210 protein-coding genes, 2 pseudogenes and 1 riboswitch (1 of these 213 running past the window's edge) are annotated in these 222,536 nt (G+C 66.3%); of the genes and pseudogenes, 85 read left to right on the forward strand and 127 right to left on the reverse strand.

The genetic code is table 11. The features are described from left to right. Positions 1–191: 191 nt before the first annotated feature. The 6 genes from ACFQU0_RS14300 to ACFQU0_RS14325 are packed head-to-tail and all read right to left on the reverse strand — an operon-like array spanning position 192 to position 7,598. The gene (locus tag ACFQU0_RS14300) at positions 192–1,670 is read right to left on the reverse strand and encodes a carotenoid oxygenase family protein (RefSeq protein ID WP_382201908.1); all 1,479 of its coding nucleotides are present in this window, start codon (positions 1,668–1,670) and stop codon (positions 192–194) included. A 25-nt stretch (positions 1,671–1,695) separates the two neighbouring features. Further along, positions 1,696–2,682 (reverse strand): NAD(P)H-dependent flavin oxidoreductase, encoded by a 987-nt coding sequence (locus ACFQU0_RS14305; protein ID WP_382201910.1) that lies wholly within the window; start codon positions 2,680–2,682, stop codon positions 1,696–1,698. Further along, positions 2,679–3,653 (reverse strand): Bug family tripartite tricarboxylate transporter substrate binding protein, encoded by a 975-nt coding sequence (locus tag ACFQU0_RS14310; RefSeq protein WP_382201912.1) that lies wholly within the window; start codon positions 3,651–3,653, stop codon positions 2,679–2,681. The genes ACFQU0_RS14305 and ACFQU0_RS14310 overlap by 4 nt, the downstream gene beginning before the upstream one ends. Positions 3,654–3,690: 37 nt before the next feature. Then, on the reverse strand, positions 3,691–4,389 hold the full coding sequence (locus ACFQU0_RS14315) for an alpha/beta fold hydrolase (RefSeq protein ID WP_382201913.1): 699 nt from the start codon (positions 4,387–4,389) through the stop codon (positions 3,691–3,693). Then, on the reverse strand, positions 4,386–6,146 hold the full coding sequence (locus ACFQU0_RS14320) for a class I adenylate-forming enzyme family protein (RefSeq protein WP_382201915.1): 1,761 nt from the start codon (positions 6,144–6,146) through the stop codon (positions 4,386–4,388). Before ACFQU0_RS14320 ends, ACFQU0_RS14315 begins: the two co-directional genes overlap by 4 nt. A gap of 9 nt (positions 6,147–6,155) precedes the next feature. Further along, complete coding sequence (locus tag ACFQU0_RS14325) at positions 6,156–7,598, reverse strand: carotenoid oxygenase family protein (protein ID WP_382201917.1); 1,443 nt, start codon at positions 7,596–7,598, stop codon at positions 6,156–6,158. 101 nt (positions 7,599–7,699) lie between these two features. Between ACFQU0_RS14325 and ACFQU0_RS14330 the strand changes: the two genes are divergently transcribed. Continuing rightward, positions 7,700–8,509: an IclR family transcriptional regulator gene (locus ACFQU0_RS14330; RefSeq protein WP_382201919.1), complete on the forward strand. Its 810-nt coding sequence runs from the start codon at positions 7,700–7,702 to the stop codon at positions 8,507–8,509. 117 nt (positions 8,510–8,626) lie between these two features. Here ACFQU0_RS14330 and ACFQU0_RS14335 read toward each other — a convergent pair whose 3' ends face one another. After that, positions 8,627–9,580: a DUF533 domain-containing protein gene (locus tag ACFQU0_RS14335; RefSeq protein WP_382201921.1), complete on the reverse strand. Its 954-nt coding sequence runs from the start codon at positions 9,578–9,580 to the stop codon at positions 8,627–8,629. Positions 9,581–9,617: 37 nt separating this feature from the next. After that, complete coding sequence (locus ACFQU0_RS14340; RefSeq protein WP_382201923.1) at positions 9,618–10,529, reverse strand: LysR family transcriptional regulator; 912 nt, start codon at positions 10,527–10,529, stop codon at positions 9,618–9,620. A gap of 134 nt (positions 10,530–10,663) precedes the next feature. Here ACFQU0_RS14340 and ACFQU0_RS14345 point away from each other — a divergent pair, with 134 nt between their 5' ends. Together ACFQU0_RS14345 and ACFQU0_RS14350 are read left to right on the forward strand one after the other, a co-directional pair. Then, the gene (locus ACFQU0_RS14345; protein ID WP_382201924.1) at positions 10,664–11,644 is read left to right on the forward strand and encodes a Bug family tripartite tricarboxylate transporter substrate binding protein; all 981 of its coding nucleotides are present in this window, start codon (positions 10,664–10,666) and stop codon (positions 11,642–11,644) included. A gap of 1 nt (position 11,645) precedes the next feature. Further along, the gene (locus ACFQU0_RS14350; RefSeq protein WP_382201926.1) at positions 11,646–13,253 is read left to right on the forward strand and encodes a gamma-glutamyltransferase family protein; all 1,608 of its coding nucleotides are present in this window, start codon (positions 11,646–11,648) and stop codon (positions 13,251–13,253) included. Here ACFQU0_RS14350 and ACFQU0_RS14355 read toward each other — a convergent pair. From ACFQU0_RS14355 to ACFQU0_RS14365, 3 genes are all read right to left on the reverse strand, one after another. Beyond that, positions 13,250–14,377 carry a YbdK family carboxylate-amine ligase gene (locus tag ACFQU0_RS14355; RefSeq protein ID WP_382201927.1) on the reverse strand — a complete coding sequence of 376 codons (1,128 nt, stop codon included), beginning with the start codon at positions 14,375–14,377 and terminating at the stop codon, positions 13,250–13,252. The genes ACFQU0_RS14350 and ACFQU0_RS14355 overlap by 4 nt on opposite strands. A gap of 16 nt (positions 14,378–14,393) precedes the next feature. Then, positions 14,394–15,587 carry a cation:proton antiporter gene (locus ACFQU0_RS14360; protein ID WP_382201929.1) on the reverse strand — a complete coding sequence of 398 codons (1,194 nt, stop codon included), beginning with the start codon at positions 15,585–15,587 and terminating at the stop codon, positions 14,394–14,396. Positions 15,588–15,680: 93 nt separating this feature from the next. Then, positions 15,681–16,529 (reverse strand): class I SAM-dependent methyltransferase, encoded by an 849-nt coding sequence (locus ACFQU0_RS14365; protein WP_382201931.1) that lies wholly within the window; start codon positions 16,527–16,529, stop codon positions 15,681–15,683. Between the two features lie 95 nt (positions 16,530–16,624). Here ACFQU0_RS14365 and ACFQU0_RS14370 point away from each other — a divergent pair, with 95 nt between their 5' ends. The 5 genes from ACFQU0_RS14370 to ACFQU0_RS14390 all read left to right on the forward strand — a co-directional run bounded on the left by ACFQU0_RS14370 (position 16,625) and on the right by ACFQU0_RS14390 (position 20,240). Continuing rightward, positions 16,625–17,428 (forward strand): crotonase/enoyl-CoA hydratase family protein, encoded by an 804-nt coding sequence (locus ACFQU0_RS14370; protein WP_382201933.1) that lies wholly within the window; start codon positions 16,625–16,627, stop codon positions 17,426–17,428. A 75-nt stretch (positions 17,429–17,503) separates the two neighbouring features. Then, positions 17,504–17,962 (forward strand): MarR family winged helix-turn-helix transcriptional regulator, encoded by a 459-nt coding sequence (locus ACFQU0_RS14375; RefSeq protein WP_382201934.1) that lies wholly within the window; start codon positions 17,504–17,506, stop codon positions 17,960–17,962. 46 nt (positions 17,963–18,008) lie between these two features. Next, entirely contained in the window at positions 18,009–18,437 is a 429-nt protein-coding gene (locus ACFQU0_RS14380) for an organic hydroperoxide resistance protein (protein WP_382201936.1), read from the forward strand. Between the two features lie 31 nt (positions 18,438–18,468). Next, complete coding sequence (locus ACFQU0_RS14385; RefSeq protein WP_382201938.1) at positions 18,469–19,467, forward strand: serine/threonine protein kinase; 999 nt, start codon at positions 18,469–18,471, stop codon at positions 19,465–19,467. A gap of 20 nt (positions 19,468–19,487) precedes the next feature. Further along, the gene (locus ACFQU0_RS14390) at positions 19,488–20,240 is read left to right on the forward strand and encodes a YoaK family protein (RefSeq protein ID WP_382201940.1); all 753 of its coding nucleotides are present in this window, start codon (positions 19,488–19,490) and stop codon (positions 20,238–20,240) included. Positions 20,241–20,320: 80 nt separating this feature from the next. On the opposite strand, the gene ACFQU0_RS14395 is transcribed toward ACFQU0_RS14390, so the two are convergent. Continuing rightward, the gene (locus tag ACFQU0_RS14395; protein ID WP_382201942.1) at positions 20,321–21,301 is read right to left on the reverse strand and encodes an MBL fold metallo-hydrolase; all 981 of its coding nucleotides are present in this window, start codon (positions 21,299–21,301) and stop codon (positions 20,321–20,323) included. A 147-nt stretch (positions 21,302–21,448) separates the two neighbouring features. Beyond that, positions 21,449–21,940, reverse strand: coding sequence for a DUF2917 domain-containing protein (locus tag ACFQU0_RS14400; protein WP_382201944.1), 492 nt, complete (start codon positions 21,938–21,940; stop codon positions 21,449–21,451). A gap of 123 nt (positions 21,941–22,063) precedes the next feature. Between ACFQU0_RS14400 and ACFQU0_RS14405 the strand changes: the two genes are divergently transcribed. Continuing rightward, a complete protein-coding gene (locus tag ACFQU0_RS14405; protein ID WP_382201946.1) occupies positions 22,064–23,071 on the forward strand; it encodes a LysR substrate-binding domain-containing protein in 1,008 nt (335 codons plus the stop codon). Between the two features lie 120 nt (positions 23,072–23,191). Here ACFQU0_RS14405 and ACFQU0_RS14410 read toward each other — a convergent pair whose 3' ends face one another. Together ACFQU0_RS14410 and ACFQU0_RS14415 are read right to left on the reverse strand one after the other, a co-directional pair. Beyond that, a complete protein-coding gene (locus ACFQU0_RS14410) occupies positions 23,192–23,824 on the reverse strand; it encodes a 5-formyltetrahydrofolate cyclo-ligase (protein WP_382201947.1) in 633 nt (210 codons plus the stop codon). 40 nt (positions 23,825–23,864) lie between these two features. Next, positions 23,865–24,785 (reverse strand): LysR family transcriptional regulator, encoded by a 921-nt coding sequence (locus tag ACFQU0_RS14415; protein WP_382201949.1) that lies wholly within the window; start codon positions 24,783–24,785, stop codon positions 23,865–23,867. Positions 24,786–24,923: 138 nt separating this feature from the next. On the opposite strand from ACFQU0_RS14415, the gene gcl reads away from it, so the two are divergent. From gcl to ACFQU0_RS14445, 6 genes and pseudogenes are all read left to right on the forward strand, one after another. Beyond that, entirely contained in the window at positions 24,924–26,717 is a 1,794-nt protein-coding gene (gene gcl, locus ACFQU0_RS14420; protein WP_382201951.1) for a glyoxylate carboligase, read from the forward strand. A gap of 13 nt (positions 26,718–26,730) precedes the next feature. Then, a complete protein-coding gene (gene hyi, locus ACFQU0_RS14425; RefSeq protein WP_382201953.1) occupies positions 26,731–27,525 on the forward strand; it encodes a hydroxypyruvate isomerase in 795 nt (264 codons plus the stop codon). Between the two features lie 95 nt (positions 27,526–27,620). Beyond that, positions 27,621–28,520, forward strand: a complete 900-nt coding sequence (locus tag ACFQU0_RS14430; RefSeq protein WP_382201955.1) for a 2-hydroxy-3-oxopropionate reductase — start codon at positions 27,621–27,623, stop codon at positions 28,518–28,520. Then, positions 28,521–29,890: pseudogene (locus ACFQU0_RS14435) on the forward strand (glycerate kinase type-2 family protein). Between the two features lie 10 nt (positions 29,891–29,900). Next, positions 29,901–31,901, forward strand: coding sequence for a lytic transglycosylase domain-containing protein (locus ACFQU0_RS14440; RefSeq protein ID WP_382201956.1), 2,001 nt, complete (start codon positions 29,901–29,903; stop codon positions 31,899–31,901). Further along, positions 31,898–32,848: a complex I NDUFA9 subunit family protein gene (locus ACFQU0_RS14445; protein ID WP_382201958.1), complete on the forward strand. Its 951-nt coding sequence runs from the start codon at positions 31,898–31,900 to the stop codon at positions 32,846–32,848. Before ACFQU0_RS14440 ends, ACFQU0_RS14445 begins: the two co-directional genes overlap by 4 nt. 70 nt (positions 32,849–32,918) lie before the next feature. Here ACFQU0_RS14445 and ACFQU0_RS14450 read toward each other — a convergent pair whose 3' ends face one another. Then, positions 32,919–34,148 carry an OmpP1/FadL family transporter gene (locus tag ACFQU0_RS14450; protein ID WP_382201960.1) on the reverse strand — a complete coding sequence of 410 codons (1,230 nt, stop codon included), beginning with the start codon at positions 34,146–34,148 and terminating at the stop codon, positions 32,919–32,921. Positions 34,149–34,201: 53 nt separating this feature from the next. Continuing rightward, positions 34,202–34,777: a DUF302 domain-containing protein gene (locus ACFQU0_RS14455; protein WP_382201962.1), complete on the reverse strand. Its 576-nt coding sequence runs from the start codon at positions 34,775–34,777 to the stop codon at positions 34,202–34,204. Between the two features lie 231 nt (positions 34,778–35,008). Between ACFQU0_RS14455 and ACFQU0_RS14460 the strand changes: the two genes are divergently transcribed. The 4 genes from ACFQU0_RS14460 (at position 35,009) to ACFQU0_RS14475 (ending at position 38,301) form a co-directional block, all read left to right on the forward strand. Next, positions 35,009–35,347, forward strand: a complete 339-nt coding sequence (locus ACFQU0_RS14460) for a metal-sensitive transcriptional regulator (protein ID WP_382201964.1) — start codon at positions 35,009–35,011, stop codon at positions 35,345–35,347. 76 nt (positions 35,348–35,423) lie between these two features. Beyond that, complete coding sequence (locus ACFQU0_RS14465; protein ID WP_382201965.1) at positions 35,424–36,107, forward strand: glutathione S-transferase family protein; 684 nt, start codon at positions 35,424–35,426, stop codon at positions 36,105–36,107. Between the two features lie 21 nt (positions 36,108–36,128). Further along, positions 36,129–37,400 carry a multifunctional CCA addition/repair protein gene (locus tag ACFQU0_RS14470; protein WP_382201967.1) on the forward strand — a complete coding sequence of 424 codons (1,272 nt, stop codon included), beginning with the start codon at positions 36,129–36,131 and terminating at the stop codon, positions 37,398–37,400. Between the two features lie 13 nt (positions 37,401–37,413). Continuing rightward, on the forward strand, positions 37,414–38,301 hold the full coding sequence (locus ACFQU0_RS14475; RefSeq protein WP_382201969.1) for an EamA family transporter: 888 nt from the start codon (positions 37,414–37,416) through the stop codon (positions 38,299–38,301). Positions 38,302–38,315: 14 nt separating this feature from the next. Here the strand turns inward: ACFQU0_RS14475 and trxC are convergent, their stop codons facing one another. The 3 genes from trxC to ACFQU0_RS14490 all read right to left on the reverse strand — a co-directional run bounded on the left by trxC (position 38,316) and on the right by ACFQU0_RS14490 (position 40,129). Continuing rightward, positions 38,316–38,756: a thioredoxin TrxC gene (trxC, locus tag ACFQU0_RS14480; protein ID WP_382201971.1), complete on the reverse strand. Its 441-nt coding sequence runs from the start codon at positions 38,754–38,756 to the stop codon at positions 38,316–38,318. Positions 38,757–38,822: 66 nt separating this feature from the next. Next, positions 38,823–39,017: a DUF2905 domain-containing protein gene (locus ACFQU0_RS14485; RefSeq protein ID WP_382201973.1), complete on the reverse strand. Its 195-nt coding sequence runs from the start codon at positions 39,015–39,017 to the stop codon at positions 38,823–38,825. Further along, positions 39,017–40,129 carry a class I SAM-dependent methyltransferase gene (locus tag ACFQU0_RS14490; RefSeq protein WP_382201975.1) on the reverse strand — a complete coding sequence of 371 codons (1,113 nt, stop codon included), beginning with the start codon at positions 40,127–40,129 and terminating at the stop codon, positions 39,017–39,019. Before ACFQU0_RS14490 ends, ACFQU0_RS14485 begins: the two co-directional genes overlap by 1 nt. A gap of 92 nt (positions 40,130–40,221) precedes the next feature. Here ACFQU0_RS14490 and ACFQU0_RS14495 point away from each other — a divergent pair, with 92 nt between their 5' ends. Genes ACFQU0_RS14495 through ACFQU0_RS14505 form a run of 3 tightly spaced genes read left to right on the forward strand, consistent with a single transcriptional unit; the run spans position 40,222 to position 41,821 of the window. After that, positions 40,222–41,007, forward strand: a complete 786-nt coding sequence (locus tag ACFQU0_RS14495) for an SDR family oxidoreductase (protein WP_382201977.1) — start codon at positions 40,222–40,224, stop codon at positions 41,005–41,007. Beyond that, entirely contained in the window at positions 41,004–41,426 is a 423-nt protein-coding gene (locus ACFQU0_RS14500; protein WP_382201979.1) for a dihydroneopterin aldolase, read from the forward strand. The genes ACFQU0_RS14495 and ACFQU0_RS14500 overlap by 4 nt, the downstream gene beginning before the upstream one ends. After that, complete coding sequence (locus ACFQU0_RS14505; protein WP_382201980.1) at positions 41,423–41,821, forward strand: dihydroneopterin aldolase; 399 nt, start codon at positions 41,423–41,425, stop codon at positions 41,819–41,821. Before ACFQU0_RS14500 ends, ACFQU0_RS14505 begins: the two co-directional genes overlap by 4 nt. Before the next feature lie 110 nt (positions 41,822–41,931). On the opposite strand, the gene ACFQU0_RS14510 is transcribed toward ACFQU0_RS14505, so the two are convergent. After that, complete coding sequence (locus tag ACFQU0_RS14510; RefSeq protein WP_382201982.1) at positions 41,932–42,840, reverse strand: LysR family transcriptional regulator; 909 nt, start codon at positions 42,838–42,840, stop codon at positions 41,932–41,934. A 73-nt stretch (positions 42,841–42,913) separates the two neighbouring features. Between ACFQU0_RS14510 and ACFQU0_RS14515 the strand changes: the two genes are divergently transcribed. From ACFQU0_RS14515 to ACFQU0_RS14525, 3 genes are read left to right on the forward strand one after another with little or no spacing between them, the layout of a single operon-like run. After that, positions 42,914–43,915: a sodium-dependent bicarbonate transport family permease gene (locus tag ACFQU0_RS14515; protein ID WP_382201984.1), complete on the forward strand. Its 1,002-nt coding sequence runs from the start codon at positions 42,914–42,916 to the stop codon at positions 43,913–43,915. 37 nt (positions 43,916–43,952) lie between these two features. Then, positions 43,953–44,903 carry a tRNA 2-thiocytidine(32) synthetase TtcA gene (ttcA, locus tag ACFQU0_RS14520; RefSeq protein ID WP_382201986.1) on the forward strand — a complete coding sequence of 317 codons (951 nt, stop codon included), beginning with the start codon at positions 43,953–43,955 and terminating at the stop codon, positions 44,901–44,903. 4 nt (positions 44,904–44,907) lie between these two features. Beyond that, on the forward strand, positions 44,908–45,522 hold the full coding sequence (locus tag ACFQU0_RS14525) for a DUF4136 domain-containing protein (RefSeq protein ID WP_382201988.1): 615 nt from the start codon (positions 44,908–44,910) through the stop codon (positions 45,520–45,522). A gap of 25 nt (positions 45,523–45,547) precedes the next feature. Here ACFQU0_RS14525 and ACFQU0_RS14530 read toward each other — a convergent pair whose 3' ends face one another. Then, positions 45,548–46,519 carry a chemotaxis protein gene (locus ACFQU0_RS14530; protein ID WP_382201989.1) on the reverse strand — a complete coding sequence of 324 codons (972 nt, stop codon included), beginning with the start codon at positions 46,517–46,519 and terminating at the stop codon, positions 45,548–45,550. Between the two features lie 106 nt (positions 46,520–46,625). Here ACFQU0_RS14530 and ACFQU0_RS14535 point away from each other — a divergent pair, with 106 nt between their 5' ends. Genes ACFQU0_RS14535 through ACFQU0_RS14545 form a run of 3 tightly spaced genes read left to right on the forward strand, consistent with a single transcriptional unit; the run spans position 46,626 to position 50,130 of the window. Then, a complete protein-coding gene (locus ACFQU0_RS14535) occupies positions 46,626–47,273 on the forward strand; it encodes a histidine phosphatase family protein (RefSeq protein WP_382201991.1) in 648 nt (215 codons plus the stop codon). Continuing rightward, entirely contained in the window at positions 47,270–48,412 is a 1,143-nt protein-coding gene (locus ACFQU0_RS14540; protein ID WP_382201992.1) for a DSD1 family PLP-dependent enzyme, read from the forward strand. Before ACFQU0_RS14535 ends, ACFQU0_RS14540 begins: the two co-directional genes overlap by 4 nt. 20 nt (positions 48,413–48,432) lie before the next feature. Further along, positions 48,433–50,130, forward strand: a complete 1,698-nt coding sequence (locus ACFQU0_RS14545) for a lysoplasmalogenase family protein (RefSeq protein WP_382201994.1) — start codon at positions 48,433–48,435, stop codon at positions 50,128–50,130. Here ACFQU0_RS14545 and ACFQU0_RS14550 read toward each other — a convergent pair. The 5 genes from ACFQU0_RS14550 to ruvA are packed head-to-tail and all read right to left on the reverse strand — an operon-like array spanning position 50,108 to position 53,315. After that, on the reverse strand, positions 50,108–51,121 hold the full coding sequence (locus tag ACFQU0_RS14550) for an SPOR domain-containing protein (protein ID WP_382201996.1): 1,014 nt from the start codon (positions 51,119–51,121) through the stop codon (positions 50,108–50,110). The genes ACFQU0_RS14545 and ACFQU0_RS14550 overlap by 23 nt on opposite strands. Positions 51,122–51,127: 6 nt before the next feature. Further along, positions 51,128–52,186: a Holliday junction branch migration DNA helicase RuvB gene (gene ruvB / locus ACFQU0_RS14555; protein ID WP_382201998.1), complete on the reverse strand. Its 1,059-nt coding sequence runs from the start codon at positions 52,184–52,186 to the stop codon at positions 51,128–51,130. Positions 52,187–52,233: 47 nt separating this feature from the next. After that, positions 52,234–52,503: a type II toxin-antitoxin system RelE family toxin gene (locus ACFQU0_RS14560; protein ID WP_382202000.1), complete on the reverse strand. Its 270-nt coding sequence runs from the start codon at positions 52,501–52,503 to the stop codon at positions 52,234–52,236. Continuing rightward, entirely contained in the window at positions 52,487–52,699 is a 213-nt protein-coding gene (gene relB / locus ACFQU0_RS14565; RefSeq protein WP_382202002.1) for a type II toxin-antitoxin system RelB family antitoxin, read from the reverse strand. Before relB ends, ACFQU0_RS14560 begins: the two co-directional genes overlap by 17 nt. 37 nt (positions 52,700–52,736) lie before the next feature. Continuing rightward, on the reverse strand, positions 52,737–53,315 hold the full coding sequence (gene ruvA, locus ACFQU0_RS14570) for a Holliday junction branch migration protein RuvA (RefSeq protein ID WP_382202004.1): 579 nt from the start codon (positions 53,313–53,315) through the stop codon (positions 52,737–52,739). Between the two features lie 31 nt (positions 53,316–53,346). Between ruvA and ACFQU0_RS14575 the strand changes: the two genes are divergently transcribed. From ACFQU0_RS14575 to ybeY, 4 genes are read left to right on the forward strand one after another with little or no spacing between them, the layout of a single operon-like run. Then, complete coding sequence (locus ACFQU0_RS14575; RefSeq protein ID WP_382202006.1) at positions 53,347–54,324, forward strand: PhoH family protein; 978 nt, start codon at positions 53,347–53,349, stop codon at positions 54,322–54,324. 35 nt (positions 54,325–54,359) lie between these two features. After that, positions 54,360–54,716, forward strand: a complete 357-nt coding sequence (locus ACFQU0_RS14580) for an MliC family protein (RefSeq protein ID WP_382202008.1) — start codon at positions 54,360–54,362, stop codon at positions 54,714–54,716. After that, a complete protein-coding gene (locus ACFQU0_RS14585) occupies positions 54,713–55,096 on the forward strand; it encodes a TfoX/Sxy family protein (RefSeq protein ID WP_382202010.1) in 384 nt (127 codons plus the stop codon). The genes ACFQU0_RS14580 and ACFQU0_RS14585 overlap by 4 nt, the downstream gene beginning before the upstream one ends. Then, the gene (gene ybeY, locus ACFQU0_RS14590) at positions 55,093–55,551 is read left to right on the forward strand and encodes an rRNA maturation RNase YbeY (protein WP_382202011.1); all 459 of its coding nucleotides are present in this window, start codon (positions 55,093–55,095) and stop codon (positions 55,549–55,551) included. Before ACFQU0_RS14585 ends, ybeY begins: the two co-directional genes overlap by 4 nt. A 3-nt stretch (positions 55,552–55,554) precedes the next feature. Here the strand turns inward: ybeY and dtd are convergent, their stop codons facing one another. Together dtd and ACFQU0_RS14600 are read right to left on the reverse strand one after the other, a co-directional pair. Then, positions 55,555–55,998, reverse strand: a complete 444-nt coding sequence (dtd, locus tag ACFQU0_RS14595; RefSeq protein WP_382202013.1) for a D-aminoacyl-tRNA deacylase — start codon at positions 55,996–55,998, stop codon at positions 55,555–55,557. Beyond that, entirely contained in the window at positions 55,995–56,924 is a 930-nt protein-coding gene (locus ACFQU0_RS14600) for a cation diffusion facilitator family transporter (protein WP_382202015.1), read from the reverse strand. The genes dtd and ACFQU0_RS14600 overlap by 4 nt, the downstream gene beginning before the upstream one ends. 61 nt (positions 56,925–56,985) lie before the next feature. Here ACFQU0_RS14600 and ACFQU0_RS14605 point away from each other — a divergent pair, with 61 nt between their 5' ends. The 4 genes from ACFQU0_RS14605 (at position 56,986) to ACFQU0_RS14620 (ending at position 60,315) form a co-directional block, all read left to right on the forward strand. After that, positions 56,986–58,416 carry a sensor histidine kinase gene (locus ACFQU0_RS14605; protein ID WP_382202017.1) on the forward strand — a complete coding sequence of 477 codons (1,431 nt, stop codon included), beginning with the start codon at positions 56,986–56,988 and terminating at the stop codon, positions 58,414–58,416. Then, positions 58,413–59,039 (forward strand): response regulator transcription factor, encoded by a 627-nt coding sequence (locus ACFQU0_RS14610; RefSeq protein ID WP_382202019.1) that lies wholly within the window; start codon positions 58,413–58,415, stop codon positions 59,037–59,039. Before ACFQU0_RS14605 ends, ACFQU0_RS14610 begins: the two co-directional genes overlap by 4 nt. A gap of 104 nt (positions 59,040–59,143) precedes the next feature. After that, the gene (locus ACFQU0_RS14615) at positions 59,144–59,635 is read left to right on the forward strand and encodes a GlcG/HbpS family heme-binding protein (protein ID WP_382202021.1); all 492 of its coding nucleotides are present in this window, start codon (positions 59,144–59,146) and stop codon (positions 59,633–59,635) included. Then, positions 59,632–60,315 (forward strand): ankyrin repeat domain-containing protein, encoded by a 684-nt coding sequence (locus ACFQU0_RS14620; protein WP_382202023.1) that lies wholly within the window; start codon positions 59,632–59,634, stop codon positions 60,313–60,315. The genes ACFQU0_RS14615 and ACFQU0_RS14620 overlap by 4 nt, the downstream gene beginning before the upstream one ends. 291 nt (positions 60,316–60,606) lie before the next feature. Here ACFQU0_RS14620 and tyrS read toward each other — a convergent pair whose 3' ends face one another. Next, a complete protein-coding gene (gene tyrS, locus ACFQU0_RS14625; protein WP_382202025.1) occupies positions 60,607–61,872 on the reverse strand; it encodes a tyrosine--tRNA ligase in 1,266 nt (421 codons plus the stop codon). A 93-nt stretch (positions 61,873–61,965) separates the two neighbouring features. Here tyrS and ACFQU0_RS14630 point away from each other — a divergent pair, with 93 nt between their 5' ends. Next, positions 61,966–63,345: a M23 family metallopeptidase gene (locus ACFQU0_RS14630; RefSeq protein WP_382202026.1), complete on the forward strand. Its 1,380-nt coding sequence runs from the start codon at positions 61,966–61,968 to the stop codon at positions 63,343–63,345. 72 nt (positions 63,346–63,417) lie between these two features. On the opposite strand, the gene erpA is transcribed toward ACFQU0_RS14630, so the two are convergent. From erpA to rplM, 5 genes are all read right to left on the reverse strand, one after another. Continuing rightward, positions 63,418–63,783, reverse strand: coding sequence for an iron-sulfur cluster insertion protein ErpA (erpA, locus tag ACFQU0_RS14635; RefSeq protein ID WP_382202028.1), 366 nt, complete (start codon positions 63,781–63,783; stop codon positions 63,418–63,420). 66 nt (positions 63,784–63,849) lie between these two features. After that, complete coding sequence (locus tag ACFQU0_RS14640; RefSeq protein ID WP_382202030.1) at positions 63,850–64,248, reverse strand: bactofilin family protein; 399 nt, start codon at positions 64,246–64,248, stop codon at positions 63,850–63,852. 31 nt (positions 64,249–64,279) lie between these two features. Then, positions 64,280–64,981, reverse strand: coding sequence for a DUF6776 family protein (locus tag ACFQU0_RS14645; protein ID WP_382202031.1), 702 nt, complete (start codon positions 64,979–64,981; stop codon positions 64,280–64,282). A 102-nt stretch (positions 64,982–65,083) separates the two neighbouring features. Further along, positions 65,084–65,476 carry a 30S ribosomal protein S9 gene (gene rpsI / locus ACFQU0_RS14650; RefSeq protein WP_382202033.1) on the reverse strand — a complete coding sequence of 131 codons (393 nt, stop codon included), beginning with the start codon at positions 65,474–65,476 and terminating at the stop codon, positions 65,084–65,086. A gap of 12 nt (positions 65,477–65,488) precedes the next feature. Continuing rightward, positions 65,489–65,920, reverse strand: coding sequence for a 50S ribosomal protein L13 (rplM, locus tag ACFQU0_RS14655; RefSeq protein WP_382202035.1), 432 nt, complete (start codon positions 65,918–65,920; stop codon positions 65,489–65,491). A 196-nt stretch (positions 65,921–66,116) separates the two neighbouring features. Between rplM and ACFQU0_RS14660 the strand changes: the two genes are divergently transcribed. Further along, the gene (locus ACFQU0_RS14660; protein ID WP_382202036.1) at positions 66,117–67,019 is read left to right on the forward strand and encodes a 23S rRNA (adenine(2030)-N(6))-methyltransferase RlmJ; all 903 of its coding nucleotides are present in this window, start codon (positions 66,117–66,119) and stop codon (positions 67,017–67,019) included. A 97-nt stretch (positions 67,020–67,116) separates the two neighbouring features. Here ACFQU0_RS14660 and ACFQU0_RS14665 read toward each other — a convergent pair whose 3' ends face one another. The 6 genes from ACFQU0_RS14665 to ACFQU0_RS14690 all read right to left on the reverse strand — a co-directional run bounded on the left by ACFQU0_RS14665 (position 67,117) and on the right by ACFQU0_RS14690 (position 71,929). Next, positions 67,117–67,713: an OmpW/AlkL family protein gene (locus tag ACFQU0_RS14665; protein ID WP_382202038.1), complete on the reverse strand. Its 597-nt coding sequence runs from the start codon at positions 67,711–67,713 to the stop codon at positions 67,117–67,119. Between the two features lie 146 nt (positions 67,714–67,859). Next, on the reverse strand, positions 67,860–68,225 hold the full coding sequence (locus ACFQU0_RS14670) for a septal ring lytic transglycosylase RlpA family protein (protein WP_382202040.1): 366 nt from the start codon (positions 68,223–68,225) through the stop codon (positions 67,860–67,862). 65 nt (positions 68,226–68,290) lie between these two features. Continuing rightward, positions 68,291–69,121, reverse strand: coding sequence for a methylenetetrahydrofolate reductase [NAD(P)H] (gene metF, locus ACFQU0_RS14675; RefSeq protein ID WP_382202042.1), 831 nt, complete (start codon positions 69,119–69,121; stop codon positions 68,291–68,293). Between the two features lie 2 nt (positions 69,122–69,123). Next, positions 69,124–69,864 carry a TlyA family RNA methyltransferase gene (locus ACFQU0_RS14680; RefSeq protein WP_382202044.1) on the reverse strand — a complete coding sequence of 247 codons (741 nt, stop codon included), beginning with the start codon at positions 69,862–69,864 and terminating at the stop codon, positions 69,124–69,126. Between the two features lie 102 nt (positions 69,865–69,966). Then, positions 69,967–71,400, reverse strand: coding sequence for an adenosylhomocysteinase (gene ahcY / locus ACFQU0_RS14685; RefSeq protein ID WP_382202046.1), 1,434 nt, complete (start codon positions 71,398–71,400; stop codon positions 69,967–69,969). A gap of 67 nt (positions 71,401–71,467) precedes the next feature. Then, a riboswitch (S-adenosyl-L-homocysteine riboswitch) is annotated at positions 71,468–71,548 on the reverse strand. Between the two features lie 9 nt (positions 71,549–71,557). Continuing rightward, complete coding sequence (locus ACFQU0_RS14690; RefSeq protein ID WP_382202048.1) at positions 71,558–71,929, reverse strand: hypothetical protein; 372 nt, start codon at positions 71,927–71,929, stop codon at positions 71,558–71,560. 94 nt (positions 71,930–72,023) lie between these two features. Here ACFQU0_RS14690 and ACFQU0_RS14695 point away from each other — a divergent pair, with 94 nt between their 5' ends. Then, positions 72,024–72,812: an HAD family hydrolase gene (locus ACFQU0_RS14695; RefSeq protein ID WP_382202050.1), complete on the forward strand. Its 789-nt coding sequence runs from the start codon at positions 72,024–72,026 to the stop codon at positions 72,810–72,812. Beyond that, a complete protein-coding gene (locus ACFQU0_RS14700) occupies positions 72,809–74,023 on the forward strand; it encodes an MFS transporter (RefSeq protein ID WP_382202052.1) in 1,215 nt (404 codons plus the stop codon). Before ACFQU0_RS14695 ends, ACFQU0_RS14700 begins: the two co-directional genes overlap by 4 nt. 16 nt (positions 74,024–74,039) lie before the next feature. Here the strand turns inward: ACFQU0_RS14700 and ACFQU0_RS14705 are convergent, their stop codons facing one another. From ACFQU0_RS14705 to ACFQU0_RS14720, 4 genes are all read right to left on the reverse strand, one after another. Beyond that, on the reverse strand, positions 74,040–75,140 hold the full coding sequence (locus ACFQU0_RS14705) for a YeeE/YedE family protein (RefSeq protein WP_382202054.1): 1,101 nt from the start codon (positions 75,138–75,140) through the stop codon (positions 74,040–74,042). Between the two features lie 70 nt (positions 75,141–75,210). Then, on the reverse strand, positions 75,211–75,516 hold the full coding sequence (locus tag ACFQU0_RS14710) for a hypothetical protein (protein ID WP_382202311.1): 306 nt from the start codon (positions 75,514–75,516) through the stop codon (positions 75,211–75,213). A 20-nt stretch (positions 75,517–75,536) separates the two neighbouring features. After that, positions 75,537–76,178, reverse strand: a complete 642-nt coding sequence (locus ACFQU0_RS14715; RefSeq protein WP_382202056.1) for an NrsF family protein — start codon at positions 76,176–76,178, stop codon at positions 75,537–75,539. Beyond that, entirely contained in the window at positions 76,175–76,750 is a 576-nt protein-coding gene (locus tag ACFQU0_RS14720) for a sigma-70 family RNA polymerase sigma factor (protein WP_382202058.1), read from the reverse strand. Before ACFQU0_RS14720 ends, ACFQU0_RS14715 begins: the two co-directional genes overlap by 4 nt. 142 nt (positions 76,751–76,892) lie before the next feature. On the opposite strand from ACFQU0_RS14720, the gene ACFQU0_RS14725 reads away from it, so the two are divergent. Genes ACFQU0_RS14725 through ACFQU0_RS14740 form a run of 4 tightly spaced genes read left to right on the forward strand, consistent with a single transcriptional unit; the run spans position 76,893 to position 79,245 of the window. Then, positions 76,893–77,180: a BufA1 family periplasmic bufferin-type metallophore gene (locus ACFQU0_RS14725; protein ID WP_382202060.1), complete on the forward strand. Its 288-nt coding sequence runs from the start codon at positions 76,893–76,895 to the stop codon at positions 77,178–77,180. An 18-nt stretch (positions 77,181–77,198) separates the two neighbouring features. Then, positions 77,199–78,026: an MNIO family bufferin maturase gene (bufB, locus tag ACFQU0_RS14730; RefSeq protein ID WP_382202062.1), complete on the forward strand. Its 828-nt coding sequence runs from the start codon at positions 77,199–77,201 to the stop codon at positions 78,024–78,026. After that, positions 78,023–78,793 (forward strand): HvfC/BufC family peptide modification chaperone, encoded by a 771-nt coding sequence (locus ACFQU0_RS14735; protein ID WP_382202064.1) that lies wholly within the window; start codon positions 78,023–78,025, stop codon positions 78,791–78,793. The genes bufB and ACFQU0_RS14735 overlap by 4 nt, the downstream gene beginning before the upstream one ends. Further along, complete coding sequence (locus tag ACFQU0_RS14740; RefSeq protein ID WP_382202066.1) at positions 78,790–79,245, forward strand: DoxX family protein; 456 nt, start codon at positions 78,790–78,792, stop codon at positions 79,243–79,245. The genes ACFQU0_RS14735 and ACFQU0_RS14740 overlap by 4 nt, the downstream gene beginning before the upstream one ends. 6 nt (positions 79,246–79,251) lie before the next feature. Here ACFQU0_RS14740 and uvrA read toward each other — a convergent pair whose 3' ends face one another. The 4 genes from uvrA to ACFQU0_RS14760 form a co-directional block, all read right to left on the reverse strand. Continuing rightward, complete coding sequence (gene uvrA / locus ACFQU0_RS14745) at positions 79,252–84,978, reverse strand: excinuclease ABC subunit UvrA (RefSeq protein ID WP_382202068.1); 5,727 nt, start codon at positions 84,976–84,978, stop codon at positions 79,252–79,254. 91 nt (positions 84,979–85,069) lie between these two features. Continuing rightward, on the reverse strand, positions 85,070–85,504 hold the full coding sequence (locus ACFQU0_RS14750) for a universal stress protein (RefSeq protein ID WP_382202070.1): 435 nt from the start codon (positions 85,502–85,504) through the stop codon (positions 85,070–85,072). 63 nt (positions 85,505–85,567) lie between these two features. After that, positions 85,568–88,387 (reverse strand): formate dehydrogenase subunit alpha, encoded by a 2,820-nt coding sequence (gene fdhF / locus ACFQU0_RS14755; RefSeq protein WP_382202071.1) that lies wholly within the window; start codon positions 88,385–88,387, stop codon positions 85,568–85,570. Then, positions 88,387–90,066, reverse strand: coding sequence for an NADH-ubiquinone oxidoreductase-F iron-sulfur binding region domain-containing protein (locus ACFQU0_RS14760; protein ID WP_382202313.1), 1,680 nt, complete (start codon positions 90,064–90,066; stop codon positions 88,387–88,389). The genes fdhF and ACFQU0_RS14760 overlap by 1 nt, the downstream gene beginning before the upstream one ends. A 124-nt stretch (positions 90,067–90,190) precedes the next feature. Here ACFQU0_RS14760 and ACFQU0_RS14765 point away from each other — a divergent pair, with 124 nt between their 5' ends. Further along, positions 90,191–91,261: a substrate-binding domain-containing protein gene (locus ACFQU0_RS14765; protein WP_382202073.1), complete on the forward strand. Its 1,071-nt coding sequence runs from the start codon at positions 90,191–90,193 to the stop codon at positions 91,259–91,261. Between the two features lie 10 nt (positions 91,262–91,271). On the opposite strand, the gene ACFQU0_RS14770 is transcribed toward ACFQU0_RS14765, so the two are convergent. Further along, on the reverse strand, positions 91,272–91,949 hold the full coding sequence (locus ACFQU0_RS14770) for a 2-hydroxychromene-2-carboxylate isomerase (protein WP_382202075.1): 678 nt from the start codon (positions 91,947–91,949) through the stop codon (positions 91,272–91,274). A gap of 78 nt (positions 91,950–92,027) precedes the next feature. Between ACFQU0_RS14770 and ACFQU0_RS14775 the strand changes: the two genes are divergently transcribed. Then, a complete protein-coding gene (locus tag ACFQU0_RS14775; RefSeq protein ID WP_382202076.1) occupies positions 92,028–93,773 on the forward strand; it encodes a diguanylate cyclase domain-containing protein in 1,746 nt (581 codons plus the stop codon). On the opposite strand, the gene ACFQU0_RS14780 is transcribed toward ACFQU0_RS14775, so the two are convergent. The 11 genes from ACFQU0_RS14780 to ACFQU0_RS14830 all read right to left on the reverse strand — a co-directional run bounded on the left by ACFQU0_RS14780 (position 93,746) and on the right by ACFQU0_RS14830 (position 104,046). Beyond that, a complete protein-coding gene (locus tag ACFQU0_RS14780; RefSeq protein WP_382202078.1) occupies positions 93,746–93,982 on the reverse strand; it encodes a DUF1289 domain-containing protein in 237 nt (78 codons plus the stop codon). The genes ACFQU0_RS14775 and ACFQU0_RS14780 overlap by 28 nt on opposite strands. A gap of 9 nt (positions 93,983–93,991) precedes the next feature. Next, the gene (locus ACFQU0_RS14785) at positions 93,992–94,489 is read right to left on the reverse strand and encodes a YbaK/EbsC family protein (RefSeq protein ID WP_382202080.1); all 498 of its coding nucleotides are present in this window, start codon (positions 94,487–94,489) and stop codon (positions 93,992–93,994) included. A 13-nt stretch (positions 94,490–94,502) separates the two neighbouring features. After that, a complete protein-coding gene (locus tag ACFQU0_RS14790; RefSeq protein ID WP_382202082.1) occupies positions 94,503–95,147 on the reverse strand; it encodes a LysE family transporter in 645 nt (214 codons plus the stop codon). After that, positions 95,147–96,064, reverse strand: a complete 918-nt coding sequence (locus tag ACFQU0_RS14795; RefSeq protein WP_382202084.1) for a hydroxymethylglutaryl-CoA lyase — start codon at positions 96,062–96,064, stop codon at positions 95,147–95,149. The genes ACFQU0_RS14790 and ACFQU0_RS14795 overlap by 1 nt, the downstream gene beginning before the upstream one ends. 107 nt (positions 96,065–96,171) lie before the next feature. Continuing rightward, positions 96,172–97,137 (reverse strand): Abi family protein, encoded by a 966-nt coding sequence (locus tag ACFQU0_RS14800; RefSeq protein ID WP_382202086.1) that lies wholly within the window; start codon positions 97,135–97,137, stop codon positions 96,172–96,174. Between the two features lie 111 nt (positions 97,138–97,248). After that, on the reverse strand, positions 97,249–98,187 hold the full coding sequence (locus ACFQU0_RS14805; RefSeq protein ID WP_382202088.1) for a 2-hydroxyacid dehydrogenase: 939 nt from the start codon (positions 98,185–98,187) through the stop codon (positions 97,249–97,251). Between the two features lie 86 nt (positions 98,188–98,273). Then, the gene (locus ACFQU0_RS14810) at positions 98,274–100,280 is read right to left on the reverse strand and encodes an ATP-binding protein (protein ID WP_382202090.1); all 2,007 of its coding nucleotides are present in this window, start codon (positions 100,278–100,280) and stop codon (positions 98,274–98,276) included. Positions 100,281–100,398: 118 nt separating this feature from the next. Next, positions 100,399–101,106 carry a DUF4126 domain-containing protein gene (locus ACFQU0_RS14815; protein WP_382202092.1) on the reverse strand — a complete coding sequence of 236 codons (708 nt, stop codon included), beginning with the start codon at positions 101,104–101,106 and terminating at the stop codon, positions 100,399–100,401. Positions 101,107–101,130: 24 nt separating this feature from the next. Continuing rightward, complete coding sequence (locus ACFQU0_RS14820) at positions 101,131–101,925, reverse strand: enoyl-CoA hydratase/isomerase family protein (RefSeq protein ID WP_382202094.1); 795 nt, start codon at positions 101,923–101,925, stop codon at positions 101,131–101,133. Further along, positions 101,922–102,431, reverse strand: coding sequence for a DinB family protein (locus tag ACFQU0_RS14825; RefSeq protein ID WP_382202096.1), 510 nt, complete (start codon positions 102,429–102,431; stop codon positions 101,922–101,924). Before ACFQU0_RS14825 ends, ACFQU0_RS14820 begins: the two co-directional genes overlap by 4 nt. Before the next feature lie 7 nt (positions 102,432–102,438). Beyond that, positions 102,439–104,046 carry a carboxyl transferase domain-containing protein gene (locus ACFQU0_RS14830; RefSeq protein ID WP_382202098.1) on the reverse strand — a complete coding sequence of 536 codons (1,608 nt, stop codon included), beginning with the start codon at positions 104,044–104,046 and terminating at the stop codon, positions 102,439–102,441. A gap of 118 nt (positions 104,047–104,164) precedes the next feature. Here ACFQU0_RS14830 and ACFQU0_RS14835 point away from each other — a divergent pair, with 118 nt between their 5' ends. Continuing rightward, positions 104,165–105,199, forward strand: a complete 1,035-nt coding sequence (locus tag ACFQU0_RS14835) for an AraC family transcriptional regulator (RefSeq protein ID WP_382202100.1) — start codon at positions 104,165–104,167, stop codon at positions 105,197–105,199. Here the strand turns inward: ACFQU0_RS14835 and ACFQU0_RS14840 are convergent. From ACFQU0_RS14840 to ACFQU0_RS14850, 3 genes are read right to left on the reverse strand one after another with little or no spacing between them, the layout of a single operon-like run. Next, positions 105,189–105,860, reverse strand: a complete 672-nt coding sequence (locus tag ACFQU0_RS14840) for an HAD family hydrolase (RefSeq protein WP_382202102.1) — start codon at positions 105,858–105,860, stop codon at positions 105,189–105,191. The two genes, ACFQU0_RS14835 and ACFQU0_RS14840, sit on opposite strands and share 11 nt — an antisense overlap. After that, the gene (locus ACFQU0_RS14845; protein ID WP_382202315.1) at positions 105,857–106,246 is read right to left on the reverse strand and encodes a YchJ family protein; all 390 of its coding nucleotides are present in this window, start codon (positions 106,244–106,246) and stop codon (positions 105,857–105,859) included. The genes ACFQU0_RS14840 and ACFQU0_RS14845 overlap by 4 nt, the downstream gene beginning before the upstream one ends. A 5-nt stretch (positions 106,247–106,251) precedes the next feature. After that, entirely contained in the window at positions 106,252–106,695 is a 444-nt protein-coding gene (locus tag ACFQU0_RS14850; RefSeq protein ID WP_382202104.1) for a rhodanese-like domain-containing protein, read from the reverse strand. Positions 106,696–106,793: 98 nt separating this feature from the next. Here ACFQU0_RS14850 and ACFQU0_RS14855 point away from each other — a divergent pair, with 98 nt between their 5' ends. Then, positions 106,794–108,422 carry a hypothetical protein gene (locus ACFQU0_RS14855; RefSeq protein WP_382202106.1) on the forward strand — a complete coding sequence of 543 codons (1,629 nt, stop codon included), beginning with the start codon at positions 106,794–106,796 and terminating at the stop codon, positions 108,420–108,422. Positions 108,423–108,431: 9 nt separating this feature from the next. Here the strand turns inward: ACFQU0_RS14855 and ACFQU0_RS14860 are convergent, their stop codons facing one another. Genes ACFQU0_RS14860 through ACFQU0_RS14900 form a run of 9 tightly spaced genes read right to left on the reverse strand, consistent with a single transcriptional unit; the run spans position 108,432 to position 118,549 of the window. Next, complete coding sequence (locus ACFQU0_RS14860; protein WP_382202108.1) at positions 108,432–109,892, reverse strand: TrkH family potassium uptake protein; 1,461 nt, start codon at positions 109,890–109,892, stop codon at positions 108,432–108,434. Positions 109,893–109,901: 9 nt separating this feature from the next. Continuing rightward, the gene (trkA, locus tag ACFQU0_RS14865; protein WP_382202110.1) at positions 109,902–111,290 is read right to left on the reverse strand and encodes a Trk system potassium transporter TrkA; all 1,389 of its coding nucleotides are present in this window, start codon (positions 111,288–111,290) and stop codon (positions 109,902–109,904) included. Between the two features lie 36 nt (positions 111,291–111,326). Continuing rightward, positions 111,327–112,454 carry an acyl-CoA dehydrogenase family protein gene (locus tag ACFQU0_RS14870; protein ID WP_382202112.1) on the reverse strand — a complete coding sequence of 376 codons (1,128 nt, stop codon included), beginning with the start codon at positions 112,452–112,454 and terminating at the stop codon, positions 111,327–111,329. 21 nt (positions 112,455–112,475) lie between these two features. Beyond that, complete coding sequence (locus tag ACFQU0_RS14875; protein ID WP_382202114.1) at positions 112,476–113,144, reverse strand: SDR family oxidoreductase; 669 nt, start codon at positions 113,142–113,144, stop codon at positions 112,476–112,478. Continuing rightward, on the reverse strand, positions 113,144–114,331 hold the full coding sequence (locus ACFQU0_RS14880) for an acetyl-CoA C-acyltransferase (protein ID WP_382202116.1): 1,188 nt from the start codon (positions 114,329–114,331) through the stop codon (positions 113,144–113,146). Before ACFQU0_RS14880 ends, ACFQU0_RS14875 begins: the two co-directional genes overlap by 1 nt. A gap of 38 nt (positions 114,332–114,369) precedes the next feature. Further along, positions 114,370–116,181: a bifunctional isocitrate dehydrogenase kinase/phosphatase gene (aceK, locus tag ACFQU0_RS14885; protein WP_382202118.1), complete on the reverse strand. Its 1,812-nt coding sequence runs from the start codon at positions 116,179–116,181 to the stop codon at positions 114,370–114,372. A gap of 23 nt (positions 116,182–116,204) precedes the next feature. Next, a complete protein-coding gene (gene can / locus ACFQU0_RS14890; RefSeq protein ID WP_382202120.1) occupies positions 116,205–116,861 on the reverse strand; it encodes a carbonate dehydratase in 657 nt (218 codons plus the stop codon). Between the two features lie 29 nt (positions 116,862–116,890). After that, positions 116,891–118,069: an isovaleryl-CoA dehydrogenase gene (locus ACFQU0_RS14895; protein WP_382202122.1), complete on the reverse strand. Its 1,179-nt coding sequence runs from the start codon at positions 118,067–118,069 to the stop codon at positions 116,891–116,893. 18 nt (positions 118,070–118,087) lie between these two features. Continuing rightward, positions 118,088–118,549 carry a PaaI family thioesterase gene (locus tag ACFQU0_RS14900; protein ID WP_382202124.1) on the reverse strand — a complete coding sequence of 154 codons (462 nt, stop codon included), beginning with the start codon at positions 118,547–118,549 and terminating at the stop codon, positions 118,088–118,090. 157 nt (positions 118,550–118,706) lie between these two features. Between ACFQU0_RS14900 and gstA the strand changes: the two genes are divergently transcribed. Continuing rightward, entirely contained in the window at positions 118,707–119,318 is a 612-nt protein-coding gene (gstA, locus tag ACFQU0_RS14905; protein WP_382202126.1) for a glutathione transferase GstA, read from the forward strand. Positions 119,319–119,327: 9 nt separating this feature from the next. On the opposite strand, the gene ACFQU0_RS14910 is transcribed toward gstA, so the two are convergent. The 3 genes from ACFQU0_RS14910 to gshA all read right to left on the reverse strand — a co-directional run bounded on the left by ACFQU0_RS14910 (position 119,328) and on the right by gshA (position 123,121). Then, complete coding sequence (locus ACFQU0_RS14910; protein ID WP_382202128.1) at positions 119,328–119,744, reverse strand: MerR family transcriptional regulator; 417 nt, start codon at positions 119,742–119,744, stop codon at positions 119,328–119,330. Positions 119,745–119,821: 77 nt separating this feature from the next. After that, positions 119,822–121,690 (reverse strand): potassium transporter Kup, encoded by a 1,869-nt coding sequence (locus tag ACFQU0_RS14915; protein ID WP_382202130.1) that lies wholly within the window; start codon positions 121,688–121,690, stop codon positions 119,822–119,824. 138 nt (positions 121,691–121,828) lie between these two features. After that, the gene (gene gshA / locus ACFQU0_RS14920) at positions 121,829–123,121 is read right to left on the reverse strand and encodes a glutamate--cysteine ligase (RefSeq protein WP_382202132.1); all 1,293 of its coding nucleotides are present in this window, start codon (positions 123,119–123,121) and stop codon (positions 121,829–121,831) included. A 119-nt stretch (positions 123,122–123,240) separates the two neighbouring features. Between gshA and ACFQU0_RS14925 the strand changes: the two genes are divergently transcribed. Next, positions 123,241–124,419 (forward strand): MFS transporter, encoded by a 1,179-nt coding sequence (locus tag ACFQU0_RS14925; protein WP_382202134.1) that lies wholly within the window; start codon positions 123,241–123,243, stop codon positions 124,417–124,419. A 285-nt stretch (positions 124,420–124,704) separates the two neighbouring features. On the opposite strand, the gene ACFQU0_RS14930 is transcribed toward ACFQU0_RS14925, so the two are convergent. The 10 genes and pseudogenes from ACFQU0_RS14930 to ACFQU0_RS14970 all read right to left on the reverse strand — a co-directional run bounded on the left by ACFQU0_RS14930 (position 124,705) and on the right by ACFQU0_RS14970 (position 140,851). Then, positions 124,705–126,801, reverse strand: a complete 2,097-nt coding sequence (locus tag ACFQU0_RS14930; RefSeq protein ID WP_382202135.1) for a putative bifunctional diguanylate cyclase/phosphodiesterase — start codon at positions 126,799–126,801, stop codon at positions 124,705–124,707. Positions 126,802–126,804: 3 nt separating this feature from the next. Beyond that, on the reverse strand, positions 126,805–127,569 hold the full coding sequence (locus tag ACFQU0_RS14935) for a transporter substrate-binding domain-containing protein (RefSeq protein ID WP_382202137.1): 765 nt from the start codon (positions 127,567–127,569) through the stop codon (positions 126,805–126,807). An 18-nt stretch (positions 127,570–127,587) separates the two neighbouring features. Continuing rightward, positions 127,588–128,433, reverse strand: coding sequence for an alpha/beta hydrolase (locus ACFQU0_RS14940; protein WP_382202139.1), 846 nt, complete (start codon positions 128,431–128,433; stop codon positions 127,588–127,590). A gap of 7 nt (positions 128,434–128,440) precedes the next feature. After that, the gene (locus ACFQU0_RS14945) at positions 128,441–129,937 is read right to left on the reverse strand and encodes a M20 family metallopeptidase (RefSeq protein ID WP_382202141.1); all 1,497 of its coding nucleotides are present in this window, start codon (positions 129,935–129,937) and stop codon (positions 128,441–128,443) included. A gap of 44 nt (positions 129,938–129,981) precedes the next feature. After that, on the reverse strand, positions 129,982–132,054 hold the full coding sequence (locus ACFQU0_RS21875; RefSeq protein ID WP_465262194.1) for a putative bifunctional diguanylate cyclase/phosphodiesterase: 2,073 nt from the start codon (positions 132,052–132,054) through the stop codon (positions 129,982–129,984). After that, a pseudogene (locus ACFQU0_RS21880) lies at positions 132,043–134,844 on the reverse strand (PAS-domain containing protein); the annotation flags it as partial. The pseudogene ACFQU0_RS21880 and the gene ACFQU0_RS21875, both read right to left, overlap by 12 nt. A 40-nt stretch (positions 134,845–134,884) precedes the next feature. Next, positions 134,885–136,687 (reverse strand): methyl-accepting chemotaxis protein, encoded by a 1,803-nt coding sequence (locus tag ACFQU0_RS14955; protein ID WP_382202144.1) that lies wholly within the window; start codon positions 136,685–136,687, stop codon positions 134,885–134,887. 63 nt (positions 136,688–136,750) lie between these two features. After that, entirely contained in the window at positions 136,751–138,316 is a 1,566-nt protein-coding gene (locus ACFQU0_RS14960; RefSeq protein ID WP_382202146.1) for a methyl-accepting chemotaxis protein, read from the reverse strand. A 100-nt stretch (positions 138,317–138,416) separates the two neighbouring features. Next, positions 138,417–138,920 carry a chemotaxis protein CheW gene (locus tag ACFQU0_RS14965; RefSeq protein ID WP_382202316.1) on the reverse strand — a complete coding sequence of 168 codons (504 nt, stop codon included), beginning with the start codon at positions 138,918–138,920 and terminating at the stop codon, positions 138,417–138,419. 116 nt (positions 138,921–139,036) lie between these two features. Further along, positions 139,037–140,851: a SulP family inorganic anion transporter gene (locus ACFQU0_RS14970; RefSeq protein WP_382202148.1), complete on the reverse strand. Its 1,815-nt coding sequence runs from the start codon at positions 140,849–140,851 to the stop codon at positions 139,037–139,039. A gap of 100 nt (positions 140,852–140,951) precedes the next feature. On the opposite strand from ACFQU0_RS14970, the gene ACFQU0_RS14975 reads away from it, so the two are divergent. Beyond that, positions 140,952–141,671, forward strand: coding sequence for a hypothetical protein (locus ACFQU0_RS14975; protein WP_382202150.1), 720 nt, complete (start codon positions 140,952–140,954; stop codon positions 141,669–141,671). 17 nt (positions 141,672–141,688) lie between these two features. Here the strand turns inward: ACFQU0_RS14975 and ACFQU0_RS14980 are convergent, their stop codons facing one another. The 3 genes from ACFQU0_RS14980 to ACFQU0_RS14990 all read right to left on the reverse strand — a co-directional run bounded on the left by ACFQU0_RS14980 (position 141,689) and on the right by ACFQU0_RS14990 (position 145,393). Then, the gene (locus ACFQU0_RS14980; RefSeq protein WP_382202152.1) at positions 141,689–142,234 is read right to left on the reverse strand and encodes an adenine phosphoribosyltransferase; all 546 of its coding nucleotides are present in this window, start codon (positions 142,232–142,234) and stop codon (positions 141,689–141,691) included. Positions 142,235–142,323: 89 nt separating this feature from the next. Further along, on the reverse strand, positions 142,324–143,283 hold the full coding sequence (locus ACFQU0_RS14985; protein WP_382202154.1) for an MBL fold metallo-hydrolase: 960 nt from the start codon (positions 143,281–143,283) through the stop codon (positions 142,324–142,326). Positions 143,284–143,407: 124 nt separating this feature from the next. Further along, positions 143,408–145,393, reverse strand: coding sequence for a monovalent cation:proton antiporter family protein (locus tag ACFQU0_RS14990; RefSeq protein WP_382202156.1), 1,986 nt, complete (start codon positions 145,391–145,393; stop codon positions 143,408–143,410). Between the two features lie 61 nt (positions 145,394–145,454). Here ACFQU0_RS14990 and ACFQU0_RS14995 point away from each other — a divergent pair, with 61 nt between their 5' ends. The 4 genes from ACFQU0_RS14995 (at position 145,455) to ACFQU0_RS15010 (ending at position 148,576) form a co-directional block, all read left to right on the forward strand. Further along, positions 145,455–146,447 (forward strand): KpsF/GutQ family sugar-phosphate isomerase, encoded by a 993-nt coding sequence (locus tag ACFQU0_RS14995; protein ID WP_382202158.1) that lies wholly within the window; start codon positions 145,455–145,457, stop codon positions 146,445–146,447. A 172-nt stretch (positions 146,448–146,619) separates the two neighbouring features. Continuing rightward, complete coding sequence (locus ACFQU0_RS15000; RefSeq protein WP_382202159.1) at positions 146,620–147,165, forward strand: KdsC family phosphatase; 546 nt, start codon at positions 146,620–146,622, stop codon at positions 147,163–147,165. Then, on the forward strand, positions 147,162–147,785 hold the full coding sequence (gene lptC / locus ACFQU0_RS15005) for an LPS export ABC transporter periplasmic protein LptC (RefSeq protein WP_382202161.1): 624 nt from the start codon (positions 147,162–147,164) through the stop codon (positions 147,783–147,785). Before ACFQU0_RS15000 ends, lptC begins: the two co-directional genes overlap by 4 nt. Then, positions 147,782–148,576, forward strand: a complete 795-nt coding sequence (locus ACFQU0_RS15010; protein ID WP_382202162.1) for an SDR family oxidoreductase — start codon at positions 147,782–147,784, stop codon at positions 148,574–148,576. The genes lptC and ACFQU0_RS15010 overlap by 4 nt, the downstream gene beginning before the upstream one ends. 102 nt (positions 148,577–148,678) lie before the next feature. Here the strand turns inward: ACFQU0_RS15010 and ACFQU0_RS15015 are convergent, their stop codons facing one another. Next, positions 148,679–149,104 (reverse strand): RNA recognition motif domain-containing protein, encoded by a 426-nt coding sequence (locus ACFQU0_RS15015; RefSeq protein ID WP_382202164.1) that lies wholly within the window; start codon positions 149,102–149,104, stop codon positions 148,679–148,681. A 252-nt stretch (positions 149,105–149,356) separates the two neighbouring features. Next, positions 149,357–150,178, reverse strand: a complete 822-nt coding sequence (locus ACFQU0_RS15020) for a formate/nitrite transporter family protein (RefSeq protein ID WP_382202166.1) — start codon at positions 150,176–150,178, stop codon at positions 149,357–149,359. 168 nt (positions 150,179–150,346) lie between these two features. Here ACFQU0_RS15020 and metX point away from each other — a divergent pair, with 168 nt between their 5' ends. Genes metX through pncB form a run of 3 tightly spaced genes read left to right on the forward strand, consistent with a single transcriptional unit; the run spans position 150,347 to position 153,422 of the window. Next, the gene (gene metX, locus ACFQU0_RS15025) at positions 150,347–151,618 is read left to right on the forward strand and encodes a homoserine O-succinyltransferase MetX (RefSeq protein WP_382202168.1); all 1,272 of its coding nucleotides are present in this window, start codon (positions 150,347–150,349) and stop codon (positions 151,616–151,618) included. Then, positions 151,615–152,202, forward strand: a complete 588-nt coding sequence (gene metW / locus ACFQU0_RS15030; RefSeq protein ID WP_382202170.1) for a methionine biosynthesis protein MetW — start codon at positions 151,615–151,617, stop codon at positions 152,200–152,202. The genes metX and metW overlap by 4 nt, the downstream gene beginning before the upstream one ends. Positions 152,203–152,225: 23 nt before the next feature. After that, the gene (pncB, locus tag ACFQU0_RS15035) at positions 152,226–153,422 is read left to right on the forward strand and encodes a nicotinate phosphoribosyltransferase (protein ID WP_382202172.1); all 1,197 of its coding nucleotides are present in this window, start codon (positions 152,226–152,228) and stop codon (positions 153,420–153,422) included. A 9-nt stretch (positions 153,423–153,431) separates the two neighbouring features. Here pncB and ACFQU0_RS15040 read toward each other — a convergent pair whose 3' ends face one another. Genes ACFQU0_RS15040 through ACFQU0_RS15055 form a run of 4 tightly spaced genes read right to left on the reverse strand, consistent with a single transcriptional unit; the run spans position 153,432 to position 158,099 of the window. Beyond that, on the reverse strand, positions 153,432–154,751 hold the full coding sequence (locus tag ACFQU0_RS15040) for an O-acetylhomoserine aminocarboxypropyltransferase/cysteine synthase family protein (protein WP_382202174.1): 1,320 nt from the start codon (positions 154,749–154,751) through the stop codon (positions 153,432–153,434). Positions 154,752–154,755: 4 nt separating this feature from the next. After that, on the reverse strand, positions 154,756–155,259 hold the full coding sequence (locus ACFQU0_RS15045) for a CoA-binding protein (protein WP_382202176.1): 504 nt from the start codon (positions 155,257–155,259) through the stop codon (positions 154,756–154,758). 34 nt (positions 155,260–155,293) lie between these two features. Continuing rightward, a complete protein-coding gene (locus ACFQU0_RS15050; RefSeq protein WP_382202178.1) occupies positions 155,294–155,911 on the reverse strand; it encodes a thioredoxin family protein in 618 nt (205 codons plus the stop codon). A 22-nt stretch (positions 155,912–155,933) separates the two neighbouring features. Continuing rightward, a complete protein-coding gene (locus tag ACFQU0_RS15055; protein ID WP_382202180.1) occupies positions 155,934–158,099 on the reverse strand; it encodes a protein-disulfide reductase DsbD family protein in 2,166 nt (721 codons plus the stop codon). Positions 158,100–158,240: 141 nt separating this feature from the next. On the opposite strand from ACFQU0_RS15055, the gene ACFQU0_RS15060 reads away from it, so the two are divergent. Then, positions 158,241–159,911 (forward strand): glycosyltransferase family 39 protein, encoded by a 1,671-nt coding sequence (locus tag ACFQU0_RS15060; RefSeq protein WP_382202181.1) that lies wholly within the window; start codon positions 158,241–158,243, stop codon positions 159,909–159,911. Here the strand turns inward: ACFQU0_RS15060 and htpG are convergent. From htpG to ACFQU0_RS15095, 7 genes are all read right to left on the reverse strand, one after another. Continuing rightward, positions 159,892–161,829 (reverse strand): molecular chaperone HtpG, encoded by a 1,938-nt coding sequence (gene htpG, locus ACFQU0_RS15065; RefSeq protein ID WP_382202183.1) that lies wholly within the window; start codon positions 161,827–161,829, stop codon positions 159,892–159,894. The genes ACFQU0_RS15060 and htpG overlap by 20 nt on opposite strands. Before the next feature lie 78 nt (positions 161,830–161,907). Continuing rightward, complete coding sequence (locus ACFQU0_RS15070; protein ID WP_382202185.1) at positions 161,908–162,927, reverse strand: GGDEF domain-containing protein; 1,020 nt, start codon at positions 162,925–162,927, stop codon at positions 161,908–161,910. A gap of 28 nt (positions 162,928–162,955) precedes the next feature. After that, positions 162,956–163,978 carry a pseudouridine synthase gene (locus ACFQU0_RS15075; protein ID WP_382202187.1) on the reverse strand — a complete coding sequence of 341 codons (1,023 nt, stop codon included), beginning with the start codon at positions 163,976–163,978 and terminating at the stop codon, positions 162,956–162,958. Between the two features lie 9 nt (positions 163,979–163,987). Then, positions 163,988–166,348: a putative bifunctional diguanylate cyclase/phosphodiesterase gene (locus ACFQU0_RS15080; RefSeq protein ID WP_382202189.1), complete on the reverse strand. Its 2,361-nt coding sequence runs from the start codon at positions 166,346–166,348 to the stop codon at positions 163,988–163,990. 13 nt (positions 166,349–166,361) lie between these two features. Next, positions 166,362–166,934: a methylamine utilization protein gene (locus tag ACFQU0_RS15085; RefSeq protein ID WP_382202318.1), complete on the reverse strand. Its 573-nt coding sequence runs from the start codon at positions 166,932–166,934 to the stop codon at positions 166,362–166,364. A 44-nt stretch (positions 166,935–166,978) separates the two neighbouring features. Continuing rightward, complete coding sequence (locus ACFQU0_RS15090; protein WP_382202191.1) at positions 166,979–167,905, reverse strand: DUF4394 domain-containing protein; 927 nt, start codon at positions 167,903–167,905, stop codon at positions 166,979–166,981. Positions 167,906–167,976: 71 nt separating this feature from the next. After that, positions 167,977–168,708, reverse strand: a complete 732-nt coding sequence (locus ACFQU0_RS15095) for a Crp/Fnr family transcriptional regulator (RefSeq protein WP_382202193.1) — start codon at positions 168,706–168,708, stop codon at positions 167,977–167,979. A 167-nt stretch (positions 168,709–168,875) separates the two neighbouring features. Between ACFQU0_RS15095 and ACFQU0_RS15100 the strand changes: the two genes are divergently transcribed. The 9 genes from ACFQU0_RS15100 to ACFQU0_RS15140 all read left to right on the forward strand — a co-directional run bounded on the left by ACFQU0_RS15100 (position 168,876) and on the right by ACFQU0_RS15140 (position 179,680). Then, positions 168,876–170,822: an AMP-dependent synthetase/ligase gene (locus ACFQU0_RS15100; protein WP_382202194.1), complete on the forward strand. Its 1,947-nt coding sequence runs from the start codon at positions 168,876–168,878 to the stop codon at positions 170,820–170,822. Next, positions 170,819–171,616, forward strand: coding sequence for an ABC transporter ATP-binding protein (locus ACFQU0_RS15105; RefSeq protein ID WP_382202196.1), 798 nt, complete (start codon positions 170,819–170,821; stop codon positions 171,614–171,616). Before ACFQU0_RS15100 ends, ACFQU0_RS15105 begins: the two co-directional genes overlap by 4 nt. Before the next feature lie 10 nt (positions 171,617–171,626). Next, on the forward strand, positions 171,627–172,556 hold the full coding sequence (locus ACFQU0_RS15110) for a branched-chain amino acid ABC transporter permease (RefSeq protein ID WP_382202198.1): 930 nt from the start codon (positions 171,627–171,629) through the stop codon (positions 172,554–172,556). A 97-nt stretch (positions 172,557–172,653) separates the two neighbouring features. Then, positions 172,654–173,730 (forward strand): branched-chain amino acid ABC transporter permease, encoded by a 1,077-nt coding sequence (locus ACFQU0_RS15115; protein WP_382202200.1) that lies wholly within the window; start codon positions 172,654–172,656, stop codon positions 173,728–173,730. A gap of 85 nt (positions 173,731–173,815) precedes the next feature. Beyond that, on the forward strand, positions 173,816–175,153 hold the full coding sequence (locus tag ACFQU0_RS15120) for an ABC transporter substrate-binding protein (protein WP_382202202.1): 1,338 nt from the start codon (positions 173,816–173,818) through the stop codon (positions 175,151–175,153). A 126-nt stretch (positions 175,154–175,279) separates the two neighbouring features. Next, positions 175,280–176,089, forward strand: a complete 810-nt coding sequence (locus ACFQU0_RS15125; protein ID WP_382202204.1) for an ABC transporter ATP-binding protein — start codon at positions 175,280–175,282, stop codon at positions 176,087–176,089. A gap of 132 nt (positions 176,090–176,221) precedes the next feature. Continuing rightward, a complete protein-coding gene (locus ACFQU0_RS15130) occupies positions 176,222–177,472 on the forward strand; it encodes a phenylacetate--CoA ligase family protein (protein ID WP_382202206.1) in 1,251 nt (416 codons plus the stop codon). A 129-nt stretch (positions 177,473–177,601) separates the two neighbouring features. Then, positions 177,602–178,585, forward strand: a complete 984-nt coding sequence (locus tag ACFQU0_RS15135; protein ID WP_382202208.1) for a tripartite tricarboxylate transporter substrate-binding protein — start codon at positions 177,602–177,604, stop codon at positions 178,583–178,585. An 87-nt stretch (positions 178,586–178,672) separates the two neighbouring features. Continuing rightward, positions 178,673–179,680: a Bug family tripartite tricarboxylate transporter substrate binding protein gene (locus ACFQU0_RS15140; protein WP_382202210.1), complete on the forward strand. Its 1,008-nt coding sequence runs from the start codon at positions 178,673–178,675 to the stop codon at positions 179,678–179,680. Positions 179,681–179,692: 12 nt separating this feature from the next. Here the strand turns inward: ACFQU0_RS15140 and ACFQU0_RS15145 are convergent, their stop codons facing one another. Beyond that, the gene (locus tag ACFQU0_RS15145; protein WP_382202211.1) at positions 179,693–180,019 is read right to left on the reverse strand and encodes a DUF1840 family protein; all 327 of its coding nucleotides are present in this window, start codon (positions 180,017–180,019) and stop codon (positions 179,693–179,695) included. Positions 180,020–180,178: 159 nt separating this feature from the next. Here ACFQU0_RS15145 and ACFQU0_RS15150 point away from each other — a divergent pair, with 159 nt between their 5' ends. Then, positions 180,179–180,658 carry a MarR family winged helix-turn-helix transcriptional regulator gene (locus tag ACFQU0_RS15150; RefSeq protein WP_382202320.1) on the forward strand — a complete coding sequence of 160 codons (480 nt, stop codon included), beginning with the start codon at positions 180,179–180,181 and terminating at the stop codon, positions 180,656–180,658. A 1-nt stretch (position 180,659) separates the two neighbouring features. Here the strand turns inward: ACFQU0_RS15150 and ACFQU0_RS15155 are convergent, their stop codons facing one another. The 14 genes from ACFQU0_RS15155 to ACFQU0_RS15220 form a co-directional block, all read right to left on the reverse strand. Further along, a complete protein-coding gene (locus ACFQU0_RS15155) occupies positions 180,660–182,303 on the reverse strand; it encodes an HDOD domain-containing protein (RefSeq protein WP_382202213.1) in 1,644 nt (547 codons plus the stop codon). A gap of 5 nt (positions 182,304–182,308) precedes the next feature. Continuing rightward, complete coding sequence (locus tag ACFQU0_RS15160; protein ID WP_382202215.1) at positions 182,309–183,151, reverse strand: MinD/ParA family protein; 843 nt, start codon at positions 183,149–183,151, stop codon at positions 182,309–182,311. A gap of 23 nt (positions 183,152–183,174) precedes the next feature. After that, positions 183,175–183,909 (reverse strand): GGDEF domain-containing protein, encoded by a 735-nt coding sequence (locus tag ACFQU0_RS15165; RefSeq protein ID WP_382202217.1) that lies wholly within the window; start codon positions 183,907–183,909, stop codon positions 183,175–183,177. Between the two features lie 62 nt (positions 183,910–183,971). Further along, positions 183,972–184,916, reverse strand: coding sequence for a glutathione synthase (gshB, locus tag ACFQU0_RS15170; protein WP_382202219.1), 945 nt, complete (start codon positions 184,914–184,916; stop codon positions 183,972–183,974). Next, a complete protein-coding gene (locus ACFQU0_RS15175; protein WP_382202221.1) occupies positions 184,913–186,097 on the reverse strand; it encodes a benzoate/H(+) symporter BenE family transporter in 1,185 nt (394 codons plus the stop codon). The genes gshB and ACFQU0_RS15175 overlap by 4 nt, the downstream gene beginning before the upstream one ends. 36 nt (positions 186,098–186,133) lie before the next feature. Beyond that, a complete protein-coding gene (locus ACFQU0_RS15180; RefSeq protein ID WP_382202222.1) occupies positions 186,134–186,952 on the reverse strand; it encodes a M48 family metallopeptidase in 819 nt (272 codons plus the stop codon). Positions 186,953–186,965: 13 nt separating this feature from the next. Further along, the gene (locus tag ACFQU0_RS15185; RefSeq protein ID WP_382202224.1) at positions 186,966–187,700 is read right to left on the reverse strand and encodes a lysophospholipid acyltransferase family protein; all 735 of its coding nucleotides are present in this window, start codon (positions 187,698–187,700) and stop codon (positions 186,966–186,968) included. A gap of 3 nt (positions 187,701–187,703) precedes the next feature. Beyond that, positions 187,704–188,276, reverse strand: a complete 573-nt coding sequence (gmhB, locus tag ACFQU0_RS15190; RefSeq protein WP_382202226.1) for a D-glycero-beta-D-manno-heptose 1,7-bisphosphate 7-phosphatase — start codon at positions 188,274–188,276, stop codon at positions 187,704–187,706. 107 nt (positions 188,277–188,383) lie between these two features. After that, complete coding sequence (glyS, locus tag ACFQU0_RS15195; RefSeq protein ID WP_382202228.1) at positions 188,384–190,516, reverse strand: glycine--tRNA ligase subunit beta; 2,133 nt, start codon at positions 190,514–190,516, stop codon at positions 188,384–188,386. A 13-nt stretch (positions 190,517–190,529) separates the two neighbouring features. Next, the gene (gene glyQ / locus ACFQU0_RS15200; RefSeq protein ID WP_382202230.1) at positions 190,530–191,435 is read right to left on the reverse strand and encodes a glycine--tRNA ligase subunit alpha; all 906 of its coding nucleotides are present in this window, start codon (positions 191,433–191,435) and stop codon (positions 190,530–190,532) included. Between the two features lie 63 nt (positions 191,436–191,498). Then, positions 191,499–193,136 carry an apolipoprotein N-acyltransferase gene (gene lnt / locus ACFQU0_RS15205; RefSeq protein WP_382202232.1) on the reverse strand — a complete coding sequence of 546 codons (1,638 nt, stop codon included), beginning with the start codon at positions 193,134–193,136 and terminating at the stop codon, positions 191,499–191,501. Beyond that, positions 193,136–194,002 carry an HlyC/CorC family transporter gene (locus ACFQU0_RS15210; protein ID WP_382202234.1) on the reverse strand — a complete coding sequence of 289 codons (867 nt, stop codon included), beginning with the start codon at positions 194,000–194,002 and terminating at the stop codon, positions 193,136–193,138. Before ACFQU0_RS15210 ends, lnt begins: the two co-directional genes overlap by 1 nt. A 102-nt stretch (positions 194,003–194,104) precedes the next feature. Further along, a complete protein-coding gene (locus ACFQU0_RS15215; RefSeq protein WP_382202236.1) occupies positions 194,105–194,845 on the reverse strand; it encodes a GNAT family N-acetyltransferase in 741 nt (246 codons plus the stop codon). A gap of 72 nt (positions 194,846–194,917) precedes the next feature. Further along, the gene (locus ACFQU0_RS15220) at positions 194,918–195,397 is read right to left on the reverse strand and encodes an Lrp/AsnC family transcriptional regulator (protein WP_382202237.1); all 480 of its coding nucleotides are present in this window, start codon (positions 195,395–195,397) and stop codon (positions 194,918–194,920) included. 130 nt (positions 195,398–195,527) lie between these two features. On the opposite strand from ACFQU0_RS15220, the gene hppD reads away from it, so the two are divergent. After that, positions 195,528–196,643, forward strand: a complete 1,116-nt coding sequence (gene hppD, locus ACFQU0_RS15225; protein WP_382202239.1) for a 4-hydroxyphenylpyruvate dioxygenase — start codon at positions 195,528–195,530, stop codon at positions 196,641–196,643. Positions 196,644–196,646: 3 nt separating this feature from the next. Here hppD and ACFQU0_RS15230 read toward each other — a convergent pair whose 3' ends face one another. Genes ACFQU0_RS15230 through ACFQU0_RS15240 form a run of 3 tightly spaced genes read right to left on the reverse strand, consistent with a single transcriptional unit; the run spans position 196,647 to position 199,694 of the window. Further along, the gene (locus ACFQU0_RS15230; protein ID WP_382202241.1) at positions 196,647–197,561 is read right to left on the reverse strand and encodes an esterase/lipase family protein; all 915 of its coding nucleotides are present in this window, start codon (positions 197,559–197,561) and stop codon (positions 196,647–196,649) included. Further along, positions 197,558–199,174 carry a GMC family oxidoreductase N-terminal domain-containing protein gene (locus ACFQU0_RS15235; RefSeq protein WP_382202243.1) on the reverse strand — a complete coding sequence of 539 codons (1,617 nt, stop codon included), beginning with the start codon at positions 199,172–199,174 and terminating at the stop codon, positions 197,558–197,560. The genes ACFQU0_RS15230 and ACFQU0_RS15235 overlap by 4 nt, the downstream gene beginning before the upstream one ends. Before the next feature lie 13 nt (positions 199,175–199,187). Then, on the reverse strand, positions 199,188–199,694 hold the full coding sequence (locus tag ACFQU0_RS15240) for a hypothetical protein (protein ID WP_382202245.1): 507 nt from the start codon (positions 199,692–199,694) through the stop codon (positions 199,188–199,190). Positions 199,695–199,763: 69 nt separating this feature from the next. On the opposite strand from ACFQU0_RS15240, the gene ACFQU0_RS15245 reads away from it, so the two are divergent. Both ACFQU0_RS15245 and ACFQU0_RS15250 read left to right on the forward strand, forming a co-directional pair. Next, the gene (locus ACFQU0_RS15245; RefSeq protein WP_382202246.1) at positions 199,764–200,489 is read left to right on the forward strand and encodes an FFLEELY motif protein; all 726 of its coding nucleotides are present in this window, start codon (positions 199,764–199,766) and stop codon (positions 200,487–200,489) included. Between the two features lie 39 nt (positions 200,490–200,528). Further along, positions 200,529–201,443, forward strand: a complete 915-nt coding sequence (locus tag ACFQU0_RS15250; RefSeq protein ID WP_382202248.1) for an MBL fold metallo-hydrolase — start codon at positions 200,529–200,531, stop codon at positions 201,441–201,443. Here the strand turns inward: ACFQU0_RS15250 and argC are convergent, their stop codons facing one another. Further along, positions 201,444–202,355 (reverse strand): N-acetyl-gamma-glutamyl-phosphate reductase, encoded by a 912-nt coding sequence (gene argC / locus ACFQU0_RS15255; RefSeq protein ID WP_382202250.1) that lies wholly within the window; start codon positions 202,353–202,355, stop codon positions 201,444–201,446. It abuts the gene before it with no gap. A 198-nt stretch (positions 202,356–202,553) separates the two neighbouring features. Here argC and sucC point away from each other — a divergent pair, with 198 nt between their 5' ends. The 7 genes from sucC to ACFQU0_RS15290 all read left to right on the forward strand — a co-directional run bounded on the left by sucC (position 202,554) and on the right by ACFQU0_RS15290 (position 210,262). After that, entirely contained in the window at positions 202,554–203,714 is a 1,161-nt protein-coding gene (gene sucC / locus ACFQU0_RS15260; protein ID WP_382202252.1) for an ADP-forming succinate--CoA ligase subunit beta, read from the forward strand. Between the two features lie 18 nt (positions 203,715–203,732). Next, the gene (sucD, locus tag ACFQU0_RS15265) at positions 203,733–204,626 is read left to right on the forward strand and encodes a succinate--CoA ligase subunit alpha (RefSeq protein WP_382202254.1); all 894 of its coding nucleotides are present in this window, start codon (positions 203,733–203,735) and stop codon (positions 204,624–204,626) included. 141 nt (positions 204,627–204,767) lie between these two features. Then, positions 204,768–205,520, forward strand: a complete 753-nt coding sequence (locus tag ACFQU0_RS15270) for a TerC family protein (protein ID WP_382202256.1) — start codon at positions 204,768–204,770, stop codon at positions 205,518–205,520. Between the two features lie 37 nt (positions 205,521–205,557). Continuing rightward, the gene (locus ACFQU0_RS15275; RefSeq protein ID WP_382202258.1) at positions 205,558–206,346 is read left to right on the forward strand and encodes a Stp1/IreP family PP2C-type Ser/Thr phosphatase; all 789 of its coding nucleotides are present in this window, start codon (positions 205,558–205,560) and stop codon (positions 206,344–206,346) included. A gap of 46 nt (positions 206,347–206,392) precedes the next feature. After that, positions 206,393–207,019: an FHA domain-containing protein gene (locus tag ACFQU0_RS15280; protein ID WP_382202260.1), complete on the forward strand. Its 627-nt coding sequence runs from the start codon at positions 206,393–206,395 to the stop codon at positions 207,017–207,019. 41 nt (positions 207,020–207,060) lie between these two features. Further along, positions 207,061–207,840 carry an MBL fold metallo-hydrolase gene (locus tag ACFQU0_RS15285; protein ID WP_382202262.1) on the forward strand — a complete coding sequence of 260 codons (780 nt, stop codon included), beginning with the start codon at positions 207,061–207,063 and terminating at the stop codon, positions 207,838–207,840. Between the two features lie 7 nt (positions 207,841–207,847). Continuing rightward, on the forward strand, positions 207,848–210,262 hold the full coding sequence (locus tag ACFQU0_RS15290) for a GspE/PulE family protein (RefSeq protein ID WP_382202264.1): 2,415 nt from the start codon (positions 207,848–207,850) through the stop codon (positions 210,260–210,262). Positions 210,263–210,399: 137 nt separating this feature from the next. Here the strand turns inward: ACFQU0_RS15290 and pyrF are convergent, their stop codons facing one another. Continuing rightward, positions 210,400–211,224 (reverse strand): orotidine-5'-phosphate decarboxylase, encoded by an 825-nt coding sequence (pyrF, locus tag ACFQU0_RS15295; RefSeq protein WP_382202266.1) that lies wholly within the window; start codon positions 211,222–211,224, stop codon positions 210,400–210,402. A gap of 53 nt (positions 211,225–211,277) precedes the next feature. Between pyrF and ACFQU0_RS15300 the strand changes: the two genes are divergently transcribed. Genes ACFQU0_RS15300 through ACFQU0_RS15315 form a run of 4 tightly spaced genes read left to right on the forward strand, consistent with a single transcriptional unit; the run spans position 211,278 to position 215,027 of the window. After that, positions 211,278–212,180, forward strand: a complete 903-nt coding sequence (locus ACFQU0_RS15300; RefSeq protein WP_382202268.1) for a DMT family transporter — start codon at positions 211,278–211,280, stop codon at positions 212,178–212,180. Between the two features lie 2 nt (positions 212,181–212,182). Then, on the forward strand, positions 212,183–212,770 hold the full coding sequence (locus tag ACFQU0_RS15305; RefSeq protein ID WP_382202270.1) for a DUF2799 domain-containing protein: 588 nt from the start codon (positions 212,183–212,185) through the stop codon (positions 212,768–212,770). Continuing rightward, the gene (locus ACFQU0_RS15310; protein ID WP_382202272.1) at positions 212,767–214,257 is read left to right on the forward strand and encodes a DHA2 family efflux MFS transporter permease subunit; all 1,491 of its coding nucleotides are present in this window, start codon (positions 212,767–212,769) and stop codon (positions 214,255–214,257) included. Before ACFQU0_RS15305 ends, ACFQU0_RS15310 begins: the two co-directional genes overlap by 4 nt. Positions 214,258–214,262: 5 nt before the next feature. After that, positions 214,263–215,027, forward strand: a complete 765-nt coding sequence (locus ACFQU0_RS15315) for a class II glutamine amidotransferase (RefSeq protein ID WP_382202274.1) — start codon at positions 214,263–214,265, stop codon at positions 215,025–215,027. A 1-nt stretch (position 215,028) separates the two neighbouring features. Here the strand turns inward: ACFQU0_RS15315 and ACFQU0_RS15320 are convergent, their stop codons facing one another. The 5 genes from ACFQU0_RS15320 to ACFQU0_RS15340 form a co-directional block, all read right to left on the reverse strand. Continuing rightward, a complete protein-coding gene (locus tag ACFQU0_RS15320) occupies positions 215,029–215,238 on the reverse strand; it encodes a DUF2788 domain-containing protein (protein ID WP_382202276.1) in 210 nt (69 codons plus the stop codon). Beyond that, positions 215,238–216,080: a DUF2189 domain-containing protein gene (locus ACFQU0_RS15325; protein WP_382202277.1), complete on the reverse strand. Its 843-nt coding sequence runs from the start codon at positions 216,078–216,080 to the stop codon at positions 215,238–215,240. Before ACFQU0_RS15325 ends, ACFQU0_RS15320 begins: the two co-directional genes overlap by 1 nt. Positions 216,081–216,140: 60 nt before the next feature. Then, a complete protein-coding gene (locus ACFQU0_RS15330) occupies positions 216,141–217,805 on the reverse strand; it encodes a response regulator (RefSeq protein ID WP_382202279.1) in 1,665 nt (554 codons plus the stop codon). 62 nt (positions 217,806–217,867) lie between these two features. After that, positions 217,868–218,746, reverse strand: a complete 879-nt coding sequence (locus tag ACFQU0_RS15335; protein ID WP_382202281.1) for an NUDIX hydrolase — start codon at positions 218,744–218,746, stop codon at positions 217,868–217,870. A gap of 32 nt (positions 218,747–218,778) precedes the next feature. Next, positions 218,779–219,111 (reverse strand): ArsR/SmtB family transcription factor, encoded by a 333-nt coding sequence (locus ACFQU0_RS15340; RefSeq protein ID WP_382202322.1) that lies wholly within the window; start codon positions 219,109–219,111, stop codon positions 218,779–218,781. 157 nt (positions 219,112–219,268) lie between these two features. On the opposite strand from ACFQU0_RS15340, the gene ACFQU0_RS15345 reads away from it, so the two are divergent. Together ACFQU0_RS15345 and ACFQU0_RS15350 are read left to right on the forward strand one after the other, a co-directional pair. After that, entirely contained in the window at positions 219,269–220,345 is a 1,077-nt protein-coding gene (locus ACFQU0_RS15345; RefSeq protein ID WP_382202283.1) for an efflux RND transporter periplasmic adaptor subunit, read from the forward strand. Positions 220,346–220,359: 14 nt separating this feature from the next. Beyond that, positions 220,360–222,536 carry the 5' portion of an efflux RND transporter permease subunit gene (locus ACFQU0_RS15350; RefSeq protein WP_382202285.1) on the forward strand. It continues 1,057 nt past the right edge of the window, so the window shows 2,177 of its 3,234 coding nt (coding positions 1–2,177); the start codon lies at positions 220,360–220,362; its stop codon lies beyond the right edge, outside the window.

Here is a 222,536-nt window from a genome sequence, read left to right on the forward strand (position 1 = left end):
GTTCGCCAAAGGCGTTGCCCACGTGGATGCTTTGCACCTGCGAGGGCTCCACACGGGCCGAGGCCAGCGCGCCCAGCGTCGAGTCGCGCACCATGTCCGAGAGGTCTTGCCCGTGGCGCGACCACGCCTTGGCGAAATCGGTCTGGTGGCCGCCGAGGATGTAGATGGGGGTGGTCATGTTCGTCTCCGACTCAGGCCAATCCGGCCCACTTGCTTTCATCGATTTCAGACGCATCGGCCCAACACGAATGGGTGCCGCTGCTGATGCGGTGGGGCAGCATGATGCGCGCGACCGGCCCGGCGGCCAGGTTTCGGGCGTTCAACACCACACACTCGGAGCGGTCGGTGTTCATGTCGCTGACAAAACTGACCACGTAGCCGTCGTCCTCTTCGGTTGCATCGAAGCAAGGCGCCATGGGCGATTCGCTGCCAAAACGGCCATCGCCGAACAGGTACTGCGCCGAAGCCCCCGTGGTGTGGTCGTAGCGCATGACACCGTCGAACAGGAAGCTGCTTGGGTGGGCAATCATGTTGTACGAATAGCGGTACGGGCGTCCCCAGTGGCGGCAGTTGATCATGCCGAACTCGAGGTGGCGTTCATCCAGGCGCCGCTCTTTGACCGCCCCCGTCGCCAGGTTCAGGCGCCACTCGTACAGCGTGGGGCCATAGCGATCCGGCCCCAAGGTGTTGCCGGTGTTGTCGTAACCAAGCTTGGGCATCGGCGTCTTTTGGTGGTAGCCGTGCAGCACCAGTTCGTCGCCCTCTTCCCAGGCGTTGAGCCAATGCAGCACATAGGTCGGACTGGCCTCGAACCAGCGCACACCGGTCTGTGGCGCATTGCGCCGCGGCACCACCGCAAAGCGGGCGGGCTGGTCTTCGCGGTAGATCAGTTTGTGTTTGCCCTGGGGCAGCAGCGCCTCGTCCCAATGCAAGGGGAAGTCGTTGAGGATGGCGAAGTGTTCCGTGAACACCATGTCGTGCGGCAGGCGCGGGCCAGGCAGTGGCACAGGCACGTAGTGCACCAGCTGGTTGTTGCGGTCCACTTCGCCGTAATGCATGTAGGGCGCGGTTTTGCTGTAGTTGAAGAACAGCAGATCTCCCGTGCGTGGGCACACCTTGGGGTGGGCTGATATGCCGTTGTCAGGCAACACGTGCTCGCCCCAGTCCGCCACCCCCAGCGGGTCCAGCGTGCGTGCGTCGAAACGGTATGGCTCGCCGCACTGGTAGAAGGTGGTGAGGGCCGCACCGGCATGGACGATCACATCCGTCGCCGACGTGTCCTTGAGCCCGCCGCGCGCGCCCCAACCCGGACGCTGCGCCAGAGAGGGTTTGTCGATCAGCCCTGCGTAAAGCGCGTGACCGGCAGCCTGCTCTTCCATGAAACCCTTGGTGCGCAGGAAACGGTTGCGGTACTCGGCCTTGCCATTCTGGAAGCTGAGCATGTGAAGCATGCCGTCGCCGTCGAAGACGTGGTAGGTGCCCAGCGGCTGGTGCACCGGGTTCTGCGTGTTGCGCAGGTAGACGCCGTTGAGGCGCCGTGGGATTTCGCCGATAACCTCCAGTTCGGTGGCGTTGTACTCGGTGTAGTTGGGCGCGAAGGCCCCGGTCATGTAGGGGTGGTCCCCAGGGTGCAGGGTAGGTTTGACCTGCCCCACGGTGTCTGCACGCATGTTGAAACGCTCCAGTCGAAAAAAGTCAGGCGCTGGCCAGCGCCACGTCATCGCCCAGCAAGACCGCCATGCGGCCCAAGGCTTGGCGGTACTGCCGCGCCAGGCCGTCCACCACATCGGCCACCGGCTCGATCGCACGGATCGCCCCCACGCCCTGGCCAGCGGCCCACACGTCACGCCATTTTTTGGCGCCGATAGGTTGGTTGCTGTCGTAGCTGCGCGATGGCGCGGCTGGCAGGTTCTCGGGGTCCAGACCGTTGGCGCGCAGCGAGGGCTTGAGCCAGCTGGCCGGGGTCCCCGTGACGCCAGAGCTGACGATGAGGTCGTCCACCGTGCTGTCCACCAGCATCTGCTTGTAGGAAGGGTCGGCCATGCTTTCCACGGTGGGTATGAAGCGCGTGCCCATGTAGACCAAATCGGCGCCCGAGGCGATGGCACCGGCCACGCCCCAGCCATCGCTGATGCCGCCACCCACCACCACCATGCCGTCGAAGAACTCCCGGATGGCGCTGACAAAGGCAAAGGGTGAGAGGAAGCCGGTGTGCCCGCCCGCCCCCGCCGACACACAGGCCAGCCCATCAGCCCCTGCCGCGGCCGCCTTGCGCGCCAGCGTCAGGTTGATGACATCAGCCAACACAATGCCGCCGTAGCTGTGCACGACGTCGATGGCCGGCTTGGGACTGCCCAGAGCGGTGACCACGATGGGCGGTTTGTACTTGGCAATGAGTTCCAGGTCCTCGGGCAGGCGGGCGTTGGACGAATGGGTGACGAGGTTGGCACACCAGGGACCAATGGTCTCTGGCGCCTGCTCGTCGCGTGCGCGCGCCAAGCCATCTGTGATCTCCCGCATCCAGACTTCAAGCACATCGATGGGACGCGCGTTCGGTGTGGGGAACGCGCCCACGATGCCAGCACGGCAGGCCGCCAGCACGAGGGCCGGACCGGACACCAGAAACATGGGGGCGGCCACCACCGGCACGCGCAGCGTCCAGGGCAAAGGATGTGTGTTCATTCGCTCGCTTTGAAACCAGAAATCTTGACCGCTTCGGCCCAGCGGCGTGCATCGGCTGTGACAAACCGCTGCAACTCGTCCGGTGTCATCGCCAGCGCTTCGAAATCCATGCTGCGCCACTTCTCACGCACCTCGGGCAGCAGCATGGCCTTGTTGATCTCGGCGTTGAGTTTTTGCACCACCGCACCGGGGGTGCCCGCCGGCGCGGCGATGGACGACCAGATGTAGATCTCCAGATCAGGCACGCCCTGCTCGCGAAACGTGGCCACCTGCGGCATCAGCGGCGAGCGCTGTGGGCTGGTCACCGCCAGCACCTTGACCTTGCCCGACTCCACGTGGGGCTTGACCGCCAGCAACGGCAGGAAGGCTGCGTGCACTTGCCCGCCGACCAGGTTCTGTACCGCAGGAGGCGTGCCATTGAAGGGCACATGAATCATGTTCAGGCCCGTGCGCTGGTTGAGGATGACGCCCGAGAAGTGGGAAGAGTTGCCGGCGGTGAAAGAAGCATAGGACACGGACGGCTGCGTTTTGGCCCAGGCGATGAACTCCTTGAGGTTGTTGGCCGGCACGCTGCTGTGCACCGCCATCACCATCGAGGCGCCAACGAAGCCGGTCACGTGGCGAAAGCTTTTCTCTGGGTCGTAAGGCAGCTTGCTGAAGGTGTACGGGTTGATGGCCAGCATGCTGGTGTTGGGCATCAGCAGGGTGTAGCCATCGGGTGCGGCCTGCATCACGGTCTGTGCCGCGATGATGCCGGAGCCGCCGGGTTTGTTGTCCACAAGCATGGGCTGACCCGTGCTCTTCTTGAATTCCTCGGCCACCTGGCGCAGCGCGGCGTCCAGGGTGTTGCCGGCGGCAAAAGGCACGACCACACGCACCGGGCGGTCGGGGAAGGCCTGCGCATGGGCCGCCGGCAAGGCCAAAGTCGTGGCAGCGGCCCCCATGGCGGCGAGGAATTGGCGTTTTTTCATTGTCTGTCTCCAGTGTGTTTGTGGTTTCGAAATGGGTTCAGGCGGCCACCGCGCGGCGCAGCGCTGCGACCACCACCTGCGGGTGCTCCAACGGCAGCATGTGGCCCGCGTCATCCACCCAGTGCAAGGTGGCGTTGGGCAAGGTGTCGGCCAGCGTCTGCGACATCGGCGGCGGCGTGACGCGGTCCTGGCGACCACACAGCACCTGCACAGGCAATGCGAGCGTTCCCAGCGCGATGCGGTGGTCGGCGCGCGTGCGTATGGCCTGTGTCTGGCGGATGGCGGCGTCGGCACCCACGTCGCGCATCATCGACACCATCCGGGCCTGCAAGGCAGCGTCGGGCTTTGCCAGGCCACGCCGGGCCACGCCCTGGATCGTGGCCTCGAAGTCGGCGCGAAAGGCCGCGATCGCCATCTCGCGGCCTGCAGCGCTTTCTGGCGTTTCGGGCAGGCAGCCGGTGGCGATCAGCACCGCTGCACACCAGCGGTCTGGCACGGTGGCCAGCAGCTCGCCCGCCACGTAGCCGCCCATGGAAAAGCCGACCAGCACCACCGGCCGCTCCGGTGGCACATCGGCCACCCGGGCCAGCGCGTCGCGCGCCATGGCGGCGATGCTGTCCTGCGTCAACACGTCGACGATGCGCACCTCGGCCTCGTCAGCCAGGGCATCGGCCACATCAGCCCAGATACGGGCGTCGTTGAGCATGCCGGGAATGAGCAACAGCACCGGCTTCATGCGCGCACCGCGTCGGCGCGCGCTCCGTTTTCCTCGGCCTTGCTCACGATGAGCGTGCGCAATTCGCGCTTGAGCACCTTGCCCAGCGGGTTGCGCGGCAATGCCTCCACCAGCTCCAGCCGCTCAGGCAACTTGAAAGCGGCCACCTGCTCGACGCGACGGAGGTGATCCACCAGCTCGGGCAGATCCAGCGACTGGCCGGGTTGGGTCACCACCACGGCGCAAACGCGCTCGCCCAGCACCGCATCCGGCCAGCCAACCACCGCCACCTCGCGTACCTTGGGGTGCGACAGCAGCAGGTTCTCGACCTCTTCGGATGAGATGTTCATGCCGCCGCGCACCACGATGTCTTTGTGGCGGCCGGCAAAACGGTAGAACTGACCGCGGTCACCCGCGATCTCGAACAGATCGCCGGTGCGGTAGAAGCCCTGGTCGTCAAATGCGCGCGCGGTCAACTCCGGCGATCGGTAGTAGCCGCTGAAGATGGTGGGGCCGGCAAAACGCAGTTCGCCCACCCGCCCTGGCTCGGTGATGTCCTCGCCACCGTCCAGGTCCACTAGGCGCGTGCGAACCTTGCGTGCGTTGGACAAGGACCAGTCGAAGCCTGGGACACCCACGCGCGGGAAATAGGCTGCGCGCTGGCGGCGGTCGGGCACGTCCTGCGGCGTGGACGACAGGGCCGCCCCTTCGTTGGAGCCAAAGTAGTTCACGACCTCTATGTCCAGTTGCTCGGCACACTGCTCGATGAGCCACTCCGCCACCGGGCCACCGCCCGACCCCACCCGCTTGAGGCGCGAGCGGTCGATGCCATGCAGCTTGTCGGTGTGCTTGAGCAGCATGCCCAGCACGGCGGGCGCGGCCACGGTGTAGTCCATCGCATCCTCACGCAACTGCTGCAAGAACACGTCGAGATCGAACGGGTGGTGCTGGTGCAGTTCACCGCCCACCAACAGCCAGGCCGCCAGGCTGGTGGAGACACCGGCCATGTTGACGAAAGGAAAGGGAATCAACAGCCGCGCGCCGGTGCGCAACTGGCCCGCATCAATGACGGACTGCCCCACAATGCGCCATTCGTTGTGATTGCGTGGCACGCCCTTGGGTTGGGCCTCGGTGCCGGAGGTCCAGCAGATGGTCAGCACATCGTGGGCCGTCAGGCCAATGGCACGCATGTGGGCGCGCAGCGTCGCCTCGTCCCACGGGGCGGTGGCGTCAATGGCCGCCTGCAACGGCAGCACGCCCTCGGGCCAGTCTGCGGCCAACCCATCACCCAGGGCCCAAACCTGCTCCAGTGTGGCCGTCTGCGCTTTCAAGCCCGCCCACAGCGCGGCCTGCGCGAAGGCGCCCACGCGGCGGGTGGTGACGGCCAGACGGGCGCCGGTCATGGCGAGCACGTGTTGCAACTCGTGGGCGCGGTACTGCACGGGCACAGGCGATATCACGATGCCGCTCATGGCGCAGGCCAGGTAAACCGCATGCATCTCCACAATGTTGGGCAGTTGCATCACAACCACATCGTCCTTGCGCAAGCCGTGCTGGTGCAGCAGCGCCGCCCAGCGGCCGACCTGTTCGCGCAGGCCCGCCCAGGTCCAACGGCGCGGCGAGCCGTCACAGAAGGCCTCCCGGTTGGGCGGATCGGCCACGGCCAGGGCGTCCGGTTGACGTGCGGCGGTGTCAAGGAAAACGTCGCAAAGGGTGTGTTCGCTCCACCAACCTTGGGCCAGGTAGTGGTCAATGCGTTCTCGGGGAACCAGAATCATGGAATCGTCTCACTTCCAGCGGTCGAGCGATTGCTGGCTCACAAAGGTGGCATGGAAACCATGCGGCACCCGGCGTGGCAACAGCACGCGGGCCACCGGGCCCTGCGCCATGCGCGCGTCCTTGCAATCGAATACCTGGATTTCAGACCGTTCGTCCTTGGGGTTCCAGACGTAGGTGACCAGATAACCGTCGTCCTCGCTTTGTGCGTTGTCCCGCGGCGCGAATCCCGGCTCGTTGTAGAAGTAGCGTGGCCCGGCGCTGAAGGCAACGTAGCCGCCCGTTTCCAGGTCGTACTTGACCAGGCCCGGGAAACGCGGCTCTTCCTTGCCGCCCTGCGGGAACAGCACGTGGTATGACCAGCGGTTCTTGCGCCCCTGGTAGATGCTGTTGATGACAGGAAACTCGGTGTTGAGCACGTCGTCGATGACGCGTTCGTGGGTCTCACCGGTCTTCAGGTTGAAGCGCCACTCGTACAACAGGAAGTCGCGCTGGCGGTTGTGGATGGTGCGCTCAAGGCGGCGCGCGTCCGGGCGCCCCATGTCGTCCTCGTGCAGGCGATAAGGTGTGCCCAGCATCACCACCTCATCGCCATCGTCCCAGGCATTGACCACGTGCAGCATGTAGGTGGGCTTGGCCGTGAACCAGCGGATCTCGCTCGCCTTGCCATATCGGGGGACCACACCAAAACGCGTTGGCTGATCCTCGTAGAAACGCACCTTGTAGCGCCCCAGGGCCAGCGCCTCAGGATCGGGCTTGAGGGGGAAGTCGTGCAGGATGGTGTAACGCTCGGTGATCGCCATGTCATGCGGCAGGCTCGGCCCGGGCAAAGGCACTTCGATCTTGTGGCGCAACTGGCGATCAGGCCCCACCACACCGTATGTCATGTAGGGCGGGCGGACGTCGTAGTCGAAGAACAGCAACTCTCCAGTGTGTTCGTCGGGGCGCGAATGGGCGGAAATGCGCGAGATGGCGCCCTCGAAGTCGGCCGTGCCCAGGGTGTCCAGGGTCTCGGGGTCGACCGCATACGGCATGCCCGAGCGGTACCACATGCTGATGAGGCGGCCGGCATGGTACTTGACGTCGGTGTTGGCGGTGTTTTTGAGCGGCTGGTCCGGACGGTCCTTGCGCCAGGGCTCCTTCAGGCCCTTCCACAGCGGGTGGCCAGCGGCCTGCTCTTCTTGCAAACCTGCGGTGCGCACCCAGCGATTGCGGTAGCTCACCTTGCCTTGGCGGAAACGCACCGCGTGCAACATGCCATCGCCGTCATAGGCGTGGTAACGCCAGTCGGGCGGGTAGTAGGCGTTGGGCCCGTTGCGCACGTACAGGCCATTGAGGTCGGCAGGCACTTGGCCGATCACCTCCATGTTCTCGAAATGGTCTTCCTGCCGGACCGGCGCGTTGTTGCCGTCCAGTGCCGGGACCTCGTGCACTGGCAAGTCGTTTACCTTCATCGTTTGTCTCCTGCTGTCTTTATGGAAAGACTGGAAGCGATCGTAGGCAGCGCGGCTTGCATTGTGCGGAAGGATTTCGATATATTGGCATCTGTTTCAATATGACAAACAAATTCAAATCGCCCAGCCCCGCCCACCGCGTGCCCTCTGGCATGGCCGAACACGCCGGCGACCGCCAGTTCGCCACGACGCTGGCGCGCGGCATGGAGTTGCTGCGCTGCTTCACCCCCGAGGAACCCGTTCTGGGCAACCGCGAACTGGCCCGCCGACTGCAGCTGCCTGCGGCCACCGTATCGCGCCTGACCTACACCTTGGTGGCCATGGGTTACCTGGCACAAGACGAACACCAGGGCAAATACCGCCTGGGCTCGGCGGTGCTTTCGCTGGGCTACCCCTTGCTGGAGCTGTTCAACGTGCGCAGACGCGCCCGTCCGCTGATGCTGGAACTGTCACGCATCTCGGGGGGATCGGTCTCCATCGGCGTGCGCGACCGCTTCAACATCGTCTACATCGAGGCCATCCGCTCGGACAACAAGCGCATCTATCCGCTGGACGTGGGCACAAGCCATTCGTTGGCGGGCACGGCCATCGGGCGTGCCTACCTGATGTCCTGCTCCCCCCCAGAACGGGAAGCCCTGCTCAACCAGATGCGACTGAAGGCGCCACAGGAGTGGGCCCGCTTTGGCACCGAAGTCATGCGCAACGTGGCGCAGTACCCACGCAACGGTTGTTGCCTGTCGGTAGGCGAGGTCTACCCTGACGTGCAGGCGGTGGCGGTCCCGCTGGGTCGCATTGACCAGGGCGAGCCGGCCGCACTGAACTGCTCCTTCCAGGGCCGAGCACCGAACCGTGCCTGGCTGATCGGGGAGATCGCCCCGCAGCTGCAAACCCTGGCACGGCAGTTGATGTGAACCGACTTGGCCGCAGACGCAAGGGTGCAGACCAACCACACCGCGCAGCCTGGCACGATCAGCAAAACGCTCGGCTCCCAGGCACTCACGCGCAAGCGCTTCGCCAAATGACGCGCGTCAGCCCTTGACCAGGCGCATCACCTCGCCTGCGTCCAGGGTGCGGGCGCGGTTCTGGATGTCGGGCAGGTGGCGCTGCTGCAAGTCTTTGGCCGGGCCGAGCAGGCCCTGGTAGGTCTGGCGCAGCAAGTCGGTGGACATGACACGGCCACCCGCGTAGTACCGCTGCGCCAACTGGCCCAACGCGTATGTGGTGGCGAATGAAAACGCCATGCCGGTGGCCTGCCCGGCGATGCCGCCCAACATGCGGCCAGCGGCCTTGCCAATCAGCCCGCCCAGCAGCTTGCGACCAAACTGTTCGATGTACTGCGAGGTCAGCCCCACGCCGGCGGTGGCAATGAACTCGCGGATGTGGCCCTGGTCCAGCGCCACGCCGTGTGCCGCGCCGATGCGATACACCATCTTGATCTGCAGCGGGATGATGGCCATGGACGCCCAGGACTGCGGCAACAGCTCCAACGCACCGTTGAGGATGGCGTAATTGAGCACCATCTTGTCTAGCGCGGCCTGGTCCACAGCCGCAGGCGCGGGGGGCGCCGGCTCGACATTGGCTGGCGTGGCCACATCGGCATACGCCGCTGCGGCAGCGTGTGTCTGGGCTTCGGCAGCCTCCACGTCCGCCTGCCCACCCAAACCGAGCTGAGCCCGCAGTTGCGACAAAAAGGCCTTTTCGGCGGTGCTGGCCACGCCGTCGGCGTCGCACACCGCCACCGCCCACTCGTAGGCCAGCTGGCGGTGCGACGGGTCGGTCAGTGTCTGGGTGGCGTTCTCCAGCGTCACGCGCTTGAGCAGCGCGTCCTGCACCGCCTGCGCCAAGTGCTGGGCACCGGCTGTGCCGTCGAGTTGCTGCGACAGGTCACGGATGAACTGCCGCTCGCTGTCGGCCTTGGTGCCGTCGGACATGGCCGCCTGCACCAGGATATTGAGCAGGGCACGTTGTTCGTTGGGGTTCATGGGCAAGACCTTGTGGTGATGGAAACAGTCCACAAAATTATGCTGGCCCTGGCAAACGCTCGCGCAGCAGGGCCAGAAAGGCCTCCACCGCCACGGGCAGATGGCGCCCGGCCAGGGTCTGCACCTCGATGTCGCGCAAGTCCATGCCGGGGTCGCTGATGGGGCGGGCCACGATGCGACCACGCGCCACCATTTCGCGCGCCGCGACCTCGCTGGAGACCGACAGCCCGCCGCCGTTCACCACAAACTGGATCACCGTGCGCGCGTGGTTACTCACCAGCACCGGATCGAGTTGCAGGCCCTGTCGGCTGCAGACGATGTCCATCATCTGGCGGATGGCGGTTTCAGGCGGGGGCAGTGCCAGCGGGTGCTGCCCCAGTTGGGCCAGCGTGACGCTGGGCAACGCGGCCAGTGCGTGATCCGGCGGCAGCAAGGCCAGCACCGGGGCCGCCTGGCGGTAGGCCACCGCGATGTCTTTTTGTGGCGCGCGGCTGAAACACAGGCCGATGTCGGCATGGCCCTGGCGCACGGTGTCGGGCACTTGCGCGGTGGGCAGCACGGTCACACTGAACCACACGCCCTGGTGCTGGCGCTGGAAATCCACACACAGGCGCGGCACGAGTTCGTTGGCAAAGGCGTCGGACGTGGCCAGCCGCACCTGCCCTGCCCGCAAACCCTGCAGCGCGCCAATGTCTTCCAGCGCGCGCTGGGCATCCAGCTCGGCGCGGCGGGCGTGTGCCAGCAGGATGTCGCCCGCCGCCGTGCGCACCATGCCGCGTGGGTGGCGCTCAAACAAAGCCACCCCGAGTTGCGCCTCCAGCGCGGCAATCTGGCGACTCAGCGCCGACGCGGCCACATGCAGGCGCGCGGAGGCTTCCGTCAGCGAACCGGTGTCGGCCACGGCGGTGAAATAACGCAGGGCCGTGTCCTGCAGGCTGTGGAGGCGCATGGATTTGCTGAATTTTCTAAAATTTGACTTCCGTTTTGCCATTTTGGCAAATCCATTTGCCAAAACGGTGGTGGTGTTGTCGGCATGGGCTTTCTAAGATGGTGTGGCCTATCAACTTTTTCTGGAGCACGGGTATGGGTCTGACATCTTGGATTCGCGGCGGCGTGGCACTGGCCAGCGCCTTGACCATGGGCGCGGCGCTGGCACAAGCGCAATGGCCCGAGCGCCCGGTGCGCGTGGTGGTGCCCTTTCCGGCCAGCGGCGCCACCGACCTGATCGCGCGCGTGGTCACCCAACGCGTGGCGCAGGACCTGGGCCAGCAATTGGTGGTGGACAACAAACCCGGCGCGGGCGGCACCATCGGCTCGGCCGAGGTGGCCAAGGCCGCACCCGACGGCTACACCGTGCTGTTCACCACCAGCAGCACCCACGCCATTTCGCCCCACCTGATGCCGCGCCTGAGCTATGACGCAGCCAAGGACTTCACCCCGGTGGCCCATGTGGCCGACGCGCCCAGCGTGTTGCTGGTCACGCCCTCGCTGCCGGTCAAAAGTGTGGCCGAGCTGATCGCCTACGCCAAGGCCAACCCCGGCAAGCTCAACTACGCCACCAGCGGCAACGGCACCATCGTGCACCTCAATTCGGCCGCCTTCAGCGCCCAAGCCGGCATCGACATGACCCACGTGCCCTACAAAGGCACGGCCTTGTCCATCCCCGATCTGATCGCCGGGCAGGTGCATGTGCTGTTCGACTCGCTGCCCACCGGCATGCCCCATGTGGTCAGTGGCAAGGTGCGCGCCCTGGGTGTGACCAGCGAAAAACGCAGCGGCCTCGCACCCGATCTGCCCACCCTGGCCGAGTCCGGCCTGCCCGGCTTTTCGTCCGTGACCTGGTTTGGTGTGTACCTGCCGGCCGGCGCCCCGCCCGCCCTGGTGGCGCGTGTGCACCAGGCCTTCACCAAAGCCGTGCAAACCCCCGAGGTGAAAGCCAGCCTGGCCAAACTGGGGGTGGACCCGGCCGATGCGGGCACGCCGGCCAAGTTTGCCGCCATGGTGCAGGCCGACAGCGCGCGCTGGGCCAGCGTGATCCGCCAGCACAAGATCTCGGTGCAGTGAGATGACACACAACGCCACCACCCGGGACTGGGCGCTGCCCTACGCCTCGCAGCGCAGCGCCGTGATGGGGCGCAACGTGGTCTCCACCTCGCACCCGCTGGCCGCGCAGGCCGGCCTGCGCATGTTGCTCGCGGGCGGCAACGCGGTGGACGCCGCGCTGGCCGCCGCCATGACGCTGACGGTGGTCGAGCCCACCGGCTGCGGCATCGGCAGCGACGGCTTTGCCATTCTGTGGGACGGCAAAGAACTGCATGGCCTCAACGCCTCCGGCCGCTCGCCAGCCGCCTGGACACCCGACTACTTCGCCCAGCGCGGCGGTATCCCCGAAACCGGGTGGAACGCCGTCACCGTGCCCGGCGCCGTCTCGGCCTGGGTGGCTTTGTCCAAACGCTTTGGCAAGTTGCCCTTTGCGCAACTGGCCCAACCCGCCATCGACTACGCACGTCACGGCTTCCCGGTGTCGCCCACCATCGCCCGCCTGTGGGCGCTGGGAGCCGACAAGCTGGGCGCACAACCCGGTTTTGCCGAGTGTTTCATGCCCAACGGCCGCGCGCCCAAGGCCGGAGAGATCTTCCGCAGCGAAGCCCATGCGCGCACGCTGGAGCTGATCGCACAAACCGAGGGCGAAGCGTTTTACCGCGGTGAACTGGCCCGCGCCATGGCGGCACACAGCCAGGCCAATGGTGGCGCCATGACCGAAGCCGACCTGGCCGAACACCGGGCAGATTGGGTGGGTACCGTGAGCCAGCCGTTTGGCGACACCGTCATCCACGAAATCCCCCCCAACGGCCAAGGCATCGCCGCCCTGATGGCGCTGGGCATGCTCGACGCCCACGGCATTGGCCGACACCCCGTGGACGACATCGAGACGGTGCACGCCAGCATCGAAGCCATGAAGCTGGCCTTTGCCGACCTGAACGAATACAACGCCGACATCGATGCCATGCGGGTGACGCCGGCCGAGCTGCTCAACGCCGACTACCTGAAGTCGCGCGCCGCGCTGATCGACACACAACGCGCACAAGACCCCGGCTGTGGTGCACCGCGCCCGGGCGGCACGGTCTACCTGGCAGCGGCCGACGCCTCGGGCATGATGGTGTCATTCATCCAGTCCAACTACATGGGCTTTGGTTCGGGCGTGGTGGTGCCGGGCACCGGCATCAGCCTGCAGAACCGGGGCCACGGTTTTGTGACGACGCCCGGCCATGCCAACGAGGTGGGACCGCGCAAGCGCCCCTCGCACACCATCATCCCGGCCTTTGCCATGAACGCCGACGGCACGCCGCGCATGGCATTTGGTGTGATGGGTGGGCCGATGCAGTCGCAAGGTCACCTGCAGATGGCCTTGCGCGTGCTGCGCTACGGCCAGAACCCGCAGGCCGCCGCGGATGCGCCGCGCTGGCGTGTCAACGGCGGCAAAACGGTGGCGGTGGAACCGCACATGGACGCGGCCCTGGTGGCCGCGTTGCGCGCACGCGGCCACGAGCTGACGGTGGAAGGCGGCAACGGCGTGTTCGCCTTTGGTGGCGCCCAGCTGGTGTTGCGCGAAGGCGATGCCTACATCGCCGGTTCCGACCCGCGCAAGGACGGCCAAGCGGTGGCCTTTTAAAGCGAAGTCCCTCGCATCGCGTCCACGCTGGCGCGCACCACACCTTGCACCGTGCCACTCTGCGCAAACTGTTTGCGCAGGTAGGTGGCGTGGTTGCCCTCGCGGGCCGCCGTGCGCTCTATCTCGTCGCGCGCGGCGCCCGAATTCAGCGCCACGAAGTGGGGTTCGATGCGGCGCAGCGTGGCCAGCACGTCTTCGCGGATGGAGATTTGTTCGCGCGTCTTGGGGTTCACCATCATGCCGTCCAATCCGAAGCGGCAGGCCTGGAAACGGTTGTAGGTGTAGACGAGGTAGTCGTCTTCTTCCGGCGGCTCTTCCTTGCGTTCCAGCAAGTGGCGGCACAAGGCTTGCAGGTAACACGCCAGGCCGGCGGCACGCTCCACCGTGAGCGGCGTGTCGCACACGCGCAATTCGATGGTGCCGTACTCGGGCTTGGGCCGGATGTCCCAGTAAAAGTCCTTCATGGACTTGACCACGCCGGTGGACTCCATCTTGGTGAAGTACACCGTGGAGAACTCCTCCCAGCTCAGCGTGAAGGGCGCGCGGCCGCTCAAGGGAAAGGCGAACACCGAGTTCAGGCGGGCCGAGTCGAACAGCGTGTCCACCCCTTGGAAATACGGCGACGAGGCCGACAGCGCGATGAAGTGGGGCACGTAGCGGTTGAGCGAGTGCAGGAGGAACAGCGCCTCGTCGGCCGAGGCGCAGCCGATGTGCACGTGTTGGCCGAACACCGTGAACTGCTTGGCCAGGTAGCCGTACAGCGAGGACAGTTCCTGGAAACGTGGCTTGGAAAAAATGCGCTGCTCAAACCAGCGTTGGAACGGGTGGGTGCCGCCGCCGGCCAGCTCGATGTTGAGGCGGTCGCACGCGGTCACCAGGGTGTTGCGAATGTCGCGCAGTTGCGCCAGTAGCGGACCGTGTTCGGTCTGGATGGAGGTCGCGATTTCGATCATGCTCTGGGTCATCTCGGGCGTCACCACGCCCGGGAAGGGCTTGCGCGAGAGCAGCTCCAGCAAATCGTTGGCGCTGCTGGAGAGGTCCAGATCGAAGGTGTTGACGAGCTGCATTTCCAGCTCCACCCCCATCGTCAGCGAGTTCGAGGACTTGAAGGTTTCCAATGGCATCGGTGTGTCCTTTCGCTCAAAGGGTTTCGTGGGTCACGTGGGTCTCACGCGCGGCCAGCAGCGCACGCTGCGTGACCACGGGCCCCAGCAACTCCAGCACCACCACCGTGCCCGCCAGCACGTTCAAGGCCTGCACAGCGGGCTCCAGTCCCAGCAGGCGGCTTTGCTCCAGCAACAAAATGGCAAACGCCGACAAAGGCGTGAGCGCCAGCCCGGTCAGCACACCCTTGCGTTCGGTGATGCCACTCAGGCGCGCCACACTCAGGTTGCACAACACCTTGCTGCCCGTGCGCACCACCAGCAGCGCCGCGCCCAGGGCCAGGCTGGTCCAGACGTTGGCCCAGTCGATCAGCGAGGCCACGTAGACAAACAGGAACAGGCCCAGCAACTCGCCCACGGTGCCGAAGTCGCGTTGCGCGTTGGTGAGATGCACCCGCCGTTCACGCGCCACGACACCAAAGGTCAGCGCGGCCAGCAACGGCGACAGCTTGAGCCCAAAGGACATGGTGGTGAGCAGCAGCACCGACAGCGCAAACACCATGGTCACGCCGTTGGCCGAGGTGTTGCGCGCCCGCAGCAACCAGGGCACGGCCACGCCCAGCAAGGTGCCCACCGCCACCGATGTGCCCAGCACGTGCACACTGCCGAAGGCGGCCGCCACCAGGTCGCCGGTGGTGCTGATGTGCCAGTACCCCACCACCAGCTTGAGCGCCATCACGGCCATCAGGCAGTTGATGGCACACAGGTGGAGCACACGCTCGGTCACCTGGCCGGCGCTGTGCAGCTCGTTGGCCACGCGCACGATGCCGGCCGGCGAGGCCGAGATGGCCAGCGAGGCCACGACCAGGCGCACATCGGTGGCCAGGTCAAACAAGCCCGTCACCGCATAGACCAGCGCAAACGTGATGACGGACTCGACCACCCCCACCACCAGCACCCACGGGTTGTGGCGGAACCAGCGCAGGTTGATGCGGTAGCCCAGCTCAAACAGCACCAGCGACAGCGCCACATTGGCCAGGAAGGGCAGGCCCGGCACCGCATCGGTCAGGCCGGGCAGGTTGATGAAGCCCCCCACCAGGCCCACGGCCACGTAGCTGGTGACGCGGGGCACGCGCCAGGCTTCGTGGGCACGCTCGGCCAGCAGCCAGGCCAGCAGCAGCACCAGTGGCCAGGCAATGGATTGAAGCAGGAAAGTCAGGTCGGTCACCATGCGCAAGGCACTCCTTTTCGATGGGGCCGATGGCCTCGGGCGGGGCCGAGGCGTGGCCGGAATGGCCGCGCCCGAAGACGCGACCCGAAGGGATCAGACCGAGAAACGGTCTGTAAGTTCTTGCAGATTCAACTCTTGCAGGACTTGCTGCAGCCGCTCGCGCGCGCTGCGTTTCGGGCCGCCCATTCTACGGGCCAGGATCAGCTCGTTTTTCATCGCATGTTCCCAGCCCACCAACTCGGTCACCGTCACCTGGTAGCCGTGGGCCTCCAGCTGGAGGCAACGCAGCACGTTGGTGATCTGGCTGCCGAACTCGCGCGTGTGCAGCGGGTGGCGCCAGATTTCAGCCAGGGGGTTGCGCGACAGCGACAAGGCCTTGTGTTTGCGCAACACGCCGGCCACCTCGGCCTGGCAGCAGGGCACCAGCACCATGAAACGCGCCTGCTTGGCCAGGCCAAAAGCGATGGCATCGTCGGTGGCCGTGTCGCACGCGTGCAGCGCGGTCACGATGTCGATCTGGCCCGGCAGTTCGGAGGTGGTGGTGGCCTCTGCCACCGTCGTGGCCAGAAAAGACATGCGCTCAAAACCCAGGCGCTCGGCCAGTTCACGCGACTTCTGTACCAGCTCGGCGCGGGTTTCCACCCCATGAACCGTGCCTTTGCCGCGCGCGCGCAGCACCCAGTCGTACAACATGAAGCCGAGGTAGGACTTGCCCGCGCCGTGGTCGGCCAGGCTCACGTCGCCGCGCGCCTCGATGACCTCATCGATCAAGGGCGCGATGAACTGCACCAGGTGCTGCACCTGCTTGAGCTTGCGCCGTGTGTCCTGGTTGAGTTTGCCCTCGCGGGTGAGGATGTGCAGGGCCTTCAGGAGTTCGATGGACTGGCCGGGCAAGAGGTCGGGCAGTTGCACCGAGAGGTCGGCTGCGGGCTTTTTGGACATGGCGGGATGATACCGATGCTGTCCCCAAGGTGATGGCCGGGCGCCGGCCCCCATGGCACAACCCCGTCACCCCCCGTGTTCACCGGAGAACGCAGATGCACCTCCCTCCGCCCGAAGGCGAAATCCTGCTGGATGTTGACGGCCCCGTGTTGCTCATCGGCATACACCGCCCGGCCAAACGCAACGGCTACACGCCCACCATGTACCGCCAACTCGCCAAGGCCTACACGCGGCTGGACGACGATCCCGAGCTGCGCGTCGGGGTCTTGTACGCAGAGGGTGGACATTTCACCGCAGGGCTCGATCTGCCCGCCTTTGCGCCGCTGATGCAGCGCGGCGAAAGCCCCGTGCAAGAAGGCGACATCGACCCCACCGACACCGGCAAACCTGGCACCCGCCGGCGCCAGAAGCCGCTGGTGGCGGCCGTGTGTGGCATCACCTACACACTGGGCATCGAACTCATGCTCGCGGCCGACATCGTGGTGGCTGCCGACGATTGCCGCTTTTCGCAGCTGGAGGTCAAGCGCGGCATCATGGCCACCGGCGGTGCCACGCTGCGCATGGCCGAGCGTTGTGGCATGGGCAACGCCTTGCTGCACCTGCTCACCGCCGACGAATTCGATGCCCACGAGGCGCTGCGCTTGAACTTCGTGCAAAAGATCGTTCCTGCCGGCCACGAGAAAGACATCGCCATCGACATCGCGCGCCAGATCGCCGCACAGGCACCGCTGGCCGTGGTGGCCACGCGTCTGAACGTCGTCAAGGCTGTTGAAGACGGCGTGCCCGCCGCCGCCGCTGAGTTCATTGCCACCCAGCAGCGCCTGGCCGGCAGCGAAGATGCGGCCGAAGGCGTGCGCGCCTTCATCGAGAAACGTTCGCCCGAATTTGTGGGGCGTTGACCCGGTAACCCTTCCTGACGAAGGGGTTTGCCCAATTAAATTGTGCACAATTTAATTTTGAACAATAATTTAGTCATGCCACGCAAATCCAACCCCTCCGACGCCGCCTTGCTGCTGGACCACCAGTTGTGTTTTGCGCTGTACTCGGCCTCGCTGGCCATGACCAAGCTCTACAAGCCGCTGCTCGCCCCGCTGGGGCTGACCTACCCGCAGTACCTGGCGCTGTTGTGCCTGTGGGAGTCCGACGGTGTGACGGTGTCGCACCTGGGCGAGCGCCTGCAGCTCGACTCCGGCACCCTCACCCCGCTGCTCAAGCGCATGGAGGCCGCCGGCTGGCTGACGCGCGAGCGCAGCGCCGAGGACGAGCGCCGCGTGCGGGTGTGGCTCACGCCCGCCGGGCAGGCGCTCAAGCAGCAGGCGCGCGCCATCCCCCAGTGTGTGTTGCAAGCCGCCGAATGCAGCCTGTCTGACATCCAGGCTTTGAGCGCCCAGGTCCGCGCGCTGCGTGACCGCGTGCTGGCCCACAGCCGCTGACCCGTTTTTCAACCCCGCCCACAGGGCAACACCAAAGGAAACCACCATGGCCAACAAGATCGAAAAAGTTGTTTACCAAGCCCACGCCAGCGCCACCGGCGGGCGCGACGGCAGCGCCAAGTCGTCCGACGGCCTGCTTGACGTCAAGCTGTCCGTGCCCAAAGAAATGGGCGGTGCGGGTGGCGGCGTCAACCCCGAGCAGCTGTTCGCCGCCGGCTACAGCGCCTGCTTTCTGGGTGCACTGAAGTTCGTCGCAGGCACCCAAAAAATCGCCATCCCGGCCGACGCCAAGATCGACGCCACCGTTGGCATCGGCCAGATCCCGCAGGGCTTTGGCATCGAGGTGCAGATGAGCATCCACCTGCCCGGCATCGAGCGCGCCACCGCACAGGCGCTGGTGGACAAGGCCCACCAGGTCTGCCCTTACTCCAACGCCACGCGCGGCAACATCGAGGTCACGCTCACATTGGCCTGAGCCCGACCACGGGTGGCGCGACAATCGGCGCATGACGCAAGCCGGCCACCCCTTTGACGCCCTCACTCCCGATGCCGTGCTGGACGCGCTCAGCGCGATTGGCCAGCACGGCGATGGCCGCCTGACCGCCCTCAACTCCTTCGAGAACCGCGTCTACCAGGCCCACCTGGAAGACGGCACGGTGGTGGTGCTGAAGTTCTACCGCCCGGGGCGCTGGAGCGAGGCCCAGATTCTCGAAGAACACCAGTTGGCACAGGAGCTGGCGGCCGCCGAGGTGCCGGCGGTGGCGCCCCTCTCCATCGGCGGCCAAACGCTGCACCGGCACGGTGAATTCTTGTTCTCGGTCTCGCCCCGCCGGGGCGGACGCCGACCCGAGCTGGACGACCTGGACGTGCTGGAATGGATCGGCCGCTTTCTCGGCCGGCTGCACACCGTGGGCGCGCAACACGCCTTTGTGCACCGCCCGGCGCTTGACATCGCCCAGTTCGGCTTTGAGCCACGCGATTGGCTGCTGCGCCACCACATCATTCCGGTGGAGAGCGAACGCCTGTGGCGCGACACGCTGGACCGCGCGCTGGACGCGGTGTCGGCAGCCTTCGATCGGGTCGGCCATATGGCGACCCTGCGCCTGCACGGCGACTGCCACCCGGGCAACATCCTCTGGACCCCGAGCGAACTGCCTGGCGGCGGCCCCCACTTCGTGGACCTGGACGACGCCCGCATGGGGCCGGCCGTGCAGGACCTGTGGATGCTGCTGGGCGGCGACCGCGCCCAGCAGACCCGCCAGTTGGGCGCACTGGTGGACGGCTACGAGGAATTCCGCGAATTCGACCGGCGCGAACTAGCCCTCATCGAGCCGCTGCGCACCCTGCGCCTGATCCACTACAGCGCCTGGCTGGCCCGCCGCTGGGACGACCCCATCTTCCCCATCAACTTCCCCTGGTTCGGCACCCCCGCCTACTGGAACGAGCAGGCGCTGTGGCTGGCCCAGCAGGTGGACGCGATGGCGGCGACGCCCTTGGTGGCCTGACGCAGCGCGACCCAACCCCCATGCCCCTGCTGACCCTTCAACAACTCGCCGCCCGCGAACGCACCCGCCAACGCAACCGGCAGCTGGGTGGCTTGCTGGCCTTCATGGCGGGCGCCATCAATGCCGGCGGTTTTCTGGCGGTGCAGCGCTACACCTCGCACATGACCGGGGTGGTGTCGTCCATCGCCGACGACCTGGTGCTGGGTCAGGGCTTGTTGGTGCTGGCCGGTGTTGGGTCGCTGCTGGCCTTCATCGCAGGGGCTGCGGTCACCGCCATCCTGATCAACTGGGCACGGCGGCGCCAGATGCAGGGCGAGTACGCGCTGTCGCTGCTGCTGGAGGCCGCGCTGCTGCTGCTGTTTGGCCTGCTGGGGGCGAACCTCAACGAGCTGATCGAGGTGTTCATGCCGACCACGGTGCTGCTGCTGTGTTTCATCATGGGCCTGCAAAACGCCATCGTCACCAAAATTTCGCAGGCCGAGATCCGCACCACCCACATGACCGGCGTGATCACCGACCTGGGCATCGAGCTGGGCCGGCTGCTCTACTGGAACCGCAGCCACACGCCTGGCGGCGAGCCGGTGCGGGCCAACCGCGACCGGCTGCGCATCCTGTCGCTGATCCTGGGTCTGTTTTTTGCTGGTGGCCTGGTGGGTGCCTGGGCCTTCAAGACCGTGGGCTACGGCGCGGTGCTGCCGCTGGCCGCCGTGCTGGCGGTGGTGGCGCTGCCGCCGCTGTTGCACGATGTGCGCGAGCGCCTGTCACCCAACTGATGGTCGTGCTGGGGTACGAGGTGGCGCAGAAGCTGTCCAACGCCAACCACTTGGTGACGGCTTCGCGCTTCTGAACGGCGTCAACCCTGCAGGGCGGCCCACATGGCCTGGTCGCGCTCGGCCGTCCAGATGCGCGGGTGTTTGATACCCTGGGCCTCATCAAAGGCGCGGCTCACGTCAAACGGCAGGCAGTGTTCGTAGATGAACACATGGCCGAACATCGGGTCCATGCTTTTGCGGGTGTGGGCCATGGCAGCCTTGAGGTCCATGCCGGCGGCGGCGGCCTCTTTGCCCGCCTGGAACAAGGTGGTCACCCAACGCTGCGTGTAATCCAGCGCCTTGTTCACGTTGGCATTCCCTTTCATGGCCTCGCCCCGCCCGGGCACGATGGCCTCGGCCTGCAGGGCACGCAAGGCCTCCAGCGTGGCAGGCCACTCTTCCAACTGCGCATCGCCGGTGTAGACACCTGCCTCATATTCGACCAAATCGCCGCTGAACAGCACTTTTTCAGCCGCCACCCAGGCGATGGTGTCGCCGCGCGTGTGCCCCGGCCCGGGGTGCCAGATCTCCACCTGCACACCGCCCAGGTCCACCGTCAGCGAACCCTGGCGCCCTGGCGTGCCATCGCCCACCACCAGCGTGGGCCAGGTCAGGCCGGGCACGCTGTCGGCGCCGCGGAAGAGGCGCGGAAACCGCTCCATCTCGCTCAACATGTCCTGCGCGCCACGCTCCACGATGAGGTCGTGGGTGCCCCGGCTGGCGATCACCTCGGTAGCGCCTTCGGCCAGGTAGGCACTGGCACCGAGCACACGCACCGCGTGGTAGTGGGTGAGCAGCACGTACTTGATGGGCTTGTCGCTGACCTGGCGGATGCGCGCGATCAGGTCCTGCGCCATGGCGGGCGTGGCGGTGGTGTCGGCCACCATGATGTATTGGTCGCCGATGATGACGCCAGAGTTCGGGTCACCCTCCGCCGTGTAAGCCCAGCAGTGGGGGCTGAGCTGCTCAAACGTGATGGTCTTGTCGCTCAGATCGGCCTGGCTGGCGAAGGCTTTGCTCATGGGGGCTCCTGTGGTCAGCGCCACCTCAGCGCCACCTGAAGTTTACCGGGGGGCACCGCCGGGCCGGCTTCGCCGGACGGCTGGTGCCGCCCCTTGAGGGGGATGCGGCCACGCGCAGCGGGCAAGCGACGGGGTGGTCTTGTTGTGTCAGGGCGGGTTGGATTCAAAGCGCGACAACACCCGCCCGCGCCCAGCCACCAAGTAACTTGACAGGTACGCCGCGTACCCCAGCACCCCCCAGGCCAAACGCCCCAGGGCCACGGTGGTGCATTGCAGTGCGTGTGCCAGTTCGCGCCCCGGAACGCCCACCTCTGCCTGCCAGCGCGAGGGCGCCTGAACCGGCGCTTCGGCATGCACCACCCAGTCAAAACGCACCGGGGTGTCGCCCCAGGCTTCCACCACCAGGCGCTCGCCCGGCAGCACCGCCAGCGACTCACCAGCGCCCAACACGTGGTCACCCAGGCGGCGGGCGGTGCGGTCGAGCGGCGCATCGGTGGTGGCCCAGACGCGGCCACACACCACCTTGAGGGTGCTGGCCTCGCGGGGCCGCATTTGCACCGTGCGCCCGGCCGCCAGGCTCCACAAGCCGCTGCATGCGGGGCTGACGGCCCCGTGCGAAGGTGTTTGAAGGTGTGACATGCCGGGCTCCTTAAGTGGCGAATTCCATTGCGATTCGGGAATGAATGATCTCGCTTAGCTTCTTGGCAGTCCAATGAAATGGCGCTAGGCTATTGATTCGATCAGCGCATCAATCACACCTTCATGGAACTCACCAGCAGCCACCCCCGCACGCGCCCCATCGGCGTTGGCCACCTGCGCGCCTTCGAAGCGGTGGCGCGCCACCTCAATTTCCGCGCCGCCGCCGAAGAACTCTCGCTCACACAAAGCGCGGTCAGCCGGCAGATCCAGGCACTGGAAGACGAGGTGGGCACGTCCCTGTTCCTGCGCCACACCCGCGCGGTGGACCTCACCAGTGCCGGCGCCCAGTTGCTGCGCGCCGCCACCCAGTCGCTCGACCAGATCGATGCGGCTGTGCGACACATCCGCCAAAGCCTGGGCCGCAAGAGCGTGGCCATCACCACCTGGGCCTCGTTCGCCTCCATGTGGCTGATCCCGCGTCTGGAGGCGTTTCAGAGCGAACACCCGGACATCGACATCCGCATCGACGCCACCGACAACTCGGTGGACCTGGGCACGGCCGACGTGGACCTGGCGCTGCGCTATTCGGTGCCCCAAAACGTCCCCAACGATGCGACGCGGCTGTTTGGCGAGCAGCTCACGCCGGTGGTCAGCCCCTGGCTGCTCAAACAAGCCGGCATTGGCAAGGTGGAAGACCTGGCCCACTTCACGCTCATCGAAGCCGGCGATGCCCACCGCAGCCGCCACCTTGAATGGCTGACGTGGCAACGCTGGCTGGACCACCGCCAGCCACTGGCGAAAGGCACGCGCAAACCGTCCAAGTTCGCGCCCAAACGCTGGCTCTACTTCAACTACGCCAACCAGATCGTGCAGGCCGCGCTCACCGGCCAGGGCGTGGCCCTGGCCCGCCTGCCGCTGGTGGCCGAACACCTCGCCAACGGCGACCTGGTGGAGCCGCTGCCCCAGACCCGACTCGACTCACCGCTGGCCTACTGGCTGATGGTGGCGCCGCGCAGCGCCCAGCGGCCCGAGGTGAAGGCCTTTTGCGACTGGATCCGGCGCCAGGCCGAGATCACCCGCCACGCGATCGGCGACGTGCCCGACCCGGAAACACTGGTGGATGCAGATTGAGAGATCGCTGCGAGCGCCAAAAGCCCACTCAGGGACACCGCCGGGCCGGCTCTGCCGGACGGCTGGTGTCGCCCCTTGAGGGGGATGCGGCCACACGCAGTGGGCAAGCGACGGGGAGGTTCAGGTGATTGGCCAGACCACGCCGTTGTCGTTCAGGATGGCGTCCAGCGGCACGTCGTGGGGCTCGGGCTCCAGATCGGACAAAAAACCCTCGGTGAACCCCAAGCCAACTGTGAAGGGTTTGGGCTGCAGGGCGGCCAACGTGCGGTCGTAAAAACCGCCGCCATAACCCAGGCGGTAACCGCCCGGCCCATAGCCCACGCAGGGCACAAACAGCAGGGTGGGCTGGATGATCTCGGTGTCCTTGGGCTTGGGAATACCGTAGGCGTCCTCCTCCATGGGGCAGCCGGGGTACCAGGTGTAAAAGGTGAGCGTCTTGTCCACCTTGTTGACCACTGGCAGGCCGATGCGGCGGTGGTGTGCCGCGCTTTTGGCGTCTTCCTCGCGCCCGGCCTCCTGCCAGCGAAACAGGGCCGGCAGCGGGTCAAATTCGCCCTTGATGGGCCAATAGGCACCGATCACCGTGTCGGGCCGCGAAATCAGCCACACCCGCATCACGCGCTGCAGTTGTTCACCGCGCCAGATGCGGTCGTCCATGCGCTGGCGCTGGTCGACCAGGGATTTGCGCCACGCGGCCTTGATGGCCGCCTTGTCGGAGGGATCGGGAACCGGAAGGCCTTGTTGAGCAGTCATGAGCAGCGAGCACCGAGAAAAAACCCTCTGCCATTGTGGTTCATTTTTGGGGTGATGCCGGGCGTGCCCACCAATCGGGGCCGAACTGGCCCTGCAACCATTCGATGAACTGGCTGACCTTGGCCGGCACCAGCTTGGGCGAGGGGTAGACGGCATGGATTTCCTGCTGCGGCAGGTGCCACGCATCCAGCACGGTGTGCAGGGCGCCGCTGTCAATCGATTCCTGCGCCACATAGCGGGGCAAGGCGGCCACCCCAAAGCCAGCCCGCGCCGCCGACAACAGCATGGACAGGTTGTTGGAGCGCAGGCGCCCCCGCACCGCCACCGAGGCGGCCCGCCCCTGCGGGCCATTGAAATGCCAGCGCGCGTCGCCTTGCACCGTGCTGTAGATCAGCGCGTCGTGCGAGGCCAGGTCTTTGGGGGTGCGCGGCGTGCCGTGCTGGCGCAGGTAGTCGTGTGACGCCACCACCACCCACGGGTTGAGGCCAAGGTGCCGCGAGCCCAGGGTGGAGTCGGCCAGGCGACCCATGCGGATGGCCACGTCCACGCCCTGTTCCACCAGGTCCACATAACGGTCGTCGCAACTCAGGTCCACCTGCAAGCCGGGGTTCAGGCGCATGAACTGCATCACCAGCGGCGCCATCACACGCCGGCCAAAAGCCACCGAGGTGCTGATGCGCAAAGCCCCTTGCACCTGGGTTTGCAGCAAGGCGGCCACCGAGGCGGCCTCGTCCACGTGGTGCAGGATGAGCTTGCACTTTTCGCAGTAGAGCAGCCCAATTTCGGTGGGGGTCACACCCCGCGTGGAACGGTGCAAGAGGCGCGCGCCCAGTTGGGTCTCCATGCGGCGCACTTGCTTGGTGGCGGCGGGCTGGCCCATGCCCAACTCGGCCGCGGCCTTGCTGAAGGAGCCGAGGTCCACCACCCGAACGAACAAACGCATGGCCTGGATGTTTTCCATGGAGACACAGGTTAAACGCTGACAGTGCGCGCCTGGTATTCCACCACGGAATAAACCAAATGCGCGGCGCACGCCTTCCGAACCGGGCCGCTTGTGGCGACGATTCGCCTCAACCCACAACCCCTCAGGAGACGTTTCATGCCCAAGATCAAAGCCGCGCTCGCCGCCGTGCTGGTGATGGAAAAGGAAGGCATCACCCAAGCCTTTGGTGTGCCCGGTGCGGCCATCAACCCGCTGTACGCCCAGCTGCGCGAACGCGGCACCATCGGCCACATCCTGGCCCGCCACGTGGAGGGCGCCTCGCACATGGCCGAGGGCTACACCCGCGCAGTGGCCGGCAACATCGGCGTGTGCATTGGCACCTCGGGGCCCGCCGGCACCGACATGATCACCGGCCTGTACTCGGCCCAGGCCGACTCCATCCCCATCCTCTGCATCACCGGCCAGGCGCCGCGCGCGCGCCTGCACAAGGAGGACTTTCAGGCGGTGGACATCGCCAGCATCGCCAAGCCGGTCACCAAATGGGCCACCACCGTGCTGGAGCCAGCCCAGGTGCCGCAGGTGTTCCAGCAGGCCTTCCACCTCATGCGCTCGGGCCGCCCCGGCCCGGTGCTCATCGACCTGCCCTTCGACGTGATGCAGGCCGAGATCGAGTTCGACATCGACACCTACGAGCCGCTGCCCGCGTACAAGCCGGCGGCTTCGCGCAAGCAGATCGACAAGGCCCTGGCCATGTTGAACGAAGCCGAGCGCCCGCTGATCGTGGCCGGCGGCGGCATCATCAACGCCAATGCCAGCGACTTGCTGGTGCAGTTCGCCGAGATCACGGGCATCCCCGTCATCCCCACGCTGATGGGCTGGGGCAGCATCCCCGACAACCACCCGCTCATGGCCGGCATGTGTGGCCTGCAGACCAGCCACCGCTACGGCAACGCCAACATGCTGGCCAGCGACTTTGTGCTCGGCATCGGCAACCGCTGGGCCAACCGCCACACCGGCAGCACCGACGTCTACTGCAAAGGGCGCAAGTTCGTGCACGTGGACATTGAACCGACACAGATTGGCCGCGTGTTCGCACCCGATCTGGGCATCGTGTCGGACGCCAAAGCCGCGCTGCAGCTGTTCGTGGACGCGGCACTGGAGCTGCGCGCTGCCGGCCGCCTGCGCAACCGCCAGGACTGGGCCGCCGAATGCCAAGGCCGCAAGGGCTCGGTGGACTACCTGCGCAAGACCAACTTCGAGCAGGTGCCCATGAAGCCACAACGCGTCTACCAGTGCATGAACAACGCGTTTGGTCAGGACACCACCTACGTCTCCACCATCGGCCTGAGCCAGATCGCCGGTGCGCAGTTTCTGCACGTTTACCACCCGCGCCATTGGATCAACTGCGGCCAGGCCGGCCCGCTGGGCTGGACGGTGCCGGCCGCACTGGGCGTGCGCGCGGCCGACCCGTCGCGGCGCATCGTCGCGCTCTCGGGCGACTATGACTTCCAGTTCATGATCGAAGAGCTGGCCGTGGGCGCGCAGTTCAAGCTGCCCTACATCCACATGGTGGTCAACAACAGCTACCTGGGCCTGATCCGCCAATCGCAACGCGGCTTCAGCATGGATTACTGCGTGCAACTGGGCTTCGACAACATCAACAGCCCGGCCGACGACGTGACCGCCCAAGGCTACGGCGTGGACCACGTGAAGGTGGTCGAAGGCCTGGGTTGCAAGGCCATCCGTGTGCACCGCCCCGATGAGGTGGCGCCCGCCATCCGCCAGGCCGAAGCCTGGATGGCCGAGTTCCAGGTGCCGGTGGTCATCGAGGTCATCCTGGAGCGCGTGACCAACATCGCCATGGGCACCGAAATCGACAACGTGACCGAGTTCGAGGAAGTGGCCGGCGGCAAAGCCGATGTGCCCACCGCCGTTGCCCTCCTTGATTGACCAGGAACTGAACATGCCCCAATTTGCCGCCAACCTCAGCATGCTCTTCACCGAGCAACCTTTCCTCGACCGCTTCGAGGCCGCCGCCCGCGCCGGCTTTGAAGCCGTGGAGTTCCTCTTCCCCTACGCCTTCGAGGCGCAGGAGATCCGCCGCCGGCTCGATGCCAACAACCTCAAGCTGGTGCTGCACAACCTGCCGGCCGGCGACTGGGAGGCCGGCGAGCGTGGCATCGCCTGCCACCCGGACCGCGTGGACGAATTCCGCGCCGGCGTGGCGCGCGCCATCACCTACGCCCAGGCCCTGGGTGTGGGCCAGCTGAACTGCCTGGCCGGCAAAACACCGGCCGGCGTGCCCGACGCCGCGCTGCGCGAGACCCTGGTGGCCAACCTGCGTTTTGCCGCCACCGCGTTGAAAGTGGCCGGCCTGCGGCTGCTGGTGGAACCCATCAACACCTTCGACATCCCGGGCTTTTACGTCAACCGCACGGCCCAGGCCCTGGCCATCCTGGACGAAGTGGGCGCCGACAACGCCTTCGTGCAGTACGACATCTACCACGCACAACGCATGGAAGGCGAGCTGGCGGCCACGCTGCAAAAACACATTGCTCGCATTGGCCACGTGCAGCTGGCCGACAACCCGGGCCGCAACGAGCCGGGCACGGGCGAAATCCACTACCCCTTCCTGTTTGCGCACCTCGACCGCATCGGCTACAGCGGCTGGGTGGGCTGCGAATACAAGCCGGCCACCACCACCGAAGCGGGGCTGCATTGGATCCCCCCCCGCGCCGCCTCCGGCGTCACCCCCTAGGCGGCGATGCCAGCCGACTGGCAGAGCCAGATCGGCGGCATCCCCGGCTCATGCACCTCGACCCTCCAACAACTCAAGCACTTTCAGACAAGACCATGACCACACAACCTCTCAAGATCGGTTTCATCGGCCTGGGCATCATGGGCGGCCCCATGGCGGGCCACCTCATCCGGGCCGGCCACCAGCTCTTCGTCTACACCCGCGGCAAGCTGCCGGAGGACATCGCCAACAGCAGCGCCACGCAATGCCTGAACGCGCGCGGCGTGGCCGAACGTGCCGACATCGTCATCACCATGGTGCCGGACACACCCGACGTGGCCGATGCGCTGTTTGGCGACAACGGCGTGGCCAGCGGCCTCACACCGGGCAAGGTGGTGGTGGACATGTCGTCCATCTCGCCGGTGGAGACCAAACAGTTCGCGCAGCGCATCGAAGCTCTGGGCTGCGACTACCTCGACGCCCCGGTGTCGGGGGGCGACGTGGGCGCGCGCAACGCCACGCTGTCCATCATGGTGGGTGGCAAGCCCGAGGTGTTCGAGCGCGTCAAGCCCGCGTTTGAAGCCATGGGCAAAAACATCACCCTGGTCGGCGGCACAGGCGATGGACAGACCTGCAAGGTGGCCAACCAGATTGTGGTGGCGCTGACCATACAGGCGGCGTCGGAAGGCCTGCTGTTTGCTGCTCGCGCGGGGGCCGACGCCGCCAAGGTGCGTGAAGCCCTGCTGGGTGGCCTGGCCACCTCGCGCATCCTGGATGTGCTGGGCGACCGCATGATCCGCCGCACGGTGGAGCCGGGCTTCCGCATCGCCCTGCACCAAAAAGACCTGAACCTGGCCCTGGGCGCCGCCAAGAGCCTGAACCTGGCCTTGCCCGGCACGGCACAGGCCCAACAACTGTTCAGCGCCTGCGTGGCGCAAGGCGGTGCGGCCTGGGACCATTCCGGCATGGTGCGTGCGCTGGAACGGCTCTCCTCGTTTGAGATTGGAGAGCCTTGAATGCCCCCCGCGCCGCTTCGCGTCACCCCCCACGTGGGGCAACGCCACTCGTCCGGCAAAGCCGGCCCGACGGCGTTCCCTGAAAAAAACACCCATCCGCGCGAGTTGCTGAAAAGCCTGTTCGACGCGGCCGTGGTGTCGGCACAGCCCGAGCTGTGTGTGCCGCCGCACCTGCCCGAGCCACCAGCACCGGGCCGGGGCCGCGTCATCGTGATCGGTGCCGGCAAGGCGTCGGCCGCGATGGCGCGTGCGGTGGAGCGGCACTGGGCCGGGCGGGGGGTGCCACTGCAAGGGCTGGTGGTGACCCGCTACGGCCATGCGGTGGCTTGTGAACACATCGAAATCGTGGAAGCGGCCCACCCCGTGCCCGACGAAGCCGGCCATGCCGCCGCGCAGCGCATGCTGCACATGGTGCAGGGCCTCACCCCAAACGACCTCGTGCTGTGCCTGATTTCCGGCGGTGGCTCGTCGCTGCTGCCGCTGCCCTTGCCTGGCCTCACGCTGGCGCACAAGCAAGCCGTGCACCAGGCGCTGCTGCGTTCGGGCGCCAACATCGGCGAGATGAACTGCGTGCGCCGCCACCTGTCGGCCATCAAGGCGGGCGGCTGGCGGCGTCCTGCCACCCCGCGCGCGTGCTCACGCTGCTGATTTCGGACGTGCCGGGCGACCACCCGGTGGACATCGCCTCTGGCCCCACCGTGGCCGACCCCAGCACCTGCGCGGACGCGCTCGCCATCACCCGGCGCTACGCCCTCGACCTGCCCGCCGAAGTGCAGCACGTGTTGGCCAGTGGCGCGGGCGAGTCGGTCAAGCCTGGCGACCCGCGCCTGGCCCGCTGCGAGACCCGCCTGATCGCCACTCCCCAGATGGCGCTGCAAGCCGCCGCTCAGGTGGCCCGCGAAGCCGGCGTGACGCCCTGGGTGCTGGGCGATGGCATCGAGGGCGAGGCCCGCGAAGTGGGCAAGGTGCTGGCCGCGCTGGCGCTGCAACGGGCTCGCCATGGCGGCCCGATCGCCACGCCGTGTGTGCTGCTGTCCGGCGGCGAAACCACGGTCACGGTGCGGGGCCAGGGGCGCGGCGGGCGCAACGTGGAATGTCTGCTGTCCCTGGGCTTGAGCCTGGGCGAGGCGCCGGGCATCCACGCCTTGTGCGCCGACACCGATGGCGTCGATGGCCTGGAGGAGATCGCCGGCGCCGTCTGGACACCCGATTCGCTGCAACGTGCCTGGGCACAAGGCCTGCGCCCTCTGGACCACCTGATGGACAACAACGGCCACGGCTTTTTTGAGGCCCTGGGTGACAGCGTGGTGACCGGCCCAACCCTGACCAACGTCAATGACTTTCGCGCCATCCTGATCGACCGCGCTTGATAATGGGGGCATGAGCCGAAAGCCCTCCCGACACACCACCTGGATGGCCGGCATCTTCGCCGGTCTGCTCCTGAGCGCCCTGCCCGCCGCAAGGGCACAAAACGACACCGCCCTGCCCGGCGACAAACTGTTGCTTGAGCTGCGCGAGGCCTTCCGCAAAGGCGACACGCGCACGCTGGGCCAGAAACTGCCACAGCTTGACGACCACCCGCTGCAGCCGCTGGCCGCCTACTGGGACATGAAACTGCGCCTGGAATGGGCCAGCGCCGACGACGTGCGCGCCTTCACCGAGCGGTATGCTGGCAGTTACTACGAAGACCGGCTGCGCAACGACTGGCTGCTGCTGCTGGGCCGCCGGGGCGACTGGGCCACCTTTGCCACCGAGCTGCCACGCTTTCGCATGAACGACGACCGCGAAGTGCAGTGTTATGGCCTGCTGGTGCAGCACCAAAACACCGGTGCCGACGTGGCCGAGGCCGTGCGCGACCGCTGGATGGCACAAAAAGAGGCCGACGAAGGCTGCAGCCGCGCGGCCCGCGAACTGACTGGCGCTGGCAAGTTGCCCGCGCTGGCCACCTGGCACCGCGCCCGCCAGGGCATGGAGCGGGGCCGCCAGCGGGTGGTGGCCCAGGCCGTGGGCCAACTCAACCCCGAGTGGGTGGCCACCGCCAACGAGATCTACACCAACCCGGCGCGCTACCTCGACGACAAGTTGACCGCCATCCGCCCGCGCACCAAAGAGCTGGTCACGCTGGCCCTGGTGCGCCTGGCCGCCACCGACATGGAGGATGCCATCGCTGAACTGGGCAAAACCCGCTGGCGCGCCCAGCTCACGGCCGAAGAGCGCAGCTGGGTGTGGGGCGTGATCGGCAAGCGCAGCGCTCAAAAACTGTCCGACGAGGCGCTGGACCACTTCGCCCAGGCCCGCGACGAGCACCTCAGCGACGAGCAACGTGCCTGGAAGGTGCGCGCTGCCCTGCGCGCCGGCCACTGGGGCCTGGTGCGCCAGACCATCGAGGGCATGCGCGCCGAACAACGCGACGAACCCGCGTGGACGTACTGGCTGGCCCGCGCGACACAGGCACCTGGCAACAACCCACAGGCCAGCGCGCAGGCCCGCGCGCTGTACGAACGCATCGCCAGCCACAGCGGGTTCTACGAACAGCTGGCGCTTGAGGAACTGGGGCAGAAGATCACTGCGCCGCCACCGCCCGCGCCCCTCACGGCCGAAGAACGGGCCGCTGCCCTCGGCCACCCCGGCCTGCAACGCGCCCTGCACGCCATGCGCATCGGCTTGCGCAGCGAAGGTGTGCGCGAGTGGAACTACAGCACCAACCTGCACACCCCCGGTGGCATGCCTGAACGCGAGCTGCTGGCCGCAGCCCAGTTGGCCTGCGACCGCGCCATCTGGGACCGCTGCATCAACACCAGCGAGCGCACCCGCACCGTGGCCGATTTCAGCCAACGCTACCCCACACCCTTTCGCGAAGCGGTGCTGCGCCGCAGCGCCGACATCGGGCTGGACCCAGCCTATGTGTACGGCCTGATCCGCCAGGAAAGCCGTTTTGTGATGGACGCGCGTTCGCACGTCGGTGCCTCGGGGCTGATGCAGGTGATGCCCGCCACCGCCCGGTGGACGGCCCGCAAGATCGGCCTCGACGGCTTCCAGCCCCACCACATCAACGACAAAGAGACCAACATTGCCATCGGCACCGCCTACCTCAAGTTCGCGCTGGACGACTTTGAAGGCTCGATGCCCATGGCCGCCGCCGCCTACAACGCCGGCCCGGGCCGGCCGCGCAACTGGCGCAACGGCCCCCTGCTGGAGGCGGCGGCCTGGGCCGAGTCCATTCCCTTCGACGAAACCCGCGACTACGTGAAGAAAGTGCTCGCCAACACCACCAGCTACGCCGCACTGCTGACCGGCCAGGGGCAATCGCTCAAGGCGCGCCTGGGCTGGGTGGGGCCACGCGCGGCCACGGCACAAACCGTCAACCGGGATCTGCCATGACGCGGCGTGTGCTGGTGCTGGGCGGCTCCGGGTTCGTCGGCCGCTCGGTGTGTGAACAGCTCGTTCGCGCCGGCTGGCGCGTGACCGTGCCCACCCGGCGTGTTGCCAACGCGCGGGCGGTTCAACACCTGCCGGGGCTGGACGTGTTGCCCGCCAACGTGCACGACGCTGCGGTGCTTGCCCGCCTGTTGCCCGGCCACGATGCCGTGGTCAATCTGGTGGCCATCCTGCATGGCAACGAGGCGGCCTTTGAACGCGTGCACGTGGCCTTGCCGCGCCAAATGGCGCAGGCTTGTGTGGTATCGGACGTGCGCCGCCTGGTCCACATCAGCGCGCTGGGCGCAGACGCACAAGGTCCGTCGATGTACCAGCGCAGCAAGGCCGCCGGAGAACGTGTTCTGCAAGCCGCCGGCCTGGACCTCACGGTGCTGCGGCCGAGTGTGATCTTTGGCGCTCAGGACCGCTTTCTGAACCTGTTCGCTCGCCTGCAGTCGGTGTTTCCGCTCATGCCCTTGGCGGGTGCGCACACGCGCTTTCAGCCGGTGTGGGTGGAGGACGTGGCGCGTGCTGTGGTGGCTTGTCTGCAGCAACCCCACACCGTGGGCCAGACCATCGAATGCGCTGGCCCCGACGTGCTCACGCTGGCGGAGCTGGTGCGCCTGGCGGGCCGCTTCGGCAGCCGTGAGCGCCCCGTCCTGCCGCTACCCCTGGCACTCGGGCGCCTGCAGGCGGCCCTCATGGAGCTGGCGCCCGGTGAACCCATGATGAGCCGCGACAATGTGGATTCGATGCGGGTGGACAACGTGGCCAGCGGCGCCCTGCCCGGCCTGGCTTCACTGGGCATACAGGCCGCGTCCGTTCAAGCGGTGGCGCCCGCCTACCTGGGCACACGCGGCCCACGCAGCGCGCTGGATGCACACCGCGCCCACGGCCAACGCCCGCTGTAAAAAAAAGCGGCGCACCTTTTAAGGCGCGCCGCAACGCTTTCAACGCGAGGAAAAACGCGAACAGGCAGCGTCAGAACTTGCGGCTGTACTGCACACCAAAACCGTTCTGACTCATGCCAATGCGGGTGGGGGCAGGCATGGTGCCTTCCACGTTGTGGCGGCGGGCGTGCCAGGCGGCCACGGTCAGCTCCTCCTTGGCCGACCAAGCGTAGGTGGCACCCACGGTGAGGTGGCTGCGCACCACGCCGGGCGCAAGGATGTTGAGGTAGACGTCTTCAGAACGGACCGGGTTGCTGCCGATGTTGTAGCCCGCGCGCAGTGTCCACGCCGGGTTGACCTGCCACTGCACGCCGATCTTGGCCACCTTCACGTCCTGCCAGCCAAAACCCGGACCATTGGCGGCACCAAATCCGTTGGCAAAGTTGGCCATGCTGGCGTTGCCGATGGCGCGCACACCGCTGTAGTTGATGCGCTGATAGTCCAAAGCCAACTGCACCGCTGGCGTGAGCTTGAACGCCACACCAAAGGAGAAGTTTTCAGGGATGTCGAAGTCGCCGTTTTCAGCAAACAGGCCACCGTATTTTTTGAAGCGCGACATGTTGATCTTGGGCGAGAAAGACGCCCCCACGCTGACGCTGTCGCTCAACTGGCCCAGGTAGCCCAACCGCACGCCCATGCCGGTGCTGCTGTCGCGCCCCTGGTTGGGCAGACCAAACGCTTGCAGCCCATAGGCCTTGAAGCTCTGGTAAACGAGCAGTGGCGAGACACCCACCGAATGCCGATCGGTGAGCTTGTAGGCCACGGTGGGCGCCACGATCAGCTGCATCAGATCCACCCCCAGTTTGCCCTGGCCACACACCGTCGCGCTGCTGCAAAAGAAGTTGGTGTCGCCCGGGAACACGGCTGGGTACACTGTGTTCATGCCGCCGTTGCCGTACACCGTGATGCCCACACCCAAGCGGTTGGACAGGCCGACGTTGTAGCCCATCTCGGGGATCAGAAAAACGTTCTTGTCGCTCTCCACGGTCATCGAACCCATGGGTGTTGCCAGCGTCGCACTGCGTTTGGGGTTGAAGATTTCGGCGCCCACCTCAAAACGGTTGCCCACCCAGGCGGCCTGTGCCGGGTTGTTGACCCCAGCAAAGGCGTCGTGGGTGAGGGCCTGGGACGCCCCGCCCATGCCTTTGGCCTTGAGGCCGAAGCCATGGGGGAAGTAGCCGTTCGTGGCGTGGGCGGCGGGCAGGGCCGCCAGGCAGGCGGCCACGGCCAAGCCGCGCCAGGCAAACAATCTGACGTTCATGGGTTTGTCTCCTCGTTGTGGTTTATTGGTGCGCCGTGTCTGTGGTGGCGCGCTCAGAACTCGCCCTTGGAGGCGCGTTCCATCATTTCAAAAATCGTGTCACGCACCGCCTGCGCTTCCTCCTTCAGCGGCGAGGGCAGCTTGCGGCCCATTTTGACCATCATGTCCATGTTCAGCGTGTAGAGCCACAGACCATCGTCCTTCTCCACCACGCTCACGCGGCAAGGCAGGTACGCCGCCATATGGGGACTGAAATCCACCATCTTGCGCGCGGTGGCAGGGCTGCAGTAGGAGTACACCGTCAGCAGCTTTTCCCTCTTGCCCGAACGCGCCTCCAGCTCTTTGGACAAAGGCAGCACGCCGACGTCGCGCATGTTGCGCTCCACCGCCACCAGCTTGAGGATTTCCTCCACGTCCTTGGCGCTCACGCCGTCTTTGACCTTGCGCTCCCAGGTGGTGGCAATCGCGATGTCGCCGCCACCCTCCACCCACCGGTCCCACATGCGCATGGCTTCGCCGCCGGCGCCGTCCTCCAGCTTGCTGATGGTGTTGACCGTGCCACAGCCCCCCAGGCCCAGCACCGCCACCCCCACCAGCATCACCCCCATCCACCGTTTGATCGTCCGCATCGCTTGCCTTTCGCTGTTGGTTCGCCTTTGCCCATTGCAAAGGTCAATTCATGACATCGCCCGGCACACAAGTTAACGGTCCATGCTTATATCGTCATTGGTGACTACCCTAGGGGGTAGGGTAAATACGAGAAAATCGCTGTGACTGACGCGGCTTTTTGCTGGGAGGCTCGGAATTTTTGGCACACTGCCCGGCTGACGCTCCACTGACGCCCGCTGCAGGAACCGACCATGCCACGCAAACCCGCCTCACCCGCCCCCGCCGCCGCCTTGCCCACGGCAGCGCCCGCAGGTGCCTCGTCCGACTACCGCCACACACACCAACGCGACGTGGTGGACCGGCTCAAGCGCATTGAAGGGCAGGTACGCGGTCTGATACTCATGATCGAGAGCGGCCGGCCCTGCGAAGACGTCGCCCAGCAGATGGCAGCGGCACGCAAGGCCATGGACAAGACTTTTTTCCGCATGATGGCCTGCACCATGATGGAAGCGGTCACAGCGCCGCCCGGCGATTCGTCGGTGGAAGGCGAAGTGGAGCGCGCCACCGCCATCCTGGAGCGCTACGCCTGAATCAATCACCGCACCGTTTGGCATCAATCCGCCCGCAGACGGCGGCTAACATGGCGCCTCATTCACGGAGGCCTCCATGCTCAAGCTCTACATCGGCAACAAAAACTATTCGTCCTGGTCCATGCGCCCCTGGGTGCTGATGCGCCAGGCAGGCATCGCTTTCGAAGAAGTGATGGTGCAATTCGACTCATTCGACGCCGACTCCGACTTCAAACGCGCGCTCAAAGACGTCAACCCCGTGGGCAAAGTGCCCGTGCTGGTGGACGGCGATCTGGCCGTCTGGGACACGCTGGCGATTTCCGAGTACCTGGCCGAGCGCTTCCCCGACAAGGCACTCTGGCCTGCCGACCCCCAGGCGCGCGCGCGCGCGCGCAGCGTCTGCGCCGAGATGCACGCCGGCTTCACCGCGCTGCGCGGTGCCTGCCCCATGAACATCGAAGCTTCGTTGCCCGAGGTGGGTGCCCTGGCCTGGCGCGACAAACCTGGCGTTCGCGCCGATGTGGCCCGACTCGAAACGATGTGGGGCGGCCTGCTGCAAGCCCATGGTGGCCCGATGCTGTTCGGCGACTTCTCCATCGCCGACGCCTACTTCGCACCTGTGTGCATGCGGCTGCGCAGCTACGGTCTGCCGGTTTCCAGCACGGTGCGCGCCTATGTGGACCGCGTGGCTGCCCTGCCCGGGGTGGCGGCATGGGTGCAAGATGCGTTGGCAGAACAGGACTTTCTCGACTTTGAGGAGCCCTACCGCTTGAAGCGCTGACAGCCTCCCTACACTCGGGGGATGGACATCTACCTCGTGGGCGGCGCCGTGCGCGACGCCTTGCTGACCGCCTCTGGCACCCACCCCCACGTGTCGCACAGCGACCGCGACTGGGTGGTGGTGGGCGCCTCGCCCGCCGCTCTGGCCGATCAGGGTTACCTGCCTGTGGGCCGCGACTTCCCGGTCTTCTTGCACCCACACACGCGCGAGGAACACGCCCTGGCGCGCACCGAACGCAAAACCGCACGTGGCTACCACGGCTTCGCTTTCCAGGCCGACGAAACCGTGACGCTGGGGCAAGACCTGTCGCGGCGCGACCTCACCATCAATGCCATGGCGGTGCCGGCCACCGCACTCGACGACACCGGCGGCTTCGACACCGACCAGATCATCGACCCCTATGGCGGCCGCGCCGACCTGCAAACCCGTGTGCTGCGCCATGTGACCGAGGCCTTTGCGGAAGACCCCGTGCGCATCCTGCGCCTGGCGCGTTTTGCGGCCCGTTTCCCCAGCTTCACGGTGGCGCCCGAAACGCAGTCGCTGATGCGCCACATGGTGGCCGATGGCGAGGTGGACCACCTGGTGGCCGAACGGGTTTGGCAGGAGCTATCGCGTGGCCTGATGGAGCAGCGGCCCAGCCGCATGCTGGATGTGTTGCGCGACTGTGGCGCCCTGCGGGTGCTGCTGCCCGAGCTGGACCGCCTGTGGGGTGTGCCCCAGCGCGCCGACCACCACCCCGAGGTGGACACCGGCGCCCACATGGCCCTGGTGATGGACATGTGTGCACACCTGCAAGCGCCCCTCGCGGTGCGTTTCGCCTGCCTGTGCCACGACCTGGGCAAAGGCACCACCCCGGCCGATGTGCTGCCCCGCCACATCGGCCACGAACAACGCAGCGTGGCATTGCTGCGTGCCGTGTGCGAGCGCTGGCGCGTGCCGCGCGAGTGCAAGGAACTGGCCGAGGTGGTGGCGCGCGAACACGGCAACATCCACCGCAGTGGCGACCTCAACGCCGCCGCCGTGCTGCGCCTGCTGGAGCGCTGCGACGCGTTGCGCCGCCCCGAACGGTTTACCGAGGTGTTGCTGGCCTGCGAATGCGATGCGCGGGGCAGACTGGGCCTGGACCACGCACCCTACCCCCAAGCCCCCCGCTTGCAAGGCGCACTGAATGCGGCCCTGGAGGTGGACACCGCCCCGCTGGCGGCCAGCGCGGCCGCGCGCGGCCTCAAGGGTCCGCAGATCGCAGGTGTGATCGCACAGGCACGCGAGCACGCCATCGCACAAGCCATCTGAACAGCGCGCCCACATGCCCATCAAAGACCTCTCGCTCGCCCTGTTGACCATCGTCGCCTGGGGCCTCAATTTCGCCGTCATCAAACTGGGCGTGGTCGGCGTGCCGCCCATGCTGCTGGCTGCCCTGCGTTTTGTGTGCGCCGTCTTCCCTGCCATCTTTTTTTTCCGTGCACCGCGTGTGCCGCTGCACCTGTACCTGGCCTACGGTCTGCTGATTTCGGTGGGGCAGTTCGCGCTGCTGTTCACCGCCATCCACGTGGGCATGCCCTCGGGCCTGGCCTCGTTGGTGCTGCAGGCGCAGGCCTTTTTCACCCTGGTGTTTGCGGCGCTGTTTCTCGGTGAACACTGGAAAGCCAACCAGTTGGCCGGCCTGGCACTGGCCGGGGTGGGCCTGGCACTGATCGGCAGCAGCCACGGCCAGGCCATGCCGCTGCTGGGTTTTGCGCTGACGGTGGGTGCGGCGGCCGCTTGGGCGGGTGGCAACATCGTCTCGCGCGCGGTGGCCCAACACGGTCCCATCAACCAACTGGCTTTTGTGGTGTGGTCTTCGCTCGTGCCCATTGGTCCATTCCTGGCGCTGTCGTGGTGGCTGGAGGGGCCCACCGCCATAAGCACGGCCTTGACCCATCTGAGCGCCACCTCGGTGGCATCGGTGCTCTACCTGGCCTGGGCCGCCACCTTGTTCGGTTACGGCGTCTGGACCTGGTTGCTCTCGCGCCACCCTGCCAACCGCGTGGCGCCCTTTTCGCTGCTGGTGCCGCTGGTGGGCCTGAGCACGGGTTGGGTGGTGTTTGGCGAAGCGCTGCACGCGGTGCACTTTGCGGGCGGCGCGCTGTTGATGGGCGGGCTGCTGCTCAACCTGTTTGGCGACCGGCTGCTGCGCCGCCGGCAGCCCGCCTGACGGTTAACCGAGCTTCAAGCCTGGCTGCGCGCCCAGCGCACGATGTCCGCCGCACCCATGGCGCCCGGCTGGCGCGCCACCTCGCGCCCGCCTTTGAACACGGCCAGGGTGGGGATGCTGCGGATCTGCAGTTGCGCGGCCAGTTGCTGCGCCTCTTCGGTGTTGACCTTGACGAGGCGGAAGTGAGGTTCAAGCTCGCGCGCGGCGGCCTCGAACTGCGGCGCCATCATGCGGCACGGGCCACACCAGGGCGCCCAGAAGTCCACCAACACGGGCACCTCGCTGCGCGAGACGTGTTTGGCAAAACCCGCTTCATCCAAGGCCACTGGCTGGCCGGTGAACAGCGGTTGGTGGCATTTGCCGCAATCAGGCGCTTGCGCGCGCTGCGCCGCGCTCACACGGTTGGTGGTGTGGCAGTGGGGGCACACGATGTGCTGGGTGTCGGGGGCGCTCATGAAAAGGTACTCCTAGGGGGTAACTGGCGAGCACTTGGGGGCAGCACCCCAGCTTTCAAGACGGGGTCAGACGAACTTGGCGATCAGGGCCGCCACCATGCTCAGCAACACGGTGCTGGCGATGGGCAAAAATATCTCGCGCCCGAACAGCTTGAAGCGGAAATCGCCCGGCAGGCGCCCCAGGCCAAAACGCTCCAGCCAGCGAGACAACCCGTTGACCAGCAACAAGGCCAGGAAGATGACGATGAGCCAGCGGATCATCAGAGCGTGTGGGTGCGGTCGCCGTGGGCAAAACCCAAGGGCTCCCAACCCCCGGCGCTGGCCTCGGGGGCAAAGGCGAGCACCTTGAACAGCTCGCCCATCTCGTGTTCGTGCAGCAGCTTCATGGCCTGGGCACGTTCTGCCACGGACGCGGCCGAAGCCAGGTCCACCAGGCCACAATTGATGAGGAAGCGTGCCTGGGTGGCATAGCCCAGCACCTGTTGGCCGGCGTTCTGCGCAGCCAGTGCGATGCCGGTGAAGTTGACGTGGGCGGTGATGTCCTTGGCCCCCACGTCCACCAGCGGGTTGCCGTCGGCGCGGTGTCCCTGGTGGCACATCAGCGTGCCCATGTGGCGCTGGGGGTGGTAGTACTCACGCTCAGGGAAACCGTAGTCGATGAAAAAGGCCGTGCCGCGCGCCAGGCGCCCGGCCAGGCTCTTGACGAAAGCTTCTGCCTGCGGGTGGATTTCGGTGAGGTAGTCGTGCGGGCCCTCGGGTTCCACCGGCGGGCGCAGGGTGGTGGGGCGGTCGGACCAGGCCCAGGTGTCGCCTTCGGCCACCACACCGCGCTCGAACCACACGCCACCCACGCGGTGCAGCAGTTGCACCGGCATGGCGTCCAGCACCTCATTGCCCAACACCACGCCGTCCAAACGCGTGGGCCACGTGTCGGCCCAGGTCACGCGCCCGGCATGGGCCTGCAGCGTCTCACGCTGGCGCTCGCGCAAACTGCCCGACAACTCGACGATGTGGTAGCGCACCGACTCGAAACGCTCGTCGGCCGTCAGCGCATCCAGCACCTGGCGCGCCAGTGCGCCGGTGCCCGCGCCGAACTCCCACACATCCAGCGTGTCGGTGGCCAACAGTGCCTGCGCCACCTGCACCGCCAGCGCGCGGCCGAACAAGGGCGACAGCTCTGGCGCGGTCACGAAATCGCTGCCCGAGGCCGGCATGGCGCCGAACTTGGGCAGGCCGCCGGCGTAGTAGCCGCCTTCGGGCGCGTACAAGGCCAGGGCCATGAAGCGGTCGAACGGCAGCCAGCCGCTGGCCTCGGCCAAGGCGCGTTGCAGGGCCGCCTGCAGCGGATCGGACAAGGTGGGGGTCGTTGGCATGCCCTGGATTATCAGGGGCCAAACAGGACACGCGACAATCACGCCCTGGCGCCGCTGCGCGCGTTCTCAACACCAGCCAAGCACAAGCAAAGATGACCCAACGTGTCCTCGTGACGGGCGGCGCCCACCGGCTGGGCGCCCTGATCTGCACCCAGTTTGCCCAGGCCGGCTGGGAGGTGTGGTGCCACCACGCCCGTTCGGCCGACGCGGCCCATGCGTTGCGCGACCGGCTCAACGCCCAAGGCCTGCAGGTACACGCCATCGCCGCCGACCTGAGCGTTGAAGCCGAACGCGGCCGCCTGGTGAAGGACATCGCGGAAAGCGCCGGACCGTTGCACTGCGTGGTCAACAACGCCTCGCTGTTCGAGCCCGACACCGGCCTGGATTTCGAGCCGGCGCTGGCGCGCTCGCAGCTGGAGGTGAACCTGATCGCGCCCCTGACCCTGGCCCGCGACCTGGCCCGGCAGATGGCCGCCCAGCCGGCGCCGGAAGACGCCTGCGTGATCCACGTGCTCGACCAAAAGGTCTTCAACCTCAACCCCGACTACTTTTCGTATTCGATCAGCAAGCTCGCGCTGGAACGCGCCGTGGCCTTGCAGGCCCAGGCGCTGGCGCCACACGTGCGCGTGTGTGGTGTGGCGCCCGGCCTGATGTTCCTGAGCGGCCCACAAGCCCCGGAGAATTTCGAGCGCGCCAGCCGCGTCAACCTGCTGCGCCGCCCGATTGACCCGACCGACGTGGCCCGCACCTGCCTGTTCCTGGCACAAACACCGGCCATCACCGGCAGCACCGTGAGCGTGGACAACGGCCAACACCTGGTGCCGCTGGAGCGCGACGTGATGTTTGTGGTCGATGAACTGATGAAGGCCCCGCGATGACCCCGCCCCCGAATCCCGCCCGTCTGGACGATCTGGCGCTGAGCTGCCGCAAGCTCTTTTTGCGCCGGCTGGAAGTGATGGCGCACATCGGCGCCCACGACTTTGAAAAAGGTGTGCAGCAGCGACTGTGGATCGACGTGGAGCTGTACGTGCCCTACGCGCACTCCACGCCCACACAAGACCGCCTGCATGAGGTGGTGGACTACGACTACGTGCGCGCAGTGGTGGCCGAGCGCATCGCTCAGGGCCACGTGGAATTGCAGGAAACTCTATGCGACGACTTGGCCGAGCGCCTGCTGGCCCACCCGGGCGTGCGCGCGTTGCGCCTGTCCACCTGCAAACCCGACGTCTACCCCGACACCCAGGCTGTGGGGGTGGAGATCGTGCGCATCAAGCCCGAGCCGGAGCCCGCACCATGAACACGTCTACATCTAACGCCCATACCCCCACCCGCACCGGCCAGCAGATCCTCACGCTGACTGGCCTGCGCTTCGATGCCAACCTGGGCATCCTGGACTTTGAAAAAACCAGCCCCCAGCCCATCCAGGTGGACGCCGAACTCAACCAGGGCCCACAGCCCTTGCTGCCCCACGACGACGACATCGGTCATGTGCTCGACTACCGCAAGGTGCGCCAGATCATCATCGACGAGTGCACGGCCGAACACGTCAACCTGCTGGAAAGCCTGATCGGCAAACTGACCCAACGCCTGATGGGCCTGCCCGGCGTACTGGGCGTGCGCGTGCGCATCGCCAAGCTGGAAATCTTCGACGACTGCGAGGTGGCGATCCGCATGGAAAGTGGGCAGTGGTGAGCCGACTGCCCAAATAACGGGCACAGCCCGCCAAGCCTTTGGCCATGCGGCCTGCGCGACTTGTCCGCGCAGTTTTCCACAGCTTTGGTCCCGCTCTGGCAGAACAACTTTCAGGCCTGCCGCGCAGCCCATTTGCCGGCCTCGGCCAACAAGTGCGCATGAAACACCCGGGCGATGGGCGACAGGCGCTTGGCCTTGGGGTGCACCAGGTGCCATTGCGAGGGAATGGGCAAACCTTGCACGGGCAACACACAGAGGTCACGCCGGGCGCTGTCGGCACGCAGTGCATGCAGCGAAATCACCGCCACACCCAGGCGGGCCGCTACGGCCTCTTTGATGGCCTCGTTGCTGCCCAGCGCCAGCCGCAGCCGGGGCTCAAAACCTTGGGCGGCGAGGAAGCGATCGGTGGCCAGGCGCGTGCCCGAGCCGGCCTCGCGCAAAAGAAAACGTTCGCCCGCGAGCGCGTTGAGCGTCAGGCGTTTGCGGGTGGCCAGTGGGTGGCCCGCCGACGCGATCAGCACCAGCGGGTTGGACAGGAACACCCGGTCTTCCAGCTCCATGTCCGCCGGAGGCATGGACATGACGTAGAGGTCGTCGGCGTTGTCGCGCAGGCGCTGCACCACACCGTCGCGGTTGAGCACCTCCAGCGACAAATCGATTTGCGGGTGGCGGGTACAGAAATCGCCCAGCAGGCCGGGAATGAAGTACTGCGCGGTGCTCACCACCGCCACCCGCAGGCGGCCGCGCGTGAGCCCCTGCAGGCCGGCCACGGTCTGCTCAAAGTCCTCCCACCGATCGACGATGCCACGTGCGGTGGCCGCGAGTTGGTGACCGGCTTCGGTCAGGTGCACCTGACGGCCGATCACCTCGTACAGCGGCAAGCCCACCGCGTCGCTGACCTCGCGCAACTGCATGGACGCGGTGGGTTGGGTCACGTGCATGGCCCGTGCTGCCGCGCTCACGCTGCCGGTGTCGGCCAATGCCAAGAACAGTCGCAGTTGGCGGAAGGTCACATTCATAGATATTTATCTATATATCCGTTTCCAACAATCGATTTTACTCAATGCCCGGATGTGTCTAAAGTGCGCTCCCATGCACATCTTCACCGACCCCGCGCTGCTGTTTTTTGTCTTCGGCGTTTTTGCCGGCCTGCTGAAATCCAACCTCGAAATTCCACCCGCCATCTCACGTTTCCTGTCGCTGTACCTGCTGATGGCGCTGGGCCTCAAAGGCGGTTTTGCCCTGGCACAAACCGGGCTGACCACCCAGGTGCTCACGGGCCTGGGGCTGGCGGTGCTGCTGGCGGTGGTGGTGCCGTTGCTGGGCTACGGCTTGTTGCGCCGTGTGGTGGGGCCGTTTGACGCGGCGGCCGTGGCCGCCACCTACGGCTCGGTGAGTGCGGTGACCTTCATCACCGCCAACGCCCACCTGGACGGCCAAGGCATCGCCCACGGCGGCCACATGGCCGCAGCCATGGCGCTGATGGAGTCGCCGGCCATCATTCTGGCGGTCTTGCTGGCCAACGTGTTGCGGCGCCAGGCCAGCGCCGCCCACACCGTGAGCGGCGGCACGTTGGCCTTGGGCGGACCACCGGCCGCGGGGGTGGGCTGGCCCAAGGTGTTGCACGAATCCTTCACCGACGGCGCGCAGTTGCTGTTGCTGGGCGCCATGGCGGTGGGCTGGCTCAGCGGCGAAAGTGGCCGCGAAGCCATGCAGCCCTTCTCGGGTGATTTGTTCAAAGGCATGCTGGCCTTCTTCCTGCTCGACATGGGCCTTAACACAGCGCGCCAATTGCCCGGGCTGCGGGGCCAATCGCCGTGGCTGCTGGCGTACGCGCTGATCGCCCCCTTGGTGCACGGCCTGCTGGCCTTGGGGCTGGCCGCACTGGCCGGCTTGCCGGCGGGTGACGCCGCCCTGCTCATGGTGCTGGCCGCCAGTGCCTCCTACATCGCCGTGCCGGCGGTGGTGCGGCACGCCATCCCCGAGGCCAACCCCTCGCTTTACGTGGGCCTCTCGCTGGGCGTGACCTTCCCGCTCAACATCCTGTTGGGCATACCGCTCTACACCCGATTGGCGCAGGCTGCGCTGGGCTGAGACAATACGGGGCTGCCGACCTGCATTGAGCCACCCCATGACGACGACCCCCACCTGGACCACGCCCGCGACCGAAGCGCCTGACACAGTCCCCCCGAAGGCGCTGAAGATCGAACGCGAAGACCACAAGCTCGAAAAGCGCCTGTGCCGAGAGGTGGGCCGCGCCATCGTCGACTACAACATGATCGAGGAAGGCGACAAGGTCATGGTCTGTGTGTCGGGCGGCAAGGACAGCTACGCCATGCTGGACATCCTGCTCAAACTGCAGGCGCGCGCGCCCATCAAGTTCGAGCTGATCGCCGTCAACCTGGACCAGAAGCAGCCGGGCTTTCCCGACCACATCCTGCCCGAGTACCTGGGCCAGCTGGGCGTGCCCTTCCACATCGAGACGCAGGACACCTACTCCATCGTCAAAAAAGTCATCCCCGAAGGCAAGACCATGTGCAGCCTGTGCAGCCGGCTGCGCCGGGGCATCCTGTACCGCGTGGCCAACGAGCTGGGCGCCACCAAAATCGCCCTCGGCCACCACCGCGACGACATGCTGCAGACCCTGCTGCTCAACATGTTCTTTGGCGCCAAGCTCAAGGGCATGCCCCCCAAGCTGGTCAGCGACAACGGCGAGCACGTGGTGATCCGCCCCCTGGCCTACGTGGCCGAAAAAGACCTCACGCGCTGGGCCCAGGTGCGCGAATTCCCCATCATCCCCTGCACGCTCTGCGGCAGCCAGGAAAACCTGCAACGCAAGCAGGTGGGCAACATGCTGCGCGAGTGGGAAAAGAAGTTTCCGGGCCGCGTGGAGAACATGGCCACCGCGCTGCAGAACGTGGTGCCCAGCCACCTCATGGACCGGGGGCTGCACGACTTTGCCGGCCTCAAGGCCACGGGTGTGCCCGACGAAGACGGCGACAAGGCCTTCGACGACGAGCCGCTGCCCACCGCGCCCAGCCTGCCCGAAAAGCAAGTCATCTCGCTGGTGCAGGAGGCCTGACACCATGCGCCGCCTGATGCTGCCCCTGCTGCTGGCCATCAGCGCCCTGCTGGGTGGCTGCGCCAGCGTGATGCTGGTGGACAACCAGGTGCAGAGTTTTCCGCAGTGGCCGGCAGGCGCCCCTCAGAAAGGCGAGCGTTTTGCGTTTGACCGCCTGCCCTCACAACGCAGCACGGCGCCGAACGCGCTGCAGGATGGCCTGGAGCTGGCGGTGCGCGACGCCTTGACGGCGTGGGGCCTGAAGCTGCCCACCGGCAACGACAGCGTGCGCTGGCTGGTGCAGGTGAACGCCGGTGGCCAGCGCCTGCCACGCGCGCCCTGGGAGACCCCCTGGGAGCGCCCCAACTGGAGCATTTCGGGTGGCATCGGCGGGCGCCACGGCGGCATCACGCTGGGCTTTCCGCTGATGATCGCGGACAACCCGTACTACCTGCGCGAGATCACGGTGGTGGTGCGCGAAGCGGCCACCGGGCGCGTGGTGTACGAAACGCGTGCCAAACACGACGGCCGCTGGCCCGACAGCCCCGCGCTGTGGGGCGCCATGGCGTCGGCCGCCTTGCGGGATTTTCCCCAGCCGCCTGCTGGCGCCCGGCAAGTCAACATCGAAATTCCGCGTTGACCACCGTCAAGCGGCCCCAAACGCTTCAGACCACCTGCCCGTACTCGGCCAACACCCGGCGCAACGTGCCGGCCAAATCTTCGGCCACAAACTTGGGCACGTAGGCATCTGCGCCCACGCTGCGCACGTGGTCCTCGTTGGTGGCGCCCGACAGCGAGGAGTGGATGACCACCGGCAGTGCGCGCATCTTGGGGTCTTGTTTGATCATGCGCGTGAGGGTGAAGCCGTCCATCTCGGGCATCTCCAGGTCGGTCAGCACCAGGGCCACCTTGTCGTGGATTTCGCGGCCCTGGGCCGCACACTCGGCGCTGATGGACTGCAGCTTTTCCCACGCTTCCTGTCCGGTCTTGCACATCACGTAAGGCAGGTTCATGGCCTGCAGGCCCTGCTCGATCAAGGCGCGCGCCACAAAGGAGTCGTCGGCGGCCACGATCATCGTGCCTTCCTTGAGCTTGACCTGCGGGCCCACGTTCTCGGGTGTCATCTCGCCGTCGCTGGTGGGCATGACGCGGCGCAGGATGGACTCCACGTCCAGCACCTGCACCAGGCGCTGACCGTTCACGTCGTCGTCCAGCCGTGCGATGCTGGTGACCATGCCGCCGGCGGCGCTGTTCTCGGCGCTGAGCACCTGTTTCCAGTCCAGTCGCACGATCTCTTCCACCCCCTCCACCGCAAACGCCTGCGTGGTGCGCGCGTATTCGGTCACCAGCATGATGTTGTGGCCGGTTTTGGGGATGTTGCCGGTGACGGCCGAGAGGTCGATCACCGGGATGATCTGGCCGCGCAGGTTGACCACCCCCATCACGTGCTGCGGTGCACCGGCCATGGCCGTGACCGGTGGCATGGCCACAATCTCGCGGATTTTGAACACGTTGATGCCAAACAACTCGGAGCGTTCGCCATTGGCGTCGCTGCCAAGCCGAAACAGCAACATCTCGAATTTGTTGGAACTGGTGAGCTTGGTCCGCTCGTCGATTTCTTGTTGTACGCTGCTCATCAAAACCCCCGCCCTTTAAGAATGGTTGACGATTCATTCTAGAGAGCCTCGCGCACTCCCACAAACTCTTTTTGTGACGGCCCACGCCGCCCCAGGACACCACACCGTGCAACTGACCCGCATCCTTGCCATCCGCCACGGCGAAACCGCCTGGAACCGCGACACCCGCATCCAGGGCCACATCGACATCCCGCTCAACGAGCGCGGGCTGTGGCAGGCCCGGCGCGCCGCCGACGCCCTGCGCGACGAGCCCATTGCCGCCGTCTACAGCAGCGACCTGGCCCGCGCCCACGCCACGGCGCAGGCCATCGCCGCCGTGCGGGGCCTGCCCGTGCACACCCACGCCGGCCTGCGCGAACGCCACTTTGGCCGCTTCGAAGGCAAGACCTGGAACGAAATCGAAACCGGCTGGCCCGATGAAGCCCTGGCCTGGCGCAAGCGGGTGCCCGACTTTGCGCCCGAAGGCGGCGAGAACCTGCTGACCCTGCGCGAGCGCATTGCCACCACCGTGCACGAACTGGCCGCGCGCCACCCAGGCGAGCAGGTGGTGATGGTGGCCCACGGCGGCGTGCTCGATGTGTTGTACCGCCTGGCCACCGGCCAGGACATCCAGGCACCCCGCACTTGGACGCTGGACAACGCCGGCATCAACCGCCTGCTCTGGACGCCGGAAGGCCTGAGCCTGGTGGGCTGGGCCGACATCGGCCACCTGCAGGACGATGCCGACGCACCGCTGGACGAGTCCACGACATGACGCCGCCCGCACGCCCCGGCGACAACATCGCCGCCGTCGACACCCCCGCCCTGGTCATCGACCTCGACGCCATGGAGCGCAACCTCGCCCGCATGGCCACCTTTGCACGCAACCACCGTGTGCGCCTGCGCCCCCACGCCAAGATGCACAAAAGCGCCGAACTGGCGCGCCTGCAGATGGCCCACGGCGCGGTGGGCGTGTGCGTGCAGAAGACCGCCGAGGCCGAAGCGCTGGCCGCCGGTGGCGTGAACAACATCTACATCAGCAACGAGGTGATCGCGCCAGCAAAACTGGCCCGCGTGGCCGCGTTGGCGCTGCGGCTGCAACACGACGGTGGCCAGCTGGCCATCGCGGTGGACAGCGAACACGGCATTGCCGCACTGGCCGACGCCATGCACCACGCCCACGGCGCCCACATCGATGTGTTCATCGACGTGGACATTGGCCACGGCCGCTGTGGCGTGCCCCCGGGCGAACCGGCCCTGGCGCTGGCCCGCGCCATCGCGCCCCACCGCACGCTGCGCCTGGTGGGCCTACACGCCTACCACGGCGCCGCCCAACACCAGCGTGACACCGCCACCCGCCAAGCCACGCTGACGCGCTCGACCCAGATGGTGCGCGAGACACGCGACCTGCTGATCCGCCACGGCTTCGGCCCCCTGCTGGTGACAGGCGCGGGCACCGGCACCTACGCGCTGGAAACCGCCAGCGGGCTGTGGGGCGAACTGCAGACCGGCTCCTACCTGTTCATGGACGCCGACTACGCGAGCAACCAGCACACGGCCGATGCGCCGGCCTTCGAACACGCGCTGTTCGTCAAGGCCCAGGTGGTGAGCCGCCAGGGCGACCGCGCCGTGTGCGACGCCGGCCACAAAAGCCACGCCATTGACAGCGGCCTGCCCACCGTGTGGGCACCCGCCGGCCTGACGTTCGCCAACGGTGGCGACGAACACGGCGTGCTGCGCGCAGCCACGCCCGCGACGCCGCTGCCCGCCATCGGCGACACCGTGTGGCTCATCCCCGGCCACTGCGACCCCACGGTCAACCTGCACGACTGGCTGGTGGGGGTGCGTGGCGGGTTGCAGCAAGGTTTTGTCGAACGGCTCATCCGGGTTGATGCGAGGGGCGCGCTGACCTGAGTGCCGCCACAATCGCCGGCATGAATCTCAGCCCCAGCCAAGTCATTGTTCTGGCCACCCCGGTCTTCCTGCTCCTCATTGCCGCCGAATACGCCTACGGCCGCGCCAAGGGGCACAACACCTACCGGCTCAACGACGCCCTCAACAGCATCTCGCTGGGCATGCTCAGCGAAGTGACCAAGGTGTTGACGCTGCTGCTGCGCGTGGGCATTTACACCGCCGTGTACCACGCCGCCGCCATCGGCCCGGGCCCGGAGTTCTGGACCAGCTGGTACGGCTGGCTGCTGGCCCTGGTGTTCTACGACTTTTGTTACTACTGGCTGCACCGTGGCGGGCACGAGGTGGCGGTCCTGTGGGCCGCGCACGTGGTGCACCACCAGAGCGAGGACTACAACCTCTCCACCGCGCTGCGCCAAACCAGCAGCGGCGCCTTGCTGGGCTGGGTGTTTTACGTGCCCATGGCGGTGGCGGGCGTGCCGCCCATTGTGTTCGCGGTGGTGGGCCTGATCGACCTGCTCTACCAGTTCTGGATCCACACCGAACACGTGCCCCAACTCGGCTGGTTCGACCGCGTGTTCGCATCGCCCTCCAACCACCGGGTGCACCATGCCGTCAACGACCGCTACCTGGACAAGAACTACGGCGGCATTCTCATCGTGTGGGACCGGCTGTTCGGCAGCTTCAAGGAAGAAGACGAGACATGTGTCTACGGCACCCGCAGCCCGCTGAGGAGCTGGGACCCGCTGTGGGCCAATGGCGAGGTGTATTGGGCCTTGCTGAAGGACAGCTGGCACACCCGCCGCTGGCCCGACAAGCTGCGCGTGTGGTTCAAGCCCCCCGGCTGGCGCCCAGCCGACGTGGCGGCGCGTTTCCCCAAACCACCGTTTGACGCGGCCGCGCTGCAACGCTTCGACCCGCCCCTGCCCCGCGCCACGGCCTGGCTTGCGGGTTTGCAGTTCGTGGCGCTGCTGGGCGGCGTGGCGACGTTTTTGTGGCAGGTGGACGGCTGGCCACTGGCCACGGCCTGCGTCTGGTTGCTGGCGCTCACCGTGAGCCTGTGGGGCGTGGGCGCGCTGCTGCAAGGTCGCATCAGCGCCACCGAGCTGTGGCTGATCGAAGCCTGTGCCCTGGCCACCGCCAGCTCGGCCCTGGGGCTGCGCGAGCTGCACCTGGTCTTCAAACCCCTGGCCATGGTGATCGCGCTGGCGCTCACCTGGGGCGTGCCACGCGCGCTGTGGCTGCGCCTGGCGCTGCTGGGCTCGCTTGCGGGTGATGTGTTCCTGATGCTGCCCGGTCTGTTCATCCCGGGGTTGGTGGCCTTTCTGCTCGCGCACATCGCCTACATCGTGCGGCTGCGGCAGGACGCGCCCTGGTTTGCCAGCCGCCAGTCGCTGCGGGTCACGCTGGCGGTGGGCGCGCTGATGTACACGGTGCTGTGGCTCGGTGGCCTGCCTGCGGGCCTGCGCGGGCCGGTGGCCGCCTATGTGGTGGTGATCGCTTTGATGGCGGCGCAAGCCCTGGGTCGCGCAAGCGTGCGGCGCGATCAGGCGTCGGTGCTGGTGGCGGTGGGGGCCTGCTTTTTCATGCTCAGCGACACCCTGCTCGCGCTCAACCGCTTCGTCACGCCCCTGCCCATGGCGCAGCTGGGCGTGCTGGCCACCTACTACCTGGCGCAATGCCTGATGGTGGGCGGCCTCATTCGTTCGCGCCCTGCTTGAACACCTGGGCATCCAGCCCCAGGGCCTTGATGCGTGCGGCAGCCTGCTCGGCCTGGGCGCGGTTGGCAAAGGGGCCAGCGCGCACACGGGTGCGCTGGCCGCGCTCCAGTTGCAGCGTGTCGCTGCGGGCCGGCACACCGGCCTGTCGGATGCGCACCAATGCGCGCCGCGCATTGGCCGGGTCGGCGAACAAGCCCACGTTGATGCCGTAACCCCGCGCAGCCGGCACGGCAATCGGCTCGGACACCGACTGGGCGACGGGTTCGGGGTCGGGCACTGTCGACGGGGTGGGCGGCGCGGGCGGCGCAACGTCGGCCACGGTGTCCACGGCGGTGGGTGCGGGTGTTGGCGGCTCAGCCGTGGCGGGGGAAGGTGCGGGGGATGGTGTGGGAGAAGGCAACGGAGCAGGCTCGGCCACCACCACCACCGGCGGGGTGGCCAAGGGCTCGACCACCGACTTGGCCACGGGGTCTTGCGCTGCGGCGCTGCCCCACACCTGCCAGCCCACCAGCGCCGCCATCAACAGGTTCAACAGGCACATCACCAGCAGCCGCTGCAGCGACGGCGCCCGCTGGCGCAACACGTCGGCCGCGTCGGCCATGGAGGGCGACTGCCGGACCACGTCCACCAGCGCCAGCCGCAATTGGCCATGCAGCCACGCGTTGGCAAACAGCCCAGGCAGGGCAGTGGCCACCAGCACAACCGCGCCGGCCAGGCCCAACGTCACGCCATCCGGCAAATGGCCCCGGCCCCACCACAATGCACCGGCCGCAGCACCCACCAGCAACAGGTACACGGCGGCGATGCGCCACAAGCGCCGGTACACCAGCCAGTTGAAGGTGAGCAGCGCGGCCAGCGTGTTCCAGCTCGGCCCGGCCACGCCCCGGGCGTCAAAGCGCTCGAAGGCCCGGAGGTGGTGTTCGCTCTGCACAGGCCCCAAGGCCGCGCGGTAGAGCATGTGTGTGGGGGACTCGCGCGGCGGGGTGCTCACGGCAGGTCAGGCATCGGCACCAAACAGGCCACCCTCGGTGGTCGGCGGCGTCACCCCGAGGTGGCGGTAGGCGGCCAGCGTGGCCACGCGCCCGCGCGGCGTGCGCTGCAAAAACCCCTGCTGGATCAGGTAGGGTTCGATCACGTCTTCGATGGTGTCGCGCTCCTCACCGATGCTGGCGGCGATGTTGTCCAGCCCCACCGGGCCGCCGTCGAAGCGGTGCACCACGGCTTCGAGCAGCTTGCGGTCCATCAGGTCGAAGCCCTGCGGGTCCACGTCCAGCATGGCCAGGGCCTTGTCAGCCATGGTTTTGGTGATGGTGCCGCTGCCTTTGACCTCGGCGTAGTCGCGCACGCGGCGCAGCAAGCGGTTGGCGATGCGCGGCGTGCCACGCGAGCGCCGCGCAATCTCGAACCCACCTTCTGCCTCGATGGGCGCGCCCAGCAGCCCGGCGCTGCGTTTGACGATGCGCGCCAGCTCTTCCGGCGTGTAGAACTCCAGCCGGGCGACGATGCCGAAACGGTCGCGCAGCGGGTTGGTCAGCATGCCGGCGCGGGTGGTGGCGCCCACCAGGGTGAAGGGCTGAAGATCGAGCTTGATGCTGCGCGCCGCCGGGCCTTCGCCGATCATGATGTCGATCTGGTAGTCCTCCAGCGCGGGGTAGAGGATTTCCTCCACCACCGGGCTGAGGCGGTGGATCTCGTCGATGAACAGGACGTCGTTGGGCTCCAGGTTGGTCAGCAGCGCCGCCAGGTCCTTGGGCTTTTCCAGCACCGGGCCGCTGGTCTGACGGAGGTTGACGCCGAGCTCCTGCGCAATGATGTGGCTCAGTGTGGTTTTGCCCAGGCCGGGCGGACCAAACAGCAGCACATGGTCCAGCGCCTCGGCACGTTTTTTGGCCGCGCCAATGAAAATTTCCAGCTGCTCGCGCACCTTCATCTGGCCCACGTATTCGTCGAGCAGCTTGGGCCGCAGGGCGCGCTCGATCGCCTCCTCTTTGGGCGAGGCGGGCGCGGCGGACACCACACGCGGCGCGGGGGCAAAGTCGTCGGTTTGGATGGCCATGCAGCTATTGTGTCTTTGTTCGGTTCAAGGCCACTGCGCGCAAGTGCTCAGCGGTACACCTCACGCCGGTTGCCAATGCGCAGCACCCGCACCACGATGCGCTGGTCCTGGATGTCGCACACGATGCGCCAGTCACCCACGCGGTATTTCCAGTAGCTGCCCAGCCGGGCACCCGACAGTGCTTCACCGATGCTGCGCGGATCACCCAGCGGCGCCAGGCGGTCGCGCAGAAACGCCACCAAGCGCACCTGAACCGGGCGGTCCAGCTGTTTGAGTTCCTTCAGCGCGTCGGGATCGAACTCAATCAGCCAGGCCAAGTTCGCGCTCCACATCCGTCAGCGCAATGGTCTTGCGGTTCTTGCGCGCCCGCGCCTCGGCCAGGTAGTAGTCCTCCAGATCGTCCAGGTGCTCGAGAATGGCCTCACGCGCCAACGCGGTCTTGGTGCGACCGGTTTCCTGGGTCAGGCGGTTCAACCGGGCCTCGATGTCCGGCGTCAGGCGAATGGCAAGCATGTCAGCCTCCTTTGCTATACAAGTATAGCGAGCAAGCTCACTTCGCGAGCGATTTCAATGCCAGCTTGATCCCCTCGCTCACCCCCACATCCTCGGGCAGGGCCTTGAGCGCCAGCGCCGCTTCCTTGTCGCTGTAGCCCAGGGCCACCAAGGCCTGCAGGATGTCGCCGTGCGACTCGCCGCGCACCACTCCACCGGTGGGCACGCCGATGTCGGCGCCCAGTTTGCCCTTGAGTTCGAGCAGCAGGCGCTCAGCGGTTTTTTTGCCAATGCCCGGCACCTTGATCAGGCGACCCGCTTCCTGCGCGGTGATGGCCTGCGCTAGGTCGCTCACGCCCATGCCGCTGAGAACGCTCAGGGCGGTGCGCGGGCCCACGCCGCTGATCTTGATGAGCTGGCGGAAGGCTTCGCGCTCGGGCGCGGCCCCAAAGCCGTAGAGAATCTGCGCGTCTTCGCGCACCACAAAGTGGGTCAGCAAGGCCACCTTCTCGCCCACGGCGGGCAGGTTGTAGAAGGTGCTCATGGGCACGTCCACCTCGTAACCGACGCCGTGGCAGTCGATCAGGATCTGGGGCGGGTTCTTCTCCAGCAGGGTGCCGGTCAACTTGCCTATCATTGGGAACTTCCTTTTTCAGCGGATTATCGGTTTGATTCTCAGACACACCTTCTCGCCGCCCGACAACACCCGCATGGGCCACCTGTGCGGGCCGATGGACGCCCACATCCGCACCATCGAGGCGGCCTGCCAGGTGAAGATCGCGCACCGCTTCGAGCAGTTCCGCATCGAAGGCCCCAAGGCCAAGGCGCAGCAGGCGCTGGAGGCCTTGCAGGCCTTGTACGAGATGGCGCGACGCCCGATTCCGGCCGAGCAAGTGCAGCTCATGCTCAGCGGTGACACCGCATTGCCCGCCGTGGGCGATGAGGCGCTGGCCATGCAGACGCGGCGCGGCGAGGTCAAGGGCCGCACCCCCAACCAGGCGCGCTACCTGGAGAACATGGCCACACACGACATCACCTTCGGCATTGGCCCGGCCGGCACCGGAAAAACCTACCTGGCCGTGGCCTGCGCTGTGGACGCGCTGGAACGCAGCGCGGTGCAGCGCATCGTGCTCACGCGCCCGGCGGTGGAGGCCGGCGAGCGCCTGGGCTTTCTGCCCGGCGACCTGACGCAAAAGGTAGACCCATACCTGCGCCCGCTGTACGACGCGCTCTACGACCTGATGGGCTACGACAAGGTCCAGAAGGCCTTCGAGCGCCAGCAGATCGAGATCGCGCCGCTGGCCTTCATGCGCGGGCGCACGCTCAACCACGCCTTTGTCATCCTGGACGAAGCGCAGAACACCACGGTGGAGCAGATGAAGATGTTCCTCACCCGCATCGGCTTTGGCAGCAAGGCGGTGGTGACGGGCGACGTGAGCCAGATCGACCTGCCGCGCACCCAGCTCAGCGGCCTGATCGACGCCGAGCGTGTGCTCAAGCGCGTGCAAGGCATTGCCATCAACCGCCTGACCAGCGCCGATGTGGTGCGCCACCCGCTGGTGGCCCGCATCGTGGACGCCTACGAGGCCCGCACGCCATCGCTGGACGCCGAGGCAGCGCCCGTGCGCAAACGCCGCGCCACCTGAGGCCATTGCACGTGCGGCACCTCTGCACCCCCGTGATGGCACTGACCTTGGCCGGCTGCGCCAGCGGGCTGCCGGCGCCCACTGTGCACCAGTTCGAGGTCGATGGCTGGAGCGGCCAGACGCGCAACTACCGTTGTACCGATGGCACCCGACTGGCCGTGGCCTACCTTAACCCGCCACAAGGCGTGGCCATGGCCGTGATCACCCTGGCAGGCACACAAGCCGTGCTGCGCAACCTTCCCGCCGCATCGGGCGCACGGTATGTGGACGTGGACGAGCAACGCGGCTTGCGTTGGCACAGCAAGGGCGACGAAGGCTTTCTGGCCCTGCTGCCACCCGACCACACCGCCACCGAACAGATGCTGCACACCGGCTGCCGCGCACAACCATGAGCCCCCTCCGGCCGCTGCCCGAGTTCACCGCCCATTGCCTGGACCTGCTGGCCAGCGTCGGCCCCTGCCAGGCCAAGCGCATGTTCGGCGGCTGGGGCATCAGCGTGGACGGCATCACCTTCGCCATCATTGCCGACCTGGGCAGCGGCGAACGCCTGTGGCTCAAGACCGACGATCTGACCGCCGCCCGCTTTCTGGCCGAAGGCTGCCTGCGTTTTGTCTACCAGGCCAAGGGCCGTGACATGGCCTTGCACTACCACGCCGCCCCAGAAGCAGCCATGGAATCGCCCGCTCTGATGAGCGACTGGGCGCAACTGGCCTGGCAGACCGCGCTGGCCGCCCAGGCCCGCCCCCAACCCAAGAAAAAGCCCCGACCATGAGCCTGCCCCAGCTGTCCCTCTCCCTGCAGTTCGCGCGTTTTGAAGGGGCGGACGAACACCGCGCTGCCTTGCCCCGCCACAAGGTGGCGCGTTGGATTCGCCACGCGCTGGATGCCGACGCCGAAATCACCGTGCGCATCGTCGATGCCGAGGAAGGCCAGGCACTCAACCGCGATTACCGCAAGAAAGACTACGCCACCAACGTGCTGACCTTCGACTACGCCACCGAACCGGTGGTCATGGCCGACCTGGTGCTGTGCGCGCCGGTCATCGCCCGCGAGGCCACCGAACTGGGTAAGTCCTTGGCCGAACACTACGCCCACCTTCTGGTGCACGGCACCCTGCACGCCCAGGGCTGGGACCACGAGACCAGCGAAGCCGATGCGGAGGAAATGGAGGCGCGCGAAACGGAGATCCTCGCCGGGTTGGGACAACCTGACCCTTACGCGAAATAGACCTCAGGCGCTCATGCGCAGCGGGATGGTGATGGGCCCGTCGTTGACCAGGTGCACCTTCATGTCTGCCGCGAAACGCCCGGTCTGCACCACGGGGTGTGTGGCCTGGGCGCGGGCCACCAAGTAGTCGTACAAACGCTCGCCCAGCGCCGGGGGCGCGGCGGCGGTGAAGCTGGGGCGGTTGCCACCGGTGGTATCGGCGGCCAGGGTGAACTGGCTCACGATCAGCAGCCCACCGGCCACATCCACCACACTTTTGTTCATCTTGCCGGCCTCGTCGCTGAAGATGCGCAGCTTGAGGACCTTGGCCAGCAGCTTGTCGGCCACGGCCTCGGTGTCGGCGGGCTCGGCGCACACCAGCACCAGCAGACCAGGGCCGACCTCACCCACCACCACACCGTCCACCACCACACGGGCTTCGCTGACCCGTTGCAATACCGCAATCACTTCAAATCCTTTTCGTCGTCAAAATGCGCCTCCACATCGCTGGGCAGCAGCTGTATGGTGGCGCGCAGGCCGGGCACCGCACTCATCAAAGCCTGCTCCACGCTGGCGCGCACGGCGGCCGCGCGCCCCAGCGACCACTGCGCGGGCATGTGCATGTGCATGTCCACAAAACGGCGCTGGCCGGCCTTGCGGGTGTTGAGGTGGTCGAAGCGGATGATCTGGGTCTCGCCGCTGGACGAGGCAAAACCGGCCAGCGTGGCCTGGATGGTGGCCAGCACCTCCGGCTCCACGGCCTCGTCCATCAGGCCTTGCGACGAGCGCCAGATGAGGTGCACGCCCTCTTTCATGATGTTGAGCGCCACGCCCATGGCCACCAGCGCGTCCAGCCACAGCCAGCCCGTGACCTGCACCAGCGCGATGCCGATGACCACGCCGGCCGAGGTCCACACATCGGTGACCAGGTGTTTGGCATCGGCCTCCAGCGCGATGGAGCGGTGGGCGCGCGCCGCACCAAACATGACCCAGGCCAAGAGGCCGTTGAGCGCCGAACTGGCCACCGACAGCGCCAGGCCCCAGCCCACCTGCTCCAGCGGTTGGGGGTCAAACAGGCGGTGCCCGGCCGTCCAGACGATGCCGAGCGCGGCCGCGATGATGAGGATGCCCTCGAAGCCCGAAGAAAAATACTCGGCCTTGTGGTGACCGTAGGGATGGTCGTCGTCGGCCGGGCGGGCGGCGATGGTGACCATCACTAGGCCAAAGATCGCGCTGGCGAGGTTGACCAGCGACTCCAGGGCGTCGGACAACAAGCCCACCGAACCGGTGACGTACCAGGCCAGGGTTTTGAGCGCGATGGTGATCAGGGCCACCACCACCGAGGCCATCAACAAGCGGCGCGGTGTAAGTTGTTGCAGGAGCGGTGTTGGCATACAGACATTGTCCCACCGTGCACAATCGGTCACTGTGTTGCGCCCCACACCCTTCCATACCTTGCTCTGGCTCGGCGCCGCCCTGCTGGCCGCCCTGGGTGCGGGCCTGCTGGCTCGCGCCGAACTGCAGCGCCAGCGCGAAGCCTTTGACACCGACGCCCGCATCGTGCACCGCCTGCTGAGCCAGCGCGTGGTGCAGCACGACGCGGTGCTGGCCACGCTGGCCCTGCTGCAACCCGTGCGCGATGGTGAACACGCCGAGCAACGGCTGCCGGCCGTGTTCCCGCAGGTGCTGCACGCGCGGCGACGCAGTGAGGGCGAAGCCTGGCCCCAGGCCTCGCTGACCCAGGCCGAAACCACGTCACGCGCGCGGCGCCGCGCAGCACTCGGTGCGGTGGACCTGGCGCAAGGCCGCTACGAACTGGTCACCGCCGCCGGCACCGGCGCCTACGCCCTGCTGATCGACCTCAAGCAAACTGTGCCCTGGGACGAGTGGCCTATGACACCGGCCAGCAGCCCGGTGCGCGTGCGCCTGGTGTTGGGCGACACACACTTCACCATTCAGCCCGGCCGCGAGCACACGCCCAGCCGAGGCTGGACCTTCGGCTTCAGCAAAGTGTTGGCCAGCGAGAGCCAGCCGTTTGACGTTCAGGCAGATGTGGCGCTGGGCTGGTCGGCCTTGCCTTGGTGGCGCATGCTGAGCTGGGCCGCACTGGTGCTGGCGGCCGCGTACGCCTGGCAGGCCTGGCGCCGCCAGACCACCGAGCGCCGCCGTGCCGAAGAACTGCTGCGCCTGGGCCAGGTGGCGCGCCTGAACACCCTGGGTGAGCTGGCCGCCGGCGTGGCGCATGAGCTCAACCAGCCACTGACCGCTGTGCTGGCCAACACCCAGGCCGCCCTGCGCCTGCTGGATGACGAGTCTCCCGACCTGCCCTTGGCCCAAACCGCCATGACCCAGGCCGCTGAGCAGGCCCGGCGGGCGGCCGAGGTGGTGGGCCGCCTGCGCCGGGTGGTGGAGCGCCCCGACACCCAAGGCGCCACCGCACCCACGCCGCTGGAGCAGGCCGCGCGCAGCGCCTTGCACTTGCTGGAGCCCGAGTTCAAACGCCGCCAGGCCAGCGTGGCGCTGGCGACCGAAGCCTCCCCCACTGTGCTGGCCGACCCGGTGGCGCTGGAGCAGATCGTGCACAACCTGCTGATGAACGCACTGCAGGCGCTGGAACAGGTACCACCCGAGCAGCGCCAGATCCGCTTGACCTTGGGTCAGGAGGCAGCAGAAGGCCTGCTGCAGGTCAGCGACAGCGGCCCAGGCATCCCACCCGACGTGTTGCCCCGCCTGTTCCAACCCTTTTTCAGCACCCGTGCCGGTGGCCTGGGCCTGGGCCTGAGCCTGTGCGAAACCCTGGCTGTGGGCATGGGCGGCAGCCTGAGCGCACGCAATGCCCCCCCTTTAGGGGCCGAATTCACCCTGCGCCTGCCCCTCGCCCAGTGACCTCCACCCTCTCCCCCCTCATCCACCTGATCGACGACGACGAGGCCGTGCGCGCCAGCCTGGCCCTGCTGATTGGCACGGTGGGACTGCGTGTGCAGACCTGGGCCGACCCGTTGGCCTTTGTCGACCAATTCGACCGCCAGGGCATTGGTGCCATCGTGCTGGACGTGCGCATGCCCGGCATCAGCGGCCTGAGTGTGCTCGACACCCTGCGCGCGCAGGGCGTGGACCAACCCATCGTTTTGCTCACCGGCCACGGCACGGTGGAGATGTGCCGGCGCGCCTTCAAGGCTGGGGCGGCCGAATTCCTGGAAAAGCCGGTGAACGACGAGTTGCTCATCGAAACCTTGCAGAACGCGGTGCGCCAGCACGTCAAGTCGCGCCAGCGCCACCAGGCCGACCGCACGGCGCGCGAGCGCTACGCGCAACTGTCGGAGCGCGAGCGCGAGGTGCTGGGGCTGATCATCGAAGGCCTGACCAACAAGGAGATCGGGCGCGCCCTCACGCTGTCGCCACGCACCGTGGAAACCCACCGCGCCAACCTGTTTGCCAAGCTCGAAGCCGAGTCGCTGGCCCAACTGATCCGCCGCTACGCCGCCCTGGTGGAAGAAAGCGCTCCGTAAAACTACGGAGCCGCGCGCGTAAGCGCACGAATGGGCGGATGGCCGCCGAATTTTTACAGTTCTCCCACGGTGATCAACACCGCAACCACCCCACAGGAGAACCCATGAAAACCACCGTCAAAATCGCCGCCCTCACCCTGAGCCTTATCGCCACCGCCGCCAGTGCCCAGGCCGTTCGCACCGAGAAAAACATGTCGCTGGAACTGGCCAATCAGATTGCCGCCGCCACCGTGGCCGCCTGCGCCGCCAACAACCACAACGTCACCGCCGCCGTGGTGGACCGCGCAGGCACGCTGCGTGCCCTGCAACGCGCCGACAACGCCGGCCCGCACACCGTGGGCGCTGCACAAGGCAAGGCCTTCACCTCGGCATCGGCCCGCGCCAACACCAGCGCCATGCTGGAAAACGTGCAGAAAAACCCCGGCGCTCAGACCCTGGTCGACATCCCCGGCTTCCTGGTGTTGGGCGGCGGCGTGCCAGTGCGCGTGGGCAACGAAGTCATCGGCGCCGTGGGCGTGGGTGGCGCGCCCGGCGGCCACCTGGACGAGCAGTGCGCCAACGCCGGCATCGCCAAAGTGGCGGACCTGCTGAAATGAAAAAGCTGCTGGTCGCCACCGCGCTCGTCTTGAGCGCCGCGCTGCCGGCCCAGGCCCAGGTCGCGCCCAGCGCCGCCGAGGCGGCCGCCTACCAGGACCTGCACGCGGCGGCGCACAAGGGCGATCTGGCGGCGCTGCGCCAGCTCATCGCCGCCAAGGCAGACCCCAACGCCCGCGACCTCTACGGCCGCACGCCGTTGCACGTGGCCACCTTCGCGCGCCAGCGCGAGGTCATCCGGCTGCTGGCGGCGGCGGGAGCCGACCTCAACCTGCTCGAACGCGACCGCTACGACACCGTCACCATTGCCTCGGTGGCCGATGACGAGGACACGTTGCGCCTGCTGCTGTCGCTGGGCGCCAGCGCCAAGCAGGTGACCAGCCGCTACGACGGCACCGCCCTGATCGCCGCCGCCCACCTGGGGCACGACGGTGTGGTGAAACAACTCATCGCCGCCGGCGCCCCGCTGGACCACGTGAACAACCTGCACTGGACGGCGGTGATCGAGTCCATCGTGCTCGGCGATGGCGGAGCGCGGCATCAGGCCACGTTGAAGGCCTTGATCGACGCCAAGGCCAACCTGCAACTCGCGGATCGGCATGGGCAGACGCCTTTGGCGCTGGCCAGGGCTCGGGGGTACTCGGCAATGGTTTTGATGTTGGAGCGGGCTGGCGGGCGCTGAATGTTGGCGTGCCTGGTGTGCTGGTATGCCTGAGCGCCAGCGCTGACTGGCTCCGCGGCTGTCCTCCGCCGGCTGCGCCGGCTCCCCCTTTATGCCGCTGCGCCAGTCAGCCCTGTCACTCAGGCCGCCGGCACCTGGGCACGCCCACGTAGGGGCACCACCGATTTTTCAGATCGGGGTGGCTGGGTGGCCTGCAGAGCGAGGTAAAGGAGGAGCCGGCGAAGCCGGCGGGGGACACGAGCGTCGCAGGCCACCCAGCCACCCCGATCCCGCCAACACGCAAGAGGGAAATCAACCCAAAACAACCTTCGCAAACTTCCGCTTACCCACCTGCACCACATAGGTCCCGGCAGCCAGCTTCAAACCCTTGTCGCTGACCACGCTGGAATCCACCCGCACACCGCCCCCGTCGATCAGGCGGTTGGCTTCGCTGGTCGAGGGGGCCAGGCCGGCGGACTTCAGCAAAGTGGCAATGCCCAACGGCGCACCCGACAACAACACCTCGGGGATGTCGTCCGGCACGCCGCCCTTGCTGCGGTTGATGAAGTCCTGCTCGGCGGCATCGGCAGCGGCGGCGCTGTGGAAGCGTGCGGTGATTTCCTTGGCCAGCATCACCTTCGCGTCCTTGGGGTTGCGCCCGCCTTCCACTTCTTTCTTCAAAGCCTCGATCTCGGCCATGGACTTGAAAGACAACAGGGTGAACCAGCGCCACATCAGCACATCGGAGATCGACAACACCTTGGCGAACATCGTGTTGGCGTCTTCAGCGATGCCGATGTAATTGTTCTTGCTCTTGGACATCTTCTCGACGCCGTCCAGCCCCTCCAGCAGCGGCATGGTCAGGATGCACTGCGGCTCCTGACCGTACTCCGCCTGCAGGTGGCGGCCCATGAGCAGGTTGAACTTCTGGTCGGTGCCACCCAGCTCCAGGTCGCTTTTCAGGGCCACCGAGTCGTAACCCTGCATCAGCGGGTACAGGAACTCGTGAACGCTGATGGGCGTGCCGGCCGTGAAGCGCTGGTGAAAGTCATTGCGTTCCATCATGCGCGCCACGGTGTACTTGGCGGCCAGCTGGATCATGCCCATGCTGCCCAGCGGCAGACTCCATTCGCTGTTGTAGCGAATCTCGGTTTTGGCCGGGTCCAGCACCAGGCTTGCCTGTTTGTAGTAGGTCTCGGCGTTGGCCTTGATCTGCTCGGGCGTGAGCGGCGGGCGGGTGCTGTTGCGGCCCGAGGGGTCGCCAATCAGGCTGGTGAAATCGCCAATCAGGAAGATGACCTGGTGGCCCAGGTCCTGCAGTTGGCGCATTTTGTTGAGCACCACGGTGTGGCCGATGTGGATGTCGGGTGCCGTCGGGTCCAGGCCCAGCTTGATGCGCAGCGGCACGCCGGTGGCCTCGGACTTGGCCAGCTTTTTCAGCCAGTCGGCCTCGGGAATCAGCTCGTCGCAGCCGCGCAAACTGACCGCCATCGCCTCGCGCACGCGGTCCGTCACCGGGTAGGCCGCCTGCGCTTGAATATTTTTATCAGAATCAGGCGTGTTGGGCGTGTCGCTCATGGTGGTAATACGGATCGCAAATGAAGGTGAACGGGCTATACTTTTGGGCTTGTTTGCCGTGATTTTAGTTGGCCCCCATTCGCCAACCCCGGCATGACCCGACCGCCCCGGCTGTCTGAGCACACCAGGACCCTCGTTTTGAACCTTGTTTTTCTGCACACCGTCGCCGACGTGTTGCGCCGCCACCCCAAGCGGGTGATGGGCAGTCTCGGCGCGCTGCTGTTGGGCACGGGTGTCACCGCCTTTGGCGTGGCCCCGCTGGCACCCGACGCGGCCGATCTGCCGGTGCGCTCCGTCAGCGAAGCCATTGAACCCGCCTTGCGCCTGGTTCAAGGCGGCGGCGAAGCCACCGTTCCTTTTGTGTTGTTTCGCAGCGATGTGACCCGCCGCGACGACAACGCCCAGAGCCTGCTGCAGCGCCTGGGCGTGAGCGACAGCGCTGCCGTTGCCTTTTTGCGCAACGACCCCGTCGCACGCGGGCTGTTCAGTGGCCGCACCGGCAAACTGGTGACGGTCGAAACCACCGACCGCAACGAAATCATCCGCCTGAGCGCACGCTGGTTGTCCAAGCCGGACGACCGCCAGTTTCAGCGGCTGACGCTGGAACGCCAAAACGACGGTTTTTTGGCCAAACATGAAACGGCCGACCTGACAGCGTCCGCCCAGTTGGCCAGTGGCACCATTCAGAGTTCGCTGTTTGCCGCCACCGATGCCGTGCGCCTGCCCGACAGCGTGGCCAGCCAGCTGGCCGACATCTTCTCCAGCGACATCGACTTCCGCCGCGACCTGCGCAAAGGCGACCGCTTCAGCATCGTCTACGAATCGCTGGAGGCCGATGGCGAGGTGCTGCGCGCCGGCCGCATTCTGAGCGCCGAGTTCGTCAACGACGGCAAACAGTTGCAGACGCTGTGGTTCCAGGAGCCCGGCCAAAAAGGCGGCTACTACGGTTTTGATGGCAAGAGCCAGCGCTCCACCTACCTGACCTCGCCGCTGGAGTTCTCTCGCGTGAGCAGCGGCTACGGCATGCGTTTCCATCCCATCCACGGTGGCCAACGCGCCCATCTGGGGGTGGACTTTGCAGCACCCACCGGCACGCCGGTGCGCACCGTGGGCGACGGCGTGGTGCAGTTTGCCGGCTGGCAGGGTGGCTACGGCAACATTGTGGTGGTGCAACACGCCAACAACCAAACCACCGCTTATGCCCACTTGAGTCGCATTGACGTGCGCAAAGGGCAAAAAATCGAGCAGGGCGAGTTCATCGGTGCGGTGGGCTCCACCGGCGCCTCCACCGGCCCACACCTGCACTTCGAGTTCCGCGACAAGGGCAAACACATCGATCCGCTGACCATTGCGCGCAACGGTGAAAGCATCCCGGTGTCCGCCGCAGCGCGCGCTCAGTTTGACCAAGTGGTGCACACCATGCGCGCCCAACTGGCCTCGGCCGCCACCCTCACACAAGCCAGCGCACAGTGAGTTCTTGGGCTTTTTGCCCACAAACAACCAAGGGGCCTGACGGCCCCTTGGTTGTTTGTGCTGTTGACCTCGTCAGACGCTGAAACTCGACCCACAGCCGCAGGTGGTGGTGGCGTTGGGGTTCTTGATCACGAACTGGGCGCCTTCGAGGTCTTCCTTGTAGTCGATCTCGGCGCCGGTGAGGTACTGGTAGCTCATGGCGTCGATCAGCAGGGTGACGCCGTTTTTGGTCATGGTGGTGTCGTCTTCGTTAACGATTTCATCGAAGGTGAACCCGTACTGGAAGCCTGAGCAACCACCGCCCTGCACAAACACGCGCAACTTCAGATCCGGGTTGCCCTCCTCGGCCACGAGGTCGGCCACCTTGGCGGCAGCGCTGTCGGTGAAGATCAGCGGGGCGGGCATGTCGGTCTGGATGTTGTCGGCAACAGCGCTCATGGGAAGGGTCCTCGGCGGGAGTGGTTCAGGGCGCGAATGGTAAACCAAATCGCTCGGATATGCCGCTCAGCTGGCGATTGCCGCCAGCTTGAGTGTGGGTTTGTCGTTGACACCTTCGGCGAGTGGCAAGAGCTGCCCGGAAATGGTGGCACCCTGGTGCATTTCCAGCGCCCGGTAGGTCACGTCACCCGTGATGCGTGCCTTGGGCTGCAATTCGAGCAGCTCGGTGGCCCACACCGGCCCCAACACCTGCCCGTTGATGATGACGTGCCCGGCCCGCACCTCGCCGCGCACCGTGGCCGCTTCGCTGATGACCAGCAGCGATGGCACCTCCGGCTGGGCGTGGAGGTTGCCGGTGATCTGACCATCCACCCGCAAACCATCGGTGAACAGAACGTCGCCACGGATTTCGGTGCCGATCGCGATCAGGCTCTTGATCGGGGGCTGCTTCTTCTTGCCAAACATCGCTTCTCCTGGCCGCGAGGGCACGGGTGGATCACAGCTTGTGTGTGTAAGACGCCTTCTCGGCGCCTCCCTGCATCAAGCGGACGGTGGCGCTTTTTAGCACGGCGGTGGGTGGCAGGTCGAGCTGCCCCTCCAGCCGCAGGTGCTGGCGCAGGCTCAGCGGCTGCGGCGGCGCCTCCTGGCGCCAGGGGCGCCCATCCAGCGTGCCCGTGAGCGTGATGAACAACTGCCCGCTGAACTCGGGTGGCTGCCGCTCCGACTGCATCACCAGCAACTGCCAGGCCACGCGCTCGTCTGACACGCGCTGCACGCGCAGGCCACGCACATGGATGGCGCCCGAGCCCGTGCTGGGAATGAGCTGCTCGAAAAAGGCGAGGTCGGTACCGAGGCGCCGGTTCTCGTCTTCCAAGCCGCGCAGTTGTTGCTTGAGTTGCTCCAACGTCGAGCGTTCAGCCAGCAACAGGCTGTCGGCCGTGTTGGCTACCGATTTCAAATCGGCCAGCTCCGCCAGCACCTGTTGGTGTTCCACACGCAAACGCTGCAACTGGCCACGCGTGTCGTGCTCCACACCTGCAATTTCCTTGCCGAACTCAAAGGCCCACAAGGCCAGTGCGCCCGAAAAGCCCAGCACCACGGCAGCCAGCAGCCAGCGCAGCGGCCAGGGCAGCGCGCTGCGCACGGCCATGCGGGGGGCACTGATGGTGAGGCGGCGGCGGAGGAGTCGAAAACGCATAAGGTCGCCGATTGTGCGTCAGATGCCTGTGACCGAGCCAGAAAAACAAAACCGCCCGAAGCAAGCTGCTTGCGGGCGGTTGAGGGCGTGAGCCGGAAGCGATTAACGCTTGCTGAACTGCTTGGCGCGGCGTGCGGAACGCAGACCGACCTTTTTACGTTCAACTTCGCGGGCATCGCGGGTCACGAAGCCGGCTTGCGACAGCGCGGGCTTGAGGGCCGCGTCGTAGTCGATCAGCGCGCGGGTGATGCCGTGACGCACCGCACCGGCCTGGCCGGATTCGCCACCACCGTGCACATTGACCTGCACGTCGAAGGTTTCGGCGTGGTTGGTCAGCAGCAGGGGCTGCTTGGCGATCATGATCGAGGTTTGGCGACCGAAGAACGCTTCGATGTCCTTGCCGTTGACCGTGATCTTGCCGGAGCCTTTTTTCAGAAACACGCGGGCGACGCTGGATTTGCGACGGCCGGTGCCATTGTTCCATTCACCAATCATCTCAAGGCTCCTTTAGATTTCCAGCGGCTTGGGCTGCTGGGCGGTGTGGGGATGCTCTGCACCACCGTACACCTTGAGTTTCTTGATCATGGCGTAGCCCAGCGGGCCCTTGGGCAGCATGCCCTTGACGGCTTTTTCCAGCGCACGGCCAGGGTGCTTGGCTTGCATGTCGCGGAAGTTGGTGCCGTAGATACCGCCGGGGAAGCCCGAGTGACGGTAGTACATCTTGTCCAGGGACTTGGTGCCCGTGACTTTGATCTTGGCGGCGTTGACGATGACGATGAAATCACCGGTATCGACGTGGGGCGTGTAAATGGCTTTGTGTTTGCCGCGCAGACGGAGGGCCACTTCGCTGGCGACCCGACCGAGCACCTTATCGGTGGCGTCAATCACAAACCACTCGTGCACCACGTCAGCGGGTTTGGCGCTGAACGTTTTGGTCATGTTGCTACTGAGTGAGGTTTGGCGGGACCTTTTCCACGGTCGGTGTTTCTCTGAAGGAAACCTCTTAGGTGGGATACAGAACCTGCGTTCTGGCTTCGCCGCGGGACCCAAAAATCGCTGCGAAGCCCGCCATTATATGAAATCCTGGCCTGGGCCGCAAATACCGCTGGCGGACCGTGGCGGTTACCATCGCCCCATGTTCAGTTACCGACACGCCTTCCACGCCGGCAACCACGCCGATGTGCTCAAACACATGGTGCTGGTCGCCACGCTGAAATACCTCGGCCAGAAAGACACCGCACTGACCGTGGTGGACACCCACGCCGGCGCCGGTCTGTACCGGCTCGACCAGGACCAGGCACAAACCTCGGGCGAGGCCTCGGGCGGCGTGCTCAAATTGCGCGCGGCCCTGGCCGGCACCGACCCCGCCACCCTGCCCGAAGCCCTGCGCGACTATCTGGAGATGGTGGCCCGCTTCAACGACGGCGGTCCCTTCAAGCACTACCCCGGATCACCCTGGATTGCCCACGCACTGATGCGCCCGCAGGACAAGCTCAAGCTGTTCGAAGTGCACCCCACCGATGGCCGGCTGCTGACCCGCAACGTGGAAGGCCTGGGGGCGGGCAAACAGGTGGAGGTGCTGCGCAAAAACAGCTTTGACAGCCTGAAAGCGCTGCTGCCACCGCCCAGCCGACGTGGCCTGGTGCTGATGGACCCGAGCTACGAACTCAAGACCGACTACGAGGCGGTGGTGGCCTGTGTGCTGGATGCGCTCAAGCGCTTCCCCACCGGCACCTTCGCCATCTGGTACCCGGTGATCGCACGGCCGGAGGCGCACGCCATGGCCAAAAAACTCAAGACCCTGAGCACCCAGCACCAGCGCCCGTGGGTGCAGGCCGAACTGGCCGTGGGCCACACACCCGATGGCACACCGGTCAAGACCGGCGCCCGCCCGGCCACCCAAATGCGAGCCAGCGGCATGCACATCATCAACCCGCCGTTTACCCTGGCAGCCCAGCTGCGCGAGGCGCTGCCGGTGGTGCTGACGCACCTCAAGGGCAAGGTGGGCGCGGGCTGGACGGTGGAGCACGGCGGCTGACAACGCGGCATATGGGAGAGGCCGACATCGGAGCCGCAAAAAAGCAAAAAGCCGGTCCGCGAACGGACCGGCCTCATGCAGGGCAAGCGAAAGACTCTCAGAACTTCCAGCCCAGGCCCACACCGAACAGCACGGGGTCAACCTTGAAAGTCCCCGCTTTGACGCCGCCGGCGCTCACGTCGGTCTTGATGTAGACCTTCTTGACATCGATGTTCAGGTACATGTCCTTGGACAAAGGAATGTCCACCCCGGCTTGCAGGGCAAAACCAACGCTGTTGCGCTTGACGTCGGCTGCGCCGCCCAGCACATTGACCGAGCTGAAGCGGGTGTAGTTCAGGCCTGCGCCGACGTAGGGCTTGAAGCCTGTCGCATCGAAGTGGTACTGCACCGTCAGCGTGGGCGGCAGGTGCTTGAGCGTGCCGATGGCCGCACCGTTGGAATACACGGTGTGCTTCTGCGGTACCGTGAGGATCAATTCCGCCGCGACGTTCTTGTTGAAGAAGTAGGTGAAATCCACCTCGGGCAGGGTCTTGTTGTTGACGGTGAGGCCCAGGCCGGTGCTGTCGGTGTTAGCGCTGTCCAGGTGCACCGCACGCGCACGGACCAGCAGATCGCCGGCCTTGAATTCCTGCGCCATGGCAGCGCCCGAAAGCATGGCGGCACAGGCGGCCGCCGCTATGAAAGTCTTGTTCATGATGGTGTCCGTACCCAGTGGGTACCGCTGTCGGGAAAATCCCCGAAGCCCATTGGAACCCTGCACAGAGTAGGGTTATTTGATCCACATCAAATCAGGGTTAACCAGCATAACGGTCCTTGACCTGGATCAAGCCGCGACCCCCATCAGGGCTGGATCAGTTGCACTTCCGACACACCCTGCTGCCGAATGCCCAAGGCCTCTGCGGCTGCGTGGCTCAAATCGATGATGCGACTCTTCAAGTGGGGGCCGCGGTCGACGATGCGCACCAGCACCTCGCGCCCGGTGCGCAGGCTGCGCACCAGCACCTCTGTGCCGAAGGGCAGGGTAGGGTGAGCTGCGGTCAAGGCGTTTTTGTCGTACCGCTCGCCACTGGCGGTCAGGCGGCCATGGAAACGGTTTGCGTACCAGGAGGCCTGTCCCTGTTCCAGCACCAGGGGTATTGCGGCCGGCACGCCGACCCGGCGGTCGATGGGGTCTTGCCAGATGGTGGCCGGCTCGGCATCTGCCATCACATGCGCGGCAGCGACGGTCAGACACCACCCCAACAACCAGCGCGAAATCACAGCCTGCGCCTTCAGCCCAGCGGTAGCCGGCGCACGATTTCCAGCGTGGCTGCGCTCTGGTTCATGGCGTAGAAGTGGATGGCGGGCACGCCGCCGTTGAGCAACTGCTCACACAGGTCGCTCACCACGTCCAGACCAAAAGCCTTGATGGACGCGGTGTCGTCACCAAAGGCTTGCAGGCGCAGGCGTATCCAGCGCGGAATTTCGGCACCACAGGCATCGGAAAAACGCATCAACTGCGTGGAACTGGTGATGGGCATGATGCCCGGCACCACCGGGATGTCCACGCCCAGTTTGTGCGCATCGTCCACGAAGCGGAAGTAGGCGTCGCTGTTGTAGAAGTACTGGGTGATGGCCGAATTGGCGCCCGCCTGGGCCTTGGCGACAAACGCGCGCAAATCGGCCTCGGGAGATTTGGCCTGCGGGTGCACCTCGGGGTAGGCCGCCACCTCGATGTGGAAATCGTCGCCGGTCTCGGCGCGCATGAAGGCCACCAGGTCGCTGGCGTAATGAAACTCGCCACCCAACCCATAGCCGCTGGGCAGATCGCCGCGCAAGGCGACGATGCGCTTGACACCCATGGCCTTGAGTTGCGCGAGCTGGGCGCGCACGCTCTCGCGCGTGGCACCGATACACGAGAAGTGCGAGGCCGCGTCCACCCCTTCGGCCAGGATCTCGCGAACGGTGTTGAAGGTGCCGTCCTGCGTGGAGCCGCCCGCGCCGTAAGTGACCGAGCAGAACTCGGGCTTGAGGGCGTACAGCTGCTGGCGCACGGCACGCAGCTTTTCGGCGCCTTCGGGCGTTTTGGGCGGGAAAAATTCGAGACTGATGGGCAGGCCCATGGTCATTCCTTGGAACAAAAAACAAAAAATTCGCGGTTGCCGTCACCCCCGGCAATGGGGCTGTCGAACCAGCCGCGCACCGACAAGCGCAAGGCCGCACAGGCCTCTCGCAGCCGTCGTTCGACCACCGCGTACCAGGCCGGATCGCGCACGATGCCGCCTTTGCCGATCTGCTGCGGCTGCAACTCGAACTGCGGCTTGACCAGCATCAGCAGGTGGCCACCCGGGCGCAGCAACGGCGCCAGCGCCGGCAAGACCAGCGTGAGCGAGATGAAGGACAGATCGCCCACCACGAGGTCAAAGTCCGCGCCCACCGCTTCGGCCGTGAGTTCACGCGCGTTGCATTTTTCGATGCAGCGCACCCTTGCATCGACGCGCAGCGCCGGATGCAGCTGTCCATGCCCCACATCCACGCCCGTCACCTGCGCCGCGCCGTGCTGCAACAGGCAGTCGGTGAAGCCACCGGTGCTCTGGCCCACGTCAAGGCAGCGCCCACCGCTGACCACCAAGCCAGCCTCGCGCAGCGCGCCTTCGAGCTTGAGCCCGCCACGCGACACATAACGCGACTCGGCGTTGTCCACCAGTTGCAACTCCACCGTCTCGCGCAGCTCGTCGCCGTTTTTTGCCACGGTTTTCCAGTCGCCCGCACCCAGGCGCCAGCGCACGCCCGCAGCAATCAGCCGCTGGGCCTGCGAACGCGAAGCCGCAAGGCCACGCTCGACAAGGAGTTGGTCAGCACGCACGGTGGAGCACCACAGACAAAACCCAGGGAGCCGCGGGTCCGGCTCTGCCGGCCCGCCAGCGCCGCCCCCTTGAGGGGGTCGCGCGAAGCGCGGCGGGGGTGTTCAATACCGATACGTGTCTGGCTTGTACGGGCCCTGCTTGGGCACGCCAATGTACGCAGCCTGCTCGTCGCTCAGCTCGGTCAACATCGCGCCGACCTTCTTGAGGTGCAGGCGCGCCACCTTTTCGTCCAGGTGCTTGGGCAGCACATACACCTTGCCCACGTCGTAGGCGTCGCTGTGGCTGAACAATTCGATCTGCGCAATCGTCTGGTTGGCAAAGCTCGACGACATCACAAAGCTGGGGTGCCCGGTGCCACAACCCAGGTTCACCAGCCGCCCCTTGGCGAGCAGGATGATCTTCTTGCCGTCCGGGAAAATCACGTGGTCCACCTGGGGCTTGATCTCTTCCCACTGGCAGTTCGCTTCCAGCTTGGCCACCTGGATCTCGTTGTCGAAGTGACCGATGTTGCAGACGATGGCCTGGTCCTTCATGGCCTGCATGTGCTCGAAGGTGATGACATCGCGGTTGCCGGTGGTGGTGACGAAGATGTCGGCCTTGTCGGCGGCCCACTCCATGGTCACGACCTTGTAGCCTTCCATGGCGGCCTGCAGGGCGTTGATGGGGTCGATTTCAGTGACCCACACCTGGGCGCTCAGCGCACGCAAGGCCTGGGCCGAACCTTTGCCCACGTCGCCGTAACCGGCCACCACCGCCACCTTGCCGGCGATCATCACGTCGGTGGCGCGCTTGATGCCGTCCACCAGCGATTCGCGGCAACCATAGAGGTTGTCGAACTTGCTCTTGGTCACCGAGTCGTTGACGTTGATGGCGCGGAACATCAGCGTGCCCTTGGCCGACATTTCTTTCAGGCGGTGCACGCCGGTGGTGGTCTCTTCGGTCACGCCAATGATCTGCGCGCTCTTGCGGCTGTACCAGGTGTTGTCCTCGGCCAGCTTGGCCTTGATGGCGGCAAACAGGATTTTTTCTTCGTCGCTGCCCGGGTTGGCCAGCACGCCCTGATCCTTCTCAGCCAGCTTGCCCAGGTGCATCAGCAGTGTGGCGTCGCCCCCGTCGTCCAGGATCATGTTGGGGCCTTCGCCCTCGGTGCCCTTGGGGCCAAAGTCGAAGATGCGGTGGGTGTAGTCCCAGTAGTCCACCAGGGTTTCACCCTTGACGGCGAACACCGGCGTGCCGGCGGCGGCGATGGCCGCAGCGGCGTGGTCTTGCGTGCTGAAGATGTTGCACGAGGCCCAACGCACCTGTGCGCCCAGCGCCTGCAGGGTTTCGATCAGCACGGCCGTCTGGATGGTCATGTGCAGCGAGCCGGTGATGCGCGCGCCCTTCAAGGGCTGCTTGGCCGCGAACTCTTCGCGGATGGCCATCAGGCCGGGCATTTCGGTTTCGGCGATCTTGATTTCTTTGCGGCCCCAGTCGGCCAGGGTGATGTCGGTGATGACGCAGTCGGTGTTGACGGCGTGGACGCGTGCGTTCATGTGGTGTGCTCCAAAACGAAGTTTGAGAACCACTTGCCGGGGGGAGAAAAGCGCTCACCACACGATAAGTGGATGAGCGTCGTTGCGAATCTGAACCCCGAGCCTCACGCGGCGCCAACTGGGCCACGCTGCAACGCTCCTCGGGAGAGCGCGAATTCTACCGCAGGCTGCGGAAAACGTTCACCGCAAACAGCAGGACAGAAGCCCCCACGACGATGGACGTGACGCCCACCACCGGCTCCACCTCGGTGTTGCCCAACACCAGCAGCGACAGCGACACCAGCAAGATCACCGCCCCCACCTGGTGCAGCCAGAACTGGATGCGCTCCAGCCGGCGGCTCATGCGGTCGCCAAAATGCAGCACATAAAAGCCGATCAGCGCCATCGACGCCCAACCCAACAAATTCACGTGGGCATGCACGGGCTTGAGCGTGTGGTCATGGCTGGCGCCCATGTAAATGCCCATGCCCACACCGATCACGAAATACACGGCGGCCGCCTTGAGCCATGCCATTGCCTGTGGGTTCATAACGTCGCGCTCCGGTGGATGAACGGACACGCAGCATAGTGAAAAAATTAGTTTGTGACAAATTGCTAAATGCCCTCGGCTATGCTCCCGGCCCATGCTGCCCTTGTCTGAATGGCCCGCCGCCGCGCGCGCCCCTGTCCACGGCGTGTTCACCGACATCGACGACACGCTCACCTGCGATGGCGCCATCGCCCGCGAAGCGCTGCAAGCCCTTGCCGAGCTGAAGCGTGCAGGCTTGGCGGTCTACGCCATCACCGGCCGGCCGGTGGGCTGGAGCCTGCCTTTTGTGCATGGCGCCGCCCCCTGGCCGGTGGACGCCATCGTGGCCGAAAACGGCGCTGTGGCCCTGCTGCCCGGCGGTGGTCGCCTGTACCTGCAGGACGCCGCCACCCGCGCCGCCAACTTCGCCCACCTGCAACACGTGCTGGCACGCATTGAGCGCGAGGTGCCTGGCGCACGGCGTGCCACCGACAGCCCTGGGCGCGAGACCGACATCGCCATCGACCACAGCGAGTTCACCCACCTGCCTGAAGCGGCCATCGAGCAGGTGGTGGCATTGATGCGCGCCGAAGGTCTGAACGCCACGGTCAGCAGCATCCACATCAACGGCTGGGTGGGTGAACACAACAAGCTGGTGGGCGCGCGCTGGATCCTGCAAGCCCACGCCGGCCGTGCGCTCGACGCCGAGCTGGACCGCTGGGTCTACGTGGGCGATTCGACCAACGACCAAGTGATGTTTGCCCACTTCACCCACAGTGTGGGCGTGGCCAACATCGCGCGTTTTGTCCCGCAACTCACGCACCTGCCCCGTTACGTGACACCGGGCGAGCGTGGGCTGGGTTTTGCGCAGGTGGCACAGGCCGTGCTAGAGGTCCGCGCGTGAGCGAACACCCTCTGCCCGCCCACGGCGCAGCGGGAGCGCCGGCCGCCCACGCAGGCCGTGGGCTGGTGGCGATTTTTGGCGCCACGTTTTGCGAACTGGTGGGTGTGTTCATGCTCTCGCCCCTGCTGCTGCTGCGCCTCACCGATGCCGGCATGTCCACCGCCGTGGCCGGCCTGTTTGCCGCCACGGTGTGGGTGGGCATCTTGTGTATGGCGCCCATGGCCTCGGCCCTCACGCAGCGCATCGGTCGACGGCCGGCGCTGTGGCTGTCGGCGGCGGTGCCGGTGCTGACCGGTCTGGGCTTTGCCCTCACCGATCAGCCGGCGTTGTGGTTTGTGCTGTACCTACTGGCCGGCATGGCGGGCGGCCTGCGCTGGGTGCTGGCAGAAGCCATCGTGGCCGAGTTTTCACCCAGCCACCAGCGCGGGCGCAACGTGGGCCTGTTCGAGACCATGGTGGGCACGACCTTCGTGATCGGCCCCGCCATGCTGGCCTGGGTGGGACCACAGAATGCGCAGGCCGTGTGGTGGGCGGTCGGTTTTCTGGCGCTGGGGCTGCTGGGCAGCCTGTCGGTGCCTGCCATGCCGGCAGCCCACGACGATGGCGATGTCCATGTTGGCCTGCGCGGCGTCTGGCACGCGCTGGTCACCCACCCCATGGTCATGGCCATCGGCTTCATCGGTGGCTTTTTTGAAAGTGGCCTCACCGCCATGCTGCCGCTGTACGGCCTGGCGCTGGGCCTGGGGGCCACGGCGGCGGCGCTGCTGGTATCGGCCAGTGGCCTGGGCAGCGCGCTGGTGATGTTGCCCGCCGGCGAACTGGCCGACCGCATGGCCCGCCATCCGCAGCAACGCTGGGGCGACGCGGCACACAGCCGACGCCGGCTGATGCGGGCCGGCGCCGGCCTGACGCTGGCCGCCACGCTGGTGATTCCCTTTGTGGCCGGCACGCCCTGGTTGGCCGCACCCGTGGCGTTTGTGTGGGGTGGTGCCGGTGGCAGCCTGTACACGCTGGTCATGATCGACATCGGCTCGCGCGAAACAGGCAACACCCTGGTCAACAGCACGGCCGTGCTGGTGATGAGCTACACGCTGGGCGGGGTGTTGGCACCCGCCCTGGGAGCGGCGGCGCTGCAATGGTCGCCCACGGTGGGATTTCCGGCATTGTTGCTGATCGTGGCGGGCGCGGGTTACGCGTTGCTCCGGCGATAAGCCACACACCTCCCCCTCAAGGCACCACCGCACCCGTGGTGTTGGCGGGACCGGCTGCTGTGGCGTGGTGGTGCGGCGCGTCCAGCAGGCGGTCGGCCAGGCCACCGCCCACCCACATGCCCAGCAAGGCGAGCCAGGCGGTGACGGCAAAGATGGCGCCCCCGGTCATGCCCGCGCCCACAGCACAGCCGCCCGCCAGCATGGAGCCAAAGCCCATGAGCATGGCACCGCCGATGTAGCGCGGCATGGTGTAGCCACCGCCAAAACCTTCGAGCTTCCATTCGCGGCCCACCAACGCACCGATCAGCGAGCCGGCAAACACGCCTGGCATCAGTCCCAACCCAAACGTCCAGGGCGCGTTGGGCTCGCCCAGCACCCGCATCAGCCATTCGGCCGATGGGCCGCTGAAGGTCATGCCCTGGATCTGCACCACCTCGAAAGAGTGCGACATGACCTGGTAGGTGCCCGCCCAGGCCAGCGCCACCATCAAACCGGTGCCCAGGCCACCAAACCATTTCCAGAAGCCCCAGCCGCTGCGCACCGCAAAAAACAAGGCCGCCGCCAGCCACACCAGGCCAAAAGCCAGGCCACCCCACGGCCCCACACCGGTGAGCGCCAGCAGGTTGCGGCTGTCGCCCCCCTCCACCGTCCACAGGGCCGACAGGGCTTCACGCCACGGCGCCAGAATGCCGCCCAACGCGGCCTGCGCTGTCACCGCAAACACCAGGCCCGACAGCAGCGCGCGCAAGTTGCCATTGGCCGACAACACCAGCAGCCGGCTGGCGCAACCGCGTGTCATGACCATGCCCACACCAAAGATCAACCCACCGATCAGCGCACCCGACAAACTGCCACGCGCCGACAACTGGCGCGCGCTGCTCAGGTCCAGTCCGCCCAGCAATACCATCAATTGCACACCCACCACGGCGGTGGAGAACGCCAGCAGCCACACGGCCAGCTTGTCGCCAAACTTGTGGTGCCAGAACTCGATGACGGCCGCGCGCAGACAGAATTTGGAGCGCTGACCAAAAAAACCAAAGCCGGCGCCCACCAGCGCACCACACACGGCCAACACCCCCGGTTCGCCGAAGCGCTCAATCCACGCCGTCCAATCCATGGCTTGCCTCAATTCAAATATCGTTGATCGCTGATATTAAGACTTTGGCAAGCCGCTGTGTTGACCGCGATCAAGGATGTGGCGTCGTCTCCAGGTGAGCGTCGCAACCCACACCCGCCGCGATCCAACGTGGCGCCAGGCGCCGCATCAGGGGCGCGACCCAGCGCCAGCCTGGGCGCAGCACCGCCTCGGGTTCGGTCAGGGCACCACACTGGTAACGGCCGGTCACATCGCTCCAGCGCAGCGCGGCACACGCGCCCCGGCGCCGGCCCGACAAGACCATGCCCAGCGGGCAAGGCTCACTCAGGCAACACACACCGCAGCCGTTGCAGGGCGCGCCCAAGGCGGGCTTTGGCGGGGCGTCGGGGTGGATCATCACCACCCGATGGGCGGAACTCACCACCGCAACCAGCGATGGCCGATCACAGCGCCCAACGCAGTGGGCACCCACATCCCCAGCACGTACCAGACGGCCAAAAACGGTGCGTCCGTTTCGGGACAATGCAGCGCGTAAGCGGCTGCCCCCACGCCGCCGGCCAGCCAGCCGGCCGCCGCGCCGGCCCAGGCCGGGCGTGTGGGGGCCAGGCCCCGCAGGTACCACAGGGCCAGGGCCAACATGGGCAGCGCGGTGATGGCCACGTTGATCGAACACACACGCCAGGTGCTGCCCCACAGCAAGCTGTCGCGCTGTGCGGGGTCGGCACCGGCCCACACCCACACGGCCCACACCCACAACAGCAACACAGGCAGGCCCAACCCAACACCCAGCGCGCCCAGGCGCATGCCCGGATGGCCCAATCGGAACACCGCCGCCGCGCCCAACGCGGCCACCGCCAGCGGCATGGCCACCTTGAGCGCAAACGGCGCGGTGCCCGCCACCTGGGCCAGATCGCCCCGCAGCCCGAACTGCGCCAACACCCAGGCCACGCCCAGCAGCACACCCGCGCCGAGCGCCACCACCAGGCGGCGCTCACCCACCTGACGCGGCACGGGCGCCGTGTCAGCGGCCAGCAGGCCAATCAATTCATCGGTTTTCACGTTGCTTCCTTCCACAAGCGCGCCAGCGCCTTGATACCTCGGTGCACGCCCACTTTCACCGCCGACTCGGACATGCCGGTCAAGCGCGCGGTCTCAGCCACCGACAGGCCCTCGATCTTGGTGTGGTGGATCGGCAGCCGCTGGTGGTCGGGCAAGGCCTCCAGCAAGCGGCCGATGTCGCGTTTCGAATCGGCCTCCTCGTCCACCGGCGCCACCAGCCAGTCGGCGGCATCGTTGTCGGGGTCGTCCAGCGGGTCGTTCAGGGCCTCGTGGCGCGCGCGCCTTCGCCACAAATCGACCAGCTTGTAGCGGGCCAGCGCATGCACCCAGGCCGTCAGCGGTTCACTCGGCCGGTAGGTGTGGCGCTGCGTGTGCACCGCCATCAGCGTGTCCTGCACCAGGTCTTCCACCTCGTCGGGCAGGCGTTGCAAGCGGCGCCGGAAATAGCCACGCAGCAACGTGCTCAGACGTTGCAGAAACACCCGATAGGCCGACGCGTCACCGTCCAGACCCGCCAGCAATAGCCCTCTGAGTTCTTGTTCCATGGCGCTTGCCTGTTCAGTTCGCGTCATGGGTGGAAAAGGTTACAGCTTGGGGCAAAAAAAAAGATTTCGCAGATTGTGCGCTTGGGCTGTAACCAATCGCTCCGGCGCCACGAACTCACCACCGAACCCCACGGTTCATCACCTCAACCTTGTCCCCACTGGAGCCAACATGAACACCCGTCCCCTGAGCCTGACCCTGGTCACCCTCGCCGCCCTGACCGCCGGCGCCGCCCTCGCCCAGTCCAACATGCCCGACGCCAAAGCGGGCGCCAAGGAGCGTTGCTACGGCGTCTCGATGGCTGGCAAGAACGACTGCGCCGCCGGCCCCGGCACCACCTGTGCCGGCACATCCAAAACGGACTACCAGGGCAATGCCTGGAAGTACGTGCCCGCCGGCACCTGCACCAGCATGAAGACGCCCACCGGCATGGGTTCGCTGATGCCCATCAAGTCCTGACGCCTGGAGCGCAGCGTCATGCTGACCGCCGGCCTGGGCCTCAAGCCCGCCCACTTTGCCGAGGCCCTGGCCGACACGTCGGCAGGCCTGTGGTTCGAGCTGCACCCCGAAAACCACCTCGTGGACGGCGGTCCGCGCCTGGCGTGGTTGCAGGCCGTGGGCGAACGGCATCCGCTGTCGCTGCACGGTGTATCCATGTCGCTGGCCGGCTTCGACCGGCCCGACCCCAGCCACCTGTTGCGCCTGAGCGCTCTGGTGCAACAACTGAACCCGGCCCTGGTGTCCGAACACCTGGCCTGGTGCACATGGGGGGGGCAGGTGCTGCCCGACCTGCTGCCGTTTGTGCGCGACGACGCGGCCCTGGCCCGCACCGCCACCCACATCGATGAAGCGCAGCAAGCCCTGGGCCGGCGCATCGCCATCGAAAACCCCTCGCACTACATCACCCTGCCCGGCCACACCTGGCGCGAGCCCGACTTCATGAACGAACTGGTGCGCCGCACCGGCTGTGGCCTGCTGCTGGACGTGAACAACGTGTACGTGTCCGCGCACAACCTGGGTTTTGACGCCGCACGCATGCTGCGCGCCTACGACGCAGATGCCGTGATGGAGATTCACCTGGCCGGCCACCATGCCGACCCCCAACTGGGCGCCCAGCTCTTGATCGACGGACACGACACACCCGTGAGCGAGGCCGTGTGGCAGCTCTACGCCGACCTGATCACCGACATCGGCCCGCGCCCGACGCTGATCGAGCGCGACGACCAGTTGCCCGACTTCGCCACCTTGATGCGGGAGCGCAACCGCGCCCACGCTCTGCTGCTCGCCAATGAGGTGCCCGCATGAGCCCCGACGCCAACCTGGCGCTGGCGCCCGTCTTTTGGCAGGCGCTGCTGGCCCCCGCCGATGCGCCCCGGCCAGCATGGCTGAAACAGCCAGGCTTTGCCGTCTACCGCAACACCTGCCTCAAAGGCTGTGTGGATGCGCTGACCGCGCAATTCCCCAGCGTGCTGCGGCTGGTGGGCAACGACTGGTTCCGCGCTGCCGCCACCGAACACGTGCGCGCCCAGCCGCCACAAGATGGCCGCCTGCTGCGCTACGGCGCGGGCTTCCCACCCTTTCTGCAGACCTTCGCACCTGCGGCTGGCCTGCCCTACCTGGCGGGTGTGGCACAGCTCGACTGGCTGTGGACGCAGGCCCATGTGGCCGCCGACGCCGCGCCACTGCCGCCCCATGCCATGGCCACATGGGACGCCAACACCTTGCACACCACGACACTGCGCCTGCACCCCGCCACCCGCTGGCACTGGCATGGCAAGCTGCCGTTGTTCAGCCTGTGGCGTGCCGCCCGCGAACAACACGACGACCCCAACCCCGCCGCCTGGGTGGGCGAAGGGGCGCTGTTGACCCGCCCACACGACCAGGTGCTGTGGGCGCCGCTGTCGGCCGGCGGGTGTGCGCTGCTCGGTGCCTGCGCGGCCGGCCACACCATCGCCGACGCAGTGCATACCGCACTGACACGTGAACCCGAGATGGACCTGGCTGCCACGCTGGCCCTGCTGCTGACACAAGGCGCATTCACCCACACCGCAGTTACAGAGGAACCCACATGACCACCCAGACCCTGCCCACCGCCGCCGGCTGGCGCCCACGCCTGAACACCCTGCTGTCCCGCGCCGTGCCCGACGACCTCATCGCCCTGGCCAGCCGCTTTGGTGTCGGCAGCATCTTTTTCCTTTCGGGTCGCACCAAGGTGGACGGTGGGCTGAACGTGAGCGACACCGCCCTGCTGCTGTTCGAACAGGACTACGCCCTGCCGCTGATTTCGCCCGTGTGGGCCGCCCACCTGGCCACCTACGCCGAACACCTGCTGCCGCTGATGTTGTTCCTGGGTCTGGGCACGCGCCTGGGCGCCCTGGGCCTGCTCGGCATGACGGCGGTGATCCAGGTCTTCGTCTACCCCAGCGCCTGGCCCACCCACCTGAGCTGGGCCGCGCCACTGCTGTACTTGCTGGCACACGGCGGTGGCAGGTGGTCGGTGGACCACCTGTTGTTCAAACGCTGAACGGCATCAACGCCCCCGCGCCAAAACCGGCGCCAGCGCCACCCCCGTGTGTGTGCCCAGCGCCACCAGATGCTCCGGCGTGCCGGCCGCCACAATCTGACCGCCGGCCGAGCCGCCTTCTGGACCCAGGTCCAGCACCCAGTCGGCTTCGGCAATCACATTCAGGTCGTGTTCGATCACCACCACGCTGTGGCCGCCGTTGACCAGGCGGTGCAGCACGTGGATGAGTTTTTCGACGTCGGCCATGTGCAGGCCCACGGTGGGTTCGTCGAGCACGTACAGCGTGTGTGGCGCCTTTTGGCCGCGCCGCCCCACCTCGTCGCGCACCTTGCTGAGTTCGGTCACCAGCTTGATGCGCTGCGCCTCGCCACCGCTGAGTGTGGGGCTGGGTTGGCCCAGGGTGAGGTAGCCCAGGCCCACGTCTTGGAGCAGTTGCAACGGGTGGGCGATGGCGGGCATGGCGGCGAAGAAGTCCACCGCTTCGTCCACCTCCATCTGCAGCACGTCGCCAATGCTTTTGCCGCGCCAGGTCACGGCCAAGGTCTCGGGGTTGAAGCGGGCGCCGTGGCAGGCCTCGCAGGGCACCTTCACGTCGGGCAGGAAACTCATCTCGATGGTGCGCACGCCCTGGCCTTCGCAGCTGGGGCAGCGGCCTTCGCCGGTGTTGAAGCTGAAGCGGCCCGGACCATAGCCACGCGCCTTGGCCTCCAGCGTATCGGCAAACAGCTTGCGCACCGTGTCCCAAAAGCCGATGTAGGTAGCGGGGCAGCTGCGCGGTGTTTTGCCAATGGGGGTTTGGTCGACTTCGAGCACGCGGTCCACAAAGCCCCATCCCTCGACCGATGCACAACCCGTCCACAGCTGGACCTTGCCGGCGGCAAGCGCGTCGCGCCCGGCCTTGGTGGACGCCTGTGACACGGCGGCCGACACGTTGGCCAGCAACACATCACGTGCCAGCGTGGATTTGCCGGAGCCGCTGACGCCGGTCACGGCCACCAGGCGCTTGAGCGGCACCGCCGCGTCCACCCGCTGCAGGTTGTGCAGCTGTGCGCCATGGACCGCCAGCCACGGGCCTTGCGCGGGATCCACCTCGCGCCTGGGGTGCAGCGGGTGGCGGATGGCGTTGAGCAGGTAGCGCCCGGTCACCGATTCGGCGGCATCCGACAGGTCTTGCGCCGATCCCTGCGCCACCACCCGCCCGCCGCGTTTGCCGGCGCTGGGGCCGATGTCGATGATGTGGTCTGCGCGGCGTATGGTGTCTTCGTCGTGCTCCACCACCACCAGGGTGTTGCCCATGTCACCCAGCTTGTGCAGGGCGCCCAGCAGGATCTGGTTGTCGCGCGCGTGCAGGCCAATGGTGGGCTCGTCCAGCACGTAACAGACGCCCTGCAGGTTGCTGCCCAGTTGCGCGGCGAGGCGGATGCGCTGCGCCTCGCCGCCGCTGAGCGTGGGCGCGCCCCGGTCCAGCGTGAGGTAGCCCAGGCCCACCTCTTCGAGGAACTCCAGCCGCCCCTTGATCTCGGGAATCAGATCGCGCGCGATGCCGATTTCGCGGTCGCTCATCGCACCTTCGAGCGACAGGGACTCCACCCACCGCCGCACGTCCAGCACCGACAGCCGCGCGATGTCGGTGATACCGACGCCGGCAAACTTCACCGCGCGCGCGGTGGTGTTCAGGCGCGTGCCTTCGCAGCTGGGGCAGGCCACGTCGGCCACGTCTTCCAGCTCAGGCTCGGCAAAGGTCTGTTCGCGGCCTTTTTCCTTGTCGTCGCGCACCGAGTCGTCCATGGCCTTGCGCTGCTCCTTGCTCAGCTTCACACCGGTGCCCACGCAATCGGGGCACCAGCCGTGTTTGCTGTTGTAGGAGAACAGACGCGGGTCCAGTTCGGCATACGAGGTGGCACACACCGGGCAGGCCCGCAGCGTGGAGAAGGTTTCGGTGTGGCCAATGCCCGCCGTGGAATGGCCACCGCGCATGGCGTCGGCCAGTGTGGTGATGCCGCTGAGCACCGTCAGAACACCCTTGCCATGTTCCAGCGCCAGCGCCAGTTTCTCGCGCAGCAAATCCTCATTTTCGGGGCTCACGTCCAGGCTGGCCACAGGCAGTTCGATGCTGTGTTCCTTGAAGCGGTCGATGCGCGGAAAACCGGTGGTGGGCAGGAACTCGCCGTCCACGCGCAAATGCGTGTAGCCGCGCGGGCGGGCCCAGTCGGCCAGCTCGGTGTAGACGCCCTTGCGGTTGACCACCAGCGGCGACAACAGGCCGATGTGCTGCCCCCGGTACTGGGTGAGCAACTGGGCGGCAATGCGGTCGGCCGTCTGCGGCTGCACCGCCGCGCCGTCGTGCACGCAGTGCTGTGTGCCCAGCTTGACGTAGAGCAGGCGCAGGAAGTGCCAGACCTCGGTGGTGGTGCCGACGGTGGACTTGCGCCCGCCGCGCGACAGCCGCTGTTCGATGGCCACGGTGGGCGGTATGCCGTAGACCGCGTCCACCTCGGGCCGGCCGGCCGGCTGCACGATGCTGCGCGCGTAGGCGTTGAGCGATTCGAGGTAGCGGCGCTGGCCTTCGTTGAACAGGATGTCGAAGGCCAGTGTGCTTTTGCCCGAGCCGCTGACGCCGGTGATGACGTTGAACTTGCCACGCGGGATGTCCACGCTCAAGCCCTTGAGGTTGTGCTCGCGGGCGTTGACGATCTGGATGGCGTCGGGGCCTGGCTCGCGGCGCGGCGCGGCATAGGCCACCGCCGGCTCGGCCACGCCAAGCACCTGGTCCATCACCAGGGCGTAGTCGCGCAGCGCGCGCGCGGTGTGGGTGTCGGCATGTTCGCGCACGTCTTCGGGTGTGCCCTCGGCCACAATCAGGCCGCCGCCGTCGCCGCCCTCAGGGCCGAGGTCGATCAGCCAGTCGGCGGCGCGCATCACGTCCAGGTTGTGTTCGATCACCACCAGCGAATGGCCGGCGTCCAGCAGCTTGCGCAGCGCGCGCATGAGCTTGGCGATGTCGTCAAAGTGCAGGCCGGTGGTGGGCTCATCGAACAGGAACAACGTCCCTTTTTTGGCCACCGGCTGGCGGCTCTTGGACGCCGTCTTGGCCGCCTCGGCCAGAAATCCCGCGAGCTTGAGGCGCTGCGCCTCGCCGCCCGAGAGCGTGGGCACGGGCTGACCCAAGCGCACGTACTCTAGGCCCACATCGACGATGGGCTGCAGCGCACGGATCACCTCGCGGTCGTGGTGGAACACGCTGGCCGCCTCGCTCACTGTCAGCTCCAGCACGTCGGCCACGTTGATGAAACGGCCGCCACGCTCGATCTTGATCTCCAGAATCTCGGGCCGGTAGCGCTTGCCGTCGCAGTCGGGGCAACGCAGGTACACGTCGCTCAAGAACTGCATTTCCACGTGCTCGAAGCCCGAACCGCCGCAGGTGGGGCAACGCCCATCGCCGCTGTTGAAGCTGAACTTAGCCGGCGTGTAGCCGCGCTGACGCGACACCGGCGCATCCGCGAACAGGCTGCGGATCGCGTCCCAGGCGCCCACGTAACTGACCGGGTTGGAGCGCGCCGTTTTGCCAATGGGCGACTGGTCCACGTAGACCACGTCGGCCAGCAAATCGGCGCCCAGCAGCCGGTCGTGTGCGCCCGGTGACTCGGTGGCGCGGCCAAAGTGGCGCATCAGCGCTGGCGCCAGCACGTCTTGAATCAAAGTGGATTTGCCCGAACCGCTCACGCCCGTCACCACCACCAAGCGCTGCAGCGGCACCTCCACCGACACATTCTGCAGGTTGTGCTCGCGAGCCCCTTCCAGAATGAGGCGCGGCGTGTTGTCGGTCACCATGCGCTTGAAGCCCATGCCGATTTGCTTGCGCCCGCCCAGGTAGGCACCGGTCAACGTGTCGGCCTGGCGCAGCGCGGCCACCGGGCCGTCGAAGACGATCTGCCCGCCGCGCTCGCCGGGGCCGGGGCCCATGTCGATCACACGGTCGGCGGCCATCATCACCGCCGGGTCGTGCTCCACCACCACCAGGGTGTTGCCGGCATCGCGCAGGCGCAGCATGGCCTGGTTGATGCGGTCCATGTCGCGCGGGTGCAGACCGATGCTGGGTTCGTCCAGCACGAACAGGGTGTTCACCAGCGAGGTGCCCAGCGCGGTGGTGAGGTTGATGCGCTGCACCTCACCGCCGCTGAGCGTGCGGCTCTGGCGGTCCAGCGTGAGGTAACCGATGCCCACATCGCACAGGTACTTGAGGCGGGTGGTGATTTCCTCGAACAACAGACGCTGGGCCTGCGATTCGGCGTCGCGCGCACCGCCCAGCACGTCGGCGCTGATGAGGTCAAAAAAGCGCCGCAGCCGCGCGATCGGCATCAGCATCAGGTCGTGCAGGCTCAGGCCCGGCAAGGCTTCGAGCTGCGCGCGGCTCCAGCCCACGCCGCGTGGCAAGAAGCGCCGATCTGCGGGCAACACATCGTCGGCCGCCACCTTGGAGCCGATGCGCCACAGCAGGCTTTCCAGCTTGAGGCGCGCGCCGCCGCAGGTTTCACAGGGCGTATAGCTGCGGTACTTGGACAAGAGCACGCGGATGTGCATCTTGTAGGACTTGCTCTCCAGGTACTCGAAGAAGCGTTTCACGCCGTACCAGCGTTTGCCCCACTGCCCGTCCTTGTACCCGGCCTCGCCGTGAATAACCCAATGCTGCTGCTCGGGTGAGAGCTTGTTCCATGCCGTGTCGCGCGGGATACCGTGGGCCTCGGCATGGCGCATCAGGTCGTCCTGGCACTCTGACCAGGCCGGCGTCTGGAAGGGCTTGATGGCGCCCGCGCGCAGGGTGAGCTTGGCGTCGGGAAAAACCAGCCCGTAATCCACCCCAATCACCCGGCCAAAACCCCGGCAGGCCTCGCACGCGCCCACCGCCGAGTTGAAGGAGAACATGGAGGGCAGCGGCTCGGCGTAGCGGATGTCGCTTTCCGGGCAGTGCAGGCCGGTGGAGAACTTCCACAGGTCGGGCTCGCCCTCGTCGTTGAGCTTGTAGACGGTGAGGCGTCCACTGCCCCGTTTGAGACCCACCTCGATGGCTTCGACGACGCGGGCTTTTTCTGCATTCGAAAGGCGGAAACGATCCGCCACCACGTCCAGCAGCTTACGCGGCCCGGTGACGGTAGTCACTTCGCGTTCGGCCTGCACCTTGGTGAAACCGCTGGCCGACAGCCACTGCGCCACTTCTTCCGCCGATGTGCCCGCCGGCAGTTCCACCGGAAAGGTCAGCACGATGCGCGGATCGCCCGCCTCGGCGCAGCGGCGCAACAGCTCGGCGTAGACGGACTCGGTGGAATCGTGCCGCACCGGCAAGGCGGTTTGGCGGTCGAACAGGTGGCCGGCACGCGCGAACAGCAGCTTGAGGTGGTCGTTCAGCTCCGTCATCGTGCCCACCGTGGAGCGCGAACTGCGCACCGGGTTGGTCTGGTCGATGGCGATGGCCGGCGGCACGCCCTCCACCTTGTCCACCGCCGGTTTGTCCATGCGGTCCAGAAACTGCCGCGCGTAGGCGCTGAAGGTCTCGACGTAGCGGCGCTGGCCCTCGGCGTACAACGTGTCAAACACCAGGCTGGACTTGCCCGAGCCGCTGGGCCCGGTGACCACCGTCAGCTCACCCGTGCGGAAATCGACGTCGAGGTTCTTGAGGTTGTGCTGGCGGGCGCCGTGAAGGCGGATCAGACCGCGGGGGGATTCGGGTGATGACATGGGTTCGCCTGGTGGGAGGCGAACATTCTAGGAGGCGATCCGCCCCGCAGCGGGGTTGCGGGGCTTTGCCGCACGCGGGGCGTGACGGGTGTCACTTGACGATCAGCACCGGCACCTTGGCGTGGGTCAGCACCTTCTGGGCCACGCTGCCCAGGAACAGCGCTTCCATGCCCTTGCGGCCGTGCGAGCCCATGACGATCAGATCGCAGCCTTCGGCTTTGGCGGTTTCGGTGATGCCCTCGTACACCACCGAACGCTCGATGGTGTCGCCGGCGAAGGCCACGCCGCGCTGCTTGCAGCTGTCGGCCAGCACTTCGAGCGAGCGGTTGGCGGCCTGTTTGGCTTCGCTCAGGTAGGCCTGCAGGCCCACGGCCGAGGCGTCGCCAATGCCGATGTAGGGGAAAGGGTCGATCACGTAGACGCCGATCACCTCGGCGCCGTGAACTTTGGCCAGGTCGGCGGCGAACTCGGCGGCCTTGTGGGCCAGATCGGAACCGTCGGAGGGCACGAGGATTTTCTTGAACATGGGGTCTCCTTTTTCAGAAAACGTCAGTATCGGTCAATTGTGAACCGCGTCCCTTGCGTCAGATCAAGCCTCGGCCACCGCCGCCCCTACCACCGCCTCCACGGCCACGGCGCAGTACTTGACCTCGGCGATTTTGGCCGCCGGGTCCAGCGCCGGGTTGGTGAGCAGGTTGGCGGCGGCTTCGGCGTAAGCGAAGGGGATGAAGGCGGTGTCCAGCGGCATGCCATCGTCCACCCGCACGCTGAGCGTGACAACACCCCGCCGCGAACGCACCCGCGCCTGGCCACCGGCCAGCAGCCCCAGCTTGGCTGCGGTGGTGGGGTGCAGGCTCACGCTGGGCAAGGGTTCCAGCGCGTCGAGCACGCTGGCGCGGCGCGTCATGCTGCCGGTGTGCCAGTGCTCCAACTGGCGGCCGGTGATGAGCACCAGGGGGTAGTCGGCGTCGGGCACCTCGGCCGGTGACGTGGGCGTGGCGGGTACCAAGCGGGCGCGGCCGGTGGGGGTGGGAAAGTGGTCGGTGAACACCACCGCCTGGCCGGGGTCGCCCAGGTCGTGCACCGGGTAGACCACCGCCTGCTCGCGCCACAGGCGCGGCCACGACAGGCCGGCGATGCTGGGCATGAGGGCGCGCATTTCCTCGAACACCGCGCCAATGCCCTGCGCCGGGTTGTCGCTGGCGGTACCGTCGGCGTGGATGTCGTAGCGCCAGTCCTGCCCCAGGCGGCGCGCAATCTGCTCGGTGATCCAGGCGTCGGCGCGGGCTTCGCCCGGCGCGTTCAGCGCCTTGTGGCCGATCTGCACGCAGCGGTCGGTGTTGGTCACGCTGCCGGTTTTTTCGGGCCAGGCGGTGGCGGGCAACACCACGTCGGCCAGGCTGGCGGTTTCGGTCAGGAAGATGTCCTGCACCACCAGGTGGTCCAGCCGCGCCAGAGCCTCGCGGGCGTGGCCAGCGTCGGGATCGCTCATGGCCGGGTTCTCGCCCTGGATCAGCATGGCCCGTATTTGCCGGTCGTAAGCGGCGTTGATGATTTCCACCACCGTGAGGCCGGGCTGCGCGCCCAGCGTGCCGGGCGGCAGGCGCCACACCTCTTCGGCGTGGGCACGCGCGGCGGCGTCGCTCACCGGCCGGTAGTCGGGGAAGACCATGGGAATCAGCCCGGCGTCGCTGGCGCCCTGCACGTTGTTCTGCCCACGCAGGGGGTGCAGGCCGGTGCCCGGGCGGCCAATCTGGCCGGTGACCATGGACAGCGCGATCAGGCAGCGCGCGTTGTCGGTGCCGTGGCTGTGCTGGCTCACCCCCATGCCCCACAAGATGATGCTGGCCTTGGACGTGGCAAACGCCCGCGCCACCTCGCGGATGGTGTTGGCATCAATGCCACACACGGGCGCCACCACCTCGGGCGCGAAGTCGGCCACGTGGGCTTTGAGCTGTTCAAAATCCAGCGTGCGATCGCGCACAAAGGCGGCGTCGGTCAGCCCTTCGGTAACGATGACATGCAACATGCCGTTGAGCAGGGCCACGTCGCTGCCCGGCGTGAAGCCCAGGAACTTCCACGCATGGCGGGCCAGCTCGGTGCGGCGCGGGTCGGCCAACACCAGCTTGGCGCCGCGCTTGACCGCGTTTTTCATCCAGCTCGCGCCCACCGGGTGGTTTTGGGCCGGGTTGGCGCCGATGACGAAAATCAGCTCGGCATGTTCCACGTCGCGCAGCGGGTTGCTCACCACCCCCGAGCCCACACCTTCCATCAGCGCGGCCACGCTGGAGGCGTGGCACAGGCGGGTGCAGTGGTCGACGTTGTGGGTGGCGAAGGCGGTGCGGATGAGCTTCTGGAACAGGTAGGCCTCTTCGTTCGTGCCCTTGGCCGAACCAAAGCCCGACACCGGGCTGGCACGGCCACGCTCCGGCGTGCTGGCCAGTGCCTTTTGGAAGCCGGCGGCAGCGGCGTCGAGCGCCTCGTCCCAGGTGGCTTCGCGGAAAAGCTCTTTCCAATCACGGCGCATCACGTTGGTCGCGTCCTTCGGTGCGTCGGCGCGGCGGATCAGCGGGCGCGTGAGGCGGTCCGGGCTGTGGGCGTAATCGAAACCGAAGCGGCCTTTCACACACAACCGACCTTCGTTGGCCGGGCCTTGTTTGCCTTCCACGTGGTCGATCTTGCCGTCCTTGACGTGGTAGGTCAGTTGGCAACCCACGCCGCAATAGGGGCAGACCGAATCGACCGTTTTGTCGGCCACGCGGGCGTAGCTGCCATTGGCCGGTGCGATGGCGCCGGTGGGGCAAGCCTGCACGCATTCGCCACAAGCCACGCAGGTGCTGTGGCCCATGGGGTCGGCCTGGTCGAAGATGATTTGCGCGTGGCCGCCCCGGAAGGCGAGGCCCAGCACGTCGTTGCCCTGGATGTCGCGGCAGGCGCGGATGCAGCGGGTGCACTGGATGCAAGCGTCGAGGTTGACGTGCATGGCCGGGTGGCTGGCGTCGGCGGCAGCCGCAGCGCGGCGCTGGTAGCGCTGCGGATTGGCGCCCACGGCCTCGCCCCAGCGCGCCAGTTCGCTGTTCTGTTTGAGCGCGGAAGTGTTGTCGCCGGCATCGGCCAGCAGCAGTTCCAGCACGGTTTTTTGCGAGCGCTGCGCGCGTTCGCTGTCGGAGCGCACCACCATGCCGGCCTGCGGCGCGCGGCAGCACGAGGCTGCCAGCACCCGCTCGCCTTCCACCTCCACCACACAGGCGCGGCAGTTGCCCGCGCTGGGCAGGCCGGGTTTGTGGCACAGGTGCGGGATGTCCACGCCCACACGCTGGGCCACCTGCCAGATGGACTCACCGGGCAGGCCCTGAACGGCTTGGCCGTTGAGCGTGAAGTCGGTTTTGGGCAAATCGTTGGCGCTCATCATTGCACCTCCTCAGGGAAAAATCGCAACACCGAATCGAAGGGGTTGGGCGCGGCCTGGCCCAGACCACAAATGGACGCGTCGCGCATGACCTGCGACAGCTCGGCCAGACGCTCGGTGTCCCAGGTGGGTTCGGTCATCAATTGCACCGACTGCACCGTGCCGGCACGGCAAGGTGTGCACTGCCCGCAGGACTCGTGCTCGAAGAAGCGCATGAGGTTCAGTGCCGCGTCGCGCACGCTGTCGTGCTGGCTCAGCACCACCACCGCCATGGAGCCGACAAAGGCGCCGTGTTCGGCCAGGGTGTCGAAGTCCAAGGGCACGTCGGCCAGCGCCGCCGGCAGGATGCCGCCCGACGCGCCGCCCGGCAAGTAGGCCTTGAGGGTGTGGCCGGCGGGCAGGCCGCCTGCGTATTCCGCCACCAGTTCGTTGAGCGTGATGCCGGCTGGCGCCAGATACACACCCGGCCGGTTGACCCGGCCCGACACGCTGAAACGCCGCAGCCCGCTGCGCCCGCGCCGGCCCTGGCCGGCCAGCCAGGCACCGCCTTTTTCAAGAATCTCGGGCAACCACCACAGCGTCTCCAGGTTGTGGGCCAGCGTGGGCCGGCCAAACACACCGTTGACCGCGACGATGGGCGGCTTGAGGCGAGGCATGCCGCGCTTGCCTTCCACCGATTCGATCAGGGCCGATTCCTCGCCGCACACGTAGGCGCCGGCACCGCGCCGCAGCTCGATGGCCGGCCAGGTCCAGCCGGGGTACTTGTGCTGCCAGGCGGGCAGGCGCTGCTTCAAGGCTGCGATGGCCTGGGTCAGGATCACGCGGCCGTCGTGGTATTCGTCGCGCAGGTAAAGCCACACGTCTTCGGCGCCCACGGTCAGCGCGGCGATCAGCAAACCCTCCAGCACCTGGTGTGGCGTGGTGGTGAGCACCTGCCAGTCCTTGAAGGTGCCGACCTCGCCCTCGTCGATGTTGACCACCATGGCCTTGCGGCCAGGCTGGGCACGCACCGTTTCCCACTTGCGCCAGGACGGAAAACCCGCCCCGCCCAGGCCGCGCAGGTTGGATGCCTTGAGTTCGGCCAGCACCTGCTCGGGCGTGAGTGCGCCGCCCAGCAGGCGGCGCAGCTGGGTGTAGTCGCTGTCAGTGTCAGAAGGCACCAGCACACGCGGCGCGGTCTCGCCCCGCGCCAGCAGGTCGGTCACACCGGCCACGCTGGCCTGGGGCACCTGGTGCTGGCCCACGCAGGCGGCGGGCGCCTGGTGGCACTGCCCAATGCAAGGTGCCTCGATCACCTGCACCGACGCATCGCCCGCCAGCTTGGCCCGCAGCCCATGCAGCAGCGATGAAGCCCCGGCCATGGAACACGACAGGCTGGTGCACACCCGCACCGTGGTGCGCGGCACCGCCGCGTCGTCGTCCACGATCTGGAAGTGGTGGTAGAAGCTGGCGACCTCGAACACCTCGACCTGGCTCAGCCGCAGGTGCTCGGCCAGCGCGGCCAGTTGGCCTTTGCGCAGGGCACCTTCGGTGTCGTTGAGGCGGTGCAGGTGTTCGATCAGCAGATCGGCGCGCGGCGCCAGGCCGTCACACAAAGCCGCCACGCGGGCGCGGTCGGCGGGGGCCACTTGCCTGCCCTTGGGCGTGTGTCGCAGGCCGCCTTTGCCGGGCAAGTCCATGCGGCGCAGGGGCACCGCTTGCACGCCAGTCAGGCGCCCGTTGGATGGTGTGGTTGTCTCGTTCATCCAGTCAGCGTAGCACCGCCTCCGCGTTTTAATATGCACACACTTGCATAATTGAACGATGCTGCGTTTCACCCTCCAACCCCAATGGCGCCTCGAGCGCGAGGCCGGCGACACGCTGGATGTGAGCACATTGCTGACCCTGCTCGCGGCGGTGCAGGACCGTGGCAGCATCGCGCAGGCGGGCCGCGACATTGGCTTGTCTTACCGCAAGGCCTGGGGGCTGGTGTGTGAGGGCGAACGGCTGTTGGGGCAACCCCTGGTGAGCCGCGAACGAGGACGGGGCTCACACCTGAGCGATGCCGCCCAGCGGATGGTTTGGGCCGATGCGCGGATTGCCGCACGCCTGCAACCCTTGCTGGCCTCGATGGGTTCCGAGATGGGTGGCGAACTGGCGGGCGCCCAACGCCGGCAAAGGCCCGTGTGCCGTCTTCACGCCAGCCACGGCTTTGCGGTGGCTGCCCTGCACGAGCTGCTGACCGCGCGGCGCGTGCCCATCGATCTGCGCTACCGCAACAGCCTGGAAGCAGTGGCGGCGTTGGCGCGTGGCGAATGCGACTTGGCGGGTTTTCACGTCCCGCTGGGCGAACTGCAGCACGAAGCCGCGCAGCGCTACCTGCAATGGCTCACGCCCGAGCGGCACCGCCTGGTGCTGCTGGCGGTGCGCACCCAGGGGCTGTTTCTGGCGCCGGGCAACCCGCTGGGCGTGCGCGGCCTGGCCGACCTGACCCGGGCGGGCGTGCGCTTCGTCAACCGCCCCGAGGGTTCGGGCACCCGCATGCTGACCGAGCTGCTGCTGCGCCGCCACGGCATCGCGCCCGCAGCCATCACCGGCTACAACACGACCGAACTGACCCACGCGGCCGTGGCCGCCTTTGTGGCCAGTGGCATGGCCGACGTGGGCCTGGGCGTGCAGACGGCGGCCCAGCGCTTCGGCCTGCATTTCATCCCCTTGCAACGCGAGCGCTACTTCTTCGCGCTGGCCACCAACCCGCTCGCGCAAGGTGACCTGCCGCCGGTCCTGTCCGTGTTGCAGTCCCCGGCCTTCCGCGCCCGCGTGGCGGCCTTGAGTGGCTACGACGCCAGTGGCACGGGCACGGCCCTGGCCTTGAGCGACGCCTTTCCGGACTGAGCCGCCCGCCTCAACGCGCCCGCGCCACCCCGGCCCCCACCTGGGCGGCCGCCTCCCATGCCCCGCTGCTGAACCACGCATCGCCCTCCAGATACGCGCGCAGCATGGGCAAGGCGTCCTGCCCCCAGAACAGGCGCCCGTCGACCTCGAACGTGGGCACACCGAACACCCCCGCCGCGATGGCCGCCTCGGTGTTAGCGCGCAGGCGCTGTTTCACCTCGGGGCTGTCGGGCACGGACATGGGGTGGCCACACTCGGCCATGTGCTCGGCCAGACGCTGCTGCAAACCAGCCAGCCGGACCGGGTCGTTGGGATCGCCACCACCGCGCCAAACGTGGTGAAACAAGGCCTCGGTCACGAAGCGGTTGGTGCCACCCTGGGCAGCAGGCGGCAGGGCGCACGCAGCCGCCAGGCGCAACAACGCCAGCGGGTTGAAGGGGTGATGCACCGGCATGTCCAGGCGCACACCGGCGCGGTGCGCCAGCCAGGCCACCTGGCGGTAGGTCCAGTCGCGCTTGGGCGCGATCTCGGCCGGGCCCAACTGGCCGTGGTGGGCCAGCACACCCGCAAACAACACCGGCACATGGCGCACCCGATGGCCCACGCCCGCCATGGCCTGCGGCCAGGCCTCAAAGGCCAGGTGGGCATAAGGCGAAATCACGTCGTAGAAAAAAGTGATGGTCTTCACGGCAACAAAGGTGGAGGCCCCGCCCAGGACACTGCGTCATGGGTACAGTTGAGCCATGGCCATTCTGAAACAAAAACAATGACCCCCTTACCCTGCGCCTGGCGCGGGCTGTGGCGGGCAGCGTTGTGCCTCTGCCTGTTGTGCTGGCAAACGCTGGCGCCTGCCGCCGTGCTGCTGGATCGCACCGAAGGCCGGGGTCAGCCCGTGGGCGCCCAGGCGCTGCACTGGGTGGACACCTCGGGCGACGCCGATCTGAATAGCGCACAAGCCGCCCATGCGGCGGGCCGTTTTGAGCCCATGGTGCCCGGCACACGCAGCGGGCAGGATGAACAGGTTCATTGGTTGCGCATGGAAGTGGAACAGGCCCGCCACCACGGCGACTGGGTGCTGGCCCTGCACACCACTGCCATCGACGACGTGCGCTTTTTTGGCCCCTTTGACGCGCGCGGCCAGGCGCTGGCGCCTCCCGTGCTGACCGGCCTGGTGCAGGCCTACGCCACCCGGCCGGTGGCGAACGAAAGACCGGCCATGCGGCTGCAACTGGAGCAGGCGGGCCGCTACGTGGTGTTCATGCGGCTGCAATCACGCTCATCACAGACACTGGAGGTGTCGGCCTGGGACACCGTGACCTACCTGCAATCGCGCCAGCACAAACGCCTGTTCGATGGCATCGTCTATGGCATCCTGTTTGCGCTGCTGGTCTACAACCTGGTGCTGGCCTATGTGTTCCGGCACGACAGCTACGGGTTGTACGTGCTCACTTGCGCCGCCGCCCTCTTCACCTTGGCCAGCTTCAACGGCCACGTGGCCCACTACCTGCTGGGCGATTGGCCCTGGGGACAGCAGCGCAGCAACACGCTGGGTTCGGCACTGTGGATTCTGTTTGGCGCACTGCTGTGCCGGGGTTTTCTGGAACTGCCCAGACGGTTGGTCTGGGCCAACCGCCTGGTGTGGGGGGTGATCGCCGCAGCGGTCATGGCGGCGTTGCTGGCGCTGGCAGGCCACACCGCCTGGGCGCAACAAATGGTGGAAACCTGTGCCGCTGCGGGCACCTTGCTCGCCGCCTGGGCGGCGGTTCGCGTGTGGCGCCAAGGCTTTGCGCCCGCCGCCTGGTACCTGTGTGGACAAGCCCTGTTGTTCCTCTCTGTGTTGGTGGTGGTCGGCGTCAACTGGGGCATCATCAACGCGCCATTTTTGTTGGCCAACGGCCTGCAGATCGGTGTGGTGGCCGAGATGCTGGTGTTTGCCTACGCCCTCAGTGCGCGTGTGCGCCTGCTGCGCCAACGCCAGACCGAGCTGCGCCGCGAGGCCGACCACCTGGCCGAAGCCGTGGCCACCGACGCGTTGACGGGTTTGGCCAACCGTGTGGGCCTGAGCCAACGCGCCGAACAGCTGGCCGCCGACCAACAAGCCCACGCGGTGATGTTGCTCGACTTGGACCGCTTCAAGCCCGTGAACGACACCTACGGCCACGAAGTGGGCGACCGCCTGCTGATCGAGGTGGCGCGGCGCCTGCAAAGCCAGATGCGCGAGGGCGACCTGGTGGCGCGGCTCGGTGGCGACGAGTTCGTGGTGCTGCTGGGTGGACGTCAGACACCGGCACAACTCGCGGCCATGGCCCAACGCCTGTGCGAGGCGGTGCAACAGCCTTTGCTGCACGCCGGGCATCTCATCAGCGTGGACGCCAGCATCGGCATCGCGCGGTGCCCGGAACACGGGCGGACGCTCACCGAACTGCTGCGCCATGCCGACGCCGCCATGTACCGCGCCAAACAGGCGCACCGCGGATTCGCGTTTTACGAGCCCGAAACGGCCTCGGCCTGACGGGCCTCGATCAAGCCCCAGATGCGCAGCCGTTCGGCGTCGCTGGCGCGGCCCCAGGCAACTATCTCGTCGATGTTGCGCCAGCAGCCTTCGCACAAACCGGTGGCAGGCACCATGCGGCACACGCCCACACAAGGCGAAGGCACGGCTCCTGCTGGCGCGGTTTTGCGCGCACGGGCCAGGGTCAGGGGTGTTGTCGGGTGGGTCACGCTGGCAGCTTAGTCGAGAGCGACATCGGCCACCGGTGCGCCAGTCAAAGTCCCCAAATCCTGCGGTGCCAGACGGAACACGCCGTGCGGGTGGCCCGCCGCCGCCCAGATGACCTCGAACCGGAACAGCTCGCGGTCCACCAGCAGCACGGGCGCCTGGGCATGGGCCACGGGCGACACCCCGCCGATGGAGAACCCCGTGCTGGTCTTGACGAAGTCGGCATCGGCGCGGCCCAGCTTCTGGCCTTCGGCACACACCAGCGCCTGCACCTTTTTTTCGTCCACGCGTTTGTCGCCCGAGGTGACCACCAGCACCGCCGCGCCATCGGGTTTGCGTTTGAACACGATGCTCTTGGCGATCTGGCCCAGGCCCACCCCCAGGGCGTCAGCGGCCTGTTGGGCGGTGCGTGCCGCGTCGTCCAGCATCACGGGCGCGTGCGGGTGGCCCAGACGCGCCAATTCGGCGGTCACGCGCAACACACCCTCAGGCAGGTTTTTTTCACTCATGGGGAACGTCTCTTCAAACAGCGGCACTGGCGCCCCGGCGCACCATCAACAAACTGGCGCCCATGGCCATCAACACACCGCCGAACACACAGTTCTGCAGCAGCCGCGCACGGGCGCCACGCATCCAGGCCTGCAGGCTGGAGGCCAGCCAGGCGTAGCCGTGCATCACCACCAGATCAACCGCCACGGTGGTGACCAGCAAGATCAGCAGCTGCAAGCCCATGGGACGTTGGGGGTCGATGAACTGCGGCAGCACCGCCACCATGAACACGATGCCTTTGGGGTTGGTGACGTTGGTGATGAAACCGCGCGTGACCCGTTGACGCACGCTGAGGTCGGCATTGGGCAGCAGCGTCGCATCGGTCTGGGCGGCCACCGGCGCGCGCCACTGCGACCAGCCCAGCCAGATCAGGTAGCCCGCGCCCAACACTTTGACCACCAGAAAGGCCGTGGCCGACGCCAGCAGCAAGGCACCCACGCCCATGCCGGCCACCAGCAGGATGACGGCCAAGCCGAGCTGGAGCCCCAGGATGGTGGCCGAGGTTTTTTTCACGCCATAGGCCAGGCCATGGCTCATGGACAACACCGCCCCCGAGCCGGGCGACAAGGCTATGGCCCATGAGGCCACGAAATAGGCGATCCAGGTTTGCAGTTCCATCACGCCGCCCGTTTGTTGAGGATGGCCGTGGCCACGCGCGAGTTGGGTTTGCGACCGAGCGCGCTGCTGATGAACGCACCGGCATCCACCAGGGCATCGAGGTCAATGCCGGTGTTGATGCCCAGGCCCTGCAGCAGGTAGACCACATCTTCGGTGGACACGTTGCCGGTGGCACCCTTGGCGTAAGGACAACCGCCCAGCCCGGCCACGGAGGACTGGAAATTCCACACGCCCATCTGCAAAGCGGCGTAGGTGTTGGACAAGGCCTGGCCGTAGGTGTCGTGGAAGTGGCCGCAGATGTGGTCGATGTCGAAATGCGGCAGTGTCGCCTCGATGGCGCGCTGCACCTTCAGCGGCGTGCCCACACCGATGGTGTCGGCCACGTCCACACGCTGCACGCCAATACCTTTCATGAGCCGCGCCAGCATGGCCACACGCTCGGGCGCCACCTCGCCTTCGTAAGGGCAGCCTACGGTGCAGCTCATGGCGCCGCGCACCGCGATGCCGGCCGCCAGCGCGGCTTGCACCACGGGGGCAAACCGCTCGATGCTTTCGGCGATGCTGCAGTTGATGTTCTTCTGGCTGAAGGCTTCGCTGGCCGCACCAAACACCACGATCTCGTCGGGCTGGTCCAGCAGCGCGGCCTCGAAGCCTTTCATGTTGGGCGTTAGCACGCTGTAGCGCACACCGGGCTGGCGCGTCATGCCGGCCATGACTTCGTGGTTGTCGGCCATCTGCGGCACCCACTTCGGGCTCACGTAGGACGTGACCTCGATCTCCTTCAGGCCGGCGGCCTGCAAGCGGTGCACCAGCTCGATCTTGACCGCCGCCGGCACCGGCTGTTTTTCGTTCTGCAGCCCGTCGCGGGGGCCGACGTCGATGAGTTTGACGCTGGTGGGGATGTTGTTGGTGGTCACTGCTTTGCCTCTTTCTGCTAATATTCGTGCAACACGGCCCCCTTCAACGCAACTGCCTCGGCAGCCAAGTTGCTTGGGGGTTTTTTATTGCCGATCGTTTGTTTACGTCACGCCCAAATGGCCGGCCAATCCATGGGCGCTCCCATGCCAGCCACGTTGAGCCCCAAGTGCCCAAGCTCTGGAAACGACGCCAGATGTTCGCGCATGCGGTCCGGCCATGACGACGTGGGATTGATCACCCCAAACAACTGCCGGAGTATCCGCAGCAGCAGGAAACACCTGGCCAACGCATGAGGGTTGCGCTCAAAGCCTGCAACCCAAGGCATCTCCGCCTCCGACGGCAGTCGGGGTTGGTCAACGATGTTGCGGTTCCACAGACGGCTGTGGTGGGCGCAGACATTGCGCAAATAGTTCAAACTTCGCAGCCAGGTGGCAAACACCCGCCCGTTGCGCACCCCATATTTCGCCGCAATCGCATCCTGCTCCGCCTCGCGCATGCCCCCGAACAAGGTGGAAAGTGTGCCGAAGTCCCACACCTCACAAGCCACCCACATGGCCAGCGGCAAGCCGTATTTGGCGCGGTTGTGGGTCACAAACTCTTCTTTCGACCGCTGGATCAGCTGCGCATGTTTGGTCAGCCACTCGTGATGCCGGGTCACGCCGGTGTCTCGGTTCAGCTCCTGGCTGAATGTGTGGTGAAAGAGAGTGGGACGCAGATACGCAAAAGCATCCAGTTGGCCCAGCATGTGGGACACGTCCACCCGCAGCGCAATCTCCACACGCTCCAGCGCGTCCAACACGAGCAGGCGCAATTCCTTGTCGAACACATACAGATCGACCGCGTTCTGAAACGTCGTGCCGGGTTTGAAGCCGTCCAGCGCCAACGTCTCCACCTTGCCTTGCCGTCTGTCGTTCCGCGCATCCCACACACAGCAAGGCATCGAGCGCTCGCGAAAGGCAAACCAATACCCGCTAAGGCGGTAATAGCCAATGCGGTGCAAATAGGTCAAGGCCTTGGCCGGGTCGGAGACGTGCATGCCTCGCGACCGCAGCTTCTCCAGTTGCTGCTCCAAAGTGAGCCAGGGTTTGGGGTAACTCATGGCAATGCTTCAGCGATGTCGACCTTGGCTACCGCGAGCACCAAACCAGCAAGGGTGGACTGAGTTCCGCTGAGCCACACGTTGTCAATACCCGCGCGCCGGGTCCACAAACCCCGGCAGCACGCTGGGCGCTTCGCCGGCGCGCAGTCGCTCGATCTTGGCGGCAATCTGGGCAATGGATTCGTCGCGCAGGGTGCGCGCCGAAGTGTGGGGTGTGACGGTGATGCGGCGGTGTTTCCAGAAAGGGTGGCCTGCCGGCAAGGGCTCGGTGCGGAACACGTCGAGCGTGGCACCGGCCAGGTGCCCCATGTCGAGCAAGGCCAGCAGGTCGTCGTCCACCAGGTGGGCGCCGCGCGCTACGTTGATGAGGTAAGCCCCGGGCAGCAGGCGCTGCAGGGTGTCGCGGCGCAGGATGTTTTCGGTCTGCGGCGTGAGCGGCAACAGGTTGACCAGCACCCGTGTGCCGGCCAGGAACTCGTTGAACTCGGCCTCGCCACTGAAGGTGGTAACGCCCGGCATCTTGTGCGGCGTGCGGCTCCAGCCACGCACCGGAAAATCAAACTGGGCCACGGCCTGGGCCACGCGCTGGCCCAACACGCCCAAGCCCAAAATGCCCACGGGAAAATCGGCGCGGCTGCGGGGTTTGCGGTACGACCATTTGCCCTCGGCCACATCGGCCTCATAGCCGTCAAATTCGCGGAAATGGCGGATGAGCGCATGGCACACGTACTCGGCCATTTGCACCGACATGCCGGCGTCGTCCAAGCGCACCACCGCCAGCTCGCTCGGCAGCTTCAGTTTGAGCAGACCATCCACCCCCGCACCGATGTTGAACATGGCCTTGAGCCGGGTCTGCTCGTCGATGAACTGCTGGGGTGGCGACCACACCACCGCGTAATCGGCGCGGGGCGCGCCGGGCTGCCACACGTCCACCAGGGCGCGCGGGATGGCCGCGCGCAAGCCGCTGAGCCAGGGCTCGGGTTTGGTGTCGGTGCAACAGAAGCTGATGTAGGTGACGTCCATGGGGGCTATCGGCAAGGCGGGATGATCGATCCGCGATTATCGGCCGCTGCGCTGGGCACGCCCCACAAACCGTCGCCATGCCCCGGTCATGCCGGGGTCAACTTGATCAGCTCGGCGCTTTCGGCCACCTGATCGCCGGGGGCGTACAGCAGTTCGGCCACCAGCCCGTCACCGGGGGCGGCGATGGTGTGTTCCATCTTCATGGCCTCCAGCACCGCCAGGGCCTGGCCCTTCTTGACGCTGTCACCCGCTTTCACCGCAAACGACACCACCTTGCCCGGCATGGGCGCGGTGAGGCGCCCGCCCTCGCTTGCGGCCTCGCCCGCGTGGGCCAGCAGATCGATCTCGACAATCTGGGTGGCGCCCTGCGCCGCAAACACATGGGCGGTTTCGCCCTGCCAGTCCACCCGCAGTTCGGTGCGCTGGCCGTTGAAGGCGACTTCAAGGCCAGCACCGGTCACACGCCATACCAGCGGGCCAGTCACGGCGGTTTCGCCCTCGCCGACCGTCAGGGCCAGGGCGCCATCGTGGGCGTAGCGCAGTTGGGCCTGCACCGTTTCGCCACCAAACACAAAAGCGAAACGGCGCACGAACTCGCCGTGTGAACGCCAGCCATCGCGGCGGCTGAACGGGTCGCTGCCGGCCTGTTGCGCCTCATCGTGCAGGGTTTGCGACACGGCCGCGGCCGCCGCCAGCGCCAGGCCCAGCGGCTCCTGGTGGAACAGCACTGCGGCCTCGCGCGGAATGAGGGCGGTGTCCAGTTGGGCTTGTGCAAACGACGGGCTGCGCACCACATGGCGCAAGAACTGCACGTTGTTGGCCACGCCGACGATGTGGGTCTGGGCCAGGGCAGCATCAAGCCGGGCCAGGGCCTGTTCGCGGGTGTCGCCGTGCACGATGAGCTTGGCGATCATGCTGTCGTAGTAGGGGCTGATGGTGTCGCCGGGGCGCACACCATCGTCCACACGCACGGCCCCATGGGTGAAGGCGCTGGCCTCGGGTTTGCGGTACACACGCAAGGTGCCGGTGGCGGGCAGGAACTGCTTGTCGGGGTTCTCGGCGCAGATGCGCGCTTCGATGGCGTGGCCGTGCATGCGCAGTTCGTCCTGCTTCAGCGGCAGCGGCTCGCCCGAGGCCACGCGCAGCTGCCACTCCACCAGATCGAGGCCGGTGATGGCCTCGGTCACGGGGTGCTCCACCTGCAGGCGGGTGTTCATCTCCATGAAGAAGAAATTCATGCTGCCGTCGTCGCGCTGCTCCACGATGAACTCCACCGTGCCGGCACCCACGTAGTTCACCGCACGCGCGGCGGCCACGGCGGCCAGACCCATCTGCTGGCGCATCTCGGGCGAGAGGCCAGGCGCGGGTGCTTCTTCCAGCACCTTCTGGTGGCGGCGCTGCACCGAGCAGTCGCGCTCGAACAGGTACACACCGTTGCCGTGGGTGTCGCAAAACACCTGGATCTCGATGTGGCGCGGGCGCTGCACGTATTTTTCGATCAGCACCGCGTCGCTGCCAAAGCTGTTGATGGCTTCGCGTTTGCACGATGCCAGCGCGGCCTCGAAGTCTTCGGCCTTGTCCACCGCGCGCATGCCCTTGCCACCGCCACCCGCGCTGGCTTTGATGAGCACGGGGTAACCAATGCGCCCGGCCTCGGCCTTGAGCAGGACCGGGTCCTGGTTGCTGCCGTGGTAACCCGGCACCAGGGGCACACCGGCCTTTTCCATCAGCTGCTTGGACTCGGCCTTGAGGCCCATGGCCAGGATGGCCGATGAGGGCGGGCCGATAAAGACCAGGCCAGCCTGGGTGCAGGCGTCGGCAAAGGCCTCGTTCTCGCTCAGAAAGCCGTAGCCGGGGTGCACGGCCTGCGCGCCAGTGGCGCGGGCGGCGTCGATGATGGCTTGCCACTTGAGGTAACTGTCCTTGGGCGCGGCGCCGCCGAGGTTGATCACCTCGTCGCACAGGGCCACGTGTTTGGCGTGGGCGTCCACATCGGAGCAAACCGCCACGGTGCGCACGCCCAGGCGGCGCGCGGTGGCGGCCACGCGGCAGGCGATTTCACCGCGGTTGGCAATCAGAATTTTTTTAAACATGTGACATCTCCGCGGTGAATTCGCCTGCGCACGCTACGCGTGCCACGCAATTTAGCTTCGCTGCTGCGCGGCTCCGCCGCTGGTCACCGCGGTTGGCAATCAAAATCTTGGAGAACATCTAAGCCACCTTTTCAGAACCGGATAACAGTCGGGACAAGCGGTGCCATGCGGCCCGCAGAAAACTCAGCAACACCCAGGTGATCCACGCGGCAAGGAGCACCACCACGGTCAACACGCCCGCAAAAACCAGCGGGTGGTTCGTGGCCAGCCACAGGGCGCCCAGCACCAACCCGTCCTCGGCCAGGCTGGCGACCACGTTGGAAAACGGTTCGGGCGAGGTGTTGATGGCCGCGCGGGTGGTGGTCTTGGCCACCTGGCTGCTGGCCGCCAGCGTGCCGCCCAGCAAAGCTGCCACCAGGGCCATGGTGGCGCTGTCGGCACCAAACACCCCAGCCGCCAAGGCCGCACCCGCCGGCACCCGCAACACGCTGTTGAGCAGGTCCCACAGCGAATCGAGGCCGGGAATCTTGTCGGCAAAAAACTCCACGAACAGCAGCCCGCCGCTGACCACCAGCAACGCCGGGTGCTGCAACACCTGCAGCCCGCCGGGCAAGGCCCACAGACCCAGCGCGCCACTCAAGCCCACCACAAACACCACAAGGTACAGCCGCAGCCCGCTGGCCCAACCGAGGGCCGCCGCCAGTGCCAGCAGGCTGGTCATGTCCAGCTGTGCGGTGGCGCTGCCCAACGTGCCGGCGACCGGGCCGAAGGCGGCCTGCCACCAGAGCGTGAGCTGTTGCCAGACGGTGTGAAGTGTGTGATCCATGTGGGCTCCCTGATGATTGGCACATCATGGCAGCAACCAGTGGGGCTTGCGTTTTTGCAGAAAGGACGACACGCCTTCGCGCCCTTCGGCGCTGGCGCGGATGTCGGCGATGCCGTCCACGGTGGTCGCGATCAGCGTGTCGTTGATTTCGCGCTCGGCCACATCGCGCACCAGGCGTTTGCAGGCCTTCACCGCAGCGGGCCCGGCGTTCACCAGGGCTTGTGTCATCAAACCCACACGCGCATCCAGTTCATCGGCCGCCACCACCTCGTGCACGAAGCCGATGCGGTGGGCCTCGGCCGCACTGAAGCGCTCGGCCGTGAGGAAGTAGCGGTGCGCGGCGCGCGCGCCCATGGCACGGATGACGTAGGGGCTGATGGTGGCCGGGATCAGACCCAGCTTGACCTCGCTCAGGCAAAAGCCCGCCGTGTCCACCGCAACCGCGATGTCGCACGCGGCCACCAGGCCCATGCCACCGGCGTACACGTCGCCCTGCACGCGGGCGATGGTGGGTTGGGGGCACTCGTAAATCGCGCGCAGCATGGCCGCCAGCGCGCCGGCGTCCGCCAGGTTTTCTTCGCGCGTGTAGTCGGCCATGCGGCGCATCCAGTTCAGGTCGGCACCGGCACAAAAGGCCGGGCCTTGTGCCGCCAGCACCACCGCCCGCACGTCGTCGCGCTGGCCCACTTCCGTGAACACCTGCGTGAGCTCGGCGATCACTTCGTCGTTGAAGGCGTTGCGCACCTCGGGGCGACTCAACGTGATGCGGGCCACACCTGTCTGCACGTCCAGGGTCAGGGCCTTTGTCGGTGAATTCATGCGCGGGCTTCCTCTTGCAGGCAATAGGCGAGGTCGAGCACGGGACAGGAATGGCCGAGCGCGGTCAGCGCGGCGGTGACCTGGCCCCGGTGGTGGGTACCGTGGTTGAACACGTGGGAAAGAATGGCCGCAAAAGGAAGTGTGGTGGGTTCACCGCGTGTGGTGGTGTAGCTGAGCACACCCTCAAAACGTTCGGTCGGCCAGCTTTCGATCAGCGGCAACCAGTTGGCTGCGCCACCTTGCAACGCCTGCGCAAGGCGCGCACGGTCGGGTTCCACCTCGCTGTCCAGCGCCACCATGGGCGACACCCCCCTTGCAAAACGGGGGTACCACAAAAAGTGCTCGCCCACCAGCAGGTGGTTGAGCGTGCCGTGGATGCTCTTGAAAAACAGACCGATGTCGCGCCGGTAGTCGGCCTCGGGCACCTGGGCCACCGCGTCGAGCAGGCGGCGCGTGGCCCACACGTTGTAGCGGGCCAGCTGCGAAAAATGGGTGTGCGGGTTCATGCCGGCCTCACATGCGGAAGAGGCCGAACTTGGTGTCGGGGATGGGTGCGTTGAGCGAAGCGCTCAGGCCCAGCGCCAGCACGCGGCGGGTGTCGGCCGGGTCGATGACGCCGTCGTCCCACAGGCGGGCGGTGGCGTAGTAGGGGTGGCCCTGGTCTTCGTACTGGCGGCGGATGGGCGCCTTGAAGGCCTCTTCTTCCTCCATGCTCCACTGGCCACCCTTGAGCTCGATGCCGTCGCGCTTGACGGTGGCCAGCACGCTGGCGGCCTGCTCGCCGCCCATCACCGAGATGCGCGCGTTGGGCCACATCCACAGGAAACGCGGGCTGTACGCGCGGCCACACATGCCGTAGTTGCCGGCGCCAAAGCTGCCGCCGATGATGACGGTGAACTTCGGCACCGCCGCCGTGGCCACGGCCGTGACCAGCTTGGCACCGTTGCGTGCAATGCCTTCGTTTTCGTACTTGCGTCCGACCATGAAGCCGGTGATGTTCTGCAAGAACACAAGCGGGATCTTGCGCTGGCAGCACAGTTCGATGAAGTGCGCGCCCTTGAGCGCCGACTCGGAGAACAGGATGCCGTTGTTGGCAATGATGCCCACGGGAATGCCTTCGATGCGAGCGAAACCACACACCAGCGTGCTGCCAAAGCGGGCCTTGAATTCGTCGAAATCGCTGTCGTCCACGATGCGGGCGATGATCTCGCGCACGTCAAATGGCTTGCGGGTGTCGGTGGGGATGACGCCGTACAACTCCTCGGCCGCAAAACGCGGCGGCACCGGCGCGTGGATGGCGATGTTGGGGCGCTTGGCCACGTTGAGGTTCTTCACGATCTGGCGGGCCAGCGCCAGCGCGTGCATGTCGTTCTGTGCCAGGTGATCGGCCACACCGCTCAGGCGGGTGTGCACGTCACCACCGCCCAGGTCTTCGGCGCTCACCACCTCGCCGGTGGCCGCCTTCACCAGCGGCGGGCCGCCCAGGAAGATGGTGCCCTGGTTCTTGACGATGATGGTCTCGTCGCTCATGGCCGGCACGTAGGCGCCACCAGCGGTGCAACTGCCCATGACCACCGCGATCTGCGCGATGCCTTGCGCGCTCATGTTGGCCTGGTTGTAGAAGATGCGGCCAAAGTGTTCGCGGTCGGGGAAGACCTCGTCCTGGTTGGGCAGGTTGGCGCCGCCCGAGTCCACCAGGTAGATGCAGGGCAGGCGGTTTTCGCGCGCGATCTCCTGCGCACGCAGGTGCTTTTTCACCGTCATGGGGTAGTAGGTGCCGCCCTTGACGGTGGCGTCGTTGCAGACGATCAGGCAGTCGGTGCCGCTCACGCGGCCAATGCCAGCCACGATGCCGGCGCAGGGCGCGTCGTCGTTGTACATGCCCAGGGCGGCGAGCGGCGCCAGCTCCAGAAAGGGCGTGCCGGGATCGAGCAGCATTTGCACGCGGTCGCGCGGCAGCAGCTTGCCACGCGCCGTGTGTTTGGCACGTGCGGCCTCGCCGCCACCGGCCGCCACGCGCGCCACCTGAGCCTTGAGGTCATCCACCACGGCGCGCATGGCCAGGGCATTGGCCTGGAACTCGGCCGAACGGACGTTGAGTTGGGTGTCGAGCTGGGGCATGGAAAGTCTCTCGATGGGTAGCGGCCCGCGCCCGGGATCGGGCGCACGGTCACTCAATGTAGTGGCACACAGCTTAGGCACAAAGCCGGGTTTACACTGGACAGGGAGGTTGCAAATCGTGCCATCACCTGACCACCTGCTTTCCCAAGGAACCGCCGCCACACCGATCGCCTTTGTGCGTGCCATTTGCCTGGCCTACAACCAGCGGGGAATGTCGCCTGACGGGGCGCTGGCGCGAGCACAGATTGCGCCAAAGCTGGTGCAACAGGACGGCGCCCACATCACCGCCGGCCAGATGGAGTGGTTGTCCGAGGCGGCGATGCGCGAGCTGGACGACGAGGCCCTGGGCTGGTTCTCGCGCCGCCTGCCCTGGGGCAGCTACGGCATGCTCGCGCGCGCCTCGCTGGGCGCACCCCACCTGGGCCGGGCCATGAAACGCTGGTGCCGCCACCACAGCCTGCTCACCGACGACATCGCCCTGACGCTGAGCGAAGCCGATGGCGTGGCCACCCTGGCGCTGGAAGAGCGGCGCGACCTGGGCGCGCTGCGCGAGTTCTGCCTGGTGTCGGTGCTGCGCAACGCCCACGGCCTGGCCTGCTGGTTCATCGCCTCGCGCCTACCGCTGCTCTCAGCCCACTTTCCGTGTGCGCGCCCGGCCCATGGCGAGGTCTACCGCGTGTTGTTTCCCGGTGGCGAAACGCACTTCAACGACGGGCCGGCCCGCCTGCAGTTCGACGCCCGCTACCTGGCACAAGCCCTGCGCCGAGACGAAGCGGCCATGAACCAAATGCTCAAACGCGCGCTGCCCTTAACGGTGCGCCAGTACCACCGCGACCGCTTGCTGGTGGAGCGTGTGCGCCAGGCGCTGCAGCACCAGCCGCAGCACAGCCACAGCGCCGAGGCCCTGGCCGCGTTGTTGCACGTTTCGGCGCGCACCTTGCACCGCCAGCTCAAGGAGGAAGGCGCCACGTTGCAGGCGCTGAAAGACGAGGTGCGCCGCACGGTGGCCACCGAAGCGCTGCTGCGCACCGACCGCCCGATCAAACAGGTCGCGCAAGCGGCCGGCTTTCGCAACGAAAAAAGTTTCTCCCGCGCCTTCCGATCCTGGACCGGCCTGGGGCCGGCCGAATTTCGTCAGTCACTCAAGCCTTAAGCAAACCCGGCAACGCGCTCATGTGCGAGAACACCCGCGCCACCGGCAACCCGGCAAACGCCCGCCCATGCCCCTGCGGGCAGTAGCCCCACACCGTCGCCCCCGCAGCCAGGCCGGCGCGCGCGCCCACGGCGCTGTCTTCGATCACCAGGCAACGTTCGGGCGCCACCCCCAAATGCACGGCGGCGGCCAGGTAAACATAGGGTTCGGGTTTGGAGGCCGGCATCTCGTGGCCGCTGAAGACGCGGCCTTCGAACCAGCGCAGCAGGCCCACCTGGCGCAACTGCATCTCCACTTTGAAGCGGTCGGCACCCGACGCACAGGCGATGCGGCCTTGCTGCGAGGCATGCAGCGCGGCCACCGTGTCGTGGATGCCGTCCACCGCCAGCAACTCGGCCGCAATCGCCGCGTTGCGGCGCTCCAGAAAGCGCTCCATCCAGTCGGCCGGCAGTGCGTGGCCACGCTCGGCCGCCCAGGCGGTCATCACGTCGCGGATGGTGCGGCCGGTGAAGTGGTGATCGATGGCATCGCGGGTGAGCAGGGTGTCCACCCAGTCCAGCTCCTGCAACATGCCCAACAGCACGCGGTTGACGATGGGTTCGCTGTCCACCAGCACGCCATCGCAGTCGAACAACACGGCCTCAAAACGCGGCGCGCTCACAGCAGGTCTCCGTCCACGTAGAACCAATGCCCGGCCTCGCACACAAAGCGGCTGCGTTCGTGCAAACGCTGGCCGCGGCCCGCCACCCGCGAGCGCGCCACGAATTCGACCTCGGCGTGGGTATCGTCCGTGCGCCGATGTGCGCGAACATCGAGTCCCAACCAACGTTGTGCCGGCTCAAAATCCAAGGTGGCAGGCCGTGTGGTCGGGTGCCAGGTGGCGAGCAGGTAGGCCGCGTTCTGGCGCACAAAGGCGCTGTAACGTGAGCGCATCAGGGCTTCTGCATCGGGCGCGGGCTGGCCGTCATGGCAGGGCTGACAGCAGGCGGCGTAGGGCAGCGGCCGGCCGCGCGCATCCAGGCGGCCACAAGGGCATGCATCGGCCACGGTCGTCACGAGGAGGCGGTCTTGCGGCTGGCCGTGCGCGCCTTGTGCTGCTCCAGCGTTTCGGTCGGCGCACCGGCCTTGACCCAGGCGCCAAAGCCCCCATCGATGTGCGCCACGTTGGTCATGCCCATGTCGCGCAAGGCCTTGGTGGCCAGGGCGCTGCGCCAACCCGCGCCGCAGAACAGCACGAACTCCTTGCTCTCATCGCCGAACGCGGGCTTGAAATACGGCGAATCGGGATCGACCCAGAATTCGAGCATGCCACGCGGCGCGTGCAGGGCACTGGGGGCCGTGCCCTCGCGCTCCAGTTCGCGCACGTCGCGTATGTCCACCAGTTGCAGGCGGGCGTCGCCGCTTGTCAGCCGCTCGGCCACCTCGGCCACGGTGTAGGTGGTGATCTGCGCCGTGGCTTCGTCCACCAGCGCGCGGAATCCTTTGGTGATGGGCATGGGGGTCTCCTGGTGGGGGTGCGGCATTGTGAGCGATTGTGCCGTGCGCCTCAGCACTGCGGCTACGATGCGGCCACAAGAAGACACCGGAGGAGACCATGCACAGCGACACCACCCCACCGCCCAACGTGCGCCACCTGCGCCAGGTGCTGCTTTGGCCGCTGCGCCTGATGCCCCAGGCTGGCGCGGGCGGGCGCATCGCCCGCCCCTGGCAAACGCTGGAGAGTCTGCCCGACAGCCCGTGGCGCGAGGTGGTGGACGAGTACACCGGCGATGCCGCCGGTTTTCACGAGCGGCACTACAACGAGTTCGTGACCTTTCTGCCGTTTGTGCAACGTTTTCTGTACGGCGAAGGCCGCCACCATGCCGGCAGCGGCTCCCGCCATCACGCAACCGGCGCGGCGATGCGGGTCTATCGACGCCGAGACGTGGCGCAGGCGCGCGTGGTGCCCCGCCCGGGCGACCCGCCGCTGACCCTGGACATCGCCCACATTGATCTGTATTTTTTTCTCGACGTTGACGTGGTGTTTCTCTGTGTCGAGCTGTGCACCGGCGATCTGCCACTGCCCCAGGCACAGGACCTGCTGTACCGGCTGGGACGCGGCTACCCCGGCGGCTGGGACGAACACGGACAGGCCCAGCACTGCCTGGCCGAGGCCGAATGGCTGGACCCCAACGGGCAGGTGCTGGCCAGGTCGGACGCGCAGCAGCGTGACCTGTTTCTGGCGCACGTGTGCGAACACCGGGCGCCGCGCATCGCCGCTCACTGGGCCTACCTGCTGCACCCGCTGGTGAGCGATCACTCGGGCAGCGAAGGTCCGCTGCGGTTTCGGCAGATTGAGTACTACCGCATGCCGCTGATGGCCTATTTGGCGATGGACCAACCAAAGGCACTGAGCCGTGAAGACTTCGTGCGCCTGGCACTGGTGGGTGGTGTTGATGCGGTACAGGGCGACAGCACCGATTTCGAGCACCGTTACTGCTACGACCGATTCTGGGTTGACCAAGGCGCCGCCCCCCACACACGCTACCTGTGCAGCGGCCATTCGCTGGTGGTGACGGGCGACGCAGCGTCACCATTTTTTACCTGCGCCGAACGCGGTGTGCTGGCGCAGTTCCGGCACCAACACTTTCTGCTGTTCCTGATCGCGCATTTCCAGAAGGCCGCCCTGCTGATGTTCGCCGACCGGCTGGCACAGGCCCTGCGACAGCTGGACGTGCTGGACATCAACAGCGTGCGCCGCTTCAAACGCGAGATCCGCGCCGTCTTCGAGTCCTTTCTGCGTTTCACCCACCGCTACTGGTTTCACGAAGTGGCCGAACAGGCGCAGGCGCGCACCCTGTTCAAGATGTGTGCCCAGCACCTGCAGACCGACGCCCTCTACGCCGAGGTGCGCGAGCGTGTGAGCGAGATGAGCGGCTACCTCGAAACCGACAGCCTGAGGCGCCAGGCCAACACCGTGGTGCGCCTCACGGTGGTCACCATCTTTGGCCTGGTGGGCACCATCTCCACCGGTTTCCTGGGCATGAACCTGCTCGCCGAAGCCGATGCACCGCTGTCTCGACGGCTGGGCTTTTTTGCCGTGGTTTTTGTGGCGACCTCTGCCTTGACGGTGTACACGATGGCGAAGTCCAAGCGCCTGTCCGACTTCCTTGACGCACTGAGCGACGAGCAACTGAGCCCCTGGCAGAAATGTTTGGCACTTGCTGCGGTGTGGAAACGCTGAGTGGCGAGTTCACTTTCTCCAGAAATGGCCAGTGAACAGCACCAGCACGCTCAAAAGCTCCAACCGGCCCAAGAGCATGGCGAAAGTGCAAATCCACGTTTGAAACGCGGTCAGGCCACCGAAGTTGCCCGCAGGCCCCACATCACCGAGGCCGGGGCCGATGTTGTTGAGCGTGGCCACCACGGCCGAAAAGGCGGTCACGATGTCCAGGCCCGAGAACAACAGCAGCATGGTCAGGCCCATGGTGCAGGCGCCGTAAATGAGCATGAAGCCCAGCACCGCGGTCATCACGGTGGGCGGCACCACGCCGCGCCCGAGCGTGACGGGGTTGACCACGCGGGGGTGGATGATGCGCACCAGCTCGCGCCGGGCCTGTTTGACCAGCAGCACCATGCGAACCATTTTGATGCCACCGCCGGTGGAGCCGGCACAGGACACAAAACAGCCCAGAAAAATCAACCAGATGGGCGCGAAGGCCGGCCACTGCGCGTAGTCGGTGGACGCGTAGCCGGTGGTGGTGGCCACCGACACCACGTGGAAGGCGCTGGCGCGCAGGGCCGCCAGGAAGTCGGTGTACACGCCACGCGCCATGAGCAACAGGGTCAGCAGCGCGATGGAAGCCAGCAACACCATAAGGTAGGTGCGGATCTCGCGGTCGCCCAGGATGGGGCGCATGGAACGCGTGCGCAACACCATGAAGTAGCGCAGGAAGCTGATGCCCGCCAGGGTCATGAACACCACCGCCACCGCTTCGATGAGCGGCGAATCCCAGTGACCAAAACTCGCATCGTGCGACGAGGAGCCCCCCAGGCCCATGGTGGTGCACATGTGCATGAAAGCGTCGGGCCAGCTCATGCCGGCCCAGCGGTAGGCCAGCATGCACAGGACCGAAAACAGGAAGTACACGCCCCAAAGACCACGCGCGGTTTCGGCAATGCGGGGGGTGAACTTGGTGTCTTTCATGGGGCCAGGGGTTTCGGCCTTGTAGAGCTGCACACCACCCAGACCCAGCAAGGGCAACACCGCCACCACCAGCAGCATGATGCCCAGGCCACCGATCAACTGCAGAAAACAGCGCCAGATGTTGACGGCCACGGGCAGCTGGTCCAGCCCGGCCAAGGCGGTGGCACCGGTGGCGGTGAGCCCGCTCATGGCCTCGAAATACGCCTTGGTCCAGGTGATGTCGGGCACGGTGAACATCAGCGGCACCGCAGCAAATGCGGGCAGGATGACCCAGACCAGATTGACCAGCAAAAAACCGTCGCGTGCCATCAACTCGCGCCGGTGGTGGCGGGTGGCCTGCCACAGCACCAACCCCGACACCAGCGACAGCAGAAAACTGCCCATCCACACCCACTGCACCGCCACACTGTCGTGAAAGCGGGCCCAGCCCAGCGGCACCAGAAAGGCCAGCGAAAACGCGACCTGGACACGCGCCAGCACCGCAAGAACAGGCAAAAACATGGACACGACCGGTGCTCAGAAAAAGGTGGCGCTGACTTGGAACAGGCGCTCCACCTCACGCACCATGCGTTTGTGCGGGATGAAGATGACGATGTGGTCGTCGACCTCGATCAAGGTGTCGTGGTGCGGCATCAGCACCTGCGAATCGTTGCGCTCGCCGCGCACGATACAACCGATGCGCGCGCCCTGGGGCAGCTTGATCTCCTCCACCCGGCGCCCCACCAGCTTGGACGTTTTCACGTCGCCGCGCGCAATGCCCTCCAGCGCCTCGGCCGCGCCCCGGCGCAGGCTGTGCACCTGGGCCACGTCGCCCCGACGCAAATGCGCGAGCAACTCGCCGATGACGGTGTGCGACGGCGAGATGGCGATGTCGATGGTGCTGCCCTGCATCATGTCGGCGTAGGCGCGGCGGTTGATCAGCGAGATCACCCGGTTGGCGCCCAGGCGTTTGGCCAGCATGGCGGCCAGGATGTTGTCTTCGTCGTCGCTGGACAGCGCCAGGAACAGGTCCATCTCGCCCACCTGTTCGTCCTGCAGCAGGTCTTCGTCGGTGCCGTCGCCGTGCAACACCAACATGCTGGAGGGCAACTGGCCGGCGAGGTAGTCGCAGCGTTTGCGATCGCGCTCGATCAGCTTGACCTGGCACTGCCCCACCAGGCTGCGCGCCAGCCGCAGACCGACCTTGCCGCCGCCGGCAATCATGACGCGGCGCACCGACTGGTCGGCGCGGTGAATGGCGGCCAACACCTGGCGGATTTTGGTCTTGTCGGCCAGCACAAACACCTCGTCACCGGCCAAGATGCGCGTCTGTGGGCCAGGGTCCACCTCGGCGTCCTGGCGGTAGATGGCCACCACACGCATGTCCACGTTGGGCAGGCGTTCGCGGATGTCGGCCAGGGTGTGGCCCACCAGCGCGCCACCGTGCACCGCACGCACCGCGATCAGGCAGGCGCGGCCATCGGCAAACTCCAGCACCTGCAAGGCCTCGGGGTAGTCGATGAGCTGATGGATGTAACGCGTGACCGACTCTTCGGGGCAGATCACGTGGTCCACCGCAAAGCCGGTCTTGGACATCAGCTCGTCGCCCTCGGCGAACTCGGGCGAACGCAGGCGGGCGATGGTGGTCGGCACATTGAACACGTCGTGTGCCACCTTGCAGACCACCAGGTTGGATTCATCGGCGGCCGCGCAAGCGATCAGCATGTCGGCGTCCTGGGCGCCCGCATCGCGCAGCACCGAGGGCTGGATGCCGTTGCCCACCACACCGCGCAGGTCCAGCCGTTCTTCGAGCAGGCGCAGGCGCTCCGGGTCGTGGTCGATGACGGTGATGTCGTTCTGCTCCGACACCAGGCTCTCGGCCACGCTCTCCCCTACCCTGCCGGCTCCCAGGATGATGATGTTCATGGCCTGGATGTTACCGCCCCGCCAGCGGCGAAGCGTTTACAGCGCGCGCTGAATGATGATCTTTTGCACGTCGCTGGTGCCTTCGTAAATCTGGCACACGCGCACATCGCGGTAGATGCGCTCGACCGGGAAGTCGTTCACCACGCCGTAGCCGCCCAGGGTCTGGATGGCCACCGAACACACACGTTCGGCGGTTTCGCTGGCAAACAGCTTGGCCATGGCGGCCTCTTTCAGGCAGGGCCGGCCGGCGTCACGCAAGACGGCGGCGTGCCAGATCAATTGGCGCGCGGCTTCGAGCTGCGTGGCGCAATCGGCCAGGCGGAAACCCACGGCCTGGTGGTTGAAGATGGGCTGGCCGAAGCTCTCGCGCTGCTTGGCGTAGTCGATGGCCACCTCCAGCGCGCTGCGGGCCATGCCCACGCTCTGCGCGGCGATGCCGATGCGCCCGCCTTCGAGCGCGGAGAGGGCAATCTTGTAGCCCTCGCCCTCGGCGCCGATCAGGTTCTCGGCCGGGATGCGGCAGTTGTCGAAGTTGATCTGCGCGGTGTCGCTGCTGTGCTGGCCCAGCTTGTCTTCCAGGCGCGCCACCACATAACCCGGCGCGCTGGTGGGCACAAGGAAGGCGCTCATGCCCTTCTTGCCCGCAGCCTTGTCGGTCACGGCAATCACCACCGCCACGTGGCCGTTTTTGCCGCTGGTGATGAACTGTTTGACGCCGTTGATGACGTATTCGTCCCCCTGTTTGACGGCCGTGGTGCGCAGCGCCGAAGCGTCCGATCCGACGTGGGGCTCAGTCAGACAGAAGGCGCCCAGCATCTGGCCGGCGGCCAGCGGGCGCAACCATTGCGCTTGCTGCGCGGCATTGCCGTAGCGCATGAGGATGGCGTTGACGGGGCAGTTGGTCACGGAAATTGCCGTGCTGGTGCCGCCATCACCGGCGGCAATTTCTTCCAGCACCAGGGCCAGCGTCAGGTAGTCCAAGCCGGCGCCGCCCAGCGCCTCGGGCACGCAAATGCCGTAGGCACCCAACTCGGCCAGGCCCTGGTGAACGTCTTTGGGAAAGTGGTGTTCCTTGTCCCACTTGGCGGCGTGGGGCCACAGCTCGGCTTGTGCGAAGGCGCGCACGGCGTCGCGGATGGCTTCTTGGTCGGGGGTCAGCAACATGGTGTGTTTCTCGGAAATGGTTTACCAATGGGCGGCGCGGCGGCCATCGTGGTGGATGAGGTGGCCGTTGTCGTCGGATGTGATGCTGGCGATGGCCGCGCGCAAGCCCGTCACGCTGTCCGCCAGGCTCAGCGGCGCGGTGGCACCGCCCATGTCGGTCTGCACCCAGCCCGGGTCCAGCGCCACCAGGCGAGCGCGGGGGTAATCGAAGCGCGCGCTGGCCACGACCATGTTGAGCGCAGCCTTGCTCACGCGGTACAGCCAGGCGTTGCTGCCGGGCACGCTGGCGATCTGGCTCATGCTGGACGACAGGGCGCCAAACACGCCACCGGCCTCCTCCACCATGGGCAGCACCTGCGGGATGACCTGCATCAGCCCCAGCACGTTGGTGTGCATCACATGATCGAAAGCCTGCTGCGTGGGCGGCGTGGTGGCGCCGGCGCGGTCCATCACACCGGCCACGTATAGTGCAACGTCCAGCTTCTCGCCATCCAGCAGCCACGACAAGCCACTCACGCTGGCCGGGTTGGCCACATCCACTTGGAGCGCGTGTGCGCCCTGGTCGCGCAAGGCGGACAAACCCGCGTCGTCACGTGCGGTGGCAATCACGCGGTCACCGGCCTCGCGGTACTGGCGCACCAGCTCCAGGCCGATGCCACGCGAGGCGCCGATGACGAGAACCGTGGTCATCAGACCAGCTCAACCGCCATGGCCGTGGCCTCGCCGCCGCCGATGCACAACGTGGCCACGCCTTTTTTGCCACCACGTGCCTGCAAGGCGTGCAGCAGCGTGACCAGGATGCGCGCGCCACTGGCGCCGATGGGGTGGCCCAGGGCGCAGGCGCCGCCGTTCACGTTCACCTTGTCGTGCGGAATGCTCAGCTCGGCCATGAGCGCCATGGGCACCACGGCAAAGGCTTCGTTGATTTCCCACAGGTCCACGTCGGCCACGGTCCAGCCGGTTTTGACCAGCAGCTTTTGGGTGGCGCCCACGGGTGCGGTGGCAAACCAGTTGGGCTCTTGCGCGTGGGTGGTGTGGGCCACGATACGGGCCAGCGGCTTGAGGCCTTGCGCCTGCGCCGTGCTCTGGCGCATCAGCACCAGGGCGGCGGCGCCGTCGTTGATGGACGAGCTGCTGGCGGCGGTGATGGTGCCGTCTTTCTTGAAGGCGGGCTTGAGCGATGGGATCTTGTCGAGCTTGACCTTGCCCGGGCCTTCGTCGACCGACACCACGCGCTCGCCGCTGCGGTCTTTCACGGTGACGGGAGCGATTTCCTTGGCGAAAGCGCCACTCTCGGTGGCGGCCTTGGCACGGGTCACCGAGGCAATGGCGAAGGCGTCCTGCTGTTCGCGGGTGAAGCTGTACTTGGCAGCGCAGTCCTCACCGAAGGTGCCCATGCTGCGGCCGGGTTCGTAGGCGTCTTCCAGGCCGTCGAGCATCATGTGGTCGAAAATTTTGTCGTGGCCCATGCGGTAGCCACCCCGGCCTTTTTGCAGCAGGTAGGGCGCGTTGGTCATGCTCTCCATACCGCCGGCCACCATCACGGTGGCGCTGCCGGCCTGCAGCATGTCGTGCGCCAGCATGGTGGCCTTCATGCCCGAGCCACACATTTTTGACAAGGTGACCGCACCGGCCGACAGCGGCAGGCCGCCCTTGAGCAGCGCCTGGCGCGCGGGCGCCTGGCCCTGCCCAGCCATCAGGCAGTTGCCAAACAGCACTTCGTCGACCAGCGCCTTGTCCACGCCGGAACGCTCCACGGCGGCACGGATGGCGACACCACCCAGGTCGTGGGCGGCCAGCGAGGCGAAGTCGCTCTGGAAAGCACCCATGGGGGTGCGGGCGGCGCCAACGATGACGATGGGATCGGTTGTGGACATGGCAAAACTCCTGTGAAAAAACGAAGCAAAGGGAAGGATCAAACCGTTTCAGCGGGCACGGGCGCCTGGAAGCGCCGGGCCTGTTCGTAAGGGAACACGTCGTGCATGTGGCCAGCGAGGATGTGGTCTTTGTGCGCCTGCCAGAAGGCCACGTCCAACAGCTCGGCGTGGTGCTGCAAAAACACTTCGCGCACCGCCGGGTGGCCCAGCAAAAACGGGGCGAAGGTTTCGGGGAACACGTCGTTCTTCGCCACCGCGTACCAGACCTCGCCCGACAGCTCGTCCTCCTCATTGCGCGGTGGTGGCACGCGGCGGAAGTTGCATTCGGTCAGGTATTCGATTTCGTCGTAGTCGTAGAACACCACCTTGCCCTGGCGGGTGATGCCAAAGTTCTTCCACAACATGTCGCCCGGGAAGATGTTGGCCGACACCAGGTCGCGGATGGCGTTGCCATACTCGATCACGGCATGCGCCATTTGCTGGTGCGCGCGCGGGTTGTCCAGCCCGGTGTCAAAAGCCTCTTGCAGGTAGAGGTTGAGCGGGATCATGCGCCGCTCGATGTAGCAGTGCTTGAGGATGACCTCCAGCTGGCCGTCGCCGTCGCGGTCGGAGATTTCGACTTGGCTGGGCGCGAATCTCTGCAGCTCTTCGATCAGTTCGTCCTCGAAGCGATCACGCGGAAACGCCACCAGCGAGAACTCCAGCGTGTCGGCCATGCGGCCCACGCGGTCGTGCTGTTTGACGAGCTGGTACTTGGCACGCACCTGTTCGCGGGTGGTGTCCTTCTGGTGCGGGAAGTGGTCTTTGATGACCTTAAACACAAACGGAAAGCTGGGCAGGTCGAACACCAGCATCACCATGCCCTTGATGCCGGGCGCGATGCGCAGGCGGTCGGAGCTGTGGCGCATGTGGTGCAGGAAGTCGCGGTAGAACAGCGTCTTGCCCTGCTTGGCCAGGCCGAGTGCGTTGTAGAACTCCGCACGCGGTTTGCGTGGCATGAGGCTGCGCAGGAACTGCACGCAGGCGCTGGGCACGGCCATGTCCACCATGAAATAGGCACGCGCAAAGCTGAACAGGAGTTGCAGGTCGTCCTCACCGAACAAGGCGGCGTCGATGACCAGCTGGGCGCGGCGCTGGTGCACGATGGGCAAGGCAAACGGCACTTCCTGGAAGCCGTTGATGATTTTGCCGACCACGTAGGCGCCCTTGTTGCGAAAGAACAGGCTGGCCAGCACCTGCAGCTGGAAGTTGGAGCGCAACTTGACGTGGTCGAAGTGGCGCAGCATGGCCTGGTGGACGCGCTCGATGTCGCGCTCCAGGTCCACAAAGGGCACGTGCAAGTCGAAGTCGGTCACCATGCGCTGCAGTTCGGTCGCCAGGGTGTCGCGCCGGGGGTAGTAGCTGCGGTAGGTCGGTCGCGTGCCGACGGCCTCGTCTTCGATGTATTCGGTGCTGACCGCGGGCCGAACGAAGATGAAATCGTTCTGAAAGTAGGTGCGGTGCAGGATTTTGGTGGTGACCGAATTGAAGAAGGTTTCGGCCAGCTCGGGCTGCAGGTGGTTGACCAGCAGGCCGATGTAATGCAGCTTGACCTGCTGCCACACGTCCATGGGTTGCTGGCTGGCCTGGAACTCCTTCTCCAGCCGCATCACACATTCCTTCACGCGCAGGTCGTAGAACTCGATGCGCTCGCGCTGGCCGCGTTGCTGGGCGTGCCAGTCGGCGGTTTCGAAGCGGTGTTTGGCGCGCGCGGATTCGGCGCGGAACAGGCGGTAATGGCGGTTGAACCCGTCCATCATGGCCCGGGCGATGCCATAGGCGACGGTCGAGTCCAGCCGCTGGGGGAACATCGCCGATCAGCGCCTAGACGCCCTCAGGCGTCTTGCCTGGGGTAACGTTTGAGGGCGTTGCGGAAGGTGGACATCACCTCGCCGGGGCGGCTCATGCTCACACCCAGGTCTTTCACCAGCCCGTCTTTGAGGCCATAACACCAGCCGTGCACGGTGACATTCTGGCCACGCGCCCAGGCGTCCTGCAACACGTTGGTCCAGGCCACGTTGCCCACCTGCTCGATGACGTTCATCTCGCACAACACGTCTTCCTGCACCGCCTCGGGCAGGTGATCCAGGCGTTTGCGGTGGCGCATTTTCACGTCGTAGACGTGGCGCAACCAGTTGTCCGCCAGGCCAACGCGCATGCCACGCAACGTGGCCAACACGCCACCACAGCCATAGTGGCCCACCACCAGGATGTGTTCGACCTTGAGGTACTCCACCGCGAACTGGATGACCGACAGCGCGTTGAGGTCGGAGTGCACCACCACATTGGCGACGTTGCGGTGCACGAACACCTCGCCCGGCTCCAGCCCGGTGATCTGGTTGGCCGGCACGCGGCTGTCGGAGCAACCGATCCACAGGTACTTGGGGCTTTGCTGCTGCGCGAGCTGGGTGAAATAGCCCGGGCGGGTGCGCTCGGTCTCGGCCGCCCAGCGGCGGTTGTTGTCGATGAGGGTTTGGATGGACGAGGTCATGCGCCGATGTTACCGAGGCGATTTGACAGTCACATCGTTTCGGCAAACAACTCGCGACCGATCAGCATGCGGCGGATTTCGCTCGTACCGGCACCGATCTCGTACAGCTTGGCATCGCGCCACAGGCGGCCCAGCGGGTATTCGTTGATGTAGCCGTTGCCGCCAAACAGCTGGATGCCGTTGCCCGCCATCTTGGTGGCCTCTTCGGCGCACCACAGGATGACCGAGGCGCAGTCCTTGCGCACCTGGCGCACGTGTTCGACGCCCAGACTGTCCAGGTTCTTGCCGATCTGGTAGCAGAAGGCGCGGCCGGCCTGCAGCACGGTGTACATGTCGGCCACCTTGCCCTGCACCAGTTGGAACTCACCGATGCTCTGGCCAAACTGCTTGCGGTCGTGGATGTAGGGCACCACGTTGTCCATGACGGCCTGCATGATGCCGATGGGACCGGCGGCCAGCACGGCGCGTTCGTAGTCCAGGCCACTCATCAGCACCTTGGCGCCCATGTTGAGACCGCCCAGGATGTTCTCGGCCGGCACCTCCACGTTCTGGAACACCATCTCGCCGGTGTGGCTGCCGCGCATGCCCAGCTTGTCCAGCTTCTGGGCGGTGAAAAAGCCCTTCATGCCCTTCTCGACGATGAAGGCGGTGACGCCGCGTGCGCCCATCTCGGGTTCGGTCTTGGCGTAAACCACCATGGTGTCGGCATCGGGGCCGTTGGTGATCCACATCTTGCTGCCGTTGAGCAGGTAGTAGCCGCCCTTGTCTTCGGCCTTGAGCTTCATGCTGATGACATCGGAGCCGGCGCCCGGCTCGCTCATGGCCAGCGCGCCCACGTGTTCGCCGCTGATCAGCTTGGGCAGATATTTCTGTTTCTGCGCGTCGTTGCCGTTGCGCTTGATCTGGTTGACGCACAGGTTGGAGTGCGCGCCATAGCTCAGGCCCACGCTGGCCGAGGCGCGCGAGATTTCCTCCATGGCGATCATGTGCGCCAGGTAGCCCATGTTGGCGCCGCCGTACTGCTCGGGCACGGTGATGCCCAACACACCCAGCTCGCCCATCTTGGGCCACAGGTCCATGGGGAATTGGTCGTTGCGGTCGATCTCGGCCGCGCGCGGGGCGATCTCGGCTTGGGCAAAGTCGCGCACCGCGTCACGCAAGGCATCGATGTCTTCACCGAGTTGGAAATTCAGGCCAGGCAGGTTCATGTTCGTGTCTCCAGACAATCAGGATTGGATGTTCTCGCGGCCGGTCACGGCCATCAAGGTGCAGCCCATGGTGGCCGCCAGCTTTTCACGGCCGCCATCGATGGCGTAAAAGTGCCCCTCGCACACGGTGATGGTGCGCCCCGGTTTGACCACCGTGCCGACGGCACGGAAATGTTGCCCCTTGGCAGGTGCCAGCAGGTTGATCTTGAACTCGATGGTGAGCACCGCCGCGTCAGCCGGCATGAGGCTGAAGCCAGCATAGCCACAAGCGGAATCGAGCGCGGTGGACACCAGGCCGGCGTGGATGAAGCCGTGCTGCTGTGTCAGCCCTTGCGCCCAGTCGAAGGCGATGACCACCCGCCCTGGCTCCACTGCCTCCAGGCGTGCGCCCAGGGTGTCCATGGCCCCCTGGCGGGCAAAACTGCCCCGGACGCGGTCGGCAAATTCGGGCACGGCGGGCACAAAGGTGGGCTGGGTCATGCAAGCACTGGCAATTGACGTTTACGTAAACGTCAATTATGACCCAGCCCAACCCAGGCTGCCAACTGGGGTTTGCCACAAGCCCGTCGGCGCACGGGGTTACGCCCGCCCGGCTACGATGCCGGTTCTGTCACTTTCACCTTTGAACCGTTCGCACATGAAGCTCTATTACTCGCCCGGCGCCTGCTCCCTGGCCAGCCACATCGCCATCGAAGAAGCCGGCTTGGCCTATGAAGGCATTCCGGCACCCACCAAAACGCACCAGCTGCCCGACGGCACCGATTACTACACCATCAACCCGCTGGGCTATGTGCCGCTGCTGCAACTGGACGACGGCACCAAGCTGACCGAAGGTCCGGCCATCATGCAGTTCATCGCCGACCAGGCCCCCGCCAAACAGCTGGCGCCCACCAACGGCACCGTGGCGCGCTACCAGCTGCAGGCTTGGCTCAACCTGATTGCCACCGAAGTGCACAAGGGTGGCTTCAGCCCCTTGTTCAACCCCGCCACGCCCGCCGAGGTGAAGGCCGCCACCACCGAACGCCTGCAAGGCCGCTTGAAGTGGATCAACAGCCAACTCGAAGGCAAGTCGTTTTTGATGGGTGAACAGTTCACCGTGGCCGACGGCTACCTGTTTGTGGTGTGTTCCTGGGCACCTCGTGTGGGAGTGGATTTGTCGGCCCACACGAACATCCATGCCTTCTCGGCCCGGGTCGCCGCACGCCCCGGTGTGCAGGCCGCGATGCGCGCCGAAGGCCTGCTGGGCTGACCGCCCGGCTCAAGCCTTTTCGGTTTTTTCCGTCTTTTCGACCTTGGACAGGAGGCTGCGCGCCTCCTTTTCGTGCACCTTGACTTCGTCGAGGTTGGCCTGCAGGTCGGCCAGCTGGTCTTCGATCTGCTGGCGGTGCGCGGCCAGCACCTGCAAAAACTTGCGCAACTGCGGCCCCGTGTCGCGCGGGCTGTCGTACATCTCGATGATGTCCTTGGCCTCGGTGAGCGAAAAACCCAGACGTTTGGCGCGCAGTGTGAGTTTGAGGCGGGTGCGGTCACGCGACGAATACACCCGGTTGCGCCCGCCGGGGCCTCCGCGCTGCGGCTGCAGCAGGCCCATGTCTTCGTAGAAACGAATCGCGCGGGTCGTGAGGTCGAACTCCCGCGCCAGGTCGCTGATGGTGTAGGTCGGGTTCGTGGCCATGGGTGGGTTTTACTTTGACGTTTACGTTAACGTCAAGTGGCGCATCTTAACGCCATGCCCCACCGTAGGCCTGAAGGTCAGATTTCGATTTTGGAGCCGAGCTCGATGACGGCGTTGCTGGGCAGATTCAAAAAGTCCGCTGCCGCGCCCGCGTTGCGGTGCATCTGTGCGAACAGCTTTTCGCGCCAGGGCGCCATGCCACTGCCCAGCGAGGGGATGACCGTGTCGCGCGACAGGAAGTAGCTGGTCGTCATGGCCTCCAGCTCACAGCCACGGCCACGCAGCAACTGCAAGGCCTTGGGCACGTCCGGGTCGTTCTTGAAACCGTAGTGGATCACCACCTGCCAGCAGTCGTGGCCCAGCGGCTCCACCTCCAGCCGCTTGTCCAGGCCAATCCAGGGCACCTCGTGGTTGCGCACGGTCACGAACAGGTTTTGCTCGTGCAGCACCTTGTTGTGCTTGAGGTTGTGCAGCAAAGCGTTGGGCACCGCCCCCTTCTCGGCGGTCAAGAACACCGCCGTGCCCGCCACCCGCAGCGGCGGGCTCACGAACACCGCCTCCAGGAAACTCGACAGGTCGATGGCCTCGGCCATGTGGGCCTCGGTCAACAAAGCCCGCCCTTGTTTCCAGGTCATCATCAGAGCGAACACCACACCGCCAATCATGAGCGGGAACCAGCCGCCGGCAAACAGCTTGAGCAGGTTGGACGAGAAGAACAGGATGTCCACCACAAAAAACCAGCCGGTGGCGGCCAGGCACAACCAGAGCGGGTACTTCCAGCCGTAGCGGATGACAAAGAAGGTCAGCACGGTGGTGATCAACATGTCCAACGTGACCGCGATGCCATAGGCCGCCGCCAGGTTGCTGGACGACTTGAACATGACCACGGCCAACACGATGGCGGTAAACAGGCCCCAGTTGACAAAGGGGATGTAGATCTGACCCGTGTCACGCACGCTGGTGTGTTGAATGCCCAGGCGCGGCAGGTAGCCCATCTGAATGGCTTGTTTGGTGACGCTGAAGGCCCCCGAAATCAGGGCCTGTGACGCGATCACCGTGGCCATGGTGGCCAGGCCCACCAGGGGCAGCAACAACCAGTCGGGTGCCATGTTGAAGAAGGGGTTCTTGACCGCCTCGGGGTCTTCCAGCAACAAGGCGCCCTGGCCAAAGTAGTTGAGCGTGAGGCAAGGCATGACCACGGAAAACCAAGCCAGCCGAATGGGCTTTTTGCCGAAGTGCCCCATGTCGGCGTAAAGCGCCTCGCCACCCGTCACACACAACACCACCGCGCCCAGGATGATGAAAGTGGTGCCCGGCTGCTGCCACATGAAACGCAGGGCGTGGTGTGGGCTCAGCGCCGCGAGGATTTCAGGGTGGCCCACGATGTGCGAGACGCCCAGCGCCGCGATGGTGAAGAACCACACCAGGGTGATGGGGCCAAAAAATTTGCCGATGCCGCCGGTGCCGCGTTTTTGCACCGCAAACAGCACAAACAGCACCACCAGGGTGATGGGCACGACGTATTGCCGGAAGGCCGGCGACACCACTTCCAGCCCCTCCACCGCCGACAGCACCGAAATGGCGGGCGTGATGACGCCATCGCCATAAAACAGCGAGGTACCAAAGATGCCGATGACCAGCAACACGCGGCGAAGTTCGGGTTTGTCTTTGACGGCCTGCGAGGCCAGCGCCAGCATGGCGATCAGGCCGCCCTCGCCCGCGTTGTCGGCCCGCAGCACCAGCACCACGTACTTGAGCGAGACGATGACGGTCAGCGTCCAGAACAGGATGGACAACACCCCGTACACGTTGTCGTGGGTGAAGGGCACATGCCCGGAGCCGAAGACTTCCTTGACGGCGTACAGCACGCTGGTGCCGATGTCGCCATAGACCACGCCGATGGCGCCCAGGGTGAGCGCCGCGAGTGAGGATTTGGATGCAGCCACAAAAAACCGGCACCGGCTCAATGCCGCTGCTGCGCTGTTGCAAGGTGGCCGATTCTGCGCCTGCGGCCCCACACTGCCAACCGGGTATGGCGTCTAAACCACACCCGTGTGACCGCGCATGTTGCGCTGCAACAACTTTCAGTCGTAGGTCTCGGCGTCCGGGTCGGTGGCTTCGAGTTCGTAGCTGGCCGCCAGCATGGCCAGGCGACCGATCACACCGTACATGTAGAAGCGGTTGGGCGCGCTGGCGCCGGGTTTCTGACCAGGCTGGGGCATGATGGCGCTTTTCTCGAAAGCCAGGGGCACAAATCGGGCGCCCGGCGCGCTCAGGCTTTCCTCTTCGCCGCGCTCGGCGTGCACGCGGTAGAAGCCGCCCACCACATAGCGGTCCATCATGTAGACCACCGGCTCGGCCACGGCGTCATTGATGCGCTCGTGGGTCAACACCCCTTCCTGGATGATCACATCGGGTGCCACGGTCGCCCCACCGGCAGCCACCATGGCCTTCTGGGTCTTGGCCACCAACACGTCGAGGTCTTTCACGTCGCGCACCGACAGCAGGCCAAAACCGGGGTGGCTGTCATCGGCCTTGACCACCACAAACGGCTTCTCATTGATGCCGTATTCCTTGTACTTGCGGCGCACCTTGGTCAGCAGCGCGTCCACGTTGCTGCGCAGGCACTCCAGGCCGGTGCCCTGCGCAAAATCCACCTCGCCACACTGGTTGTAGAGCGGGTTGATCAGCCACGGATCCATGCCCAGCAGCTTGCCGAAGCGCTTGGACACCTCTTCGTAGGCCTTGAAGTGCTGGCTCTTGCGCCGGGTGGCCCAGCCCGCGTGCAGCGGCGGCAGCAGGTACTGCTCGTGCAGGTCTTCCAAAATGCCGGGCACGCCGGCACGCAGGTCGTTGTTGAGCAGGATGGTGCAGGGGTCGAAGTTTTTCAGGCCCAGGCGGCGCTTGCTGCGGATCAACGGCTCCAGCGTCACCTTGTCGCCACCCGGCAGCTCGATGGTGGTGGGGTCCTTGATATCGTTGGACAGCGAGCCCAGGCGCACGTTGAGGCCGGCCATGTAGAACAGCCGCTGCAGTTGCGCGAGGTTGCTCAGGTAGGAGATATCGCGCCGGTTCTCAGGCACCAGCAGCAGGTTCTTGGCCTCGGGGCAAATCTTTTCGATGGCAGCCATGGCGGCCTGCACCGCCAGTGGCAGCATCTCGGGCGTGAGGTGGTTCCAGCCGCCGGGGTAGAGGTTGGTGTCCACCGGCGCCAACTTGAAGCCCGCGTTGCGCACGTCCACCGAGCTGTAGAAAGGCGGCGTGTGCTCCATCCACTCCAGGCGGAACCAGCGTTCGATCACCGGCGTGGATTCGAGGATGCGCTGCTCCAGCTCGTTGATGGGGCCAGTGAGTGCGGTGACGAGGTGGGGGACCATGGGTGGCCTTCTGAGGGGGAGGGTTTAACAATTCTAGAAGCCGCAGCACATGGGGGCGAAAGCGCCCATCGCAAGGGCGACCGGCGTCGCCGCAGCGACTCGGATATAAACAACAGCTTATGAATAAAAATCTCTGGCTGCTGGCCGCCGCCCAAGGCCTGTTCCTGACCAACAACGTGGTCTTCATCGCCATCAACGGCCTGGTGGGCCTGGCGCTGGCGCCACTGGGTTGGATGGCCACACTGCCGGTGATGGGCTATGTGGTGGGCGGCGCCATCTCCACCGGGCTGGTGGCCAAGACGCAGGCGAAGTGGGGACGCAAGGTATCGTTCCAGCTCGGGCTGGTGGTGGCCTTCACCTCTGCGTTGTTGTGCGCCTGGGCCGTCACACACACGCAATTCTGGCTGCTGGTGGCCAGCACCATGTTCGCGGGCTACTACAGCGCCAATGGGCAGCTGTACCGTTTTGCCGCCGCCGAGCTGGCCAGCGCCAACTTTCGCGAAAAGGCGGTGTCGCTGGTGATGGCCGGCGGCCTGATTGGCGCCGTGGTGGGCCCCAACCTGGCCAGTCGCACCCAAGACCTGACGGCGGTGCCGTTTGCCGGCGCCTACCTGTCGCTGGCGGTGGTGGCCATCGTGTCGATGGGGCTGATGGCCGTCATCGAATTCCCTCCCGTGCCGCCCAAGGTGGCCGGCGCAGACCAGGGCCGCCCCCTGGGCGAGATCATGCGCCAACCGGTGTTCATCGTGGCCGCCGTGGGTGCGGCCCTGGGCTACGGGGTGATGAACCTGCTGATGGCGGCCACGCCCCTGGCCATGCAGGTGTGTGGTTACGCCTTCAAAGACGCGGCGCTGGTGCTGGAGTGGCATGTGATCGGCATGTTTGCGCCGGGTTTTTTCACCGGCCACCTGATCAAACGGTTTGGCACCTTGCCCATCATGGGTGTGGGTGTGCTGCTCAATGCGCTGTGTATTGCGATTGCGTTGTCGGGCGTGGACCTGCACCAGTTCCTGATCGCGCTGTTTCTGCTGGGAGTGGGTTGGAATTTCCTGTTCACCGGCAGCACCACCCTGGCCATGACCGCCTACCGGCCGGAGGAAAAAGACCGTGCGCAAGCGGCCATCAATTTCTGCGTGTTCGCCACCATGGCCTTCACTTCGTTTGCGTCGGGGGCGCTGGTCACCACACAAGGCTGGCAGTGGCTGAACCTGGGCTCGCTGGTGCCGGTGGCACTCACGGCCGTGGCCTTGTTGTGGCTGGCTTCGGTGCGGCGGCGGGAGGTGCGGGCGGCGGTTTGATTGGCTGCTCGCGCGTCACTTGCTTTGCTGGCCCGAGGACATGGGGCACCTGGCTCCGCGGCTGTCCTCCAAACCGGCTTCGCCGGTTTTCCCCCTTTATGCCGCTGCGCCAGGCACCCCATGCCCTCAGGCAACCACCGTGTTGGCACACCACCGTGGGCGCTCCCACATCGTTGCAGATCGGGGTGGTGGGGCGTTCTGCAGAGCGAGGTAAAGGAGGAGCCGGCGCAGCCGGCGGAGGACACGAGCGGCGCAGAGCGCCCCACCGCCCCGATCTCACCCACATCAGGCCGACGCAACCACCCGCTCCCGCATCCACCGCGCCATGTCCTCCGCCGGCATGGGCCGCGCGATGCCATAGCCCTGCAGGTAGGTGCATCCCTCCTGGCACAGGAAGCTGCGCTGGTCTTCGTCTTCCACACCCTCAGCCGTCACATCCATGCCCAGAGTGCTCGCCAGCCCGATCACGCCTTTCACGATCGCACGGTCGTCGGCATCGGTGGCGATGTCGCGCACAAACGAGCGGTCGATCTTGAGCTGATGCGGCCGCAAACGCTTGAGGTAGGCCAGGCTGGAATAACCGGTACCGAAGTCATCGATGGCCAGGCGCACGCCCAGCTCCACCAGCCGGTCGATGATGCGCAGCGAGGTGTCGCTGTCGGCCATGAGCGCGCTTTCGGTCAGCTCCACCTCCACCTCCTGCGGCGCGATGTCGTGACGCATCATGGCGTCGCGCAGGCTGTCCACCAGGCGGTGGTCGCGAAACTCCAGCGCCGACACGTTGATGGCCATCACACCCGGACGCAGGCCCTCGGCTTTCCAGCGCGCCAACTGGGCGCAAGCTTCATCGCGCACCCACAGGCCCATCTCGGCGATCAACCCCGACTCTTCCGCCATGGTGATGAACTCGCCCGGCGCGAGCAACCCCCGCGCGGGATGGTGCCAGCGCAGCAAGGCTTCGCAGCCGACCATGTGGCCGTGCTGCGCGTGCACCTGCGGCTGGTAGTGCAGCACAAACTCACGCCGCTCGATGGCTTCGCTGAGCTGCTGCTCCAGGGCCACGCTGGCCTGGCGGCGGGTGTTGAATTCGGGCAGGAAAAAGCTGTAGCGCGCTCGGCCCAGGGACTTGGCCTGGTACATGGCCACATCGGCGTGTTTGACCAGGGTTTCGAAGTCGCTGGCGTCGTCCGGAAACATGGCAATGCCTATGCTGCCCGACACCCGCGCCGGCGTGTTGCCCAACAACACCGGCCGAGCCAATGCGTGCAGCAGGCGTTCGCTCAGTGTGGCCAACTCCTGCCAATCAACCACCTGACGGGCCAACACCATGAACTCGTCGCCACTCTGGCGGCAGGCCACGTCGGCCTCGCGCAAGGTGCTGCGCAGGCGGTGCGCCACTTCGATCAAGAGCTGGTCGCCCATGGCGTGTCCCAGCGCATCGTTGATGGTCTTGAAACGGTCCAGGTCCACGAACAGCAAGCCAAAGCGCCCGCCAGCCCGCTGCGCCTGGCCGATGTCATGTTCCACCAGCTCACGGAAGAGGTTGCGGTTGGGCAGACCGGTGAGGGCGTCGTACAAGGCCATGTGCTGCAGCTGACGATTTTTCTCTTCGAGCGCGCCAAAACTGTCCTGCAACTGCTGCTGCACCTCAAACATGAGGCGACCGAGTTGCCCCAGTTCGTCCAGGCGGCGCCGCTCCGTCCTGGCTGAAGGTTCGGCGCCATGTGCAACCATGGCACTGGCCAGCGCTTTGAGGCGTTCGACCGGCCGCGCCACACGGCGGGTCAGGAACACGCTGAGCACCAGCAACGAAGCACACATTTGCAGCAGCACCAGGGCCACCAGTTGCCATTGCCCCTGCCGCACCGCCGGGGACTGGAGGCGGGTGTCGAACCACACCTGCAGCGAGCCGAGCAGCAGGCCCTCGCGGAAGATGTCCTCGCGCCGCACCACCACACCGTCCACCGCCTCACCACGCTGCAAGCGCGCCAGCATGGTGGGCGAACCCATCTCGATGGCCTGGGCATCGGGCCGTTCCTCGCGCACCCGCACCCCCACCACCGCCGGGTTGTCGAGCAGGCGGCGCATGGCGGCCTCGATGGCGTGCATGTCGATGGCCCACATCGGGTCGCCCAGCGAGGCAGCCCCGACCACCATGACGGACTGCATGGCCTCGGCCAATAACGTCTGCTGCTGGGTTTGGGCAATGCGCTGGCCCACCACCAGCAGCAACAGGGCCGGGGTGACCAGGGTCACACCCAGCACCCACAGCAGGCTGGCGCGCAGGCTCAGGCCGGCCCACCACTGCTGAAGGCGTCCCCAGGGAGCGGGCGTCTGCGGTGCGGCAGGCGAATCGTCTGGTGGCGGCACAGGCGCGGACATGGCTCAGCGCGGCGCCAGGCGCTCCAGCCCACGGTCGATGCGGCGCAGCAGATCGGTGCCCACACTGAAGTTGCAGTACAGATGGCGATCCAACCCGGGGCCAATGTCGGAAAAACGCACCAGGCGCAGCTGGTCGGATGCGGCGAGGCCAATCAGCAACTGCCCTTCCTCTGGCGCCACCAGCAACAGGTCGGCACGCCTGGCCAACAACATGCGCACCAGCTGCAAGGGCTCGCTGCCCGTGCTGGCCCGCCGGCCAGGCAGCTGGGTCAACCAGCGGTCGATGTCAGCGCCGTACGAATAACCCTCTTTCGTCAAAACGGTGAACTGCGGCGAGGCCAGCGTGGCCTGCAAGGACTGGCCATCGGCCAAGGTCGCATCGGTGCGCACCAGCCCACCCATGGGCAGATCGCGGTACAGCGGGCGGCTGAACAGCCCAAGTTTTTCGCGCTCCGGATTCCGAAACCAGCCCAGCGCACACACGGGCTCCTGCCCGGACTGCACCAGCAGCAACTGCCGCTGGCTGGGCGTCAGCTCCCAGCGCGCCACAATCCCCGCGCGCGCCAGCGCCTGCTGGACCGGCGTGGCCACCAGGCCCTCCACCGTTGTGTCGGACTTGAGGGTGGTGTAAGGGGGGCGCTCCTGGTAGAGCAGACGCAGCGGCTGGCCTTGCGTGCCCAGGGCGGGCGCGGCGCCAGCCAGGCCGGTCACGCCGGCACAAACCAGCGCGAAACAGGCATGCAACAGCCGCAACTTGGGGGACGCCATGAATCCATTGTGCACGGCTCAAAAACCCTGGTCCAGCCAGTGTTCAAGGGTCTCGAAAACCGGGTCGGCATCGCGCTCGTTGAAGAGCTCGTGGTACAGCCCATCGAAGCAACGGCTGTGCACCACCTCGGGGGGCGCCGCCGCTGCAAATTGGCGGCTGCCACGCGGATGCACCAGGGCATCGGCGCCCGCGTACATCAGGAGCGTGGGCAAGGTCCAGCGCGGCGCGGCAGCCACGGTGAACGCACTTTCGCGCTCAATGAAGCGCGCCAGCCGGGCGCTGATGCGGTCGTGGTTGCGCGTGTCCGCCAGGTAGGCCGGTGCCACCGCCGGATCGTGGGACAGCTGTGTCGCATCCAGCCCATTGCCCACCGACAGGTTGGGCGCCAGCCGGTACAGCACCGCAATCAACGCCTTTTGCCAACCCGAGAGGCCCGGGTCCAGCGCGGGAGACGACAACACCAGGCCTTCCACCGGCCGCAGGCGTTCGGCCACAAACCGCGCCGCCACCAGCCCGCCCATGCTGTGGCCCAGCAGCACCATGGGGCAAGCCCAAGGGTTGCAGAGGTTCTCACGCGTGTCGTCCACCACCTCGGCCAGGTCGGCCAACAGCGCGTGATCGGCGGGCAACACGCCCCGCGCGCCACCCGATTCACCATGGCCCCGCTGATCGTAGGCCCGCACCTGAAATCCCCAGGCATTGAGGCGCCGGGCCACGTGGTCGTAGCGCCAGGCGTGTTCTCCCAGGCCATGCACGATGAGCACCACCGCGCGCGGCCGCTGGGCCGGGTGCAGCGGCCAGTCGTAGACCGCGAGGTTTTCGCCGTCGCGCAGGGTGAATGGGGCCTGGGTGGTGGACACCATCCGGCGCTCAGGGCATGCGGGCAATCACCTGCGCCACGGCGGCGGTGAGGCGGCGCGCGTAGTCGAGGTGCAAAAACTCGTTGGGTCCGTGGGCGTTGCTCTTGGGGCCAAGCACACCACACACCATCATCTGCGCGGTGGGGAAACCCTGGCTGAGCATGTTCATCAGCGGGATGGTGCCGCCCTGACCGATGGTGCCGTAACCGGCGCCATAGGCGGCCTGCGAGGCGTCGCGCAAGGCTTGGTCGAACCAGGGCGTGATGGCCGGGGCATTCCATCCGGTGGCACCACCTTCGGTCTCGAAGGTCACCTTCGCTTGGTAGGGCGCGTTGTCTTCCAGCAAGGCCTTGAGCTGCTGCACGGCCGTGGGCGCATCCACCAGCGGCGGCAGGCGCAGGCTGAGCTTGAAGGCGGTGTAGGGACGCAACACATTGCCAGCGTTTTTCAGTTCGGGGAAGCCATCGGCCCCCGTGACCGACAACGTGGGCCGCCAGGTGCGGTTGAGCAGCGCCTCCACCGGGTCGGTGGTGGTGGGGAGGGCAAACACGCTGGAGCCACCGCAGTCGTGGTGCGCCCAGGGGAAACGTTTGTAGACCTCTTCGCCCAGGATGGCGGCGGTGGCGCGGGCCTGTTCCACACGTTCGGCCGGCACCTCGCAATGGAAAATGTCGGGCAGCAGGCGGCCGGTGGCGCTGTCCTCCAGGCGGTCCAGCACCTGGCGCATGATGCGAAAGCTCGACGGCACCAGGCCCGAGGCGTCGCCCGAGTGGATGCCTTCGGTCAGCACCTGCACCTTGAGCACGCCGCTGGCCATGCCACGCAGGCTGGTGGTGAGCCACAGCTGGTCGTAGTTGCCGGCGCCGCTGTCCAGGCAGATCACCAGGCCCACGTCACCCAGGCGCGGGCGCAACGCGTCCACGTAAGGCAGCAGGTCGTGCGAACCACTTTCCTCACAGGTCTCGATCAGCCCCACGATGCGCGGGTGGGCCACGCCCTGGGCCTTCAAGGCCTGCACCGCGGCAATGCTGGCGTAGACCGCGTAACCGTCGTCGGCACCGCCGCGGCCGTACAACTTGCCGTCATCGATCTTGGGTGTCCACGGGCCCAGGTCGCTGCGCCAGCCGTTGAATTCGGGTTGTTTGTCGAGGTGACCGTACATCAGCACCGACTGGCCCGACGTGGGCGCGGGCGTGCCGTCCTTGCCAGCGCTGGCGGGCAACTCGAAAAACATCACCGGCGTGCGGTCCTGGCCGTGCGCGTTTTTCAGCCGCACGATCTCCAGCGTCAAGCCTTCGACCTTTTGCGCGCGCACCCAGTCGGCGGCGCGCTGCAACACACGCTCGAGGTGGCCGTTGGCCGCCCAGTCGGCATCAAACGACGGGGACTTGGCGGGGATCTCGATGTAAGACTTGAGCTCGGGCACGATGCGCTGCGTCCAGCTGTCGCTGACGTGGGACAACAAGGCATCGGTGTCGGCGCTGGACAGGGGCACACGTGCGTTCATGGCGGTCTCCAAAAAGGGCGGGGCGCACAGGGCGCAAAAAGACATTATTCCAAAGGCCCGGGCCGTCCGAACAGGTAGCCTTGGAAGGCCTTGCAACCCATGAGCTGCAGGAACTGGCGCTGCCCCTCGGTCTCCACACCTTCGGCCACCACGTCCAGGTCCAGGCTTTGTGCCAGTTGCAGAATGGTGCGGGCGATGGCCGCGTCGTTCGGGTCGGTGAGCAGGTCGCGCACAAAACTCTGATCGATCTTGAGCTGTGACAGCGGCAGGCGCTTGAGGTAGCTCAGTGACGAATAGCCGGTGCCGAAGTCATCCAGCGCAAAACAGATGCCGCGCTCGGCCAACTGCTGCATTTTGAGGATGGTTTCCTCGATGTCGTGCAGCAGCAGGCTTTCGGTGAGTTCGAGCTTGAGCCGCTGCGGCGGCGCCCCGGTGGACGCCAGCAGCCCCAGCACCTCGGGCACGAATTCGGCGTGGCGCAGTTGGCGTGCGCTGAGGTTGACGGCCAGTGTGAGGCCCTGCTTGTCCGGGTCGTGTGACCAGGCCGCGAGTTGCTCGCACGCGGTGCGCAACACCCAGCCACCGATGGGCAGGATCAAACCGGTCTGCTCGGCCACCGGGATGAATTCGGCCGGAGACACCATGCCACGTTGTGGGTGTTTCCAGCGCACCAACGCCTCATAGCCCGTCACCCGCCGCTCGGTGTTGACCACCGGCTGGTAGAACAGCACCAGCGCCTCCTCGGCCAGCGCCTGTCGCAGGTCGCGCTCCAGGGCCGAGCGCGCCATCACCACGGCCTGCATGTTGGGGTCAAAAAACCGCACCGTGTTGCGCCCGGCCGACTTGGACTGGTACATCGCCAGATCGGCGCGCTTGAGGATGTCTTCGACACGTTCGTCGTGGTCGCGAAACAGCGTCAGGCCGATGCTGGGCGTGTTGTGGTGCAAAGCGCCCGACAGGCGGTAGGGCTCGTTGAGCGCGCTCAGGATTTTCTGACCCACGTTGTTGGCGTACAGCGCGGCCACATCGGCCTCGGTGCCCAGCTGTTCAAACAACACCACAAACTCGTCGCCGCCCAGGCGCGCCACGGTGTCTTCCTCGCGCACCACCTGCTGCAAGCGCTGCCCCACCTGCTGCAACAGTTGGTCACCCGTGTCGTGGCCCAGGGTGTCGTTGAGGTCCTTGAAGTTGTCGAGGTCGATGAAACACACCGCCGCCCATTGCCCGTTGCGCACGCTGGCCGCCTGGGCCTGCTCCAGCCGGTCCTGAAACAGGCGGCGATTGCACAGGTGGGTGAGGGGGTCGTAGAAGGCCAGCCGCTCGATCTGGGCCTCGGCCAGCTTGCGTTCGGTGATGTCGCGGGCCACGCCCAGCACACCAAACGCCTGCCCGCCGTGGTCGTGCACCGCGCGTTTGACCACTTCGAGCACACGGCGCTGACCGTCCATCAGCGCCTCCTCCTCGTACACCAGCGATTCGCCCGTGCGCAGCGCGCGCTCGTCGCTTTCGCGGTAGCCCTGGGCCTGCGCCGGCGGCACCAGCTCCGCTTCCGTCTTGCCCAGCATCTGGTCAACGGCGCGGCCGTACATGCGCGCCTTGACCGGGTTGGCCAGCACGTAGCGGCCTTCCGCGTCCTTGAGCCAGACGCTGTCGGGAATGGCTTCGAAGAAGGCGCTCAGCCGGGCTTCGCTGCGCTCCAACCGCAGTTCAAGCTGCTTGCGTGCGGTGATGTCGGTCAGGGTGCCGGCCAGGCGCACGGCCCGGCCCTGTTCGTCGCGCGACACGTAGCCACGGTCCAGCACCGTGATCTCGTGGCCTTGCTTGTGCAGCATGCGGAACTCCAGCTCGAAGCTGGTGCTGCTGTCGGCCAGCACGGCGTCGAACTCGGCGCTCACGCGCAGGCTGTCCAGCGGGTGGGTGAGGGTCAGCCAGAGTTTGGGTGTGGCCGGCAGCTCATCGGGCTCGTAGCCCAGCATGGCCCACCAGCGCTGCGAGAAATACACCTCGCGGGTCACCAGGTTCCAGTCCCAGGCGCCGTCGTTTGAACCTTGCAGCACCAGGTTGAGCCGCTCCTCGCTTTGCTTGAGTGCCCGTTGGGTGGCCACGTAATCGGTCACGTCGGCGTAGGTGCGCACCCAGCCGCCCGAGGGCAGCGTGCTGGTCTTGACCTCCAGCACGCGGTTGCCAGGCGCCTCGCGCAGGTACTGGCCCGGCGTGACCAGGTAGCGCCCACCCACCGTGTAACCGTAAGCGCTGGACACATCCTTGCGGCTCATGCCCGCCGGGAAGGCCCCTTGGGCGAACTGGTAATCGACGATCTCGTCCAGCGTGGGCTGCCGCGACATGAGCGACGCGGGCAAGTCCATCATCTGCAAGAAGCGCTCGTTGTAGAACACCGCCCGCCCGTTGGCCTCGTACATGACCACACCCTGGCTGAGGCTGGACAGCGTCACTTCCAGCAAGTCGGTGCGACCGGTCAGCAGCGCATTGGCGTCGCGCAGTTGGCGCGCGGTCGTGACCCGCTCGGTGATGTTGCGCGCCAGCAGGATGAAGCGCTCGTCCGGGCTGCTTTGCGCCCCGTGGCCGCCCTTGAGCGAGACCGACAGCTCGAACCATTGCGGGCCATGCCCGGGAATGTCCAGCGCGTACTCGCGCGCGGCCACCACCTCGTGCGCAGCGGCCTTTGCGAGTGCATCGAGCACCACCCGGGCGGCATCGGGCGGCAACACCTCGCTCACAGGGCGGTTCAGTTGCTCGGCCACCGGCACCACCAGCATGCTTTCGTCCGGCGCATGGATGGACAGGTAGCGGCCCTCGCGGTCCATCTCGATCAGGATGTCGGGAATGGCCTGCAGAATGGCCTGTTGCTGCGCCAGCAGCTGGTTCATCGCATCGCGGCTGCGGCGCTGTTCGGTGATGTCGTTGGTGAAGCCGTACCACAGCACCGCCCCGTCGGTCTGGCGTTCGGGGCGGCCCCGTGTGGTGTGCCAACGTTCGCCGGCCACCGGCAGCAGCACGCGGTACTCCACTTCCCACGCACTGAGTGCGTCGGCGGAGGCCAGTGCCGAGGCCCGCACCACGGCGCGGTCGTCCGGGTGAATGCGGGCATACAACACGTTGGCATTGCCCTGAATCTGGCGCGAGCTGAGTTCAAACACCTCCAGCGCGCCGTCGCTGATGAAGGGGAAACTGAACCCGCCGTCGGCCCCCATGCGCATCTGGTAGACCATGCCCGGCACGTTGTGGGTGAGCCGCTGGCTGAAAGCCAGGCGGTCCAGCGTGTCGCGTTCGGCGGCCTTGCGTTTCGTGATGTCGCGCCCCACGCCCCGGTAGCCACGGAACACCCCGTTGGCGTCAAAAATGGGCGCCCCACTGACGGCAATCCAGTAGTCGCGCCCGTCCGGCCAGCGGCGCAACACCTCAAAACGCCGAAACTCCTCGCGCCGCTCCAGCAGGGCGCGAAACGCTGCCCACTCGGCTTCGCTCAGGTTGTGGTTGGGCAGCTCCCACAATGTCTTGCCTTCGTAGGCCTCGGGGTACCACTGCTGAACCGAACGGCCTTCAATGCGGGTGTAGCGGTACTGTTCGTCCTGCTCCCAGTACCAGTCGGTGGAGAGCTGGGTGAGGCTGCGAAAGCGGGCCTCGCTTTCACGCAATGCCTCCTGCGCACTCAGGTGTTCGGTGAGGTCGGCGTAGGTGCGCACCCAACCGCCACCGTCCAGCATGCGGGTGTGGATCTGCAGGATTTGCCCATCGGGCGTTTTGCGCACAAACACATGCTCGCGTGTGGCGCTGTGGCCTTGCTCGCACAACTCGCGCATGACGCGGTCGTCGCTGAGCTCCAGCGGTGTCACGTCGCCCCGCTGCTGCTGGTAGGCCCGCACCTGCAGCGCCGTGGGCCGCGCCTGCATCAAGGCTTCGGGCAGTTTCAACAGCTCCAGAAAACGGCGGTTGTAGAAGCTCACCGTGCCATCGGCGTCCACCTTGACCACCCCGAGCGGCACGTTTTCCAACGCCACGCGGAGCAACTCGTTGGCCTTTTGCAGCGCGTCCTCCGCATGTTTGCGCGCGCCGATGTACGAGCCCACACCTCGGTAGCCGCGAAAGTGCCCCTGGGTGTCGAACATGGGCTCGCCGCTGATGGCCACCCACTCGCCGCCGCCGTCGGCGTGCACCCGCTGCACCTCCAGGTTGCGAAACGGCCGGTGCGCTTCCAGATCGGCGCGGTGCGTCGCCCAAGCGGCAGCGTCCATGTTCAGAGCGGGCAGTTCCCAAGGCCGTCGGCCCAGGCTGCGGGCGTGCACAAACCGCTCTGGCAGGTTGCCGTCGAACCGTGTGAACCGAAAGTTTTCGTCGCTTTCCCAGTACCAGTCGGACGACAGTTCGGTCAGGCCACGAAAACGCTCTTCGCTGTCGCGCAGCGCGGCGTCGATTTCCACCCGGTCGGTGATGTCGCGGTGCAAGGAAAGGAAGTGGGTCACCTGCCCACGCGCATCGGCGATGGGCACCACTTCGACATCGACACAATACGGCCGCCCCGTGCGGGTGTGGTAGGTGATGTCCACCCGGACCGCCTGGCGCTGCGCCAAGGCGCGTCGGATGCGGGCCACCGCGTCGGGGTCGGTGCGCGCGCCGTGCAAAACCCTAGGCGAATGCCCCACCAGCTCATCGATGGCGAAGCCGGTGTGGCGGACAAAGGCCTGGTTGACAAAAACAATGCGGCTTTCGCCACCTTCGTGAGGCCCCGATTCGGTGACCATCACCATCTCGCTGATCTGATCCAGCCCCCTGCCCAACCCGTACATGAAACGTCTGGGCAAATTGCCCAAAGCGCTCTGGGCAGCACCCGACACCGGCGCGCCCTCCGAAGGCAATGCGCTGGGGTGTCCGGGTGGCGGCAGCCTCATGTCGGTGGTACGGGCCGGTGGAGCCTGGTCACCGGCTGGTTCAGAAGGTTTCCCAATCGCCCTCGTCGCCCGAGGCCGGTTTGGCCGCTCGCACCGGCGCTTGACGGGTCAGCAGTGGCGCCGCAGGCGCTGCTGCCGGTGCTGCAGCAGCGGCCGGGCGGGCCGCAATGCCCTTGGCCGGTGCCGCCGCCTTGGGTGGTGATAGCTTGCTGGGTGCGGCAGACGGCCGAGGCGCTGGCGCACGCGGGCTGGGCGCACGGGGTGCGGGCGCACGGGTTGCGGCCAGCATGGGCGCCGCGCCTTCGTTGAGCTTGAAGCTGGCCACCACCTCGGTCAGGCGTGCCGCCTGCTCGCGCAGACTCTCGGCAGCGGCGGAGCTTTGCTCCACCAAGGCCGCGTTCTGCTGGGTCATCTGATCGAGCTGGTTGACGGCCACATTGATCTGGCCGATGCCATCGCTCTGCTCGCTGGACGCGGCTGTGATCTCGCCGATGATGTCGCTGACCCGCTGCACACTTTGCACGATCTCCTGCATGGTGCTGCCGGCCGTCTGCACCAGCGCGCTGCCTTCGCCCACTTTTTGCACGCTGGAGCCGATCAGGTCCTTGATTTCCTTGGCCGCCTGCGCGCTGCGCTGGGCCAGGTTGCGCACCTCGCCGGCCACCACCGCAAAACCCCGGCCTTGCTCGCCCGCGCGGGCCGCTTCCACCGCCGCGTTGAGCGCCAGGATGTTGGTCTGGAAGGCGATGCCGTCGATGACACCAATGATGTCGGCGATTTTTTTGCTGCTGTGGCTGATGTCGTCCATGGTGGTGACCACCTGCCCCACCACGGCGCCGCCTTTTTGCGCCACCTGGGCAGCGGTGCTGGCCAACTGGTTGGCCTGGCGCGCGGCGTCGGCGCTCTGGCGCACGGTGGCGGTCAGCTCTTCCATGCTGCTGGCGGTTTCCTCCAGGTTGCTCGCGGCCTGTTCGGTGCGGCCGCTCAGGTCCTGGTTGCCACTGGCAATTTCGGCGCTGGCCGTGCCTATGCTGTCGGCGCTTTGGCGAATCTGCGACACCGAACGCACCAAGGCCTCGCGCATCTCGCCCAGCGCGCGCAGCATGTCCCCCAGCTCGTCGCGGCGGTCGGTGCTCACACTCGCGGTGAGGTCACCCCCCGCAATCTGGCGCGTCACCGCCACGGCGCGCGTGACAGGCTGGGTCACGCTGCGGGTGATCAGGTAGGCGAACAGCAGCCCCGACACCACCGCCAGCGCGGCCATCGTCGCCAGCAGAATCATGGCGTTTTTGAGGCCTGCGGCCAACTGCGTGTCAGCGGCGGTGGTCACACGCTCACCGAATTTGAGCAGCTCCATCATGGCGGCCAGGTAACTTTCGGAGGCCGGCAACACCTTCTCGGTGAGCATGGCGTCGGCGTTGGGGTCGCCGTTCTTGAGGGCAGTGAAATAGCCACCGCGCAGCGACACGTATTCGCTGCGCCGCTTGCCAATGGTTTCCAGCAAGGCCTTGCCTTCGCCTTGGGGCAGGGCCGCCTCCAACGTCTTCTGCAGTTCGTTGATGCGTTGGGTGGTCTGGGTGATCAGCGGGGAGAAGTGCGCATCCACCGCCGGATCGTTGCGCGACTTGGCCAGCGCCAGCGCGCGGTTGATGTTCAGGCGCGTGCTGGCCACCCACTCCTGCGCCACCCCCACCAACTGGGCTCGTTGTTTGGCCTGCTGCAGGTTGGCCTGCGTGCTCTGGATGCTGTAAATGCCAATGCCGGCCAGCAGTACCGCCAGCAGCATCACCATGCCAAAACCCAGGCCCAGCCGGGCGGCAATTTTCATGTTGTCGAGTTTCATGGTGTGCCCTCGTTTGTCTCGTGTCGTTTTGGTTGCGCCCCACCTTGCGGGGCTTGGGAGTTCTCAGGCCCTGAGGCGGAACACCGCCACCACCTCACTCAGGCGCTGTGCCTGCTCGCGCAGGCTGTCGGCGGCGGCCGCACTCTGCTCCACCAGCGCGGCGTTCTGCTGGGTGCCCTGGTCCAGCTGGGCGATGGCGGCGTTGATCTGCGCGATGCCTTCGGACTGCTCGTTGGCCGATGCCGTGACCGCACCGATGAAGCTGGAGATCTTCTGCGCGTTGGCCACGATATCGCCAATGGTGGTGCCGGCCTGGTGCACCTGGGCGGTGCCCACCTCGACCTTGTCCACGCTGTTGCCAATGAGGGTCTTGATTTCGCGCGCGGCCTGGGCGCTGCGTTGGGCCAGGGTGCGCACCTCGCCGGCCACCACCGCAAAACCCCGGCCTTGTTCACCGGCACGTGCCGCTTCCACCGCCGCGTTCAAGGCCAGGATGTTGGTCTGGAAGGCGATGCCGTCGATGACCCCGATGATGTCGTTGATCTTGCGGCTGCTGGTGTGGATTTCTTCCATGGTGCTGACCACCTGCGCCACCATCTGGCCGCCCTGCTCGGCCACGGTGGCGTTGCTGGTCGCCATGTCGCTGGCCTGGCGCGCGGCCTCGGCCGACTGCGCGACGCTGGACGTGAGCTCTTCCATGCTGGACGCGGTTTCCTCCAGGTTGCTCGCCGCCTGCTCGGTGCGGTGGCTCAGGTCCTGGTTGCCGCTGGCAATTTCGGCACTGGCGGTGCCCAGACTGTCGGTGGCGCTGCGCACCTCGCCCACGATGCGGGCAATAGACGCCTGCATGTCGCCCAGTGCGCCCAACAAATCGGTCAGCTCATCCTGCCCCGAGCGGTCGGCCTGCTGGGTCAGGTCGCCGGCCGCCACCGACTGGGCAAAACGCTGTGCCTGCTCCAGGGGGGCACAAATGCTGTGCATGTTGGCCAAGGTGGTGGGCACGACCACCAAGGCGGCCACCGCCAGTGCCACACCAAACACCAGCAGGGTCTGGGTGCTGGCCGACACACCGTGTTCCGCCACTTCCTTGGCCTCGTCGTTGAGCACGGCCTCCAGCTCCACCATCACCGCGTCCACCTGCTCGAACGAGGCGTGCGCGGCCCGCAACACGGTGTTGGCCACCGTGGCCGAGTCGTAGTCGCCATTGGCCAGGGCTTTGGACACCGGCTCCACGGCCTTGTAATACACCGCCAGCAATTCGGACATTTTGCGCAGCTTGGCGTTGTCCTCGTCTTCTTCACCCACCAGCATGGCTTTGATCTGTGTGTCCAGCTTCTGGCGCGCGGTGTCCCACTCGGCTTTGGCTTTCTGGATGTTCGCCGGCTTCTCGTAGTTGACGATCATGTCGCGCTCGTAACGACGCAACTGCCCCAACGCGACATGGATTTGTGTCAGCGCCACGGTTTCCGCGAACACATGTTCGGAAAACTCGTGGTTCAAGTTCTGCAGGCGCTGCATGCCCCACACGCCGGCGCCCCCCACCATCAGCAGCAGGCACAGCACCACCCCAATGGCGGAAATCATGCGAAGGCGAATCGAAAATCGCCGCATCAAAGTCATCAAACCCATGTGTCGTCTCCATCGGAGGCAGGCAGGCGCCAACGCCCCGGCCCGCGCCGGCCTTCGGTGGCCCCGGCGTCACAGACGCTGGCGCCCCAAAGCCCTGGTTTCAGGCGATTGCGCTGTCAATCAGCCCCATGTCGGCGCTGCTCATCAGGGACTCGATGTCCATCAGAATCAGCATGCGTTCGCCCACGCTGGCAATGCCGGTGATGAAGGTGGTGTCCACCGTGGTGCTCATCTCGGGCGCCTGGTTGATCTGGTCCTTGGCCAACTCCAGCACGTCCGACACCGAATCGACCACCGCACCGACCACCCGGCCTTTGACGTTGAGCACGATGACCACGGTGAAACCGTTGTATTCGACCGATTCACAACCGAGCTTGATCCGCAAATCCACCACCGGCACGATAACGCCGCGCAGGTTGACCACCCCTTTGATGAAGTGGGGCGAGTTGGCGATGCGGGTGGGCTCTTCGTAGGAACGGATTTCCTGCACACGCAGGATGTCGATGCCGTACTCCTCGGCACCCAGCCGGAACGTCAGGTACTCCGAAGTGACTTTGTGGCCACCCGCGTCGTCTGCGCTGGCCCGACCACGCGCGCCTGCCATGCCCATTCCCTGTGTTTGTGTGTTCATGCGAACTCCTCGTCTCGTGGTGTGAATGTCAGTCGACCGTCTTCGACCCCAAACTCAGGCCTTGAGCCTCTCGCAAGCCCTTGTTTCTGTCAAGACAGGGCACCATTGTGGGCCAGCTTGGGGCGACTTTTGCATTCTTTGAAAATTCTTGCGCCGCATTTCGCACAAATATCACCATCCAACCGGGGCACGATGGCCGCGATGGCGGCCCCCTTGTCGGGGAACAGGTGGTCTGCGCCCAAGGCCTGGTCAAACCCGGTGCGCCGCCAGATGGCGATGACCTCGGGCCGTGGCCGGTGGAAGTACACATCACCGCCCATGGCACGGCGCGCCTTCAGCTCTTCTGCCCACAGCTCGGCCCCGGCCAGATCGATGAAGTTCATGCTTTTGGACATCACCAGCAGGTGACGGGGTGCGCCCGGGGCTTGCCGCAACGCGTGCAAGGTGTCGGCCACGTGCTGCAGCGCACCAAAATACACCTCCCCTTCCATGCGCAACAGCTTGAGTTGCGGGCACTCGGGCAAAGCGCCGGGGGTGCTGTCCACCACCACAAACGGCCGCTGCGCGGTCGGCAGTTCGGGGGAGGTGTCGAACCCCATGCTGCGCATGGCCGGCTTGGAGGTGCGGTACAAAAACACCATCAGCGACAACAGCGTGCCCAGCACAATGGCCATTTCCAGCCGCAGCGTGACGGTGGCCACCAGCGTGGCGCCGGCAATCCAGAAATCGCGCCGGCTCACGCGCCACAACTCGCGCCAACGCGCCACATCGAACAAGCTCCAGGCCACCAGCATCAGCAAGGCGGCGATGGCTGCCATGGGGATGCGCGCCAGCCAGCCTGAAACCGCGCCGACCAGCACCAGCATGAACACCCCGGCAAACACCGCCGCCAGCGGCGTGCGGGCGCCGGCCTGCAGGTTGGGCACCGAGCGGTTGAGCGAGCCACACGACACATAACAAGAGAAGAACGAACCCACCACGTTGGCCAGGCCCTGGCCCATGAACTCGCGGTTGGCGTCGATGCGCTGGCCGCTGCGCGCGGCCACCGCCTTGGCAATGGAGATGGTCTGCCCCAGCGCCACGATGGTCATGGCCAGCGCCAGGCTCAGCAGTTCAGGCAGGCGCGCCCAGTCGAGCTGGGGCAGGCTGGGCTGCGGCCACGGGGAGGGCATGGCGCCCACTTGCTTCAGCACCGCCGCACCCGGCGTGGCCTGCTGCGACAGCAGCACCGCCAGCACCGTGCCCGCCACCAGCGCCAGCAACATGCTGGGCGAACGAGGCCAGCGCCACCGCAAGCCCCAGGCCAATGCCAGTGTGCACACCGCCACGGTGGGCGCCGCCCAGCCCACATCGCCCAGGTGCGTCAACACAAACGACAACACCGCTGGCGCACCACGCACGCTGGCGGCGTCCAGGCCCAGGGCATCGACCAGCGCGTAGACCGCGATCAACAGCGCCGCGCCGGCCGTGAAGCCAAACAAGGCCGTGGGCGAAATGAAATTGGCCAGCGCACCCAGGCGCAGCGCGCCGATCAGCCACTGCATGAGCCCCACCAGCAGGGTCACGGCCAAGGCCAGCTGCACAAAGGCGGCGCTGCCGGTCAGGGCCAGGGGCGCCAGCATGCTCAGCAGCGCCAGCGACAAGGCGTTGGTGGGCCCAGACACCACATGCCAGCTGGAGCCAAACAGCGCCGCCACGATGGTGGGCACGATGGCCGAATAAATGCCCATTTCGATGGGCAGGCCGGCGAGCGTCGCAAAGGCAATGCCCTGGGGCAACGCCAACACGGTGCCCAGCAGCCCCGCCAGCACGTCAGCGCGCAGGGTGGCGGGGGAGAGTTGCAACACCCAGGCGCCGAACACGCGGGCAGCCCAGGTCGCAGGCGGAGAGGTTGGGGTCAACATGCTGGCCCGAGCATATATCGGCAACGGCCCGCCCCCGCCTGCCCAGCACGTCCGGCGAATGGCGCTGGCGTCCGGCTTGCCCTTTTGTGATACTCGGACGATGTCATCCCCTTCTGCCCTCGACCGCCTGCGGCGCTGGATTTCCGGCCGTCCCCCGCCAAACACGGCCGGCCCCCAAGCGGCAGGCACTGGCAACGCCGGCCCCCATGCCAGTGGCTTGCGCCAGCAACGGGCGGGCCGGCGTGAGCAGCTGTTCGCGCTGGTGCGCGAGAACATGATCCGCATGGGGGTGCTCAGCAGCCACTACAAGTTCAAGGTGCTGACGCTGGACCCAGCGGGCGAGCAGTTCATCGTCATGGTGGACTGGCAACCCGGAGCGCTGGGGGCCGACCCGGTGTTCGAAAAACAGTTCGAGGCTGGGCTGCAGCTCCTGCTGACGGAGCGCAAGCAAGGCTTCAAGGTGAAGGCGGTGTACTGGCGCGGCCACGTTGAGGCGGGCGTGACCGCCGCCGCCCTGTCGCCCCCCCGCACCGCGCGCCTCACCCCCGCCTCTGTGCCCACACCTGCCGTCGCACCAAAGGACGCCCAGGCGACACACCACGAGGAGCAGGTGTCTGACGACGAACTGATGGCCTTGCAGGCCGCTTTGCGTCAGGCGGGCGCCAGCACGCCGCCAACGCCCCCCTCACGTGCCACACGCCCCGCCGCCCTGACGCCCTTGCCGGACACCCCGGACTTCGAACCCACCATCAACACCGAGGGCCACGCCGGGACCGAATTTGGCGCCCTCAGCGAAACGCAGTACGGCAAGCTGAACTGAGGCTCAAGCCCTGGCCCTCAGTGCCCGGTGAAGTCCACCAGGGTGAACAGCGACAGGCCGCTGTCCGTCAGGCGCTGGGAGCCGCCCAGCTCGGGCAGGTCGACAATGGCAGCCCCCTCAACGACCTGGGCGCCCAACTTTTCAAGCAGCTTGCGCCCCGCCATCATGGTGCCACCGGTGGCGATCAGGTCGTCGATCAGCAACACGCGGTCGCCGGCTTTTACCGCGTCGGTGTGCAGTTCCACCGTGGCGCTGCCGTATTCCAGTTCGTAGGTTTCTTCCACCGTGGTGAACGGCAGCTTGCCTTTCTTTCGGATGGGCACGAAGCCCACGCCCAGCTCGTAGGCCAGCACCGAGCCGATGATGAAACCGCGCGCGTCCAGACCCGCCACCACGTCGGGGCGCAGGGCCGGATCCATGTAGCGGTGCACAAAGGTGTCGATCAACACACGGAACACCTTGGGGTCCTGCAGCAGCGGCGTGATGTCGCGGAACTGCACGCCGGGGGCCGGCCAGTCGGGCACGGTGCGGATGTGGGAGCGGAGGTAGGCGGAGGTGTCCATGGCGGCATTATCGGCGCCGCGCTGTGTGTGACGGCCAACAAAAAGCCCGGCACCAAGACCGGGCCGGGCTCAACCAGGCAAGGGGTTTTTCAGGCCAGCGGCTTGAATTGGTAACCACTGCCCGCCGCTTCCAGGGTGCCCATGGCGGGCGCGGGGAAGTGGAAGCCGCCCATGGTGGTCTTGTCTTTGACCAACATGTCAAACACGCGACGACGCGTCTGACGCGCCATCTCGGCATCCATGTCGAAGGCGACGGCCCAGTCGGGGCTGCGGGCAAACAGCGAGGGGATGTTGGTCACGTCGGCCACATACACAAAATGCTGGTCCTGCGAGCTGACGCGGAACACACACATGCCCGGCGTGTGGCCAAACGCGGCCTCGGCACGGATGCCGGGGGCCAGCTCGGCGCCAGGCTCGAAGCGCACGATCTGGTCGGCGGCAAAACTGCCCATCACCCGGCGGGCGTTTTCAAACGCGCCTTTGGCCGCTGGCGGCGCGGCGTTCATCTTGGCGTCGTCGAACCAAAAGGCGTGTTCGGGCGCCGGCACGTGCAGCTTGGCCTTGGGAAACATGGCCGAACCGTCCTTCTTGCGCAGGCCGTTGATGTGATCACCGTGGTAGTGGCTGATGATGACGTGGTCGATGTCCTCGGGTTTGTAGCCGGCCGCCGCCAGGTTGGCGGTCAAGCGGCCGGTGGTGGGCGGGCCGTTGTCGGCGAAACCCGTGTCGATGAGGAACTTGGTGTTGCCGCTGACGATGAGGTAGGGCGTGAAGGGGATGTCCACGTAGTAGGTGGGCAGGTTTTGAGAGGCCAGCATGGCCTTGACCTGTTCCAGTGGCGCGTTGCGCACAAACTCTTCGCCCAGCGGCCGGCGCAAGGCACCGTCGTTGAGGGCGATGACTTCCATGGCCCCCACCTTCAAACGCTTGTAGCCAGTGGCAGGCAGCATAGGCGCCCCGAAATTGGGCGCGGCCTGCGACCAAACGGAGGAGAAAGTCAGCGCGGTCGCACCGGCGATGCCGGCGCCCAGAAAGTGGCGTCTGTCCATGGTCGAAAGTCTCCAGAAGCAAAGGGTTGGGTGGCGAACGGTTTGAAGATTAACGGCCCCAGCCCCTGACCTGAACGAACCAGTTCAATAGTTGACCCATGGGTCAGGTTTTTGCATCCGTCCGTCAGCCGGCCAGCAACTGCGACTCGGCCAGCGCCAGCGCCGTGGGTTTGCCCGACAGCACCAGGGTGTCGCCGCCCTGCAGCAACAGCGTGTCGTCAACAGCCGCCGGCTTGCCGTTGGCGCGTCGCACGCTGATGACCTGAACGCCCGTGGCGTGCAGCGCCAGCGCACTGAGCAACTTGCCGTGCATCCGGCCCGCCAGGGGCAAGGCCACGGTGGTCAGGCGCTCCTGATCCACATCGTCGCTGTCGCTGTCGTCGGCGCCGTGAAAGTAGCCACGCAGCAGGCCATAACGGGCGTCGCGCTGTTCCTGCACCACCCGGATCACCCGCCGCATGGGCACGCCCACCAGGGCCAGGGCGTGGCTGGCCAGCATCAGGCTGGCCTCGATGGCCTCGGGCACCACCTCGGTGGCACCGGCTTGTTGCAGCTTGGCCAGATCGCGGTCGTCCACCGTGCGCACCACCACCGGCACCTGCGGTGCATGCTCTCGGGCACTTGCCAACACTTTGACGGCGCTGGGTGTGTCCAGGTAGGTCACCACCACCGCGCTGGCGCGGTGCAGGCCGGCAGCCATCAGGGCCTGCAGGCGGGAGGCGTCACCAAACACCACGCTCTGGCCGGCAGCGGCGGCCTGGCGCACGCGGTCGGGATCAAGGTCCAGCGCCATGTAGGGAATGCCTTCGCCTTCCAGCAAACGCGCCAGGTTCTGCCCGCAACGGCCATAGCCGCAGATGATGACGTGCTTGTCGGCGCTGATGGACTTGCGCGCGATGCTGGTCATTTGCACCGACTGCATCAGCCAGTCGCTGCCCACCAACCGGGTGACGATGGGGTTGGCGTACATGATGACAAAAGGCGTGAACAACATGGACAAGACCATGGACGCCAGGATGGGGTTGAACAGCTCGGGGGGCACCAGGTTGTGCTGGCCCGCCAGCGCCAGCAGCACCAGCCCGAACTCGCCCGCCTGCGCCAGGTACAGGCCGACCCGCAAGGCCACCCCGTTCGAGGCGCCGAACAGCCGCGCCAGTCCGGTGATCATCACCAGCTTGAAGCCGATGGACAAGGACAGCAGAAGCAGCACCAGTGGCCAGCGCTCGACCAGAATGCGCCAGTCCAGCATCATGCCGATGGTGATGAAAAACAGGCCCAGCAGCACATCGTGAAATGGCCGGATGTCGGTCTCCACCTGGTGCTTGTATTCGGTTTCCGAGATGAGCATGCCCGCGACGAAGGCGCCCAGCGCCAGCGACAGGCCTGCGTGTTCCGTCAGCCAGGCCAGCCCCAGGGTGATGAGCAAGAGGTTGAGCATGAACAGCTCTTCGCTCTTGCGCCGCGCCACCAAGGTGAGCCACCAGCGCATGATTTTTTGCCCGCCGGTGAGCAACAGCCCCAGCAACACGGTCGCCTTGAGCACGGCCCACCCCAGCGAGGCAAACAGCTGCTCGGGTTCGGCACCCAGCGCCGGAATGAGCACCAGCAAGGGCACCACGGCCAGATCCTGGAACAGCAGAATGCCCACCACCCGCTTGCCATGCTCGCTTTCGAGCTCCAGCCGTTCGGCCACCAGCTTGATGACAATGGCGGTGCTGCTCATGGCCATCACACCACCCAGGGCCAACGCGGTGCGCCACTCCATCTGCCACCACTGTGGCAACAGCCAGGCCAGGGCCAGCGAACCCGCCGAGGTCAGCAGCAAGGTCAACGCCACCTGCGACAAGCCCAGGCCAAACACATGCCGCTTCATGGCCCGCAACTTGGGCAGGCTGAACTCCAGGCCGATGACGAACATCAGGAACACCACCCCGAACTCGGCCAGGTAACGGATGCCGCTGGAGTTCTGCGCCAGCGCGAGTGCATTGGGGCCGATGACCACCCCCACCACGAGGTAACCCAGGATAGGCGGCAACTTGAGCTGACGACACAGCACCACCCCCACCACAGCGGCAAGCAGGTACAGCAGCGTCAGGTCCAGGGCAGTCATGGCAAGAATGGTAACGGCTGGCGCACCCCGCCCCGGAGACCCTTGGCCGATAATCGGCGCCATGACAAGCCCCACTTCAAGCTTCAACCCTGAACGTGCGCTGAGCATGGCCCGCGAGGCATTGGACATCGAGGCACAGGCGGTGCAGGCCCTGGGTCAGCGCCTGGGCGACGGTTTTGTGCTGGCGGTCACCACGGTGCTGGGCAGCCAGGGCCGGGTGGTGGTGATGGGCATGGGCAAAAGTGGCCACGTGGGCCGCAAGATCGCGGCCACCCTGGCCTCCACCGGCACCCCCGCCATGTTTGTGCACCCAGCCGAAGCCAGCCACGGCGACCTGGGCATGGTGACCCCCGGCGACGTGGTGCTGGCCATCAGCAACAGTGGCGAAAGCGAAGAGGTCACCGTGCTGCTGCCCCTGATCAAACGCATGGGTGTGCCGCTGCTGGCCATGACGGGCAAACCCGGCTCCAGCCTGGGCCGCCACGCCGACGTGGTGCTCGACAGCGGCGTGGACCGCGAAGCCTGCCCCCACAACCTGGCCCCCACCGCCAGCACCACCGCCCAACTGGCCCTGGGCGACGCGCTGGCCATGGCGTTGCTGGACGCACGGGGTTTTCGCCCCAACGACTTTGCGCGCTCCCACCCCGGCGGGGCGCTGGGGCGCAAACTGCTGACCCACGTGCGCGACGTGATGCGCAGTGGCGAAGCCGTGCCGCGCGTGCCCCTGAGTGCCACCCTGATGGACCTGATGCGCGAAATCAGCGCCAAGGGCCTGGGCGCGGGTGCCGTGGTGGACGAAACAGGCGTGCCTGTGGGCATCTTCACCGACGGCGACCTGCGCCGCCTGATTGAAAAAGGCGTGGACCTGCGCAGCGCCATGGCGCGCGAGGTGATGCACGCCCACCCGCGCACCGTGCGCGACGAGGCCCTGGCCGCCAGCGCGGCCGAGTTGATGGAGCAGCACCGCATCAACAGCGTGCTGGTGGTGGACACCGATGGCAAGCTGTGCGGCGCACTCAACAGCCACGACCTGATGCGCGCCAAGGTGATATGAAACCCCCACGCTCATCACTTCGTGTATTCGCTGCCCCCCAAGGGGGCGCGGCCTTACTTGGGGCGGCCCGGCGCTGCGGCAGGTCTATGCCCCCACGCTCCTCACTTCGTGTATTTGCTTCCCCCCAAGGGGGCGCGGCCTTGCTTGGGGCGGCCCGGCGCTGCGGCCTGTCATGACGCCTGTATTGAACTTTCCCCCCGAACTGCTGCTGCGCGCACAGTCCGTCAAGGTCGTGTTTTTGGACGTGGACGGTGTGCTCACCGACGGTGGCCTGTATTTCACCGAACACGGTGAAACCATGAAGCGCTTCCATACGCTGGATGGCCACGGCATCAAGCTGCTGCAACGCGTCGGCATCACACCGGCCGTCATCACCGGACGCGACTCGCCCGCCCTGCGCCTGCGCCTCAAAGCCCTGGGCGTGACGCACGCGCGCTTTGGCACGGAGGACAAACGCCCCGCCGCCGAAGCCCTGCTGGCCGAACTGGGACTGGACTGGACCCAGGCCGCCGCCATGGGCGACGACTGGCCCGACCTACCCATGCTGCGCCGCTGTGCCTTGGCCTGTGTGCCCCCTGGCGCCCAGGCCGAAGTGCTGGCCGTGGCCCACCACATCACCCGCGCTGCGGGCGGCCAAGGTGCGGTGCGCGAGTGCTGCGATCTGCTGCTGGTGGCCAGCGGCCACTACGCCCGCCTGCTGGCGGAAGCCGCAGGATGAACGCACCGACCCCTGCGCCCTGGGGCTACCGGCTGCGACGCGGTTGGGACCGCCTGAGCATCTACCTGCCCATCGTGCTCATGGGTTTGCTGGCGCTGGGCTCGTACTGGCTGCTGCGCGCCACACCCGAAACGGACATGCCCTTGAGCGAGCGGCCACCCCAGCACGAACCTGACTATTTCATGCGCGGCTTTGCGGTGCGCAGTTTTGCGCCCGACGGCAGCCTGCGGTCGGATGTGCGCGGGGCCGAGGCGCGCCACTACCCCGACACCGACAGCACCGAAATCGACCAGGCCCGCATACGCACCCAGCCACCCGGCAGCACACTGACCACCGCACGCGCCGACCGCGTGACCAGCAACGCCGACCAAACCGAGTACGTGCTGCGCGGCAACGCCGTGGTGGTGCGTGAAGCTGCTGGCGCCAACCGCCCGCGGCTGGAATTCAACGGCGAGCATCTGCGGGTGCTGACCGGCGAGCGCCGTGTGACGTCCGAGCAACCGGTGGTGCTGTTGCGCGGCCGCGATCAGATCCGGGCCAACACACTCGATTTCCGCGAGGCCACCGGCGTGGCGTTGTTGCAGGGCCGGGTGCAGGCCACACTGCAGGCCCGGCCATGAACGCGGCAGCCCCACTGCTCTACATCACCGGCGCCTCCAGCGGCATCGGCCAGGCCCTGGCGGCGCGCTACGCCCAGGCCGGCTACCGCCTGGCCCTGGTGGCACGGCGGGTTGATGCCATGCAGGACTGGGCCAACGCGCAAAGGCTGGGCCCCGACCGCTGCCGCGTCTTTGAGGCCGACATGGCGAACATCGACAGCGCTGTCGCCGCAGGCCGGCGTTGCCTGAACGACATGGGCGTGCCCGACGTGGTGGTGGCCAGCGCCGGCCAGAGCATTGGCATGGACACCACCGAACGCGAAGACCTCGACGTGATGGCCCACACCCTGGCGCTCAACAACGTGGGCACGGCCGCCGCGTTCCACCCGTTTTTGGCGGGCATGAAACAACGCGGCAGTGGCACCCTGGTGGGCGTGGCCAGTGTGGCGGCCATTCGAGGCCTGCCGGGCCACGGCGCCTACTGCGCCAGCAAAGCCGGGGTGGTGGCGTATTGCGAAAGTTTGCGCGGCGAGCTGCGCGGCAGCGGCGTCGCGGTGGTCACCATCGTGCCGGGCTACGTGGCCACACCTTTGACCGCACACAACACCTACACCATGCCCTTCCTGATGTCGCCCGAGGCCTTTGCCGAACGCGCCTTTGCCGCCATCGCCGCGCAGACGAGCTACCGCGTCATTCCGTGGCAAATGGGTGTGGCCGCCAAGCTGCTGCGGGTTTTGCCGAACCCGCTGTTTGACCGCTTGCTCAGCGGGCGCGGGCGAAAAAAGCGGCGCAGCGAATTGCCGCCCGGTTGACGGGCGTCCGCAGCGAGCGGGCAACAAAAAACCCCGACAACCTCAAACAGGTTTCGGGGTTTTTTGTGGGTGAAGCGACACGCGCTCCACCGTTCAGAGGGCTCAGTAGCCGCCGCGGCCACCGCCGTAGCCACCGCCGCCACCACCTTCACGACGGCCACCGCCGCCGTAGGGGCTGCGGAAGCCGCCTTCGCCGCCACCGCCACCACCGTAGCCGCCGCCACCGCCTTCACGGCGACCGCCGCCGAAGCCGCCGCCGCCAGTGCGGGGAGGACGGGCTTCCATGGGACGGGCTTCGTTCACCACCAGGCTGCGACCGCCCAGCGATTGGCCGTTCATGCCGCTGATGGCGCTTTGCGCTTCAGCGTCAGAGCCCATTTCCACGAAACCAAAGCCTTTGGAACGACCGGTGTCGCGCTCCATCATGACCTTGGCGCTGTTGACATTGCCAAAAGCGCCGAATGCCTGTTGCAGGTCTTCGTCGCGCACGGTGTATGGCAGGTTGCCAACGTACAGTTTGTTGCCCATCAAGGGACTCCTCAAGAAACACAAAGAGAAAAAAAGCGATGGAGTCCCGAAAGCACACCCACGATAAAACGCTGTAGCACGCGAAACTGTCCGATCACTGATCACACAGGTAAACCTGTGCTTAACAATTATGCGCGTTGCCCAGGAAATTGGGCCTTTTTTTTAGACGATCGGCCCCAGAGGGCCGCTGCGACTCGGGTTTGCCCGGGGAAGACCCGGTTTTTTGCGTTGTGAAACCGCAACGACGGGCCGTCAGCCAGCCGACGTGCGGCGGTACACCACCTGGTAGGTCAGGGCCACCAACACGCTGCCGCCCATGAGGTTGCCCGCGATCACGGGGCCCAGATTGGCCAACATGCCCCACACCGTGACCGCAGCCTGACCAGACACCGGATCGGCGCCTGCCTGCAACAACATGGCCAGCGGAAACCAGTACATGTTGGCGATGCTGTGCTCGAAACCAGCGGCCACAAACGCAGCCACCGGTGGCACGATGGCCACCGCCTTGTCCACCACGCTGCGCCCGGCCATGGCCATCCACACGGCCAGGCACACCAGCACGTTGCACAAGACGCCCCTGAAAAACGCCGTCCAGGGCGACAAGTCCTGCTTGGCCAGGGCGATGGCCACCACCTGGCGCCCAATGGCACCCCCGTTCATCTGCCAATGGCCACTGAGGTAGACAAGCACCGCCAGCCCGGCGGCCCCCACGAAGTTGGCCAGACACACCAGCACCCAGTTGCGAAGCACCTCGCGGGTGCTGATCTGCCCCGCCGCCCAGGCCATGGCCAGCAGGTTGTTGCCGGTGAACAGCTCGGCCCCGGCCACCACCACCAGCAGCAGGCCCAGCGCAAACACCACACCGCCCAGCACCTGGGCAGTGGCAAAACCCAGCGTGGCGTCGGACTTGACCAGGGTGAAAAACACCGACCCCAGACCAATGAAGGCGCCCGCCAGCACGCCCAGCATCAGCGTCTGGCGCACCGGCAGGCGGGCCTTGGTGACGCCCACACTCTGCACCCGGCGCGCCACCTCGGCCGGGGCGTAGGCGTCCAAACCGTAAATTTCAGCCATGGGCCACATGCTCCTGAATGTGTGTGCTTCTTTTATACTAGCCGCCTTGCGCCGATTTCTTCCAAATTGCGGGCGCGTTAAAAATGCCGCTAAAGAGGGGACCCCGGTCTCGCACTTTGCGGCACCGGGTTTTTTGTTTTGGGCCCTGCGCCCGAAGGTGAATTGAGCTTGAGCCTGATTGCCACGCCCCAGACGCTGCGCTTTGAGCAGCCACTGCCGCTGCGCAGCGGCGCGGTGCTGCCGGCCTACGAACTGATGTTCGAGACCTACGGCACGCTGAATGCCGACAAATCCAATGCCGTCCTCATCTGCCACGCGCTCAACGCCAGCCACCACGTGGCCGGTGTGTACCTGGACGAACACGGCCAGCCCCAAGCGCGCAGCGAAGGCTGGTGGGACAACATGATTGGCCCCGGCAAACCGGTGGACACCCACCGCTTCTTCGTCATCGGCGTGAACAACCTGGGCTCGTGTTTTGGCAGCACCGGCCCCACCCACATCAACCCTACCACCGGCCAGGCCTGGGGCGCAGATTTTCCGGTCGTCACGGTGGAAGACTGGGTCAACGCCCAGGCCCGCTTGCTGGACGCACTGGGCATCCAACAACTGGCCGCCGTGATGGGGGGCAGCCTGGGCGGCATGCAAACCTTGAGCTGGACGCTGCAGTACCCCGAGCGCGTGCGCCATGCGGTGGTGGTGGCCAGCGCGCCCAACCTAACGGCCGAGAACATCGCCTTCAACGAGGTGGCCCGCCGCGCCATCGTGACCGACCCCGACTTCCACGGCGGCCACTACCTGCGCGAGGGCACCCTGCCGCGGCGCGGCCTGCGCATCGCCCGAATGATCGGGCACATCACCTACCTCAGCGATGACGTGATGAACGAGAAGTTCGGCAGGAAATTGCGTTCGCTCGTGGACGCTGCTGGCAATGACGACACCGACGCCGAAGAGCGCACCGCCTACCGCTACACCACACAAGACATCGAGTTCCAGATCGAAAGTTACCTGCGCTACCAGGGCGACAAGTTCAGCACCTACTTCGACGCCAACACCTACCTGCTCATCACCCGCGCGCTCGACTACTTCGATCCGGCGCGCGAGCACGGCGGCCAGCTCAGCGCCGCGCTGGCACGCGCCACGGCCAGCTTCCTGCTGGTGAGCTTCACCACCGACTGGCGCTTTTCACCCGCGCGCAGCCGCGAGATCGTGAAAGCCTTGCTCGACAACCGACGCGACGTGAGCTACGCCGAAATCGACGCGCCCCACGGCCACGACGCCTTCTTGCTCGACGACCCGCGCTACCTGAACACCGTGCGGGCCTACTTCGACCGCATTGACGCGGAGGTGAGCCCCGCCGCCGGGTCGCCCAAAGGCGGGGCAGCCCCCTTGGGGGGCAGCGACCCGCAAAGCGGCGGAGCGTGGGGGGAGGCTGCCCTATGAGCGACAAAAACGTCATGACATCCATCGCCCGCCTGGTGCCACCGGGCTCGCGTGTGCTCGACCTCGGCTGTGGCGACGGCGCCCTGCTGGCCCACCTGCAGGCCACACGCGGCTGCACCGGCTACGGCGTGGAGATCGACGACACCAAACTGCTGGCCTGTGTGCAACGCGGCGTGAACGTGCTGCAGTTCAACCTCGACGAAGGCCTGGCCATGTTTGGCGACAACAGCTTCGACGTGGTGTTGCAGATCGACACCCTGCAGCACCTGCGCAACGCCGAAGTGATGCTGCGCGAAACCGCGCGCGTGGGCCGCATTGGCATCGTCGCCTTCCCCAACTTTGCCCACTGGCCCAACCGCCTGAGTGTGCTGACGGGCCGCATGCCCGTGACCAAACGCCTGCCCTACCAGTGGTACGACACACCCAACATCCGCGTGGGCACCCACGCCGATTTTGAGGTGCTGGCCCGGCGCAACGGCTTGCAGATCGAAGACAGCTTTGGCCTGCACGAAGGGCAGGAGGTGCGCTTTGTGCCCAACCTGCTGGCCAGCACGGCGGTGTTCAGGTTGTCCAACGGGCGTTGACACATTTTCTTTTTGGCACACCCATGAGCACGTCCTTCCAGCCCGTCATCCACAGCCTGCTGGAGACCGACCTCTACAAGTTCACGATGTGGCAGGCGCTGCTGCACCGTTATCCCACCAACCAGTCCGAGTACCGCTTTGTCTGCCGCAACCCGCCGGCCTTTGCGCTGGCCACCCTGGTCGACGAGGTCAACCAGCAGTTGGACTGGTTGTGCAGCCTGCGATTTGCCCCAGATGAGCTGAGCTACCTGGCACAGCTGCGCTACATCAAACCCGACTTCGTCCAGTTTCTGCGCATCTTCCAGCTGCACCGCCCCTTCATCGAGGCGCGTGCCGAAGGCGAACACCTGGTCATCACCGCCAAGGGCCCGCAGGTCCATGTGCTGCCGTTTGAAATTTATGTGCTGGCCATCGTCAACGAGCTGTACTTCCGCCGCATGGCGGTGCCCGACCTGGGCGTGGGCCGCCAGCGCCTGAAGGACAAAATCCAGCTGTTGCGCGACGCGCTGGCACAGAGCCCCCGACGGCACGCTTTTTCACTGGCGGACTTCGGCCTGCGTCGGCGCTTCAGTGGCGAGTGGCACGACGAGGTGGTGGCCACGCTCAAAGCCGAACTGCCCGAACACTTCGGTGGCACCTCCAACGTGCACCTGGCCCAAAAGCATGGCCTCGCGCCCATCGGCACCATGGCGCACGAGTACCTGCAAACCTTCCAATCGGTGGGCGTGCAGCTCAAGCAGTTCCAGAAGGCGGCGTTCGAGGCCTGGGTGCAGGAGTACCGGGGCGACCTCGGCATTGCCCTCACCGATGTGGTGGGCTTGGACGCGTTTCTGGCCGACTTCGATCTCTACTTCGCCAAGCTGTTCGACGGCTTGCGCCACGACTCGGGCGACCCTTTCGTGTGGGGCGAAAAGGCGCTGGCGCACTACGCCAAGCTGCGCATCGACGCCCACAGCAAACGCCTGACCTTCTCCGACAGTCTGGACATGCCCAAGGCGATTGCCCTGTACCAGCACTTCGGCGACCGCGTGCAAACCGGCTTCGGCATCGGCACCAACCTGACCAACGACGTGGGCCCCGAGCCGTTGCACATCGTCATGAAATTGGTGCGCTGCAACGACCAGCCTGTGGCCAAACTGGCCGACAGCCCCGGCAAAACCCTATGCGAAGACGACACCTTTTTGGCCTACCTGCGCCAGGTGTTCGACAAACACGACTGAGCAGGCCACTCACACCGCTTTGCGCAGCGCCTGGTCGATGTCCCAGAGGATGTCCTCCACGTCCTCGATGCCCACGCTCAGGCGCACCATGTCGGGCCCGACGCCGGCCTTCTTCAACTCCTCTTCGCTCAACTGCCGGTGGGTGGTGGAGGCGGGGTGTATGACCAGGGTTTTGGCGTCGCCGATGTTGGCCAGGTGGCTCAGAAACTCGCAGGCGTCGATGAAACGTTCGCCCGCGCGGGCCGGGTCGTCGGCCTGGATGCCGAAGGTGAGGATGCCCGAGCAGCCGGGCGCCCCGTCGATGGCGCGGAATTGCTTTTTGGCCAGCGCGTGGTGGGGCGAATCGCTCAGGCCGGGGTAGTTGACCCAGGCCACCAGCGGGTGCTCGCGCAGAAATTCGGCCACGCGCACCGTGTTGCGGCAATGCGCCAACATGCGCAGGTGCAGCGTCTCGATGCCCTGCAGAATGAGCCAGGCATTGAGCGGCGAGAGCACGGCGCCGAAGGTGCGGTTGACCTCCAGCCGCGCCTTCATGGTGTAGCCGAAGTCGCCAAAGGTCTCGTAGAACTTGACGCCGTGGTAGGCGCGGCTGGGCTCGATCAGGTCGGGGAAGTTGCCGTTGGCCCAGTTGAACTTGCCCGACTCCACCACCACACCGGCCATGGTGGTGCCGTGGCCGCCCAGGTATTTGGTGGCGCTGTGCACCACGATGTCGGCGCCGAAGGCGAAGGGGTTGCACAGGTAGGGCGAGGCCACGGTGTTGTCGATCACCAGCGGCACGCCGTGTTCGTGCGCCACGGCGGCCACGGCCTCGATGTCGAACACGTTGACCAGCGGGTTGCCCAGGGTTTCGCCGTACACCGCGCGGGTGTTGGGCCGCATGGCACGGCGGAAGTTGTCGGGGTCGGCCGGGTCCACAAAGGTGGTGTGTATGCCCAGCCGCTCAAAACCCAAGCCCAGCTGGCCCACGCTGCCGCCGTACAGGGTGGACGCGGCCACGATGTGGTCGCCCGCCTTGAGGATGGCCAACAGCGCGGTCATCTGCGCGGCCATGCCGCTGCCGCAGGCCAGGGCGGCGCGCCCACCTTCGAGGCTGGCCACGCGCTCTTCCAACACCGCCACCGTGGGGTTGCTGATGCGGCTGTAGACGTTGCCGAAGGTCTGCAGGTTGAACAGGCTGGACGCGTGTTCGGCGTTGTCGAACACGAAGCTGGTGGTCTGGTGGATGGGTGTGGCGCGCGCGCCGGTGACGGGGTCGGGGATGGCACCGGCGTGGATGGCACGGGTGCCGAAGCCGTAATCACGGTCGCGGTTGTGATCTTGGGCCATGGGGTCAGTAAGGAAGGACGTGGGGCCGTTTGGCCGAGATGACGCGGGTGTTGACGCCGGCCCAATTGAGGCCGCCAAACAGGCGGGCGTGTTCGATCTTGACGCAGCGGTCTTCGATGACGGTGAGACCAGCGTGGCGCGCCTTTTGCGCCGCCGCTTCGTTGAAGATGCCCAACTGCAACCACAGGCACTTGGCGCCGATGGCGATGGCTTCGTCGGCAAGGGGTGGGATGTCCTCGCTTTTTCGGAAGCAGTCCACCATGTCGATTTTTCGGCCTTGCGCGGCCAACGCGGCGGCGGCTTCCGTGACACTCGCAAAACAGCGCTCACCCAAAATCTCGCCGTTCTCACGCGCCACCACGGGGTTGACCGGGACGATGTGATAGCCATGGCTTTGCATGTACTTGGCCGCGAAGAAACTGGGCCGGTGCCACTGCGGTGACAGCCCCACCACGGCGATGGTGGAGCACTCGGCCAGCACGGTGCGAAGGGTCTGGATGTCGCTCATGGGCGCAGTGTACGCAGCCCGGCGGCAATCCCCCTCAACCCGCTGCCGACTTGTATTTGATGCTGCAGCCGTAGGCCTGGTTTTGCGCCACGCTGACAGGCTTGCCCGCCAGCAGTTCGTTCAAGCCCTGGCGCACGAAGTTGGTGGCCTTGTCGATGTCGCTCACGCGGGCCGAGGGGATGCTGTCGATGGCGCCCGCAAAGGCCAGCCGGCCTTGCGCGTTGACGATGTACATGTGCGGCGTGACCCGCGCGTTGTAGGCCTTGCCCACGGTGCCTTCTTCGTCCATCAACACCGCCGTGGGCGCGGCCTTTTGCTCGGCCATCCAGCGCGCCAGCTGGGGCGGGGTTTTGTAATCGGCGCTGGCGTCTTCGGTGGAGTTGATGGCCAGCCACACCACGCCCTTGGCGGTGAACTCTTTTTGCAGCGCCTGCAGGTTGCCCTGGTAGTGTTTGCGCACAAAAGGGCAGCCAGGGTTGTTCCATTCCAGCACCACGTGTTTGCCCTTGAAGTCGCTCAGGCGCACGGTCTTGCCGTTCACGTCGGTGAGGCTGAAATCGGGCGCGGGCTGGCCCACGGTGGCGGCCAGGACGGCAGTGTGTGCGCCGAAGGCAGCCAGAGCGATGGTCAGCGCAAAAAGGCGGCGTTGCATGCGGTTCTCCTTCGTACGTGGATCACAAACGGGCCAGCGCGGCGCGCACTTCGGCCGCGCTCAACAGCTCGGACATCACCACCGGCGCGGCACCCTGGCGGTAAATGGCGTACACCGGCACACCATTGCGGCCCAGGGCGCTCAGGGCCTGGGTCACGGCGGGGTCGCGGCGGGTCCAGTCGGCGCGGGCCAACACCAGGCCACGTGCGCGCATGTCGTCGAGCAGGGCGGCGTCGGCCAACACGGTTTTCTTGTTGAACTGGCAGGTCACGCACCAGGCGGCGGTGTAGTCCACAAACACCGGTTTGCCTTCGGCCTGCCACTGCGCCATGCGCGCGGGCGACCAGGGTTGCCAATCGCCCGTCGCCTCAACGCTGAGGTTGTCGGCCGGCGCGATGCGCGTGACCTGCGGCGCCACCGCCCAGCTCAGCGCCGCCAGGCCGGCCAGCGACAGGCCGCCCAGCACCTGCCGGGTGCGGCCCTGGCGCCCCCAAGCCCACAACACCAGCGCCAACATCACCATCACCGCCAGCAAGGCAGCCACGCCGTCGATGCCACTTTGTTGCCCCAGCACCCACAGCAGCCACACCACCGTGGCCAACATGGGGAAGGCCAGGAACTGGCGCAAGGTGTTCATCCAGGCGCCGGGGCGCGGCAGCGCACGCGCCACCGCCGGCCACAGGCTGGCGACGAGGTAGGGCAGCGCGAGCCCCAGGCCCATGGCGGCAAACACCGCCAGCGCCTGCGCGGTGGGCAGGCCCACGGCCAGCCCCAGCGAGGCGCCCATGAAGGGCGCGGTGCAAGGCGAGGCCACGGCCACGGCCAGCACACCGGTCAAGAAGGCGTCGGCCGCCGGGTGGCGCAGTTGCAGCGCGGCCAGCGGGCCGGGCGCCAGTTGTTTGAACTCGAACAGCCCGGCCAGGTTGAGGCCGATCACGGTGAACAGCAGCGCGAGCGCGGCCACCACCGCCGGGTTTTGCAGCTGAAAGCCCCAGCCGATCTGTTCACCCGCCGCACGCAGCGCCACCAGCAAGGCACCCAGCGCCACGAAGGACAGCATCACACCCGCCGTGTAGGCCAGACCGGCCAGCCGGTGGCCGCGCCGGTCGTCGGCGTGCTGGGCAAAGGCCAGCACCTTGATGGCCAGCACCGGGAACACGCAGGGCATGAGGTTGAGCAGCAACCCGCCCACCAGCGCACCCAGCAGGGCCAGCCCCAGGCTCAGGGTGGCGCCGCCGCTGCCTGGCGCGGCCGCAGCCCGCGCGGCATTGGCGTCGAGTGCGGCTTGCAGCGCAGGCGACACACCACCGTCGCCGGGCAAGGCCGCCAGCGCAGGCCAAGTGCCACGCGCGGGCAGTTCCAGGCGCAGGCCGCCCAAGGTGTTTTCGCCAGGCGCCATGTCACCGGTGCGGGCCAGCACCACGGGCATCACGGCAGGGCTTTCGGCGTGTTGGCTGGACAGCGGGATCTCGGCCCGCCAGGTGTTGCCGTCCCAGCGCTGGGTCCACTTCGCACCGGGTTCGATGACGGCGGCGGTTTCGGGGAAAAACTCGAGCGTCTGGCCGACCCAGTCGGGCGGCAGGCCAGCCACCTGCACCGCCAAGGCCTTGTCGCTGGGTGCCACGTGGCTGTCGCCGGTGGGCTGGGCGCGGGGCACGCGGCTGGCGGCGTCGTCAAACGCGCGGGCGTGGGCCGCTGTGGCCGCGCCTGCAGGCAAGCGCAGGGTGAAGCTGCCCTCTTCCGGAATGCACTCTTTGCGACACACCAGCCAGGCGGCATCGAGCTGCACGCTCAGTTCAGTGCCCTTGAAATCGGGCGACACCGTGAGCGGCACCGGCAGCAGCACCGTGCCCTCGTAGCCGTAGTTGGCCAGGTGGCCGATGGGGAATTTTTTGGGCGTGGGCCAGGCGATGTCGCCGGCCGTCACGCCAGCGGGCAGCTTCCACTCCACCGTGGTGGGCAGGCCGGAGTCGCCGGGGTTTTTCCAGTAGGTGTGCCAGTCTTTGGCGTGCTGGATTTGCAGGCCCAGCCACAGCGGTTTGCCCGGCGCCACGCCCTCGGGCGCGTGGGCCAGCAACTCGGCGCGCACCTGGTCGGTGCGGACCACGGTCTGGCCAGGCTGAGCCAACACGGAAGCGGCGCAGAAGACACTGGCCAAGGCAAAGAAACGGGGGGTTCGGGCGGTCATGGGCACACGGTCTGAGAACAGGCGTTTGACAAAGTTCCAGCGCCTGTGGGGAAACGGGATTGTCACCGAGTGTTGTCGCGAAGGGGTGAAACCACGCATGGGCGCGGTCAATTGCCAGAAAACCTAAAATCCGCGCCAGACATGACGCCCGCCACCCCCCTGCACCCGCCGCACGCCCGGGCACCCACACAGCATTCCGCCCGGGTTCACACCGTGGGACTGGTGTTGGTGCACGCGCTGGTGTGGACGCTGCTGCAGTCGCTGGCCCAAGGCAACCTCGACAGCTACCACGACATGCTGGAGAACTTTGCCTGGGCGCAAACCTTTGAATGGGGCACATTCAAGCACCCACCGTTTTTTGCCTGGGTGGTGGGCATGTGGTTTGCGGTCTTCCCCACCGCCGACTGGGCCTACCGCCTGCTGGCCTACACCAACGTGGCGGTGGGCCTGTGGGGCGTGGCGGTGCTCGCGCGGCGCCTGCAACTGGCACACCTGGCCCCCACGGCGCTGCTGCTGCTGCTCTGGGCCCTGCCCTACACCACGCTGGCGGCCAAATTCAACGCCAATAGCCAACTGCTGTCGCTGTGGCCGTGGACGGCGGTGGCCCTGCTCACCGCCATCGACAGCCGGGGCGCACGGGGGTGGGCTTGGCACATCGCGTTGGGCCTGCTGGCGGCGGCCTGTTTTCTGAGCAAGTACTACAGCGGCGTGTTTCTGGTGGGTTTTCTGGTGGTGGCGCTCACCCGCGCAGAGGGTCGCCGCTGGCTGCTGAGCCCGTGGCCGTGGCTGGCGCTGGCCGTGTTTGCCATCGCCCTGCTGCCCCACCTGGCGTGGTTGCGCGCCAGCGACTTTGCCACCCTGGGCTATGCCATGGACCAGGGCAACGGCGACACCGCGTGGGAGGCTTTGCTCAAGTTTGGCCTGACGCCGTTGGTGTACTGGGGCCTGGCCTGGCTGGCCTGTGTGGCGGTGTTTGCCAGCGTGCAACAGGCCCGCACCCAGCGCCGCTGGCTGGGCGGCTTGGCGCAAGGCTTGTGGGTCAGTTGGCGCCCCACGGGCTGGGACGACGTCCTGTTCTGGCTGGCGGTGCTGCCCGGCGGCATCACCTTGTTGTTTGGGCTGGCGGGCGCGGTGGAGCTGTCCACACCATGGTCCATCCCCATCGGCTACGCCTTCAGTCTGCTGTGGCTGCGCAACCTGTCACAAGATGCGGGGCCCGATGGCAGCAAGAAGGCCCAACGGCGGCTGCATCGCGCCGCATGGCCGGTGCTGGCGCTGGTGGTCGCCGTGGGCCTGGCGCACGGCTGGCAGCGCGCACAACAAGGTCACCCGGACCACTACCGCCCGTCCGAACAAGCCGCGCAGGATGTGTTGGCTTTGTGGGCGCGCGAGGTGCCGGGTGTGCCGCTGGGTTGGAGCGGTGGCGCCTGGGCCGACAACGCCTTGCTTGCCTTCTATGCAGATCGCCAGATCCGCGCCCTGCCGGGCCTGCCCGATGTGTCGCCCGCCACACTGGCGCCCCATGCCGACTGGGCCACACAGGGCGGCGTGTTGTTGTGCCCGCTGGGGCCGGTGGGTGCCCAACGGCAAAGCAGGGACATCACACGCCCGCCGCAGGTGCCGTCCACCGGCTACAGCAAAGACCCTGACCGCTGCCTGGCCGACATGCGTGCCTGGCTACAAACCCAAGGCCAGGCCACCGAGCCCGTCACCCTGCGGGTGGTCCGCCAGGGCTGGCGCTTTCCGCGCCAGGTGCCGTTTGAGTACGCGGTGTTCTTCTACCGCCCCGCCGTCACACCAGCAGCGCGTTGACGCGCTTGACGTAAGCGGCCGGGTCTTCGGGCAGCCCGCCCTCGGCCAGCAGGGCCTGGTCGAACAGGATGTGGGCCAGGTCGTCGAAGTGGGCCGAGCCATCCAGCTTCTTCACCAGCGCGTGCTCGGCGTTCACTTCCAGGATGGGCTTGGACAGCGGCGCCTGCTGGCCAGCCGCCTTGAGCATGCGCGCGAGCTGGTTGGACACGTCGCCGTCTTCCACCACCAGGCAAGCCGGTGAGTCCACCAGGCGGGTGGTCACGCGCACGTCTTTGGCCTTGTCCTTGAGGCTCTCCTTGAGCTTGTCGAGCAGCGGCTTGAAGGTTTCGGCGGCGGCTTCGGCGGCCTTCTTTTCTTCCTCGTCCAGCAGCGAGCCCAGGTCAACCGCGCCCTTGGCCACGCTTTGCAGCGGCGTGCCGTCGAACTCGTGCAGGTGCGACAGCGCCCACTCGTCCACGCGGTCGGTCATCAGCAGCACCTCGATGCCCTTCTTGCGGAACACCTCCAGCTGCGGGCTGTGTTTGGCCGCGGCCAGGTTGTCGGCGGTAATAAAGTAGATGGCGGCCTGACCTTCTTTCATGCGGGCCTTGTAGTCGGCCAGCGACACGGCCACCGCATCCGATGAGGTGCTGGCAAAACGCAGCAGCTTGGCGATCTTCTCGCGGTTGGCAAAGTCCTCGCCCAAGCCTTCCTTGAGCACCGAGCCGAACTCGGCGTAGAACTGGCTGTACTTGCCAGCCTGCGCCTTGTCCTCTTCCGACACCACGTCGGTCACGCCGTCCGCACCTTCCGTGATCTCGGCCGGTTTGTCCTTCTTGGCCAGATCTTCCAGCATGGCCAGCACGCGGCGGGTGTTGCCTTCGCGGATGGCGCGCACGTCGCGGCTTTCCTGCAGCAGCTCGCGGCTCACGTTGAGCGGCAGGTCGGCCGAGTCCACCACGCCCTTGACCCAGCGCAGGTAAGCCGGCATCAGCGCCTCCGCCTCGTCCATGATGAACACGCGCTTGACATACAGCTTGATGCCGGCCTTGCGGTCGCGGTTCCACAGGTCGTGCGGTGCCTTGGCGGGGATGTAGAGCAGCTGCGTGTATTCGCTGCTGCCTTCCACGCGGTTGTGGCTCCAGGCCAGCGGGGCATCCTGGTCGTAGCTGAGGTTCTTGTAGAACTCGGCGTACTGCTCGTCGCTGATGTCTTTTTTGGAGCGGGTCCACAGGGCGCTAGCCGAGTTGACCGCCTCCCACTCGTCTTTCTGGATGTACTCGCCCTTGTCCTTTTCCCACTCCTCTTTCTGCATGAGGATGGGCAGGCTGATGTGGTCGGAGTACTTGCCAATGATCTGCTTGAGCTTCCAGTGGCTCAGGTATTCGTTGGCATCCTCGCGCAGGTGCAGGATGACGCTGGTGCCGCGCGCGGCGCGGGTGATGGTTTCGGTTTCGAAGTCGCCGGTGCCGCCACTGACCCAGCGCACACCTTCTTCGGGCTTGAGGCCCGCGCGGCGCGACTCGACGGTGATCTTGTCGGCCACGATGAAGCCGGAGTAGAAGCCGACGCCGAACTGGCCGATCAGCTGAGCGTCCTTCTTTTGGTCGCCGCTCAGCCGGCTCATGAAGTCCTTGGTGCCGCTCTTGGCGATGGTGCCCAGGTGGTCGATGGCCTCGCCCTCGCTCATGCCGATGCCGTTGTCGGTGATGGTCAGCGTCTTGGCGTCCTTGTCGAAGGCCACGCGTACCTCCAGGTTGGGCGCATCTTCAAACAGGCTGCTGTCGTTCAGGGCTTCAAAGCGCAGCTTGTCGCAGGCGTCGGAGGCGTTGGACACCAGCTCGCGCAGGAAGATTTCTTTGTTGGAGTACAGCGAGTGCGTGACGAGGTGCAGCAGTTGGGCGACTTCGGCCTGAAAGGAATGGGTGTGTTTGCTCATGGTGGAATCGGTCGGGAAAGCACAAAGACCGCGCCTACTTGGGGGCGCGTGAGCCCTTTTCAAGGGCTTCGGACAAGCCTACAGCGGCTGCCAGCCGGCAAAGGCCTCGACGCGGTTGCGGCCGCGCCGTTTGGCCAGCAGCAAGGCGTGGTCGGCGCGTTCCAGCAGTTGCTGGGCCGGCACGTCCTTGGCTGGCACCAGGCTGGCCAGGCCCACGCTCACCGTCACGCCCCGGGGCTGCCAGGCATGGCGCTCCACCGCCTGGCGCACACGCTGGGCCACCGGCATGGCGCCGTTGACACCGGTGGTCGGCAGGATGGCGACAAACTCCTCGCCCCCGTAACGCGACAGGTGGTCGGTGCCCCGCAGCGCATCGCCCACCACGCTGGCCACCTCACTCAGCACCCGATCGCCGGCCGGGTGCCCGAGCTCGTCGTTGTAGCGCTTGAAGTGGTCCACGTCGATCATGAGCAGACCCAGGGGCTCAGTGCGGCGGCCATGGCGCGCCCATTCGTCGGCCAGGCGCTGGTCAAAGGCACGCCGGTTCCACACCTGGGTCAGCTCATCCACCGTGCTCTGGGTCTGGAACCAGCGCGCCAGCCGGCGCAGCTCCAGCTGGGTGACCACCTGGCGCCCCAGAGCGCGCAAGGCCTCGCGCTGCGCCTCGTCCAGCCGGCGCGGGCGCACGTCGATCACACACAGCGAACCCAGCGCATGGCCTTCGGCGGTGACCAGGGGCACGCCCGCGTAAAAGCGCAACCCCCCTTCGCGCGTGACCATGGGGTTGTGGGCAAAACGTGGGTCGGCCAGGGCGTCGGGCACTTCCATCAGCACGTCGGGTTGGAGGATGGCGTGAGCACACAAAGACAACGAGCGGGGCAGTTCGGACACCTCGGCGCCCACCGCCGACTTGGTCCATTGCCGCTCGTCGTCGATCAGGTTGATCAGGGCCGTGGGCGTGTCACACACCAGGCGCGCCAACATGCTCAGGTCGTCAAAGGCCTGCTCGGGGGGCGTGTCCAGGATGTCGTAACGCCGCAGCGCCTGCAGGCGCTGGGCCTCGTTCTCGGGCAGGGGTGGGGCGTCGGGGTGTGGCATGGGAAAAGTGTACGGCGCTCAGACACACTCAGAAACGTTCGGTGGCCCCCAGGTAGCGCCACTGACCCACCGGCAGGTTGCCCAGCACCACCTTGCCGATGCGTATGCGCTTCAAACCCACCACATGCAAGCCCACTTGCTCGCACATGCGCCGGATCTGGCGCTTCTTGCCCTCGGTCAGCACAAACCGCAGCTGCTCGGGGTTTTGCCAGTCCACCTGCGCGGGTTTGAGCGGCTGGCCGTCCAGGCTCAGGCCGTGTCGCAGGCGCGCCAGCTGGGCTGGCGGCAAGGCGGCTTGCACGTTTTGCGTCACCAGGGGCGCGTTGGGATGGGCGTCGGGGCCGTCACCGATGTAGTGCACCCGCACCAGATACTCCTTCTCGATACCGGAGTCCTCGCCAATGAGGGTGCGCGCCACGCGGCCGTCCTGCGTCATCACCAGCAGGCCGGTGGAGTCGATGTCGAGCCGGCCGGCCGGCGCCAGGCCACGTGTGTGCCAGGCCTCGAAGCGGCGTGGGCTGCGGTCGTCCGCCCAGTGGCTGCGTGGCGAAATCAGCACGGCGGCCGACTCGTGGCCGTCTTCGGGCAAGCCGCTCACGTAGCCCACGGGCTTGTGCAGCAGGATGGTGACCCTGGCCTCTTGCTGGTGTTGCGCCTGCGGCAGCACCTCGACCTGGCAATCGGGCGCCACAGGCTGGCCCATGTCGGCGGGCTGGCCGTTGACCTTGACCCAGCCGCGCGCGATCCATTCGTCGGCCTCGCGGCGCGAACACAGGCCCAGGTCGGCCATGCGTTTGTTGAGGCGGATCAGCCCGGCCTCGCGGGTGGCGGACACCGGCGCAGGCGCCCGCTGCTGGGCCTGGCTCTGCAGGGTGGAACGGATGCCACCGGTGGGCCGGGGCGCAGGTGCGGGGTACTGGCCAGCAGGGGGGCGGTCCGATGGGCGCCCGGCTGCCCCGCCACGCCGCGCGGGTGGCGCCGCCTTGGCGGCGGGTTTGGACAGCGACAGGCGCTTGCGTTCGGGCGGGCTGGGGGGCTTGGGTTCGGACATGGCGGCGAATTATGCGCCGGGGGCCCGCGTATCCCAGCGGGTGCGCCAGGCATTGAACTCCACCGCCGGCAGCGGCTTGCTGATGAAGTAGCCCTGGGCCTCGTCACAACCCAGCGCGCGCAGTTGCGCCAGGATGGCGGCGGTCTCCACCCCTTCGGCCACCACACTCAGGCCCAGGTTGTGCGCCAGGTCGATGGTGGAGCGCACGATCTTGGCGTCGCTCTCATCGGTTGCCATGCCCATCACGAAGGATTTGTCGATCTTGAGCTCGCTCACCGGCAGGCGCTTGAGGTAGGCCAGGCTGGAGTAGCCGGTGCCGAAGTCGTCGATGGACAGCTTGAAGCCCTGTGCCGCGAGGCGGTTGAGCGTTGCCTCGGCGCGCTGCGGGTCGTCCATGATGGCGCTTTCGGTGATCTCCAGGCAAAAGCCGCTGGAGGCCAGCCCATGCTGTTTGAGGATGCCGCCCAGGCGCTGCGGAAAATCCTGGTCCAGCAGGTCGCGGGTGGACAGGTTGATGGCCACCCGCACCGGCTGACCTGGCAGCTGAAGCGAGGCCCACTGGCGCGCCGCCTCCTCAAACATCCACAAGGTGAGCTGGCGCACAAAGCCGGTCTGCTCGGCAAAGGGGATGAACTGCAGGGGCGGCACCAGCCCGCGCTGCGGATGCTGCCAGCGCACCAGGGCCTCGGCGGCCACCACCTGCTGGCTGGTGGCGTCCAGCTTGGGCTGCAGAAACAGCCGCAGCTCGCCGTGCTGCAGGGCGTGGCGCAAGTCGGTCAACAGCGACAGGGTCTGGGTGCTCGACGAATCCAGCGACGGCGAATACAGCAACACGCCGGCGGTCTTGCTTTTGGCGGCGTGCATGGCGATTTCGGAGCGGCTCATCAACAGGTCGGGGTCGTCGGCGTCGGCGGGCCAGCAGGCCACGCCCATGCTGGCACTCAGGTCAACCGTCTGCTCGTCAAAGGCCAACGGCACCTCGAAGGCCTTGGTGATGCGCTCGGTCAGCCGCACCGCGCCCTCGGCGTCGGTGCGCGAGAGCAGGATGGCGAACTCGTCGCCGCCCAGGCGCGCCACCATGTCGCCCTCGCGGAACACCTGCTGCTTCAGGCGCTCGGCCACGGCCTTGAGCAGTTCGTCGCCAAAGGCGTAACCCAACACGTCGTTGACGTGCTTGAACCGGTCCACGTTGAGCGTGATGACCGCCATGGGTTTGGCGGTGGTGCGGCTGTCGGCAATGGCCTGCACCAACTGTTGCCGAAACCGTTCGCGGTTGGGCAGGCCGGTCAGGCGGTCCCAGTAGGCCAGCTGCAAAATTTCGCGCCGCTGCTCGGCCAGGCTGTCGCGCATGCGGTCAAAACCGCGCGCGAGCTGCCCCACTTCGTCACCACGCGCCATGTCGCCCAGGTCGGCGGCGTAATCGCCGCGCTCCAGCGCGGCGGTGGCGGCCGTCAGTGCGGCCAGTGGCTGGGTGACGCGGCGCATGGCCAGCCCGCTGCCCACCGCAAACAGGCCCACCCCAGCCACGGTCACCAGCGCCAGCATGAGCTGCAAACGGGTGTAGGGCGCGACCGCATCGGCCACCGAGCGCAACAACACGCTGCGCACCACCCCACGGGGCGTCGGCAGCGTGGCGTGCCGCGCCACAAAGGTTTCACCGCCGATGCCGATGTCTGCGGCCTGTGTGAGCGCGAGCTCGGTCAGCACCTGCTCGTGTCCCGCCAGCGTGGTCACCACCATACTGAGGTGGGCGTCGTCGGTGCCCGAGAACACCGCCAGGTGCACACCCGACACGCGGTACAAATCGTCGGCCAGGGCCTGGTTGATCTGAAAACCCATGAGCACCCAGCCGATGAGGGCAGGCGCCCGCACGGGCACCATCACAAACTGGTAGGGCACGCGGTTGACGCGGGCGATGCGGCTGCCCCGGCTGTCGCGCGAGAGTTCGGCAGCCACCTGCTGCAAGGCGCTGGCGGCCATGCCCCCCTCGGCGGCCTCGCTCGTCACCGCCAACTGCAAGCCGGGGTCCAACAGCACGGTGACGGCCGCACCGATGCGTTCGCCGCTGTTGTCCAGGGCCGAGCGTATGGTGGGCTGATCGCCCGTGCCCACCGCCGCGCGAAAGCCGAAGTCGGCCGCCAGCACCGAAGACGCCTGCCGCAGCCGTTCGGCGTTCTGCTCCAACAGGCGCAGCCACACGCGTTCGCCCACCAGGAGGTCGGCGCTCATCTCGTTGCGCACCTGCGCGTTGACGGTGGCACGCACGATGCCGAAGGCCACGGCCTGCACCAAAAGCAACAACACCAACATGACCGCCACCGTGCGGGTGGACAGGGGCGCGTCGCGCAACCAGGCGCGCCAACGCGTCATGTGACCGCATCCCTCATGGTGTCAGCCCCTTGAGGGTGACACTGGCGGACGCGGCCGCTGCGCCCAGGCGTTGCGGCATGTCCAGTGCGGGCGCCCCCACCGGCAGGCCGGTGTGCCACACGCGCAGCCGGTAGCTGCCTTCGGGCACATCGTTCAGTTGCACGCGCCCGTTGGCGCCGGTGCTGCCGAAATACGGCGTATCGACCACCGCGATCCAGCCAATCATTTCATCGTGGATGTTGCACCCGAGCACCACCACGCCGGCCTGGTCGAACACCACGGGGCTGGCCGGCGTGCCGATGTAAAGCTTGAGTTCAAACCGTTTGGCCGGCGAAAACGAATACACGTGGTGGCGCACCGTGTCGCGGTTGGGGAATTGCACCGCCGTGCCCCGCGTGACCACCATGGTCTCGGGCACAAAACTTTTGTCTTTCTGCGCCATCTCCACACCAGACATCGGCTTGGTCGCCCGGGCCGCGTCGGGCGACTCCAGAAACACCACCGCCTGGGGCACGGGCCGACCTTTCTCGTCGGTCACCGTCACCTGCAGGGTGGCAGACCACACCCCACCCACCCAGGCGCACATGCCCAACAAGGCCCCTGCGCACCAGCGGCGCCAGGTGCCCGCGCTCACGGCTCGATCGCCAAACCGCGCAGGGCCATGCCTGCCCCCACGGTACCCACCAGCCGGGCCCGGCCGCTGGACAGGTCCACCTCGTACAAGCGGGTGCGCGCATCGCGGGACGTGCGCACCGCTGCCAGCGCCTTGTTGTTCAGGTCGGCGATGTCGAAGGCCACGTCGGTCAATGCCCCCAGGCCCAGCGCGCCCACGGTGAACAGCCGCCCCGTGTTGGGCGAGACCGCAGGCGCTACGCCCTCTCGGGTGCCCTGGGTGACCAGCACGCCCAGCGCACGGTCGATGGCGTAGTTGGTGGTCAGCTTCTCGTCGCGTTTGTTGTAGGTGTAGGCCGCACCCGTCACCTGCGGGGATTTGCCCACGTTGGTGTCGCCGGCCGCGTAGGCCAGGGCCGGATCGGTTTGCAGTCCGGCGGCGTTGGGATCGAAGTCCACCACAGCGCCCGTGTCGGGGTGCAAGCGCAGGTTCTGGCCGCTGGCGCTGACCACGCGGATGCGGTCGGCGGCGGGGTTGAAGTCCACCCCCCACTGCCCACCGGCCAGCGCCACGGCGGCCGGCGCGGTTCCCACCGGCGACAGCGCGCCGGTGGCGGTGTTGAGGGTGTAGAGCCGGCCACCGGCCGACAAGGCGTACAACACACCGCGCGCGACGCGGAAGTCGATGCCCACCAGCGCATCGCCGGCCGCCAGGCCCGTCACGGGGCGGCGCTCCAGAAAACGCTGCGGCTGGCCGACGTTGAACTTGATCAGTTCATGCTCGGCCGTGACCGCCCAGACCAGCTCTTTGGCCGCCACACCCATGGGCTCGTCGGCCGCGCCGTAGGGCGCCAGCAACACGGACCCACAAGCGCTCAGGGCCAGCGCGGCTACCGGCAAAAGGCGTCGGGCATGCGGGGGCAGCGAAGGTGCAAACAACAACATGGCGACTCCTTGGTGGAAATGTCAAGAAACTGTACACGCAATGGCGGCCGACGCAGGCGGCAATGGACGCCTCAACGCACGCCCTGTTCTTGGGCACTGAACACCGAACGCAAAGCGGGCAAATCCAGCACCCGCACCCCGCCGTACTCGATGCGTATGGCCCCGCGCGACTGCAAGGTGGACAAGGCTTCGTTGACCCGCTGACGCGACAGTCCCACCAGATACGCCAACTCCTGCTGGGTGATGCGCAGCATGTGGCCCACACCGGGGTAGAGCTCGGGGTTGAACAGCGCGGCCAGGCTGCGCGCCACCCGCACGTCGGGGTTGCTGATGCGGTCGATCTCGCGTGCCGCAATGAACTGGCCCAGGCGCTCATTGAGCTGGCGCATGACAAAGCGGTTGAAGCCGATGGAGTTGTCCAGCAACCAGTGGAAGCTGTCCACCGGCAGACCCGCGACCACGCTCTTGCGCAAGGCCTGGATGTTGTAGCGGTACTTCTCGCGCTTGAGCGCCGTGCCCTCGCCAAACCAGCCGCCGGGTGCCACACCGGTGAAGGTGATGACCGGCCCTTGCGAGTCGTCATTGCTCATCTTGAGCAGGCCATCGATGAGGCCAAACCAGTAGGTGACCGGGCGCCCCACGCGGCAGATGTAGTCGCCCGGCACGGCCTCCGAGACCACGATGTCGCTCTCGGCACGCGCGCGCTCAGCAGACTCCAGCTGACGCAGCCAGGGGATCTCGGCCAGCTCGTCCGGTGTGGCCGATCGGGCGCGCTGACGCAGGGGAGAAACGGACGTGCTCATCGGCTTTTCCTGTCCAGAAGCTGACACACACCCTAGGGGAAAGTCCTAGGCGGGCAGACCCTCAATTGTCGTCGCATTGACAACATAACGTCAAATGCTTGCCTACCATTCGCGGCACGCCAACGTCAGACATTGTGAGTTTGACCGCGCGCCCCACAGGAGACAACATGCGGAGCACCTTCCCCCAACTGCTGCTGGCCCATGCGGCGCGTCGGCCCGACGCGCCGGCCATGCGCGAGAAGGAATACGGCATCTGGCAGACCACGAGCTGGTCGCACATGGTGGCACTGGTCAAGCACATCGCCTGCGGTTTGCACCAGGCCGGCCTGCACCGGGGCGAACACCTCGTCGTCATCGGCGCCAACCGCCCGCGCCTCTACGCCACCATGCTGGCGGCACAGTCGCTGGGGGCCATTCCCGTGCCGCTGTACCAGGACGCCGTGGGCGCCGAGTGTGTGTTCCCCATCAACAACGCCGAAGTGCGTTTTGCGGTGGTGGAAGACCAGGAACAGGTCGACAAGATGCTGGAAATCCGCGACCGCTGCCCGCAGCTCGCCCACATTTACTACGACGACCCGCGCGGCCTGCGCAATTACGTCGAAGACGGCCTGGGCAGCCTCGCCGAACTGGTGGCCGCTGGCGAGGTGTTTGCACAGCAGCACCCGGGCTTCTTCCAGGAAGAGGTGGACAAGGCCCGGCCCGAGGACGTGGCCGCCATGTTCTTCACCTCCGGCACCACCGGCAACCCCAAGGGGGTGGTGCACACCCACGACTCGCTGCTCAACCGCGCGCACGTGGGCGCCCAGTTCGACAAGCTGAGCGAAACCGACGAGGTGCTGGCCTACCTGCCGCCGGCCTGGATCGGCCAGAACATCTTCAGCTACGCCCAGTGGCTGGCTGCTGGTTATGTGGTGAACTGCCCCGAATCGTCGGGCACCGTGACCATCGACCTCAAGGAAGTGGGCCCCACCTACTACTTCGCGCCACCGCGGGTGTTTGAGGGCCTGCTCACCAGCGTGATGATCCGCATGGAAGACGCGGGCACCATCAAGCGCAAGATGTTCCACTACTTCATGGACGTGGCGCGCAAAGTGGGGCCGGCGCTGATGGACGGCAAACCCGTCTCGGGCACCAACCGCTTGCTGTACAGCCTGGGCAATGTGCTGGTGTACGGCCCACTGCGCAACACCCTGGGCTTTTCGCGGGTGCGGGTGGCCTACACGGCGGGCGAGGCCATCGGCCCCGACCTCTTCACCTTCTACCGCTCCATCGGCATCAACATCAAGCAGCTCTACGGCTCCACCGAAACCGCCGTGTTTGTGTGCCTGCAGCCCGACCACCAGGCACGCGCCGACACCGTGGGCGTACCTTGCGACGGCGTGGAAATCAAGCTCTCCGACACCGGTGAAATCCTGGTCAAGTCGCCCGGCCTGCTCAAGGGCTACTACAAAAACCCCGAGGCCACGGCCGAGGTGCTGACCGCCGACGGCTGGTACCACACCAGCGACGCCGGCTTCATCGACGCCGAGGGCCACCTCAAGATCATCGACCGCGTGAAAGACGTGGGTCGCATCATGGGCGGCCCCAACGACGGCGCCATGTTTGCGCCCAAGTACGTGGAGAACAAGCTCAAGTTCTTCTCGCACATCAAAGAAGTGGTGGCCTTTGGCGACAAACGCGAGAAGGTGTGCGTGATGATCAACATCGACTTCGACGCCGTGGGCAACTGGGCCGAGCGTCGCAACCTGCCCTACGCCGGCTACACCGACCTGGCACAGAAGCCCGAGGTGTACGAACTGATCCGCGAGTGCGTGGAAAAGGTCAACGCCGACCTGAGCCGCGACGAATTGCTGGCCGGCAGCCAGATCAGCCGCTTCCTCGTGCTGCACAAAGAGCTGGACGCCGACGATGGCGAACTGACCCGCACCAACAAAGTCCGCCGTGGCTTCATCGGCGACAAGTACGGCGTGCTGGTCGATGCCCTCTACGGCGACAAGACCGAGCAATACATCGAAACCGCCGTCAAATTTGAAGACGGCCGCAGCGGCAAGGTCAGCGCCACGCTGAAGATTTCCGATGCCAAGACTTTTGCCCCCGTGAAGGCCGCAGCATGAGCAGTAAAAAGATCGGCGACGTCATCCTCGACGTCAGCAACATCTCCCTGAGTTTTGGCGGCGTCAAGGCGCTGACCAACATCAGCTTCAACGTGCGCGAGCACGAGATCCGCGCCATCATCGGCCCCAACGGTGCCGGTAAAAGCTCGATGCTCAACTGCATCAACGGCGTGTACCAGCCACAACAAGGTGCCATCACCTTTCGGGGCCAGACCTTCAAGCACATGAACAGCCGCCAGGTGGCGGAGATGGGCATCGCGCGCACCTTCCAGAACCTGGCGCTGTTCAAGGGCATGAGCGTGATCGACAACATCATGACCGGGCGCAACCTGCGCATCAAAAGCAACCTGTTCAGCCAGGCTTTTCGCAACCCCTTTGGCATCGGCGGCGCGGAAAAAGAAGAGGTCAAACACCGCGAGTTTGTCGAACACATCATCGACTTCCTCGAAATCCAGGCCTACCGCAAAACGCCTGTGGGCCAACTGCCCTACGGCCTGCAAAAGCGGGTGGACCTGGGCCGCGCTCTGGCCATGGAGCCGCAGGTGCTGCTGCTGGACGAACCCATGGCCGGCATGAACGTGGAAGAGAAGCAGGACATGAGCCGTTTTGTGCTCGATGTGAACGACGAATTCGGCACCACCGTGGTGTTGATCGAACACGACATGGGCGTGGTGATGGACATCAGCGACCGCGTGGTGGTGCTGGACTACGGCAAGAAGATCGGCGACGGCACCCCCGACGAGGTGCGCAACAACGAGGACGTGATCAGCGCCTACCTCGGCACTTCACACTGAAAGAACGGCCATGGCATTTTTTCTTGAAACCCTCTTTGGCGGCCTGATGGCCGGCATGCTGTATTCGCTTGTGGCGCTGGGCTTTGTGCTCATCTTCAAGGCCTCGGGCGTGTTCAACTTTGCGCAAGGCGCCATGGTGCTGTTCGCGGCGCTGGCCATGGCCCGCTTCTCAGAATGGATTCCACAGTGGCTCGGCTTCGAGAGCTTGCTGCTGGCCAACGTGTTGGCCTTCATCGTGGCCGCCGCATGCATGTTTGTGGTGGCTTGGGTGATCGAACGCCTGGTGCTGCGCCACCTGGTCAATCAAGAGGGTGTGACCCTGCTGATGGCCACCCTTGGCATCACCTACTTTCTCGATGGCCTGGGCCAGACCATCTTTGGCAGCGAGATCTATCAGATCAACGTGGGAATGCCCAAAGAGCCCGTCTTTCTGCTGCAAAACACCTTCGAGGGCGGCATCCTCATCAGCCAGGAAGACATCATCGCAGCACTGGTCGCAGCCTGTTTGGTGGCGGTCCTGGCCCTGTTTTTCCAGAAGACCAGCACCGGACGCGCCCTGCGCGCGGTGGCCGACGACCACCAGGCAGCGCAGTCCATCGGCATCCCCCTCAACCGCATCTGGGTCATTGTCTGGTGTGTGGCGGGCATCACCGCCCTGGTGGCCGGGATCATCTGGGGCTCCAAGTTGGGTGTGCAGTTCTCGCTCACCACCGTGGCCCTGCGCGCCCTGCCCGTGATCATTTTGGGCGGCCTCACCTCGGTGCCCGGCGCCATCATCGGCGGCCTGATCATCGGCGTCGGTGAAAAGTTCTCCGAGGTCTACCTCGGCCCGCTGGTGGGTGGTGGCATCGAAATCTGGTTTGCCTACATGCTGGCACTGGTCTTCCTGCTGTTCCGGCCCCAGGGTTTGTTTGGCGAAAAGATCATTGATCGGGTGTGAAACACCCACATCAATGATCTTTCAGCGAAGACTAACTTTGCGCAGCAAAGTTAAGCAAAGCGTGTCGTAGCTAAAAGATTGTTTGAGGAATTGAGACATGTTCTACAGAGAAAACGGTCAGTTCAAGACCTCCTACTCGGCCGATCAGCAGATTTTTCCGATCGCCCAGGACCGCTGGGCCATCCTCGGCCTGATTGCCATCGCCGCCATCGGTGTGCCGCTGCTGGCCGACGAGTACCTGTTCCGCGCCATCTTCATCCCCTTCCTCATCCTGGCGCTGGCGGCCGTAGGGGTGAACATCCTGGTGGGTTTCTGCGGGCAGATCTCGTTGGGCTCGGGCGCCTTCATGGCGGTGGGCGCCTACATGGCCTACAACACCTTCGTCCGCATCGATGGCATGCCGCTGATCGTGGCCCTGCTGTCGGGCGGCTTCTTTGCCACGCTGGTGGGCATCTTTTTTGGCATCCCCAGCCTGCGTGTGAAAGGTTTGTACCTGGCGGTGGCCACGCTGGCAGCACAGTTCTTCTGTGACTGGGCGTTCAGCCGCATCAACTGGTTCACCAACAACAGCACATCGGGCTCCGTGGCGGTGTCGGGGCTGGAGGTTTTTGGTCTGCCGATCCAGACCCCCGTGCAGAAGTACCTCTTCTGCCTGAGCTTCCTGGTGGTATTTGCCTTGCTGGCCAAAAACCTGGTGCGCTCGGCCATCGGCCGCGAGTGGATGGCAATTCGCGACATGGACGTGGCCGCCTCCGTCATCGGCATCCGCCCCATGTACGCCAAGCTCAGCGCGTTTGCGGTCAGCTCTTTCATTGTGGGCGTCGCTGGCGGTCTGTGGGCGTTTGTGCACCTGGGTTCATGGGAGCCCGCAGCCTTCTCCATCGACCGCTCCTTCCAGTTGCTGTTCATGGTGATCATCGGCGGCATGGGTTCCATCATGGGCAGCCTTTTTGGTGCCGCCTTCATTGTGGTGCTGCCCATTTTTCTGAACCAGTTCATGCCCTGGGCCGGCTCTCTGGTTGGTCTCGAAATTTCCACGGCGGCGGTGTCGCACACCGAATTCATGATCTTTGGCGCACTGATCGTGTGGTTCCTGATTGTCGAACCCCATGGCCTGGCCAAGCTCTGGAGCATTGGCAAACAGAAGTTGCGGTTGTGGCCCTTCCCGCACTGATGTCTCGGCTGCCGCTGCGCGACAGCACCCGGCTGAAGGCCTGTTGAAATTCTCGTGTGTTGGTTCTTATTTGGAGACAAATGAAATGAAACTTTCCTCCCTTGCCCTCTCTGCCTCCATCGTCTGTGCGGGCCTGACCGGCGCGCTGCTGGCCCCTGCCGCCCTGGCGCAAGACAAGGTCCAGTTCTTCCCGGTGCTGTCGGGCCGCACCGGCCCGGTGGCGCCCAACGCCACGCCCTGGGCCAACGGGCACAACGACTACATGAAGCTGGTCAACGTGCGCGGGGGCATCAACGGCGTCAAGACACTGGTTGAGGAGTGCGAAACAGCTTACGCCACCGACCGCGGCGTGGAGTGCTACGAACGCCTGAAAGGCAAACATGGTGGCGCCACGGTGTTCCAGCCCCTGTCCACCGGCATCACTTTCGCGCTGACAGAAAAAATCCCCACCGACAAGATCCCCATGATCACCTCCGGCTACGGCCGCAGCGATTCGGCGGACGGCGGTATCTTCAAATGGAACTTCCCGCTGATCGGCCACTACTGGGTGGCGGGGGACACCGTGCTCCAGCACATCGCCAACAAAGAAGGCGGCTGGGACAAGCTCAAGGGCAAAAAAATTGCCGTCGGCTACCACGACAGTCCGTTTGGCAAGGAACTGCTGCCCATCATGCAGGAGCGCGCCGCGATGCACGGCTTCTCGCTGCAGCTGCTGCCCATCCCCGCGCCCGGCGTGGAACAAAAATCCATCTGGCTGCAGGTGCGCCAGCAGCGTCCGGACTTCGTCGTCCTGCAGACCTGGGGCGTGATGACGCCCACGGCCATCAAGGAAGCGGTGGCCACCGGCTACCCACGCGAGAAGATGTTTGGCACTTGGTGGTCGGGCGCAGAACCTGATCTGAAGGACGTGGGTGCAGGCGCCAAAGGCTACAGCGCGGTCATGATGCAGCACGGTGCCGAGTTCAATTCACCGGTGGTCAAGGAAATCCTGGAGAAGGTGCATGCCAAGGGCCAGGGCACCGGACCGAAGGAGGAAGTCGGATCGGTGCTGTACATGCGTGGTGTTGTCGGCGCCATGCTGGCGGTCGAGGGTGTCCGCGCGGCGCAGGAGCGTTTTGGCAAAGGCAAGGTCATCACCGGCGAACAGGCCCGCTGGGGCTATGAAAACCTGAACCTGACGCAGGCCAAGCTCGATGCGCTGGGCTTCAAAGGCGTGATGCGCCCGGTGTCCACCAGTTGCCAAGACCACATGGGGTCGGCTTGGGCGCGTGTGCACACCTGGGATGGCAGCAAGTTTGTCTGGGCGTCCGACTGGCTGCAGGCGGACGAACAAATCATCCGCCCGATGGTGAAGGCATCGGCCGACAAATACGCCGGCGAGAAGAAGCTGGCACGCCGCTCGGCTCAGGACTGCCAGAGCTGATGACGCGATGACGCGCGCTGCGCGCGGCATGGCGGATGACACCGCCATGCCCGCGCCAGCGGGTGTCATCCGCCCACAAACCTGTGCGTCGCGCGCGGTGCACAGGTTTGTGAAAGGTCATTTGTCATGAGCGCACCGAACATCGTCCTCAACGTCAACGGCATCGAGGTCATCTACAACCACGTCATCCTGGTGCTCAAGGGCGTGTCCTTGAATGTGCCGGAAGGAAAAATCGCGGCCATCTTGGGTGGCAACGGCGCGGGCAAAACCACCACGCTGCGTGCGATCTCCAACCTGCTCAAGGGCGAACGTGGCGAGGTCACCAAGGGCAGCATCGAGCTGCGCGGTGAACGCATTGAAAACCTGACACCTGCCGACCTGGTCAACCGCGGTGTGGTGCAGGTGATGGAAGGCCGGCACTGTTTTGCCCACCTCACCATCGAGGAAAACCTGCTGACCGGCAGCTACACCCGCAAGGACAAGGGCGAGATCGCGGCCAACCTGGACAAGGTCTACAACTACTTCCCGCGCCTGAAGACACGTCGCACGAGCCAGGCCGCCTACACCTCGGGTGGTGAACAACAGATGTGTGCGATTGGCCGCGCGATCATGGCCAACCCCAGTGTGGTGCTGCTCGATGAGCCCTCCATGGGCCTGGCGCCGCAGATCGTGGAAGAGGTGTTCGAGATCGTGAAGGACCTCAACCAGAAGGAAAAGGTCACCTTCCTGATCGCCGAGCAGAACACCAACATGGCGCTGCGTTATGCCGACTACGGCTACATCATGGAAAGCGGGCGCATCGTGATGGACGGCGCGGCCGACGACTTGCGCAACAACGAGGACGTGAAAGAGTTCTACCTCGGCATGGGCGGTGGCGAGCGCAAGAGTTTCAAGGACGTCAAGAGCTACAAGCGGCGCAAGCGCTGGTTGGCTTGACCCACCCCCGTCGCTTGCCCGCTGCGCGTGGCCGCATCCCCCCTCAAGGGGGCGGCTCCGGTGGGCCGGCAGAGCCGGACCCACGGTGCCGCTTGCCCCATGCCCTCCACTCAACCCGAATTGGTTTCTTCCATGAGCAACTTCCACGACGCGCTTGAAACCCGTGACCCGGCCGCCCGCGAGGCCGATCTGATGGCTGCATTGCCACGGCAGATCGCCCACGCGCAGCAACACACCGCCGCCTTCGCCAGCATCCTCGCGGGTGTGAGCGCAGCGGATGTGAACAGCCGCGCGGCATTGGCACGGTTGCCAGTCACGCGCAAGTACGAATTGCTGGAGCGGCAGAAGGCGGCCCGTGCCGCAGGGGGCGATGCGTTCGGCGGCTTCTCCGCCCTGGTGCGTGGCCCGGGCATGACCCGCATCTTCGCCAGCCCCGGCCCGATCTACGAGCCTGAAGGCGCGAACAAAGACTACTGGCGCACCGCGCGCGCGCTGTATGCGGCGGGTTTCCGCTCGGGCGAGCTGGTGCACAACAGCTTCAGCTACCACATGACGCCTGGCGCCTTCATTCTGGAAGCCGGCGCGCTGGCCCTGGGTTGCACCGTGTTTCCGGCCGGCACCGGGCAGACCGAGCAGCAGCTCGAAGCCATCCAGGAGCTGAAGCCCACCGCCTACACCGGCACGCCGAGTTTTCTGCGCATCCTGCTGGAAAAAGCCGCCGAGGCGGGCCAGAAACTCAGCATCACCAAGGCCTCGGTCGGCGGCGAGGCCTGCCCGCCCAGCCTGACCGCCTGGTTCAAGGCACAAGGGGTGGATGTCTACCAAACCTACGCCACGGCCGATCTGGGCCTGGTGGCCTTTGAAACCGCCGCGCGCGAGGGCCTGGTGCTCGAAGAAGGCGTGATCGTCGAAATCGTGCGCCCCGGCACCGGCGACCCGGTGCCCGAAGGCGAGGTGGGCGAGCTGGTGGTGACCACACTCAACCCGGGCTACCCGTTGATCCGCTTCGGCACCGGCGACCTCTCGGCCATCTTGCCTGGCACCTGCCCCACCGGGCGCACGGGCACCCGCATCAAGGGCTGGATGGGCCGAGCCGATCAGACCACCAAGGTGCGGGGCATGTTTGTGCACCCGGGTCAGGTGGCCGAGGTGATCCGCCGTTTCCCCGAGGTGAAAAAAGCACGGCTCGTGGTCAGCGGCGAAATGGCCAACGACCAGATGTGCCTCAAGGTCGAAACCACCGAAACGGGCGACGCTCTGCGCGATGGCCTGGCGCAGGCGGTGCGTGATCTGACCAAATTGCGTGGCGATATCGAACTGGTGGCGCCGGGCAGCTTGCCCAATGACGGCAAAGTGATAGAAGACGCCCGCAAGTACGACTGACGTGGCATGGTCGGGGGATAAGTTCCGGGAAAGTACCGTGAAACCGGTAGGTACTTTCCGCGATGGCTCACCCTTGAGACACGGGTAGCATCGGCCGCTGTCATTTACTTCGACCCCTAGGAGACCGCCATGAAATCCCTGTTCACCCTGAGTGTGCTTGCCCTGGCCAGCACGGCCGCACTGGCCCAAGCCTTTCCTGGCGACAAACCCGTCACGCTGGTGGTGCCTTTCGCCGCAGGCGGCCCCACCGACCGCGTGGCCCGCGACCTGGCCGAAGCCCTGCGCAAGCCCCTGGGCGGCAACGTGGTGGTGGAAAACGCCGCCGGCGCCGGTGGCACCATCGGCGCCATGAAGGTGGCCCGCGCCAAACCCGACGGCCACACCCTGCTGGTCTGGCACATCGGCATGGCCTCCACCGCTGGCCTGTACCGCAAGCTGCAGTTCAACGCGCTGAACGACTTCGACTACCTGGGCATGATCAACGACGTGCCCATGACCCTGATTGGCAGCCCCAAACTGCCGGCCAACACCTACCGCGACTTCGAAAACTACATCCGCGCCAACTCGGGCAAGATCAACCTGGCCCACGCCGGCCTGGGCTCGGCCTCGCACCTGTGTGGCCTGATGTGGCAGTCGGCCATCAAGCTGAACACGGCCATGACCACCATCCCGTTCAGCGGCACCGCACCCGCCATGACCAACCTGGTCGGCGGCCAGGTGGATGTGATGTGCGACCAGACCACCAACACCACCGCCCAGATCGAAGGCGGGCGTGTCAAGGCCTTTGCCGTCACCACCGAAAAGCCGCTGAGCGGCCACAAGCTGCTCAAGGACTACCCCAGCCTGGCCGAGATGGGCCTCAAGGGCTTCAACCTGACCATCTGGCACGGCCTCAACGGCCCCAAGGGCCTGCCGGCCGACGTGGCCAAGAAGATCAACGACGCGCTCAAGGTGGCCTTGAAGGACCCCGAGTTCGTCAAGAAGCAGGAAGGCCTGGGCGCCATCGTTGTCAACGACAAGCGTGTCACGCCCGAAGGCCACAAGGCCTTCGTGGGCGCCGAGATCGTCAAGCTCAAGGGCGTGATCGAAGCCGCCGGCCAGTTTGCTGACTGAGTGCTGTCCACCCCAGAAAGGCCACCCGCGAGGTGGCCTTTTTTGTCACTGCACAATGACCCATCGACAACAACAGGAGACACACACATGACCCCAACCACCACCTCCCGCCGTCAGCTGCTGAGTGGCGCGGCCGCGCTGGGCCTGATGGCCGCGCTGCCCTCGGCCTGGGCCCAGGCCACCTGGCCGACGCGGCCGGTGCGCATCGTGGTGCCGTTTGCGCCCGGCGGCACCACCGACCTGCTGGCCCGCGCGCTGGCACCCGAACTCAGCCGCGCCTTTGGCCAGCCCTTCACGGTGGACAACCGGGCCGGCGCAGGCGGCAACATCGGCGCCGAGCTGGTGGCCAAGGCAGAAAAAGATGGCTACACCTTTCTGATGGGCACGGTGGGCACACACGGCATCAACAAGGCGCTGTACAAATCGCTGCCCTACGACCCACAAAAAGACTTTGCGCCGGTGACGCTGGTGGCCGGTGTGCCCAACGTGATGGTGATGAACACCGACAAGGCACGTGCGCTGAACATCCAGAACGTGGCGGATTTCATCCGCCACGCCAAGGCCAACCCGGGTCGCCTGAACATGGCCAGCAGCGGCAATGGCACCTCCATCCACCTGGCGGGTGAGCTGTTCAAGAACCAGACGGGCATCTTCATGACCCACATCCCCTACCGGGGTTCGGGCCCGGCGCTCAGCGACATGTTGGCCGGCACCATGGACGTGATGTTCGACAACCTGCCCTCGGCCATGCCCCACATCAAAGCCGGCAAGCTGACAGCGTTTGCCGTCACCAGCGGCCAGCGATCGGCCGCCCTGCCCGACGTGCCCACCGTGGCCGAAGCAGGCAAGCTGAACGGCTTTGAGGCCAGCTCGTGGTTTGGCCTGCTGGCACCGGCCGGCACACCGCCCGACATCGTCAACCGCGTGCAGCAGGAAGTGGCCAAAGCGCTGAACCTGCCAGCGGTGAAAGAACGCCTGCTGTCGCAGGGCGCCATACCGAGCGGCAACACGCCCCAGGAGTTTGCGCGGCTGATCGACAGCGAAATCACCAAGTGGGCCGGTGTGGTCAAGGCCTCCGGCGCCAAGGTGGATTGACGTACCGGCCGGTCAGACACCCCAGACCACGTCCACATCCTCGTTCATCGCGTGCTGCAGCATGTCGATGAACGGGGCCGTGCGCATGCGCAGGGTCACCTGTTCGGCCGGCTCGGGCACGGCCTCATCGCGCGCCTGCGCTTCACGCGCCAGGCGTTCGCGCTCTGCCTCGTCGGCACGCACCGCGTCCTGCAGAGCGACCACCGCGGCGGCCAGCTGCGCGGCGGTGATGACGCCTGGCCCAGCGGGGTCTTTGCCCAGAATTTCAAGCACCCGCCGCCCCGACGCCTCCAGCATCACCAAATCGCTGGTGGCCCGGGACTTGAATCGGTAGAGCATGACAACCTCCTGCAAAGCCTGTGATGCGGGCATTGTGCACCCGCTGATTTCAGCGGGAAAACCCCAACGCATTCACAAACACAATCACCGACAATTTTTCAAACCTAAACTATCGGCATCCCAACGAACGACTGGCCCGGCCACGCCATGGAAGACACCCTGGACCTCGAAGCGCGCGCACACAGCGAACACCCGGAAGCACTGCGGCTGTGGCTTCGGCTGTTGACCTGCGCGCAACTGATCGAGAAGCAGGTGCGCACCGGCCTGCGTGAAGGCTTCGACACCACCCTGCCCCGTTTCGATCTCATGGCGCAACTGGAGCGCCACCCCGAGGGCCTGAAGATGAAGGAGTTGTCGCACCGGCTGATGGTCACGGGTGGCAACATCACCGGCATCACCGATCAGTTGGTGGCCGAGGGCCTGGTGGAGCGCCTGGAGGTGGAAGGCGACCGGCGCGCCTGGCGGGTGCGCCTCACGCCGCGGGGCCACAGCATGTTTTCGGCCATGGCCCAGCAACACGAGGCCTGGATCGTGCAGGCCTTCGAAAGTCTGCAACCGCGCGAGGTGGAGCAACTGCACCGCCTGCTGGGCAAGGTCAAACGCCACCAGCAACGGCCGCAGGCCAGCGACAGGCCCTGATTCAGCCGCCCACGCGCGTTTGCCGAAACGCCATCACGGCCTGGTTGCGCAAGGTTTTCACCAACGCCAAGGCTTGTTCGCCCAACACGATGGCGCCGGCCGTGTTGGTGTCGGCGTAAATCAGCCCGAGCGGCGCGCCCTTGAATTGCATGGGCAGCAACAAAAAACACGGCGCCCCGATTTGCTCGCGGTACCACGCAGGCAGGCGCTGGGCCACGTTGGGCGCACTGGCATCGCTGATCAGGGTGTCCACGCCCTTGTTGCACACCAAGGCAAACAGGTCGTTCGCCCCCTGCAGCGGCAATTTGAAGCGGCGAGCCACCTCGGTCGCCTCCTCACCCAATCCCATGCGCCCCAGCAACTGCTGGCCCGAGGCATCGCGCAGGCACAACAGCACACGCCGGCAGCCCAGCGCGCGGAACAGGGTTTCCAGCACCATGCGCAGCACATCGTTGAGGGCGCCACCATCGGCCAGCGCCTGCGTCACATCCTGTATGCCGGTGCTCAGCAGCCCGACCGCAACGGCGTCGGCCGTGGCCGTGCTGGCCTGGGGCGCTGGCGGCGAGGCCGTGAGCGCCAGCCCGCTCAAGGTGTCGGGCGCGTCGTCACCATGCAGGGGCTCAGCCCCTGGCTCGGTCGCCGCGCTGGGGGGTGGCGGCAGGCGCCGGGCCAAACGCGCGGCGGGCGATTGGGGCAACACGGCAATGCCCAGCGCCTCGGCTGCCTGTGCGAGGCGGTCGCGGGCCAGGTGCACACTTTGCACCACGTGGTCGGCCTCCAGCCCGAGGCTGGCGGCGTACTGCTGCGCCAGCCGTTGCAGCTTGGGCGGCAAGGCGTTTTCATCGTGCGCCAGCACCACATCGGCGGCTTCGTTGGCAGCCAACACCAGCCAGCGCAGCCGGTCGGCGTTGTCGGCCAGCAGGCGCAGCGGCGGTCGGCCGGCCGGGCGGCTCATCAGGCGTTGAATGGGCCCGGGCAAGCCCCAGGCGCGGGCCACGCCCAGGCCCAGCGCCTCGTAGTCCAGGCGAAGCACCTTGAGCGATGCCGCCACCTCGGACTCGCCCGCCGCCACGGCCTCGCGCACCCGGCGTGCTTCGTCCGGCAGGTAAAACCCCGCCAGCATGCGCCCCAGGTTCTGGAACAGGGCGCCGATGAAGGCCTCTTCACCTTCGCGCACCACGGGGCACAAATCGCTGGCCAGCGATGCCGCCAGCAAAGACCGCAGGAACTCGGTGCGCAGTTGCTGCGCGTGGGCCTTGTCCTGCATGTGTTCGAGCAACAGCAGGCTCATGGCCAGGTTGCGGATGCCGGCAAAACCGATCAGGCTCACCGCGCGCGAGACCGTGCTGATGCCGCCACCCGTGTGGGCAAACTGCGCCGAGTTGACCAGGCGCAACAGCTTCTGTGTCAGCGCAACATCTTTGAGGATTTCGTTGGTCAGGCTGTTGAGGCTTTCGGTTTCCGACCCGGCCAGCGCCTGCACCCGCACCACGGACTCCGACATCGCGGGGAAGTCGGTCTGGTGCCGCATGCGCCGCAACAACCCGGCGAGGGTGCCGGCGCCTTCCAGCGGCTGCGCGTTGTCCTGTTCGTCGCCAAGCCCCGCCGCCGCAGCGGGGGCAGTGGGGTCGCTGGTCGGTTGCATGGCGGTCAGGACAAGGTGTGGCCGAGCACAGCGTCTTCCAGGCGTCCGGCAATCTGGCCCACGGCCAGGGCGGCCGGGCAGCCGGGCGCGTGCACCAGCAGCAGTTGTCGGCGCATGATGGCGTCCTTGACCGACTGGTCGGCAGGCACATCACCCATGTGCACCAGCTTGATGCCCGCGCCGTTCTGCGTGGACAGGAAACGGTTGAGCACCTGCTGCAACTGGCCGGTGATGTTGCGCCCGTCGCCCGGGCGCGTGGCCTGGTTGACCACCAGGCGCACCTGCTGGCGCCCTTGCTGCATGGCCAGCACCTTGATGGTGGCGTAGGCGTCGGTCAGTGAGGTGGGCTCGGGTGTGGCCACCATCAGCACCTCGGAGGCCAGCGACACCGCAAACAGCACCACGTCGGAAATGCCGGCACCGGTGTCGAGCAGCACCACGTCAAACCGGGGCACGATGGTCTGCATGACCTTCATGAAGTCCTCACGCACCTCGGGCGTGAGCCGCGAATATTCGACCATGCCCGAGCCCGCCAACAGCACCGAAAACCCGCCGGGCGCCTTCAGGATGGCGTCGTCCAGCGTGGCTTTGCCGGTGAAAACGTCGTGCAACGTGATCTTGGGGTAGAGGTTGAGCACCACGTCGAGGTTGGCCAGCCCCAGGTCGGCGTCGAGCACCAGCACCTTGTGGCCCCGGCGGGTGAGTGCGGCGGCCAGGTTGGCCGAGAAAAAGGTTTTGCCGACGCCCCCTTTGCCGCTGGTGACGGCCATGACCAAGCCCTTGCCGGAATAGGCGGGCAGGCCGGCGTGTGCGGCAGCGTGGGGCGTCTGGATGGGTGTGCTGGTCATGTGGAATGGCTCATTGTCGGGCCTCAATCGGCACCCAGGGAAGGCACACCTTCGTTATCGGTCGTCTCGTCCACCGGCGACAGGCCGAACAGCAGACTTTTTTCTTCGGCACTGACCACGCTGTCGGCTTGTGGCTCCAGGCAGACACGGTTGCGGCCTTCGGCCTTGGCGCGGTAAAGCTGCTCATCGGCGCGCTCGATCCAGGCGGCGGCGGTGAAGCGCAGCCACTGGGGCGCATAGGCGCCGCCAATGCTCACGGTGAAATGCAGGGTGTCGCCGCCTTCAAGCACCAACGGGGTGGCGGCCACACGTTCGCGGATGCGCTCGGCCACCTGGGCACCAAACACCGACTGGCAACTGGGCAGGATGATGGCAAATTCCTCACCGCCGTAGCGCGAGACCGTGTCCATGGGCCGCACACAGGCGGACAGGCACTGGGCCACGGCCCGGATGACCTGGTCGCCCGCCGGGTGCCCGTGGGTGTCGTTGACGCGCTTGAAGTGGTCAATGTCCACCAACAACAGCAAGGCCATGTCGCCGGCACGGGTGACACGGTCGATCTCCTGATCAAGCGCCGCCAGAAAGTGGCGGCGGTTGGACAAACCCGTCAACGGATCGCGCAGCGACAGCTCGCACAAGGCGTCGATCAGGCGCTGCAGGTAAGCCGGGTCTTCACCGCCCTGTGGCCCGTCAAGCGGCTGACCGGCCCGGGCCAGCAAGGCCTGGGCATGGTCGAGGTGCAGCGAATCGATTTTCACGGTGCCAAAGACTGTTACAAATATTTCGAAACCAGTCTAGCACCGTCCGGGACGTTTGCCGCTTACGTGAGCGCGGCTTCCAAGGCGTCCACGAACAGCGCCGCCACGTCGCAGCCGGTCTGCTGCTGGATCTCCTGAAAACAGGTGGGGCTGGTGACGTTGATTTCTGTCACTTTGTCGCCGATCACGTCCACCCCCACCAGCAGCAGGCCACGCGCGGCGAGGATGGGCCCCAAGGCCTCACCGATGGCGCGGTCGCGCTCGGTGAGGGGCCGCGCCACGCCCTTGCCGCCAGCCGCCAGGTTGCCACGCACCTCGTTGCCCTGCGGGATGCGGGCCAGGCAGTAGGGCACGGGCTTGCCGCCGATGACCAGCAGGCGCTTGTCGCCGTCCACGATCTCGGGCAGGTAGCGCTGCACCATCACGCTCGTGGCACCGCCCTGGTTCAAGGTTTCGATGATGGCGCCCAGGTTCATGCCGTCGGCCTTGACGCGGAAGATGCCCGTGCCGCCCATGCCATCCAGCGGCTTCAGGATGATGTCGCCATGCTCGGCGTGGAAGGCGCGGATGTCGGCGTCGCGGCGCGTGACCAGGGTGGGCGGCGCGAAGTCGGGGAATTCCATCAGCGCCAGCTTCTCGGGGTGGTCGCGCAAGGCCCGCGGCTTGTTGAACACGCGCGCGCCTTCGCGCTCGGCCTGCTCCAGCAAATGGGTGGCGTAGAAGAACTCGCTGTCGAAGGGCGGGTCCTTGCGCATCAGGATGGCGTCGAAGTCCTTGAGCGCCAACGCCTGCTCGGACTGGACCTCGAACCAGGCGTTGGCCTCGCCGGTCAGGCGCACGGCCCGCACGCTGGCGGTGACCACACCGCCGCTGCGCCAGTGGATGTGCTGCGGCTCGCAGGCGGCCAAGGCGTGGCCACGCCGTTGCAGCTCGCGCATCATGACGAAGGTGGTGTCTTTGTGGATCTTGAAGGACTCAAGCGGGTCGGCAACGATGAGGATGTTCATGGTGATTCTTTCCGGGTGCCGTACTGTTGCACAAACAGAGCAACCCCACCGGCCACCACACCCCAGAAGGCCGACCCAATACCCGCCACCACCACGCCACTGAGCGTGACCAGGAAGGTGATGAGCGCGGCCTCGCGGTGGCGGTCGTCGGCCAGCGCGGTGTGCAGGCCACCGCCTATGCTGCCCAGCAAGGCAATGCCGGCAATCGCCATCACCAGCTCTTTGGGAAACGCCAACAGCAGCGCGGTGAAGGTGGCGCCGAAGATGCCAATGCCGATGTAGATCAGCCCGCAAGCCACGGCGGCGGTGTAGCGTTTGGTCTTGTCGGGGTGGGCCTCTTCGCCCATGCAGATGGCGGCGGTGATGGCGCTGAGGTTCAGCGCAAAGGCGCCAAACGGGGCCAGCACCAGGGTGACCACCCCGGTAAGGGTGATGATGCGCGAAATGGGCATGGTGTAACCGGCCGCGCGTATGGCCGCCACACCGGGCAGATTCTGCGAGGCCATGGTGACCACAAACAGCGGCAGCGCCAGGCTGACCATGGCCTGCAGGCTGAACACGGGAGCGGTGAACACCGGGCGCGCCAGCTCCAACGTCAGCCCCTCGGTCTGCAGGCCGCCGGTGAGCGCCGCGTGCAGCACGCCCACAGCCAGCGTGATGACCACCGCGTAGCGCGGCAACCATCGCCGCCCGACCAGGTACGCCAACAACATCAACACCACCAGCGAGAGCGCCGTCTGTGCCGCCCCAAAGGCCTGCAAGCCAAAACGCGCCAACACGCCAGCGAGCAGCGCAGCGGCAATCGCCATGGGAATGCGGTTCATCACCCGTTCGAACCAACCGGTGGCGCCCACCAGAATGATGAGCGCGGCACACACCATGAAGGCGCCAATGGCGTCGGCCATGGCAAAGCCCCCGGCCAGGCCGGCCGTGGCCAGCACCGCCGCGCCCGGCGTGCTCCAGGCCACCATCACCGGCTGGCGCAGGATGAGCGAAGGCACGGCCGAACTGAGGCCCATGCCCAGACCCAGCGCCCACATCCACGAGGTGATTTGTGCCGGCGTGGCACCAAAGGCCTGCGCGGCCTGGAAGACGATGGCAATGGAACTGGTGAAGCCCACCAGCACTGCCACAAATCCCGCTGTCGCCGAGGACAGGCTGATATCTTTGATCAATCGCATGGGGCTATCGTAAAGCCCGCAAGCACGCCACTTGGCTCACCACTTGGGCACCGGTAGCTTGTGCAAGGCCTGGCGGCGGGCCTCAAAGTCGGGCATCACGCTGGCCACGGTGTCCCAGAACTGCGGGCTGTGGTTCATCTCCCGCAGGTGGCTCAACTCGTGGGCCACCACGTAGTCGATGACGGCCGGCCCGAAATGGATCAGCCGCCAGTTCAGGCGGATGCTGCCGTCGGCGCTGGCGCTGCCCCAGCGCGTGCCAGCGCTGGACAGGCGCAGCTTGGTCCAGCGCACCCCCAAGCTGGGGGCAAAGTGGTCCAGACGCTGCGTGAACAGGGCCCGTGCCTCGCGCATCAGCCAGGCCTGTGTCATGTCACGGATCTGGTCGGCGCTGGCCTGTTTGGGCAGACCTAGGCGCAACCGGGCGCCCTCGGGTGTGTGCTCCAACATGGCGCCAGCGCTGCGCAAACCCTGGGTGGGGTCGAGGCACAGGACCACGTCCTCGCCCAGGTAGGGGAAACGCGCGCCGTCGCGCCATTCGATGCGCGCCTGCTCGGCCTGGGCCTGGCGCTCGCGCACGGCCTGAAGCTTGTCCAGCACCCAACGGGTCTTGTCGCGCAACAGCGCCTCCACCTCGGCCAAGGGCGTCCAGCGTGGCGCGCTCACACTCAGGCCATCGGGCCCAACGCTCAGGCCAATGGTGCGGCGTTTGCCGCGCTTGAATTCGTAGGCCACCAGGCAAGCACCGAGTTGCAGTTGGCGGCTGGCACGCGGGTGTTGCCAGTGGGTGGCGGAAGCCGCCTTGGCAACAGGCGCCTCATCGAACAGGTCCAGGCTGAGTTGTTCGACGTGTTTCACAACAAACGGCTGTTCAGCGGTAGGCCTCGGGGTCGAGGCGGCGCATTTCGGCTTCGATCCAGTCCTCCACCTCGCGCATCAGCTCATCGGGTTTGCGCCCTTCGCTGGGAATGGGTTTGCCGATGGAAAACTCCACCACACCAGGGCGTTTGATGAAGGCCTTGCGCGGCCAGCACTTGGCCGAGGTGACGGCGATGGGAATGACGGGCGCGCCGGTCTCGATGGCCAGACGTGTGCCGCCGCTTTTGTACTGCCCTTTCTGCCCACGGTCGATGCGCGTGCCCTCGGGGAACATGATGACCCAGGTGCCCTGCGCCAGCAGCCGTTTGCCCTGCTCCACCACCTTGTTGAAGGCCTGGGCGCGTTTGGAGCGGTCGATGTGGATCATGTCCATCTTGGCCATGGCCCAGCCAAAGAAAGGCACGTACAGCAGCTCCTTTTTGAACACATAGGCCAGCGGGTGGGGCATCAGCGTGGGCATACAAAACGTCTCCCACGTCGACTGGTGCTTGAGCAGCAGGATGGCCGGTGCGGTGCTGCCCACGGGCAGGTTCTCGTAGCCGATCACCTGGTTGCGAATGCCCAGGATCACGTTGCCCCCCCGCACCGCCACCTTGAGCCAACCGGCACACATCCAGTAGACCTGGGTGCTGCTGAGGAATGGTGCGGCAACCACCACCGCCAGCCCCCAGGGCACCACGGTGAGAACCATCCACAGCATGTGGAGCACGGAACGCAGAAAGGGCATGGGTCAGACCTTGTCGGTGGCCAAAAGAAAGTCGGCAAAAGCCGCGAGGTCGGCGTGCACCACCGTGCCATCGGGCAGCGGCGGCAGAGGCAGCGCGTCGGGGCCGGTGTGCGCGCTCAACAGCCCACACAGCAGCAGGTGAGGCTGGCAACCGGCGGTCGCAGCGGCGCGCACGTCGTTGAGCGAATCGCCCACGGCACGGATGTCCGCCAGGGCCACGCCGTAACGCTGGCCAATCTGTTGCAACAAACCGGGTTCGGGTTTGCGGCAGTTGCAGCCATCTTCGGGCGCATGGGGGCACACGAACACCGCATCGACCCGCGCACCCGCGCCGGCCAGCAGCTTGTGCATGCGCGCGTGCACCGCGTTGAGTGTGGCCATGTCGAACAAGCCCCTGCCCAGGCCCGACTGGTTGGACGCCACCACCACCCGCCAACCCGCTTGGTTGAGGCGGGCCACCGCTTCGAGCGCGCCGGACTGGGGCACCCAGTCCTCGGGCGCACGCACAAAGTCTTCACTGATCTGGCCCAGCGAACCGTCGCGGTCCAGCACGATGAGCTTGACGGTGCCGCCCATTCAGGCACTCCTCGGTGTGAGGGCCGCCGCGCCGGGCCGCCCCAAGCAAGGCCGCGCCCCCTTGGGGGGCAACGACCCGCGCAGCGGTGGAGTGTGGAGGCTCATGGTCACGTCGCCAGACGGGACAGGTCGGCGACGCGGTTCATGGCGGCATGCAGTGTGGCCAGCAGGCCCAGGCGGTTGGCCTTGAGGGCAGGGTCGTCGGCGTTGACCATCACGCTGTCGAAAAACGCATCGACCGGCGCCTTGAGCGCAGCCAAGGCCTGCAGGCTGGCGGTCAGGTCGCCCGCCTCAAAAGCCGCATTGGCCTGGAGCACGACGGTTTTGAGGGTGTCGTTGAGGGCTTTTTCAGCGGCTTCGGTCAACAAAGCCTCGTTGACCGAAGCGGTCACCTCGCCTTCGGCCTTCTTGAGGATGTTGCCGACCCGCTTGTTGGCGGCAGCCAGCGCGGGTGCTTCGGGCAAGGCGGCAAACGCCTTCACGGCAGCCAGGCGCTGGGCCACATCGGCCAGGCGCTGCGGACGCAGGGCCAACACGGCATCGACCTCTTGCGCACTCGCACCCTGCTCGCGCAGGCCGCCGGCCAGGCGGTCATAAATGAAGTCGCCGAGCGCAGCGGAGGCGTCGGTGATCTTGTCGCCAAAGGCCGGCGCAGCGCCGCGCAGCAAGGCGTCGAGCTGCAAGGGCAGGTTTTTCTCGACCAGCATGCGGATCACACCCAGCGCGTGGCGGCGCAGCGCAAACGGATCCTTGTCGCCGGTGGGCAGGTTGCCGATGCCGAACATGCCAACCAGCGTCTCCAACTTGTCGGCCAGCGCCACCACCACGCCCACGGCGTTGCGCGGCAGTTCGTCGCCGGCAAAACGCGGCCTGTAGTGATCTTCGATGGCGGTGGCCACCTCGTCGCCCAGGCCATCGTGGCGCGCGTAGTAACCGCCCATGATGCCCTGCAACTCGGGGAACTCGCCCACCATGTCGGTCAGCAGATCGGCCTTGGCCAGGCGCGCGGCCAGCAAGGCCTTGGCGGCCAAATCCGGGCCACCCAGCTGCACGCCGATGGTCTCGGCGATGGCGCACACGCGCTCCATGCGCTCGCCCTGGGTGCCCAGCTTGTTGTGGTAGACCACTTTGGCGAGGCCAGGAACGCGCGATTCAAGCGTCTTCTTGCGGTCCTGGTCGAAAAAGAACTTGGCGTCTGCCAGGCGCGGGCGCACCACACGTTCGTTGCCCTGGATGACCGCACTGGCGTCGGCAGGACTGATGTTGCTGACCACCAAGAACTGGTGTGTCAGCTTGCCCTGCGCATCCAGCAAGGGGAAGTACTTCTGGTTGGCCTTCATCGTGAGGATGAGGCACTCCTGCGGCACATCGAGGAATTCGGTCTCGAACTGGCAGGTCAGCACATTGGGCCGCTCAACCAGGGCGGTCACTTCGTCCAGCAGCGCGTCGTCGTCGATGGGCCGACAGCCGCCGCCCACCTGGGCCGCGGCAGCGGCGAGCTGGCGCACGATCTCGGCGCGGCGCTCGGCAAAGGAGGCGATCACGGCACCGTCGCGCTTCAAGGTTTCGGCATAGGCGTCGGCGTGTGTGATGACCACCGGGTCTACCGCCGCTTCAAAGCGGTGACCGTGTGTCGCATTGCCAGCCGTCAGGCCCAGCGCCGCCACAGGCACCACATGCGCGCCATGCAAGGCCACCAGCTGGTGCGCTGGGCGCACAAACTTCACATCGCTCCAGCCATTGGCCAGTTGGTAGGTCATGACCTTGGGGATGGGCAGCTTGGCCAGGGCTTCGTCCAGCGCATTCTGGAGCCCCACCTGCAGACTGACGCCCTTTGCTAGCCCCAACAAAAACACAGCGTCCGCTTTACCGTCGCTCTCAACCACCAATTGATCCGGACCGTCCACCGCGTTTGGCCAGAGGTCAGCCAAGTGCGGACGGCCCACGGCGGCCAGCTTTTTGCGGAACGCATCTGAAGGCACGCCATCCTTGATAGCGACCGCCACCGGCATCAGTTTGGCCTTTTGCGGTTGATCGGCAGCCTGCGAGGCCACCGCCGTCACATGCGCGGCCAAGCGGCGCGGCGAGGCGAACGCCGTCAGCACCGAAGCGGCACTGGTCAGGCCCTGCGCCTTGAGTTGCTCGAACAGCACACCCGCAAAGGCATCACCCAGCTTCTTGAGTGCCTTGGGCGGCAGCTCTTCAACAAACAGTTCAACGAGAAGGTTTTCGGTCGTCATGGTTGTGCTTCTTTCAGGCAGCCTTCTTCGTCATCGACTCGACCCACTCGCGCGGCGCCATGGGGAAGCCCAGGCGCTCGCGGCTCTCGTAATAGCTTTGCGCCACGCTGCGCGCGAGGTTGCGGATGCGGCCAATGTAGGCGGCGCGTTCGGTCACGCTGATCGCGCCACGCGCGTCCAGCAGGTTGAAGCTGTGCGCGCACTTGAGCACCTGCTCGTAGGCGGGCAAGGCGAGTTGTTGCTCCATCAGGTGTTTGGCCTGCTTCTCGTGGGCGCCAAAGGCGGTGAACAGGAAGTCGGCGTCGGCATGCTCGAAGTTGTAGGTGGACTGCTCGACCTCGTTCTGGTGGTACACGTCGCCGTAGCTCAGGGTGTCGGTCCACTTGAGGTTGTAGACGTTGTCCACGCCCTGCAGGTACATGGCGAGGCGCTCCAGACCGTAGGTGATTTCGCCGGTGATGGGCTTGCAGTCGATGCCACCCACTTGCTGGAAGTAGGTGAACTGCGTCACTTCCATGCCATTGAGCCAGACCTCCCAACCCAGGCCCCAGGCGCCGAGCGTGGGGTTCTCCCAGTCGTCTTCCACAAAGCGGATGTCGTTCTTCTTGAGGTCGAAGCCCAGCGCTTCCAGCGAGCCGAGGTACAGCTCCAGGATGTTGGCCGGCGCGGGCTTGAGCACGACCTGGTATTGGTAGTAGTGCTGCAGGCGGTTGGGGTTTTCACCGTAGCGGCCGTCTTTGGGGCGGCGGCTGGGCTGCACGTAGGCGGCCTTCCAGGGCTCGGGGCCGAGCGCGCGCAGGAAGGTGGCGGTGTGGCTGGTGCCGGCGCCCACTTCCATGTCGTAGGGTTGCAGCAGCGCGCAGCCCTGGGCGTCCCAGTAGGCCTGCAGTTTGAGGATGATTTGTTGGAAGGTCAGCATGGGGTGAGCCAAACAAGGGCCAGAAACCGACAAGCGCGGCCAGGCCGCGCAAACCACCTGATTTTACCGGCCGTGTTTGGGCGGCCACGGACTGGGCAACTCGCGCCGCCGCCACAGCAGCAGGGGCACCACAACCGCGATCCCCAGCACCGGCCACAAGCCCCAGCGCGACGCCCAGCGGGCAAACGGCGTGAGGCCATCGCGTCCGGCCACCTCGGCGTCCAGCGCACCCCGGGTCAGGCGGGGCAACTGGTGGGTCACGCGGCCCCGGTGGTCGATGGCGGCAGTGGCGCCGGTGTTGGTGGCGCGCAGCATGGGCCGGGCCAGTTCCAGCGCGCGCAGGCGCGAGATCTGCAGGTGCTGGTCAATCGCCATGCTGTCGCCAAACCAGGCGATGTTGCTGAGGTTGACCAGTACCGTGGGCGCGCGTGCGGGGTCGCTGAAACCGGCGGCCAGCTCTTCGCCAAACAGGTCTTCGTAGCAAATGTTGGGTGCCAGGCGCTGACCGGCCCAGTCCAGCGTGGGCTGGGCCAGGCCACCCCGGTTGAAGTCGCCCAGCGGGATGTGCATCAGATCAACGAACCAGCGGAACAGGGGCGGGATGAACTCGCCGAAGGGCACGAGGTGGTGTTTGTCGTAGCGGTACAGCGCCGCCTGGGCCGCAGGCGGCAGCCCGGCCTCGCCAGGCTCGGCCCCCAGCGCGGCCGCAGCCCGGGCCGCATGTTCGGGCGTCCAACCCCAGGCCGAATTGGTGTAGCCGAGTTCAAAACTGCCCAGCGGCACGCCCGCCAATGCGGCCGACGCACTTGCCGCGCCGGGCGCCCACAGGTCGCGCCAGTAGGTGGCCGGTAACTGTTGGGGCAACACCGGCCATGCGGTTTCAGGCGCCACCACCAAACGTGGCGTGGGATCGGCCAGGGCGCGGCGGATTTCGGCGCCGTACCACGCAAGTGCCTCGGGCACACCGCTGTCGCCTGCGAACTTTTCGTCCTGTGCGATGTTGCCCTGCAGCAGCCGCACCCGCAGTGTGCCAGCCGGCTCGCCCCAGTCGCGTGGCACCCGGGGCAACACCACGGCCACCACAATGCCCACCAGCAACCACCACTGCCAGCGCGCGCTGATCAACAGCACTGCGGTGGCCGCCGCGAGCGCGCCCATGCCGTACACCCCCACCCAGGGCGCCAGGGCAGCCAGGGTTTCCACGTGGGCGTAGCCGCCAGCCCCCCAGGGGAACCCGGTGAACAGCACCCCGCGGGCAAGCTCGGCCAAGGTCCACAAGGACGCAAAAGCCAGGGCTTGCACCAGCACACCCGCGTGACGCCAGCCCCACCAAAGTCCGCCGGCCAAGGCGTAATACAAAGCCAGGGCTGCCGCCAAAGCCAGCACCGCCAGCGCAGCCAGCGGTGCGGCCAGGCCGCCATAGGTGTGCATGGAAATGAACAGCCACCAGAAGGTGGCGCACAACCAAGCGGTGGCCCCCAGCCAGGCACGCCCAAACGCCGCGCGCGCCGACGGGGCGCTGCGCAAGGCAAGCACCAACGCACCCACACCAAGCACCTGCAACCAGCCCACGGGCTGGCCGGTTTGCAGTCCGAGGCTGTCCAGCGGGGGCCACGGCCAGGCGAGTGACGCGGCCTGCGCCAGGCCCACCAGCACACACAGCGCCCACCACACGAGAGGACGAGGCGCGCGCGCGCGCATTAGGCTTCAGCGGTCTCGGTCACCACCTTGAACCACTTCACGGCGCCGCCTTTGGTGTGCATGACCACAAAACGCAGGCCGGCCATCACATGCACCTCGCCGCGCTTGGGCACGTGGCCCATGGCGTGGGCGATCATGCCGCCGATGGTGTCAAAGTCTTCTTCGGGCAACTGCAGCCCGAACGACTCGTTCATGCGTTCGATGGGGGTGTCGCCACTGACGCGCCAGGTGCGGTCGGCCAGGGCAAAGATGTCGCCGTCATCGGCGGCAATGTCGAATTCGTCTTCGATCTCGCCGACGATTTCTTCCAGCACGTCCTCGATGGTGATGAGGCCGGCCACGCGGCCGAACTCGTCGATGACAATAGCCAGGTGGTTGCGGTTGCCCCGAAACTCGCGCAACAGGTCGTTGAGGCCTTTGGTTTCGGGCACAAAAGTGGCCGGGCGCAAGAGCGCGCGCAGGTTGAGCTCGGGCGCGCGCTGCAGTTTGAGCAGGTCCTTGGCCAGCAGGATGCCGATGATGTTTTCACGCTCACCCTCGTACACCGGAAAGCGCGAGTGCGCGGTGTCGATGACCACATGCAGCAGATCGTCGAAAGCGGCGTTGATGTCCAGCACATCCATGCGCGGTGCCGCCACCATCACATCGCCGGCCGTCATGTCGGCCATGCGGATCACGCCTTCGAGCATGACACGCGACTCGGCGTTGATGATGTTGTTGTCCTCGGCGTCGGCCAGGGTTTCGATCAATTCATCCTTGGAGTCGGGCCCCGGGTGGATGAACTCGGCCAGCTTCTGGAGAAATCCGCGTTTGTCTTCATGCCTCACGCTGCGGTGAGGCGCCGGACTGGGATAAGGGTCGGACACTGTGTGACGGCGTAGTTGTGATGGGGCCAAGAATAACCCAAGCCCATGACAAGGCAGCCGACAAGGCGCCCACCACCGCCGGGCGGCGCTGCGGGGAGCGCCTCAGGGGCCGGCTTTTTCGCGCGCTTGCTGCACGCCCCGCCGGATGTCTTGCAAGGGGCCCAGAAACTGCCAGAACTGGCGCGCCTGTGCCTTGACGTGGTAGTCGGTGCGCGCCAGCTGCTCGTCCACCAGCTCGCTCACACGCGACTCGAAATCGGCCGCCGGCAAGCGCAGGTGGGCCTCGCTCTCGCTGCCGTCGCGTTCAATGACCGCGCCCGCCTTGCGAGCGATCTTGAGCATGGCGGTGTTCTCGCTCAAGGCATGGATGAACAGCTGCGACACGCCTTCGTTGCGGGCGTGCACCACGGCGCGCTCGAACAGGCGCCCACCGTAGCCGCGACCGCGCGCTTTTTTGGCCACGCTCACGCCAAATTCGGCACAGGTGTTGAATTGCGGATCCACCGAAAACGCCAGGTGGGCCATGGCCAGCAGTTCGAGCTTGCGGTTGTAGATGCCGAAGATGTCGTCGCGGTCGAAGTTCAGGCCCTCGGCGTAGCGGCGGATCTGGGCGTCATTGGCGGCGTACCCGAAGCGCAGGTAGCGGTCGCGCTCGTCCAGCGCCAGCAGGTGCTCGGTGATGCGCTCGCGGTGGCTGGGGCCCAGCGAGCGGATAGGCACACTCCCCGTGCGGCGCGCTGGCGAAGCAGCGGGCGCTGCGGCGGCTTCGTCGGGCGTGGTGGCACGGAACAGGTCCCGCCCCGCCTCGAAAGACGCCTTGATGAGTGCGGTTGGATCCAACATAGCACGAATGTACGGGTTTTCCCTTACATATCAACCCAAGCACCTTGGGTCACCCGACCGGCGGCAAGGTTTTTACACCGGCACCGCCGTCGTCGCCTTCACATGATCGAGCACAAAACTGCTCTTGCAGTCTTGCACGCTGGGGTGTTTGAGCAAGGTGTCCATGATGAAGCGGCTGTAGTGCGCCATGTCGGCCACCACCAGGCGCAGCAGGTAGTCCATCTCGCCGGTCAGGGCCGCGCATTCCACCACCTCGGGCCAGGTCATCACACTGGCGCGGAACAGGTCCATGGGGTTGCGTTTGTGGCTTTCGGTGTTTTTTTCAAGCCGAACGTTGAGGTAGGCGGTCAGGCCCAGGCCCACTTTGGCCGGCTTGACCAGGGCGACGTAGCGGTCGATCACGCCGCTGTCTTCGAGCCGCTTGACGCGGCGCAGCACCGCACTGGGCGAGAGGTTGACCGCTTCGCCGATCTGGTCGTAGGTGGCCCGGCCATCGGCCTGCAGGCTGCGCAAAATGAGCCGGTCGAGCTTGTCGAGTGCGGTGTTTTCCATGGTGGCGCAATTTTCCTGCAATTTTCAGAAAATGTGCGCAGCACAACGCAGGAAAACTGAAGGCGCGCGATCCTACAGTGGCGTCTTTGCCCCCTCCCCACTGATTTCACCGATTCCACCGGAGACCGACATGAGCGCTCAAGCATCCAACGCCCCCTGGGACAACCCCATGGGCACCGACGGTTTTGAATTCATCGAATACGCCGCCCCCGATCCCGTCGCCATGGGCGCGCTGTTCGAGCGCATGGGTTTCACCGCCGTGGCCCGCCACCGCCACAAGAACGTGACGCTGTACCGCCAAGGCGAGATCAACTTCATCCTCAACGCCGAACCCGACAGCTTTGCCCAGCGTTTTGCGCGCCAGCACGGCCCCAGCATCTGCGCCATCGCCTTCCGCGTGCAAGACGCCAAGGCCGCCTACGAGCGCGCCCTCTCCTTGGGCGCCTGGGGCTACGCCGGCCACGCTGGCCCGGGCGAACTGAACATCCCCGCCATCAAAGGCATTGGCGATTCGCTGATCTACTTTGTGGACCGCTGGCGCGGCAAGAACGGCGCCAAGGCCGGCGACATCGGCAACATCGGTTTCTACGACGTGGACTTCTACCCCCTGCCCGGCGTGCCGGCGGCCGACGCGCTCAACCCCGTGGGCCATGGCCTGCAGTTGATCGACCACCTGACGCACAACGTGCACCGGGGCCGCATGGCCGAATGGGCCGGCTTCTACGAGCGCCTGTTCAACTTCCGCGAGGTGCGTTATTTCGACTTTGAAGGCCAGCAGACTGGCATCAAGAGCAAGGCCATGACCAGCCCCTGCGGCAAGATCCGCATCCCCATCAACGAAGAGGGCACGGAAAAAGCCGGCCAGGTGCAGGAGTACCTGGACCGCTACCACGGCGAAGGCATCCAGCACATCGCGCTGAGTTCCAGCAACCTGTACGACTCGGTGGACGCGCTGCAGATGGCCGGCGTGAAGCTGCTGGACACCAGCGAGACCTACTACGAGTTGCTGCCCAAGCGCATCCCCAACCACGGCGAAGACCTGGAAGCGCTCAAGGCACGCAACATCCTGGTGGACGGCGCGCCGGGCGAGCTGCTGCTGCAGATCTTCAGCGAAAACCAGCTCGGCCCCATCTTCTTCGAGTTCATCCAGCGCAAGGGCAACGAAGGTTTTGGCGAAGGCAACTTCAAGGCCTTGTTCGAGACCATCGAGCTGGATCAAGTGCGCCGCGGCGTCCTGCAAGCCTGACGTTCAAAGCAGTTTGAGCGTGTCCGCCATCACCTTGGGGTGAAACGCCATCGCCACATGCGGGACGCTCGCAATGTGGCGGTTGTTGGCGCCAGGCAAGGTGGCGGTGCTGGCGGGAAAAACGATGTTGTCGGCATTGGAATACCAGCAGGTGAATGGCGGGTGACTGGACGCCGCTTCATCGGTCTGAAGCTGGCGCAGCCATGGGCCGTCCACCCGCATTTGCCTGCCGTTGGTGAGGTGGCTGAAACGCGCCAACCAAGTGCCATGGTGGGGCGTGCCCAGGGTGACGACGTGGTGCACGCGCTGCGCGGCGCCGGCACCTGCGGCGCGCAGCCAAGCCCGGATCGCCAGCCCGCCCATGCTGTGGCCCACCAACAGCGGCGGCTGGCCGGTGGCGGCGGTGGCGCGTGCCACGGCGTCTTCAATCAGCGCCGCGTAGTCGTCGATGCTGCCAAACACCGGCTCCAGGTTCACCGTGGCGTAAGGCACCTCGCGCCGGCGCAACTCGCGCAGCCAGGGCGTCCACAAGCCCCGGTTGCAGACAAAACCATGCACCAGCACCACCGCACGTTGGCCGGAGGTGGCTGCACTTGGGAAGGCCGTGTCGGGCCAGCGGCGCCAGGCAAAGGGCTGCAACCAAGCAAACACCCAGACGGCGATGTGGCTCTCCACCCACCACGCGCCCAGCAGCGCGCGCCAGCCGGCGCGGGGCGCCGGGTCGCAGCGGTTCTGCCACGCCATCAGCACAAACTCCAGCGCCAGCACCCAAGCGTGCACCGACATCAGCGCCAGTACAACAGCCAGGGCCAAGAGCGGGCGCTCGCGCCACCACCACAGGCACAGCAGCGCGAGCGCCCAGGTCGCCAACACCCCGGTGCGCTGCAAGTGGGCCAGGGCGGAATGTTGTTGCGTCATGCGAGGGCCTCGGGCCGACCACCCAGGCGCGCAATCAGCCCTTGCGTGAGGCGGTTGACCAGGCCGTAGATGGACAGTTGCGGGTTGGCACCGATGCTGGTGGGGAACAGCGAGCCATCGTGCACCGACAGGTTGGCGACTTGCCAATGCTGGCCATCGGGCCGCACCACGCCACGTTGTGGGTCGGCGGCAAAAGCGCAACCGCCCATCACGTGGGCACTCACCACACGGGTGCTCAGCGCCGCCAGCGGCAGTTGTTTCAAGGCCTCACGCGCCTGCGCCCAGGTGGTGTAGCGGCCGCCCAGCTCGTGCACCGGCAACACCTCCAACGCACCCGCCGCAAACTGCAACTCGGCCATGCTCAGCAGGGCGCGGCGCGCGCCCTCCATGACAAAGTCGTTCAGTGGGTAGTCCACCTCGGGGCTGCCGTCGGCGCGCAGCCGCACGTTGCCCCCGGGCGATTGGGCAGCAAAACCGTCGCGCAGCAAGGCGAGCTGCACGTGGGTGTGGGGCAGCTTGCGCAGCATGTCCGCCAGCTCGGGGCCAAAACCCGGCATGGACGCGGCAATGATGACCGGGTGGATGGGCGGCACCTCCAGCTTGTAGCCCATGGGGCCGTCGATGGCCTGGGTGTGCAAAAAGTGGTCGGAGTAGACGGTCTGGGGGGCGCCGCTCCAACCCTGCACCAGCTCGGGCATCACCGCCGCCGTCATCACCACCGGGTGCAAAAAGGTGCGTTTGCCCAGCAAGCCATGGGGATCGGGCGCCTGCGAGCGCAGCAACAAAGCGGGCGAGTTGATGCCACCACCCGCCACGATGTGGTGTTTGGCGGTGATGCGCACCGGCCGCGCCGCCGCCTTGCCATCGGCGCTGTTGCCCCATGCCAGCGCGTGCAGGGCCGCCACCTGCCCATCGCGCCACTCGAAGCGCTCGGCGCGGGTTTGCACCAGCAAACGTGCGCCACGCTGCAAGGCCGCCGGCAAGGTGGTCACCAGCATGGACTGTTTGGCGTTGGTCGGGCAGCCCAAGCCACAGGAGCCCAGGTTCCAGCAGCCTTTGACGTTGCGGCGGATCACGCCGGACGACACGCCCAGCTTGATGGCGCCCCGGCGCAACAGCTCGTTGTTTTCGTTGGGCGCCACATGCCAGTTGTCGATGTTCAAGCGGCGCTCGGCCTGCTCAAAGTACGGTGCCATGGCGTCTGGCGTCATCTCGGCCAGGCCGTAGTGCTCCCGCCAGAAGGCCAGGGTCTCGTCGGGCGCGCGGAAGGAGCTGGTCCAGTTGACCGTGGTGGAGCCACCCACACAACGGCCTTGCAGAATGCCAATGCCTTTGTCGGCGGTTTTGCGGGCGGTGGCCTCTTGGTACAGCGTGGGGTAGGCCTCGCTTTCGCGCTGATGGAAATCGCGGCTGGTCTTGAGCGGTCCGTCTTCGAGCACGATGACATCAAAACCAGCGCGTGCCAGCAATTCGGCGCTGATGCCCCCGCCTGCCCCGCTGCCCACGATCACAACGTCACACCGCAATTGCTCGGGCACCGGGCCCAGTTCGGCGCCAAGCACCTTCCAGCCACCGGCCAGGCCATCGCGAAACAGATCGGGTTGTCGGCTCATCGTCCCACCACGCTCAAATGTCCAAAGGGCCGGAATAGCCCAGCGCCATCCAGGTGCCGGGGTCGGCAAAATACGCCGCACAAGTGAGCTCGCGCAGCGCCAGGTAGGCCTGCTGGCGCAGGGCCAGGCGGCTGTGTCGCATCTCCTGCAGCGCCGCGCGCACCTGCGCCACGCTGGCGTGTGGCCAGTCGGTGCCCAAGCCAGCCACAGCCCAGCGGCCGGGCGCACTGGCCAACACGCTGAGCAATTGGGCCAGCTCAGCCTGGGTGTGGGGCGGCAGGGCAGCGATGCTGTCATCGAGGCGCTTGAACCAGGCGTCCACGGCCACCTGCCGGGCCGCGGCATCTTCGGGCAGGCTGCCGTCCAGCACGGTGGACGCGACCGCGCCAAAAACCGCGCGTCCCGACGCACTCAAGCCCTCGGGCGTCCAGGCAGGGGCGCGCAGTGCCAGCCCGCCACCCACCAGCGCCAGACCGGCGGCCGACACCAGCCCGAGCTTCAACCATGTTCTGCGTTGCATGGTCCGCAATATGACACGCCCACCCGGCGTGGCCTTAGGTGGGGCTGTCTAGATAGACTCGTGGTTTGTATGAACTCACCGGCCGACCGCATTCGCCAGCACCTGGACCAGGTGGCGCACCTGCGCGCATCGTGCACCAACGATGCCACCGCCCAGGCGGTGCGTGCAATCAAGGTCCTGCAGGCCCGCCGCTTTGAAGCCACCTACGCCGACCTGCTGCAGGACCCACGCCACCGTCCGGCCACGCGCTTTTTTCTCGACGAGCTCTACGGCGACCACGACTTTGCACAACGCGATGCGCAGTTTGGCCGCATCGCGGGCGCCATCGAACGCCTGTTCCCCGAAGCGGTGGCGCAACTCGCGGTGGACATGGCCGAACTGCACGCCGTGACCGAACAGCTCGACGCGACCTTGGGCGCGCACTGGCAGGCTTCGCCGCAGCTGAGTCCGGCGCCGCGCTACGTGGGTGCCTGGCGCCAAACCGGCACGCGTGCCCAGCGCACCCAGCAACTGCGTGTGGTGCTGCAAATGGGGCACGAGTTGCAACGCCTGACCCGCATGAAAAGCCTGCGGCTGGCCCTGCGCATGATGCGTGGCCCGGCACAGGCTGGCGGCCTCGGTGCCCTGCACGCGTTTCTGGAACGCGGCTTCGAGGCCTTCAGCCACATGGGCGACGCGAGCGGCTTTCTCGCGGCGGTGGAACAGCGCGAATCCCACTGGATGGACGTGCTGTTCGATGACCCGCAGGCCGCACGCCAGCTTGCACCGCTGTTGGGCGACACCCGGATCACCTGAGCGTCAGCGACGATCCACCGCTTCAGGTACAAACACCGCATGACCATCGCCCTGCCCCCTGGTGTCACTGTCTTCGAACGCGGCTGGCTGTCGGCCAACAACATCCTCTTCCAAGGCCCGGAAGGCAACGCCCTGATTGACTCGGGCTACGCCACCCACGCCAACCAGACCGTGGCCCTGGTGCGCGCCGCGCTGGGCAGCCAGCCATTGACGCACCTGCTCAACACCCACCTGCACAGCGACCACTGTGGCGGCAACGCCGCGCTGCAGGCCGCCTACCCAGCGCTGCAAACGCTGATCCCGCCGGGCCAGGTGCACGCCGTGCGCGCCTGGGACGACGACCACCTGACCTACGTGTTGACCGGCCAGACCTGCCCGCGTTTTCGCATCGAAGGGGTGCTGCTGCCCGACACCACGCTGACGCTCGCCAACCTGACCTGGCAGGTGCATGCGGCGCCCGGCCACGACCCGCACTCGGTGGTGCTGTTCCAGCCCGGTCACCGCCTGCTGATCTCGGCCGACGCGCTGTGGGAAAACGGCTTCGGTGTGGTGTTTCCGGAACTGGAAGGCGAAGACGCCTTCCACGAGGTGGGCGCCACACTGGACCTGATCGAAGGCCTGGCGCCGCTGACCGTGATCCCCGGCCATGGGCGGGTGTTCACCGACGTGGCCGGCGCCCTGGCGCGGGCGCGTACACGCCTGGAGCAGTTCACCACCTCACCCGACAAACACCTTCGTCATGCGGCCAAGGTGCTGATCAAGTTCAAGCTGCTGGAATGGCAGCGCCTACCGTTGAGCGACTTTGAAGCCTGGGCCCGGGGCACACCCTACCTGCTGAACCTGCAGCAGCGCATGGGCCAGGCCAGCTTTGGCGACTGGCTGATGCCCATGGTGGACGAGCTGGTGAAAAGTGGCGCCGCCCAGCGGGAGGACGGCTGGCTGGTGAACGCCTGATCAGACCCCGAGCATCAGCTTGAGGTTCTGCACCGCCGCGCCGCTGGCACCTTTGCCCAGGTTGTCCAGGCGGGCAATCAGCACCGCGTGGCCGTGGGCGGCGTTGCCGAACACACGCAGCTCCATTTTGTTGGTGTCCTTCAAGGCCACCGCATCGAGCTTGCCCGACTCGGTGGCAGGCGTCACCGTCACCCACTCGCTGCCGGCGTAGTGCGCGGCCAGGGCATCAAACAGTTGGGCGGCCGTGGGCGATCCAGGCAGGGTGTCCAGGTGCAGCGGCATCTGCACCAACATGCCCTGCGGGAAGTTGCCCACCGCCGGTATGAACAGCGGCCGGCGCTTCAGGCCGGTGCAGGCCATGATTTCGGGAATGTGCTTGTGGTTGAGCGTGAGCGCATAAGCCTCGTAGGCCGGCGCTTCGCCCTTTTCATACGCCTCGATCATGGTACGCCCACCGCCCGAATAGCCGCTCACGGAAGGCAGGCTGAGGGGGGTGTCGGGGGCGATCAGGCCCGCGTCGATCAGCGGGCGGATCAGCGCGATGGCGCCGGTGGCGTAGCAACCGGGGTTGGCCACGCGATCGGCCTGGGCCACGGCCCGCGCGTGCCCCCGCGTGAGTTCGGGAAAACCGTACACCCAGCCCGGCGCCACACGGTGGGCGGTGGAGGCGTCGATGATTTTGGGCTTGGCGCCCGGCAGGGCATCGATCATGGCCACCGACTCGCGCGCCGCATCGTCGTGCAGGCACAGGATGACCAGGTTGGCCTCGGCCATCAGCGCACGCTTGGCCTCGGGGTCCTTGCGGCGCTCGGGGGCGATGCTCAGCAAGCGCACCTGGGGCATGTGCGCCAGACGTTCGCGGATTTGCAGACCGGTGGTACCGGCTTCGCCGTCGATGAACACGGAAGGCATGTGGGGCTCACTTGGACACCGGCAAAGGCGTCAGTTCTGTTTCAGGAATGATCTAAATAATTATGCATTACGAGCCGACGAACGCCCCGTTTTGATGCATTGCACCATGATACAGTTCGCGGTTGCGATCGCCAAGGCCGGGCTTCCGGCCGACTATCCATCAGCCGGGTCAGAAGCCCCTCTCCTGAAAGAGACCTCATGAAGATTCACGAGTACCAAGGCAAGGAAATCTTGCGTCAATTCGGCGTGCCTGTGCCCCGCGGCATCCCGGCGTTCACGGTGCAAGAAGCCATTGAAGCCGCACAAAAACTGGGCGGCCCCGTGTGGGTGGTCAAGGCCCAGATCCACGCCGGTGGCCGGGGTAAGGGTGGTGGCGTGAAGGTGGCCAAGTCGATCGACGATGTCAAGGCCCGCGCCAGCGACATCCTGGGCATGCAGCTGGTCACGCACCAGACCGGCCCCGAAGGCCAGAAGGTCCGCCGCCTCTACATCGAAGACGGCGCCGACATCAAGAACGAGCTGTATGTGTCGCTGGTCACCGACCGCGCCACCCAGAAGGTCGCCCTGATCGCTTCCAGCGAAGGTGGCATGGACATCGAGGAAGTGGCCCATTCCACGCCCGAGAAGATCGTCACCGAGATGATCGACCCGCTGACCGGCATCACCGAAGCGCAGTCGCGCAAGGTCGCGGCCGCCATCGGCCTGACCGGCGCTTCCGTGGACCAGGCGGTGGACATCTTCGCCAAGATCTACAAGTGCTACATGGACACCGACGCGTCGTTGGTGGAAATCAACCCCCTGAACTGCGACTCCAAGGGCAACCTGATGGCCCTGGACGCGAAGTTCAACTTCGACGCCAACGCGCTGTTCCGCCACCCCGAAATCGTGGCCTTCCGCGATCTGGACGAAGAAGACCCGGCTGAAATCGAAGCCTCCAAGTTCGACCTGGCCTACATCAGCCTGGACGGCAACATCGGCTGCCTGGTCAACGGTGCCGGCCTGGCCATGGCCACCATGGACACCATCAAGCTGTTCGGCGGCGAGCCGGCCAACTTCCTGGATGTGGGCGGCGGCGCCACCCCCGAGAAGGTCACCGAAGCCTTCAAGATCATGCTCAAGAACCCCAAGGTCGAGGGCATCCTGGTCAACATCTTCGGCGGCATCATGAAGTGCGACACCATCGCCACCGGCGTCATCACCGCCTGCAAGGCCGTGAACCTGAACGTGCCGCTGGTCGTTCGCATGAAGGGCACCAACGAAGAACTGGGCAAGAAGATGCTGGCCGAATCCGGCCTGCCCATCATCGCGGCCGACACCATGGCCGAAGCCGCGACCAAGATCGTCGCCGCCGTCAAATAAGCCCGGAGCAGAAACACCATGTCGATCTACATCAACAAAGACACCAAGGTCATCACCCAGGGCATCACGGGCAAAACCGGCCAGTTCCACACCGAGAAGTGCCAGGAATACGCCAACGGCAAAAACTGCTTTGTGGCTGGCGTGAACCCGAAGAAGGCCGGCGAGTCCATCTTCAACATCCCCATCTACTCGACCGTCAAGGAAGCCGCGCAGCAGACCGGCGCCACCGTGTCGGTGATCTACGTGCCGCCCGCCGGCGCTGCCGCCGCCATCTGGGAAGCCGTTGAAGCCGATCTGGACCTGGCCGTCTGCATCACCGAAGGCATTCCCGTCAAGGACATGCTGGAAGTGCGCAACAAGATGAAGGCCAAGGAAGCGGCTGGCGGCAAGAAGACCTTGCTGCTGGGCCCCAACTGCCCCGGCCTGATCACGCCCGACGAGATCAAGATCGGCATCATGCCCGGCCACATCCACCGCAAGGGCCGCATCGGTGTCGTGTCCCGTTCGGGCACGCTGACCTATGAAGCCGTGGCCATGCTGACCGAAGTGGGCCTGGGCCAGTCCAGCGCTGTGGGCATCGGTGGCGATCCGATCAACGGCCTGAAGCACATCGATGTGATGAAGGCCTTCAACGACGATCCGGACACCGACGCCGTGATCATGATCGGCGAGATCGGCGGCCCCGACGAAGCCGAAGCCGCCATGTGGTGCAAGGCCAACATGAAGAAGCCCATCGTCGGCTTCATCGCTGGTGTCACCGCCCCTCCCGGCAAGCGCATGGGTCACGCCGGTGCGCTGATCTCGGGCGGTGCCGACACGGCGGACGCCAAACTGGCCATCATGGAAGAGTGCGGTTTTGTCATCACCCGCAACCCTTCGGAACTGGGCAAGCTGCTGAAGGCCCAGCTGTAATCAGCGTGCCGGGGCACCGTGGTCGCCGACGGGCGACTGCGGGAAACCACAATGACCAAGCCGGGTTGTCTGCGCGACAATCCGGCTTTTGATTTTTTTCGTGGCCGGGATGGCGGCCTCAGACAACCAGCAGGACAGCGCATGGAAGAATTTATGACAGCAACGTTCTGGCTCGCCGTGGGCCAGATCATCATGATCGACATCTTGCTGGGTGGCGACAACGCGGTGGTGATCGCGCTGGCCTGCCGCAAGCTGCCGCCCGCGCAGCGCCGCCTGGGCATTCTCTGGGGCACGGCGGGGGCCATTGGCCTGCGTGTGATCCTCATCGTGTTCGCGCTGGCCTTGCTGACCGTGCCTTACCTCAAGCTGGTGGGCGCCGTGCTGCTGCTGTGGATCGGCATCAAGTTGCTGGTGCCCGACGATGAAGACGAGCACGGCAACATCGAGTCCAGCGACAAACTCTGGGCTGCCGTCAAAACCGTGATCGTGGCCGACCTGGTGATGAGCGTGGACAACGTGATCGCCATCGCCGGCGCCGCCGAAAGTGCCGGTGGCGACCACAAAATCCCCTTGGTGATCTTCGGCCTGCTGGTGTCCATCCCCATCATCGTCTGGGGCAGCCAGCTGGTCATCAAGCTGATGGAGCGTTTCCCCATGATCATCGTGTTGGGTGGCATGCTGCTGGGCTGGATCGCCGGCACCATGGCCGTGACCGACCCGGCCGTGCTGCCACACCTGCCGGCCGACTACCTGGTCGCGGCGGTTCGCGAAGGTGCGCTGCCCACCGTGGTGTCCAGCCTGAACTACGGCGCGGGCATTCTGGGGGCCTTGCTGGTCTTGGCCGCTGGCATGTTGATGCGCAAGAAGAAGCCCGCCAACACCAACGGGCACTGATGCGCCGGCTGGCGCGCAACCCGCTGCCAGGCCGCCCATGATGCTGTACCAGTTCAGCAGCCGCTCGGACACCGGCCGATTGCGCACCAACAACGAAGACGCCGTGGCCTGTGAGGCGTCGTTGGGGTTGGCGGTGCTGGCCGACGGCATGGGCGGCTACAACGCGGGCGAGGTGGCCAGTGCCATGGCCACCGGCACGGTGTCCACCGCCCTGGGCACGTGGCTGCTCACGCACCAGGAGAAGGCCAGCGCACGCGAGACCGCCATCGCCATGCGTTTGAGCGTGGAGCGGGCCAACCAGGCGATCCACCAGGCATCGCTGGACAACAGCGAATTCACCGGCATGGGCACCACACTGGTGGTGGCCGTGTTCTCAGGCGCGCGGGTGCTGGTGGGGCATGTGGGCGATTCGCGCTGCTACCGCTGGCGCAACGAACAACTCAGTCAGCTCACCCGCGACCATTCGCTGTTGCAGGAACAGCTCGACGCCGGCCTGCTGACCCCACAGGCCGCGCAACACGTGCCGTACCGCAACCTGGTCACACGCGCGCTGGGGGTCGAGGACCAGGTGGCGCTGGACGTGGGCGAACACGTGGTGTCCCCCGGCGACCTGTACCTGTTGTGCTCCGACGGCCTGTCCGACATGTTGCCCGACGACGCGCTGGCGCAGTTGATAAAAAACGGCGGCCCCGACGCCGAATTGGCCCAGACACTGGTGGATGCGGCCAACGCGGCGGGGGGCAGAGATAATATCTCGGTCATTCTGGTGCGTGCGACAGGCGGTCCACCCACCAGACGCCTGTTGCCTCGCTGGTGGACGCGCTGAGGCGCATGGGCCGCCACGGGGCCCACGTCAGTCCCTTGGAGCCTATATGCCGAAAATGATCGTCTCGATTGACGGTGTCGTGATCAAGGAGGTCCAGCTCACCAAGGAGCGCACGACCCTGGGCCGCCGGCCCTACAACGACCTGGTGATCGACAACCTGGCCGTCAGCGGCGAGCACGCGGCCTTCGTGCTGGAGGGCAACACGGCACTGGTCGAAGACCTCAACAGCACCAACGGCACCTACGTCAACGGCAAGGCCATTCGCCGCCAGGCCTTGGCCCATGGCGATCTGGTGGAAATTGGCAAGTACAAAATCCGGTTTGTGGGCGAGGGACAAGAACTGTCGGGGGCCGCGCCCATCGCGGCACCCACCGCAACGCCTGCGGCCAGCCCCGCACCGGTGGGCGACCCGCCCAGTGCCTCCATCGAGGTGCTCAGCGGCCCGGCCGCCGGGCGCACCGTGCCCGTGGTCAAGGTGGTGACCACCTTGGGCAAACCCGGGGTGGCCGTCGCCTCCATCACGCGCCGCCACCACGGCCACGCGCTGGCCTTGGTCGAAGGCCAGGTGGCCCCCACGCTCAACGGCCACCCGGTGGGCGACGAGCCTGTGATGCTCAAAGATGGCGATGTGATTGAGCTGGCGGGCACGCGCATGTGCTTTCGGCAGCCCTGAACGCCGCCGCCCCGACCCACCCTTTAACAAGTCTGCCCCTGATGCACATACGCGTACTGGGCTGCTCTGGTGCCATTGGCAAAGATTGCCGCACCACCTCCTTCCTGCTCGACGACAACGTGCTGGTGGACGCCGGCACCGGTGTGGGCGATTTGACGCTGGACGAACTGCGCCGCATCGACCATGTGCTGCTGACGCACGCGCACCTGGACCACATCGCCGCGCTGCCCCTGATGCTGGACTCGGTGGCCGGCTTGCGCTCGCAGGCGCTCACGGTGCACGCCCTGCCCGCCACGCTGGCGGCGCTCAAGGCCCACGTGTTCAACAACACCATCTGGCCGGACTTCACCGTCATCCCCAGCCCCGAAGCGCCGTTTGTGCGCTTCGAGCCGCTGGACGTGGGCCAGCAGCTGACCGTGGGTGGCAAGGCGGTGGAGGTGCTGCCCGCCGTGCACACCGTGCCGGCCGTGGGCTACGCCGTGGCAGGCACACGGGGGCACTGGGTGTTCAGCGGCGACACCGAACGCAACCCCGCCTTCTGGCAGCGGGTGAACCAGCTGACGGTGGCCATGCTGGTGATCGAAACCGCCTTCAGCGACCGCGAAGCGCAGCTGGCCAAACGCGCCCTGCACCTGGCGCCTCACAGCCTGGCGCAAGAGCTGGAACACATCGTCTACCCACCGGGTGCGCGCTACCCGATCTACATCACACACACCAAACCGGCGGAAACCGAAGCCATCTTTGCAGAGGTGGAGGCGCTGGATCTGCTCCACCGCCACGAGCTGCACTGGCTCGCCGCCGGCCAGGTGTTCAGGCTGTAACAACACCATGGCCCGCAACGCCCGCCCCCACACGCTGGAAGCCTTGTTCCTGCGTCACCTGCAGCAGGTGAGCAACCGCATCCACAACGCCGACCGGCTCGAACAGATCATGATCGACGCCAGCGTGGACATCTGCCGGCTGTTCAATGCCGACCGGCTCACGCTGTATGCGGTCAGCCCCGACGGGCAATCCATCGTGTCGCGGGTCAAGACCGGGTTGAACACCAGCAGCGACCTCAAGCTGCCCATCAACACCCGCAGCATCGCCGGCTTTGTGGCCCACTACCGGCAAAAACTCAACATCGCCGACGTCAACGACGCGGACGAGCTCAAGGCCATTTCGCCCGAGCTGAACTTCCTGCACGCGGTCGACAAACGCACGGGCTACCGCAGCAAACAAATGCTGGTGCTGCCCATCGAGGACGATGGCGAACTGCACGGCGTGCTGCAACTCATCAACAACCGCGACGACCGGCCTTTTGGCAACATGGACGTCGAGGGCGCGCAGCAACTCTGCGAGACCCTGGCCATCGCGTTTCGCAAATGCCGTGTGTGGCCCACCGCCGACGCGCCGCCAGCGACCCCGGCACCGCCGCCCTCTGGCGAGCTGGCGGCAACCGACACGTCCAAAGCCCACCCTGTGGCCACGCGTTACGACCACTTGGTGCAAATGGAGCGCATCACGGCCGACGAACTGGGTGAAGCGGTGCGCCACGCCCGCGAGCACGGTCAGAGTGTGGAGCAGGTGCTGCAGCAGACCCACGGCATCGCCTGCGCCGATGTGGGCCAGGCCTTGTCGCGTTTTTTTGGTGTGCCCTACGTGGGTTTTCAGCCCAACCGCTTGCGTGTGGAGGCCCTGCATGGGCCACTCAAACGCGAGTTTGTCATCGGCCAGCGCTGGCTGCCGCTGGAGGACGGGCCCGACGGCCTGGCCGTGATGTGCCTGGACCCGGAGGCCACACGCAGCGCGCGCATGGTGCCGCAGATTTTCCCCAAGGCCAGCCGCATCCAGTACCTGGTCACCACACAGACCGAATTTCTGCAGACGCTGGACCAGATCTACGGTGCCGACAGCAGTGGCTCCATCGACGACCTGCTGGCCGACATGCTGCCGGTGGGCGAAGGCGAGGCAGAAGAAGACGACAGCGCGGTGTCGGCAGCGGCCGACAACGAGCTGGTCAAGTTCGTCAACAAAATCATCGTGGACGCCTACCGCCAGGGCGCCTCGGACATCCACATCGAGCCCCTGCCCGGCAAGGCCAAGACGGGCATCCGCTTCCGCATCGACGGCACGCTGATGCCCTACACCGAGGTGCCCGCTCAGTACCGTGCGGCCATGGTCACGCGCCTGAAAATCATGTGCGACCTCGACATCTCCGAGCGCCGCAAGCCGCAGGACGGCAAGATCAAGTTCAAACGTTTTGGCCCGCTGGACATCGAGCTGCGCGTGGCCACCCTGCCCTCGGCCGGCGGCGTGGAGGACGTGGTCATGCGCATCCTCAGCGCGGGTGAACCCATCCCGCTGGACCAGTTGGGCCTGACCCGCCACAACCGCGAGCGCCTGATCCCCACCATTGAAAAGCCCTACGGTCTGTTCTACGTGTGTGGCCCCACCGGCTCGGGCAAAACCACCACGCTGCACTCCATCCTCAAACACCTCAACACGCCCGCCACCAAAATCTGGACCGCCGAAGACCCGGTGGAAATCACGCAGAAAGGCCTGCGCCAGGTGCAGGTCAACAAAAAGGCCGGCATCGACTTTGCGATGGTGATGCGCGCCTTCCTGCGCGCCGACCCCGACATCATCATGGTGGGTGAATCGCGCGATCTGGAAACCGTGTCCATGGGCATCGAGGCCTCGCTCACCGGCCACCTGGTGTTCTCCACCCTGCACACCAACTCGGCGCCAGAGTCCATCGTGCGCCTGCTGGACATGGGCATGGACCCGTTCAACTTCGCCGATGCGCTGCTGGGCATCCTCGCGCAGCGACTGGCCAAACGCCTGTGTTCGTGCAAGCAGGCCTATGTGCCGGACGAGGCCGAGCTGCGCGACTTCGTGCGGGAGTTTTCACTGGATTTGCGCCACACGCCCGAGTGGCGGGACGACCCGGCCACCGCCGAACGGCACCTGCTGGAACGCTGGCGGACCGACTACGGCACCCCCACCCAAGGCCTGCAGATGTACCGCGCCGTGGGCTGCGAACGCTGCAACGGCAGCGGCTACAAGGGCCGCGTGGGCCTGCACGAGCTGCTGATCGCCGACGACACCGTCAAGCGCCTGGTGCAGGAGCGCGCCCGCGTGGCCGAGTTGCTGACGGCCGCCCTGGCCACCGGCATGCACACCCTCAAGATGGATGGCATGGAAAAGGTGTTGATGGGCCTGACCGACCTGAAGCAGGTCCGGTCGGTTTGCATCAAATGAGCTGAGGCCCCCTTGCGTCCCGCACCCTTTGGGTGCGGTCCGGGGCTCCGCCGCTGCGCGGGTCGCTGCCCCAAAAGGGGGCGCGTTTTCAGCTTGGGGCGTCCCGGCGCTGAAAACAAGGCCCCCCACTGGGAGGCTCAGGGCCGAGCGGCCTGCAGAACGTCGCGTGTTTTCATGGCCTCGCGCCGCGCCGCCTCGGCAAAGTCATCGCCCGAAGACGCGTACAGAACGGCGCGCGAGGAGTTCACGATGATGGGGCCATCGGGCCGCCAGCCAGCACGCACCGTGGCCAGCGCATCGCCACCCTGCGCTCCCACACCGGGAATCAGCAGCGGCACGGTGGGCGCGATGGCGCGCACGCGTTCGATCTCGGCCGGGTAGGTGGCGCCCACGACCAGGCCCAACTGGCCATTGAGGTTCCACGGGCCCTGCGCCAGCCGCGCCACGTGTTCGTACAACAGGGGCTGGCCGTCCACGCTGGCCAGGCGCTGGTTCTGCAGGTCGTCGCCACCGGGGTTGGAGGTGCGGCACAGCAGGAAGGCGCCCTTGCCGGGGTATTCCAGATAGGGCTTGACCGAATCCCAACCCATGAAGGGCGACAGGGTCACGGCGTCAGCGCCGTAACGCTCGAAAGCCTCACGCGCGTACTGCTCGGCGGTGCTGCCGATGTCGCCGCGCTTGGCGTCCAGGATGATGGGCACTTGGGGCGCGCTCACACGCATGTGGGCCATCAGCTGTTCCAGCTGGTCTTCGGCGCGGTGAGCGGCAAAGTAGGCGATCTGCGGCTTGAAGGCCACCACCAGGTCGGCGGTGGCGTCCACGATGGCAGCACAGAATTCGTAGATGCGCTGGGCGTCTCCGCGCCAGGCCCCAGGAAAACGGCTGGGTTCCGGGTCCAGCCCGACACACAGCATCGACTGGTTTTGCGCCCCGGCGGCGCGCAGCATGTCGGTAAAGTTCATCCCGGTATTGTAGGTAGCCGGCCCCGTGAGCCCGAATTTGTTAAGGTCGCTGGATGGCGCGACTCTCCTCCCGACAACTCATCCTGCTGGTGCTGCTGACCGTGTGCTGGGGCCTGAACTGGCCGGTCATGAAAAGTGGCATCGCCGACTTCCCTCCACTCACCTTTCGCGCACTCTCGCTCTGGCTGGGCCTGCCGGTGTTGGGCCTGGGGCTGGTGTGGCTCAAAGTGCCGTTTTCACTGCCGCGTGGCCCGGGCGGCGCGCACTGGCGTGAACTGGCCAAGCTGGCCACCACCAACATGTTCGTCTGGCACGCCTGCATGATCATCGCGCTGGGCATGTTGTCCAGCGGGCGAGCCGCCATCCTGGGCTACACCATGCCCATCTTCTCGGCCCTCATCGGTGCCTGGCTGTTCGGCAACGTGGTCAACCGGCGCGGCTGGCTGGGCGTGGGCGCGGCCGCCTTGGGTGTGCTGTTGTTGTTGTGGCACGAGGTCACCACGCTGAGCGGCAACCCGCTGGGTGTGGGCCTGGCGCTGTTTGCCGCCGCCACCTGGGCATTGGGCACGCAGCAGCTGCGACAAACCACCCTCCAAGTGAACACCTTGACCCTGTCTTTCTGGATGACGGCACTCACCGCCGTGGTGGTCTCGGTGCTGGCTTGGGGCCTGGAAGACGCCGACCTGCGCCACATCCCCACCGCCACCGCCTGGGCCGTGGTGTACAACGCGGTGCTGATTTTTGGTTTTGCCCATGCCACCTGGTTTTACCTGGCACGCAGCCTACCCCCGGTGGCGTCCACCTTGAGCGTGATGCTGATCCCCGTGCTGGGCGTGTTCAGCGGCGCGTGGTGGTTGAATGAGGTGCTGCACTGGCAGGACTGGGCTGCCGTGGCGCTGATGGTGGTGTCCATCGCGTCGGTGTTGTGGCCCAGCCGGGCGGCTGAAAGGCAATGAACATGGCTCTGAACACACCCTCCCTGCGCCTGGCATGCGCGCTCCTGGCCAGCGGCCTGCTGCTGGCCGGCTGTGCCACGCTGGATGCAGACGAATGCAAAGCCGCCGACTGGCGGCAGATCGGCCGCAGCGACGGCGAGCGCGGGTATGGCACGGGCCGGCTGGACGAGCACCGCAAGGCCTGTGCCGAACACGGCATCACCCCCAACGCCGACCGCTACTGGCTGGGCCGTTCCGAAGGCCTGCAACACTACTGCAGGCTGGACAACGCCCTGCGCGTTGGCCGCGCCGGCCAGGGCTACCAGGGCGTGTGCCCACCCGCCATCGACGCCCACTTCCGCCAGTGGCACGCGGCCGCCTACGAGGTCTCGCGCATCCGCTCGGCCATGGACAGCGTGAACAATGAGATCGACCAGCACGAGCGCCGCCTGCGCCAACGCGACATCGATGACCGCGAACGCCAGCGGCTGCGCCAAACCATCCGTGAGCTGGACCGCCGCCGCGAGCGCCTGCGCAACGACCTGCACGACCAGGAGCGCCGGGTGGACCGCCTCACCCAGGACTGGCGTCCGGGCATGCCGCCCCGATGAGCGGACCCGCCGACCCCGGCTCGCTGGCCGCCTTGCAAGCCCAGCACGGCCCGCGCTACCGCTGGTTGCTGCTGATGGCGGTGATGGTGGGCACCATCGCCTCGGTGATGTCGTCCACCATCGTCAACGTCGCCATCCCGGACATGAGCCGCCACTTCACGCTGGGGCAAGACCGCGCGCAGTGGGTCACCTCGGGCTTCATGGCGGCCATGACGGCTTCCATGCTGACCACGCCCTGGCTGCTCTCGCGTTTTGGCTACCGCGCCGTGTACGCCGGCTGCATGTGGCTGTTGATGGCGGGTGGCCTGCTGGGCGGCCTGTCCAACGACTACACCTGGGTGCTCATCGCGCGGGTGGCCGAAGGCCTGGCCGCCGGCGTCGTGCAGCCCATCGCGGCCATCATCATCCTGCGCGCCTTCGCACCCCACGAGCAAGGCCGCGCCAGCGGGCTGTTTGGCACTGGGGTGGTGCTGGCACCGGCGCTGGGCCCCAGCGTGGGTGGCCTGTTGGTGGACTTTTTTGGCTGGCGCTCCATCTTCTTCATGGTCGTGCCCTTCTGCCTGGCCTCACTCTGGCTGGCTCGGCGCTACGTGCCCACGGGCGCGCCGGGCGGTGTGGCGGCCGGCCAGGACAACACCCGCCTGGACTGGCTGGGCCTGCTGCTGGCCACGCTGGGCACGGTATGTCTGCTCAATGGGCTGGTGGCGTTGAACGACAAGGGTGGCCACCAGAGCCTGCCGCTGCTGGGCGCTGCCGCCGCGCTGGTGCTGGGCTTTCTGGCCTGGCAGCGCCGGCTGGGGCGGCACCACACCGTGGGCGCCGTGCGCCCGTTGATGGACCTGAAGCTGTTCCAGCACCGCCAGTTCGCCATGGGCTGCCTGGTGTCGCTCACCTACGGCGCGGCCCTGTTCGGCTCCACCTACCTGTTGCCGGTCTACATGCAGGTGGGGCACCAGTTGGCTCCGGCGTTGGTAGGCACCATCCTGCTGCCGGCCGGCATGGTGCTGGCGCTGACCATCCCCGCCGTGGGCCACCTGGCCGACCACCAGCCCGCGCACCGGCTGGTCAGCGGCGGATTGCTGTTGCTGGCCGGCTCCTTCGCGCTGATGGTGACACTCAAGGAAAACACCCCGCTGATCTGGATGACCGCGTGGTCGGTGCTCGGCCGCATTGGCCTGGGCTTCATCCTGCCTTCGCTCAACCTGGGCGCCATGCGTGGCATGCCCCACGACACCATCTCGCAGGGCTCCAGCACCGTGAGTTTTGTGCGCATGCTGGGCGGCGCGGCGGGCGTGAGCCTGTGTGGCGTGGCGCTGCAATGGCGGCTCTCGGCCCACGGTGTGGCCTTGCACGACACCGCCCACGGCGCCGACCGGCTGGCCGCCTTCAACGAGGTGTTCCTGATGTTGGCGGGCGTGTGCACACTCGCTATGCTGGCGGCCTGGAAACTGCGCCCCACCACACCACACACCCCAGGGACAACATAACAACCATGTGCCAACTGCTCGGACTCAACTGCGCCACCCCCACCGACGCCAGCTTCAGCTTCACCGGTTTCTGCCAGCGCGGCGGCAACACCGGCGAACACGCCGACGGCTGGGGCATCGCCTTTTTTGAAGGGCGTGGGCTGCGCCACTTTGTGGACCACGAAAGCGCGGCCAACTCGCGCATGGCCGCCTTCCTGCAGACCTACCCGCTCAAGAGCAAAAACATCATCGCCCACGTGCGCAAGGCCACCATCGGTGAGGTGAGCCTGGAAAACGCCCACCCCTTTGTGCGCGAACTGTGGGGGCGCCACTGGGTGTTTGCCCACAACGGCGACCTCAAGGACTACTTTCCGCGCCTGCACACCCACTACCTGCCCGTGGGCAGCACCGACAGCGAACGGGCTTTTTGCTGGCTGATGCAGGAGCTGGCCAAATCGCACGCCGGCACGCCCAGCGTGGCCGAACTCACGCTCACGCTGCGCGAGCTGGTGCCCCAAGTGGCCCAGTTCGGGACCTTCAATTTTTTGTTGTCCAACGGCGAGGCGCTGTGGGCCCACTGCTCCACCAAGCTGCACTACCTGGTGCGCCAACACCCGTTTGCGCAGGCCACGCTGGTGGACCACGACTGGACGGTGAACTTCGCCGAACTCAACCAACCCGGCGACCGGGCGGCCGTGGTGGTGACCACGCCGCTGACCACCAACGAACAATGGACCGCGTTCGAACCCGGCGAGTTGAAGGTGTTTGTGGACGGCTTGCCGCAGGCTTGAGCTATTTTTCCAGCACCCACTGGATGACAAACTTGGCGGCAAAGCCCACCATGCCAAAGGCCAGGCCCAGGAACAACACAAAGGTGCCGAACTTGCCCGCCTTGGACTCCCATGCCAGCTGCCCGATGATGAACAGCATGTAGAGCATGAAGGCACCCACGCCAAACGTGAGGCCAAACCCGGCGATCTCCGCTTCGGTGTAGCCGAACATCAGCGGCCCTCCGCAACGTCGGTGAGCGCGTTGCGCTCGGGCAGGCCACTCACATCCACCAGGTCGCGGTAGGCATGCCAGCTCGCGTGGCCCAGTACCGGCATCACCACCACCAGGCCCAGCAGCAGCGTGGCCAGGCCAAACGTCACCAGCAACATGATGAGTGCGGCCCAGGCGGCCATGCACACCGGGTTGTCGGTCACACAGCGCCAGCTCGTCAACACCGCCACACGCAGGCTCACGCGGCGGTCAAGCAACAAGGGGATGGCCACCACACTGGAGGCAAAAATCGGCGCCGCCATGATGCCGCCGAGCACCAGCCAGAACTCGAACAGCCAGCCACCGTCGGCCAGCACCACGTGGCGCAAAAAGTCCACCGGGCTGAGGATGGGCACGGGCGCCAGCAAGGTGATGAGCGCGGCCGAGGTGAGCACCCAGCCGGTGGCCGACGCGCCCAGCAGGCTGCCAAACTGCACCAGACACCAGTAATCGTTGCCCCATTTGTTGCGGTGGCTGCGCTGCCAGTTGAGCCAGGTGCGCTGCACCAAAGCCAGGTCGGCCGGTTCACCCCGTTCGATGGCACGGCTCAGCGCGTACAGGCTGGTGGCCAGCACCGGCGCCACCACCATGAAGCCCGAAAAGGCGCCAGCCAGCCACCAGAACTGGTCGTGCGCGAACCACGCGATCAGGGCGCCAAAACCCATCATCGCAACGCCATGCAACAGGCTGAGCGGACCACAACGCCACATGTCGCGCCAGCCCAGCGCCAACCAGGCCAGGGGACGGGTCATGGCGACCTGGTGCACGGGGGGCAGATCGGCGTGAACGGGCGATGTGGGCATGGACAGGACGTTGGGGCAGGGGTTCGGCCCGAGTGTAGTCAATCGATCTGACGCGTCAGATCACGGCACGGGCACGGGTTCGCTGTCGGCAATGTCCATCACACGCAGGCTCACCCCGCCCGATTGGCGCAGGTTCTTGTCGCCGATGACCGGGCGCGACGCAAACGAGGCGTAGCGCACCCGCAAGGCCTGAATTTCGGTGGCCAGCGCGGGGGCGTCGTCGATGCGTGCCTCGTAGCGTTTGAGCACACCCCAGGCCGACTCGATGACCTTGGCGTTCTGGGTGTTCAGGGCATCGTCCCGCAGCTCCAGCACCGCCGCACGCGGGTTGCCTGCCAGGCTCTGGCGCATGGCTTTTTCAATCATGTGCAGCACCTGTGTCAGGGTGTCGCCCAGCCGCTCGGCGTAGGGCGGGTGGGCCACCGCCGCCTTGGCCAGCAGTTCGGTCAGGGCCTTGGAGGTGCAAAACCGCAGGCCGATGCGTTGCACGGCGGTGTCCACCTCGTCGAGCTGGATGGCGCGCTGCGCCATCTGCGACAGCAAGGTGAGCAGGTTGCAGGCGGCCTCGAAGTCGAAGCTGTCGTCGCCCACACTGGCGATCATGGCGCGCACCAACTCCAGCACCCGCGCGGTCTGATGCTCCAGCATTTGCATCAGGATGTCGATGACTTGGGTGAGCCGGCGCAGGCGCACCGACTTGTCGAAGCGGTCGGCCATGTTGCGGGCGTCGTCCAGGCAACGTTGCAAGCCCTTTTTGTCGTTGTTGGCCAGGCGCATGAAGGCCAGCAACACCAGCGACTGCGCGTCAAACATCTTCGAGTCCAGCCCCAGGCGCACCGCACGGCTGAGCATCTCCTCGGCCATCTTGGGGTCGCCACAGTAGTGGGCCAGCATGCCCAGGCGCTGCAAGCGCCCGATGGAGGCAGGCGTCATGTCGGCCGCCATCTTGTACGACACCATGGCGCTCTCGAATTGGCCCATCTCGATCTGCGCCCGGCCCATCACGTCGTAGGCATCGGCGTAGCCGGGCTCGGCGTTGATCAGGCCCTCCAGCGTGGTGCCGGCCTGTGTCACCTGGCCGGCTTCGATCTGCGCACGCGCCACCCCCAAGCGGGCCCAGGGCAGGGTTTTGGCGGCGATCACCGCCTCGTACAGCTTCTGGGCGTCGGCAAAACGTTCCAACCGCAACAACAGCTCCGCCCCCACCCGCGCGGCGTAGAGCCAGAACTCGCCGCGTTGCTCGAAGCGCTCCAGGCACAGGTCGGCCGCTTGTTCGAAGGCCTGTTTTTCGACGGCCGCGAAGATGGCTTGCAGCGACACCTTGCGGCGCCGGGCCTGGTGCAGGCGGGCATCCAGCTGGGCCGCGGTGTAGGGTTTGAGCAGGTAGGCATCCAGCGCCGACTCGGCGGCCTCGGCCACCTTGGCGTACGAGGCCTCGCCGGTGGCCATGATGAAGATGGTGGCAAAGGGCAGCAGGCCGCTGCGGCGCAGGTCGTCCAGCAGGTCCTGGCCGGTGACGTTGTCGTTGGGAAAATGCTGCTCGCAGATCACCACATCGAAGCTGCGAAATTCCAGCTGGCGACGCGCATCGGCAATGCGCGAGGCCTGCAAGACCTGGCGCAACCCCAGGTCACGCAGTTGCGACACCAGGATGGAACGCGACACGGGGTTGCCATCAACCACCAGGGCCGAGCCGTCGCGCAGATCGTTTTTCAGTTTGCTCATGGGAAAAGCTTGCGCCCAATGTAACCACCGGCGGGCGCCAGCACAACCGCCGCCGCCAGTGCCTAAGGCAAGAGGGCGGCCAGGCCACCTTCGGGCTCAAAGCGCCCGTTGCGATGCAGCAACCGTGTGGGGCCGTCCCACACCGGCTCGCGCACGCTGTGGCGCGCGTCGCCGGGGTAACAGATCACACGCACACCCTCGTGGTCGTGGGGTTCGGGCTGGACCAGCGCTGGCCCCGCCTGGCGCGCGGCCTCCAGCAAGCCATCGACCTGCGTGTGGCGGGCCAATTGCGACAGGCTCATGATCTGCGGCGGCGCCAGGTCAATCGCTCCGTCCCAATAGCGTTGCAGCGCCTCATGCGGCGTCAGCCAGACGGCCTCCGTGGCCTCGTGGTCATCGTGTTGTGCGTCCTGATCGGCCGGCGCACGGGCGACAAAAAAACGGGTGTCGAAACGCTTGCGCGTGACCGAGGCCAGGCGCGGTGTGATCCAGCGCGACCAGGGCACCAGGCTGGCGGTGGGGGCACGCAGCCCCTGCGCGGCCAAGGCGTCCATCAGCGATCGGCCTTCGGCCAGGCGGTGGCGCATGGCGGCCAAACCCGCCGCATCCAACTGGGCCCCAGGCAGCACGCCACACTCTTCCAGCGTTTCGCGCAGCGCCGCAAGGTACAGGCCCACAGCGGTGTCCACGGGTGTGTCGGGTTCGGCCAACTCGGCCCGCAGGTGTTCGGCCTCGCGGTCCAGGTGCTGGGCGGCGGCGCCCAGATCGGTCGGGTCCAGCTTGCCACCGGGGAACACGTAGACACCGCCCAGCTCGGCCGAGTCGCCGTGGCGGCGCATCATCAGCACCTCCAGCCCGGCCGGGGCATCGCGCAGCAACATGACGGTGGCGGACGGCAGCGGCGCGCCGTCCAGGGCGGTGAGGTGGATGTCGAGGGCCATGGCCCGATTGTGGCGCGGGATCGGCGCCCGGCTCAGCCGCCGAAAGCCTTGCGGCTGGCGACCGCGCGGTCCAGGCGGCGCGCGATGTTGCCACACACCAGATCGCACAGCGCATAGACGGACTCATCGGCGATGCGGTAGTACACGCTGGTGCCACGCCCTTCGCGGGCCACCAGGCCCTGCTGCATCAGCACCGCCAGGTGGCGCGAGATGTTGGCCGCGGTGAAGCCGCAGAGCTGGGCCAGCTCGCCCACGTTGCGTTCGCCCTGGCGCAACCAGTTGAGGATGTGCAAGCGCGTGGGTTCTGACAAAGCCTGAAAGTAAGTTGCCACTTCACCAATCGCCTCGGGCGGCAGGTGCGCCATGTCGGGCGTGCACTCGGGGGTGGGGGTGGTGGGGGTCATGGGTGGCTTTCAATGCCTTGCAAGCGGCTGGGATTTCATTGTATCATTGCGCAATTAATCAATCAATTAAATATTGATGTTCGGATTTTTTGGCGACCACCCGTCCCCGGAGCACCCCATGTACACACACACCACCGCCCTGTCGCTGCTGCTGGGCCTGGCCAGCCTGCTGGCCGCCGGCCCCGTCCTGTCCAACGGCCTGGCCACCACCCCCGTGACCGCCCAGGGCGGTGCTGGCGCCGCTGTATCGCTCAACGCCGTGGTCGAGGCGGTGCGCCAGACCACGCTGTCGGCCCAGGTGCCGGGGGCCATCGTGGCGCTGCGCGTCAAGGCGGGCGACACGGTCAAGGCCGGGCAGGAATTGCTGCGCATCGACGCCCGCGCAGCGCAGCAAAACGTGGCCGGCAGCGCCGCACAGGTCGAGGCCGCACAGGCTTCGCTGAACGTGGCCGCCACCGAATACGAACGCCAGCAGCAGCTGTTTGCCAAGAACTACATCAGCCAGGGTGCGCTCGACCGCGCACAGGCCCAGTACCGCGCCGCCCAGGCGCAGGTGAACGCCTTGCAGGCACAAACCCGCGCGGCGCAGACGCAGTCGGGCTTTTTTGTGCTCAACGCGCCCTACGCTGGCGTGGTGAGCGAGGTGCCGGTGACGCTGGGCGACATGGCCATGCCGGGCCGCCCGCTGATCACCCTGCACGACCCCAGCGCGCTGCGCGTGACGGCCGCCGTGCCCCAGACCCTGCTGAACGGCCTGGGCCAAAGCCCCCAGGGCGTGCGTTTCGAAATTCCCGGCCTGCCCACGCTCAACGGCCCGCAGGCGGCCACCCAGGTGCAACTGCTGCCAACGGTGGACGCGGCCACCCACACGGCCCAGTTGCGGGTGTCTTTGCCCGACAACCTGCGTGGCATCGTGCCCGGCATGTTCGCCCGGGTGTGGCTGCCGGCCGCGCAGCCAGGGGTTGGCACACCCCAACCCAGCCTGTGGGTGCCGGCCAGCGCCGTGGTGCGCCGGGGCGAGATGACCGGCGTCTATGTGCTGGACGACAAAGGCGCCGCCCGCCTGCGCCAGGTGCGCCTGGGCGCACCCAGCGGCACACAGGTGGAAGTGCTCAGCGGCCTGAGCGCCGGTGAACCGGTGGCCACCGATGCGCAGGCCGCGGCCCGCGCCACCACGCCGGCAGCCGCCCGCTGAGCCGAGGACACACCATGAACACCCCCGAACGCATGGGCATCTCGGGCCGCATCGCCGGCCTGTTCCAGAGCGCGCAGATCACGCCGCTGTTGGCGCTGGTGGCACTGCTGCTGGGCATCTTCGCGGTGCTGGTCACGCCACGTGAAGAAGAGCCACAAATCAACGTGACCATGGCCAACGTCATCGTGCCCTTCCCCGGTGCTTCGGTGCGCGACGTGGAGGCGATGGTGGCCACACCGGGCGAACAGGTGTTGTCGCAGATCGCTGGCGTGGAACACATCATGTCGGTGTCGCACCCCGGTTTGGCGGTGCTGACGGTGCAGTTCGAGGTGGGCGTGCCGCGCACCGAAGCCCTGGTGCGCCTGCACGACACCATACGCGCCAACGCCGACTGGCTGCCACGCAACCTGGGCGTGCTCGACCCCATCATCAAACCCAAGGGCATCGACGACGTGCCCATCGTCAGCCTGACGCTGTTCAGTCAGGATGCCGACGCCACCGCGTTTGACCTGGAGCGTGTGGCACACAGCATCGAGACCGAGATCAAGCGTGTGCCCGGCACCCGCGAGGTGGTGACCATCGGTGGACCTGGCCGTGTGGTGCGGGTGGCCATCGATCCGGCGCGCATGAACGGCACGGGTGTGACGGTGCATGAGTTGCGCCAGGCCCTGCAATCGGCCAACCTGGGCCTGCCCGTGGGCGAGCTGCTGGGCGCCAACCAGAGTGTGGCCATCGAGGCCGGCCCCTACCTGTCGCGCGCCAGCGAGGTGGCCGACCTGGTGGTCAGCGTGCGCGGCGGCAAGCCGGTGTTTCTGAAAGACGTGGCCGAGGTCAGCGACGGCCCCCTGCCCGCTGCCAGCTACGTGTGGCATGGCACGGCGCAAGCCAACGGCAGTACCGAACACACCGCCGTCACGCTGGCCATCACCAAGAAGCCGGGTGAAAACGCCATCGACGTGGCCAACGCGGTGATGCAGCGTGTGGACGCGTTGCGCAACACCGTCATCCCGGACAACGTGCAGGTGGCCGAAACGCGCAACTACGGCGCCACCGCCAACGACAAGGCGCAGCAACTCATCAAGAAGCTGCTGTTCGCCACCGCCTCGGTGGTGGCGCTGGTGTTCATCCCCCTGGGCAAACGCGAGGCCGCCATCGTGGGTGCGGCCGTCATCCTCACACTCACGGTCACACTGTTCGCCTCCTGGGCCTGGGGTTTCACGCTCAACCGGGTGTCGCTGTTCGCGCTCATCTTCTCCATCGGCATCCTGGTGGACGACGCCATCGTGGTGGTGGAAAACATCCACCGCCACCAGCAGCTGTTCCCCGGCAAAACGCTGGCCGAGATCATCCCCGGCGCGGTGGACGAGGTGGGTGGCCCCACCATCCTGGCCACGCTGACCGTGATTGCGGCCCTGCTGCCCATGGCCTTTGTGAGCGGCCTCATGGGCCCCTATATGAGCCCCATCCCCATCAACGCCAGCATGGGCATGCTGTTGTCGCTGGCCATTGCCTTTGTGGTCACGCCCTGGCTGGCGCGGCTGTGGATGAAGGCCCACCCGGGCGGTGAACACGCGGATGGCACCCCCACCCACAGCGGCATCAGCGCCAAGCTCGCACCCCTGTTCGAACGTGTGTTCCAGCCCCTGCTCGACGACCAGCGCGGTGGCCGCAACCGCAAGCTGCTGGGCCTGGGTGTGGCCTTGCTGATTGCCCTGTCGGTGGCGCTGCCCGCCTCCGGCCTGGTGCTGCTCAAGATGCTGCCCTTCGACAACAAGTCGGAGTTCCAGGTGGTGGTGGACATGCCCGCGGGCACACCGGTGGAAAAAACCGCCGCCGTGCTGCGCGAACTGGGCGCCCACCTGGCGAAGCAGCCCGAGGTGACCGACTACCAGGCCTACGCCGGCACCGCCGCACCCATCAACTTCAACGGGCTGGTGCGCCAGTACTACCTGCGCGCCGGAGGGCATGTGGGCGACATCCAGGTCAACCTGGTGGACAAGGCCCAGCGCAAAGACCAGAGCCACGCCATCGCCACCCGCGTGCGGCCTGAGCTGCAAAACATCGGTGCGCGTTTTGGCGCCAACGTGAAGGTGGTGGAAGTGCCGCCCGGCCCGCCCGTGCTCTCGCCCATCGTGGCCGAAATTTATGGCCCGGAGTCCGACGGCCGACGCGAGGTGGCGAAAGCCGTGCG

Source organism: Hydrogenophaga defluvii (assembly GCF_042665235.1).
GTDB classification, from domain to species: domain Bacteria; phylum Pseudomonadota; class Gammaproteobacteria; order Burkholderiales; family Burkholderiaceae_C; genus Hydrogenophaga; species Hydrogenophaga defluvii_A.

Excerpts from the sequence above, each read along its gene's own strand:
- ACFQU0_RS14300 (WP_382201908.1), bottom strand. The coding sequence starts at position 1,670 with ATGCGTGCAGACACCGTGGGGCAGGTCAAACCTACCCTGCACCCTGGG.
- ACFQU0_RS14305 (WP_382201910.1), bottom strand. The coding sequence starts at position 2,682 with ATGAACACACATCCTTTGCCCTGGACGCTGCGCGTGCCGGTGGTGGCC.
- ACFQU0_RS14310 (WP_382201912.1), bottom strand. The coding sequence starts at position 3,653 with ATGAAAAAACGCCAATTCCTCGCCGCCATGGGGGCCGCTGCCACGACT.
- ACFQU0_RS14315 (WP_382201913.1), bottom strand. The coding sequence starts at position 4,389 with ATGAAGCCGGTGCTGTTGCTCATTCCCGGCATGCTCAACGACGCCCGT.
- ACFQU0_RS14320 (WP_382201915.1), bottom strand. The coding sequence starts at position 6,146 with ATGATTCTGGTTCCCCGAGAACGCATTGACCACTACCTGGCCCAAGGT.
- ACFQU0_RS14325 (WP_382201917.1), bottom strand. The coding sequence starts at position 7,598 with ATGAAGGTAAACGACTTGCCAGTGCACGAGGTCCCGGCACTGGACGGC.
- ACFQU0_RS14330 (WP_382201919.1), top strand. The coding sequence starts at position 7,700 with ATGACAAACAAATTCAAATCGCCCAGCCCCGCCCACCGCGTGCCCTCT.
- ACFQU0_RS14335 (WP_382201921.1), bottom strand. The coding sequence starts at position 9,580 with ATGAACCCCAACGAACAACGTGCCCTGCTCAATATCCTGGTGCAGGCG.
- ACFQU0_RS14340 (WP_382201923.1), bottom strand. The coding sequence starts at position 10,529 with ATGCGCCTCCACAGCCTGCAGGACACGGCCCTGCGTTATTTCACCGCC.
- ACFQU0_RS14345 (WP_382201924.1), top strand. The coding sequence starts at position 10,664 with ATGGGTCTGACATCTTGGATTCGCGGCGGCGTGGCACTGGCCAGCGCC.
- ACFQU0_RS14350 (WP_382201926.1), top strand. The coding sequence starts at position 11,646 with ATGACACACAACGCCACCACCCGGGACTGGGCGCTGCCCTACGCCTCG.
- ACFQU0_RS14355 (WP_382201927.1), bottom strand. The coding sequence starts at position 14,377 with ATGCCATTGGAAACCTTCAAGTCCTCGAACTCGCTGACGATGGGGGTG.
- ACFQU0_RS14360 (WP_382201929.1), bottom strand. The coding sequence starts at position 15,587 with ATGGTGACCGACCTGACTTTCCTGCTTCAATCCATTGCCTGGCCACTG.
- ACFQU0_RS14365 (WP_382201931.1), bottom strand. The coding sequence starts at position 16,529 with ATGTCCAAAAAGCCCGCAGCCGACCTCTCGGTGCAACTGCCCGACCTC.
- ACFQU0_RS14370 (WP_382201933.1), top strand. The coding sequence starts at position 16,625 with ATGCACCTCCCTCCGCCCGAAGGCGAAATCCTGCTGGATGTTGACGGC.
- ACFQU0_RS14375 (WP_382201934.1), top strand. The coding sequence starts at position 17,504 with ATGCCACGCAAATCCAACCCCTCCGACGCCGCCTTGCTGCTGGACCAC.
- ACFQU0_RS14380 (WP_382201936.1), top strand. The coding sequence starts at position 18,009 with ATGGCCAACAAGATCGAAAAAGTTGTTTACCAAGCCCACGCCAGCGCC.
- ACFQU0_RS14385 (WP_382201938.1), top strand. The coding sequence starts at position 18,469 with ATGACGCAAGCCGGCCACCCCTTTGACGCCCTCACTCCCGATGCCGTG.
- ACFQU0_RS14390 (WP_382201940.1), top strand. The coding sequence starts at position 19,488 with ATGCCCCTGCTGACCCTTCAACAACTCGCCGCCCGCGAACGCACCCGC.
- ACFQU0_RS14395 (WP_382201942.1), bottom strand. The coding sequence starts at position 21,301 with ATGAGCAAAGCCTTCGCCAGCCAGGCCGATCTGAGCGACAAGACCATC.
- ACFQU0_RS14400 (WP_382201944.1), bottom strand. The coding sequence starts at position 21,940 with ATGTCACACCTTCAAACACCTTCGCACGGGGCCGTCAGCCCCGCATGC.
- ACFQU0_RS14405 (WP_382201946.1), top strand. The coding sequence starts at position 22,064 with ATGGAACTCACCAGCAGCCACCCCCGCACGCGCCCCATCGGCGTTGGC.
- ACFQU0_RS14410 (WP_382201947.1), bottom strand. The coding sequence starts at position 23,824 with ATGACTGCTCAACAAGGCCTTCCGGTTCCCGATCCCTCCGACAAGGCG.
- ACFQU0_RS14415 (WP_382201949.1), bottom strand. The coding sequence starts at position 24,785 with ATGGAAAACATCCAGGCCATGCGTTTGTTCGTTCGGGTGGTGGACCTC.
- gcl (WP_382201951.1), top strand. The coding sequence starts at position 24,924 with ATGCCCAAGATCAAAGCCGCGCTCGCCGCCGTGCTGGTGATGGAAAAG.
- hyi (WP_382201953.1), top strand. The coding sequence starts at position 26,731 with ATGCCCCAATTTGCCGCCAACCTCAGCATGCTCTTCACCGAGCAACCT.
- ACFQU0_RS14430 (WP_382201955.1), top strand. The coding sequence starts at position 27,621 with ATGACCACACAACCTCTCAAGATCGGTTTCATCGGCCTGGGCATCATG.
- ACFQU0_RS14440 (WP_382201956.1), top strand. The coding sequence starts at position 29,901 with ATGAGCCGAAAGCCCTCCCGACACACCACCTGGATGGCCGGCATCTTC.
- ACFQU0_RS14445 (WP_382201958.1), top strand. The coding sequence starts at position 31,898 with ATGACGCGGCGTGTGCTGGTGCTGGGCGGCTCCGGGTTCGTCGGCCGC.
- ACFQU0_RS14450 (WP_382201960.1), bottom strand. The coding sequence starts at position 34,148 with ATGAACGTCAGATTGTTTGCCTGGCGCGGCTTGGCCGTGGCCGCCTGC.
- ACFQU0_RS14455 (WP_382201962.1), bottom strand. The coding sequence starts at position 34,777 with ATGCGGACGATCAAACGGTGGATGGGGGTGATGCTGGTGGGGGTGGCG.
- ACFQU0_RS14460 (WP_382201964.1), top strand. The coding sequence starts at position 35,009 with ATGCCACGCAAACCCGCCTCACCCGCCCCCGCCGCCGCCTTGCCCACG.
- ACFQU0_RS14465 (WP_382201965.1), top strand. The coding sequence starts at position 35,424 with ATGCTCAAGCTCTACATCGGCAACAAAAACTATTCGTCCTGGTCCATG.
- ACFQU0_RS14470 (WP_382201967.1), top strand. The coding sequence starts at position 36,129 with ATGGACATCTACCTCGTGGGCGGCGCCGTGCGCGACGCCTTGCTGACC.
- ACFQU0_RS14475 (WP_382201969.1), top strand. The coding sequence starts at position 37,414 with ATGCCCATCAAAGACCTCTCGCTCGCCCTGTTGACCATCGTCGCCTGG.
- trxC (WP_382201971.1), bottom strand. The coding sequence starts at position 38,756 with ATGAGCGCCCCCGACACCCAGCACATCGTGTGCCCCCACTGCCACACC.
- ACFQU0_RS14485 (WP_382201973.1), bottom strand. The coding sequence starts at position 39,017 with ATGATCCGCTGGCTCATCGTCATCTTCCTGGCCTTGTTGCTGGTCAAC.
- ACFQU0_RS14490 (WP_382201975.1), bottom strand. The coding sequence starts at position 40,129 with ATGCCAACGACCCCCACCTTGTCCGATCCGCTGCAGGCGGCCCTGCAA.
- ACFQU0_RS14495 (WP_382201977.1), top strand. The coding sequence starts at position 40,222 with ATGACCCAACGTGTCCTCGTGACGGGCGGCGCCCACCGGCTGGGCGCC.
- ACFQU0_RS14500 (WP_382201979.1), top strand. The coding sequence starts at position 41,004 with ATGACCCCGCCCCCGAATCCCGCCCGTCTGGACGATCTGGCGCTGAGC.
- ACFQU0_RS14505 (WP_382201980.1), top strand. The coding sequence starts at position 41,423 with ATGAACACGTCTACATCTAACGCCCATACCCCCACCCGCACCGGCCAG.
- ACFQU0_RS14510 (WP_382201982.1), bottom strand. The coding sequence starts at position 42,840 with ATGAATGTGACCTTCCGCCAACTGCGACTGTTCTTGGCATTGGCCGAC.
- ACFQU0_RS14515 (WP_382201984.1), top strand. The coding sequence starts at position 42,914 with ATGCACATCTTCACCGACCCCGCGCTGCTGTTTTTTGTCTTCGGCGTT.
- ttcA (WP_382201986.1), top strand. The coding sequence starts at position 43,953 with ATGACGACGACCCCCACCTGGACCACGCCCGCGACCGAAGCGCCTGAC.
- ACFQU0_RS14525 (WP_382201988.1), top strand. The coding sequence starts at position 44,908 with ATGCGCCGCCTGATGCTGCCCCTGCTGCTGGCCATCAGCGCCCTGCTG.
- ACFQU0_RS14530 (WP_382201989.1), bottom strand. The coding sequence starts at position 46,519 with ATGAGCAGCGTACAACAAGAAATCGACGAGCGGACCAAGCTCACCAGT.
- ACFQU0_RS14540 (WP_382201992.1), top strand. The coding sequence starts at position 47,270 with ATGACGCCGCCCGCACGCCCCGGCGACAACATCGCCGCCGTCGACACC.
- ACFQU0_RS14545 (WP_382201994.1), top strand. The coding sequence starts at position 48,433 with ATGAATCTCAGCCCCAGCCAAGTCATTGTTCTGGCCACCCCGGTCTTC.
- ruvB (WP_382201998.1), bottom strand. The coding sequence starts at position 52,186 with ATGGCCATCCAAACCGACGACTTTGCCCCCGCGCCGCGTGTGGTGTCC.
- relB (WP_382202002.1), bottom strand. The coding sequence starts at position 52,699 with ATGCTTGCCATTCGCCTGACGCCGGACATCGAGGCCCGGTTGAACCGC.
- ruvA (WP_382202004.1), bottom strand. The coding sequence starts at position 53,315 with ATGATAGGCAAGTTGACCGGCACCCTGCTGGAGAAGAACCCGCCCCAG.
- ACFQU0_RS14580 (WP_382202008.1), top strand. The coding sequence starts at position 54,360 with ATGGCACTGACCTTGGCCGGCTGCGCCAGCGGGCTGCCGGCGCCCACT.
- ACFQU0_RS14585 (WP_382202010.1), top strand. The coding sequence starts at position 54,713 with ATGAGCCCCCTCCGGCCGCTGCCCGAGTTCACCGCCCATTGCCTGGAC.
- ybeY (WP_382202011.1), top strand. The coding sequence starts at position 55,093 with ATGAGCCTGCCCCAGCTGTCCCTCTCCCTGCAGTTCGCGCGTTTTGAA.
- ACFQU0_RS14600 (WP_382202015.1), bottom strand. The coding sequence starts at position 56,924 with ATGCCAACACCGCTCCTGCAACAACTTACACCGCGCCGCTTGTTGATG.
- ACFQU0_RS14615 (WP_382202021.1), top strand. The coding sequence starts at position 59,144 with ATGAAAACCACCGTCAAAATCGCCGCCCTCACCCTGAGCCTTATCGCC.
- ACFQU0_RS14620 (WP_382202023.1), top strand. The coding sequence starts at position 59,632 with ATGAAAAAGCTGCTGGTCGCCACCGCGCTCGTCTTGAGCGCCGCGCTG.
- tyrS (WP_382202025.1), bottom strand. The coding sequence starts at position 61,872 with ATGAGCGACACGCCCAACACGCCTGATTCTGATAAAAATATTCAAGCG.
- ACFQU0_RS14630 (WP_382202026.1), top strand. The coding sequence starts at position 61,966 with ATGACCCGACCGCCCCGGCTGTCTGAGCACACCAGGACCCTCGTTTTG.
- erpA (WP_382202028.1), bottom strand. The coding sequence starts at position 63,783 with ATGAGCGCTGTTGCCGACAACATCCAGACCGACATGCCCGCCCCGCTG.
- ACFQU0_RS14640 (WP_382202030.1), bottom strand. The coding sequence starts at position 64,248 with ATGTTTGGCAAGAAGAAGCAGCCCCCGATCAAGAGCCTGATCGCGATC.
- ACFQU0_RS14645 (WP_382202031.1), bottom strand. The coding sequence starts at position 64,981 with ATGCGTTTTCGACTCCTCCGCCGCCGCCTCACCATCAGTGCCCCCCGC.
- rpsI (WP_382202033.1), bottom strand. The coding sequence starts at position 65,476 with ATGATTGGTGAATGGAACAATGGCACCGGCCGTCGCAAATCCAGCGTC.
- rplM (WP_382202035.1), bottom strand. The coding sequence starts at position 65,920 with ATGACCAAAACGTTCAGCGCCAAACCCGCTGACGTGGTGCACGAGTGG.
- ACFQU0_RS14660 (WP_382202036.1), top strand. The coding sequence starts at position 66,117 with ATGTTCAGTTACCGACACGCCTTCCACGCCGGCAACCACGCCGATGTG.
- ACFQU0_RS14665 (WP_382202038.1), bottom strand. The coding sequence starts at position 67,713 with ATGAACAAGACTTTCATAGCGGCGGCCGCCTGTGCCGCCATGCTTTCG.
- ACFQU0_RS14670 (WP_382202040.1), bottom strand. The coding sequence starts at position 68,225 with ATGGCAGATGCCGAGCCGGCCACCATCTGGCAAGACCCCATCGACCGC.
- metF (WP_382202042.1), bottom strand. The coding sequence starts at position 69,121 with ATGGGCCTGCCCATCAGTCTCGAATTTTTCCCGCCCAAAACGCCCGAA.
- ahcY (WP_382202046.1), bottom strand. The coding sequence starts at position 71,400 with ATGAACGCACGCGTCCACGCCGTCAACACCGACTGCGTCATCACCGAC.
- ACFQU0_RS14690 (WP_382202048.1), bottom strand. The coding sequence starts at position 71,929 with ATGAACCCACAGGCAATGGCATGGCTCAAGGCGGCCGCCGTGTATTTC.
- ACFQU0_RS14695 (WP_382202050.1), top strand. The coding sequence starts at position 72,024 with ATGCTGCCCTTGTCTGAATGGCCCGCCGCCGCGCGCGCCCCTGTCCAC.
- ACFQU0_RS14705 (WP_382202054.1), bottom strand. The coding sequence starts at position 75,140 with ATGGATTGGACGGCGTGGATTGAGCGCTTCGGCGAACCGGGGGTGTTG.
- ACFQU0_RS14710 (WP_382202311.1), bottom strand. The coding sequence starts at position 75,516 with ATGATCCACCCCGACGCCCCGCCAAAGCCCGCCTTGGGCGCGCCCTGC.
- ACFQU0_RS14720 (WP_382202058.1), bottom strand. The coding sequence starts at position 76,750 with ATGACGCGAACTGAACAGGCAAGCGCCATGGAACAAGAACTCAGAGGG.
- ACFQU0_RS14725 (WP_382202060.1), top strand. The coding sequence starts at position 76,893 with ATGAACACCCGTCCCCTGAGCCTGACCCTGGTCACCCTCGCCGCCCTG.
- bufB (WP_382202062.1), top strand. The coding sequence starts at position 77,199 with ATGCTGACCGCCGGCCTGGGCCTCAAGCCCGCCCACTTTGCCGAGGCC.
- ACFQU0_RS14735 (WP_382202064.1), top strand. The coding sequence starts at position 78,023 with ATGAGCCCCGACGCCAACCTGGCGCTGGCGCCCGTCTTTTGGCAGGCG.
- ACFQU0_RS14740 (WP_382202066.1), top strand. The coding sequence starts at position 78,790 with ATGACCACCCAGACCCTGCCCACCGCCGCCGGCTGGCGCCCACGCCTG.
- uvrA (WP_382202068.1), bottom strand. The coding sequence starts at position 84,978 with ATGTCATCACCCGAATCCCCCCGCGGTCTGATCCGCCTTCACGGCGCC.
- ACFQU0_RS14750 (WP_382202070.1), bottom strand. The coding sequence starts at position 85,504 with ATGTTCAAGAAAATCCTCGTGCCCTCCGACGGTTCCGATCTGGCCCAC.
- fdhF (WP_382202071.1), bottom strand. The coding sequence starts at position 88,387 with ATGAGCGCCAACGATTTGCCCAAAACCGACTTCACGCTCAACGGCCAA.
- ACFQU0_RS14760 (WP_382202313.1), bottom strand. The coding sequence starts at position 90,066 with ATGGACTTGCCCGGCAAAGGCGGCCTGCGACACACGCCCAAGGGCAGG.
- ACFQU0_RS14765 (WP_382202073.1), top strand. The coding sequence starts at position 90,191 with ATGCTGCGTTTCACCCTCCAACCCCAATGGCGCCTCGAGCGCGAGGCC.
- ACFQU0_RS14775 (WP_382202076.1), top strand. The coding sequence starts at position 92,028 with ATGACCCCCTTACCCTGCGCCTGGCGCGGGCTGTGGCGGGCAGCGTTG.
- ACFQU0_RS14785 (WP_382202080.1), bottom strand. The coding sequence starts at position 94,489 with ATGAGTGAAAAAAACCTGCCTGAGGGTGTGTTGCGCGTGACCGCCGAA.
- ACFQU0_RS14790 (WP_382202082.1), bottom strand. The coding sequence starts at position 95,147 with ATGGAACTGCAAACCTGGATCGCCTATTTCGTGGCCTCATGGGCCATA.
- ACFQU0_RS14805 (WP_382202088.1), bottom strand. The coding sequence starts at position 98,187 with ATGGACGTCACCTACATCAGCTTCTGTTGCACCGACACCAAACCCGAG.
- ACFQU0_RS14810 (WP_382202090.1), bottom strand. The coding sequence starts at position 100,280 with ATGTTTAAAAAAATTCTGATTGCCAACCGCGGTGAAATCGCCTGCCGC.
- ACFQU0_RS14815 (WP_382202092.1), bottom strand. The coding sequence starts at position 101,106 with ATGGATCACACACTTCACACCGTCTGGCAACAGCTCACGCTCTGGTGG.
- ACFQU0_RS14820 (WP_382202094.1), bottom strand. The coding sequence starts at position 101,925 with ATGAATTCACCGACAAAGGCCCTGACCCTGGACGTGCAGACAGGTGTG.
- ACFQU0_RS14825 (WP_382202096.1), bottom strand. The coding sequence starts at position 102,431 with ATGAACCCGCACACCCATTTTTCGCAGCTGGCCCGCTACAACGTGTGG.
- ACFQU0_RS14830 (WP_382202098.1), bottom strand. The coding sequence starts at position 104,046 with ATGCCCCAGCTCGACACCCAACTCAACGTCCGTTCGGCCGAGTTCCAG.
- ACFQU0_RS14850 (WP_382202104.1), bottom strand. The coding sequence starts at position 106,695 with ATGCCCATCACCAAAGGATTCCGCGCGCTGGTGGACGAAGCCACGGCG.
- ACFQU0_RS14855 (WP_382202106.1), top strand. The coding sequence starts at position 106,794 with ATGCACAGCGACACCACCCCACCGCCCAACGTGCGCCACCTGCGCCAG.
- trkA (WP_382202110.1), bottom strand. The coding sequence starts at position 111,290 with ATGAACATCATCATCCTGGGAGCCGGCAGGGTAGGGGAGAGCGTGGCC.
- ACFQU0_RS14870 (WP_382202112.1), bottom strand. The coding sequence starts at position 112,454 with ATGTTGCTGACCCCCGACCAAGAAGCCATCCGCGACGCCGTGCGCGCC.
- ACFQU0_RS14875 (WP_382202114.1), bottom strand. The coding sequence starts at position 113,144 with ATGACCACGGTTCTCGTCATCGGCGCCTCGCGTGGCATCGGCCTGGAG.
- ACFQU0_RS14880 (WP_382202116.1), bottom strand. The coding sequence starts at position 114,331 with ATGTCCACAACCGATCCCATCGTCATCGTTGGCGCCGCCCGCACCCCC.
- aceK (WP_382202118.1), bottom strand. The coding sequence starts at position 116,181 with ATGTTCCCCCAGCGGCTGGACTCGACCGTCGCCTATGGCATCGCCCGG.
- can (WP_382202120.1), bottom strand. The coding sequence starts at position 116,861 with ATGACCTCGTCCATCCAAACCCTCATCGACAACAACCGCCGCTGGGCG.
- ACFQU0_RS14895 (WP_382202122.1), bottom strand. The coding sequence starts at position 118,069 with ATGAACCTGCCTGGCCTGAATTTCCAACTCGGTGAAGACATCGATGCC.
- ACFQU0_RS14900 (WP_382202124.1), bottom strand. The coding sequence starts at position 118,549 with ATGACCCAGCCCACCTTTGTGCCCGCCGTGCCCGAATTTGCCGACCGC.
- gstA (WP_382202126.1), top strand. The coding sequence starts at position 118,707 with ATGAAGCTCTATTACTCGCCCGGCGCCTGCTCCCTGGCCAGCCACATC.
- ACFQU0_RS14910 (WP_382202128.1), bottom strand. The coding sequence starts at position 119,744 with ATGGCCACGAACCCGACCTACACCATCAGCGACCTGGCGCGGGAGTTC.
- gshA (WP_382202132.1), bottom strand. The coding sequence starts at position 123,121 with ATGGTCCCCCACCTCGTCACCGCACTCACTGGCCCCATCAACGAGCTG.
- ACFQU0_RS14925 (WP_382202134.1), top strand. The coding sequence starts at position 123,241 with ATGAATAAAAATCTCTGGCTGCTGGCCGCCGCCCAAGGCCTGTTCCTG.
- ACFQU0_RS14930 (WP_382202135.1), bottom strand. The coding sequence starts at position 126,801 with ATGTCCGCGCCTGTGCCGCCACCAGACGATTCGCCTGCCGCACCGCAG.
- ACFQU0_RS14935 (WP_382202137.1), bottom strand. The coding sequence starts at position 127,569 with ATGGCGTCCCCCAAGTTGCGGCTGTTGCATGCCTGTTTCGCGCTGGTT.
- ACFQU0_RS14940 (WP_382202139.1), bottom strand. The coding sequence starts at position 128,433 with ATGGTGTCCACCACCCAGGCCCCATTCACCCTGCGCGACGGCGAAAAC.
- ACFQU0_RS14945 (WP_382202141.1), bottom strand. The coding sequence starts at position 129,937 with ATGAACGCACGTGTGCCCCTGTCCAGCGCCGACACCGATGCCTTGTTG.
- ACFQU0_RS14955 (WP_382202144.1), bottom strand. The coding sequence starts at position 136,687 with ATGAAACTCGACAACATGAAAATTGCCGCCCGGCTGGGCCTGGGTTTT.
- ACFQU0_RS14960 (WP_382202146.1), bottom strand. The coding sequence starts at position 138,316 with ATGGGTTTGATGACTTTGATGCGGCGATTTTCGATTCGCCTTCGCATG.
- ACFQU0_RS14965 (WP_382202316.1), bottom strand. The coding sequence starts at position 138,920 with ATGGCAGGCGCGCGTGGTCGGGCCAGCGCAGACGACGCGGGTGGCCAC.
- ACFQU0_RS14970 (WP_382202148.1), bottom strand. The coding sequence starts at position 140,851 with ATGTTGACCCCAACCTCTCCGCCTGCGACCTGGGCTGCCCGCGTGTTC.
- ACFQU0_RS14975 (WP_382202150.1), top strand. The coding sequence starts at position 140,952 with ATGTCATCCCCTTCTGCCCTCGACCGCCTGCGGCGCTGGATTTCCGGC.
- ACFQU0_RS14980 (WP_382202152.1), bottom strand. The coding sequence starts at position 142,234 with ATGGACACCTCCGCCTACCTCCGCTCCCACATCCGCACCGTGCCCGAC.
- ACFQU0_RS14985 (WP_382202154.1), bottom strand. The coding sequence starts at position 143,283 with ATGGACAGACGCCACTTTCTGGGCGCCGGCATCGCCGGTGCGACCGCG.
- ACFQU0_RS14990 (WP_382202156.1), bottom strand. The coding sequence starts at position 145,393 with ATGACTGCCCTGGACCTGACGCTGCTGTACCTGCTTGCCGCTGTGGTG.
- ACFQU0_RS14995 (WP_382202158.1), top strand. The coding sequence starts at position 145,455 with ATGACAAGCCCCACTTCAAGCTTCAACCCTGAACGTGCGCTGAGCATG.
- ACFQU0_RS15000 (WP_382202159.1), top strand. The coding sequence starts at position 146,620 with ATGACGCCTGTATTGAACTTTCCCCCCGAACTGCTGCTGCGCGCACAG.
- lptC (WP_382202161.1), top strand. The coding sequence starts at position 147,162 with ATGAACGCACCGACCCCTGCGCCCTGGGGCTACCGGCTGCGACGCGGT.
- ACFQU0_RS15010 (WP_382202162.1), top strand. The coding sequence starts at position 147,782 with ATGAACGCGGCAGCCCCACTGCTCTACATCACCGGCGCCTCCAGCGGC.
- ACFQU0_RS15015 (WP_382202164.1), bottom strand. The coding sequence starts at position 149,104 with ATGGGCAACAAACTGTACGTTGGCAACCTGCCATACACCGTGCGCGAC.
- ACFQU0_RS15020 (WP_382202166.1), bottom strand. The coding sequence starts at position 150,178 with ATGGCTGAAATTTACGGTTTGGACGCCTACGCCCCGGCCGAGGTGGCG.
- metW (WP_382202170.1), top strand. The coding sequence starts at position 151,615 with ATGAGCGACAAAAACGTCATGACATCCATCGCCCGCCTGGTGCCACCG.
- pncB (WP_382202172.1), top strand. The coding sequence starts at position 152,226 with ATGAGCACGTCCTTCCAGCCCGTCATCCACAGCCTGCTGGAGACCGAC.
- ACFQU0_RS15040 (WP_382202174.1), bottom strand. The coding sequence starts at position 154,751 with ATGGCCCAAGATCACAACCGCGACCGTGATTACGGCTTCGGCACCCGT.
- ACFQU0_RS15045 (WP_382202176.1), bottom strand. The coding sequence starts at position 155,259 with ATGAGCGACATCCAGACCCTTCGCACCGTGCTGGCCGAGTGCTCCACC.
- ACFQU0_RS15050 (WP_382202178.1), bottom strand. The coding sequence starts at position 155,911 with ATGCAACGCCGCCTTTTTGCGCTGACCATCGCTCTGGCTGCCTTCGGC.
- ACFQU0_RS15055 (WP_382202180.1), bottom strand. The coding sequence starts at position 158,099 with ATGACCGCCCGAACCCCCCGTTTCTTTGCCTTGGCCAGTGTCTTCTGC.
- ACFQU0_RS15060 (WP_382202181.1), top strand. The coding sequence starts at position 158,241 with ATGACGCCCGCCACCCCCCTGCACCCGCCGCACGCCCGGGCACCCACA.
- htpG (WP_382202183.1), bottom strand. The coding sequence starts at position 161,829 with ATGAGCAAACACACCCATTCCTTTCAGGCCGAAGTCGCCCAACTGCTG.
- ACFQU0_RS15070 (WP_382202185.1), bottom strand. The coding sequence starts at position 162,927 with ATGCCACACCCCGACGCCCCACCCCTGCCCGAGAACGAGGCCCAGCGC.
- ACFQU0_RS15075 (WP_382202187.1), bottom strand. The coding sequence starts at position 163,978 with ATGTCCGAACCCAAGCCCCCCAGCCCGCCCGAACGCAAGCGCCTGTCG.
- ACFQU0_RS15080 (WP_382202189.1), bottom strand. The coding sequence starts at position 166,348 with ATGACGCGTTGGCGCGCCTGGTTGCGCGACGCGCCCCTGTCCACCCGC.
- ACFQU0_RS15085 (WP_382202318.1), bottom strand. The coding sequence starts at position 166,934 with ATGTGCGCCTGGGTGGGTGGGGTGTGGTCTGCCACCCTGCAGGTGACG.
- ACFQU0_RS15090 (WP_382202191.1), bottom strand. The coding sequence starts at position 167,905 with ATGTTGTTGTTTGCACCTTCGCTGCCCCCGCATGCCCGACGCCTTTTG.
- ACFQU0_RS15095 (WP_382202193.1), bottom strand. The coding sequence starts at position 168,708 with ATGAGCACGTCCGTTTCTCCCCTGCGTCAGCGCGCCCGATCGGCCACA.
- ACFQU0_RS15100 (WP_382202194.1), top strand. The coding sequence starts at position 168,876 with ATGCGGAGCACCTTCCCCCAACTGCTGCTGGCCCATGCGGCGCGTCGG.
- ACFQU0_RS15105 (WP_382202196.1), top strand. The coding sequence starts at position 170,819 with ATGAGCAGTAAAAAGATCGGCGACGTCATCCTCGACGTCAGCAACATC.
- ACFQU0_RS15110 (WP_382202198.1), top strand. The coding sequence starts at position 171,627 with ATGGCATTTTTTCTTGAAACCCTCTTTGGCGGCCTGATGGCCGGCATG.
- ACFQU0_RS15115 (WP_382202200.1), top strand. The coding sequence starts at position 172,654 with ATGTTCTACAGAGAAAACGGTCAGTTCAAGACCTCCTACTCGGCCGAT.
- ACFQU0_RS15120 (WP_382202202.1), top strand. The coding sequence starts at position 173,816 with ATGAAACTTTCCTCCCTTGCCCTCTCTGCCTCCATCGTCTGTGCGGGC.
- ACFQU0_RS15125 (WP_382202204.1), top strand. The coding sequence starts at position 175,280 with ATGAGCGCACCGAACATCGTCCTCAACGTCAACGGCATCGAGGTCATC.
- ACFQU0_RS15130 (WP_382202206.1), top strand. The coding sequence starts at position 176,222 with ATGAGCAACTTCCACGACGCGCTTGAAACCCGTGACCCGGCCGCCCGC.
- ACFQU0_RS15135 (WP_382202208.1), top strand. The coding sequence starts at position 177,602 with ATGAAATCCCTGTTCACCCTGAGTGTGCTTGCCCTGGCCAGCACGGCC.
- ACFQU0_RS15140 (WP_382202210.1), top strand. The coding sequence starts at position 178,673 with ATGACCCCAACCACCACCTCCCGCCGTCAGCTGCTGAGTGGCGCGGCC.
- ACFQU0_RS15145 (WP_382202211.1), bottom strand. The coding sequence starts at position 180,019 with ATGCTCTACCGATTCAAGTCCCGGGCCACCAGCGATTTGGTGATGCTG.
- ACFQU0_RS15155 (WP_382202213.1), bottom strand. The coding sequence starts at position 182,303 with ATGCAACCGACCAGCGACCCCACTGCCCCCGCTGCGGCGGCGGGGCTT.
- ACFQU0_RS15160 (WP_382202215.1), bottom strand. The coding sequence starts at position 183,151 with ATGACCAGCACACCCATCCAGACGCCCCACGCTGCCGCACACGCCGGC.
- gshB (WP_382202219.1), bottom strand. The coding sequence starts at position 184,916 with ATGAACATCCTCATCGTTGCCGACCCGCTTGAGTCCTTCAAGATCCAC.
- ACFQU0_RS15175 (WP_382202221.1), bottom strand. The coding sequence starts at position 186,097 with ATGCGATTGATCAAAGATATCAGCCTGTCCTCGGCGACAGCGGGATTT.
- ACFQU0_RS15185 (WP_382202224.1), bottom strand. The coding sequence starts at position 187,700 with ATGCCCTTTCTGCGTTCCGTGCTCCACATGCTGTGGATGGTTCTCACC.
- gmhB (WP_382202226.1), bottom strand. The coding sequence starts at position 188,276 with ATGGGCGGCACCGTCAAGCTCATCGTGCTGGACCGCGACGGTTCGCTG.
- glyS (WP_382202228.1), bottom strand. The coding sequence starts at position 190,516 with ATGACGACCGAAAACCTTCTCGTTGAACTGTTTGTTGAAGAGCTGCCG.
- glyQ (WP_382202230.1), bottom strand. The coding sequence starts at position 191,435 with ATGCTGACCTTCCAACAAATCATCCTCAAACTGCAGGCCTACTGGGAC.
- lnt (WP_382202232.1), bottom strand. The coding sequence starts at position 193,136 with ATGCGCGCGCGCGCGCCTCGTCCTCTCGTGTGGTGGGCGCTGTGTGTG.
- ACFQU0_RS15215 (WP_382202236.1), bottom strand. The coding sequence starts at position 194,845 with ATGTTGGATCCAACCGCACTCATCAAGGCGTCTTTCGAGGCGGGGCGG.
- ACFQU0_RS15220 (WP_382202237.1), bottom strand. The coding sequence starts at position 195,397 with ATGGAAAACACCGCACTCGACAAGCTCGACCGGCTCATTTTGCGCAGC.
- hppD (WP_382202239.1), top strand. The coding sequence starts at position 195,528 with ATGAGCGCTCAAGCATCCAACGCCCCCTGGGACAACCCCATGGGCACC.
- ACFQU0_RS15230 (WP_382202241.1), bottom strand. The coding sequence starts at position 197,561 with ATGACGCAACAACATTCCGCCCTGGCCCACTTGCAGCGCACCGGGGTG.
- ACFQU0_RS15235 (WP_382202243.1), bottom strand. The coding sequence starts at position 199,174 with ATGAGCCGACAACCCGATCTGTTTCGCGATGGCCTGGCCGGTGGCTGG.
- ACFQU0_RS15240 (WP_382202245.1), bottom strand. The coding sequence starts at position 199,694 with ATGCAACGCAGAACATGGTTGAAGCTCGGGCTGGTGTCGGCCGCCGGT.
- ACFQU0_RS15245 (WP_382202246.1), top strand. The coding sequence starts at position 199,764 with ATGAACTCACCGGCCGACCGCATTCGCCAGCACCTGGACCAGGTGGCG.
- ACFQU0_RS15250 (WP_382202248.1), top strand. The coding sequence starts at position 200,529 with ATGACCATCGCCCTGCCCCCTGGTGTCACTGTCTTCGAACGCGGCTGG.
- argC (WP_382202250.1), bottom strand. The coding sequence starts at position 202,355 with ATGCCTTCCGTGTTCATCGACGGCGAAGCCGGTACCACCGGTCTGCAA.
- sucC (WP_382202252.1), top strand. The coding sequence starts at position 202,554 with ATGAAGATTCACGAGTACCAAGGCAAGGAAATCTTGCGTCAATTCGGC.
- sucD (WP_382202254.1), top strand. The coding sequence starts at position 203,733 with ATGTCGATCTACATCAACAAAGACACCAAGGTCATCACCCAGGGCATC.
- ACFQU0_RS15270 (WP_382202256.1), top strand. The coding sequence starts at position 204,768 with ATGGAAGAATTTATGACAGCAACGTTCTGGCTCGCCGTGGGCCAGATC.
- ACFQU0_RS15275 (WP_382202258.1), top strand. The coding sequence starts at position 205,558 with ATGATGCTGTACCAGTTCAGCAGCCGCTCGGACACCGGCCGATTGCGC.
- ACFQU0_RS15280 (WP_382202260.1), top strand. The coding sequence starts at position 206,393 with ATGCCGAAAATGATCGTCTCGATTGACGGTGTCGTGATCAAGGAGGTC.
- ACFQU0_RS15285 (WP_382202262.1), top strand. The coding sequence starts at position 207,061 with ATGCACATACGCGTACTGGGCTGCTCTGGTGCCATTGGCAAAGATTGC.
- ACFQU0_RS15290 (WP_382202264.1), top strand. The coding sequence starts at position 207,848 with ATGGCCCGCAACGCCCGCCCCCACACGCTGGAAGCCTTGTTCCTGCGT.
- pyrF (WP_382202266.1), bottom strand. The coding sequence starts at position 211,224 with ATGAACTTTACCGACATGCTGCGCGCCGCCGGGGCGCAAAACCAGTCG.
- ACFQU0_RS15300 (WP_382202268.1), top strand. The coding sequence starts at position 211,278 with ATGGCGCGACTCTCCTCCCGACAACTCATCCTGCTGGTGCTGCTGACC.
- ACFQU0_RS15305 (WP_382202270.1), top strand. The coding sequence starts at position 212,183 with ATGGCTCTGAACACACCCTCCCTGCGCCTGGCATGCGCGCTCCTGGCC.
- ACFQU0_RS15310 (WP_382202272.1), top strand. The coding sequence starts at position 212,767 with ATGAGCGGACCCGCCGACCCCGGCTCGCTGGCCGCCTTGCAAGCCCAG.
- ACFQU0_RS15315 (WP_382202274.1), top strand. The coding sequence starts at position 214,263 with ATGTGCCAACTGCTCGGACTCAACTGCGCCACCCCCACCGACGCCAGC.
- ACFQU0_RS15320 (WP_382202276.1), bottom strand. The coding sequence starts at position 215,238 with ATGTTCGGCTACACCGAAGCGGAGATCGCCGGGTTTGGCCTCACGTTT.
- ACFQU0_RS15325 (WP_382202277.1), bottom strand. The coding sequence starts at position 216,080 with ATGCCCACATCGCCCGTTCACGCCGATCTGCCCCCCGTGCACCAGGTC.
- ACFQU0_RS15330 (WP_382202279.1), bottom strand. The coding sequence starts at position 217,805 with ATGAGCAAACTGAAAAACGATCTGCGCGACGGCTCGGCCCTGGTGGTT.
- ACFQU0_RS15335 (WP_382202281.1), bottom strand. The coding sequence starts at position 218,746 with ATGGCCCTCGACATCCACCTCACCGCCCTGGACGGCGCGCCGCTGCCG.
- ACFQU0_RS15340 (WP_382202322.1), bottom strand. The coding sequence starts at position 219,111 with ATGGCGCACCTGCCGCCCGAGGCGATTGGTGAAGTGGCAACTTACTTT.
- ACFQU0_RS15345 (WP_382202283.1), top strand. The coding sequence starts at position 219,269 with ATGTACACACACACCACCGCCCTGTCGCTGCTGCTGGGCCTGGCCAGC.